The sequence below is a fragment of the Mesorhizobium jarvisii genome (assembly GCF_003601985.1).
Taxonomy (GTDB): domain Bacteria; phylum Pseudomonadota; class Alphaproteobacteria; order Rhizobiales; family Rhizobiaceae; genus Mesorhizobium; species Mesorhizobium jarvisii.
On sequence record NZ_QZXA01000004.1, the window covers coordinates 1 to 228,460 of the forward strand.

Annotated in this window: 201 protein-coding genes, 1 tRNA gene and 2 pseudogenes (1 of these 204 cut by a window edge); 94 read left to right on the top strand and 110 right to left on the bottom strand. The window is 63.6% G+C overall.

What is annotated here, in order from left to right; all coding sequences use genetic code 11:
* Nucleotides 1-277, top strand: a 277-nt coding sequence (locus D3242_RS11120; RefSeq protein WP_147377456.1) for a transposase, incomplete at its 5' end; no start/stop codon positions are given.
* Between the two features lie 78 nt (nt 278-355).
* Here D3242_RS11120 and D3242_RS11125 read toward each other — a convergent pair.
* The 11 genes from D3242_RS11125 to puuE form a co-directional block, all read right to left on the bottom strand.
* A complete protein-coding gene (locus D3242_RS11125) occupies nt 356-1,195 on the bottom strand; it encodes an alkaline phosphatase family protein (RefSeq protein WP_064984688.1) in 840 nt (279 codons plus the stop codon).
* A gap of 115 nt (nt 1,196-1,310) precedes the next feature.
* The gene (locus D3242_RS11130; RefSeq protein WP_064984364.1) at nt 1,311-2,900 is read right to left on the bottom strand and encodes an ABC transporter substrate-binding protein; all 1,590 of its coding nucleotides are present in this window, start codon (nt 2,898-2,900) and stop codon (nt 1,311-1,313) included.
* Nucleotides 2,901-3,008: 108 nt separating this feature from the next.
* Nucleotides 3,009-4,664, bottom strand: a complete 1,656-nt coding sequence (locus D3242_RS11135) for an ABC transporter ATP-binding protein (RefSeq protein ID WP_020629117.1) — start codon at nt 4,662-4,664, stop codon at nt 3,009-3,011.
* Nucleotides 4,664-5,488: an ABC transporter permease gene (locus D3242_RS11140; RefSeq protein WP_019862711.1), complete on the bottom strand. Its 825-nt coding sequence runs from the start codon at nt 5,486-5,488 to the stop codon at nt 4,664-4,666. Before D3242_RS11140 ends, D3242_RS11135 begins: the two co-directional genes overlap by 1 nt.
* 10 nt (nt 5,489-5,498) lie before the next feature.
* On the bottom strand, nt 5,499-6,458 hold the full coding sequence (locus D3242_RS11145; protein ID WP_019862712.1) for an ABC transporter permease: 960 nt from the start codon (nt 6,456-6,458) through the stop codon (nt 5,499-5,501).
* A 16-nt stretch (nt 6,459-6,474) separates the two neighbouring features.
* Nucleotides 6,475-8,061: an ABC transporter substrate-binding protein gene (locus D3242_RS11150; RefSeq protein WP_019862713.1), complete on the bottom strand. Its 1,587-nt coding sequence runs from the start codon at nt 8,059-8,061 to the stop codon at nt 6,475-6,477.
* A 154-nt stretch (nt 8,062-8,215) separates the two neighbouring features.
* Complete coding sequence (locus D3242_RS11155) at nt 8,216-10,201, bottom strand: CocE/NonD family hydrolase (RefSeq protein WP_064984366.1); 1,986 nt, start codon at nt 10,199-10,201, stop codon at nt 8,216-8,218.
* A 97-nt stretch (nt 10,202-10,298) separates the two neighbouring features.
* On the bottom strand, nt 10,299-10,892 hold the full coding sequence (locus D3242_RS11160) for a nucleoside deaminase (RefSeq protein WP_064984367.1): 594 nt from the start codon (nt 10,890-10,892) through the stop codon (nt 10,299-10,301).
* Nucleotides 10,893-10,903: 11 nt separating this feature from the next.
* Nucleotides 10,904-11,395, bottom strand: coding sequence for an ureidoglycolate lyase (locus D3242_RS11165; protein WP_038651561.1), 492 nt, complete (start codon nt 11,393-11,395; stop codon nt 10,904-10,906).
* On the bottom strand, nt 11,392-12,255 hold the full coding sequence (locus D3242_RS11170) for a bifunctional allantoicase/(S)-ureidoglycine aminohydrolase (protein WP_038651564.1): 864 nt from the start codon (nt 12,253-12,255) through the stop codon (nt 11,392-11,394). Before D3242_RS11170 ends, D3242_RS11165 begins: the two co-directional genes overlap by 4 nt.
* 10 nt (nt 12,256-12,265) lie before the next feature.
* Complete coding sequence (puuE, locus tag D3242_RS11175) at nt 12,266-13,684, bottom strand: allantoinase PuuE (RefSeq protein WP_064984369.1); 1,419 nt, start codon at nt 13,682-13,684, stop codon at nt 12,266-12,268.
* 202 nt (nt 13,685-13,886) lie between these two features.
* Here puuE and uraH point away from each other — a divergent pair, with 202 nt between their 5' ends.
* The 4 genes from uraH (at nt 13,887) to xdhC (ending at nt 19,056) form a co-directional block, all read left to right on the top strand.
* Entirely contained in the window at nt 13,887-14,261 is a 375-nt protein-coding gene (gene uraH, locus D3242_RS11180; RefSeq protein ID WP_064984371.1) for a hydroxyisourate hydrolase, read from the top strand.
* Nucleotides 14,262-14,264: 3 nt separating this feature from the next.
* Entirely contained in the window at nt 14,265-15,746 is a 1,482-nt protein-coding gene (xdhA, locus tag D3242_RS11185) for a xanthine dehydrogenase small subunit (RefSeq protein ID WP_064984372.1), read from the top strand.
* Nucleotides 15,746-18,091 carry a xanthine dehydrogenase molybdopterin binding subunit gene (gene xdhB, locus D3242_RS11190; protein ID WP_064984373.1) on the top strand — a complete coding sequence of 782 codons (2,346 nt, stop codon included), beginning with the start codon at nt 15,746-15,748 and terminating at the stop codon, nt 18,089-18,091. Before xdhA ends, xdhB begins: the two co-directional genes overlap by 1 nt.
* A gap of 62 nt (nt 18,092-18,153) precedes the next feature.
* Entirely contained in the window at nt 18,154-19,056 is a 903-nt protein-coding gene (xdhC, locus tag D3242_RS11195) for a xanthine dehydrogenase accessory protein XdhC (RefSeq protein ID WP_064984690.1), read from the top strand.
* 15 nt (nt 19,057-19,071) lie between these two features.
* On the opposite strand, the gene D3242_RS11200 is transcribed toward xdhC, so the two are convergent.
* The 3 genes from D3242_RS11200 to D3242_RS11210 form a co-directional block, all read right to left on the bottom strand.
* On the bottom strand, nt 19,072-20,319 hold the full coding sequence (locus tag D3242_RS11200) for an LLM class flavin-dependent oxidoreductase (protein WP_064984375.1): 1,248 nt from the start codon (nt 20,317-20,319) through the stop codon (nt 19,072-19,074).
* Nucleotides 20,316-21,290: an LLM class flavin-dependent oxidoreductase gene (locus tag D3242_RS11205; RefSeq protein WP_064984377.1), complete on the bottom strand. Its 975-nt coding sequence runs from the start codon at nt 21,288-21,290 to the stop codon at nt 20,316-20,318. Before D3242_RS11205 ends, D3242_RS11200 begins: the two co-directional genes overlap by 4 nt.
* Nucleotides 21,291-21,368: 78 nt before the next feature.
* Nucleotides 21,369-22,289 (bottom strand): LysR family transcriptional regulator, encoded by a 921-nt coding sequence (locus D3242_RS11210; RefSeq protein ID WP_010912979.1) that lies wholly within the window; start codon nt 22,287-22,289, stop codon nt 21,369-21,371.
* A 132-nt stretch (nt 22,290-22,421) separates the two neighbouring features.
* On the opposite strand from D3242_RS11210, the gene D3242_RS11215 reads away from it, so the two are divergent.
* From D3242_RS11215 to D3242_RS11230, 4 genes are all read left to right on the top strand, one after another.
* Nucleotides 22,422-23,639, top strand: coding sequence for a urate hydroxylase PuuD (locus D3242_RS11215; protein ID WP_064984378.1), 1,218 nt, complete (start codon nt 22,422-22,424; stop codon nt 23,637-23,639).
* Between the two features lie 2 nt (nt 23,640-23,641).
* Entirely contained in the window at nt 23,642-24,955 is a 1,314-nt protein-coding gene (gene guaD, locus D3242_RS11220; RefSeq protein WP_064984380.1) for a guanine deaminase, read from the top strand.
* Between the two features lie 78 nt (nt 24,956-25,033).
* Nucleotides 25,034-25,537, top strand: a complete 504-nt coding sequence (locus D3242_RS11225) for a heme-degrading domain-containing protein (RefSeq protein ID WP_019862731.1) — start codon at nt 25,034-25,036, stop codon at nt 25,535-25,537.
* On the top strand, nt 25,534-26,799 hold the full coding sequence (locus D3242_RS11230) for a glycerate kinase type-2 family protein (RefSeq protein WP_064984382.1): 1,266 nt from the start codon (nt 25,534-25,536) through the stop codon (nt 26,797-26,799). Before D3242_RS11225 ends, D3242_RS11230 begins: the two co-directional genes overlap by 4 nt.
* Before the next feature lie 9 nt (nt 26,800-26,808).
* Here D3242_RS11230 and D3242_RS11235 read toward each other — a convergent pair whose 3' ends face one another.
* From D3242_RS11235 to D3242_RS11250, 4 genes are all read right to left on the bottom strand, one after another.
* Nucleotides 26,809-28,278: a UdgX family uracil-DNA binding protein gene (locus tag D3242_RS11235; protein WP_064984384.1), complete on the bottom strand. Its 1,470-nt coding sequence runs from the start codon at nt 28,276-28,278 to the stop codon at nt 26,809-26,811.
* Nucleotides 28,279-28,280: 2 nt separating this feature from the next.
* The gene (locus D3242_RS11240; RefSeq protein WP_064984386.1) at nt 28,281-29,516 is read right to left on the bottom strand and encodes a putative DNA modification/repair radical SAM protein; all 1,236 of its coding nucleotides are present in this window, start codon (nt 29,514-29,516) and stop codon (nt 28,281-28,283) included.
* 85 nt (nt 29,517-29,601) lie between these two features.
* Nucleotides 29,602-31,002, bottom strand: coding sequence for a glutamine synthetase family protein (locus D3242_RS11245; protein ID WP_020629118.1), 1,401 nt, complete (start codon nt 31,000-31,002; stop codon nt 29,602-29,604).
* Nucleotides 31,003-31,013: 11 nt separating this feature from the next.
* A complete protein-coding gene (locus D3242_RS11250; RefSeq protein WP_064984387.1) occupies nt 31,014-32,396 on the bottom strand; it encodes an aspartate aminotransferase family protein in 1,383 nt (460 codons plus the stop codon).
* 156 nt (nt 32,397-32,552) lie between these two features.
* Here D3242_RS11250 and D3242_RS11255 point away from each other — a divergent pair, with 156 nt between their 5' ends.
* Nucleotides 32,553-33,005, top strand: a complete 453-nt coding sequence (locus tag D3242_RS11255) for a hypothetical protein (protein WP_064984389.1) — start codon at nt 32,553-32,555, stop codon at nt 33,003-33,005.
* Between the two features lie 18 nt (nt 33,006-33,023).
* Here the strand turns inward: D3242_RS11255 and D3242_RS11260 are convergent, their stop codons facing one another.
* Nucleotides 33,024-33,455, bottom strand: a complete 432-nt coding sequence (locus D3242_RS11260; protein ID WP_032921457.1) for a MarR family winged helix-turn-helix transcriptional regulator — start codon at nt 33,453-33,455, stop codon at nt 33,024-33,026.
* Between the two features lie 64 nt (nt 33,456-33,519).
* Between D3242_RS11260 and D3242_RS11265 the strand changes: the two genes are divergently transcribed.
* Nucleotides 33,520-33,975 (top strand): hypothetical protein, encoded by a 456-nt coding sequence (locus D3242_RS11265; RefSeq protein ID WP_019862740.1) that lies wholly within the window; start codon nt 33,520-33,522, stop codon nt 33,973-33,975.
* 2 nt (nt 33,976-33,977) lie between these two features.
* Here D3242_RS11265 and D3242_RS11270 read toward each other — a convergent pair whose 3' ends face one another.
* Entirely contained in the window at nt 33,978-34,952 is a 975-nt protein-coding gene (locus tag D3242_RS11270; protein ID WP_064984390.1) for a WD40 repeat domain-containing protein, read from the bottom strand.
* 106 nt (nt 34,953-35,058) lie between these two features.
* Nucleotides 35,059-35,275 (bottom strand): annotated as a pseudogene (locus D3242_RS33900) (GNAT family N-acetyltransferase); the annotation flags it as partial.
* Between the two features lie 266 nt (nt 35,276-35,541).
* Here D3242_RS33900 and D3242_RS34465 point away from each other — a divergent pair.
* Complete coding sequence (locus D3242_RS34465) at nt 35,542-36,186, top strand: CDP-diacylglycerol diphosphatase (protein ID WP_223217910.1); 645 nt, start codon at nt 35,542-35,544, stop codon at nt 36,184-36,186.
* 392 nt (nt 36,187-36,578) lie between these two features.
* Here the strand turns inward: D3242_RS34465 and D3242_RS11285 are convergent, their stop codons facing one another.
* On the bottom strand, nt 36,579-37,646 hold the full coding sequence (locus tag D3242_RS11285) for a CobW family GTP-binding protein (protein WP_027047662.1): 1,068 nt from the start codon (nt 37,644-37,646) through the stop codon (nt 36,579-36,581).
* A gap of 402 nt (nt 37,647-38,048) precedes the next feature.
* On the opposite strand from D3242_RS11285, the gene D3242_RS11290 reads away from it, so the two are divergent.
* The gene (locus D3242_RS11290) at nt 38,049-38,519 is read left to right on the top strand and encodes a MarR family winged helix-turn-helix transcriptional regulator (RefSeq protein WP_032921461.1); all 471 of its coding nucleotides are present in this window, start codon (nt 38,049-38,051) and stop codon (nt 38,517-38,519) included.
* Here D3242_RS11290 and D3242_RS11295 read toward each other — a convergent pair whose 3' ends face one another.
* The gene (locus D3242_RS11295; protein ID WP_019862744.1) at nt 38,520-39,392 is read right to left on the bottom strand and encodes an AraC family transcriptional regulator; all 873 of its coding nucleotides are present in this window, start codon (nt 39,390-39,392) and stop codon (nt 38,520-38,522) included. It abuts the gene before it with no gap.
* Between the two features lie 52 nt (nt 39,393-39,444).
* Between D3242_RS11295 and D3242_RS11300 the strand changes: the two genes are divergently transcribed.
* The 6 genes from D3242_RS11300 to D3242_RS11325 all read left to right on the top strand — a co-directional run bounded on the left by D3242_RS11300 (nt 39,445) and on the right by D3242_RS11325 (nt 44,135).
* Nucleotides 39,445-39,852, top strand: a complete 408-nt coding sequence (locus D3242_RS11300; RefSeq protein ID WP_064984692.1) for a DUF2000 family protein — start codon at nt 39,445-39,447, stop codon at nt 39,850-39,852.
* Nucleotides 39,853-39,995: 143 nt separating this feature from the next.
* On the top strand, nt 39,996-40,937 hold the full coding sequence (locus D3242_RS11305; protein ID WP_081296127.1) for a DMT family transporter: 942 nt from the start codon (nt 39,996-39,998) through the stop codon (nt 40,935-40,937).
* Nucleotides 40,938-41,015: 78 nt separating this feature from the next.
* A complete protein-coding gene (locus D3242_RS11310) occupies nt 41,016-42,038 on the top strand; it encodes a LacI family DNA-binding transcriptional regulator (RefSeq protein WP_081296113.1) in 1,023 nt (340 codons plus the stop codon).
* On the top strand, nt 42,035-43,018 hold the full coding sequence (locus tag D3242_RS11315; RefSeq protein ID WP_064984394.1) for a 2-hydroxyacid dehydrogenase: 984 nt from the start codon (nt 42,035-42,037) through the stop codon (nt 43,016-43,018). Before D3242_RS11310 ends, D3242_RS11315 begins: the two co-directional genes overlap by 4 nt.
* Before the next feature lie 14 nt (nt 43,019-43,032).
* Entirely contained in the window at nt 43,033-43,617 is a 585-nt protein-coding gene (locus D3242_RS11320; RefSeq protein ID WP_064984395.1) for a hypothetical protein, read from the top strand.
* 119 nt (nt 43,618-43,736) lie between these two features.
* The gene (locus D3242_RS11325) at nt 43,737-44,135 is read left to right on the top strand and encodes a hypothetical protein (RefSeq protein ID WP_019862751.1); all 399 of its coding nucleotides are present in this window, start codon (nt 43,737-43,739) and stop codon (nt 44,133-44,135) included.
* Here the strand turns inward: D3242_RS11325 and D3242_RS11330 are convergent, their stop codons facing one another.
* Nucleotides 44,136-44,909, bottom strand: a complete 774-nt coding sequence (locus D3242_RS11330; RefSeq protein WP_027047665.1) for a gamma-glutamyl-gamma-aminobutyrate hydrolase family protein — start codon at nt 44,907-44,909, stop codon at nt 44,136-44,138.
* Nucleotides 44,910-45,173: 264 nt separating this feature from the next.
* Here D3242_RS11330 and D3242_RS11335 point away from each other — a divergent pair, with 264 nt between their 5' ends.
* The gene (locus tag D3242_RS11335) at nt 45,174-46,283 is read left to right on the top strand and encodes a TRAP transporter substrate-binding protein (RefSeq protein WP_038651600.1); all 1,110 of its coding nucleotides are present in this window, start codon (nt 45,174-45,176) and stop codon (nt 46,281-46,283) included.
* A 60-nt stretch (nt 46,284-46,343) separates the two neighbouring features.
* Here the strand turns inward: D3242_RS11335 and D3242_RS11340 are convergent, their stop codons facing one another.
* From D3242_RS11340 to D3242_RS11360, 5 genes are all read right to left on the bottom strand, one after another.
* A complete protein-coding gene (locus D3242_RS11340; protein ID WP_038653722.1) occupies nt 46,344-46,718 on the bottom strand; it encodes a VOC family protein in 375 nt (124 codons plus the stop codon).
* 280 nt (nt 46,719-46,998) lie between these two features.
* On the bottom strand, nt 46,999-48,027 hold the full coding sequence (locus tag D3242_RS11345; protein ID WP_064984397.1) for a zinc-dependent alcohol dehydrogenase family protein: 1,029 nt from the start codon (nt 48,025-48,027) through the stop codon (nt 46,999-47,001).
* Nucleotides 48,028-48,040: 13 nt separating this feature from the next.
* Nucleotides 48,041-49,831 (bottom strand): TRAP transporter large permease, encoded by a 1,791-nt coding sequence (locus D3242_RS11350; protein ID WP_064984399.1) that lies wholly within the window; start codon nt 49,829-49,831, stop codon nt 48,041-48,043.
* A complete protein-coding gene (locus tag D3242_RS11355; RefSeq protein ID WP_019862757.1) occupies nt 49,831-50,415 on the bottom strand; it encodes a TRAP transporter small permease subunit in 585 nt (194 codons plus the stop codon). The genes D3242_RS11350 and D3242_RS11355 overlap by 1 nt, the downstream gene beginning before the upstream one ends.
* A 181-nt stretch (nt 50,416-50,596) precedes the next feature.
* Nucleotides 50,597-51,502 (bottom strand): branched-chain amino acid ABC transporter permease, encoded by a 906-nt coding sequence (locus tag D3242_RS11360; protein ID WP_019862758.1) that lies wholly within the window; start codon nt 51,500-51,502, stop codon nt 50,597-50,599.
* Nucleotides 51,503-51,645: 143 nt separating this feature from the next.
* On the opposite strand from D3242_RS11360, the gene D3242_RS11365 reads away from it, so the two are divergent.
* The 10 genes from D3242_RS11365 (at nt 51,646) to D3242_RS11410 (ending at nt 63,660) form a co-directional block, all read left to right on the top strand.
* Nucleotides 51,646-52,257 carry a CGNR zinc finger domain-containing protein gene (locus D3242_RS11365; RefSeq protein ID WP_019862759.1) on the top strand — a complete coding sequence of 204 codons (612 nt, stop codon included), beginning with the start codon at nt 51,646-51,648 and terminating at the stop codon, nt 52,255-52,257.
* A complete protein-coding gene (locus tag D3242_RS11370) occupies nt 52,250-52,783 on the top strand; it encodes a hypothetical protein (RefSeq protein WP_080643856.1) in 534 nt (177 codons plus the stop codon). The genes D3242_RS11365 and D3242_RS11370 overlap by 8 nt, the downstream gene beginning before the upstream one ends.
* 219 nt (nt 52,784-53,002) lie before the next feature.
* Nucleotides 53,003-56,482 carry an indolepyruvate ferredoxin oxidoreductase family protein gene (locus tag D3242_RS11375; protein ID WP_064984400.1) on the top strand — a complete coding sequence of 1,160 codons (3,480 nt, stop codon included), beginning with the start codon at nt 53,003-53,005 and terminating at the stop codon, nt 56,480-56,482.
* A gap of 91 nt (nt 56,483-56,573) precedes the next feature.
* A complete protein-coding gene (locus D3242_RS11380) occupies nt 56,574-58,889 on the top strand; it encodes a putative bifunctional diguanylate cyclase/phosphodiesterase (RefSeq protein WP_019862762.1) in 2,316 nt (771 codons plus the stop codon).
* 148 nt (nt 58,890-59,037) lie between these two features.
* Entirely contained in the window at nt 59,038-59,805 is a 768-nt protein-coding gene (locus D3242_RS11385) for an N-acyl amino acid synthase FeeM domain-containing protein (protein WP_019862763.1), read from the top strand.
* Between the two features lie 130 nt (nt 59,806-59,935).
* Nucleotides 59,936-60,085, top strand: coding sequence for a DUF3096 domain-containing protein (locus D3242_RS11390; RefSeq protein WP_019862764.1), 150 nt, complete (start codon nt 59,936-59,938; stop codon nt 60,083-60,085).
* Between the two features lie 164 nt (nt 60,086-60,249).
* A complete protein-coding gene (locus tag D3242_RS11395; protein ID WP_019862765.1) occupies nt 60,250-60,474 on the top strand; it encodes an aa3-type cytochrome c oxidase subunit IV in 225 nt (74 codons plus the stop codon).
* Nucleotides 60,475-60,559: 85 nt separating this feature from the next.
* On the top strand, nt 60,560-61,831 hold the full coding sequence (locus D3242_RS11400; RefSeq protein WP_064984695.1) for a Re/Si-specific NAD(P)(+) transhydrogenase subunit alpha: 1,272 nt from the start codon (nt 60,560-60,562) through the stop codon (nt 61,829-61,831).
* The gene (locus D3242_RS11405; protein WP_032919126.1) at nt 61,831-62,256 is read left to right on the top strand and encodes a proton-translocating transhydrogenase family protein; all 426 of its coding nucleotides are present in this window, start codon (nt 61,831-61,833) and stop codon (nt 62,254-62,256) included. Before D3242_RS11400 ends, D3242_RS11405 begins: the two co-directional genes overlap by 1 nt.
* 6 nt (nt 62,257-62,262) lie before the next feature.
* The gene (locus tag D3242_RS11410) at nt 62,263-63,660 is read left to right on the top strand and encodes an NAD(P)(+) transhydrogenase (Re/Si-specific) subunit beta (RefSeq protein ID WP_019862768.1); all 1,398 of its coding nucleotides are present in this window, start codon (nt 62,263-62,265) and stop codon (nt 63,658-63,660) included.
* A 75-nt stretch (nt 63,661-63,735) separates the two neighbouring features.
* Here the strand turns inward: D3242_RS11410 and D3242_RS11415 are convergent, their stop codons facing one another.
* Nucleotides 63,736-64,653 carry a hypothetical protein gene (locus tag D3242_RS11415; RefSeq protein ID WP_064984401.1) on the bottom strand — a complete coding sequence of 306 codons (918 nt, stop codon included), beginning with the start codon at nt 64,651-64,653 and terminating at the stop codon, nt 63,736-63,738.
* Between the two features lie 320 nt (nt 64,654-64,973).
* On the opposite strand from D3242_RS11415, the gene D3242_RS11420 reads away from it, so the two are divergent.
* Nucleotides 64,974-66,122 (top strand): alpha/beta hydrolase family protein, encoded by a 1,149-nt coding sequence (locus tag D3242_RS11420; RefSeq protein WP_064984402.1) that lies wholly within the window; start codon nt 64,974-64,976, stop codon nt 66,120-66,122.
* 179 nt (nt 66,123-66,301) lie between these two features.
* Here the strand turns inward: D3242_RS11420 and gyrB are convergent, their stop codons facing one another.
* The 3 genes from gyrB to D3242_RS11435 form a co-directional block, all read right to left on the bottom strand.
* Entirely contained in the window at nt 66,302-68,773 is a 2,472-nt protein-coding gene (gene gyrB / locus D3242_RS11425) for a DNA topoisomerase (ATP-hydrolyzing) subunit B (protein ID WP_019862771.1), read from the bottom strand.
* A 145-nt stretch (nt 68,774-68,918) separates the two neighbouring features.
* Entirely contained in the window at nt 68,919-71,549 is a 2,631-nt protein-coding gene (locus D3242_RS11430) for a caspase family protein (RefSeq protein ID WP_064984404.1), read from the bottom strand.
* Nucleotides 71,550-71,638: 89 nt separating this feature from the next.
* Nucleotides 71,639-72,208 carry an NADPH-dependent FMN reductase gene (locus D3242_RS11435; protein ID WP_038651623.1) on the bottom strand — a complete coding sequence of 190 codons (570 nt, stop codon included), beginning with the start codon at nt 72,206-72,208 and terminating at the stop codon, nt 71,639-71,641.
* Between the two features lie 201 nt (nt 72,209-72,409).
* Between D3242_RS11435 and D3242_RS11440 the strand changes: the two genes are divergently transcribed.
* The gene (locus D3242_RS11440; protein ID WP_064984405.1) at nt 72,410-73,777 is read left to right on the top strand and encodes a cytochrome P450; all 1,368 of its coding nucleotides are present in this window, start codon (nt 72,410-72,412) and stop codon (nt 73,775-73,777) included.
* 27 nt (nt 73,778-73,804) lie between these two features.
* Here the strand turns inward: D3242_RS11440 and D3242_RS11445 are convergent, their stop codons facing one another.
* The 3 genes from D3242_RS11445 to D3242_RS11455 all read right to left on the bottom strand — a co-directional run bounded on the left by D3242_RS11445 (nt 73,805) and on the right by D3242_RS11455 (nt 76,662).
* Complete coding sequence (locus D3242_RS11445) at nt 73,805-74,782, bottom strand: complex I NDUFA9 subunit family protein (protein WP_064984697.1); 978 nt, start codon at nt 74,780-74,782, stop codon at nt 73,805-73,807.
* A gap of 110 nt (nt 74,783-74,892) precedes the next feature.
* Entirely contained in the window at nt 74,893-75,345 is a 453-nt protein-coding gene (locus tag D3242_RS11450; protein WP_019862777.1) for a DoxX family protein, read from the bottom strand.
* 360 nt (nt 75,346-75,705) lie between these two features.
* Nucleotides 75,706-76,662 (bottom strand): GlxA family transcriptional regulator, encoded by a 957-nt coding sequence (locus D3242_RS11455; protein ID WP_027047669.1) that lies wholly within the window; start codon nt 76,660-76,662, stop codon nt 75,706-75,708.
* An 88-nt stretch (nt 76,663-76,750) separates the two neighbouring features.
* On the opposite strand from D3242_RS11455, the gene D3242_RS11460 reads away from it, so the two are divergent.
* On the top strand, nt 76,751-77,887 hold the full coding sequence (locus D3242_RS11460) for a DJ-1/PfpI family protein (RefSeq protein ID WP_064984699.1): 1,137 nt from the start codon (nt 76,751-76,753) through the stop codon (nt 77,885-77,887).
* A gap of 48 nt (nt 77,888-77,935) precedes the next feature.
* Here the strand turns inward: D3242_RS11460 and D3242_RS11465 are convergent, their stop codons facing one another.
* The 5 genes from D3242_RS11465 to D3242_RS11485 form a co-directional block, all read right to left on the bottom strand.
* Nucleotides 77,936-78,937: an Ldh family oxidoreductase gene (locus D3242_RS11465; RefSeq protein WP_019862779.1), complete on the bottom strand. Its 1,002-nt coding sequence runs from the start codon at nt 78,935-78,937 to the stop codon at nt 77,936-77,938.
* A gap of 150 nt (nt 78,938-79,087) precedes the next feature.
* Complete coding sequence (locus D3242_RS11470; protein WP_064984701.1) at nt 79,088-79,897, bottom strand: ABC transporter permease; 810 nt, start codon at nt 79,895-79,897, stop codon at nt 79,088-79,090.
* Nucleotides 79,897-80,562 (bottom strand): ABC transporter permease, encoded by a 666-nt coding sequence (locus D3242_RS11475; protein ID WP_019862781.1) that lies wholly within the window; start codon nt 80,560-80,562, stop codon nt 79,897-79,899. Before D3242_RS11475 ends, D3242_RS11470 begins: the two co-directional genes overlap by 1 nt.
* A gap of 206 nt (nt 80,563-80,768) precedes the next feature.
* Nucleotides 80,769-81,566: a transporter substrate-binding domain-containing protein gene (locus tag D3242_RS11480; RefSeq protein ID WP_010913030.1), complete on the bottom strand. Its 798-nt coding sequence runs from the start codon at nt 81,564-81,566 to the stop codon at nt 80,769-80,771.
* A 54-nt stretch (nt 81,567-81,620) separates the two neighbouring features.
* Nucleotides 81,621-82,436 (bottom strand): ABC transporter ATP-binding protein, encoded by an 816-nt coding sequence (locus tag D3242_RS11485; protein WP_019862784.1) that lies wholly within the window; start codon nt 82,434-82,436, stop codon nt 81,621-81,623.
* A 214-nt stretch (nt 82,437-82,650) separates the two neighbouring features.
* On the opposite strand from D3242_RS11485, the gene D3242_RS11490 reads away from it, so the two are divergent.
* The 4 genes from D3242_RS11490 (at nt 82,651) to D3242_RS11505 (ending at nt 86,789) form a co-directional block, all read left to right on the top strand.
* Nucleotides 82,651-83,523, top strand: a complete 873-nt coding sequence (locus tag D3242_RS11490) for a dimethylarginine dimethylaminohydrolase family protein (protein ID WP_019862785.1) — start codon at nt 82,651-82,653, stop codon at nt 83,521-83,523.
* Nucleotides 83,520-84,170, top strand: coding sequence for a TetR family transcriptional regulator C-terminal domain-containing protein (locus D3242_RS11495; protein WP_064984407.1), 651 nt, complete (start codon nt 83,520-83,522; stop codon nt 84,168-84,170). Before D3242_RS11490 ends, D3242_RS11495 begins: the two co-directional genes overlap by 4 nt.
* 92 nt (nt 84,171-84,262) lie before the next feature.
* On the top strand, nt 84,263-85,843 hold the full coding sequence (locus D3242_RS11500; protein ID WP_064984408.1) for a 5-guanidino-2-oxopentanoate decarboxylase: 1,581 nt from the start codon (nt 84,263-84,265) through the stop codon (nt 85,841-85,843).
* Between the two features lie 238 nt (nt 85,844-86,081).
* Entirely contained in the window at nt 86,082-86,789 is a 708-nt protein-coding gene (locus tag D3242_RS11505; protein WP_019862788.1) for an SDR family NAD(P)-dependent oxidoreductase, read from the top strand.
* Here the strand turns inward: D3242_RS11505 and D3242_RS11510 are convergent.
* The 4 genes from D3242_RS11510 to aroA all read right to left on the bottom strand — a co-directional run bounded on the left by D3242_RS11510 (nt 86,774) and on the right by aroA (nt 92,769).
* Nucleotides 86,774-88,639, bottom strand: a complete 1,866-nt coding sequence (locus tag D3242_RS11510) for a hypothetical protein (RefSeq protein WP_064984410.1) — start codon at nt 88,637-88,639, stop codon at nt 86,774-86,776. The genes D3242_RS11505 and D3242_RS11510 overlap by 16 nt on opposite strands.
* Before the next feature lie 134 nt (nt 88,640-88,773).
* A complete protein-coding gene (gene rpsA / locus D3242_RS11515) occupies nt 88,774-90,471 on the bottom strand; it encodes a 30S ribosomal protein S1 (protein ID WP_010913037.1) in 1,698 nt (565 codons plus the stop codon).
* A 209-nt stretch (nt 90,472-90,680) separates the two neighbouring features.
* Nucleotides 90,681-91,331, bottom strand: a complete 651-nt coding sequence (gene cmk, locus D3242_RS11520; RefSeq protein WP_019862791.1) for a (d)CMP kinase — start codon at nt 91,329-91,331, stop codon at nt 90,681-90,683.
* Nucleotides 91,332-91,410: 79 nt separating this feature from the next.
* Nucleotides 91,411-92,769 carry a 3-phosphoshikimate 1-carboxyvinyltransferase gene (aroA, locus tag D3242_RS11525; RefSeq protein ID WP_064984411.1) on the bottom strand — a complete coding sequence of 453 codons (1,359 nt, stop codon included), beginning with the start codon at nt 92,767-92,769 and terminating at the stop codon, nt 91,411-91,413.
* A 206-nt stretch (nt 92,770-92,975) separates the two neighbouring features.
* On the opposite strand from aroA, the gene D3242_RS11530 reads away from it, so the two are divergent.
* Nucleotides 92,976-93,362 (top strand): TIGR02300 family protein, encoded by a 387-nt coding sequence (locus tag D3242_RS11530; RefSeq protein WP_027047671.1) that lies wholly within the window; start codon nt 92,976-92,978, stop codon nt 93,360-93,362.
* A gap of 171 nt (nt 93,363-93,533) precedes the next feature.
* Nucleotides 93,534-93,609, top strand: a tRNA-Ala gene (locus D3242_RS11535).
* A 495-nt stretch (nt 93,610-94,104) separates the two neighbouring features.
* Here D3242_RS11535 and D3242_RS11540 read toward each other — a convergent pair.
* Nucleotides 94,105-94,356, bottom strand: coding sequence for a hypothetical protein (locus tag D3242_RS11540; protein WP_027047672.1), 252 nt, complete (start codon nt 94,354-94,356; stop codon nt 94,105-94,107).
* Between the two features lie 717 nt (nt 94,357-95,073).
* Between D3242_RS11540 and ssuD the strand changes: the two genes are divergently transcribed.
* From ssuD to D3242_RS11600, 12 genes are all read left to right on the top strand, one after another.
* Entirely contained in the window at nt 95,074-96,246 is a 1,173-nt protein-coding gene (gene ssuD / locus D3242_RS11545; RefSeq protein ID WP_019862794.1) for an FMNH2-dependent alkanesulfonate monooxygenase, read from the top strand.
* The gene (locus D3242_RS11550; protein ID WP_064984413.1) at nt 96,243-97,703 is read left to right on the top strand and encodes an FAD/NAD(P)-binding protein; all 1,461 of its coding nucleotides are present in this window, start codon (nt 96,243-96,245) and stop codon (nt 97,701-97,703) included. The genes ssuD and D3242_RS11550 overlap by 4 nt, the downstream gene beginning before the upstream one ends.
* A gap of 165 nt (nt 97,704-97,868) precedes the next feature.
* Nucleotides 97,869-98,972, top strand: a complete 1,104-nt coding sequence (gene sfnG / locus D3242_RS11555) for a dimethylsulfone monooxygenase SfnG (protein WP_064984414.1) — start codon at nt 97,869-97,871, stop codon at nt 98,970-98,972.
* A gap of 123 nt (nt 98,973-99,095) precedes the next feature.
* Nucleotides 99,096-100,022: an ABC transporter ATP-binding protein gene (locus tag D3242_RS11560; protein ID WP_064984416.1), complete on the top strand. Its 927-nt coding sequence runs from the start codon at nt 99,096-99,098 to the stop codon at nt 100,020-100,022.
* On the top strand, nt 100,019-100,918 hold the full coding sequence (locus tag D3242_RS11565; protein WP_064984417.1) for a branched-chain amino acid ABC transporter permease: 900 nt from the start codon (nt 100,019-100,021) through the stop codon (nt 100,916-100,918). The genes D3242_RS11560 and D3242_RS11565 overlap by 4 nt, the downstream gene beginning before the upstream one ends.
* Nucleotides 100,919-100,920: 2 nt before the next feature.
* The gene (locus D3242_RS11570; RefSeq protein ID WP_064984419.1) at nt 100,921-101,961 is read left to right on the top strand and encodes a branched-chain amino acid ABC transporter permease; all 1,041 of its coding nucleotides are present in this window, start codon (nt 100,921-100,923) and stop codon (nt 101,959-101,961) included.
* Nucleotides 101,962-102,046: 85 nt separating this feature from the next.
* Nucleotides 102,047-103,384 (top strand): ABC transporter substrate-binding protein, encoded by a 1,338-nt coding sequence (locus D3242_RS11575; RefSeq protein WP_064984421.1) that lies wholly within the window; start codon nt 102,047-102,049, stop codon nt 103,382-103,384.
* A 79-nt stretch (nt 103,385-103,463) separates the two neighbouring features.
* Complete coding sequence (locus tag D3242_RS11580; protein WP_064984423.1) at nt 103,464-104,270, top strand: ABC transporter ATP-binding protein; 807 nt, start codon at nt 103,464-103,466, stop codon at nt 104,268-104,270.
* Between the two features lie 23 nt (nt 104,271-104,293).
* Entirely contained in the window at nt 104,294-105,541 is a 1,248-nt protein-coding gene (locus D3242_RS11585) for an SfnB family sulfur acquisition oxidoreductase (protein ID WP_064984424.1), read from the top strand.
* A 63-nt stretch (nt 105,542-105,604) separates the two neighbouring features.
* Nucleotides 105,605-106,165 (top strand): FMN reductase, encoded by a 561-nt coding sequence (msuE, locus tag D3242_RS11590; RefSeq protein ID WP_019862803.1) that lies wholly within the window; start codon nt 105,605-105,607, stop codon nt 106,163-106,165.
* Between the two features lie 115 nt (nt 106,166-106,280).
* The gene (locus tag D3242_RS11595; RefSeq protein ID WP_038651664.1) at nt 106,281-106,766 is read left to right on the top strand and encodes a hypothetical protein; all 486 of its coding nucleotides are present in this window, start codon (nt 106,281-106,283) and stop codon (nt 106,764-106,766) included.
* A gap of 212 nt (nt 106,767-106,978) precedes the next feature.
* Complete coding sequence (locus D3242_RS11600; protein ID WP_064984426.1) at nt 106,979-108,190, top strand: epoxide hydrolase family protein; 1,212 nt, start codon at nt 106,979-106,981, stop codon at nt 108,188-108,190.
* Between the two features lie 39 nt (nt 108,191-108,229).
* Here the strand turns inward: D3242_RS11600 and D3242_RS11605 are convergent, their stop codons facing one another.
* The 7 genes from D3242_RS11605 to D3242_RS11635 all read right to left on the bottom strand — a co-directional run bounded on the left by D3242_RS11605 (nt 108,230) and on the right by D3242_RS11635 (nt 117,301).
* Nucleotides 108,230-108,835, bottom strand: a complete 606-nt coding sequence (locus tag D3242_RS11605; protein ID WP_208645778.1) for a helix-turn-helix domain-containing protein — start codon at nt 108,833-108,835, stop codon at nt 108,230-108,232.
* Nucleotides 108,836-109,069: 234 nt separating this feature from the next.
* Complete coding sequence (locus D3242_RS11610) at nt 109,070-109,612, bottom strand: aminomethyltransferase family protein (protein WP_064984427.1); 543 nt, start codon at nt 109,610-109,612, stop codon at nt 109,070-109,072.
* A complete protein-coding gene (locus tag D3242_RS11615) occupies nt 109,605-112,490 on the bottom strand; it encodes a sarcosine oxidase subunit alpha family protein (RefSeq protein ID WP_064984429.1) in 2,886 nt (961 codons plus the stop codon). The genes D3242_RS11610 and D3242_RS11615 overlap by 8 nt, the downstream gene beginning before the upstream one ends.
* Entirely contained in the window at nt 112,487-112,753 is a 267-nt protein-coding gene (locus D3242_RS11620; protein ID WP_064984431.1) for a sarcosine oxidase subunit delta, read from the bottom strand. The genes D3242_RS11615 and D3242_RS11620 overlap by 4 nt, the downstream gene beginning before the upstream one ends.
* 18 nt (nt 112,754-112,771) lie before the next feature.
* The gene (locus D3242_RS11625; RefSeq protein ID WP_064984432.1) at nt 112,772-114,025 is read right to left on the bottom strand and encodes a sarcosine oxidase subunit beta family protein; all 1,254 of its coding nucleotides are present in this window, start codon (nt 114,023-114,025) and stop codon (nt 112,772-112,774) included.
* A 37-nt stretch (nt 114,026-114,062) separates the two neighbouring features.
* A complete protein-coding gene (locus D3242_RS11630) occupies nt 114,063-116,474 on the bottom strand; it encodes a GcvT family protein (RefSeq protein WP_064984705.1) in 2,412 nt (803 codons plus the stop codon).
* A gap of 167 nt (nt 116,475-116,641) precedes the next feature.
* Complete coding sequence (locus tag D3242_RS11635; protein ID WP_064984434.1) at nt 116,642-117,301, bottom strand: TetR/AcrR family transcriptional regulator; 660 nt, start codon at nt 117,299-117,301, stop codon at nt 116,642-116,644.
* Nucleotides 117,302-117,540: 239 nt separating this feature from the next.
* Here D3242_RS11635 and D3242_RS11640 point away from each other — a divergent pair, with 239 nt between their 5' ends.
* From D3242_RS11640 to D3242_RS11650, 3 genes are all read left to right on the top strand, one after another.
* Nucleotides 117,541-118,980 carry an aldehyde dehydrogenase family protein gene (locus tag D3242_RS11640; RefSeq protein WP_019862814.1) on the top strand — a complete coding sequence of 480 codons (1,440 nt, stop codon included), beginning with the start codon at nt 117,541-117,543 and terminating at the stop codon, nt 118,978-118,980.
* Between the two features lie 54 nt (nt 118,981-119,034).
* Nucleotides 119,035-119,610: a DUF1349 domain-containing protein gene (locus D3242_RS11645; RefSeq protein WP_038651687.1), complete on the top strand. Its 576-nt coding sequence runs from the start codon at nt 119,035-119,037 to the stop codon at nt 119,608-119,610.
* 64 nt (nt 119,611-119,674) lie between these two features.
* Nucleotides 119,675-120,667 (top strand): hypothetical protein, encoded by a 993-nt coding sequence (locus D3242_RS11650; RefSeq protein ID WP_081296130.1) that lies wholly within the window; start codon nt 119,675-119,677, stop codon nt 120,665-120,667.
* On the opposite strand, the gene D3242_RS11655 is transcribed toward D3242_RS11650, so the two are convergent.
* From D3242_RS11655 to D3242_RS11680, 6 genes and pseudogenes are all read right to left on the bottom strand, one after another.
* Nucleotides 120,650-122,224, bottom strand: a complete 1,575-nt coding sequence (locus tag D3242_RS11655) for a glycosyltransferase (RefSeq protein ID WP_064984437.1) — start codon at nt 122,222-122,224, stop codon at nt 120,650-120,652. The two genes, D3242_RS11650 and D3242_RS11655, sit on opposite strands and share 18 nt — an antisense overlap.
* The gene (locus D3242_RS11660; RefSeq protein WP_064984439.1) at nt 122,221-123,444 is read right to left on the bottom strand and encodes a glycosyltransferase family 4 protein; all 1,224 of its coding nucleotides are present in this window, start codon (nt 123,442-123,444) and stop codon (nt 122,221-122,223) included. The genes D3242_RS11655 and D3242_RS11660 overlap by 4 nt, the downstream gene beginning before the upstream one ends.
* 170 nt (nt 123,445-123,614) lie before the next feature.
* Nucleotides 123,615-125,144: a mercuric reductase gene (locus tag D3242_RS11665; RefSeq protein ID WP_064984440.1), complete on the bottom strand. Its 1,530-nt coding sequence runs from the start codon at nt 125,142-125,144 to the stop codon at nt 123,615-123,617.
* Complete coding sequence (locus tag D3242_RS11670) at nt 125,134-126,483, bottom strand: glucoamylase family protein (RefSeq protein WP_064984707.1); 1,350 nt, start codon at nt 126,481-126,483, stop codon at nt 125,134-125,136. Before D3242_RS11670 ends, D3242_RS11665 begins: the two co-directional genes overlap by 11 nt.
* A gap of 224 nt (nt 126,484-126,707) precedes the next feature.
* Nucleotides 126,708-127,457: an SDR family NAD(P)-dependent oxidoreductase gene (locus D3242_RS11675; RefSeq protein WP_010913063.1), complete on the bottom strand. Its 750-nt coding sequence runs from the start codon at nt 127,455-127,457 to the stop codon at nt 126,708-126,710.
* A gap of 111 nt (nt 127,458-127,568) precedes the next feature.
* Nucleotides 127,569-128,330 (bottom strand): annotated as a pseudogene (locus tag D3242_RS11680) (helix-turn-helix transcriptional regulator); the annotation flags it as partial.
* A gap of 110 nt (nt 128,331-128,440) precedes the next feature.
* Here D3242_RS11680 and D3242_RS11685 point away from each other — a divergent pair.
* From D3242_RS11685 to D3242_RS11705, 5 genes are all read left to right on the top strand, one after another.
* Nucleotides 128,441-130,582 (top strand): hydantoinase/oxoprolinase family protein, encoded by a 2,142-nt coding sequence (locus tag D3242_RS11685; RefSeq protein ID WP_064984442.1) that lies wholly within the window; start codon nt 128,441-128,443, stop codon nt 130,580-130,582.
* Nucleotides 130,583-130,596: 14 nt separating this feature from the next.
* Complete coding sequence (locus D3242_RS11690; protein WP_064984444.1) at nt 130,597-132,801, top strand: hydantoinase B/oxoprolinase family protein; 2,205 nt, start codon at nt 130,597-130,599, stop codon at nt 132,799-132,801.
* Nucleotides 132,798-133,283, top strand: a complete 486-nt coding sequence (locus D3242_RS11695) for an acetone carboxylase subunit gamma (protein ID WP_019862825.1) — start codon at nt 132,798-132,800, stop codon at nt 133,281-133,283. Before D3242_RS11690 ends, D3242_RS11695 begins: the two co-directional genes overlap by 4 nt.
* 70 nt (nt 133,284-133,353) lie before the next feature.
* The gene (locus D3242_RS11700; RefSeq protein ID WP_064984446.1) at nt 133,354-134,181 is read left to right on the top strand and encodes an SDR family NAD(P)-dependent oxidoreductase; all 828 of its coding nucleotides are present in this window, start codon (nt 133,354-133,356) and stop codon (nt 134,179-134,181) included.
* Nucleotides 134,182-134,516: 335 nt separating this feature from the next.
* Nucleotides 134,517-135,830: an O-antigen ligase family protein gene (locus D3242_RS11705; protein WP_064984448.1), complete on the top strand. Its 1,314-nt coding sequence runs from the start codon at nt 134,517-134,519 to the stop codon at nt 135,828-135,830.
* A gap of 100 nt (nt 135,831-135,930) precedes the next feature.
* On the opposite strand, the gene D3242_RS11710 is transcribed toward D3242_RS11705, so the two are convergent.
* Complete coding sequence (locus D3242_RS11710; RefSeq protein ID WP_064984450.1) at nt 135,931-136,827, bottom strand: LysR family transcriptional regulator; 897 nt, start codon at nt 136,825-136,827, stop codon at nt 135,931-135,933.
* A 273-nt stretch (nt 136,828-137,100) separates the two neighbouring features.
* On the opposite strand from D3242_RS11710, the gene D3242_RS11715 reads away from it, so the two are divergent.
* Entirely contained in the window at nt 137,101-137,835 is a 735-nt protein-coding gene (locus tag D3242_RS11715) for an SDR family NAD(P)-dependent oxidoreductase (RefSeq protein ID WP_027047679.1), read from the top strand.
* Between the two features lie 154 nt (nt 137,836-137,989).
* Nucleotides 137,990-138,589, top strand: coding sequence for an NADPH-dependent F420 reductase (locus D3242_RS11720; RefSeq protein ID WP_019862831.1), 600 nt, complete (start codon nt 137,990-137,992; stop codon nt 138,587-138,589).
* A 199-nt stretch (nt 138,590-138,788) separates the two neighbouring features.
* Here the strand turns inward: D3242_RS11720 and D3242_RS11725 are convergent, their stop codons facing one another.
* Together D3242_RS11725 and D3242_RS11730 are read right to left on the bottom strand one after the other, a co-directional pair.
* Complete coding sequence (locus D3242_RS11725) at nt 138,789-140,048, bottom strand: polysaccharide biosynthesis/export family protein (RefSeq protein WP_019862833.1); 1,260 nt, start codon at nt 140,046-140,048, stop codon at nt 138,789-138,791.
* Nucleotides 140,049-140,132: 84 nt separating this feature from the next.
* Nucleotides 140,133-140,810: a sugar transferase gene (locus D3242_RS11730; protein WP_027047680.1), complete on the bottom strand. Its 678-nt coding sequence runs from the start codon at nt 140,808-140,810 to the stop codon at nt 140,133-140,135.
* Nucleotides 140,811-141,411: 601 nt separating this feature from the next.
* Here D3242_RS11730 and D3242_RS11735 point away from each other — a divergent pair.
* The gene (locus tag D3242_RS11735) at nt 141,412-141,687 is read left to right on the top strand and encodes a hypothetical protein (protein ID WP_010913072.1); all 276 of its coding nucleotides are present in this window, start codon (nt 141,412-141,414) and stop codon (nt 141,685-141,687) included.
* A gap of 24 nt (nt 141,688-141,711) precedes the next feature.
* On the opposite strand, the gene D3242_RS11740 is transcribed toward D3242_RS11735, so the two are convergent.
* The 6 genes from D3242_RS11740 to D3242_RS11765 form a co-directional block, all read right to left on the bottom strand.
* Complete coding sequence (locus tag D3242_RS11740; protein ID WP_038651728.1) at nt 141,712-143,556, bottom strand: ABC transporter ATP-binding protein; 1,845 nt, start codon at nt 143,554-143,556, stop codon at nt 141,712-141,714.
* An 8-nt stretch (nt 143,557-143,564) separates the two neighbouring features.
* Complete coding sequence (locus D3242_RS11745; protein ID WP_038651731.1) at nt 143,565-144,596, bottom strand: phosphoenolpyruvate carboxykinase (ATP); 1,032 nt, start codon at nt 144,594-144,596, stop codon at nt 143,565-143,567.
* Complete coding sequence (locus D3242_RS11750; protein ID WP_064984452.1) at nt 144,593-146,515, bottom strand: lasso peptide isopeptide bond-forming cyclase; 1,923 nt, start codon at nt 146,513-146,515, stop codon at nt 144,593-144,595. The genes D3242_RS11745 and D3242_RS11750 overlap by 4 nt, the downstream gene beginning before the upstream one ends.
* Nucleotides 146,512-146,862 (bottom strand): lasso peptide biosynthesis B2 protein, encoded by a 351-nt coding sequence (locus D3242_RS11755; protein ID WP_236952180.1) that lies wholly within the window; start codon nt 146,860-146,862, stop codon nt 146,512-146,514. The genes D3242_RS11750 and D3242_RS11755 overlap by 4 nt, the downstream gene beginning before the upstream one ends.
* Before the next feature lie 148 nt (nt 146,863-147,010).
* Nucleotides 147,011-147,310 carry a PqqD family protein gene (locus D3242_RS11760; protein ID WP_019862839.1) on the bottom strand — a complete coding sequence of 100 codons (300 nt, stop codon included), beginning with the start codon at nt 147,308-147,310 and terminating at the stop codon, nt 147,011-147,013.
* A 136-nt stretch (nt 147,311-147,446) separates the two neighbouring features.
* Nucleotides 147,447-147,599, bottom strand: coding sequence for a lasso peptide (locus D3242_RS11765; RefSeq protein WP_010913078.1), 153 nt, complete (start codon nt 147,597-147,599; stop codon nt 147,447-147,449).
* Nucleotides 147,600-148,116: 517 nt separating this feature from the next.
* Between D3242_RS11765 and D3242_RS11770 the strand changes: the two genes are divergently transcribed.
* The 8 genes from D3242_RS11770 to D3242_RS11805 all read left to right on the top strand — a co-directional run bounded on the left by D3242_RS11770 (nt 148,117) and on the right by D3242_RS11805 (nt 156,550).
* Nucleotides 148,117-149,241 carry a nucleotidyltransferase family protein gene (locus tag D3242_RS11770; protein ID WP_027047681.1) on the top strand — a complete coding sequence of 375 codons (1,125 nt, stop codon included), beginning with the start codon at nt 148,117-148,119 and terminating at the stop codon, nt 149,239-149,241.
* 64 nt (nt 149,242-149,305) lie between these two features.
* Complete coding sequence (locus D3242_RS11775) at nt 149,306-150,328, top strand: glycosyltransferase family 2 protein (RefSeq protein ID WP_019862841.1); 1,023 nt, start codon at nt 149,306-149,308, stop codon at nt 150,326-150,328.
* A 288-nt stretch (nt 150,329-150,616) separates the two neighbouring features.
* On the top strand, nt 150,617-151,018 hold the full coding sequence (locus D3242_RS11780) for a hypothetical protein (protein ID WP_019862842.1): 402 nt from the start codon (nt 150,617-150,619) through the stop codon (nt 151,016-151,018).
* Between the two features lie 154 nt (nt 151,019-151,172).
* Nucleotides 151,173-152,054: an endo-1,3-1,4-beta-glycanase ExoK gene (gene exoK / locus D3242_RS11785; protein ID WP_064984456.1), complete on the top strand. Its 882-nt coding sequence runs from the start codon at nt 151,173-151,175 to the stop codon at nt 152,052-152,054.
* Between the two features lie 49 nt (nt 152,055-152,103).
* A complete protein-coding gene (locus D3242_RS11790) occupies nt 152,104-153,435 on the top strand; it encodes a UDP-glucose dehydrogenase family protein (RefSeq protein WP_019862845.1) in 1,332 nt (443 codons plus the stop codon).
* Between the two features lie 64 nt (nt 153,436-153,499).
* Nucleotides 153,500-154,942, top strand: a complete 1,443-nt coding sequence (locus tag D3242_RS11795; RefSeq protein WP_064984708.1) for a GMC oxidoreductase — start codon at nt 153,500-153,502, stop codon at nt 154,940-154,942.
* 13 nt (nt 154,943-154,955) lie between these two features.
* Nucleotides 154,956-155,405 (top strand): hypothetical protein, encoded by a 450-nt coding sequence (locus D3242_RS11800; protein ID WP_038651740.1) that lies wholly within the window; start codon nt 154,956-154,958, stop codon nt 155,403-155,405.
* 65 nt (nt 155,406-155,470) lie between these two features.
* Nucleotides 155,471-156,550, top strand: coding sequence for a glycosyltransferase (locus tag D3242_RS11805; protein ID WP_064984457.1), 1,080 nt, complete (start codon nt 155,471-155,473; stop codon nt 156,548-156,550).
* A 124-nt stretch (nt 156,551-156,674) separates the two neighbouring features.
* Here the strand turns inward: D3242_RS11805 and D3242_RS11810 are convergent, their stop codons facing one another.
* Nucleotides 156,675-157,697 (bottom strand): phosphoribosyltransferase family protein, encoded by a 1,023-nt coding sequence (locus D3242_RS11810; RefSeq protein ID WP_064984459.1) that lies wholly within the window; start codon nt 157,695-157,697, stop codon nt 156,675-156,677.
* 53 nt (nt 157,698-157,750) lie between these two features.
* On the bottom strand, nt 157,751-159,247 hold the full coding sequence (locus D3242_RS11815) for a lipopolysaccharide biosynthesis protein (RefSeq protein ID WP_027047683.1): 1,497 nt from the start codon (nt 159,245-159,247) through the stop codon (nt 157,751-157,753).
* A 187-nt stretch (nt 159,248-159,434) separates the two neighbouring features.
* Between D3242_RS11815 and D3242_RS11820 the strand changes: the two genes are divergently transcribed.
* The 6 genes from D3242_RS11820 (at nt 159,435) to D3242_RS11845 (ending at nt 167,178) form a co-directional block, all read left to right on the top strand.
* Entirely contained in the window at nt 159,435-160,607 is a 1,173-nt protein-coding gene (locus tag D3242_RS11820; protein WP_019862851.1) for a glycosyl transferase family 1, read from the top strand.
* Between the two features lie 15 nt (nt 160,608-160,622).
* On the top strand, nt 160,623-161,612 hold the full coding sequence (locus D3242_RS11825; protein ID WP_064984463.1) for a glycosyltransferase family 2 protein: 990 nt from the start codon (nt 160,623-160,625) through the stop codon (nt 161,610-161,612).
* Nucleotides 161,612-162,562, top strand: coding sequence for a glycosyltransferase family 2 protein (locus D3242_RS11830; RefSeq protein WP_064984464.1), 951 nt, complete (start codon nt 161,612-161,614; stop codon nt 162,560-162,562). The genes D3242_RS11825 and D3242_RS11830 overlap by 1 nt, the downstream gene beginning before the upstream one ends.
* Entirely contained in the window at nt 162,552-163,535 is a 984-nt protein-coding gene (locus D3242_RS11835) for a glycosyltransferase family 2 protein (RefSeq protein ID WP_064984466.1), read from the top strand. Before D3242_RS11830 ends, D3242_RS11835 begins: the two co-directional genes overlap by 11 nt.
* Nucleotides 163,536-163,609: 74 nt before the next feature.
* A complete protein-coding gene (locus D3242_RS11840; protein WP_019862855.1) occupies nt 163,610-164,506 on the top strand; it encodes a UTP--glucose-1-phosphate uridylyltransferase in 897 nt (298 codons plus the stop codon).
* 284 nt (nt 164,507-164,790) lie between these two features.
* Nucleotides 164,791-167,178 (top strand): polysaccharide biosynthesis tyrosine autokinase, encoded by a 2,388-nt coding sequence (locus D3242_RS11845; protein ID WP_064984468.1) that lies wholly within the window; start codon nt 164,791-164,793, stop codon nt 167,176-167,178.
* A 59-nt stretch (nt 167,179-167,237) separates the two neighbouring features.
* Here D3242_RS11845 and D3242_RS11850 read toward each other — a convergent pair whose 3' ends face one another.
* The gene (locus D3242_RS11850; protein ID WP_064984470.1) at nt 167,238-168,320 is read right to left on the bottom strand and encodes an acyltransferase family protein; all 1,083 of its coding nucleotides are present in this window, start codon (nt 168,318-168,320) and stop codon (nt 167,238-167,240) included.
* 134 nt (nt 168,321-168,454) lie between these two features.
* On the bottom strand, nt 168,455-170,362 hold the full coding sequence (locus D3242_RS11855; protein ID WP_064984472.1) for a propionyl-CoA synthetase: 1,908 nt from the start codon (nt 170,360-170,362) through the stop codon (nt 168,455-168,457).
* A gap of 156 nt (nt 170,363-170,518) precedes the next feature.
* On the opposite strand from D3242_RS11855, the gene D3242_RS11860 reads away from it, so the two are divergent.
* The gene (locus tag D3242_RS11860) at nt 170,519-170,749 is read left to right on the top strand and encodes a hypothetical protein (RefSeq protein ID WP_019862859.1); all 231 of its coding nucleotides are present in this window, start codon (nt 170,519-170,521) and stop codon (nt 170,747-170,749) included.
* A 488-nt stretch (nt 170,750-171,237) separates the two neighbouring features.
* Here the strand turns inward: D3242_RS11860 and dhaK are convergent, their stop codons facing one another.
* The 14 genes from dhaK to D3242_RS11930 form a co-directional block, all read right to left on the bottom strand.
* Nucleotides 171,238-172,224 (bottom strand): dihydroxyacetone kinase subunit DhaK, encoded by a 987-nt coding sequence (dhaK, locus tag D3242_RS11865; RefSeq protein ID WP_019862862.1) that lies wholly within the window; start codon nt 172,222-172,224, stop codon nt 171,238-171,240.
* A gap of 32 nt (nt 172,225-172,256) precedes the next feature.
* A complete protein-coding gene (locus tag D3242_RS11870) occupies nt 172,257-172,682 on the bottom strand; it encodes a hypothetical protein (protein WP_064984473.1) in 426 nt (141 codons plus the stop codon).
* 11 nt (nt 172,683-172,693) lie between these two features.
* Nucleotides 172,694-174,268: a phosphoenolpyruvate--protein phosphotransferase gene (ptsP, locus tag D3242_RS11875; protein WP_064984710.1), complete on the bottom strand. Its 1,575-nt coding sequence runs from the start codon at nt 174,266-174,268 to the stop codon at nt 172,694-172,696.
* A gap of 41 nt (nt 174,269-174,309) precedes the next feature.
* Nucleotides 174,310-174,612 carry an HPr family phosphocarrier protein gene (locus D3242_RS11880; protein WP_019862865.1) on the bottom strand — a complete coding sequence of 101 codons (303 nt, stop codon included), beginning with the start codon at nt 174,610-174,612 and terminating at the stop codon, nt 174,310-174,312.
* Nucleotides 174,613-174,632: 20 nt separating this feature from the next.
* Entirely contained in the window at nt 174,633-175,022 is a 390-nt protein-coding gene (dhaM, locus tag D3242_RS11885) for a dihydroxyacetone kinase phosphoryl donor subunit DhaM (RefSeq protein WP_019862866.1), read from the bottom strand.
* Nucleotides 175,019-175,621: a dihydroxyacetone kinase subunit DhaL gene (gene dhaL, locus D3242_RS11890; RefSeq protein WP_019862867.1), complete on the bottom strand. Its 603-nt coding sequence runs from the start codon at nt 175,619-175,621 to the stop codon at nt 175,019-175,021. Before dhaL ends, dhaM begins: the two co-directional genes overlap by 4 nt.
* A 72-nt stretch (nt 175,622-175,693) precedes the next feature.
* The gene (locus tag D3242_RS11895) at nt 175,694-177,337 is read right to left on the bottom strand and encodes a dihydroxyacetone kinase subunit DhaK (protein WP_064984475.1); all 1,644 of its coding nucleotides are present in this window, start codon (nt 177,335-177,337) and stop codon (nt 175,694-175,696) included.
* Between the two features lie 70 nt (nt 177,338-177,407).
* The gene (locus D3242_RS11900) at nt 177,408-178,421 is read right to left on the bottom strand and encodes an ABC transporter ATP-binding protein (protein WP_019862870.1); all 1,014 of its coding nucleotides are present in this window, start codon (nt 178,419-178,421) and stop codon (nt 177,408-177,410) included.
* On the bottom strand, nt 178,414-179,526 hold the full coding sequence (locus D3242_RS11905; protein ID WP_064984476.1) for an ABC transporter ATP-binding protein: 1,113 nt from the start codon (nt 179,524-179,526) through the stop codon (nt 178,414-178,416). Before D3242_RS11905 ends, D3242_RS11900 begins: the two co-directional genes overlap by 8 nt.
* Nucleotides 179,527-179,528: 2 nt before the next feature.
* Nucleotides 179,529-179,735 carry a hypothetical protein gene (locus tag D3242_RS11910; RefSeq protein WP_081296115.1) on the bottom strand — a complete coding sequence of 69 codons (207 nt, stop codon included), beginning with the start codon at nt 179,733-179,735 and terminating at the stop codon, nt 179,529-179,531.
* Nucleotides 179,732-180,682 carry a carbohydrate ABC transporter permease gene (locus tag D3242_RS11915; RefSeq protein ID WP_019862873.1) on the bottom strand — a complete coding sequence of 317 codons (951 nt, stop codon included), beginning with the start codon at nt 180,680-180,682 and terminating at the stop codon, nt 179,732-179,734. The genes D3242_RS11910 and D3242_RS11915 overlap by 4 nt, the downstream gene beginning before the upstream one ends.
* Complete coding sequence (locus D3242_RS11920; protein WP_064984712.1) at nt 180,679-181,626, bottom strand: carbohydrate ABC transporter permease; 948 nt, start codon at nt 181,624-181,626, stop codon at nt 180,679-180,681. The genes D3242_RS11915 and D3242_RS11920 overlap by 4 nt, the downstream gene beginning before the upstream one ends.
* Before the next feature lie 110 nt (nt 181,627-181,736).
* Complete coding sequence (locus tag D3242_RS11925; protein ID WP_038651785.1) at nt 181,737-183,068, bottom strand: ABC transporter substrate-binding protein; 1,332 nt, start codon at nt 183,066-183,068, stop codon at nt 181,737-181,739.
* Nucleotides 183,069-183,300: 232 nt separating this feature from the next.
* Nucleotides 183,301-183,999: a PIG-L deacetylase family protein gene (locus D3242_RS11930; protein ID WP_038651788.1), complete on the bottom strand. Its 699-nt coding sequence runs from the start codon at nt 183,997-183,999 to the stop codon at nt 183,301-183,303.
* Between the two features lie 27 nt (nt 184,000-184,026).
* Here D3242_RS11930 and D3242_RS11935 point away from each other — a divergent pair, with 27 nt between their 5' ends.
* The 5 genes from D3242_RS11935 to nhaA all read left to right on the top strand — a co-directional run bounded on the left by D3242_RS11935 (nt 184,027) and on the right by nhaA (nt 190,834).
* Nucleotides 184,027-184,917, top strand: coding sequence for a DMT family transporter (locus D3242_RS11935; RefSeq protein ID WP_027047686.1), 891 nt, complete (start codon nt 184,027-184,029; stop codon nt 184,915-184,917).
* A gap of 47 nt (nt 184,918-184,964) precedes the next feature.
* A complete protein-coding gene (gene hrpB / locus D3242_RS11940) occupies nt 184,965-187,427 on the top strand; it encodes an ATP-dependent helicase HrpB (protein WP_064984478.1) in 2,463 nt (820 codons plus the stop codon).
* A gap of 26 nt (nt 187,428-187,453) precedes the next feature.
* Nucleotides 187,454-188,785 carry an ActS/PrrB/RegB family redox-sensitive histidine kinase gene (locus tag D3242_RS11945; RefSeq protein ID WP_038651796.1) on the top strand — a complete coding sequence of 444 codons (1,332 nt, stop codon included), beginning with the start codon at nt 187,454-187,456 and terminating at the stop codon, nt 188,783-188,785.
* Nucleotides 188,786-188,849: 64 nt separating this feature from the next.
* Nucleotides 188,850-189,413: an ActR/PrrA/RegA family redox response regulator transcription factor gene (locus tag D3242_RS11950; protein ID WP_081296116.1), complete on the top strand. Its 564-nt coding sequence runs from the start codon at nt 188,850-188,852 to the stop codon at nt 189,411-189,413.
* Nucleotides 189,414-189,637: 224 nt separating this feature from the next.
* On the top strand, nt 189,638-190,834 hold the full coding sequence (gene nhaA, locus D3242_RS11955) for a Na+/H+ antiporter NhaA (RefSeq protein WP_064984480.1): 1,197 nt from the start codon (nt 189,638-189,640) through the stop codon (nt 190,832-190,834).
* 17 nt (nt 190,835-190,851) lie between these two features.
* On the opposite strand, the gene D3242_RS11960 is transcribed toward nhaA, so the two are convergent.
* The 5 genes from D3242_RS11960 to D3242_RS11985 form a co-directional block, all read right to left on the bottom strand.
* The gene (locus tag D3242_RS11960; protein WP_167470424.1) at nt 190,852-191,352 is read right to left on the bottom strand and encodes an MmcB family DNA repair protein; all 501 of its coding nucleotides are present in this window, start codon (nt 191,350-191,352) and stop codon (nt 190,852-190,854) included.
* A 764-nt stretch (nt 191,353-192,116) separates the two neighbouring features.
* Entirely contained in the window at nt 192,117-192,500 is a 384-nt protein-coding gene (locus D3242_RS11970; RefSeq protein ID WP_081296117.1) for a hypothetical protein, read from the bottom strand.
* Nucleotides 192,501-192,565: 65 nt separating this feature from the next.
* On the bottom strand, nt 192,566-192,745 hold the full coding sequence (locus D3242_RS11975; RefSeq protein ID WP_064984484.1) for a hypothetical protein: 180 nt from the start codon (nt 192,743-192,745) through the stop codon (nt 192,566-192,568).
* A gap of 139 nt (nt 192,746-192,884) precedes the next feature.
* Nucleotides 192,885-193,436: a hypothetical protein gene (locus tag D3242_RS11980; protein WP_064984486.1), complete on the bottom strand. Its 552-nt coding sequence runs from the start codon at nt 193,434-193,436 to the stop codon at nt 192,885-192,887.
* 207 nt (nt 193,437-193,643) lie between these two features.
* The gene (locus D3242_RS11985) at nt 193,644-194,597 is read right to left on the bottom strand and encodes an IS1595 family transposase (RefSeq protein WP_064984488.1); all 954 of its coding nucleotides are present in this window, start codon (nt 194,595-194,597) and stop codon (nt 193,644-193,646) included.
* Nucleotides 194,598-194,774: 177 nt separating this feature from the next.
* Between D3242_RS11985 and D3242_RS33475 the strand changes: the two genes are divergently transcribed.
* Nucleotides 194,775-195,161 carry a hypothetical protein gene (locus D3242_RS33475; protein ID WP_027047689.1) on the top strand — a complete coding sequence of 129 codons (387 nt, stop codon included), beginning with the start codon at nt 194,775-194,777 and terminating at the stop codon, nt 195,159-195,161.
* Nucleotides 195,162-195,234: 73 nt separating this feature from the next.
* On the opposite strand, the gene D3242_RS33480 is transcribed toward D3242_RS33475, so the two are convergent.
* The 3 genes from D3242_RS33480 to cueR all read right to left on the bottom strand — a co-directional run bounded on the left by D3242_RS33480 (nt 195,235) and on the right by cueR (nt 197,114).
* The gene (locus D3242_RS33480) at nt 195,235-195,402 is read right to left on the bottom strand and encodes a hypothetical protein (protein ID WP_019862884.1); all 168 of its coding nucleotides are present in this window, start codon (nt 195,400-195,402) and stop codon (nt 195,235-195,237) included.
* Between the two features lie 802 nt (nt 195,403-196,204).
* Nucleotides 196,205-196,423, bottom strand: coding sequence for a sunset domain-containing protein (locus D3242_RS11995; RefSeq protein WP_223217909.1), 219 nt, complete (start codon nt 196,421-196,423; stop codon nt 196,205-196,207).
* 268 nt (nt 196,424-196,691) lie between these two features.
* The gene (cueR, locus tag D3242_RS12000; protein ID WP_027047690.1) at nt 196,692-197,114 is read right to left on the bottom strand and encodes a Cu(I)-responsive transcriptional regulator; all 423 of its coding nucleotides are present in this window, start codon (nt 197,112-197,114) and stop codon (nt 196,692-196,694) included.
* A gap of 226 nt (nt 197,115-197,340) precedes the next feature.
* Between cueR and D3242_RS12005 the strand changes: the two genes are divergently transcribed.
* On the top strand, nt 197,341-197,958 hold the full coding sequence (locus D3242_RS12005) for a L,D-transpeptidase (RefSeq protein ID WP_019862886.1): 618 nt from the start codon (nt 197,341-197,343) through the stop codon (nt 197,956-197,958).
* Nucleotides 197,959-198,110: 152 nt separating this feature from the next.
* On the opposite strand, the gene D3242_RS12010 is transcribed toward D3242_RS12005, so the two are convergent.
* The 8 genes from D3242_RS12010 to D3242_RS12045 all read right to left on the bottom strand — a co-directional run bounded on the left by D3242_RS12010 (nt 198,111) and on the right by D3242_RS12045 (nt 208,150).
* Nucleotides 198,111-198,680 carry a NifU family protein gene (locus D3242_RS12010; protein ID WP_019862888.1) on the bottom strand — a complete coding sequence of 190 codons (570 nt, stop codon included), beginning with the start codon at nt 198,678-198,680 and terminating at the stop codon, nt 198,111-198,113.
* A 146-nt stretch (nt 198,681-198,826) separates the two neighbouring features.
* A complete protein-coding gene (locus D3242_RS12015) occupies nt 198,827-199,318 on the bottom strand; it encodes a universal stress protein (protein WP_010913128.1) in 492 nt (163 codons plus the stop codon).
* A gap of 281 nt (nt 199,319-199,599) precedes the next feature.
* Complete coding sequence (gene trpS, locus D3242_RS12020; RefSeq protein ID WP_019862890.1) at nt 199,600-200,667, bottom strand: tryptophan--tRNA ligase; 1,068 nt, start codon at nt 200,665-200,667, stop codon at nt 199,600-199,602.
* A gap of 151 nt (nt 200,668-200,818) precedes the next feature.
* Entirely contained in the window at nt 200,819-202,120 is a 1,302-nt protein-coding gene (locus D3242_RS12025; RefSeq protein ID WP_064984493.1) for a glycosyltransferase family 2 protein, read from the bottom strand.
* A 1-nt stretch (nt 202,121) separates the two neighbouring features.
* Nucleotides 202,122-202,652 (bottom strand): dTDP-4-dehydrorhamnose 3,5-epimerase family protein, encoded by a 531-nt coding sequence (locus D3242_RS12030; protein WP_064984495.1) that lies wholly within the window; start codon nt 202,650-202,652, stop codon nt 202,122-202,124.
* Nucleotides 202,653-202,833: 181 nt separating this feature from the next.
* On the bottom strand, nt 202,834-204,414 hold the full coding sequence (gene murJ / locus D3242_RS12035; protein WP_019862893.1) for a murein biosynthesis integral membrane protein MurJ: 1,581 nt from the start codon (nt 204,412-204,414) through the stop codon (nt 202,834-202,836).
* Nucleotides 204,415-204,460: 46 nt separating this feature from the next.
* Entirely contained in the window at nt 204,461-207,262 is a 2,802-nt protein-coding gene (locus tag D3242_RS12040) for a [protein-PII] uridylyltransferase (RefSeq protein WP_064984496.1), read from the bottom strand.
* Between the two features lie 90 nt (nt 207,263-207,352).
* Nucleotides 207,353-208,150, bottom strand: a complete 798-nt coding sequence (locus D3242_RS12045) for a glycosyltransferase family 25 protein (RefSeq protein WP_064984498.1) — start codon at nt 208,148-208,150, stop codon at nt 207,353-207,355.
* Nucleotides 208,151-208,455: 305 nt separating this feature from the next.
* Between D3242_RS12045 and D3242_RS12050 the strand changes: the two genes are divergently transcribed.
* The 3 genes from D3242_RS12050 (at nt 208,456) to D3242_RS12060 (ending at nt 212,343) form a co-directional block, all read left to right on the top strand.
* Nucleotides 208,456-210,975 carry a heavy metal translocating P-type ATPase gene (locus D3242_RS12050; protein WP_064984499.1) on the top strand — a complete coding sequence of 840 codons (2,520 nt, stop codon included), beginning with the start codon at nt 208,456-208,458 and terminating at the stop codon, nt 210,973-210,975.
* 43 nt (nt 210,976-211,018) lie between these two features.
* Complete coding sequence (gene copM / locus D3242_RS12055; protein WP_064984501.1) at nt 211,019-211,408, top strand: CopM family metallochaperone; 390 nt, start codon at nt 211,019-211,021, stop codon at nt 211,406-211,408.
* Nucleotides 211,409-211,497: 89 nt separating this feature from the next.
* Nucleotides 211,498-212,343, top strand: a complete 846-nt coding sequence (locus tag D3242_RS12060; protein WP_064984503.1) for an aldo/keto reductase — start codon at nt 211,498-211,500, stop codon at nt 212,341-212,343.
* Here D3242_RS12060 and mutS read toward each other — a convergent pair whose 3' ends face one another.
* Complete coding sequence (mutS, locus tag D3242_RS12065; RefSeq protein ID WP_064984505.1) at nt 212,344-215,070, bottom strand: DNA mismatch repair protein MutS; 2,727 nt, start codon at nt 215,068-215,070, stop codon at nt 212,344-212,346.
* Between the two features lie 214 nt (nt 215,071-215,284).
* Between mutS and D3242_RS12070 the strand changes: the two genes are divergently transcribed.
* Complete coding sequence (locus D3242_RS12070) at nt 215,285-217,564, top strand: NADP-dependent malic enzyme (protein WP_019862900.1); 2,280 nt, start codon at nt 215,285-215,287, stop codon at nt 217,562-217,564.
* 177 nt (nt 217,565-217,741) lie between these two features.
* A complete protein-coding gene (locus D3242_RS12075) occupies nt 217,742-218,827 on the top strand; it encodes a sensor domain-containing diguanylate cyclase (protein ID WP_064984507.1) in 1,086 nt (361 codons plus the stop codon).
* Between the two features lie 12 nt (nt 218,828-218,839).
* Here the strand turns inward: D3242_RS12075 and D3242_RS12080 are convergent, their stop codons facing one another.
* Together D3242_RS12080 and D3242_RS12090 are read right to left on the bottom strand one after the other, a co-directional pair.
* A complete protein-coding gene (locus D3242_RS12080) occupies nt 218,840-219,532 on the bottom strand; it encodes an antitoxin Xre/MbcA/ParS-like domain-containing protein (RefSeq protein WP_064984511.1) in 693 nt (230 codons plus the stop codon).
* A 393-nt stretch (nt 219,533-219,925) separates the two neighbouring features.
* Nucleotides 219,926-220,918 (bottom strand): adenosine kinase, encoded by a 993-nt coding sequence (locus D3242_RS12090; RefSeq protein ID WP_027047691.1) that lies wholly within the window; start codon nt 220,916-220,918, stop codon nt 219,926-219,928.
* Nucleotides 220,919-221,161: 243 nt separating this feature from the next.
* Between D3242_RS12090 and D3242_RS12095 the strand changes: the two genes are divergently transcribed.
* Together D3242_RS12095 and D3242_RS12100 are read left to right on the top strand one after the other, a co-directional pair.
* Nucleotides 221,162-222,064: a DMT family transporter gene (locus D3242_RS12095; RefSeq protein WP_064984718.1), complete on the top strand. Its 903-nt coding sequence runs from the start codon at nt 221,162-221,164 to the stop codon at nt 222,062-222,064.
* 94 nt (nt 222,065-222,158) lie between these two features.
* Nucleotides 222,159-222,857 carry a sulfate transporter family protein gene (locus D3242_RS12100; protein WP_064984513.1) on the top strand — a complete coding sequence of 233 codons (699 nt, stop codon included), beginning with the start codon at nt 222,159-222,161 and terminating at the stop codon, nt 222,855-222,857.
* Between the two features lie 27 nt (nt 222,858-222,884).
* Here D3242_RS12100 and D3242_RS12105 read toward each other — a convergent pair whose 3' ends face one another.
* The 5 genes from D3242_RS12105 to D3242_RS12125 all read right to left on the bottom strand — a co-directional run bounded on the left by D3242_RS12105 (nt 222,885) and on the right by D3242_RS12125 (nt 226,503).
* Entirely contained in the window at nt 222,885-223,688 is an 804-nt protein-coding gene (locus D3242_RS12105; protein WP_019862911.1) for an isocitrate lyase/PEP mutase family protein, read from the bottom strand.
* Between the two features lie 76 nt (nt 223,689-223,764).
* On the bottom strand, nt 223,765-224,619 hold the full coding sequence (locus D3242_RS12110) for a hypothetical protein (protein ID WP_064984515.1): 855 nt from the start codon (nt 224,617-224,619) through the stop codon (nt 223,765-223,767).
* A gap of 172 nt (nt 224,620-224,791) precedes the next feature.
* On the bottom strand, nt 224,792-225,451 hold the full coding sequence (locus tag D3242_RS12115) for an HAD family hydrolase (protein WP_019862913.1): 660 nt from the start codon (nt 225,449-225,451) through the stop codon (nt 224,792-224,794).
* Complete coding sequence (gene dut, locus D3242_RS12120) at nt 225,451-225,936, bottom strand: dUTP diphosphatase (protein ID WP_019862914.1); 486 nt, start codon at nt 225,934-225,936, stop codon at nt 225,451-225,453. Before dut ends, D3242_RS12115 begins: the two co-directional genes overlap by 1 nt.
* A gap of 96 nt (nt 225,937-226,032) precedes the next feature.
* Nucleotides 226,033-226,503 (bottom strand): Lrp/AsnC family transcriptional regulator, encoded by a 471-nt coding sequence (locus tag D3242_RS12125; protein WP_038651846.1) that lies wholly within the window; start codon nt 226,501-226,503, stop codon nt 226,033-226,035.
* A 113-nt stretch (nt 226,504-226,616) separates the two neighbouring features.
* Here D3242_RS12125 and D3242_RS12130 point away from each other — a divergent pair, with 113 nt between their 5' ends.
* The 3 genes from D3242_RS12130 to D3242_RS12140 form a co-directional block, all read left to right on the top strand.
* The gene (locus tag D3242_RS12130; RefSeq protein ID WP_038651849.1) at nt 226,617-226,865 is read left to right on the top strand and encodes a DUF6356 family protein; all 249 of its coding nucleotides are present in this window, start codon (nt 226,617-226,619) and stop codon (nt 226,863-226,865) included.
* A 15-nt stretch (nt 226,866-226,880) separates the two neighbouring features.
* Complete coding sequence (locus D3242_RS12135; protein WP_019862917.1) at nt 226,881-227,681, top strand: class II glutamine amidotransferase; 801 nt, start codon at nt 226,881-226,883, stop codon at nt 227,679-227,681.
* 321 nt (nt 227,682-228,002) lie between these two features.
* Nucleotides 228,003-228,460 carry the 5' portion of an amidase gene (locus tag D3242_RS12140; protein WP_064984719.1) on the top strand. 916 nt of this gene lie beyond the right edge of the window, so the window shows 458 of its 1,374 coding nt (coding positions 1-458); the start codon lies at nt 228,003-228,005; the stop codon falls past the right edge of the window.

Here is a 228,460-nt window from a genome sequence, read left to right on the forward strand (position 1 = left end):
CGCCAAGTTGGCCGGCCTGGCGCCGATCGCCAATGACAGTGGCAAGCGCAGCGGTCGAAGACCAGTGCGCGGCGGTCGGGCAGGGCCGCGCGGCGTCCTCTTTCTCGTTGCCAGCATCGTTGCCAAATATGATCCGCATCTGGCAGCTTTCAAGCAACGGTTGCAGACTGCCGGAAAGGAGAAAATGGTCATCCGCATTGCGCTCGCCCGCAAGCTGCTCGTCATTCTCAATGCAAAAGCACGCGACGCGCGTAACGAATTCGCAAATGCAACTTGACACCTCAGATAGTCGCTCATCCGACCTTGCTTCGCGAGGCCACCTTCTCCCGCAAGGGGAGAAGGAAAGGCGCCCCGCTCAACCCAAGAAAGGCTTCGCCTTCATCGTCGCCGGTACCGGCACGCCGAGCCGCCTCAGCACCGTCGGCGCCAGCTGCAGCTGGTCGAGCAGCGTATCGGCTTCAGGCCCTTGGCCTTGTCCGAAATAATACAGCGCGAAATCCTGCATCTCGTCATCATGGCCGCCATGGTGGCCGCGGTCGGTCTGGCCATGGTCGGCGGTGACCATCACCTCGTAACCGGCCGCGATCCAGCCCGGCAGGAAGGCGGCCAGCATGCCGTCCATCGCGTAGACGGCATGGTCCATCTCGTGGCAGTCATGGCCGAAGCGATGGCCCATGGAGTCCAGCGTGCAGGTGTGCAGGATGCCGTAGTCGATGCCGTGGCGTTTGGTCAGCATGGTCAGCGTCGCGAACAAATCGACGTCGCTCGGCGTCATCTGGTTGCGGGCGTTGTAGCCGGTCATGGTGTGGAAGCGGCCATGCGTGATCGGCCCACCCGGCTCGTCATACTCCATGTCCTCGACCAGGTCGAACGGGTGGGAGCGGAAGAATTCCGACCAGTAGGAGTGGGTGACCGCCCCGGTCCTGCCGCCGGCCTTGCTGACTTCGGAGAAGATGTCGGGCTGCCCGACGCGGAACCGATTCTCATTGGAAAGGATGCCATGCACCTGCGGCGACACGCCGGTGTGGATCGAGGCATAGCAGCAGGCCGAGGTCGACGGCAGCACCGAGCGCATCTTCCAGACCCGCGCTTCACCCGATTGCACCCAGCCTTCGAGATTGCCCATCAGCCGGCGCCAGTTGCGATAGGGAACGCCGTCGAGGATGATCAGCAGAAGCTTGGATTTGAGCGCCATGGGCTGCTCCATGATGTCTGGCTGTTGAAACGGGAACGCCGCGTGCCGTTTCTGGCACACGGCGTTCTTGTATGTAAATCAGACGGGGCACGTGAATCAGACAGGCAGGGTCCGGCTAAGCGTTGAGCCAGCACTCACCAAGCGCGTAGCCATCCATCATCTCGCCGATCGGGCTCTTGGCAAAACCGCCGATCTTGTTGGTAGCGGCGGCATCGATGAACTGGTTGAAGAACGGCACGATCAGGCCGCCCTCGTCGCGCATCAGGACCGCCATGTCGTGGTAGATCGCCTTGCGCTTGGCCTGGTCGAGCTCGCCGCGCGCCGCAAGCAGCATCTTGTCGAATTCCGGCCGCTTGAAGCGCGTGTCGTTCCAGTCGGCGGTCGAGACGTAGCCGGTGGAATACATCTGGTCCTGCGTGGCGCGCCCGCCCCAGTAGGAGAGCGAGAAGGGCTGCTTGTTCCAGACTTCCGACCAGTAGCCGTCGCCGGGCTCGCGCTTGATCTCGATCTTGATGCCGGCCTTGGCGCAGGACTGCTGATAGAGCTGGGCGGCGTCGACGGCGCCGGGGAAGGCGACATCGGAAGTGCGCAGCAGGATCGAGCCGCTGTGGCCCGACTTCTTGTAGAGCGCGGCCGCCTTCTCCGGATCGAACTTGCGCTGTTCGATGTCGGTCGAAAACAGCGGGTAGGCTTCGTTGATCGGGAAGTCGTTGCCGACCGAGCCATAGCCGCGCAGGATCTTCGTCAGCATTTCCTCGCGGTCCATGGCGAGTTTCAGCGCCATGCGCAGGTCGTTGTTGTCGAAGGGCGCGGTGTCGCAGAACATGTTGAACGGGTAGTAGCCCTTGCCCGACACGTTCTCGATGCTGACGCCGGGGATGCGCTTGACCAGGTCGACGACCTTGGGCTCGACGCGGTTGATCATGTGCACCTGGCCGCCCTGCAGCGCCGCAAGCCGCGCGGTGGCGTCATTGATGACGACGATCTCGATCTGGTCGGCATGGCCCATCTTGTCGCCTTGCCAGTAATTGGCGAAGCGCTCGCCGCCATGGCGCACGCCGGGCTGGTTGACGGTGACCTTGTAGGGACCGGCGCTGATGCCGGCATTGGGATTGTCCTTGCCGCCATTCGGCTGGATGACGAGGTGGTAGTCGGCCATCAGATAGGGGAAATCGGCGTCGGCATCGCCGAGCGTGACGATGACTTCCTTGCCGCTTGCCTTGACGCCCTTGATGTTCTTGAGGATGCCGAGCGCACCGGATTTGGACTTCTCGTCGGCATGGCGCTCGATGGTGGCGGCGATGTCTTCGGCGGTGACGGTCTTGCCGTTGTGGAACTCGATGCCGTCGCGCACCTTGATCGTCCAGGTCTTGGCATCCTTGGATGCGCCGATCTCCTGCGCGATCATATTGGTCAGGCTGTTGTCGGGCATCAGCCGGACCAGATATTCGCCCCACTGCTTGCCGAAGCTGAAGGTGACCTGGCTGAGGTTCAGCGCGGGGTCGAGGCTGTTGGTCGACTCGCCGCCCTGCAGGCCGGCCTTGAGGATGCCGCCCTTGACCGGCGTCTGTGCGAAGGCTTTCCCGGCCAGCGTCGTTGCCAGCGCCGCCGACACACCCAGTGCCGCCGTGCGGCCAAGGAAGTCGCGCCGCGACATCCGGCCCTGTCCGGCGAGATCGGCGAGATGGTCGAGTTCCGTCTTCATGTTCCTACCCCCTGTTGAAAACAACGTCACGGGCAGCGCCCGTCCGCAAGGACGTGTGGCGCTTTCGTGTTGCATCTGGATGACGACAGCCGCCCGACCAGCAGGTCGCTAGTTCCCCGCGCTGGCCATGCGCCGCCCCTTGATCGCCTTTTCCAGCCAGCCGATCTCCATCTCCGGAACCGACGACAGGAGAAGGTCGGTATAGGCATCGAAGGGCGGCGTCAGAACCTTGCTCTTCGAGCCGTAGCGAACCACTTCGCCGCGATACATCACCGCGATCGAATCGGCGATCGACTTCACCGTCGCCAGATCGTGGGTGATGAAGAGATAGGCGACCTTTTCATGCTGCTGCAGGTTGAGCAGCAGCTTGAGGATGCCGTTGGCCACCAGCGGATCGAGCGCCGAGGTCACCTCGTCGCAGATGATCAGCTTCGGCTTGGCGGCGAGCGAACGGGCGATGCAGACGCGCTGCTTCTGGCCGCCGGAAAGCTCGGCCGGATAGCGGTCGACGAAGCCCTTGCCCATCTCGATCTCGTCAAGCAGCTCGGCGACGCGCTTGTCGCGTTCCCTGCCGCGCATGCCGAAATAGAATTCGAGCGGCCGGCCGATGATAGTGCCGACGGTCTGGCGCGGGTTCATCGCCACGTCGGCCATCTGGTAGATCATCTGCAACTGGCGCAGATCTTCCTTCGGCCGGTCGGCAAGCCGGTTGGCGAGCGGGCGCCCATCGAAGGTGACGGTGCCTTGTTCGGGCGGCAAAAGTCCGGTGATGGCGCGCGCCAGCGTCGACTTGCCCGAGCCGGATTCGCCGACCACGGCCAGCGTCTGGCCGGGGTAGATGTCGACCGAGACGTTCTTCAGCACCTTGACGTGGCCGCCGCCATAGGCGGCGGTGACGTTCTTCACCGACAGGAACGGCGTGGCGCCGGGGTTCTGCTCCTGGTGCTCGATCTCATGCACCGAGACCAGCGCGTTGGTGTATTCCTGGCGCGGCTCCTTGATGATCTGCCTTGTACCGCCCCATTCTACCAGCCTGCCATGGCGCAGCACCATGATCTCGTCGGAGACCTGGGCGACGACGGCAAGGTCGTGGGTGATGTAGAGCGCCGCCACATGGGTGTCGCGGATGGCATCCTTGATCGCCGACAGCACGTCGATCTGCGTCGTCACGTCGAGCGCCGTTGTCGGCTCGTCGAAGACGATCAGGTCGGGTTCCGAGCACAGCGCCATTGCCGTCATGACGCGCTGAAGCTGGCCGCCCGAGACCTGGTGCGGAAAGCGTTCGCCGATGGTTTCAGGGTTCGGCAGGCTGAGCTTCTTGAACAGCGCGACGGCGCGCTTCTCGGCTTCGGCGCGTGTCGCCGTGCCATGCAGCAGCGTGGCTTCCACCACCTGGTCCATCAGCCGGTGCGCCGGGTTGAAGGCGGCCGCCGCCGACTGCGCGACATAGCAGACCTCGCGGCCGCGCAGTTTGCGGAAACCTTCCTTGCCGCCCTTCAGGATGTCGCGGCCGTTGAGGATCACCTCGCCGCCGGTGATGCGCACGCCGCCGCGGCCATAGCCCATCGACGACAGGCCGATGGTCGACTTGCCGGCGCCAGATTCGCCGATCAGGCCCAGCACCTTGCCCTTTTCCAGCGTCAGCGAGACATCGTGCACCAGCACGATGTTCTTTGGCGCCTCGCCGGGCGGGTAGACCGTGGCCTCGATGCGCAGATTCCTGATATCGAGCAGCACGCCGGGCTTCGCTTTGCTGTCGGCCATCACCCGCGTCCTCCCTTCAGGCTTGTCGTGCGGTTGAGAATCCAGTCGGCGACAAGGTTGACCGAGATGGCGAGCGCGGCGATCGCCCCCGCCGGAATGAGTGCTGCGGCGATGCCGAAGACGATGCCGTCCTTGTTTTCCTTGACCATGCCGCCCCAGTCGGCGTCCGGCGGTTGCACGCCAAGGCCGAGGAAGGACAGCGTCGACAGGAACAGGACAGCATAGATGAAGCGCAGGCCGAGTTCCGAAACCAGCGGCGACAGCGCATTGGGCAGGATTTCGCGGAAGATGATCCAGGCGCTGCCTTCGCCGCGCAGTTTTGCCGCCTCGACATAATCCATGACGTTGATGTCGACGGCGACCGCGCGCGACAGGCGGTAGACGCGGGTCGAGTCGAGAATGCCCATGACCAGGATCAGCGTTACCAGGTTTGTCGGCAGCACGGAGAGCACGACCAGGCCCATGATCAGGGTCGGGATCGACATCAGCAGGTCGACGAGGCGCGACAGGATCGTGTCGAACCAGCCGCCGAACACCGCCGCCGAGAAACCGAGTATGGCGCCGAGCGAGAAGGACAGCGCGGTGGCCAGCACGGCGATGAACAGGGTGATGCGGGCGCCGTAGATCATGCGCGACAAGAGATCGCGGCCGAGATTGTCGGTGCCGAGCCAATGCGCGGCCGACATTGGTTCCCAGACGTCGCCGACGATCTCGGCATTGTCGTGCGGCGAGATCCACGGTGCCAAGATCGCCGCCAGTACGAACAGGGCGGTCAGCACCAGGCCGATCAGGGCGGGGATGGGAATGCGTCTTATATCGAGCATGCCCGCCCCCTCACTTTGGATGTCGCAGACGCGGATTGGCGACGATCGCCGCAATGTCCGCGATGATGTTGAGGCTGATGTAGACGGCGGCAAAGATCAGGCCGACCGCCTGCACGACCGGCACGTCGCGCTTGGTGACGTGGTCCACCAGATATTGCCCCATGCCGGGATAGACGAAGATCACCTCGACCACGACGACGCCGACGATCAGATAGGCGAGGTTGAGCATGACGACGTTGATGATCGGCGCGATGGCGTTCGGGAAGGCGTGCTTGCGGATGACGGCGAAGGCCGAGAGCCCCTTGAGCTCCGCCGTCTCGACATAGGCCGACTGCATGACATTGAGGATCGCCGCACGGGTCATACGCATCATGTGGGCCAGCACCACCAGCGTCAGCGCCGTCGCCGGCAGCGCGATGGCCTGCATCCGCTCGCCAAAGGGCATGCCGTCATAGACGGTCGAGATGGCGGGAAAGATCTGCCATTTCACCGCGAAGAAATAGACCAGGAGATAGCCGATGAAGAATTCCGGGAAGGAGGTCGAGGCGAGCGCCAGCCCGGAGATCAGCTTGTCGACCCAGCCATTGCGGTAGCGCACGGCGATCAGGCCGAGGATGATTGCCAGCGGCACGGCCACGACCGCCGCCCAGAAGGCCAGGAACAGCGTGTTCCACAGCCGGCCCTTGATCGAGGTGGCGATATCCTGGCCGCTCGACATGGCAGTGCCGAGGTCGCCGGTCAGCACGCCGCCGAGCCAGTGGAAATACCTGACATAGGCCGGGTCGTTGAGGCCGAGCTGTTCGCGCAGATTGGCGAGCGACTCCGGCGTTGCCGATTGTCCCAGAATGGCTTGCGCGACGTCGCCGGGCAGGATTTGCGTGCCGGCGAAGATCAGGACCGAAATGGCCAGCAGAAGGAGGATGCCCAGCGCGACGCGCTGGGCAATTAGCTTCAGGATCGGTGAGGACATCTCCGCAAAGCCGGACTCAGGCCTGCAGCCAGCACTTCGCCAGGGCGTAGCCGTTCATCAGTTCCTGGTGCGGATCGTCCACCCAGCCATCGACCTTGGCGCCGGTGGCGTCGATGAACTGGTTGAACATCGGCAGGATCAGGCCGCCTTCGTCGCGCACCATGACGGCCATGTCGTGGTACATCTGCTTGCGCTTGGCCTCGTCGAGCTCGGCGCGCGCCGCCAGCACCATCTTGTCGAAGTCCGGGCGCTTGAAACGTGTGTCGTTCCAGTCGGCGGTCGACAGATAGGCGGTCGAGTACATCTGGTCCTGCGTCGAGCGTCCGCCCCAGTAGGAGGCGCAGAAGGGCTGCTTGTTCCAGACCTCGTTCCAGTAGCCGTCGCCGGGCTCGCGCTTGAGCTCGATCTTGATGCCGGCCTTGGCCGCGCTCTGCTGGAAGAGCTGCGAGGCATCGACCGCGCCGGGGAAGGCGACGTCCGAAGTCCTCAGCAGAACAGTGCCATCATGGCCGGACTTCTTATAGTGGAACTTGGCCTTGTCGGGATCGTACTTGCGCTGCTCGATTTCGGTGAACAGCGGATAGGACGCGTTGATCGGGAAGTCGTTGCCGAGCGAGCCATAGCCGCGCAGCACCTTGGTCAGCATCTCTTCGCGGTCAATGGCGAGCTTCAGCGCCATGCGCAGGTCGTTGTTGTCGAAGGGCGCCGTGTTGCAATGCATGATGAAGACATAGTGGCCCGGACCCGCATGGTTGCGGATGGTCACGCCCGGCACGCGCTTGATCAGGTCGACGATCTTCGGCTCGACGCGGTTGATCATGTTGACCTGGCCGCCCTGCAGGGCCGCCGTGCGCGCCGTCGCATCGTTGATGACGATGACTTCGATCTGGTCGGCATGGCCCATCTTGTCGCCCTGCCAGTAATTGGCGAAACGCTCGCCGCCATGGCGCACACCGGGCTCGTTGGTCTTGACCACATACGGGCCGGCCGAAATGCCGGCATCGGGCTTGTCTTTGCCGCCATTCGGCTGGACGATCAGGTGATAGTCGCTGAGCAGGTAGGGAAGGTCGGCATTGGCCTCCTTCAGCGTCAGCACCACTTCCTTGCCGCTGGCCTTGATGGTCGCGATACCCTTCATGTAGCCGAGCGCGCCGGATTTCGACTTCTCGTCCGAGTGGCGCTCCAGCGTGGCGGCCACGTCCTCGGCGGTCACGGTCTTGCCGTTGTGGAATTCGACGCCGTCGCGGATTTTCAGGGTCCAGGTCTTCGCATCGTCGGACGAGCCGATCTCTTCGGCAATGCGGTTCTCGAGCTTGCCGTCCGGCGACAGTTCGACGATCATTTCGCCCCAGCACTTGCCGAAGGCGAACGGCACCTGCGTCATCATCAGCGCCGGATCGAGGCTGTTGGTGGATTCACCGCCGACCAGGCCGGCCTTCAGCGTGCCGCCCTTGACCGGGCCTGCCGCGCGCGCAGCACTTGAAAGCAGCGAATTGGCGAAGGGTGCGGCAATGCCGAGCGCTGCCGCGCGACCGAGAAAATCACGACGGCTCAGCTTGCCTGCTGCGACACGCCGGCTAAGGAATTCCAGTTCGTTCGACATTTTGAGTTCCTCACTCTGTTGGTTCGACTCTACGGTCGATTTTTGTTGTTAATTCTCCCTGAATAATGAGGGTAAGCCAATGCCGTAAGCAAGACCGAATGCGACATGCCGTGGCGTAAATCGTACGTCGCATTTGGACCAAGGGTGTCGGCGCTCAAATAAGCGCGCGCGGGATTTTCTCCTCGAAATTGCGCTTGAAGACGATTTTTTCACCCTCATAGGCCTCGATTCTGGCGCTGACGATGAAGTTTTGTGCGTCCGATCGCATCTCGGCCCATGTCTCGGTACGCACCGACCATCCATTTCGCGACAGTGTCTGCGTCCAGTGTGTTTTCCCCGAGGCCGACAATGGATTGTCAGGATGGATAGCCCAGGTCTCGCGGGCGATGCTGCCATTGACCAGGCCGTGGTCGAGATCACACACCGCGCCGAAATCATCCGCGATGGAAAGCGTGACGATTCCGGTCTTTTCGTCGCGATCGACATGGCGCTCGGAGTTGGCGGCACGGATCGTCTCGGTCGCCCAGGGCGTAGCACCTTCCGGCTCGGCGAACGTCGCTTCGTCGCCTTTTGCCAGTGGGCGTAGCGGCAAGGCAAGTTTCGCCGCCGACAAGCTCAGCTGCACCGGCTCCGGCGACGGCCAGATCATGGGCCAATAGGCGTTCGACACGGCGATGCGCAGGCGGTGGCCGGTCGGCACGCGGTAGGCGCATTGATCGAGCACGACGCGCGCCGACACGGTCTCGCCAGGCACCAGGGCCTGCGGGAATTCGTGCGAGTCGCGATGCGTCAAATTGAGCACGCCATAGGAGATCAGTTCGGAAGCGCCGTCGGGATGCACGTCGCACAGCCGCACCGCGATGTTGGCCTGCGGGCGATCGGAGGAGAGAGTGACTTGGACTTCCGGCGCGCCGACAATATCGATGGCCTCGGTGAGCTCCGGCTGGTCGAAACAGACAGACAAGGCATCGTCGGGACGCTGGTCGCCCGGCAATTCCGGGCCGAAGGTGAACGGGAAATATTCGCCGCCGGCCAGCCCGCAATTCTGCAGCGAGGCAATGATGGCCGGTTTGCTCCCCTTGGGCAGCAGTTCGATGGCCTGGGTCTTGATCGCGGGTGACGGCCATTGTTGCTCGGCCACCCAACGGCCGGGCCGCTCGGGATGCCAGCGCGCCGGGCGCACGCTGTCCAGCACATAGGCGCGGTAGGCGGGATCGTCCTCGACGCCGGTCTCGGCGCCCTTCAGCCAGTGGTCCCACCAGCGCAGCGCTTCCTGCAGGAAGCCGATGGCCGGCTGGGGTCCGGCATAGTGCGGGTATTTGTGGATCCAGGGGCCGACAATGCCCTTGACCGGCGCTTCGATGTTGGTGACGAGGTGCGAGATCGTGTTGCGGTAGCCGTCATGCCAGCCGCCGATCGACAGCACGGCGGCCTTGACGGCCGAAAAATCCTCGCAGATCGAGCCGCGCTTCCAATAGGCGTCGCGGTGCTGGTGGCTGAGCCACAGCGGCAAAAGGAAGGGCTGGTTCTCCAGCCGGGTCAGCCACAGATCGCGCCATCTGTTGTCGCCGGCGATCAGCGGGTCCGGCGGCCGCGACGAGTAGGAGAGCATAGTCGAGGCCCAGCCGAAATTCTCGATCAGCAGGCAGCCGCCCTTGTAGTGGATGTCGTCGGCGTAGCGGTCGACGGTCGAGCACAGGCTGATCACCGCCTTCAGCGCCGGCGGCTGCTTGGCCGCAACCTGCAGGCAGTTGAAGCCACCCCAGGAGATGCCCATCATGCCGACATTGCCGTTGCACCAGGGCTGGGCCGCCGCCCAGGCGATGACGTGGCAGGCATCCTGCAACTCCTGTTCGGAATATTCGTCGTCCATCAGCCCTTCGGAATCGCCATTGCCGCGCATGTCGACGCGGATCGAGGCGTAGCCGTGGCCGGCGAAATAGGGATGCGTCAGCTGATCGCGAAAGATGGTGCCATCGCGCTTGCGGTAGGGCAAATGCTCGAGAATGACAGGCACTGGTTCGTCGCCGGCATCCTCCGGCATCCACACCCGCGCCGATAGCCGGCAGCCATCCGGCATGACGATGCCCATATCGGGGAATTCGACGACCTTGCGGGGAAATTCGGTGATGGTTTTCATGGGTGCGCATAACGCCCCGCGGCGCGGCAAGTTTCAATCGCCATTCGCGACTGGAGCAGCGAATTATGCGACCTGTGCCGTTACCTGCGGCACAACCTCAGTTCAGCGGAATGTCGTTTTCGCTCTTGCTCGCCTGGTAGGCGTCGGACAGTTCGTCGTAGCGTGCCGAGATCTTGCCGATGCGCGTTTCCAGCCGCTGACGCTGCGCGTCGGGCAACGCCCGTACCATCCTGCGGATCGAAAAACTCTTCCAATAGGCATTCTCGGCATTGTAGCCGCCGGGGTCGAGGGTGAAGACCTCTTTTAGGATTTTCAGATCGTGCGGGATCGCAAAACTGTCGCGCGAATCCTCGTGGCTGAACAGGTAGTAGAAATTGTCGAAGCCGGTCCAGGTGATCGCCGACAGGCAGAGCGAGCAGGGTTCGTGCGTGGCGACGAACAGCGCATCCTTGGTGTCGACGCGCTCGGCCCTCGGCATCTCGTAGAACCGCTTCAGGCAATGCACCTCGCCGTGCCAGAGCGGGTTTTCCATCTCGTTGTTGGTTTCGGCAAGCACCAGCGAGCGGTCGTCCTTGCGCAGGATCGCCGCGCCGAACAGCTTGTTGCCGTGGGCGACGCCTTCCGCCGTCTTCGGCACGATGTCGTGCTCGATCACGTCGAGCAGGCGGTCGATCAGCGATATATCGGTCATGGGGAAAGCTTTCAGGGGAGATGGATCTCGTAGGCGTGCGAAAAATGGAACTCTTCGAGGTTGGAGCCGTCGCCGCCACGGTCGACGATAAGGAAGTCCTGGGGCTCGCCGAGCGGCGTCAACACGCCGTGCCAGAGATTGCGGGAATAGTTGATGCCCTGTCCGGGCGCGGTGATGAAGGCGTGCGGCTCGCCCGGCCCCTCCTTGCCGTCATGGCAGACGACAACCAGGAACGGACGCGGCGACAGCGGAATGAAGGCCTGGCTGCCGAAGGGGTGGCGCTCGACCATGGTCAGTTTCAGCGGCAGTTCGTAAGGCGTGCCGCGCACCATCGAGATCAGCACGCGCGCGTTCGGCCCTGTGGCCTCGGCGGTCGCCAGATCGTGGTAGCGCTCAGCCTTGCCGCCATTGATCGGGTAGTGGTTGTCGCCACCCATGTCGATGACATCGCCGAAGGGGGCAAAGGCCTCACGGGTCAGCTTCTGTGCTGTGATGCGGGTCACCGCGCGCGACCGCCGATACCGGCCCCGCCGAGCTTGGCGTGCCGGTTGACGTCCTTGTAGAGCAGATAGCGGAACTTTCCCGGGCCGCCGGCATAGCAGGCCTGCGGGCAGAAGGCGCGCAGCCACATATAGTCGCCGGCCTCGACCTCGACCCAGTCCTGGTTGAGGCGGTAGACCGCCTTGCCTTCCAGCACATAGAGGCCGTGTTCCATCACATGCGTTTCGGCGAACGGAATGACCGCGCCCGGCTCGAGCGTGACGATGGTCATGTGCATGTCGTGGCGCAAATCGGCCGGGTCGACGAAGCGTGTCGTCGCCCAGCGGCCTTCGGTGCCCGGCATCGGTGTCGGTGCGATATCCTGCTCGTTGGTGAAGAAGGCTTCCGGCATATCGAGACCGTCGACCACTTCGTAGGCCTTGCGAATCCAGTGGAAGCGGACCGCCGCCTTGGCCTCGTTGCGAACCGTCCAGCCGCTCGCCGGCGGCAGGAAGGCAAAGCCACCTGGCCGCAACACATGCTTCTTGCCGGAAAGCAGAACGGTCAGTTCGCCCTCGACCACGAACAGGGCGCCTTCTGCGCCGGCATCGGGTTCCGGCCGGTCGCTGCCGCCGCCGGGCTCCACCTCGACGATGTATTGCGAGAATGTCTCGGCAAAACCGGACAGTGGCCGCGACAGGATCCAGACGCGGGTCTTGTCCCAGAACGGCAAGGCGCTGGTGACGATGTCCTGCATCACGCCCTTGGGGATGACGGCATAGGCCTCGGTGAAGACGGCGCGGCCTGTCAGCAATTCAGATTGGCCGGGATGGCCGCCATGTGGTGCGTAGTAGGTGCGCTCTGGCATCCTGATCGTATCCATGGGTTCAAACCTATTGCGGTAGCATGTCTCTGAGGCGGAGCAGCGCGATGCGCTCGACCTGTTTGCAGGCGATCTCGAATTCGACGCAGCGGCTGTTTCCGATGCGCGCCTCGAACTCGGCGAGGATTTCCTCCTTGGTCTTGCCCTTGACCGCGATGATGAAGGGGAAACCGAAAGTGGTGACGTAGGCGGCGTTGAGCTTGGAGAACAGTTCGCGTTCCTTGTCGGTCAGCGCGTCGAGGCCGGCGGAGGCTTGTTCCCTGGTCGATTCCGCCGTCAGCCGCCTGGCCTTGGCCAGCTTGCCGGCAAGATCGGGATGGGCGTTGAGCACACCCAGCCGCTCGGTCTCGCTGGCGGCGCGGAAGATGCGGCAGAGCGCATTGTGCAGGCCGCCGGCCGTGTCGTGCGCCTGGCCCAGCTCCAACTCGTAGGCTCGCTCGGCAATCCAGGGCGAATGCTCGAACACGCCGCCGAACGTGTGGACGAATGTTTCGAATTCCATCTTGGAGGGGCGCAGCGCCGCTGGCTTGTAGGGATGGTTCTCCTGCCAGTGCTTGGCGATGTCGATGCGCCGCGCCAGCCAGACCTTGTCATGCGATTTGACATAGTCGACGAAGCGTTTCAGCGCCGCGACCCGGCCCGGCCGCCCGACGAGGCGGCAATGCAGGCCGATATTCATCATGCGCGGCCGCCCGGCCTTGCCCTCGGCATAGAGCGTGTCGAAACTGTCTTTCAGATAGGAAAAGAACTGGTCGCCCGAGTTGAAGCCCTGCGGCGTGGCGAAGCGCATGTCGTTGGCGTCGAGCGTATAGGGGATGATGAGCTGCGTGCCGCCGGCATGCTCGAACCAGTAGGGCAGTTCGTCGTCATAGGTATCGGAGACGTAGTCGAAGCCGCCTTCTTCGGCCACCAGCCGCACCGTATTGACCGATGTGCGGCCCGTATACCAGCCGGTCGGGCGCTGGCCCGTCACCTCGTAATGCAGTTTGATCGCCGCTTCGAGGTCGCGGCGCTCATCCTCGGCGCTATGATCGCGGTAGTCGATCCACCGCAGCCCATGCGAGGCGATTTCCCAGCCGGCGTCCTGCATGGCCGCGACCTGGTCGGGCGAGCGTGCCAACGCTGTGGCGACGCCGTAGCAGGTCACAGGGACTTGGCGTTCGCTGAACAGGCGCAGCAGCCGCCAGAAGCCGGCCCGCGCGCCATATTCGTAGATCGATTCCATGTTCCAATGGCGCTGTCCCACCCATGGTGCGGCACCGACGATCTCCGACAGGAAGGCTTCCGACGCCTTGTCGCCATGCAGCACGCAATTCTCGCCGCCCTCTTCGTAATTGACGACGAACTGCACGGCGACATGCGCCCCGCCGGGCCATTTCGGATCCGGTGGATTGGCTCCGTAGCCGTGCATGTCTCTTTCGTAACGCATTGCCCCTCCTGCCGGACACTGCCGGAAGTTGTGATCAGGATAGTCGAAAGGGTTGCCGCCGCATTCCCTTGAAATTTTTGAAAGTGTTTTTGTGCCGCTCCGCTCGACCGGGACTTATGCATCGCCTTTAATTGGCGCACAATTCATTGCTTTGTTCGACTGTACCGGGCCAGTTCGTTCATATTGGAAATGGGAGGCGCCAGTGGCAGAAACGTCGAAAGCCGATGGCGGACGTCTGACGACGCATGTCCTCGACACCGCGACCGGCAAGCCGGCGGCCGGGTTGTCGATCGCACTCTATCGTCTCGACGGTTCGGCGAGGACACATCTGAAGACGGTCGCAACCAATAACGACGGCCGCTGTGACGCGCCGCTGTTGGTCGGCGCCGAGTTCCGCGCTGGCGAATACGAACTGGTGTTCGCGGCCGGCGACTATCTGCGCGGCCAGGGCACAAAGCTGCCCGAGCCGGCCTTCCTTGACAGCGTGCCGATCCGTTTCGGCATGGCGGAGGCGGTGCACTATCACGTGCCATTGCTCATTTCGCCCTATGGCTATTCGACCTACAGGGGGAGCTGAGGCATGGCCAAGGTCAATATCCGCAACGAAATCCGCTTCATCCTCAATGGCAGGGATGTCGTGCTGTCCTCGGTGGCGCCGGACGCGACCCTGCTCGACTGGCTGCGGCTCGCCCGTTCGCTGCGCGGCACCAAGGAAGGTTGCGCCGAGGGCGATTGCGGCGCCTGCACCGTTCTGGTCGGCAGGCTTTCGGCCGGCCGGCTGGTCTATGAAAGCGTCAATGCCTGCATCCGCTTCCTCGGTTCGCTCGACGGCACCCATGTCGTGACGGTGGAACATTTGCGTGGTCAGCCCGGCCAGTTGCATCCCGTCCAGCAGGCGATGGTCGATTTTCATGGCTCGCAATGCGGCTTTTGCACGCCGGGCTTCGTCATGTCGCTCTATGGCCTGTGGATGAAGTCGCCGGATCCATCGAACGCGGCGATCGAAAAGGCGCTGCAGGGCAATCTCTGCCGCTGCACCGGCTATGAAGCGATCATGCGCGCCGCGCACGCCATCTCCAGCTACGGCAAAGCGGGGAAGGATCCGCTGGCTGTCGAGCGCAAGGCGATCACGGCGAGGCTGGAAGCCTTGCGGGACGGCGCGCGGGTCGAGATCGGTTCGGCCAGGGCGCGGCTCATCGTGCCGGCCAATGTCGACGATTTCGCCACTGTGCTCGACCAGGAACCCGGCGCCACCATCGTTGCCGGCGCGACCGATGTCGGCCTGTGGGTGACCAAGCATATGCGCGACATCTCTCCGGCGGTCTTCATCGGCAATCTCGATGGGCTGTGCACCATCGCCGAAGACAAGGGAGTCATTTCGATCGGCGCCGGCGTCACCTACACCGAAGCCTTTTCGACGCTGTCGAAACGCATCCCGGCGCTGGGGCCGCTGTTTGACCGCATCGGTGGTGAACAGGTGCGCAACATGGGCACCATCGGCGGCAACATTGCCAACGGCTCGCCGATCGGTGACACGCCGCCGCCCCTGATCGCGCTCGGCGCGCGCCTGACCCTGCGCAAGGGCAAGAAGCGGCGCACGATCCCGCTGGAAACCTTCTTCATCGCCTATGGCAAGCAGGACCGGCAGCCGGGCGAATTCGTCGAGGCCGTGCACGTGCCCGTGCCGGCCAAGGGAGAGAAATTTGCCGTCTACAAGATCACCAAGCGGCGCGACGAGGATATCACCGCTGCGCTTGGCGCCTTCTTCCTGACGCTGGCCAAGGACGGCACGGTCGCCGATGTGCGTATCGCCTATGGCGGCATGGCAGCGACGCCGAAGCGGGCGTCCTTTGTCGAAAAGGCGCTGCTCGGCAAGCCATGGACCGAAGAGACGGTCGAGGCGGCGATGGCACAATACGGTAGGGATTTCACCCCGCTCACCGACATGCGGGCCTCAGCCGAATACCGGGCGCTTGCGGCGCGCAACTTGTTGTTGCGTTTCTTCGCCGAGACCAGCGGCACCAGGGCGCCCTTCCAGGTGTCCCGCAACGAGGCGGCATGATGAACAAGCACGCCACATCGAACCTCAAGGCCGAGAAGATCGTCGGCGGCGTCGCCACCGATCAGCGGCATGATTCCGCTCACAAGCATGTCAGCGGCACAGCCGTCTATATCGACGACATGCCGGAACCATCCGGCACGCTGCATGGCTGCCTCGGGCTCTCGGCCGCCGCGCATGCCACCATCACCCGCATGGACCTTTCGGCGGTGCGCGCTGCCTCCGGAGTCGTCGATGTGCTCACGGCAAAGGATGTGCCGGGCGAGAATGATATTTCGCCGACCGGTCGGCACGATGAGCCGGTGCTCGCCGACGGCAAGGTCGAGTTCTTCGGCCAGCCGATCTTCTGCGTTATCGCCGAAACCCGCGAGCAGGCACGCCGCGCCACCAGGCTGGCCAAGGTCGAATACAAGGAATTGCCTTTCGTCACCGACATTGGCGAACTCGATCCGAAGAAGGACAAGCTCGTCACGCCGCCGCTTACCTTGAAGCGCGGCGATGCCGCCGCTGCGATCAAGGCGGCGCCGCGCCGGCTGAAGGGAAAGATGCGCGTCGGCGGCCAGGAGCATTTCTATCTTGAAGGCCATATCGCCATGGCCGTTCCCGGCGAGGATCAGGACGTCACCATCTATTCCTCGACCCAGCATCCGAGCGAAGTCCAGCACATGGTGAGCCATGCGCTCGGCGTACCCAGCAATGCCATCACGGTGGAGATCCGCCGCATGGGCGGCGGTTTCGGCGGCAAGGAAACGCAAGGCAATCAGTTTGCCGCGCTCGCGGCCATCGCTGCCAAGAAACACCATCGCGCCGTCAAGATCCGGCCCGACCGCGACGACGACATGATCGCCACCGGCAAGCGTCATGATTTCCTCGTCGACTACGAAGTCGGCTTCGACGACGAGGGCAACATTCTCGGTGTCGATTTCATGTTCGCCGCGCGTTGCGGCTTCTCGTCGGATCTGTCGGGCCCGGTGACGGATCGCGCGCTGTTCCATTGCGACAACACCTATTTCTGGCCGACCGTGCACGCGCAATCGGCGCCGCTCTACACCAACACCGTGTCGAACACCGCCTTTCGGGGCTTCGGCGGCCCGCAAGGCATGGTCGGCGCCGAACGCGTCATCGACGAGGTGGCGTTCGCGGTCGGCAAGGATCCGCTCGAGATCCGCAAGACGAATTTCTATGGCACCAGCGACCGCAACATCACGCCCTACCACCAGACGGTCGAGGACAACATCATCCAGCGCATCGTCGCCGAACTCGAGGAGAGCGCCAGCTATGCGCGGCGGCGGCGCGAAATATCGGCCTTCAACGCCAACAGCCGTTTCATCAAGCGCGGCCTGGCGCTCACGCCGGTCAAGTTCGGCATTTCCTTCACCGCCACCCACTACAACCAGGCCGGCGCGCTGGTGCATGTCTACACCGATGGTTCGGTGCATCTGAACCATGGCGGCACCGAGATGGGGCAGGGGCTCTACCTCAAGGTCGCGCAGGTGGTGGCGGAAGAATTCCAGATCGATCTCGACCAGGTGAAGATCACCGCGACCACCACCGGCAAGGTGCCCAACACCTCGGCCACCGCGGCATCGTCCGGCTCCGACCTCAATGGCATGGCGGCACAGAATGGCGCCCGCCAGATCAAGGACCGGCTGACCGATTTCGCCGCCGAGAAATACCAGGTGCCGCGCGATCAGGTGCTGTTCCTGCCCAACCGGGTGCGCATCGGCAACCAGGAGATCGCCTTCGCCGATCTCGTCAAGCAGGCCTACATGGCGCGCATCCAGCTCTCGGCGGCGGGTTTCTACAAGACGCCGAAAATCCACTGGAACCGCGACAAGGGCGAGGGCCGCCCCTTCTACTATTTCGCCTACGGCGCCTCCTGCTCGGAAGTCTCGGTCGACACGCTGACTGGCGAATATGTGGTCGAGCGCACCGATATCCTGCACGAGACCGGCCGTTCGCTGAACCGCGCCATCGACCTTGGCCAGATCGAGGGCGGCTTCATCCAGGGCATGGGATGGCTGACGACGGAGGAGCTGTGGTGGGACGGCAAGGGCCGGCTGCGCACCCACGCACCGTCGACCTACAAGATCCCGCTCGCCTCCGATCGGCCGAAGATCTTCAACGTCACTTTGGCCGACTGGCCGGAAGCCGGAGAGCCGACGATCCATCGCTCCAAGGCGGTCGGCGAGCCGCCCTTCCCGCTCGGCATGTCGGTGCTGCACGCGCTGTCGGATGCGGTGGCCAGCGTCGCCGATCACAGGATCTGTCCGCGCCTTGATGCTCCAGCGACGCCGGAGCGTGTGCTGATGACGATCGAGCGGCTGAAAGGTGAGGCGAAGGACTGAATCCGGCAAAACGTGCAATTCAGGCCGAAAAACCCTATGTTTCCCGCACGGGAATGCGAATGATGAATTCGAAAGTGCAAAGCCTGAAAGACTTCCTGGCTGGCCAAGGTCGCATCGCCTTGGTCGAAGTGGCCGGCACCAAGGGCTCGACGCCGCGCGAGAAGGGCGCCTTCATGCTCGTCTCGCGGGAGGCGACTTTCGGCACGATCGGCGGCGGCCAGCTCGAATATATGGCGATCGACAAGGCGCGGCAGACGGTGGCGTCTTCATTTCACCGCAAGCTAGAGGGCAAAGAGGCCCGCATCGAGGTCGATGAAGTCTGCGCCACGCTCGACGTGCCTCTCGGGCCCGAGATTGGCCAATGCTGTGGCGGGCGCGTCGAAGTCTTGATCCGGCTTGTCGACAGCGCGCTCGCTGCTGAGTTGGTTTCGGCGGCCGAAGTCGAAGAAGCCCACCTGCCGCACGTCTATATCTTCGGTGGCGGCCATGTCGGCCAGGCGCTGGCGTCGACGATTGCGCTCCTTCCCGTACACGGAGTCGTCATCGAGACGCGGGCCGAGGCGCTGCAAGGCATGCCGGAAACCGTCGAGACGCGGCTGACGCCGATGCCTGAGGCCGAGGTGCGCAACGCGCCCGCCGGCACTGCTTTCGCCATCCTCACCCATGACCACGCGCTTGATTTCCTGATCGTCGCCGAAGCGCTGAAACGCGACGATGCGGCCTATGTCGGCATGATCGGCTCGAAGACCAAGAAAGCCACGTTCAGGAACTGGTTCCTGAAATCGGCGGATGGCAGCGATGCGGAATTTGCCCGCCTCGTCACGCCGATCGGCGGCGACGCCGTCAAGGACAAGCGCCCCCAAGTCATTGCCGCACTTGCAGCCGCCGAAATCATGACGGCGCTGGTCAGTCACAACACCGCACCAAATGCCGACCGTCCGCATGACAGGGAGATGGCCGGCTAAGTTTTTTGCTGGTGCTCAGGCCGGCCGTCTCAAGCCCAGATGGTCGCGCAACGTGCGACCCTCATACTCCCGGCGAAACAGGCCGCGCCGCTGCAGTTCCGGCACGACGAGCGTGGCAAAGGCATCAAGCTCGCCCGGGAAATAGGACGGCATGACATTGAAGCCGTCGGCCGCCCCGCCTTCGAACCGCGCCTGCAACTCGTCTGCCACTTGCGCCGCCGTACCGACAATGCGCCAATGGCCGCGCGCACCGGCGAAGTGGCGAGCCAGCTGGCGGATGGAAAGGCCGTCGCGGCGCGATTGCTCGACGACCAGCGCCTGCCGGCTTTTCATGCCCTCGCTCTCCGGCAGTTCGGGCAGCGGCCCGTCGATCGGATAGCGCCAGAGATCGGAGATGCTGAGGTAGCTGGAGAGCAGCGCCACGCCGACATCGTCGGGGATCAGTTCCTGCAATTCCTCGTGCTTCTCGCGGGCCTCGGCCTCGGTTTCCGCCACCACGGGCGACACGCCGGGCATGATCTTGATGTCGTCGGGCTCACGCCCATAGGCGGCCATGCGCTCCTTGAGATCATCGTAGAAGGCTTTGGCTTCCTCAAAAGTCTGCGCTGCCGTGAACACCACGTCGGCGGTGCGGGCAGCAAGGTCGCGGCCGACATCCGAGGCGCCGGCCTGGACCATGACCGGCGCGCCCTGCGGCGAACGGGGCAGGTCGAGCGGGTCGCGCACCGAAAAGCTCTGGCCGTGATGGCCGGGAGCCTTGCCGTGCCACAATCCGGTGACCACCTCGGCGAACTCGCGCGCACGCTCGTAGCGGTCGGCATGGGGCTTGAGGCCCGTCGAGCCGAAATTGGCTGCTTCGATCGGGCTGGCCGAGGTGACCAGGTTCCAGCCGGCCCGGCCGCCGCTCAGATGGTCGAGCGACAGAAAGGTCCGCGACAGCCCGTAAGGCTCGTTGTAGCTTGTCGACGCCGTCGAAACGAGGCCGATGTGGCTGGTCCGCACGGCCAGTGCCGACAGCAGGCTGATAGGCTCGAAGCCGATCGAGCGCGACGTCTGGCTGGCGATGCCGACATTGGCTTCGCGCAGGCCCGCGGCGTCCTCGCAGAAGATCATGTCGAATTTCGCCGCTTCCGCCGTGCGCGCCAGCTGGATGTAGTGGTCGATGTCGATGCCGGCCATGACATGCGCTTTCGGGTGCCGCCAGGCAGCGATGTGGTGACCAGTCGCCCAGAGGAAGGCGCCGAGCTTCATCTGCGCGGTCATTGGTCACCTCCGCCGGCAAGTCCAAGATGCGAGCGCAGCGTCGCCCCGCGATAGCCCTCTCGAACAAGGCCGCGTTGCCGCAACGCCGGCAGAACACGATCGGCGAAATCGTCGAGCGCTGAGTGCTGCGCGGGCAACTGGATGTTGAAGCCATCGCAGCTTTTCGCCCGCAATTGGGTTTCCAGCCTGTCCATGCTGGCGGCCGGCTCATCGTCGGGGGCGAACGAGATATTCGTCAGCACCTTCACGGCGTCCGGATCGCGCCCAGCGGCCGTGGCACGACGCCTCAGATCATCAAAGCGTGTTTTCGCGCTCTCGGCCGTTCCGCTCTCCAACAAAATGACATCGGCAGTGCGGGCGGCAATGTCGAAATCGGCTTCTGTTAGGCCCGACAGCACCAGCACCGGCGCATCCTGCGGCGAACGCGCGACGTTCAGCGGCCCGCGCACGGAGAAGAACTCGCCCTTGTGATCGAGCAGGTGCATTTTCTCGGGATCATGGAATCTGCCGCCGGTCTTGTCGAACAGCAACGCGTCGGCATCCCAGCCCTGCCACAGGCCTTGAACGATGCCGATATATTCCTCGCTGCGGCGAAAGTCCGTGTCGGAAAATCCTTCCGGCCGGCTGAAATTGGCGGCTTCGCGTGGGCCTTGCGCCATCGTCGCATGCCAGCCTGCGCGGCCATGACTGATGATGTCGAGCGAGGCAAAACGGCGCGCCAGATTGTAGGGCTGATGGGCAACCGTCGAGGCCGAGGCAACCAGTCCAATCTTATCGGTGACGGTCGCCAGGGAGGCCAGCAGCGTTGTCGCTTCGAATGGGCTGCTTGATAACCCTTCCGCGGAATCGGAAATCACGACCATGTCGATGCCGGCCGCCTCTGCCGCTCGCACGAAGGTCTTGATCTCTCCGAAATCCAGAACGGCCTGTCCTTTGGCGGCAGCGATGTTGAGCGAAATGGCGAGATGCATTGCGTCAACCTAGGTTCGCCGGTGCGCAAGGCAAGTCCGGCGGATAGACCAGTGGACCCTCACTTGTCGGCCAGCCGATTACTTGCCGGCCAGGATATCCTTGATCAACCGCTGGCAGCGCTCCGCCATGAAGTCCAGCAGCAGCCGTACCTTGGGGTCCTGCAGCTTCTTGTGCGGATAGACGGCGGCGAACTGCACCGGCGTCGGCGGCGTGTTGGCCAGGATCACCTGAAGCCGCCGGTCGCGGATGAACGGTTCGACCTCGAAGCGCGGCTTGTTGATGATGCCGCGTCCCGACAGTGCCCAGCCGGTCAGCACGTCGCCATCGTCCGTGTCGTAAGGCCCATGCACCTCGAATTTCTGCGGCCCTGTGGGGGTCTGCAGCGTCCAGACATATTCGCGCGCACCGGAATAGCGCAGCATCAGGCAGTCGTGTTTCTTGCCGATCAGCTCCTGCGGCTCGGCCGGCTCGCCGCGCGCCTCCAGATATTTCGGCGCCGCCACCAGCACCCGCTCGCATTCCATGATGCCGCGCATCCTGAGGCTGGAATCCTCGATGATGCCGAGCCGGAAAGCGACGTCGATGCCTTCCTTCATGATGTCGACATTGTGGTCCGAGAGCCTCAGCCGCACCTCGATGTCAGGATATTTGTCGTGGAAATCGGGAATGCCCGAGGCCACCAGCCGGCGCCCGAGGCCGAGTGGCGCTGTCACGCGAATGGTGCCGCGCGGCTGGCCGGACAAGGCGGACACCGCGGCTTCCGCCTCGGTGATCGCCTCCAGCACCTGCTTGGCGCCCGAGTAGAAAACCGTGCCATGCTCGGTCGGCATCAATTGCCGCGTCGTACGGTTGAACAGCCGCACGCCCAGATGCTTCTCCAGTTCCTTGATGCGGTTGGAGGCGACCGCCGGAGAAATGCGCATGTCGCGGCCAGCCGCCGACAGATTGCCGAGTTCGACGACGCGGACGAAGACGGCGATGTTGTCGAGATAGGCCATTCGGAGCACCTTCGCCGGTTTGCAGCGATTAGCCTAGTATTTTCCATTTTTTTTTGAAAGTCATCGTACACCTCGCCTCTTTCCGTTTGCGTGCGACACCGTAAAGTCGCGTCATCGGCAGGGACGACTTCAATGATGGATTTCGCGATTTTCTGGGACTGGCTGAGCTTCGCCGTGCGGTGGCTGCATGTCATCACCGGCATCGCCTGGATCGGCTCGTCCTTCTATTTCGTAGCGCTCGATCTCGGCCTGCGCCAGCGTCCGGGCATGCCGGCCGGCGCCTTCGGCGAGGAATGGCAGGTGCATGGCGGCGGCTTCTACCACATCCAGAAATATTTGGTGGCGCCGGCCGAGATGCCGGAGCACCTGACCTGGTTCAAATGGGAATCCTACGCCACCTGGCTGTCCGGCTTCGCCATGCTGTGCGTGGTCTACTATGCCGGCGCCGACCTGTTCCTGATCGATCCCAATGTGCTGCCAATGTCGGTGCCGGTCGGCATCCTTTTGTCCATGGCCACGATCGGCGTCGGCTGGGTGGTCTATGATCTCCTGTGCCGCTCGCCGCTGGGAAAAAGCGATACCGGCCTGATGTTGGTGCTTTACTGCGTGCTGGTGTTCATCGCCTGGGGGCTGACGCATCTGTTCACCGGCCGCGCCGCCTTCCTGCACCTGGGCGCCATCACCGCCACGATCATGTCGGCCAACGTCTTCATGGTCATCATCCCCAACCAGAAGATCGTCGTCGCCGACCTGATCGCCGGCCGCAAGCCTGACCCGAAATACGGCAAGATCGCCAAGCAGCGCTCGCTCCACAACAACTATCTGACGCTGCCCGTTCTGTTCCTGATGCTGTCGAACCACTATCCCCTGGCGTTCGGCACGCAGTTCAATTGGGTCATCGCCTCGCTGGTGTTCATCATCGGCGTGCTGATCCGGCACTATTTCAACACCGTGCACAAGCGGGCCGGCAACCCGCACTGGACCTGGCTCGGCGCGCTTGTCCTGTTCATCATCATCATCTGGCTGTCGACCGTGCCGAAGGTGCTGACCGGTGAGCCCAAGGCCTCCGCCTCGGCGGATATCTACATCGCTTCCGCGCATTTCCCGGCGGTGCGCGACACCGTGCTCGGCCGCTGCTCGATGTGCCATGCGCAAGAGCCGGTCTATGAAGGCATCTATCACGCGCCCAAGGGGGTGATGCTCGACACCGATGCTGATATCGCCAACCACGCCCGCGAGATCTATCTGCAGGCCGGCCGCAGCCACGCCATGCCCCCCGCCAATGTCAGCCAGATCACCGACAAGGAGCGGGCGCTGCTGGTGGCCTGGTTCGAAGGCGCGGGGAAATAAGCATGAATTCGACACTTCTGCGCGGCCGCATGCTGTCCTTCGTGCGCTGGCCCGAGACCATCGACGACCATTCGGCCTGGCGCTACGAGGAAGATGGCGGCCTGGTGATCAGCGACGGCAAGATCGTTGCATCAGGCGCCTATGCGGACGTCGAGAAGCAGGCCGGTGAGGGGGCCAAGAAAATCGATCACCGGCCGCACCTCTTGCTGCCGGGCTTCATCGACACCCATGTGCATTTCCCGCAGATGCAGGTCATCGCCTCCTACGGCGCCGAACTGCTCGACTGGCTCAACACCTACACTTTTCCGGAAGAAACGAAATTCGCCAACGCCCAGCATGGCCGCCGCATCGCGCGGCTGTTCCTCGATGAGATGGTGCGGCACGGCACCACGACGGTGGCTGCCTACTGCTCGGTGCACAAGGCTTCCGCCGAAGCCTTTTTCGCCGAGTCGCATGACCGCAACATGCTCAACATCGCCGGCAAGGTGATGATGGACCGCAATGCGCCCGAAGGCGTGCTCGACACGCCGCAATCCGGCTATGACGACACCAAGGCGCTGATCAGGGAGTGGCACGGCAAGGGGCGCCAGCACTATGCCATTACGCCGCGCTTCGCCATCACCTCCTCGCCGGAGCAGATGGAGATGGCCGGCGCGCTGTGCCGCGAGCATCCCGACCTGCACATGCAGACGCATCTGTCCGAAAACCACGCCGAAATCGCCTTCACGCAGCAGCTTTACCCGTGGTCGCGCGACTACACCGATGTCTACGAACATTACGGCTTGCTGGGCAAAAACAGCCTGTTTGGCCACTGCATCCATCTGTCGGAGCGCGAGGCCGATGCGCTTTCAGAGAGCGGCTCGGTGGCGGTGTTCTGCCCGACCTCGAACCTGTTCCTCGGCTCCGGCCTGTTCGACTACCAGCGCTTTCGCCGCCGGGAAAAGTCGCTGCGCATAGCCGCCGCCACCGATGTCGGCGGCGGCACCAATTACTCCATGCTGCGCACCATGGACGAGGGCTACAAGGTGATCGCGCTGAATGGCGAGAAGCTCAACCCGTTCCAGTCCTTCTGGCAGATCACGCGCGGCAATGCCGAGGCGCTGTCCGTGGCCGGCAAGATCGGCACGCTGGATCAAGGCACCGACGCCGATATCGTCGTGCTCGACGCTAGGGCGACGCCGGCGATGCGGCTGAGGATGGAAACGGCGCAGACGCTGGCGCAGGAATTGTTCCTGCTGCAGACCCTGGGCGACGACCGCGCCGTGCGCGAGGTCTATGTCGCGGGGCGGGCGGCCAAGAGCGATATGGCGAATTAGAGCGCCGGGGTGCGTTCATTGCTTGACCCGGCGGCAGCCATCGGTCAAAGCGTGCGGCGAAGTTGACAGGGGAACGACATGGCCGTTGCTGACGACATCGCTCTGATCCGGAAACAGGAAGAAGTTCTTGTCTTCCCAGCCTTCGATGAGGCCGTCGCCTTCAAGATCGGCTCCGCCATCCGCCACCGCGCAATCACCGAAAACCTGCCCATCATCGTCGACATCAGGCTGTGGGACCGGCCGCTGTTCTATGCGGCCATGCCGGGGTCGAATGCTTCCAATCCCGATTGGGCGCGCCGCAAGATCAATGTGGTGAAACGGTTCCTGAGGAGCACTTACCGCATGGTGCTGGAGCAGCAACGCCCCGACCGCGCCTTCAAGATCGGCGAGGGCCTCGACATCTCCGACTATGTGCTCGCCGGCGGCGGTTTTCCGGTGACGGTCAAGGGCGCCGGCGTTATCGGCGTGATCGCGGTTTCCGGGCTGCCGGAGCGCGAGGATCACGGCGTGGTCGTCGATGCGCTGTGCGACCACTTGGGTGTCGACAAGCGTGGGCTGGCACTGGCTACGGACGCCGAATGACCGTGCTCGATCCCAAGGCCTTTCTCACCTCCATCTTCAACGCCGCCGTTGCCGCCGCCGATCCGGAGCGAACGATCAGGGATCATCTGCCGGCCAGGCCGAAGGGTCGCACCATCGTCATCGGCGCCGGCAAAGGCTCGGCGCAGATGGCGGCTGCCTTCGAGAAGGTCTGGGACGGGCCGATCGAAGGGCTGGTCGTCACGCGCTACGGCTATGGCGCGAAATGCGAACGCATCGAGATCATCGAGGCGGCGCATCCAGTGCCGGACGCTGCCGGATTGGAAGCCTCACGGCGACTGCTGGAAAAGGTCCAGGGCCTGACGGCGGACGATCTGGTCGTGGCGCTGATTTCCGGCGGCGGTTCGGCGCTGCTGCCGTCGCCGGCGGCCAACCTGACGCTGGCCGACGAGATTGCCGTCAACGAGGCGCTGCTTGCCTCCGGCGCGCCGATCGCGGCCATGAACACCATCCGCAAGCATGTCTCGACCATCAAGGGCGGCCGGCTGGCCGCCGCTGCCTGGCCGGCCAAGGTGGTGTCGCTGGTTGTCTCCGACATTCCCGGTGACAACCCGGCTCTTGTCGCCTCCGGTCCGACGATCCCCGATACCGGCAGCCGGGAAGACGCGTTGGCGTCGATATCTGCCTATGGCATGAAGCTGCCGGCTTCGGTGATGGCGCATATCAGTTCGCCGGCGGCCGATGCGCCAAACCCTGGAGATGAGCGTTTTTCGCGCAACGAAGTGCATCTGATCGCCTCGGCCGGCGTGTCGCTGGAAGCGGCAGCGGCGGAAGCCAAGCGGCAAGGGATAGAGGCCGTCATCCTCTCCGATGCCATCGAGGGCGAAGCGCGTGAGGTCGGCGGCGTCCATGCCGCCATTGCCCGCGAAGTGGCGACGCGCGACCGGCCATTTTCGAAACCGGTGCTCATTCTCTCGGGCGGCGAAACAACCGTGACCTTGCGGGCAAAAGGCAAGGGCGGCCGCAATTCGGAATTCCTGCTCGCCTTCGCCCTTGGCATCAACGGCGTGCAAGGCATTCACGCCCTGGCCGCCGACACCGACGGCATCGACGGTTCGGAAAACAATGCCGGGGCCTTCGCCGACGGTTCGACCGTCTCGCGCATGCGCGCTGCAAGCGTCGATGCCAAGGCAATGCTGGCCGGCAACAATGCCTGGACGGCGTTCAATGCAGTTGGCGATCTTTTCGTGCCGGGGCCGACCGGCACGAATGTCAATGATCTCAGGGCGATCCTGATCCGATAGGCGACCGGTTCAGGCAACCATCAACCGCTTCACCTCTCTCATATCCCGCAGGAAACGCTCGCGCTCGGCCTCCTTGTCGGCCGGCTCATGGATGCGCAGGATGAAGGAGGGATGGATGGTGATGAACACGCGCAGGCCATCCTCTCGTTCGATCACTTGGCCGCGCATCTTTGTCACCGGTATGGCCTTGCCCAGCAAAGACAAGGCAGCCGTAGCGCCGAGCGCCACGGCAAGATCCGGTTTGATCAGTGCGAATTCCCTGTCGATCCACCAGCGGCAGGCCTGCACCTCACCGGCATTCGGCTTGGAATGGATACGGCGCTTGCCGCGCGGCTCGAATTTGAAGTGCTTGACCGCGTTGGTAACGTAGACTTTTTGGCGATCCACCTCCGCCTCGTCGAGGATCGCGTCGAACACCTTGCCGGCCGGACCGACGAAAGGTTTGCCGGCGAGGTCCTCCTGATCGCCGGGCTGTTCGCCGACGAAGATGACCTTGGCATTGTCAGGCCCTTCGCCGAACACGGTCTGCGTCGCATCGCGCCATAACGGGCAGCGGCGGCAGCCTTTCGCGGCCTCGCGCAGCTCGGAAATGCTGCTGGCGGCATCACCTCCCGGCGTCTGTGTCGGCTCACGCTTTGGCCAATGCTTTGCCTGCACCTTGGCGTGGTGCGGTGCGGGCGTTGTCGGCATTCTGGCAATCATCTCCTTGGCGGCCTTGTCCGCTCCTGCGATCAGCTCTGGAATGAGCGAGGCCTCGGGAAGGTTCCGCCAATATTTCTTCGGCATCTCCTTCTGCATGGCCTTCACCTTCAGCCGCGCTGGATTGAAGATGTTCTCGAAATAGGTGCGCCACAGCGCCTCGGTATCATCCTCAGTCGGAGCATCGCCTTTGGCCGCACCCGGCCCGATCGCCAGCCTTTCACCATCCCAATCGGCGGAGGTGTGCGGCGTCAGGATCGTCCAGCGCATGCCCGTGAAGCGCCTGACGAAGAAATCCGCATTGCGCTCAACGATGAAATGATCAGGCTCGAACCAGGCAACATAACGCTCCTCGGCGCCATCGCCTATCTTCCGGAAGCGCACGAAGGCATGCATCTTGTGGCTGTCGCGCCGCACCGCTTTTTCCATGGCCTCAAGCCGCCTGGTGTCGGGATCCGAGGCGATCGACAGCAGCTTAGGCTCGCTGCGCAGCCGCCACAGCATCCGGTAGAGAAAGGCGAACCGGGTGGGATCGGAATGGCAGAAGGCGGTTTCCGCCTGCCCGATGAAGTCGCGCGGCACCACGAGTTGTGAGCCTTGCGGCGCGGCCGGCAAATCGTTCCGCGTCCGGTCCGAACCGGCCGCGACATGCCAGCTGATATCCTCGGGCCTGACCTCGTTCAGCGCCAGGCGACGGGCCGCGTCGCGCCAACCGGCAAAATCGGTCTCGCTTTCGAGCAAGACACTGTATCGGGCAAGGTTGAGCTCGGCCGACGGCATGGTCAAAACAACGACAGCTGTTCGCAGGAACGCACGATGGTGTCGCGCAGGCCGGTTTTGTCGGTGACAGCGCCTGGCGACCAGCCTTCGGCGATGATGAATGGCCGAAGCTTGGCGATCGACTGACAGATCCGCCCGACATCTTCGAGCCGCATTCGCCGGTGGCGCCGCGTCTCCAGGATTCTTGCCACCACCTTGGTGCCGAGGCCAGGCACGCGCAGCAGCGCCTCGCGATCCGCGCGATTGATGTCGACTGGAAACTGGCCTCGATTGCGCAGCGCCCAGGCGAGCTTCGGGTCGATGGCGAGATCAAGCATGCCATCGCTGCTGCCGGCCAGGATTTCCGGCTGCGAGAACCCGTAAAAACGCATCAGCCAGTCGGCCTGGTAGAGCCGGTGTTCGCGCATCAGCGGTGGCTTCTGCAGCGGCAGCGACGATGACGAGTCCGGGATCGGACTGAAGGCCGAGTAATAAACCCGCCGCAGATGATAGCTGCCATAGAGCCGCGCGCTGGTGTGCAATATGCCGTCGTCCGAGGTCTTGTCGGCGCCGACGATCATCTGCGTCGACTGGCCACCCGGCGCAAAGCGTTCGCGCTTCTTGGTCCTCAGCGTCGGCTCGGCCTTTTCCTCTATCTTCTGGCGCAGCCTGGCCATGGAAAGACGGATCGTTTCCGGCTTCTTTTCCGGCGCCAGTTTCTTGACGCCCTCATCGGTGGGCAGCTCGACATTGATCGACAGCCGGTCGGCATAGAGCCCCGCCTTCTCGACCAGTTCGGCAGAGCTTTCCGGAATGGTTTTGAGATGGATATAGCCGGAAAACTTCTCTTCCAGCCGCAGCCGTCGCGCCACCTCGACCATCTCGCCCATGGTTTCATCCGGCGAGCGGATGACGCCTGAGGACAGGAACAGTCCCTCGATGTAGTTGCGCCGGTAAAAATCCATGGTCAGCTTCACCACCTCGTCGATGCTGAAGCGGGCGCGCCGTACATTCGAGGACGAGCGGTTGATGCAATAGCTGCAATCGTAGATGCAAAAATTGGTGAGCAGGATTTTCAGGAGCGAGATGCAGCGGCCGTCCGGTGCATAGGAATGGCAGATGCCCATGCCTTCGGTGGAACCGATGCCGCCGGATTGCTGCGAATCCTTCTTCGCCGAGCCCGATGAGGCACAGGAAGCATCATATTTGGCGGCGTCGGAAAGGATCGCCAGCTTTTCACGGATGGTGAGAGCGCTCATCCGTTCATGATATGTTCTGGGCAACTGCCGCACTACCTCATTTGACATAGGCGGCGAAAAAGTGATCGCCGCCATCTCAAGGTCCTCACACCTCGTGCAAATAGAGATGGTAATCCAGTTCGCTGACCGTGCGTGCCACGCGCAGATATTCCGACTGTTTGATCGCCACGAAGGTGCGGTGCAAATCCTCGCCGAGCGCGCCTTTCAGGAAGCTGGAGGCCTTGGCCGCTTCGATCGCGGCGCGCCAGTCCGCCGGCATCGTCGTGCGGGTAACGGCTGCTTCATAGCCGTTGCCGGTCGTTTCAGGGCCGGGATCGAGCCCTTCGTCGAGGCCTTTGATGATGCCGGCCAGTACCGTCGCGGCGATCAGATAGGGATTGGCGTCGACGCCGGACGGCCGGTGCTCTATGCGCCGGTTCTTGGCGTCGCCAGCCGGCACGCGCAGTGCCACCGAGCGGTTGTTGACGCCCCAGGTCGGCGCCACCGGCGCATAGGATTGCGAGACGAAACGCCGCCAGGAATTGGCGTGCGGCGCAAACACCAGCATCGATTCCGCCATCGTCTGGATCAGCCCGCCGAGACCCTGCAACAGGGGTAGCGACCAGCTCTCGCCGCCGGCTTCGGTAAACACGTTGCGGCCAGCCTTGTCCTGCAGAGAGACGTGGAAATGCATGCCCGAGCCGGCATATTTCTCGATCGGCTTGGCCATGAAACAGGCGGTCACGCCATGGCGGCGCGCCTGCGCCCGCACCAGCCGCTTCAGCATGACGAGGTCGTCGGCCGCCCGCATCACATCCTTGCGGTAGTTCAGCGTCAGCTCGTACTGGCCGGGCGCATATTCCGATATGACCGTCTCGGCCGGAATGCCTTGCGCCTTGGCGGCGGCATAGATGTCTGAGAACAGCGGTTCCATGCCGTGCAGGTGGTCGACGGAATAGACCTCCGTCTTGCCCGAGACGCGGCCATCAAGCACGGCGCGCGCCGGCTGCACCTTGCCGTCGGCGTCTCGCTCATTGGCCAATAGGAAGAATTCCAGCTCGAAGGCGCCGGCCGGGTAAAGGCCCTTGGCCGCGAGGATCTCGACCTGCCGGGCCAGCGCCAGGCGCGGGTCCGACGACATCGGCAGGCCGTCGAGGTGATACATCGCCATCAGCACCTGGCCGCGCGGCGGATTGGTGCCGTAGAGGGGCACCAGCGTGCCGGGGATCGGCCATGCCCTGAGGTCGCCGTCGCCGGTCGTCCAGATCAGTCCGGTCTCGTGCACGTCCTCGCCGGTGATGTCGAGGCCGAGGATCGAGATCGGCATGTGCCGCCCGCCCTCGAAAATGCTTTTCAACTCATGCCGGCGCACGATCTTGCCGCGGCCCACGCCATTGGCGTCCGTCAGCACGATATCGAAGGCTTCGATCTCGGGATGGGCGTCGAGAAAGGCTTGCGCCTCGGTGGGCGAAGACCCCGACGGGGAGGTCACAAAGGCATTGTCCATGGCCGCTTGTCTCATGCCGCAAGCTTTGCCGCAACAGCGCCGAAGGCGCTGATCAGCCGGTTGACCTGTGCGCCTGACGTCGCCGGCGAGATCAGCATCATGTTGTGGAAGGGCGCGATCAGCACGCCACGATTGACCAGCGCGACATGGATGGCGGCCTCCAGTTCCGGCGCATGCGCGGTCTCGGCTTCGGCGCCGTTGCGCAACGGTCCGAGCGCGCAGATGAACTCGACGCGGGCGCCGACGCGGGCAACATGCCAGGGCAGGCGATAGTGGTCGATCACCCCGTTCAGCCCGGCATCCAAACGCCGCGCCAGATGGTCCATGCGGTCATAATTCTCCGCTGTCATCACCTCTTCGAGCGTGGCGCGCATGGTGGCGAACTGCAGCGGGTTGGCCGACAGCGTCGTGCCCATGCCGGAATAGCCGGGTTCCTTGGTCCTGTTGTACTCGGCATAGCGCGAGGCGACTTCATCGCTCATGCCCCACACGCTTGCCGGCACGCCGCCGGCGATCGGCTTGCCCAGCACGAAGAAGTCGGGGTCGAGCCCGTACTTCCCGGTGTAGCCGCCGGGGCCGGTCGAGATCGTGTGTGTCTCGTCGATCAGGAGCAGCGTGCCGGTCTCGCGGGTCAGTCTGCGCAGCGCGTCGTGGAAGCCGGGGTCGGCCAGCACCATGCAGGAATTGGTCAGCACCGGCTCGGCGATGACGCAGGCCACATCCCTGTCCTTGAGGGCTGCTTCAAGGGCTGCAACATCGTTGAACTCGATGACTTTCGCCGTACGGGTCAGGTCACGGAACTCGCCCGCCAGTCCTGGCCGGTTGACCGGCTTGCCGTCGATAAGCCGCACCATCGTCTCGTCGACCGAGCCGTGGTAGCAGCCGTTGAAGACCAAGATCTTTTCGCGCCCGGTGACGGCGCGGGCGACGCGCAGCGAGAAGCGGTTGGCGTCGGTCGCCGTCGTCGCGATCTGCCAGAATGGCAGGCCGAAATGCTGCTGCAGCAGCGGCCCGATGGCAAGCGCGTCTTCCGAGGGCAGCATATAGGTGAGGCCGCGCCCGGCCTGGCGGCGGATGGCCCGCGCCACCGGTGGCGGCGAATGGCCGAACATCGAGCCGGTGTCGCCAAGGCAGAAATCGTCGAGCCTGTTACCGTCAATGTCGGTGATCGCAGCGCCCTTGGCGCTGTCGACAAGGATCGGAAATGGCGTCGGCCAGTCGTTCATCCAGTGCATCGGCACGCCGCCGAAGAAGCCGGGCAGGCCGTTGCTGACCTTGGCCTGCGATTTCGGCCGCGCCTTGCGGAAGGCCGCGCCTTCGGTCTCGCGCAATTCTACGATGCGGTCACGGCTGATGCCGCCGATGGACGTCTTTGAACCGTCGCTGCTGTGCATGAAAACCCCTCTCGTCCGTCCCTCTTAGCCAATCCATGTCCGCAACCGCAATTGGCCGCGCGCCTGCCCTGCATTGGCTCAGCCTGCTCCCGCGGCGCTTGACCGTGCTGGCGAAGTCAGCGCCAATATGAACGGGAATGAGGTGGGGGAACAAAAATGCGGACGATCCTCTGTGTGGCAATGCTACTGGCGTCGGCCGGCACTGCCGTCGCCTCGGGCGGCATCTGGTGCAATGTCGACGACAGGGCGGTGACATTCGACGTCGGCGCCGGTGTCACCCGAGGCATGGGCGGCCCGACCTTCAATTTTCGCGGCGATCTCGAAATCAAGGCGAGGCTGGCTGGCGATGGATTGCGCAAGACGGTGTTCGAGGATTCCAACCTGACCCAGTACTGGCTGGACGACAAGGAACTGCGGCTGAATATCTACCACGAGCACGAGGTGGCCAACGCCTTCAATTCGGTCGAGCTGACGATCCTGACCAAGGCCAGCGACGAAGGCGTCTATGACGGGCAGTACACGCTCGCCGTCTATGACAACGCCGCCGACACGGACAAGGACGGCAAACCGGTGGAACTGACGGGCAAGGTGTCGTGCGGGGCTGAGTAGGCTCGCCGATCGGTTGTGTCAGCCCGCCTGCATCGAGGCGATGGCGCGCCGCATCAGGTCGAGGAACACCAGCCGCTCGTCCTCGCTGAAACCGGTCAGGGCCACCTCGTTTTGTGAACGCGCGGCCTGTGTCGCCGGCTCGCGCAGGCCAACGGCCTTCGCGGTAAGATGGATCGACTGCGAGCGCCCGTCTTCGGGGTGCAGGCGTCGTTCGATCAGGCCGTCACGTTCCATGCGGATCAGCGTGTTGGCCATCGTCGCCTGTTCGACATTGAGACGCTGCACGAGTTCGCGTTGCGTCAGGCCGTCTTCATCCCACAGCGCCAGCAGCGTCATGAACTGGGCGGGCGCCAGGCCAAGCGGCCGGATGCGCTGCTGCAGGCCGTTGGCAAACAACCGCGCCATGTGGTTGGCCAGGAATCCGGCGGATCGTTCTTTCTGAAATGTCATGCCTGCCAGATAATAGTTGAATAGCATGCTATGCAATGATATATAGCTTGCTATGGAGATACAAATGAAAACCAAAATTCATGCGGCAGCGGGCGCCGTCGCGCTCATTACGGTTTCGGCTTTTTGGCTGTCGACGGCTACGGCCGAACTGCTCGGCGACGCGGCCGCGATCACAACGGTCAAGAACTGCGTTCTGGCCGGCATGGTGGTGCTCATCCCGGCGATGATCATTGCCGGCGCGTCTGGCTTCTCACTTGGCAAGGGCTGGAAGAGCCCGGTCGTGGCACGCAAGAAGTGGCGCATGCGCATCATTGCCGCCAACGGATTGCTGGTGCTGGTGCCCTCGGCCTTCCTGCTCAGCAGCTTTGCCACGGCCGGTCGCTTCGACAAGTTCTTCGTAGTCGTCCAGGCGATCGAGCTGGTAGCCGGCGCAACGAACATCGCACTGTTGTCGCTCAACATTCGCGACGGGCTGTCGCTGCGGCGCAAGCCTCTTCGGCTGGCCACGCGAGCGCGGTGAGGTCAGGCCGTGATGTCGATGACGCCGCAGTCGCCGGCCGCGCTGCCGAAGGCGATACGGCGCTCTTCCCTGTCCCACATCATCGCGGTGATGGCGCCCTTGCCTTGCCGGCGCAGCAGCACTTCCTTGGCGTCGGCGAAGCGCGCGGCGATCACCATGCCGTCCTCGTAACCGATCGCCACGACGTCCTGGCTTGGATGGCAGGCCACGCAAGTCACCATCGTGTTGCCGCGCGTGCCGAGTTCCAGCGGCGCCTTGCCCATCGGTCCGTCCTTGCCCGAAAACGGCCAGACGATCGCCGCCGGCGCGCCGGAACTCGCCAGCCATTTGCCTTTGACGCTCCATGACAGACTTTTGACCTTGCCGGGATAGCCGCTCATGCGCATGTGCTTGCCGTCGACCAGCTTCCAGCCATGCAGGGCGTTTTCCTGCATCGTGGTGACGAGGAAGGCGCCATCCGGCGAGAAGGTGATGCCGGTATGGGCGCCGGCCCATTCGAGTTCCACCGGCTTGCCCTCGGCGGCCGGGAAATGCAGCGTCGCGCCATTGTAGCGGGCAACGCCGAAGCGCATGCCCTTGGGCGAAAACGCCAGCCCCTCGACCGAGCGCGGATGGGCAAATTCCCTGGTCTTGCCGTCGGCGAAGCGCACGAAGGCGGTCTTGCCCGTGGCATAGGCGACGGCGCCCTGCGGCCCGGCGGCGACGCTGGTGATCCACTTTTTCCCGGCGCTGGCCACTTCGGTGGCTTCGCCGCCTGTCTTCACGGCAAACACCTTGCCGTCCTCGCCGCCAGTGATCAGCCGGTCGTTGGCCGCATCGTGGAAAGCCGCCAGCAGCCCGTCATTGGCTTGGATGGTCTTGTGGCCATTGTCGAGTCGATGGATAGCGCCATCGGCCAGCGCGAAATGCGGCACGTCGCCAAGGAAGACGGCGGCAACGCAATGGCCTTCGAGGTCGAGGGGGGCAACTGTGGGCATGGATATCTTTGTTCAGTTGAATTGCAGCGGTTGCAGGGGCTTACTCGACGTTTACGGTTCCGGCAACCTTGGAGGATCGGCGAGGCGGCAAGAGGCTGTAATCTAGTCAAAGCAGCCCCTTGGCTCGCAGTTCAGTTGCAAACGTCGCCGATGGCATCACCAGGGTCAAAGCCGATCCCTGGAGGCGCTCTGCACCACAGCTGGCATACCACCTTGCGGACCCGGTCGCTCTTGGCATCGATGATGAGCAGGATGCCGCCGCCTTCGCCGGCAAGCCGCAGGCAGCGCAACGCGGCGGCGGCGAGCAGTTGACCTCCAAGCCCTGCCCGATGGCGGCCTCCCCAACGGAATGGGATAACACCACCGATTGTGATCTCCAGGCGGGAACGGAACTTCCGCACCCTGCGATTGTATGATGACCCAAACCATGTTCTTGGCGATGCTCGCGCCGCTCGCTCCGGTCGTTTGAGAAAGGAACAATGTGCTGGGCTTCTTGGAGCGCAGGGGCCTTCGGCTGTTCGTGACATTGTTGGTCGCTTTGTCAGCCGCTGCCGGCTACGCTTTCCTCAAACGCAGAATATTGTGGGAGATGGTGCAGACCTGCGCACTTGCAAGTACGCGGCTTGGCGTCGCCTTCCCCTGCGACCAGGTGATACTGACCGAGCAGGGGGATGATGGGTCAGTCCTCATCAAATCACCTCTACACCGGACCGAGTTTCTGGTGGCCCCAATCACAGCGATTGCGGGCTTGGAAAGCCCATCCGCCCGTTCCACTGATAGCGCCCAACTATGGAACCGGGCATGGGAAGCCCGACAGAAAGTTGAAGCAAGACTCGGACACGGCCTGCCACGATCAGCTGTTGGCCTGGCGGTTAATTCCCGCTTTGAGCGGTCCCAGGATCAGTTGCACATCCACGTCGATTGCTTGCTGGAGTCGGTGGAAAGGACGCTTGCCTTAGATGGGCCGAAGCAAGACGCGACTTGGCAACCGTTTCCATTGATATTGAAGGGGCGACCCTATTGGATAATGGCAGTGGCTGAGCCGGATCTGCGAACCACTAACGTGGTCGGCCTGGTTGTTGCCGGTTTGCCTCAGGCACGACACACCATGGATGATCTAAATGTACTCGTCGCCGGTGCAACGCTGGCTGACGCGAGGCCGGGATTCTATATTCTGGTAAATTGGGGAAGGGCAGCTGAGCACCTCCTCGATCACAGATGTACGTCGCGCTAGCTATCGCCTGTTGGTCAAAGCCGATCATTCGACCATTTCAAGGATGCACTGGCTAGACACGCCCGCCCGTCTTCCTTTCCTCATAGACAAGCTCCCGCTTCGGCGGCGGGTTTTGTGCTAGAATGGTGGCCGCCTGGCGGTCAGCCGCCATTATCTGGGAAGGAGGCAGGCAGGCGACTTTGACCTCAACCCTGACGGGCGGCGGCAGCCGCTCGCTTGGTCTGATACCAATCAAATCGAGCAAGCGGCGCTGAGCGAAGGGACCGCCGACCTACCGTCGCAGTGGCGGCGTTCGTGGAAACGCCACGATCGTCAACGGCGGCTTCTGAAATTCCACGGCCGCAATTCCTTCGATCATTACATCCAGCCTGGAACCGCACGGCAAAGCCTGACTAGGCCTGGCAGGCCTCGAAACTCTTCTTCAGCCGCTCGGCGTCCAGTTCGCGGCCGATGAACACCAGCCGGCTCTCATGTTTCTCCCCGTCTTTCCAGGCGCGCTGATGGTCGCCCTCGATGATCATGTGCACGCCCTGGATGACGTAGCGTTCATCATCGCCTTTCAGGGCAATGATGCCTTTCAGCCGCAGGATGTTGGGGCCTTCCATCTGGGTGATCTTCTCGATCCACGGGAAGAATTTTTTCGGGTCCATCTCGCCGCCGCGCAACGACACCGACTGCACCGTCACATCATGGATGTCTGAGGGATGCGCGTGGTCGTGGTGATGATGGTCATGCCCGTCATGATCATGGTGGTGGTGATCGTGGCCATAATGGTCGTGATCGTGGTCATGATGGTGATCGTCATGCGCCTCAAGGAAATGCGGATCGTTCTCCAGCGCCCGGGAGAGGTCGAAGGCGCCGCGGTCGAGCACCTCCGACAGGGCGACGCCGGCGCGCGTCGTGCGATGGATCCTGGCCGCCGGATTGATGGCGCGGATCGTCGCCTCGACCTTGGCGAGCTCTTCCGGGGTGACGAGATCGGTCTTGTTGAGGACGACGACATCGGCGAAAGCGATCTGATCTTCGGCTTCCTTGGAATCCTTGAGCCTGAGCGGCAGATGCTTGGCATCGACCAGCGCCACCACCGCATCGAGCTTGGTCTTGGAGCGCACGTCGTCGTCCATGAAGAAGGTCTGCGCCACCGGCACCGGATCGGCGAGGCCGGTGGTCTCGACTACAATGGCGTCGAAGCGCCCCGGTCGGCGCATCAGGCCCTCGACGACGCGGATCAGGTCGCCGCGCACCGTGCAGCAGACGCAGCCATTGTTCATCTCGTAGATTTCCTCGTCGGATTCCACGATCAGGTCGTTGTCGATGCCGATTTCGCCGAATTCGTTGACGATGACCGCGTAGCGCCTGCCATGGTTCTCCGACAGGATGCGGTTGAGCAGCGTCGTCTTGCCGGCGCCGAGATAGCCGGTGAGAACGGTTACGGGGATCTGCGTCTGTGCGTCGCTCATGGCTTGCCTCGATATGACTGGGCCTTGAAATCCAGGCCGCGAAAAAAGGGATTGTCGGCTCCATATAGGATGTGTGCGGGGCTTTTGCACGGGGCAAACCGATGGGCCAAAGCTCTTGGCCCGGCCACTGTGATATCGGCGTGCCGGATGACTGCGAAAGTGCGCCTTTGTCGCGAGCAAGGCGCGTCTCACGCCACGCGGGCCTCACCTTTGCGGCGATTCCCGTGCGGCGAAAAGTCGTTTGTCATCTAACTGAAATAAACATCTGGCATTAGCCACGGCGGGCACCGCAATGCTTGCCGGCAAAGCTGTTTCACGCGCCGGATTCTTTTTATCGTCGATTGCCAACCGGCCGGCTGCGTCTATGCTGTCGCTACCGGTATGGCCGAAGAGGGGATGACCATGGCCAAGGCGGACAAAACTGCAACAATGAGCCGGCTGCATTCGGCGGCAAGGCTGGCAAGAACCGCGCTGGCGGCCCGGCTGCTGGCGCACGGCTTCTATGCCGGCCAGGACCAGATCATGCTGGCGCTCGACCGCGAGGACGGCCAGACGCCTGGCAATCTCGCCGGCCGCCTCGGCGTGCGCCCGCCCACCATCACCAAGACCATCAACCGGCTGCAGGCGCAGGGCTTTCTGGAAAAGCGCGCCTCGTCGGCCGACGCCCGTCAGGCTCATATTTTCCTCACCGACACTGGCCGCGATATCATCCACGCCATCGAGAAATCGGTGAAGAAGACCGAAAAGCAGGCGCTGAAGGGCCTCGACAAGAAAGACCAGAAGGCGCTGTTCAAGCTGCTGGCCCGCATCGAGGCCAATCTCTCCAACGAGGAGCTTGTGCTGATCGACGACGACGCCGAGTCGGACGAGTGATCAGGCCGCTGCTGGAGCCGCGTCCCGGATCAGCGAGGACCAACGCCCCGGCGTCATGCCGAATGCCTTCTTGAATTGCCTGTTGAAATGGCTCTGGTCGGTGAAGCCGGCCTCGACCGCGATCTGCGCCAGGGGCTCGCCGGCGGTAATCATCCGCCGCGCGCGCTGAAGCCGGCGCATCACCAGGAAACGATGCGGGCTGGTCGAGAAGGCGGCGCGGAAATGCCTCGATAAGGCGTAGCGGTCCAGTCCGGTGACGGCTTCCAATTCGCCGGAACGCACCGGGCGCATTGCGTTCTCCGTCAGATAGTCCCGCGCCAGCGTCGCCGCCCGCCATGCCGTCCGGGCCATCGGCTTTGCCGGCTGGCCGGCATGCCGTGCCAGGCCATGCATCAGTTGGGCGAGAAAATCATCGACGAACAGCTCGTCGAGTTCCTGTTGCAGCGGCCCCAGCGCCGAAAGCAGCGTGGCGCAGAAGGCTTCGTCCCGCACCACGGCTTCCCTGACGAAGGGCAACGACGCGCCGCCAAGGCAGTCCAGCATCAGCGACGGTTCGAGGTAGAGCATCCTGTAGCGCAACCCGTCCTCGGTGCCGGCGCCGCCGTCATGCAACTCATCGGGATGCAGCACGATGATCTGGCCGGGCAGGCTTAGCCGCGTCGCGCCGCGATAGCGGAAGGTCTGCACGCCATGCAGCGTCACCCCGATCGCATAGGTGTCATGACGATGCAGATCGAAGGCGCTGCCATGAAAGCGCGCCTCGATCCGCTCCATGCCGGCGGGGTCGGGTGCGGAGATGATGCAATTCTCCGCCGCGTCCGCGCACAAACGTCCAAGACCCTTAGAGGCCTGGCGGTCTAGTTCGAACGACATCGTCTCATTCAGCCTCGCAATCGGGGCCTAACCTCGAATGGTCCATTTTGTCATGTTCGATACGAAATTTGCAATCGTGCTGCGCGAAGACTTGCCCGTCTGGCAGAAACTCAACGTCACCGCCTTCCTGACCAGCGGCATCGTCGCGCAGTTTCCCGACATCATCGGCGAGCCCTATCGCGACCGCTCAGGCAATCTCTACAATCCGCTGTCGATCCAGCCGGTCATCGTGTTGTCGGCAGACCAGGCGACGCTGGCCGCGCTCCACCGGCGCGCGCTGGAGCGCGACGTGACGACCTCGCTCTATGTCGAGGAGATGTTTTCCACCGGCTTCGACGCCGCCAACCGCGCCGTCTTTGCGCAATTCGCGCCAGAAGATGCCAAGGTGGTCGGCATCGCGCTGCGCGCCGAGAAGAAGGTGGTCGACAAGATCACCAAGGGCGCCCGCATGCAGGCATAGCGTGGGAGGCTTGGACTAAGCCTGGCGGCTTCTATTGTTGTGCCAGCGAGCTCATGTGCGCGGCAGTGGCCGACAATTGGCTTGCCGGCAAGCGACAATTCCCGCAAAGGTGCGCTCCAGCCCAGCTTTTCCCCGGCCTGCAAGTGAACGCTTCCCAAAGACATGTCGAAAGCGCGACGCCGCCGGTGGCGATCCTGTGCATGCTGACCACCTATGTCTTCTTCACCTTCCTCGACACCTCAAGCAAATATCTCGTCCTTGCCGGCGTTTCGGCGCTGATCGTCGCCTGGGTGCGCTTTGCCGTGCATGTCGTGCTGGTCGGCACCCTCCTGCGCGGCTGGCGCGATCCGCTGCGGTTTCGCCCGGTCAACCTGCCGGCGCATGTGCTGCGCGGCGTGTTCCTGTTCGGCTCGACCATGTGCAACATCCTGGCCTTGCGCTCCCTGCAGCTGGCCGAGACGACGTCGATCTATTTCTTCGGGCCGATGGTGATCACCGCGCTTGCCGGCCCGCTGCTCGGTGAATGGGCCGGCTGGCGGCGCTGGCTGGCCATTCTGGCCGCCTTCGCCGGGGTCCTCATCATCACAAGGCCCGGTGTCGGCGTCTTCGGCATCGGCCATCTCTTCGCACTCGGCTCGATGCTGTCGAACTGCTTCTATGTCATCATGACGCGCCGCATGTCGTCGACCGAGACGTCGGAAAGCCTGATCCTGTTTTCGGCGCTGGCGCCGACGGTGCTGCTTTTGCCCATGCTGCCGTTTTCCTTCTCGCTGCCGCATGATGGCTGGCACTGGTTCATCCTGCTCATGCTTGGCGTATTCGGCGGTGTCGGGCACTGGCTGCTGGTCCAGGCTTATCGGCTGGCGACGACCACGGCGCTCGCCCCCTATCCCTATTCGCAGATGGTGTGGATGATCATTTCCGGCTGGATCGTCTTCAAGCAGTTCCCGGATCGCTGGACGCTGGTCGGCGCCGCCATCATCGTCGCCAGCGGCCTCTACATCGTCCACCGCGAGCACCGGCTGCGGCTGCAAAGCCGCGCGGCCTCCGATGTCGAGGCCGAGGCGCTGGCAAAAAAACTTTGATTTGCCCCCGATCGGTGGCATAACGCCGCCTTTAAACAGTTTAGGTCGCAATTCAGCTCGTTCGGGGAGCGCAAGGCGCTGGCACAAAAAATCAAGCTTTCGACGATCGCCGATGCACTCGGCGTGTCCACGGCCACCGTGTCGCTGGCGTTGCGCGACAGCCCGCTGGTGGCCGGCGCGACGCGCGACCGTATCAAGGAACATGCGCGCGCCATCGGCTATATCTACAACCGCCGCGCCGCCAGCCTGCGCACCTCGCGCTCGGGCATTGTCGGCGTCGTCGTCCACGACATCATGAACCCGTTCTTCGCCGAGATCCTGCGCTCGATCGAAAGCGAACTCGACCGCAGCCGGCAGACCTTCATCCTGTCCAATCACTACGACCAGCTCGAAAAGCAGCGCACCTTCATCGACACGCTGCTGCAGCTCGGCGCCGACGGCGTGATCATGTCGCCGGCCATCGGCACCCCAGCTGCCGACATACTGATGGCCGAGGAAAACGGCCTGCCGGCGGTGCTGATCGCCCGCACCGTCGAGGGCGCCGACGTGCCGGTGTTTCGCGGCGACGACGCTTACGGCACCGGGCTTGCCACCAACCATCTGATCTCGCTCGGCCACAAGCGCATAGCCATGATCGGCGGCACCGACCAGACCTCGACCGGCCGCGACCGCTATCAGGGCTATGTCAACGCCATGGAGGCGGCAGGGCTCGAAGTCAGGCCGTCCTGGCGCATCGCCGGTCCGCGCACCAAGCAGGCCGGCTTCGAGGCCGCCGGGCAGTTCCTGGCGCTGAAAGACAGACCGACCGCCGCCTGCTGCTGGAACGACCTCGTCGCCATCGGCCTGATGAACGGCATTGCGCGCGCCGGCCTGGTGCCGGGCATCGACATTTCCGTCACCGGCTATGACGATCTCGAGGAGGCGGCGATCGCCACGCCGGCGCTCACCACCGTCTGGAACGGCCAGCGCGAGGTCGGCCGCCGCGCCGCCAGCGCGCTGCTCGACAAGCTCAACGGGCAGACGGTGCGGCCCTCGCAGGAATTGATCAAGCCGGAGCTGCATGTGCGCCAGTCGACCGGCAAGCCGGTGGAGCGGGCATGACCAAGGCCGAACAGCTGCAAGCAGTCGCCATTCTGGTGCCGGCGGACTTCAGCGACCACGCCGTCCGGCGCATCGACCGTACCTTCAAACAGATCAGGGTCGAACGCACCGACCCGGCGCTGGTCACCGACGAGATGCGCCGCACGGTGCGTGGCATTGCGTCGTTTGCCGGGATCAGCGCGGCGATGATGGATGCGCTGCCCAATCTCGAACTCATCGCCTCCTTCGGCGTCGGCTATGATTCGGTCGATGTCGGCCATGCGGCTGCGAAGAACATCATGGTCACCAACACGCCCGACGTGCTGACCGAGGAGGTCGCCGACACCGCGATCGGGCTGCTGATCAACACGATCCGTGACCTGCCGCGCGCGGAAAACTGGCTGCGTGACGGCAGCTGGGTACGCAAGGGCAACTATCCGCTGAGCCGGCTGACCTTGCGCGCCCGCCGCGTCGGGATTTTCGGCATGGGCCGCATCGGGCAGGCCATTGCCCGGCGCCTTGAGGCGTTCGGCCTGCCGGTCGCCTATCACAACCGGCGCAGGGTCGAGGGTCTTTCCTACGAGTATCATCCGACGCTGAAGGGTCTGGCGGAAGCGGTCGATACGCTGATTTCGGTGGCGCCTGGTGGGGCTTCGACGCAGAAGGCGGTCAATGCCGAGATCCTGTCGGCGCTTGGCGCCAACGGCGTCTTCGTCAATATCGGCCGCGGCAGCACGGTCGACGAGGCCGCGCTGGCGGCGGCGCTCGCCGACGGCACCATCGCCGCCGCCGGGCTCGATGTCTTCGCCGACGAGCCGAACGTGCCCAAGGCGTTGCTCGACGCCCCCAACGCCTCGCTTTTGCCGCATGTCGGCTCTGCCTCGGAACACACACGCCGCGCCATGGCCGATCTGTGCGTCGACAATCTGGTGTCCTGGTTCACCGAGCGCCGGCCGCTGACGCCGGTGCCGGAGACGGCGCATGTCAAGGCTCGCGGCTAGCGAAAGGCAAACCGATGACGGTGAAGCCGCCTGACAATTCCACGATTTTGGTCGCCACCAATGGCCGAGATCAGATCATTTCGATTCCGTATCCAAAGCGGCCCTTCGCCAACTACCTGATCGGAATATTCGTTCTTTGCTGGCTAGGAGGCTGGGCCTTTGGCGAGATTACAGCCGCATATCAGCTCGTGACCAGGCCGTTCGGCGGGCCTACGGCGTTTGTTGCCTTCTGGCTCTGCGCTTGGACAGTCGGTGGCATCTTCGCAATGCTCATGGTTCGCCGCATTTTCCGGCGCTCCGTGCCCGAAGTGATAAGGCTCGATGCGGCCGGGGTCAGCCATGACCCTGGGTTGCCGCCGTTCAAAATGCCGTCCTACGGCGCCTCCGCCTGGACGCAGCTGTTTTCGAAGCGGACTGAGCGCAGGTTCGACCGGATGCAGCTCAAATCGCTGAGGCTTCGCGACGGCGATACTCACAATCGCCTGACAGTCGACGCTGGGGCCCAGAGGGTCGAGATCGGTTCGGCAGCCACCGATGTCGAGCGCGAGTGGCTCTTTAAACTCCTTTCAGATCGCTATCCGCAGACCGTCCCTCAATAGTTCGACGGTTTCGTCTTCCGCGTTCGTTGATGCCGGCAGTGGCTCCGTCACATTTATTAACGCCAGCTTAACCCTTTGAAATCATTTTTCATCCTGCCCGTGTGCATGGATGAGACAGAATGAAATCGCTTTCCGCATTGATCGCAATCGCCGCCTTGTTTGGCGGCGTTCAGCTGTTTCATAACGGCAATGGGCAAAGCGTCGCCGAAGAGGTTACGCGGTCCAGCACCTACAGGCTGGTCGCCAATGGCGATGAGGGAGCCTGCGCGGTGAGCCGCGGGGCCGAAATTTCGGATGGCCTGTCCCTGCTTACTGTTGCTCCGACATGCCGTCGTCTGATCCCTGGCATAGAACGGGCAAAGTTCTGGCGCGAACAGAATGACGGCACGGTCGCCTTCAGCGCCAACGGCGTCGATCCGATCGTCACCTTCGCCGTGGCCGACGGCGACGGTTACGAATCCTATGCGCCAGCCACGCCCTTGCTGTCGCTGGCGGGCGGCCGCAGGACCGGCGACTGACTACTCCGCCGCTGCCCGTGCCCCGGCCTTCGCGGCGGCGTGCAGGCGCACCGCATCGCCGAACGCGCGAAAAATCTTGGCCGAGTTGCTGTCCGAGTTGACCCAGTACTCCGGATGCCACTGGACGCCGACGGCAAAGGCTCGGGCGCCCTTGACCGAAACCGCTTCGACCGTGCCGTCGGTGGCGACAGCCTCGATCTCGAGCTTCGACCCGAGCCGGTCGATCGCCTGGCGGTGCAGTGAATTGACCTTGATCTCACCGGCGCCGAACACACCGGCCAGGCAACTGCCTGGTTTGATCGAAATGGCCTGGTGAATGGCGAAGCGCTCGTCCTGGTGGTCGCTCACCGGCGCGCGGTGGTCGAGCGAACCCTCGCGCTCCTGGATCTCGGTGCCCAGCGTGCCGCCGAGCGCCACGTTCAACTCCTGGATACCGCGGCAAATGGCGAGCAGCGGCACGCCGCGCTCGATCGCCCGGCGGATCAGCGGCAGCGTGGTGGCGTCACGCGCCGGATCATAGGGACCGTTGGCTTCGCTGGCATCGCCACCATAGAGCGAGGGGTGCACGTTGGATTTCGAACCGGTGACCATGACGCCGTCGACCGAGGATAGGAGTTCATCGAAGTCGAGCCTGTCGCCGAACGACGGCACCAGCAGCGGAAACACGCCGGCGCCGGCAACCGCCGCTTCCAGATATTGCTGCGGGGCGGCATGCCAGGTGTAGTTGTCGAACTGACGGACGTCGGTCGATATGGCGACGAGCGGCTGGTGCATTTTGGGTCTGTTTTCCATCTTGCAAGGGATATCCTGCCTGCAAAATAGGCGATCCCTGGGCATTTTTCCATGCCAAGTTTTGGCGTGTCGCATGGACCACGAAGTCGTCTGTTAGACTATAGTTGCAGGGTCGCACGGCTTGGTCACCAAATCCGGTCGCCGTGCTGGACTAGCCTTCTCGCCTGTGTATTGTTTCGGCCAACCGATGCGGGAGCCCGAGGATTTCCCGGATGTCGGTCTGTTGATCCAAAAGGGAGGAACTGCATGGATCGTCGTTCATTCATTCGCAAGGCCGGTGTGACCGGCGTCGGCGCCGCGGCGGCGGCGGCAACGCTTGCGGCCCCGGCAATCGCCCAGTCCAATCCCAAGGTGACATGGCGGCTGGCATCGTCCTTCCCGAAATCGCTCGACACCATCTATGGCGGCGCCGAGGTGTTCTCCAAGATGCTGTCGGAAGCCACCGACGGCAATTTCCAGATCCAGGTCTTTGCCGCCGGCGAACTCGTGCCCGGCCTGCAGGCCGCCGATGCCACCACGGCCGGCACGGTCGAAGCCTGCCACACGGTGGCATATTATTACTGGGGCAAGGACCCGACATGGGCGCTCGGCGCGGCGGTCCCCTTTTCGCTCAACGCGCGCGGCATGAATGCCTGGCACTACCATGGCGGCGGCATCGACCTGTTCAATGAGTTCCTCGCCACGCAAGGTCTCTTCGGCCTGCCGGGCGGCAACACCGGCGTGCAGATGGGTGGCTGGTTCCGCAAGGAAATCAACACGGTCGCCGACCTCTCCGGCCTCAAGATGCGCATTGGCGGATTCGCCGGCAAGGTGGTGCAGAAGCTCGGCGTCGTGCCTCAGCAGATCGCCGGCGGCGACATCTATCCGGCGCTGGAAAAAGGCACGATCGACGCCGCCGAATGGGTCGGCCCCTATGACGACGAGAAGCTCGGCTTCTACAAGGTCGCGCCCTACTACTACTATCCCGGCTGGTGGGAAGGCGGCCCGACCGTGCATTTGATGTTCAACAAGGCGAAATACGAAGAGCTTTCGCCGGCCTACAAGTCGCTGCTGCGCACCGCCGCGCAAGCCGCCGATGCCGACATGCTGCAGAAATACGATTATGTGAACCCCGCGGCGGTGAAGCGGCTGGTCGCCGGCGGCGCCAAACTGCGTCCGTTCAGCCAGGAGATCATGGCCGCCTGCTTCGAAAAGGCCAACGAGGTCTACGCCGAAATGGAAGCCTCGAACGCGCCGTTCAAGAAGATCTGGGAATCGATCAAGGGCTTCCGCAAGGAGCACTATCTCTGGGCGCAGGTGGCCGAGTACAATTACGACACCTTCATGATGGTCCAGCAGCGCAACGGCAAGCTGTAAAAACGGTCCCATCGCGTTTGTTGAAGAGACCCCGGGCGACATGCCCGGGGTCTTTCTTTTTCAGGTCCGTGAGGAGCCGACCTCGACCAGTATTCCGCCCGGCGCCATGCAGTAGAACGTCGTCGATTTGAAGCCGCCGCGTGCCAGGTCCTCGACCTCGCCCGGCGCGAAGCCTGCTTCGGTCAATTCGGCCTGCTTGGCGTGTACAAGCTCTGGGCTGCCAACGAATAAGCCGACATGAAAATTGTCGGGATAGGTAGCAGGCTCTCCCTTGCCCGGCGCCATCAGGTTGAGGGCAAAGCCATCGGCTCCACGCAGGATCGCGAAGGCATCCTTGCCGCGCATGGCGACAAGTTCGAAGCCGAAATGGCTGGTGAAGAAGCCGGCAAGAGCCGCGACCTCCGATGTGATGAGGTTGAGATGGTTCAGTTTCATGGTCTTTGTCCTGTCACGGTTGAAGCGCGGACAGGCTTGGCTGCGGACCGAGAACCGGCGGGACCGTGACATCAGGAAATCCGGACATGACCCAACCGGCCCGCGGGCTTTCGCCTCGCTTGCCGGCTGCGGGTTCTCCCGCACGTTCATGCGGCGAACAGGCCTCCGCCCAGGAACGGAAGAGACCGGACTACCGAACCGGTCATGTCTTTTTCGGCGCTGGCTGGATAGCCGATCGGCGGCGTGACGGCAAGCGGGTCCGGCGCGACTGGTCCTCGGCTCAACCCCGTCGCGGCACCACCAGAACCTTGACCTCGCCGGGCGCCGGCGGGTTGGCGATCACATCGGCCGCCTCGTCGAGCGGCACCAGCCTGGAGATCAGCCGGTCGATCTCGATCGCGCCCGACGCGATGAGCTCGGCGGCGCGGCGATGCGTGTAGGGATTGAGGAATGAGCCGACCACCTTCAACTCCCGAAACAGCAAGTCAAAAGGTTCGAATTCCGCCTTCATGCCTTGCGGCGTCAGGCCGACAATGACGACCGTGCCGCCGGCCCTTGCCAGTCGCATCGATTGCTCGACGGTGTCGCGCACGCCAGCGCATTCGAACACCACGTCGGCGCCGCCCGGCATCAGGCCCGCGGGGCCTGCGATGGCATCGATGACGTCGCCGGCGGTGGGATCGACCGTCGCCGTCGCGCCGAGCGCCTCCGCAAGCGCGCGCCGAGAAGCCTGCCTGGTCGACAGGATGATGGTCGTGGCGCCGGCCAGTTTTGCCAATTGCACGGTCAGCAGGCCGATCACGCCGCCGCCCAGCACGATCACCGAGCTGCCCGGCCTGATCTGCGCAAGGTCGACGCCATGCAGGCAGCAGCCGAGCGGCTCGCAGAAGGCGCCATGCGTCGGCGGCAGATCGGCGGGCAGGATGAAAGCCTGTTTCTGCGGCAGCACGACATACTCGGCAAAGCCGCCATCGCGATGGATGCCGATGGCGTTGAGATTGCGGCAGAGATTGACCCGGCCGGCATGGCATTGCGGGCATCGTCCGCAGGCGATGTTGGGGTCGCCGGTGACGCGGTCGCCGACGGCAAAGCCGGAGACGGTGTCGCCGATCGCCTCGATGATGCCCGAAAATTCATGTCCGGGCGTCACCGGCGGCCGGCAGGGGAATTCGCCATGGAAAAGATGCCGGTCGGTGCCGCAGACGCCGCAAGCCTCGATCCGCACCAGAAGCTCGTCCGGGCCGGCGACAGGTTTGCCGACTTCGCGCAGCGCAATGCTGCCAACCGCCTCCAGCCGCACCGCTTTCATGGCGCCGTCCCCATCAATTGAAGCTCGGCGGCTGCGAGAGGTCAGGCGCGGGCGTTGCCGGCTTGGCCGGCGGCGCATCGCCGAAACTCGGCGGTTGCGACAGGTCCGGCGTACCGGGCGCGGCCGGTGCGCTGCCGCCATTGGCGGGGGCCGTGCCACCAGCCGGCGGTGTACCGAGCGGCGACAGGCCGGGCACTTCCGGCACCTTGTAGTCGATCGTGCCCGGATCGGTCACCGTGGCCTTGTAGCGCATCACCATTTGCGGGAAGGCGATGGTCAGCCCGATCATCACCACCTGGATCAGCACGAAGGGCACCGCGCCCCAATAGATCTGGCCGGTCGTCACCGGCGCGATCTGCTTGCCGGTAAGGCGGTCGAGATAGGGCACGCGCGCGGCGACCGAGCGCAGGTAGAACAGCGCGAAGCCGAAGGGCGGATGCATGAAGCTGGTCTGCATGTTGACGCCCAGCAGCACGCCGAACCAGATCAGGTCGATGCCGAGCTTGTCGGCCGCCGGCGCCAGCAGCGGCACGATGATGAAGGCCAGTTCGAAGAAATCGAGGAAGAAGGCCAGGAAGAAGACGAGGATGTTGACGCCGATCAGGAAGCCGACTTCGCCGCCCGGCAGCGAGGTCAAAAGGTGTTCGACCCAGATGTGGCCGTTGACGCCGTAGAAGGTGAGCGAGAAGACGCGCGCGCCGATCAGGATGAACAGCACGAAGGACGACAGCCGCGTCGTCGAGGTCAGTGCCTGCTTGATCACGTCCAGCGACAGCCGGCCTTTTGCCGCCGCCATGATCAATGCGCCGACAGAGCCCATGGCGCCGCCCTCGGTCGGGGTGGCGATGCCGAGGAAGATGGTGCCAAGCACCAGGAAGATCAGTGCCAGCGGCGGGATCAGCACGATGACCACCTGCTGTGCCAGCCTGGACATCATGTTGAAGTTCAGACGTTTGTCGGCAATTGCCACGATGTAGATGAAGAGCACCCCTACGGTGGCGCCGAGAATGTCGGCATTGTCGCCATGGGCTGGCGCGAGATAGCGATACGCGGCATAGGAGATGGCCACCGCCACCAACAGCGCCACCAGCAGCGACAGAACACCGTGGCCGAGCGTGCGTGCTTCGAGCGGCAGCGCCGGCGCCATTTTCGGCCGGAAGATCGATACGATGAGGATGTAAAGCGCGTAGAGGCCGGTCAGCACCAGACCCGGGATCAGTGCGCCGGCGTACATGTCGCCGACCGAGCGGCCGAGTTGGTCGGCAAGCACGATCAGCACCAGCGATGGCGGGATGATCTGGGCCAGCGTGCCGGATGCCGCGATCACACCGGCAGCCAGCCGGCGGTCGTAGCCGTAGCGCAACATGATCGGCAGCGAGATCAGACCCATGGCGATGACGGATGCCGCCACCACGCCGGTGGTCGCCGCCAGCAGCGCGCCGACGAAGATCACCGCATAGGCGAGGCCGCCGCGGATCGGACCGAACAACTGGCCGATCGTGTCGAGCAGATCCTCGGCCATCCCGGATCGCTCGAGCACGATGCCCATGAAGGTGAAGAACGGAATGGCCAGCAGCGTGTCGTTAGACATCACCCTCGAGCCGTAGAAATTATCCGGCAGTGCGTGCAGAAGTGGCCAGGCGAGATTGATCGATCCACCAGAATAGGGCGAGAGGAGCACGCCGATGAAGAAAAACATCAAGCCGTTGGCGGCCAGCGAGAAGGCCACGGGGTAGCCGATCAGCAGGAAGATGATCAGCGAGGCGAACATGATCGGCGCCATGTTCTGGGCGATGAATTCCATCACGAGCGCACCTCGTCGGCCAGTGCCTTGGCTTCGAGTTCGGCTTGCTCATGTGCCGATATGAACGGATTGGGGTCGTCCATGTCGCCGCGCATGATGGCGATCTTCTTGATGATTTCGGAGATGCCCTGCAGCGCAAGCAGGAAAAAGCCGACCAGCAGGATGGCCTTGGCCGGCCAGATGATGAGACCGCCGGAATTGTTGGACATCTCGCCGCTGCGAAACGACAGCGAGACGTAGGGAACGAAATAGATGACCATCAGCGTCACGAACGGCATCAGGAAGAGGAGATGGCCGAGAAGGTCTATCCAGTGCTGTACGCGGCGTGAAAACAGGCCGTAGACAATGTCGATGCGGATATGCTCGTTCTGCTTCAGCGTATAGGCGGCGGCCAGCATGAAGGCGGCGCCGAACAAATACCATTGCAGCTCCAGCCACGCATTCGACGAAATGTCGAAGATCTTGCGGATGACGGCGTTGGCCGCGCTCACCAGGATCGCCAGCAGGATCAGCCAGGATACCGATTTGCCGATGAATTCGTTGAGGCGGTCGATGCCTCGTGACAGAGCGAGCGGCCCTTGCATGCAGTCCTCCCTTGTAGCGGAGGCGTGCCGGTTCCCCCTGCCGTCACGCCTCGTGGCCCAACAGTATGCCGCGCGTGGCCGGACGGGTCAACACGCATGGAGGCAGCAAAACGGTATCGGATGGAGAGCGGGGCCGGACAAGGGCGCTCTGCCCCGCGTCATGCAACCAAAGTCTGATGGTTCAGACGACTTTGCTCGTGTCGCGGCCGGCGCCGATGAGGATCAGCATGGCCACCAGGAACAGATACATCCACGCATCGCGCCATTCGATTGGGAAATAACCGGCCCACAGTGATTCGGCCATGCCGAAGGCGGCCGCGCCAAGCGCTGCCCGTGGCGGCGAGAGATAGCCGCCGACTGCCGTCACGAACAGGATCTTCAGGCCGTAGACGAGGCCGGAACCGAAGCTGACATTGCCGTAGTAGAGGCTGGCCATGACGCCGGCCAGCGCGGCGCAGAAGCCGCCGAGCAGCACGGCATGGCGGAACACGCCGCGCACATCAACGCCGCACAGGGCGGCAGCGCGCGGGTCGTCGGAGACGGCGCGCCAGCGCCGGCCGAAGCTGGAGCGGGCAAACGCTGAGGTGGCGAGTGCGACCGCCGCCAGCACCACCGCGCAGTCGAGCACCTGGATCAGCGTCAGCGTCGCCTTGAAGCCGGCGCCTTCGGCGAAAACGATGGGCTGTGCCAGCATTGGCGGCAGCCACAGATCATGCGTGTCGGCGGCGATGCGGCTTGCTTCCGACAGGACGATCAGGATGCCCAGCGTCGTCACCACAATCGCATTGGGCGAGCGGTCGGCCAACGGTTCGAAGACGCTGCGCGATAGGACGTGGCTGATCAGCGCGGCATAGAGGAATGCCGCGACGACGCCGAACAGCACCGACGCCAACAGCGTCAGCCACAGCACCTGGTAGCCGAAGGCGACGCTCAGAATCATTGCCTGGCCGCTGAAGGCGAACAGCGCGCCATAGGCGAGGTTGGTGCGGTGCAGGATGCCGTTGATCAGCACGTAGCCGAAGGCGAGCAGCGCATAGAGCGCGCCGGAGTGCAGCCCGTTCAGCACCTGCTGGAAGAAATAGAGCATGCTCAACAACACCAAAAGCATCTCGCCGACAGCGGTCGGGACGACGGAATGCTCGAGACAAAGGCGACGATACCGTGCGGAACGGAGGTTTGCATCGCCGAATCTAACTTGTCAAATGCGATTTATCGGTTAGATTTTGCATCATGACAGTTGCTTGGACCCCGCACCGCTTCACCGGCGGCCTGCTTGCGCTCGATACGGCGAACACCGTCGTGCTGCGCGGCGATCCGGAGCGCACGTTCGATCGTTTTGACGATCCGGCCGAAATCGCCCGCTTCGCCGACGCGGCCAGCGGCTTTCGCGCCGCCGAGCTTGGGGACCGGCGGCTGACCGTGTCCTCGCCGAGGGCAATCGCGCCTGTCGTGCTGTCGATCCGCGAGACGACAGACCGGCTGTTTCGCGGCGCGGTGTCGAATGGGTCAGTCGCCACCGCCGACCTGCCAGACTTCCTGCGTGCCTGCGCCGAGGGCCTGGCCGGCAGCCGGACCGAGATCGGCGCGCCGGGAAGGCCGTTCGGCGATCCGGCGGCGCCTATCGCCTTCGAGGCGGCGCTGGCGGTCTCGGCCCTTTCGCTGCTGCGCGACGACACGGTCGCGCGGCTCAGGATCTGCCCCAACTGCACCTGGCTGTTCGTCGACAGAAGCCGCAATTCCAGCCGGCTTTGGTGCGACATGGCGGTGTGCGGCAACCGGCAGAAGGCAAGTCGTCACTATCGCCGCCGCCGCATGGCGGCCCATGAGGTCAAGGATGCCTAGAGGATTTTCACGCGCGCTCGTTGCCGGCGCCATGTTGATTGCCGCAGCGACCCTCGGCGCCTGCCGCGACACCGGCGGCGAGGGCAAGCTGTTCGAGGTTTCCGGCAAGATATTTGTCTTCAACTACCGTCTCGCCAGGGCGACCTATGTCGTGACGCTACGGCCCCTGCAGCCGATGGGCGAGGGTCAGGTGGCGGTTGCCAGCTTCCAGAATCCCGCCGGCGGTGCGCCCTTGGTGGTCGAGCAGAAGGTCTGGCCGAAGCTCGACAAGGTCAGCCTGGAGAGCCCGGCGCTGACCTGCATCGTCAAGAACAAGCCCTACGCCATCGCCATCAGCATCAAGGGCGCCGACGGCGCGGTCCTGCAGAAGATCGACACCACGCTGATGTCGACGGAAGACCAGTCGATCCTGCCCGACCGGCCGCTGGTCATGGACCAGCTCTATACGCCCAATCCCGATCTCGCCGGCCATCCCGACGGCAAGCTGCCGGGCGAGCCGAAGCCAGACTGCTCGAAAGCCGGCTGACACCTTCAGACGGTATCGATTCCGGCCGGAGTTTTCGTGCGCCGAGGCACTCTCGACGTGCGGTTTCGTGCGCGCTCCAGCACCCGCCGGACTGTTTGTTGCGCGTTGCCTGGCTCCTGCGATTTTGTTTGACCTCACTTGCAAGGGGAGAAAGGATGCGTCATCCGACCCCGACGTTGGCTGCCTGCTCCCGCGCGGCCTTCGCAGAGGAAATGCCTGATGACGCTGCATGATGTCGCGCTCGACGACAAGTTCGACCTCGGGAAGGAGCGCATCTTCCTGTCCGGCGCGCAGGCGGTCATCCGCATGCTCCTGATGCAGCGCGAGCGCGACCGCCGCGCTGGCCTGAACACCGCCGGTTTCGTCTCCGGCTATCGCGGCTCACCGCTCGGCGGCCTCGACATGCAGCTGTGGAAGGCCAAGAAGCAGCTCGCCGGGGCCGACATCGTCTTCCAGCCCGGCCTCAACGAGGAGCTTGCCGCCACCGCCTGCTGGGGATCGCAGCAGACGGAACTCCTGGGTGAGGGCACCCATGATGGTGTCTTTTCCGTCTGGTACGGCAAGGGTCCGGGCGTCGATCGTTCGGGAGACGTGTTCCGCCACGCCAATCTCGCCGGCTCATCCAAGCATGGCGGCGTGCTTGCCCTGATGGGCGACGATCACATGGCCGAATCCTCGACCAATGCGCATGCCACCGAATTCCTCTTCGTCGACACCATGGTGCCGATCCTCAATCCGGCTGGTGTCCAGGAGATCATCGACTACGGTCTGTACGGCTTTGCGATGTCGCGTTTTGCCGGCACCTGGGCGGCGATCAAATGCGTCAAGGACAATATCGAATCGACGGCCTCGGTCGATGCCTCGCTCGAGCGCTTGAACATCGTCGTGCCGGAATTCGACATGCCGCCGGGCGGCCTCAACATCCGCCACGAGATCGACATGCTGGGCCAGGAGGAGCGGCTGCACGAATACAAGCGTGCCGCAGCCTCCGCCTTCATCCATGCCAACGGGCTGAACCGCATCGTCTATTCGGGCGGCCGCAACCCCAAGCTCGGCATCATCACGCTGGGCAAGAGCTATCTCGATGTCCGCCAGGCGCTGGAGGACATCGGCATCGACGAGGCGGCCGCCAACCGCATCGGCATCAGGCTGTTCAAGGTCGGCTGCCCCTGGCCGCTCGACCTGCAGCACATCGCCGACTTTGCCCGCGGCCTCGACACCATCGTCGTCGTCGAGGAGAAGCGTTCGCTGATCGAGGTGCAGCTGCGCGAAAGCCTCTATGGCACTGCCTCGCAGCCGGTCATCGTCGGCAAGAAGGACGAGCGCGGCGATTGGCTGTTTCCGGCCAAGGGCGCGCTTGATCCCAACGAGATCGCCATTGCCCTTGGCGAGAGGATCGTCAAGACCATCGGCCCGTCGGAGGAGATCTCGGCGCGGGTCGGCAAGCTGCGCCAGTTCCAGGCGATGCTGGCCGATGCCACCGACATCGGTTCGCGCACGCCCTTCTTCTGTTCCGGCTGTCCGCACAATTCCTCGACCAAGGTGCCGGACGGTTCGATCGCCGCCGCCGGCATCGGCTGCCATTTCATGGCGCTTTGGATGGATCGCAACACGCTGGGCTTCACGGCCATGGGCGGCGAGGGCGCGCAATGGGTCGGCCAGGCGCCGTTCTCGAAGCGCGGGCACATCTTCCAGAATCTCGGCGACGGCACCTACAATCATTCCGGCACGCTGGCGATCCGCTTCGCTTTGTCGAGCGAGGCCAACATCACCTACAAGATCCTCTACAACGACGCCGTGGCCATGACCGGCGGCCAGCCGCATGAGGGCGGCCTGACGGTCGACATGATCGCCAGGCAGGTGCGGGCCGAAGGCGTCGACCGCATCGCCATCGTCACCGACGAGCCGGACAAATACGCCGGCAAGGCCGAATTTCCGGCCGGCGCCACCATCCATCACCGCGACGACCTCGATCTCGTCCAGCGCGAGCTGCGCGACGTCAAGGGCGTCTCGATCCTGCTCTACGACCAGACCTGTGCCGCCGAAAAACGCCGGCGGCGCAAGCGCGGCACCTTTCCCGATCCCGACAAGCGCGTCTTCATCAACGAACTGGTCTGCGAAGGCTGTGGCGATTGCGGCGTGCAGTCGAACTGCGTCTCGATCCAGCCGGTCGAGACCGAATTCGGCCGCAAGCGCAAGATCGACCAGTCGAGCTGCAACAAGGACTTCTCCTGCGTCAACGGCTTCTGCCCGTCCTTCGTCACCGTGCACGGCGCCAAGATCCGCAAGGCCGAGGGCCTTGCCGGCAAGACCGATCCGCTTGACGGCGTCCCGACACCGGCCGAATTCCCGCTGGGCGCCGAGGGCTGGGCGGCGATCATCGACGGCGTCGGCGGCACCGGCGTCGTCACCGTTGGTGCCGTGCTCGGCATGGCGGCCCATCTCGAGGACAAGGGCTGCGGCATGATCGACATGGCTGGCCTCGCCCAGAAGGGCGGCTCGGTATTCACCCATGTCCGCATCGCCTGCACGCCGGACGACATCCATGCCATCCGCGTCTCGGCTGGTAAGGCCGACCTCGTGCTTGGTTGCGACCTCGTCGTGTCGGGTGCCAAGAAGGTGCTTACCGCAGTGCGCGAGGGCCATACGATCTTCCTTGCCAACACCGCCGAGATCATGCCCGGCGAGTTTGCCCGCTCGGCGGATTTCTCCTTGCCGATCGAGCGCCTGAAGAAGGCGATCCGCACCGCCGCCGGCGACGACAAGGCGCATTTCTTCGATGCCACCCGCACCGCCACGGCGCTGTTCGGCAATTCGCTCGGCGCCAACATGTTCATGCTCGGCTTTGCTTTCCAGCATGGCGGCCTGCCGCTGTCGGCGGAGGCTGTCGAGAGGGCGATCGAGCTCAACGGCGAAGCGGTGGCGATGAACATCGCCGCCTTCCGCTGGGGCCGCCGCGCGGCGCACCAGCCGGATTTCGTGCGTGGCCTCGTCGCCCAGCCAGGCAAGGCAGGAGAGGCGGCCCCGGTCGCGCAGACGCTGGACGAGATCATTGCCCGCCGTGTCGCCTTCCTGACCGCCTACCAGAACACCGCCTATGGCAAGCGCTATGCCGACAGGCTGGCGCTGCTGCGCGCCGCCGAGGCCAGGGCCGTGCCAGGCTCGACCGCCGTGACCGAGGCAGCGGCCAGGAACCTGTTCAAGCTGATGGCGATCAAGGACGAGTACGAGGTGGCGCGGCTCTACACCGACGGCTCCTTCGCCGCGGAGTTAGGCAAGCAGTTCCAGAGCTATGAAAAACTCGAATTCCACCTCGCCCCGCCGATCATGGGCCGTCGCGGCAATGACGGCAGACCGAGGAAGTCGAGCTTTGGCCCCTGGATGATGAAGGGTTTCCGGCTGCTGGCGGTGCTGAAGGGCCTGCGCGGCACCGCTTTCGACCTGTTCGGCTATACCGCCGAAAGGCGCATGGAACGGCAGCTTCTGGCGCAATATGAGGGCGATCTTGAGCTCGTCGCCAGGTCGCTGGCGCCTGATAAGGCCGAGGCGGCGGTCGCTCTGGTTTCGGTTCCCGCGCTCATCCGTGGTTATGGCCATGTCCGGCAGGCCAGCGCGGAAAAGGCCGCGGGCGAGCGTCGAAGACTGGTCGAGCGCCTGTCTAGCCCGCCGACGCGGGCGGAACTCCAGGCCGCCGAGTGATCCAAAAAGCCTCTGAAATCAGGCATTTCAAGCCAAGCTAAAGGTTTTTTAATGGGACTATGCCAAGGCTGGGGCTCATTGGGCGCCAGTAATGGGCAAAACAAAAGCCGATAACATCCCCGTGGATGTTTATATCCAGTTTGTGCGCTCGTTGTTCGACAACGCGCACATGCTGATAATCGGCGCGCTTTGTCACGCTGTCATCAGCCTCATGGTTTACTGGCGCAATGGCCAGCCGGTTTTTCTGGCTCTGGCGGGCGCGCTGCTTGGCATCGGCGTCTGGCGTTACTTCAGCCTGCGGCGGTTCCACCGCTCGGGCGGCGAAATGCACGACGCCGCCGATGCAAAGAAGTGGGAGCGCGAATACATCCTGAAGGGCAGCCTTCAAGGGTTGTTGCTGGGGTTCTTTTGCTTCATCTCCATCTATGTCTACTCCGATTCCTATGCAGAGATCGGAGCGCTGTCGGTAACGATGGCTTCGTTGGTGACCGTCGTCGGCCGAAATTACGGGTCGCCGCGCATGGTGATGATCTTCGCGGTTACCTTTGTCGGGCCGATCGCCGCGGCGCTCATCCTCAGGTTCGACATCCCCTATGTCGTGCTGGGCCTGCTGATCATTCCCTTCATGTTTATCATCAAGGGCAGTGCCGACCACGTCCGCAACGTGTTGTTTTCGGCAGTCGTTGGACACAAGCAGGCGCGACAGATCGCGCAGCGGTTCAACCGCGCCCTCAACACCATGTCGCATGGTCTGGTGATGCTCGGCCCCGACGGCAAGGTGGTCGTCGGCAACGCTGAAGCCGCCCGTCTGATGTCACTAAGGTCGCCGGACCAACTGCTCGGACGGTCGATCCATTCGCTGTTGCTGCGCGGCGTCGCCGGCGGCATGCTGGCACCGAAGGATTGCCGCTACGTCGAGGCGCAACTGACGCGCGCGCTGCGCGAGGGACGTGACCGCAAGGTGCTTGTCTCCTTCTCCAACGGGCAGCACTACGAATTCTCCGCTCGCGAAGGCAACCAGGAATTGGGTGTCATCACCTTTGAAGACGTCACGGCTCGTGTCGAGGCGGAGGAAAAGATCCGTTTCATGGCGCGCTACGACAACCTCACCGGTCTGCCGAACCGTGCTTATTTCCATGAACTGGTCGGCGAGCTGATGGCTTCCGGAGAGCGCGACCGGCTGTGCGGCCTGGCCGTGCTCGACCTCGACGATTTCAAGAGCGTCAATGACACGCTCGGCCATCCGATCGGCGACGGGTTGATCTACGCGGTCGCCGAGCGTCTCGCCGCCGTTGCCGGGCAAGGCATCACCGTCAGCCGTTTCGGCGGCGACGAATTCATGGTCTTCTTCGACCGCATCGAGGATGAGAGCCATCTGACCATGCAGATCGACGAGATCTTCGCGGCATTGCAGGGCGAGGTGGACGTCGCCGGGCATGGATTGCGGATCCAGGCCAGCGCCGGCGCGGTTCTGTCCAAGGTCGCGGAAACCGATGTCGACGCCATGATCGTCAAGGCAGACCTCGCGCTCTACAAGGCCAAGGAGCTTGGTAAGAACGGCTGGCGGCTGTTCGAGGCGGCAATGGACGCCGCGTTCCGCAACCGGCAGCTGATGAAGGCGGATCTTCGCAGCGCGGTGGAAAGCAGGAGCCTGCGGGTCGTCTACCAGCCGATCGTGGCGATGGACACCATGCGCATCGCCAGCTGCGAGGCGCTGTGCCGCTGGGACCATCCCGATCTCGGACCGATTTCACCCGGCGTCTTCATCCCGCTGGCCGAGGAGATGGGCATCATTTCAGAGATCAGCGCCTTTGTGCTTCAGGCCGCCTGCCTCGAATGCGCCAAATGGCCCGACCAGACCAGCGTCTCGGTCAATCTGTCCGCCAGGGACTTCCGCAATGGCGACGTCATCCGGAAGGTTCGCGAAGCGCTGGAGGTTTCCGGGCTGGCGGCCAACCGCCTTGAGATCGAAGTCACCGAAACCGCACTGCTGGATGACAAGTCGCAGACCCGCCAATACATCGAGGAACTGAAGCAGCTTGGCGTGCGCATTGCCCTTGATGATTTCGGCACCGGCTATTCGAGCCTGAGCTATCTCCACAAGCTGCCCCTCGACAAGATCAAGATCGACCGCTCCTTCGTGATGGACGTCACCCAGAATCCGCGCTCGCTGGAGCTGCTGAAGGGCGTCGTCGACCTGGCCCGTATCCTGGGACTCATAGTCACTATCGAAGGCGTCGAAACATTTGAGCAGCTCAAGGTCCTGCTGCATTCGGTGAAGCCGGATCTTGTCCAGGGCTTCCTGTTCGGCGCAGCACTCAGCGCGTCGGGCATCGAAACCATGTCCAACGTGACCTGGCCTTTCGCCGCGGAATTGCAGCCGGTTGCAAGGCGCGTCGCCACCTGAAATCAGCCGTCGAATTGCCCAAAGCGCCGCTGCGCCCGCAATTTACCATTTGTTAACGTTAATTTAGGGTAAACGCAAAAGCTGGCAATTTTGCTTCTTGTTCCTCCAGCGCTTCGCTATTGTCGTTGTGTGGCGGTGCGAGGACAAAATGGAAAACAAGGTATTGGGTACGCCGCTGGCGGCTGCGACCAGCGATAAGCATCGCCCGTCAGTGTTCTCGGATCACGTCATGGATGTTCTGGAGCACGTGGAATATCGGCTCTGCGATGGCGCCGAGGACCTCGAGGCGATCTACAGGCTCCGCTACAACTCCTACCTTCACGCCGGCATGGTGAAGCCGATGGCTTCCCGCATGGTGAAGGACAGTTTCGACGATCTGCCCAATTCCTATCGCTTTGGCGTGTTCTTCGACGGTGTGCTCGTCAGCACCATCAGGCTCCATTATGCCAGCGCGAGATACCCTGTTTCACCCAGTACCGATGTTTTCGGCGACGTGCTGGCGCGGCGTCTGGCGGCCGGTGAGACTTTCGTCGATCCAAGCCGGTTCGCGGCCGATCTCGAATGGTCGAGCAGCCTGCGGGTGCTGCCATACATTACGCTCAGGCTGGCGGTGGTTGCCTGCAGTCACTTCAAGCCGACTTATTGCCTGACGGCGATCAAGGAAGAACATTCCGCTTTCTATCACCGCATCTTCAGGTCGGAGCAGGCGGTACCCCCGCGAAACTACCCCGGGCTTACCGTTCCCGTGCATCTGTACCAGTCGAAATGCTCCGAAAACATGCAGGCGACGCTGGATCGCTTCCCGTTCTTCAACTCGACGACGTTCGAGCAACGCATGCTTTTCCAACGCCCCAACAGGGGTGAACTGGCGCCGTTGACCATCCTGCCCACCGCCAAATATTTCGAAGCGGCCTAAGCGCACGCGGCCCAAGGGCCTCATGTCTCGTCATTGGGTAACGATGCATCCCGATGGAGCTTTCCAGGCCTGACGGCGTTATCAGTGGCAGCATCAGCCGATGCCATCGCCTCTGGAAAGGACCCCCGACATGCATATTTCCCAGCTTGCGCTCACGCCGCTTATCTCGCTGATCGCCGGTGTGCTGATCCTGATCATGCCACGGCTGCTGAACTACATCGTCGCGCTCTATCTGATCGTCGTCGGGCTGCTCGGGCTTTTCCCGCACCTCGCTGGCTGAGCGCCGCCGAGCTGCCCTGCCGCAACAGCCACCCTTCGCCGAACCGGTCGGCGGTTTCAATTTTCCCTTGAGGCAGTTGTCGGCTCCAATGCGGCAATAGCGCCATTGCTCTCGGGCCGGCTTTTCGCTATGTGCCTGAAAGATGTCTTCGAAGGGGTATTCCTATGGCTGATCACTCGCCGACCGGTCCTGTCGAACTGGGCGCGAAGATGGACTATGCCGAGCATGACCGCACCTATGCGGGCTTTCTCGCTCTGGCCAAATATGGATCGCTTTTCTGCGGCGCGCTGCTTATCGCGATGGCCTTCGGTTTCTTCGCGGGCGGTTTCTTCTCGGCACTTATCCTGTTCGCCTTGATCATGGCCGCCGGCGCCTTCATTCTGCGATAGACCTTCCAAAACCCAGTTGCCATTGACCTCGCCGGATATTCCGGCCGACTTTGCGCAAACAGGTTCCAGCCGAAAGGATCATGCGGTGGGACAGACGGTTTTCATCCCTCGTGAGCTTGATGCGAACGAGCCGCGCGTCGCGGCCTCGCCCGATACGGTCAAGCGGCTGGCGGGGCTGGGCTTCGACGTGATTGTCGAAACCGGCGCCGGCACAAGGTCGCGCATCCCCGACGAAGAGTTTGCCAAGGCGGGTGCCGCCATCGGCAAGGCCGCGGACGTTGCCAAGGCCGATGTCGTGCTGAAGGTCCGCCGGCCTGATGAAACCGAGCTGAAGAGCTACAAATCGGGTGCGGCCGTGATCGCCATCATGGATCCCTACGGCAACGACGCCGTCGTCGCGGCGCTGGCAAAGGCCGGTGTCACTGCCTTCTCGATGGAATTCATGCCGCGCATCACCCGGGCGCAATCGATGGACGTGCTATCCAGCCAGGCCAATCTCGCCGGCTATCAGGCGGTCATCGACGGCGCCTCGGAATATGATCGTGCCTTGCCGATGATGATGACGGCGGCCGGCACGGTGCCGGCGGCGAAAGTCTTCATCATGGGCGTCGGCGTCGCCGGCCTGCAGGCGATCGCCACGGCGCGCCGCCTTGGTGCCGTTGTCACCGCCACCGACGTGCGCCCCGCCGCCAAGGAACAGGTCGCCTCGCTCGGCGCGAAGTTCCTGGCCGTCGAGGACGAAGAGTTCAAGGCCGCCGAAACAGCCGGCGGCTACGCCAAGGAAATGTCCAAGGAATACCAGGCCAAGCAGGCGGCACTCACCGCCGAGCACATCGCCAAGCAGGACATCGTCATCACCACGGCGCTGATTCCAGGCCGGCCGGCGCCGAAGCTGGTGTCGGCGGCGATGGTCGCCTCGATGAAGCCGGGCTCGGTGCTCGTCGACCTCGCCGTCGAACGTGGCGGCAATGTCGAAGGTGCTCGGCCGGGTCAGGTGGTGACCACGGCCAATGGCGTAAAAATCGTCGGCCACCTCAACGTGCCAGGCCGCGTCGCTGCGTCCGCCTCGCTTCTCTATGCCAAGAACCTGTTCGCTTTCCTCGAGACGCTGGTCGACAAGGCCACCAAGACGCTCGCCATCAACCGCGACGACGATCTGGTCAAGGCGACGATGCTGACCGACGGCGGCAAGGTGGTTCATCCGGCCTTCGCCAAGGCCGACCAGCAGCCGCGTGTCGAGCCGGCGGCGATCCCAGCCAAGACCATGGTCGCCGACGCGTCCACGCCGAAAAAGACCGCAGCCAAGAAACCTGCCGCATCCAAGTCGTCCTCGCCCAAGTCGAAAGGCACAGCGTGATGGATCAGACCCTGCAGAAAGCCCTGGACCAGCTCGACCAGGCAAGTGCCGCCGTCCGGCTGGCGGTGCAGAACCTGGCCAATGCTCCAGGCGGCGCCGAGGCGGCGGGTGATGCCGCGCACGCCCTGTCCGGCGGCGCCATCGATCCCTTCGTCTTCCGCTTCGCCATCTTCGTGCTGGCGATCTTCGTCGGCTACTATGTCGTCTGGTCGGTGACCCCTGCGCTGCACACGCCGCTGATGGCCGTCACCAACGCCATCTCGTCGGTCATCGTCGTCGGCGCGCTGCTCGCCGTCGGCATCGCCGCTTCCGGCGTTGCCGCCGGCTTCGGCTTCGTGGCGCTGATGCTGGTCTCGGTCAACATCTTCGGCGGCTTCCTCGTCACCCAGCGCATGCTGGCCATGTACAAGAAGAAGGACAAGTAGAGCGCCATGAACGCCAACTTCGCGTCCTTCCTCTATCTCGTCTCCGGCGTCCTGTTCATCATGGCGTTGCGCGGCCTGTCGCATCCGACCACCAGCCGCCAGGGCAATCTCTACGGCATGATCGGCATGGGCATCGCCATTGCCACCACGCTGGCGCTGGCAACCCCGTCCGCGGGCCGCTTCGGCCTCATCGTGCTCGGCCTCGCCATCGGTGGCGGTGTCGGTGCCGTCACCGCGCGCCGCATCGCCATGACCTCGATGCCGCAGCTGGTCGCCGCCTTCCATTCGCTGGTCGGCCTCGCCGCCGTCATGGTCGCGGCGGCGGCCATCTATGCGCCGGAAAGTTTTGGCATCGGCACGGCGGGCGACATTCATGCACAAGCGCTGATCGAAATGAGCCTCGGCGTCGCCATCGGCGCCATCACCTTCACCGGCTCGGTCATCGCCTTCCTGAAGCTCGATGGCCGCATGTCCGGCAAGCCGATCATGATCGGCGGCCGCCACTTCATCAACGCGGCCCTCGGCGTCGCGCTGATCGTGTTGATCATCCTGCTCGTCACCACCGAGTCAAAACTGGTGTTCTGGCTGATCGTCGCCGCCTCGCTGGTGCTCGGTATTCTCCTGATCATCCCGATCGGCGGCGCCGACATGCCGGTCGTCGTCTCGATGCTCAACTCCTATTCGGGCTGGGCGGCGGCTGCGCTCGGCTTCACGCTCGGCAATCTGGCGCTGATCATCACCGGCGCGCTGGTCGGCTCGTCCGGCGCGATCCTGTCCTACATCATGTGCAAGGGCATGAACCGAAGCTTCATCTCGGTCATCCTCGGCGGCTTCGGCGGCGAGACGGCGGCTGCGGCCGACGACGGCATCGAGCGCACGGTCAAGCAGGGCTCGGCCGACGACGCCGCCTACCTGATGATGAACGCGCAGAAGGTCATCATCGTGCCCGGCTACGGCATGGCGGTCGCCCAGGCGCAGCACGCGCTGCGCGAAATGGCCGATAAGCTCAAGGCCAACGGCGTCGACGTGAAGTACGCCATTCATCCTGTGGCCGGCCGCATGCCCGGACACATGAACGTGCTCTTGGCCGAAGCCAACGTGCCCTATGACGAAGTGTTCGAGCTCGAGGACATCAATTCGGAGTTCGCCCAGGCCGACGTCGCCTATGTCATCGGTGCCAACGACGTCACCAACCCGTCTGCCCGCGACGACAAGTCCTCGCCGATCTACGGCATGCCGATCCTCGACGTCGACAAGGCGCGCACCTGCCTCTTCGTCAAGCGTTCGCTCGGCTCCGGCTATGCCGGCATCGACAACACGCTGTTCTACAAGGACGGCACCATGATGCTGCTCGGCGACGCCAAGAAGATGACCGAGGAAATCGTCAAGGCCATGGATCACTGATACGGCCGATAGGCAGAAATAGCAAAGAGCCCGGCTCTGGTGCCGGGCTCTTTCATTTCTGGCGCAAGCCTAGGCTCAGCGGCTGGTCAGGAAAACCGCTTCCTCTTCGTCGCGCTGCCTACCGCCGAGGGCCGCGGCCGCACTGGCGATGAAGGCGCCGATGACCAGCGATAGGGCACCGAGCAGGGCGAAGGTCGCACTGGCCTTCCTGGCGCTGTCGGCCGCCTGCTTGGCCTTGACCTTGGCGTCCTCGACCTTGGCAACCATTGCATCGACGCGCGCCTTGGCGTCGGCCTCGGAAAGGCCGGTGCGGGCGGCAACCAGTTGCGCCAGGTAGGTCTTGTCGTCGGCCGAAATCTCACCCGCGGCGGCGCTGGCGACGAGGATACGCGAGGCCTGGCCTACAGCGGCGGCATCCCCATCCGGAGTGGCAGCAGCCAGCTTGCTCGGATCGGCGGGACGAAACAGCGAATCCACCAGATAGGAGGTCGCGTTGTCGGCCGACGCATTGCCGGCATTGGCTGAGGCACCGGCAGATGCTCCCAGGGCTGCACCCGACGCCACCGTGGACACGGCCTGCACGCCCGAGCCAAGCACTGCGGAAAGCGCAGAGCCGAGGACACCGACGACAAGCAACGTGGCCAACGCCCAGGCAAGAAAGCCGTGCGCCGTGTCGCGGAAATAGACCTCATCCGTGTGGATGCCGACCCATTTGGTACGCAGGCGCCCCGCTAGGTAGCCGCCGACTCCGGAGGACAGCCATTGCACGATAACCAGCCAGATCGCGGTCGACGCCGCGAAGGTGGTGATCGACGCACCAGAGCCCGACCATGGTGAGACCATGGTGAGCCCAAGACCGGAGCCGAGCAGCATCAGGATGAAAGTCAGCGTCGAAGCCGCGAAAGCGCCGGCAATGATCGGTCCCCAACTGACTGCTGTCGCGGAGGATTCTTCTGAAGCGGATAGGTCGATAGCCGATACGGTGGGCTGCATCAACGCCCCCTACCGTACGAACAGCATGATGAGGATGATGATTGGGATCGGAATACCGAGCAACCAGAGCAAAATACCACGTCCCATGAAGGCCTCCTGTGAGAAATTGTGATCGATGTTGGCACAATGTCCCGAGAGGGCTTCCGTTCCGGCGGGCTATAAAATGATTTTGTTTGCCGGCGATGGAACAATTCGGAGCGTCGCTCCGCACCAATGGCTCAAGTGATCATGTTGTTGTGATTTGACCCATAGGCCGTGTCGGGCAAAAGCGGAAATCTGGACGAATTTTCTTCGAAGTGCCTTGCCGAACAGGAAGCCAAATGGCTCTGAAGAGATTCCAGAAGAAGCAAAGAGCAAAAGCCCGGCGGATTTCTGCTCCTGTCCGCGGGCTGCGCCCGGCAATTTTCGTCGGCCTGGTCTTGCTCTCTGGTCTGTTCACCTGGGGCGCGGCCCTTGCCGCTGCAGCTGGTGCGCCGATCGGCGCGCCATCGGCCAGTTCGGCTGCCGAAGACACCGCGCATCTTTCTCCCGTGGGCTTCGAAGCGGTTCAAATACCCAATGGCGGAGAGGCGCCGCTGGCTGCCGGTATCTGGTACCCGACTTCAGCCGAGCCGCGCGATGTACCGCTGGAAGGCTTCCACCAGCGCGTTGCGCCTTCCGGTCCGGTAAAAGGCCATGCGCTGCCGCTTATCGTGATCTCGCATGGCGGCGGCGGATCCTATGCCGGCCACTATGATACGGCGATCGCGCTGGCGAGAGCGGGGTTCATCGTCGCCGCGGTCAGCCACGCCGGCGATACTTTCGACGACCAGAGCAAGGTGCTGATGTTATGGCGCCGGCCAGCCCAGCTAAGCCGGCTGATCGATTTCATGCTGAAGGACTGGCAGGAGCACGCCGACATCGATCCGCAGCGCATCGGCGCCTTCGGATTCTCGAATGGCGGCTTCACCGTACTGATCGAAGCGGGCGGAATACCCGATCTCGGCAGGATCGACCCATACTGTGCGGCAAACCCGCAGCACGATCTTTGCACGGCGTTGGCGAAAGCGGGGGTCCATTCCGTTGCAAAAGCGGTCCAGCCGCCACCGGATGCGTGGCAGCCTGATCGGCGAATTCGCGCCATCGCGGCTGCCGCGCCGGCGTTCGGCTTCACCTTTGACCGCGCCGGCCTCGCCGCGGTTCAGATCCCGGTGCTTCTATGGCGCGCGGCCGACGACCGGCATCAACCCGACCCCTGGTATGAGGAACAGATCCGTTCGGCGCTGCCGCGACCGCCGGAGTATCGTGTCGAACCCCTGGCGGGTCACTATGCGTTCCTGCCGCCATGCGGTGCCGGACGGCGCGCCGCTGCTCCCGAAATTTGCATCGACGCACCCGGCTTTGACCGGGCCGCGTTCCATCAGCGCCTGAACGCCGCCCTGGCAGACTTCTTCAGCGCATCGTTACAGTCTCAAAGCCCGTCGCATTGAAGCGGAGTCAGCGGACGCGCGCAGAGCAATTCCAGGAAAAGTGTGAGCGGTTTTCCGTCCGGAATTGCGTTAAAACAAAGAGATGGAGCGGTTCGCCGTTTCCGTGAAACGGTGAACCGCTCCAGACTCTTGTGCATATCGTTTGCCCAAAACCGCTGCACGGTTTTGGGCGACATGCATCAAATATCCAGATTGGCGACCGACAGCGCGTTGTCCTGTATGAATTCGCGCCGTGGCTCGACCTCGTCGCCCATCAGCCGTGAGAACAGGCTGTCGGCATCGGTCGCGTCGTTGACTTTGACCTGCAGCAGCGAGCGCACATTCGGGTCGAGCGTGGTTTCCCACAATTGCTCGGCATTCATTTCGCCGAGACCCTTGTAGCGCTGCATGGTCAGCCCCTTGCGGCCGGTCGCAAAGACGGCGTTGAGCAGCGCCAGTGGCCCCGAGACGACTTCGGAGACATCCTTGCGGCGCAGCACGGGCGGCGTCCCGTAGACCTCGCTGAGGCGCTGTGCGTAGCGGTCGAGCTGGCGGGCGTCGGCCGAATTGATCAGCCCCATGTCGAGATGGGCGTATTCCTTGACGCTGCGCACGGTGCGCTCGAAGACATAGCCGCCGCTGCCGTCATTCGAGGTCGACATGCGGCCGGTCCAGCCGCGCTCGGTGTCCTCGGCGATGATGTCGAGCCGTTGCGCGATCCGCTCCGCCATGGCGTTGGCGCGGCCAAGATCGCTGAAGACGTCGGGGTTGAGACCGCCGGCGATCGACGCTTGTTCGACCACGCCTCTGTTGTAGCGCGTGTGCAGGCCGTTGATGAGCTGGCGCACAGCCAGCGCGTCGTCGACCGCACCGCGCAGATCCTGCCCGGTACGCACTTCGCCCGAGCCCAGCGTGAGCGACGCTTCCTCCAGCCCGGACTCGATCAGGAACTCCTCGAAGGCGCTTTCATTCTTGATGTATTGCGAGCTCTTGCCGCGCGTCACTTTGTAGAGCGGCGGCTGGGCAATGTAGAGATGGCCGCGCTCGATCAGCTCCGGCATCTGCCGGAAGAAGAAGGTGAGCAACAAGGTCCTGATATGGGCGCCGTCGACGTCGGCGTCGGTCATCAGGATGATCTTGTGGTAGCGCAGCTTGTCGGCGTTGAACTCGTCCTTGCCGATCGAGGTGCCCAGCGCCGTGATCAGCGTGCCGATCATGTCGGAGCCGAGCATGCGGTCGAAACGCGCCCGCTCGACGTTGAGGATTTTGCCGCGCAGGGGAAGGATAGCCTGGTTCTGGCGCGAACGGCCACCCTTGGCCGAGCCGCCGGCCGAGTCACCCTCGACAATGAAGATTTCGGATTTCGCCGGATCGCGCTCCTGGCAGTCGGCCAGTTTGCCGGGCAAGGACGTGACGCCGAGCGAGCTCTTGCGGGTGATGTCGCGCGCCTTGCGCGCGGCTTCGCGCGCCGCCGCGGCCTGAATCACCTTGTCGATGACCACCTTGCCCTCGGTCGGATGCTCTTCCAGCCAGGTACCGAGCGCCTCGTTGACCAGCCCCTCGACCACCGGGCGGACCTCGGAGGAAACCAGCTTGTCCTTGGTCTGCGAGGAGAATTTCGGATCGGGAACCTTGACCGACAGTACCGCCGTCAGCCCTTCGCGGCAATCGTCGCCGATCAGCGAGACCTTTTCCTTCTTGGTCAGGCCCGAGGATTCGCCATAGCCGGTGATCTGGCGCGTCAGCGCGCCACGGAAACCGGCCAGATGGGTACCGCCATCGCGCTGCGGGATGTTGTTGGTGAAGGCCAGCACGTTCTCGTGATAACTGTCGTTCCACCACATCGCCACTTCGACCGTAATGCCGTCGCGCTCGGCCTTGATGGCGATCGGCTTCTCGATCAGCGGCTTCTTGACCCGGTCGAGATACTTGACGAACTCTTCGAGGCCGCCATCATAGTGCAGTTCATGCCGCACGACGTCGGCGTGGCGGGCGTCGGTCAGTATGATGCGCACGCCGGAATTGAGGAAGGCGAGCTCGCGCAGCCGGTGCTCCAGCGTGCCGAAGTCGAACTCGACCATGGTGAAGGTTTCGGCCGACGGGAAGAAGGTGATCGAGCTGCCGCTGCGGCCCTCATAGGTGCCTGGCTGCTTGTCCTGCTCGTAGCTGCCCGTGGCCTTCAACGGCGCATCGGCATTGCCGTGCGTGAAGCTCATTTCGAAGATCTGGCCGTTGCGGCGGATCTTGAGCTTCAGCCATGCCGAAAGGGCGTTGACCACCGAGACGCCGACGCCATGCAGGCCGCCCGACACCTTGTAGGAATTCTGGTCGAATTTGCCGCCGGCATGCAGCTGCGTCATGATCACTTCGGCCGCGGAAATGCCTTCGCCGGTGTGGATATCGGTCGGAATGCCACGGCCATTGTCGATCACCGTCACCGAACCATCGGGGTTGAGCGTCACGGTGACGAGGTCGGCGTGCCCTGCCAGGGCCTCATCGATGGCGTTGTCGACCACCTCGTAGACCATGTGATGCAGGCCCGAACCGTCGTCAGTGTCGCCGATATACATGCCGGGGCGTTTGCGGACAGCGTCCAAGCCCTTCAAAACCTTGATGGAATCGGCGCCGTATTCGGCTTCGGCGCCGTTGGTGTTCTCGGTCTGGTCGCTCATGAAAACCTATTGTCTAGATGCCGCTTGTACAGCGCGAAAAATCGGCCCCGAATCGCGCGTCTGATATAACGTAGATATAGGCGCTAAAGGCGGTTTTTCCAAGGTTTGCGGGCATTTCCGGGCCGAATCCCGGGCTGGCAGCCGGCTATTTTTTCCGGGCGTTCAATTTGGCGAGAAGGCCGCGCAAATATTTGATCGTGGGTTTGTCTCTTGGAGCCAGCCGGCCTGTGCGGTCGAGCTCCAGCGTCAGGTTCAGCGCCTTGGTCAGCACGGCCTTCGGATCCTTCGCCACATACGCGTAGTTGATGTAGGCCTGTACCAGATCAAATTGCCAGATCGCATTGTTCGGATCGGAGTGAGCCAGTTTCTGGCGGATGCCGAGGCTGGCCTCGAAGGCCTTCTTGGAGCCCTCGAAGTGGCGCTGCTTGGTCTCCAGCATGCCGATTTCCGACAAAGTGATCGACAGGTCGCGTTGCCAGTCGGAATTGCCTGGATCGAGCTTGGCCAGCCGGTCGACAATGGCAAGACTATCCTGGTAGTTTTCCAATGCGCCGCCGACATTGCCCTGGGCATCAAGCACACCGGCAACTTTTTCCAGGCAGACCGACAGGTCACGCTGCCAGTCGGTGTTGCCGGGGTCATCATCGGCAAGTTCGCGCGCTACGGCCAGCGCTTGCTGATAGGAAGCCAGTGCCGCTGGCCAGTTCTCCTGGTCGTTGAGCGCGTTGCCGATCTTGGCGTAACTGATCGAGAGATCGCGCTTCAAGTCGGTGTCGTTAGGGTCACGGCGTACCAATTCCTCGGCGATCGCCTGGCTCTTGCTGTAGGCCGCGAGCGCACCGGCGGCGTCGCCGCGCTCGCGCAGTACATCCCCAATCCTCTCGTGGCTGACAGAAACCGCGCGCTGGCGCTCCGGGTCATCGGGTTTGTTCTTGGCCAGCAGAAGCCGAATTCTCAGGCTCTCTTCAAAGGCCGTTTGGGCGTCGTCCAACTGTCCCGCGGTCCGGGCAAGGTCGCCGATTTCATCATAGGTTATGGTCAGGTCGCGCAGCAGGTAGGCGCTGTTCGGCTCGGCATCGGCCAATTTCTGCTTGATCGACAGGCTTTGCTGGTAGGCCTTGGCCGCCGCACCCACATCGCCCTGCGTTGCCAGCACGTTGCCGATCTTGTCATTGGCCATGGCAAGATCCCCGAGCCAGCCTTTCTCGTCCGGCACGCTTGCGGTCAGGTCCCGCAGCATGTCCCGGGCCGCCTCATAGTGCTCCAGGGAGGTTGGCAGGTCGCCTTGCACCATCTTTATGTTGGCGAGCTTGATGTGGCTGATGGCGAGATCGCGCTTGACGCTGGGGTCGGTTTCCTGACGTGACCGCTGCTCGAGATTGGTCAACAGCGCGGTAAAGGCGCGGCCGGCCGCCTCGACATTGCCCACCGTCGTATAGAGAATACCGAGTTCCTCCAGCGTGCGGCTCTGGCGATCGGCCTGTTCCAGGTTGAGCGAGGTCTGCCCGGCCTCGCCATAGAGCGCCAGCACCGATTCATAGTCACTAATGGCCGTGGCGTAGTCGAGGTCGGCGCGCGCCGCACCACCGGATAGGAAGCGCGTCGCGGCCTCGGACAGGGTGCGGCTGACGAAATTGCCCTTCAGCGCCTGGCGCGAAACATTGTCGATGTCGGCGGCCTTGGCGAGAAGAGCGCGGGCACCATCGAAGGCGCCGAGCGAAAGCTGTTCCTCGGCCTGCCGGCGCAATTCCGCCACCTGCGGATCGTCGGAGGCGAGCGTCTTCATTTCGCCGCGCACCTTGACGAAGGCGTCGGCGGCCTCGCGGAGCCGGGCATTCAGGCTGTCGGCGGAGAGATGGTTGGCGTCGGAACTGATCAGCGCGCCATAAAGCGGCGCCAGCGGCATATCGGCGTCGCTGGCGATCTGTTCGACCTCGCCGCGCATTTCCGGGGTCACGTCGGCCATGGCCAGCAGCAGCCGTTCGCGCTCCGGCAGTTGTTCCTTGGCGGCAGCGGCAAAGAACAGTTTCGGCAGGCCGCTTTCGACATAAGGCAGTTGCTTGCCGCGCGAGAGGTCATAGACCTCCTGCTGCACCAAGGTCAGCACCGAGCGGATCTCCAATCCATCCGTGCCGAGATATTTGGTCAGCGCGGTCGTGAAGGGCGAGTTCTGGCCGGTGCCGTCGGCGGCGGTCTCGCCCGGGGCGGCCGAGAAGGCGAACAGGATGTTTTCCGCACGCCCGACGCGGCCGAGGCCCGGCTTGACCTTGTCGGCGACATCCTTCGCCAGCGAAGTCGCGCCACGCCCTTCGCCGCTGCTTGCCGAGAACGGATCGCTGCGGCACGCATCGAGCACGATCAGCCCGACCTTGGCGGTCGCGGCGACGGCATCGCGCACCTCCTCCAGCGGCAGACTGGTCTTGTCCAGTTGATCGAGCGAAGACGCGTCGGCATCGACCGGCAGCAGCCGGTTGTCGCCTGAGATTTCGACGCCATGGCCGGAGAAATAGACCAGCGCGACATCGGCGCCCTTGGCATCCTCGCGAAAGTCGTCGAGCGCGCGCCGCATGCGCCGAAGGTCCCGGTTGGTTTCTAGGGTGACCTCGAAGCCGAGCTTCTTAAGCGCGGCTTCCATCGCCTCGCCGTCATGGATGGGATTGGCGAGCGGCCGCACCAGCCGGTAGTCGTCCTCTGCCATGACCAGCGCCACGCGCCGTTCCGCCACCGCGGTGGCGGTGGTCGCAATCGTCAGCAGCAAGGCAAACAGCAAGCGCAAGTCGAACCGCCCCCGGCTCAGTCACCTGCCGACCATTCCACCTCTTTAAGGCGCGGGCAAGCCGGCGCGTTTGGCCAACACCGGCCCGTTCAGGCAGCGCGCAGCGGCTTCAGCGCTTCGCTCCAGCGCAACAGCTCGTCCAGCATGGTCCTGGCCCCGCCGGTCACCTGTTCGCTGGCGCTGAAGGCGCCGTTCTCGTCGAGCAGCTTCTGATACATCGGCAGCGCGACGCCTTCCGGGATCGGCATGATCCCCACCGACGTCAAAAGCGGCTTCAGCGCCTGCGCCGCGCGCAGGCCGCCGGATACGCCGCCATAGCTGAAAATGGCGGCCGGCTTGTACTTCCATTCGCGCAGCAGGTAGTCGATCGCGTTGACGATCGCTGGCGCTGCGAAATAATTATACTCCGGCGCCACGAACACGAAGGCGTCCGCGGCGTCGATCGCCTTCGACCAGGCCTTGGTGTGGTCGTTCTGATAATTGCCAAGCCTTGGATGGTGCGGCTCGTCCAGCACCGGCAGGTGGAACGCGGCAATGTCGGTCAGCACCGGCTCGAATTTCCCGTGCTGGCGCGCGAATGTGTCCAGCCATTCGGCAAAAACCGGGCCGGCGCGGCCGGGCCGCGTGCTGCCGATGATAATACTCAACTGGTGCTTCAAGGCGGGGCTCCTTTCTCAAGCGGTATCTGTTGGTGACTGTCAGTACGGCAGAGCGTCCCGGCGGACAAGGCGAGATGCCTGAGCTGGCGGTCACGATCGGATGAATGGAGCGTCTGCTTCGCGCGGCGAATTGCCTGCCGTCCGGTCACATGGACGCGGGGATCGCCAGCCACTACATTGATGCGAGCAGCGGAGCACTTCATGGACATTCAGCCCGCCCCCTTTGTTCCTCCCGCGCCGAAGCCGCGCACAACGCCGCCTTCGACGCTGGAGATGATCCGCATTGTCTATCGCAATCCGCTCGAATTGTGGGGAGAGCATACCTATAACGAGCCGTGGATTTCCGCGAATGGCGTTGGTGGCCATCTGATCGTCGCCAACGATCCCGGCCTCATCCGACATGTGCTGGTCGACAACGCCAAGAACTACAAGATGGCGACGGTGCGCCAGAAGATCCTGCGGCCTATCCTGCGCGATGGCCTGCTGACCGCCGAGGGCGAGGTGTGGAGGCGCTCGCGAAAGGCGATGGCGCCGGTGTTCACGCCGCGCCATATCTTCGGCTTTGCCCAGCCGATGCTGAAACGCACCAAGGAGTTCGTCACCCGGTACGAAGCGGGCGGCACATCCGACATCGCCCACGACATGACATTGCTCACCTATGATATCCTCGCCGAGACGCTGTTTTCCGGCGAGATCGCGGGCGAGCCGGGCAGTTTCGCCAACGAGATCGACCGCCTGTTCGAGACCATGGGCCGCGTCGATCCGCTCGATCTCTTGCGCGCGCCCGACTGGCTGCCGCGGCTGACCCGCATCCGCGGCCGCAAGACCATGGCCTATTTCCGCAAGATCGTGACCGATACGGTCAAGATGCGCGAAGAGAAATTCAGGCGCGATCCCGATGCGGTGCCGCAGGATTTCCTGACGCTGCTGCTGAAGGCCGAAGGTCCCGACGGGCTGACGCGCTCGGAAGTCGAGGACAACATCATCACCTTCATCGGCGCCGGCCATGAGACCACCGCGCGGGCGCTGGGCTGGACGCTTTACTGCCTCGCCGAATCGCCATGGGAGCGCAATCGGGTCGAGCAGGAGATCGATGAGGTGCTGGCGCGCGAATCCGATCCGACGAAGTGGCTGGACGCCATGCCGTTGACCCGCGCCGCCTTCGACGAGGCGCTCCGGCTCTATCCGCCGGCGCCCTCGATCAACCGCGAGCCGATCGAGCCGGAGATGTGGAAGGATCTTTATATCCCCAAGCACGCGGCCGTGCTGGTCATGCCCTGGGTCGTCCACCGCCACAGGAAGCTGTGGGACAGACCCGACGCCTTCCTGCCCGAGCGCTTCCACCCAGGCAACCGTGAGAAGATCGATCGCTTCCAGTATCTGCCGTTCGGTGCGGGGCCGCGCGTCTGCATCGGCGCCAGTTTCGCCATGCAGGAAGCGATCATCGCCCTCGCCATCCTTTTGTCGCGCTTCCGCTTCGACACGACGGCCGAGACCAAGCCTTGGCCGGTGCAGAAGCTAACGACCCAACCGCAAGGCGGGCTGCCCATGCAGGTCACGCCGCGCTAGGCGTGGCTTTCAGGCGGTTGCGGTGAATCAAGCCGCGGGCTTGCGCTGCTGGAACTGGCCGGCGGCGCGGAAGCGCCAGAGGTAGCTCGGCAGGATCGTCGCGATCGATTGCGGCTGGATGCCGAGCCCGGCGAGCGTCCGGTTGGCCTTGGCGGCGGCTTCCGAGACGATGTTGTGCTCGCGCAGCTGCATCACCTGGTCCTTGGTTAGCAGCGGATTGGGCAACAGGCCGAGGATCGAGGCCTGGATGTTGGCCACCCACCACGGCACGGGAACCAGCAAGCGCTTGCGCTCGATCACGGCGAGCAGCTCTTCCATGCACTCCTTGAAGGTGAGCACATTGGGGCCGCCAAGCTCGTAGATCTGGCCGCGATTGATCTTGCCGTCGACCGAGCGCGCTACCGCTTCGGCGACGTCGCCGACATAGACCGGCTGGAACTTGGTCCTGCCGCCGCCGATCAGCGGCAGCACCGGCGAATAGCGCGCCATGTTGGCGAAGCGGTTGAAGAAGCTGTCTTCCGGTCCGAAATTGATCGACGGCCGGAAGATCACGGCGTCGTTGATCGTCTCGAGCACGGCCTTCTCGCCAAGCGCTTTGGTGCGCGCGTAATCCGATTCGGAGTCCGCGTCTGCGCCAAGCGCTGAAATATGGGTCAGCCCGGCACCGACCGAGCGCGCCGCCTCGGCGACGGCGCGGGAGCCGAATTCGTGCACGGCGGAGAATTTCTGCCGGCCGGTCTCATGCAGGATGGCGACGAGGTTGACGACATGGTCGGCTCCCTGCACGGCGCGGTCGACCGACCAGCGCACGCGCACATTAGCCTGCACCGGCTGGATCTGGCCGACATTGCCGAGCGGCTGCAGATGGCCGGCAAGGTCGGGCCGCCGGCAAGCAACCCGGATGCGGTAGCCGCGCTTGGCCAGCGCGCGCACCACATGGCGGCCGACAAAGCCAGACCCGCCAAAGACGACGACGAGCTTTGGGGTCTGCAGGATTTCGGTCATGGCTGGCTCCGGCGCACTTTCCAGATGGCTTGGCTGAAGCCGTTTCATAGTCGGTTTTGCGCCAAAGGCAAAGGGTGACGCGTCGTCGCGTCACCCCTCTTGAAAGCTGGTTAGAACACCTTGCCGATGCGGGCGTCGACCGAGTGACGGTTGCCGCCGCGAATGACGAAGAAGAGCAGGATCGCGGCCCACAAAAGCGACTTTTCAGCACCCGAAAAACCCTGGCCCATGGTCACCCAGTGGAACCAGACTGTGACCAGCAGTACGAACAGGCCGGCAAAAGCGGCAGGACGCGTCAAGAACCCGATGGCGATGAAAATGCCGCCGAAGAATTCGGTGCAGGCCAGAAGCAGCGACCAGAAGGCGCCGGGATAGAAGCCGAGGCCTTCGACCATCTCGGCGGCGCCGAAAGGATTGGTGATCTTTTGCGAGCCGTGGATGGCGAGGAACGCACCGGCGACGGCGCGCAGCACGGTTTCGCCAGCGTCATGCAGCGACGAATACAGGCGGCCGAGCGCCGGAATGATCAGTCTGCCGCGGGAAGCGTCGGTGGTTGCGGACATCGTAGCTCCTGTCTGTGTGAACACCTCTGCAGACGCCCGATGGATCCCATCAAGTCAAGTTAACTAAAGTTAACTTTTACGATCATGTTTATCGGACGCGTGGGACGAAACGCAGAAAACCCCGCCGAGGCGGGGTTTTCCGGGTGAACTCGCGTCGAAACCAGGGTCCAACGAGGCGGCCTGACCTGAGACGGTATCAGCATGGCGTAAGACGCCCGCCCCAGCCCTGGACGCATTCGACAAAAGACACCGACCGGGCAAACCCAACCCGGACAGTCATTGGTCGCCGCGACACGCAGGAAGGTTCATAAGGCGGATAAAAATCGTACCGCCGGGGCGACATGAATGCGTCGAAGGACGTCACCGGCCGCCATTGCGGGAAACCGCCGCTGCCCGCCTGAGCGCCTGCGGTGGCTGGCCAAAGCTTCTGAGGAAAGCGCGGCGCATTCGCCCGGCATCGCCGAAGCCGCTCTCTTCTGCGATGCGATCGAGCGACATGGGGCCTGTTTCAACAGCGATCCGCGCGCTCTCCAGGCGAATTCGTTCCACGGCCTTGGCCGGAGTGGTGCCGGTTTCCGCCTTGAAGGCGCGCGCAAAATGCCGCGGGCTCATGGCGGCACGATCGGCAAGGCACTCCACGGTCAGCGGTTGGGCGAGCGCGGTGCGCATCCACCCGATCAGCTCGATAAAGCGGCCCGTTCGTCCGCCGAGTTCGACAAGGGCGGAGAATTGCGACTGGCCGCCGGGGCGGCGTTGATGCACGACAAGCTGCTGCGCAACGCGTCGCGCCATGGCCGGGCCAAGATCATCCTCGATGAGCGCCAAGGCTAGGTCGATGCCGGCCGAAATGCCGGCTGAGGTCCACACGCTGCCATCCCTGACGAAGATCCGCTCCGCATCGAGTTTCACCGCGGGATAGCGGCGTGCGAAGTCGTGCGTGCTCCACCAGTGGGTGGTGGCGCGCCTGCCGTCGAGAAGTCCAGCTTCGGCCAGCAGATAGGCGCCTGTGCACACGCTCGCCGTTCGCCTCACACCCGTGCCCCGGAGCCAGGTGACGATCTCCTGTGCGGCAGCCATGGAGCGAATGATTTCGCCACCGGAGATGATGGCGGTGTCGAGCGGCTCTTCCGTCGACAAAGGCCGGGCCGCGAGCCGCATGCCGGATGAGCTTTCGATCTCCCCGCCGCCGGGCGCCAGTATATCGAGCGTATAGCTGCCGACACAAAAGCCTTCCGCCAGCTCAAAGGCCGCCGCCGGGCCGGCCGCATCCAGCAATTGGAAGCCGGGGTGAATGATGATGCCAACCTTGCGGATCATGGCAGTTTTTGCGCGATATATGTCATTTCGGACAAGTCCTACCGCAGTTAGGGTGATGGTCAAGTGTTTCGATCGGAAGGACTGGGTCATGAATTTGCGTATCATGCTGTGGAGTGGTCTCGGCGTCGTGGCGGCTGTCCTCGCATTGGGTGCCGCATGGCTGCTGTCGCTGCCGGCGGCGTCCCAGGCTGCCGTTCAGCCGGCAATCGATGCCAAGGAGGCCGCCGCGACGCTTGCGGCATTGAAGCCGCCGAAGCGCCAGCGTCCCCTGATCGCCATCGTCGGCATCAACGACGGCACCGAAACCACCGACTATCTCATGCCCTACGGCATCCTGCGGCGCGCCGATGTCGCCGATGTCGTGGCGCTGGCGACGCAGCCCGGACCGATGAGATTGCACCCGGCCTTGCAGATCGAGCCCGATGCGACGATAGCGGCATTCGACGCCGAGCATCCGGACGGCGCCGACTACGTCATCGTCCCGGCCATGATGCGCGACGACGACGCCGAGGTGCTGAAATGGATCAAGAGCCAGGCAGCCAAGGGCGCCATGGTGATCGGCATCTGCGCCGGCGCCAAGGTGGTCGGTGCCAGCGGGTTGCTCGACGGCAAGCGGGCGACGACCCATTGGTATTCCGTCGGCGAGCTCCGCGAGAAACATCCTGCGATTCACTATGTCGCCGACCGGCGCTTCGTCGTCGATCAGGGTGTCGCGACGACAACGGGGATCACCGCGTCGATGCCGATGATGCTGACCCTGATCGAGGCCATCGCCGGCCGGGACAAGGCCGAAGCCGTCGGCCGTGATCTGGGCCTGGCGCACTGGGATGCGCGGCACGACAGCGGCGTCTTCAAGTTCACCCGCCCGTTCGCGCTGACGGCGATCGGCAACGCGCTTGCCGTGCTGGATCATGAGCAGCTCGGCATCCCGCTGACATCAGGCGTGGATGAGGTGTCGCTGGCGCTGGTCGCCGATGCCTGGTCGCGAACCTTTCGCTCCGGCGCGGTCACATTCGCCGGCAACGACGGCGCGATCGTCAGCCGCGACGGCTTGCGTATCTTGCCTGACCAGATCGCCACCGGCTGGCCGGTCGACCGGTTGGTTCCGGCAATGGCCGATCCGCGGCCGGCGAGGGCGCTTGACCAGGCGCTGCAAGACATCTCGGCGCGCCACGGTGCACGCACGGCCGACTTCGTCGCCATGCAGCTCGAATATCCCCGGTGAAAGGCACTGTCTAAGGCCCGGCACCGGCCGGCGTTCGTCCGCCGCAATTCAGGCCGAATAGCGCTCGGCGAATTCGGAAATGCGCTGCACCACCGCCTTGGGCGCGGTGATGCCGCGCGCCTGCGCCTTCTCGGCGGCTTCCGCCCGGGCGCGGCCCGGCACATGCACGCCGAAGCGGCGGCGCAGGCGGTCGAGCTGGTCCTTCATGCGCTGTTCGAAATCCGGATCGAGCAGCTTGGGCTCGATAGCCAGCACGAACAGGCCGGTGCCGGGGCTGTCGGGCCCGCCGGTGAACCAGGGCGCATCGAGCGACCAGTTGGCCCCGGAAATGCCCGCAGCCAACACTTCGACCATCAGCGCGATGTTGGCGCCGCGCTGGCCGCCAAAGGCAAGCATGGCGCCCTTCATGGCCGCCGCCGGGTCGGTGGTCGGATTGCCGCTGGCGTCCAGCGCCCAGCCTTCCGGGATTTTCTTGCCGTCTTCGGCCGCCTTGCGGATGTTGACGAAGGCGGTGGCGCTCGATGACTGGTCGATGACCAGAGGCGCGCCGTCGGCGGCGGGCGCGGCAAACGACATCGGATTGGTGCAATAGACCGGCTTGACCGAGCCCGAGCCGGCAAGCACCGCCGGGCCGTTGGTCGCGGCGAAGGACACCAGCCCCTGTGCCGCCAGCCTGCCGGTGAAATAGCCGAGCGCGCCGCACGTATAGGCGTTCTTCTGCGAGAAGATGGCGACGCCGAACAATTTTGCCGCCTTGGCAAGATCGTCGATCGTCCGGTCGAAGCCGGTATGCGCCAGCCCGCCCCGTGCATCGCAGAGATAGACGGCCAGCGCCGGCCTTGTGATCACCGGATCGGCATTGCCGTCGATGCGCCCGGCTTCCAGCGCTTCGAGATAGTCGATGAAATGCGACAGGCCGACGGTCGAAAGCCCTTCCGCCTCGGCGGCGATGATCGAGGCGGTGAGCGACTGCGCCGCTTCCTCATTGGCGCCGGCGCCGAGTGCCGCCATCCGGCACAGTCCTCTTGCCTGGTCGAGACTGAGTTGCATTATGGCTGTCCTGGGGTTGCGGGAATCTGGTTGCGTTGTCTGGTCTGTGCCTAGCAGCAGATGAGCCGGCGTTTGTGTTGAAAATCGTCCGCACCTGCAAGAAAAGCGGCGGATATCTCCATCGTTGCCGTCTGCGCGATCGGTGCGCCTCTAGCCGACCTTGACCGGAATCCGCGCCTCGATCCGGCTGAGAGCCAGGACCAGAATGCCGGTGATCGCCATATAGATCAACGCCAGCAGCAGCAAGGGCTCGTAGGTGAGGTAGGTGTCCTGCCGCACCTTACCGGCGACGGCGAAGATATCGATCACGCTGATCGTCGCCACCAGCGGCGTCGACTTCAACTGCAGCACGGTCTCGCCGGTCAACGTCGGCAGCGCCCGGTAGAAGGCCTGCGGCAGCCAGATGCGCCGGAGGATCTTCCAGCGGCTCATGCCGAAGGCGCGGGCGGCTTCCAACTGTCCCTTGGGCACGCCGGCAAAGGCGCCGCGCATCACTTCGCCCTCGTAACCGGCGAAGGACAGGGTGAGAGCCAGAACGCCGTACGGCCATGCCTGCCTAAGATAGGGCCACATCCAGGAGTCGCGGATCCATGGATATTGCGGGAACAGCGAGCCCAGCCCGTAATAGAGCAGCCACAGTTGCAGAAGCAGCGGCGTGCCGCGGATGATGGTGCAGAAGACTTTCGCCGGCGCCGCGACCCAGATCGAACCGGCGGCCTGCGCCAGCCCGACCGGCACGGCGATCAGGAAGCCGAGCGCGCAGGTGACGGCCAGGATCCACAGGGCCCGCCAGATGCCCATCAGGCCCATTTCCCAATATTGCGGCAGCCAGTCCCAGCGCATGAAAAAGGCGGCCGACAGCACCAGCCCCAGCGCGATCAGGATGAGGACGATGCGGTGCGGCTGCAGCCAGAGCGAGGCGCGCGCCGCCGTGTTGATGATGGCCGCTTCGCCCGCCATCAGCGTGCCTCCTTGACCGAAGGCATGCCCCGCCGCGCCCATTTCTCGGCGCGGCCAAGCAGGAAGTTCGAAAACAGCGTCACCGCCAGATAGAGAACGCCGGCGGCGAGATAGAATATCAGATAGGCCTTGGTGACGCCTGCTGCCTGCCGAGTCGCCAGCGTCAGCTCGAAGAAGCCGACGACGGCCAGCAGCGCGGTGTCCTTCGTCGCGATCAGCCACAGATTGGCGAGACCCGGAATGGCAAAGGGCAGCATCGCCGGCAACGTGATGCGCCGCAAGAGAAGGCCGGGAGACATGCCGAAGGCGCGGGCGGCTTCGATCTGGCCTTGCGGGATGGCCAGGATCGCGCCGCGCATGACCTCCGTCGAATAGGCGCCCTGGCAGAAGCCGAGCACGGCTATGCCGGCCACCAGCCCGCTAATATCGACACGCTGGTAACCGATCGCGGTCAGCACCTGGTTTATCAGGTCGGTGCCGGCATAGTAGAGCAGCAGGATCAGCACCAGTTCCGGCACGGCGCGCACCACGGTGGTGTAGACCGCGAGCAGGTCGCGCACCACAGGCCCGCCATAGAGCTTGCCATAGGCGCCGCAGATTCCGATGAGCAGGCCGACGATCGTGGCGCCGACGGCAATCTCGAGCGAATGCAACAACCCGAGCATAAGTGTGCCGCCCCAGCCGACGGGCGCGGGCGAGAGGAGTTCGATGATACCGGCCGCCGAGGCCGGAAGAAGCGCGTCGATCAGCTTTGCCCCCGGATTGCTGGCTCTCTCTGCCGACGCCAGCGGCCGGCGGCAGGCATGCGTGGGAAGGATAGGCCGGAGGGCACGACGTTGGCGTCATGCCCTCCGGCTCATGCGGAGGGGCGTCAGTTCGACTGCGTCGAGCCGCCGTAAATGTCGAAATCGAAGTATTTCTTCGAGATCTCGTCATACTTGCCGTTGGAGCGGATCGCCTTGATGCCGGCGTTGATCTTTTCCTTCAGGTCGGTGTCTTCCTTGCGCACGCCGGCGCCGACGCCCGGTCCGAGCACCTCGTCGTCCGGAGCCACCATGCCCTTCAGGTCGCAACAGGCCTTGCCCTGGTCGGACTTCAGGAATTCGCCAAGCGCGATGGAATCGGCCTGCACCGCATCGAGGCGGCCGGCGGCGAGATCCTGGTTGGCTTCGTCCTGGGTCTGGTATTCCTTGATTTCGGAAGCCGTGGAGCCGAAGTGCTTCTTGGCGTAGACGGCGTGCACGGTCGACACCTGGACGCCGACCACCTTGCCCTTCAGGTCGTCAGGCGTGGCGCCGAACTTCTGGTCCTTCGGTCCGATAATCGCCGTCGGCGTGTTGTAGTACTTGTCCGAGAAGTCGATCGTCTTCTTGCGCTCGTCGGTGATCGACATCGACGAGACGATGAGGTCGATCTTCTTGGTGGTCAGCGCCGGGATGATACCGTCCCAGGCAACAGGCGTGATGACGCAGTCGAGTTTCTCCTCGGCGCACACGGCGTCGATGAAGTCGATTTCCCAGCCGACCCATTTTCCCGAGGCATCCGGCGAGGTGAAGGGCGGATAGGGCTCGGCGGCGACGCCGATCTTGACCGGATCGGCCTTGGCCACGCCCATGGCGGCGACGCCGAGCAGCAGTGCCGCGGCGAATGTCTTCAGAACAGTCTTCATTTCAAACTCCCAGTTTGTTGTTGGTTCCCGGTTTTCTTCCGTCTCGGCCTGTCCCTAGCCGATGTTGCGGATGAACTGCTTGAGCCTTTCGGATTTCGGCGCGCCGAAGATCTGCTCCGGCGGGCCTTCTTCCTCGACGAGCCCGTTGTAGAGATAGACGACATGGGTCGCGACCTCGCGGGCGAACTTCATCTCATGGGTGACCAGCACCATGGTGCGGCCTTCGCGCGCCAGATCGCCGATAACCTTCAGCACCTCGCCGACCAGTTCGGGGTCGAGCGCCGAGGTCGGCTCGTCGAACAGCATGACGCGCGGATTGATGGCGAGCGCGCGGGCAATTGCGGCGCGCTGCTGCTGGCCGCCTGAAAGATAGGCCGGATAGACGTCGCGCTTTTCGGCAAGCCCGACGCGCGCCAGCAGTTTTTCGGCCTGGGCGATCGCCTCGTCGCGCTTGACACCGAGCACATGCACGGGAACCTCGATGACGTTTTCGATCAGCGTCATGTGGCTCCACAGGTTGAAGTTCTGGAACACCATGCCGAGCTTGGAGCGGATGCGCTCGATCTGCCTGCGGTCGGCCGGAACGGTGTGGCCATGGCTGTCCGCCTTGAGCTTGATCTCCTCGCCATTGACACGGATGATGCCGCTGGTCGGATTTTCCAGGCAGTTGATGCAGCGCAGCAGCGTCGATTTGCCCGAGCCCGAGCCGCCGATGATGGCGATCACCTCGCCATCGCGCGCCGACAGCGACACGCCCTTCAGCACATGCAGCTGGCCGAATTTCTTGTGCAGGTTTTCGACATGGATTGCTTCGGCAGCGCCACTCTGCGCCTTGCCGGATGAGACTGCGGCAGCTTCCACCGCGCTCACCGGCTGGCCTCTGCATCGTCGGCGGCAGTTCGTCGAACGTCTATCCGGCCAATCAACATATACGCTGTACTGCCCCGCTCCAGATTTCAGCATGGACCCAACGGCGCGAGCCCGTCAATCCCGCCCATTACGGCACTTGCGAGCTTGTTGCGCAAGTGTATAAATAGCCCTCCATGAAATTTTCTCGGTTTTTTTCAGCAAAAAAAGGGCTTCGATGAGCGCTTTCGGATCACAATCCATGGCAGCGCCGCTGCGACGCGTGCTGATGCGGTCGGCGGCCAACGCGATGCGCGACGCCGACAGAGCCGCCTGGCACTATGGCCCGGGATTCAATCCAGCGAAAGCGGCATCGCAGCACGCGGCCCTTGCTGAACTGGTGGCGGCCTCCGGCGCCGAAATCGAATGGATCGAGGACAAGGCCGACGGACTTTCGGACTCGGTGTTCACGCACGACCCATCGCTGATGACCAACCGCGGCGCACTGATTCTGTCCATGGGCAAGCCGTTGCGCGCCCGGGAGCCTTCGCTGCATGAGGAGACCTACAGGAGACTGGGCATTCCGATCCTCGGCCGCGTCGAGGCCCCAGGCCAGGTCGAAGGCGGTGACTGTGTCTGGCTGGATGCGCGCACGCTGGTGATCGGGCGCGGTGTCCGTTCCAACCAGGAAGGCATCCAGCAGATCTCCAACCTGCTGACGCCGCTGGGCGTATCGGTCTACGGCTTTGACCTTCCGTTGTGGCAGGGCGAAGAGGCCTGCCTGCATCTGATGTCGGTGATCAGCCCGCTGGCCGATGACCTTGCTTTGGTCTATTCACCGCTTTTGCCGGCCCCGTTCTATCAGATGCTGAAGGCGCGCGGCATCCGTCTGGTCGAAGGCGATGCCGAAGAGTTCGCGGCTTCCAACGGCCTCAGCCTGAACGTGCTGCCGACCAATCCGCTCCAGGTCATTGCCGTCGCAGGCTTTCCAAAGACCAAGGCCGCGATGGAAGCCGCCGGCTGCACGGTCGAAATCTTCGAGGCCGATGCGCTCTGCATCGCCTGTGAAGGCGGGCCGACATGCCTGACGCGGCCGATTCTGCGCCAATGAATGCGCCATCCCGCCGCAGGTTCCGTCGCGAGGGCGAGGAGCGGCGGCGGCAGGATTTGATCGAGGCAACTCTGGACAGCGTGGCGGAACGTGGTCTGCAGGGCGCCACCTTGCGCACCATCGCATTGCGCGCCGGCGTCACCGCCGGGCTGATCCGGCACTATTTCCCCGGCAAGGAAGAATTGCTGCAGGAAGCCTATGCTGCCCTCATGGGCCGCATGACCGAGCAGGCGAAAGCGGCGTTGGCCATGGAAGATGCCTCGCCGCGCCAGCGCCTTGCGGCTTTCGTTACCGCCAACCTCAACGTGCCGATCATCGACGCGCGAGTGTTTTCGCTCTGGGCAACCTTCATCGGCCGCGCCGGTGCGGATCCAAGCCTGGCTCGCGCCCACCGCGAAGGCTACCTTGGCTTTCGCAACGAGGTGGAAGCCGTTGTGGCCGAGGTGCTCGCCGCCGAACGGCGCGAGCCGGACGCAAGCCAGTTGCGCCACCATGCCATCGCGATCAATGCAATCATCGACGGGCTCTGGATAGAAGGCTGCCTGGCCGGCGAGATGTTCTCGCCCGGCGAATTGGCGGCGATCGGCATCAAGACTGTCGAGGCCGAACTGGGCCTCGCGCCGCTAAAGCAATTCCAGGAAAAGTGAGATGCGGTTTTCCGTCCGGAATTGCGTTGAAAACAAAGGACCGAGCCGATCACTGTTTCCGAACAGTGATCGGCTCTAAGGGAAGACAATCAATGACAACACTCGGCGAAACCCTGATCACGCTGCTCGAAGCGCACGGCGTCGATACCGTCTTCGGCATTCCCGGCGTCCACACGGTCGAGCTCTACCGTGGCCTGGCGCGCTCGAAGATCCGCCATGTCACGCCGCGCCATGAACAGGGCGCCGGCTTCATGGCCGACGGCTATGCCCGAGCCAGCGGCAGACCAGGGGTCGCCTTCGTCATCACCGGACCGGGGCTGACCAACACCATCACCGCCATGGGCCAGGCGCGCGCCGATTCGGTGCCGATGCTGGTCATATCAGGCGTCAACGCAATGCCGACGCTGGGCAAGGGGCTGGGCTTCCTGCATGAGCTCCCGGACCAGCGCGGCATGATAGAAAAGGTGGCGCTGTTGTCGCGGCGCGTCACCGAGGCAAGCGAATTGCCTGACGCGCTGGCACAGGCCTTCGCGCTGTTTTCATCCTCGCGGCCAGGTCCGGTGCACATCGAGATCCCGACCGATGTCATGGTCGAACCGGGCGACGGCATCGCGGCATTGTTGAGCAACGCGGCGCCGCCGGCGCCGGATGGCGCGGCCATTGCCAGTGCTGCCAAACTCATCGCCGTAGCGCGCCGCCCGCTGATCCTGGCCGGAGGCGGCGCCAAGCGGGCCGAGACGGCGCTGCGGCGCCTGGCCGAGACACTGGGCGCGCCGGTCGTCGAGACCACCAATGCGCGCGGCCTGCTGCACCGCCACCCGCTCTGCGTGCCGGCAAGCCCAAGCCTGAGGGCGGTTCGGGCGCTGATGGCTGAGGCCGATCTGGTGATTGCCGCCGGCACCGAATTCGGCCCGACCGACTATGACGGCTATGGCGACGGCGGCTTTGTGCTGCCATCCAACCTGATTCGCATCGACATCGGCGCCGACCAGCTCGCACGCCGCCCGGTGACGGTCGGCATCCAGGCCGACTGCGCCGAGGCGATCCAAGCCTTGCTCGCCGCGATCGGCCCCGCTCATCCTGCCGCGCCGGACGGCGAGGCGCGCGCCGCCGCCGCACGCAAGGCGGCATCCGCCGAGCTGAGCCCGGCCTATCTGGCGCAGGTGCATGCCGTGGAGATGATCCGCGATGCCTTGCCGGGCGCCATCGTCGTCGGCGATTCGACGCAGCCGGTCTACGCCGCCAATCTCTATTACGATCACGACCGGCCAGGCGGCTGGTTCAACGCCGCCACCGGCTTCGGCGCGCTTGGTTACGGCCCGCCGGCGGCAATCGGCGCCGCACTTGCCGTGCCCGATGCGCCGGTTGTCTGCCTGACCGGCGATGGCGGCTTCCAGTTCACCTTACCGGAACTTGGCGCGGCGCTCGATGCAAAGGCGCCGGTCATCTTCGTGGTCTGGAACAACAGGGGCTATCGCGAGATCGAGACCTCGATGCTCGATGTCGGCGTCGAGCCCGTCGGGGTCTCGCCGGCGCCGCCGGATTTCTGCAAGCTGGCCGAAGCCTATGGCATATCAGCAGAACGGCTCGCCGATATCGGCGCCTTGCCGCAGGCCCTGAAGCGCGCCCGGGCAACCGGATTGCCTTGCGTCATCGAAATCACCGTCGATTGAAGGCTTCAGCCCAGCGTTGATCTCTCGTCTGCATCGGACCCTTCGTCGGCTCGCCTGTTGTACCGCAACGGCCGTATGGCTGAAGCCATTGCCATAATATGCGTTGTGACGCATGCAAAGACGCGACGGCTGCCATGTCGAGATATCAATTGAGTGATCGCCCGAAAGGCGCGACGCTTCGCGTCAGGGCGGCACAACAAGCGACACAATCATAAAAACACGACAGGAGCGGTCCAGGATGACGGAAACACTTCAAGGCAGGCATATCGTTGTGACCGGTGGGACCGGCGCTCTCGGCGGTGCGGTGGTTGGCCGGCTGCTGGAACAGGGCGCCATCTGCCACGTGCCGAACGCACACGCCGCGGCACCCCAGCAATTTCCTTTCACCGCCCACGACAACGTCAAGCTGGCGCACAATGTCGACCTGTCGGACTCCGCCAAGGTCGAAGCCTTCTATGCCCAGGTTCCTGCCTTGTGGGGATCGATCCATCTCGCCGGCGGCTTCACCATGGCGCCGGTGGAAAAGATCGAATCGGCATCCTTTGCCGAGATGATGGACACCAACGCCCGCACTACCTTCCTGTGCAGCCGCGCGGCGATCCGATCGATGCTGGCGTCGGGCACATCAGGCCGCATCGTCAACGTCACCGCGCGCGCCGGGCTCGACCCCAGGCGCGGCGCCGGCATGGTCGCCTACACCGCCAGCAAGGCGGCGGTCGCGGCCATGACGGTGGCGATGGCCGAAGAACTCAAGGCCAAGGGCATCCTGGTCAATGCCGTGGCCCCGTCGACGCTCGACACGCCGGCAAACCGCGCCGACATGCCGGATGCCGATTTCAGCAAATGGGTCAGCCTGGAAGCAGCGGCCGAAGCCATCGCCTATCTCGCCTCGCCGGCCAACCAGGCGATGAGCGGAACGCTGGTGCCGCTCTACGGCCGGGCCTGAGCGGCGAGCGTCGAAGTCGGGCACGCGGCATCCGATCCATCGGCATTACGATAGCTGTAGATGCGCAGCGGCGATGAAGCTTTCGTCGGGCACTCCCGCAACCATGCCGGCGGCCGGCCTTCAATCAGGCCCGCCGCGAATGGATAGGCGGCTTCCAGTCCCGGCAATGGCGGGCCTCGCCAGGCGCAAATCGCGACATGCGTTGCCTTGGACGCATCGAGTATCGCGCGGGGGTCGGCGGTCGCCGGATCGAGGAAACGATAGCTGCGCTCGATGCCCTTGGCCGATGGATGGTTGGGGATCGTCACCACCTTCGGACCTTCGGCGAGGGCGACGAAACGTGAGCCGATCAGCGGGGGAGAAAGAACGACGGCGCCAGAGGGCCAACCCTGTTCCGGTTCAAAAGGGCTGTAATAGCAGCCGTCGGCGAGTTCGGCGGCGGGAACCGCCGCTTGCGCCGGTTTTACCGACAGGTGGTACAGCGCCATTGCTCCGGACAAAACCAGACCGGGCAGGATCAATGCGTATCTGTGCGATGCCGCCGGCACCGGAGATTTCAAATAGCGACCCAGCCCCGCACTCGGCAGGAGGTTCGCCAGGGCGAAGATGAGGCCGATGCCGGAGAAGATCGGCAGGTAGCGGTAGTAGCGGATGTAACCGATCGCAAGCGCCAGCGAGAGCAGCGAGAACAGCGCCAATATGACGACAGGCCGGCTTCGACCTTCCGGCCTGGCGCAGATCACGGCTGGCGCGAGCGCGCCGATAAACAGCAGCGCCATGCTGAGAAAACCCGTCGACAGGACGACATCAGGGCGCCGAAACAGGCTCAATTCCTGGAGAATTCTGTTGATCATGTTGTCGCGGACATAGGCGTCGATCGAGGCATAGGGGCTGGCCAGGCATTGCGGGAACAACCCCGCCAGCACCGCCGCGCTGGCCGCCGCGAACACCAGTAGGATTGCTGTTCGCATCGGCCACCCTACACGCCGGCCGGCAAGCAAGGGCACGAAGGCGAACGAGAGCCCGGCCGCGACCAATGCCGTGACATGCGGCGTCGAATAGGTGTCGCATCTGACCGCGGCATAGGCAGAAGGCGGCACGATCGCCGCGAACAGGCCGATTGCACCGGCGGTCAAGGCCAGCCCGAAACCGATGATCCTGTTTTGGCCGCCCTCGCGGTCGAAGATCCAGTCGAAGGCATAGACCGCCATCACCAGGGCGTAGAACGGCGCGAATTCGGCGCTGACGGCGATTGCCAGGGCCGTCAGCAGCCCGTTGACGAAGGCCGAAAGGCGGTTCTGCGACATCATCAAAACCAGCGCCGCCAGCAGAAGCAGGATTTGCAGATTGTGATAGTCGATCCGTCCCGGGGCGAATTCGAAAAAGCTGCGCGCGGCAAAGATCAAAGCCAACGGCAATGCAACGGCCGGGTAGGCAAAGCCGATGGCTGTCACCAGCCGATTGTAGAAATAGAGCGCGGGCGCCAACAGCAGCAGCGGGACGGCAAAGCTTGCCAGCGTCAGAGCCGGCTCGAAGCCGGCAAACGGCGCCAACAGGCGCGCGAAGGCGGCGTAGGGCAAGTCCACGATCCACGGCCAGTGTGAGACATAGGGCTCTGGCTGGACGATGCCGGGCAGCGTGCGGTCGAAGATATTGCCCGTTTCAAGCAAAGTACGGATTTCGTGCAGCTTGAGGAGATCGTCCGCGTCATTGTTGAGCTGGAAGCCCAGAGACCACAGAGCGGTCGTCAGGATCGCCATCGCGCAAAAGCAGAACAGGACAGGCGAGCTGGTGTAAAGGCGCAGCAACCCCGAAGGCTGCGCAGCGGCACGATTGGCGCCAGTGCTCATGGAAGTATTCCGTTGGACCACCGGCAAATACGCGATGAAGTTTATGTTCTCGTAAAGAAAAAGACCCGCCGGATCGCTCCGGCGGGTCTTTTTTGTAAGGCCGCACGCGAGGCGTGCTGTCGATGGCTGACGCCTTAGTTGCCCTGCTTCTTCAGCGCGGCACCCAGGATATCGCCCAGCGAAGCGCCGGAGTCGGTCGAGCCGTACTGGGCGACCGCCTCCTTCTCTTCGGCGATTTCCAGCGCCTTGATCGAGACCTGCAGCTTGCGGGTCTTCTTGTCGAAGGCGATGACGCGGGCATCGACCTTCTGGCCGACGGTGAAGCGCTCTGGGCGCTGCTCGTCGCGGTCACGGCTAAGATCGGAGCGCTTGATGAAGGTCTCGATGCCGCTGTCGACCAGCCGCACTTCCAGACCGCCATCCTTGACGCCGATGACTTCACAGGTGACCACGGCGTTCTTGCGCAGTTCTCCGGAAGTCGCTGCTTCGCCGACCGTGTCGCGGGCCAGCTGCTTGATGCCGAGCGAGATGCGCTCCTTCTCGATGTCGACGTCGAGCACCTGCGCCTTGACCATGTCGCCGCGATTGTACTCTTCGATGACCTGCTCGCCCGGACGGGTCCAGTCGAGGTCGGAGAGGTGCACCATGCCGTCCACGTCGCCTTCCAGACCGATGAACAGGCCGAACTCGGTCTTGTTCTTGACCTCGCCCTCGACCTGGCTGCCGACCGGATGGTTGCGCGCGAAGGCTTCCCACGGGTTCTCGAGCGTCTGCTTGAGGCCGAGCGAGATGCGGCGCTTGGCCGGATCGACCTCGAGCACCACCACGTCGACTTCCTGGGTCGTCGACAGGATCTTGCCGGGATGCACGTTCTTCTTGGTCCACGACATTTCCGAAACGTGGATGAGACCTTCGATGCCCGGCTCCAGTTCGACGAACGCGCCGTAGTCGGTGATGTTGGTGACGGTGCCTTTGATCTTCTTGCCGATCGGGAACTTGGTGCCGATCTCGGACCACGGATCGCTCTCGAGCTGCTTCATGCCGAGCGAGATACGGTGGGTTTCCTGGTTGATGCGGATGATCTGCACCTTGACCGTCTGACCGATGTTGAGAATTTCGGTCGGATGATTGACGCGGCGCCAGGCCATGTCGGTGACATGCAGCAGGCCGTCGATGCCGCCGAGGTCGACGAACGCACCGTAGTCGGTGATGTTCTTGACGACGCCTTCGACAACCTGGCCTTCTTCGAGGTTCTGCACGATTTCCGAACGCTGTTCGGCGCGGCTCTCCTCGAGCACGGTGCGGCGCGACACCACGATGTTGCCGCGGCGGCGATCCATCTTGAGGATCTCGAAGGGCTGCGGGTTGTGCATCAGCGGGGAGACGTCGCGGATCGGGCGGATATCGACCTGGCTGCGCGGCAGGAAGGCCACGGCGCCGTCGAGGTCGACGGTGAAGCCGCCCTTGACCTGGTTGAAGATGACGCCTTCGACGCGCTCACCCTTGGTGAACTTCTCTTCGAGACGGACCCAGCTCTCTTCGCGGCGGGCCTTCTCGCGGGAAAGCATCGCTTCGCCAAGCGCGTTCTCGATGCGCTCGACATAAACTTCGACGGTGTCACCGACCTTGAGGGTGGTGTCCTTGCCCTTGACGCCGAATTCCTTCAGCGGCACGCGGCCTTCGACCTTGAGGCCGACGTCGATGATGGCCATGTCCTTTTCGATCGCGGTGATCGTGCCCTTGACGACCTGACCTTCGCCGGAATGGCCGGTAGTGAATGATTCTTCGAGCAGGCTCGCGAAATCGTCGCGAGTGGGATTTGCAGCTGACATTGTTTCTCCTGGAGTGCCCCGCATCTCTGAGCGGGACGGGCGCCGTGGGCTAGCGTTGCGTTGGCCTGCCGGCGTTCCGGACTTAAAAAAGCCCTGGGCCGCATTTTAAGCGGCAATTCCGGCGCATGAAGAATGCTGGCAGGCTGGTTCGTGCCCGATATGGGTATTTTCTGCGCTTCCGGCAACGGAAACGCGGGAGAAAACCCGGATCAGGCGTTGTTTCTCCTGGCCAGCACGTCGTCAACGATCGCCATGGCCGCGAGAAACGCGGCTTCTATAGCCATTTCGCTGGTATCTAGCAAGTGCGCGTCGGCGGCCGGCTTCAAGGGCGAGTCGGCACGGCCCATGTCGCGCTCGTCGCGGCGCATGATATCGGCGAGGATTTCGGCGAAATTGGCGGTGCCGCCGATGCTTTCGATCTCTGCCAGCCGGCGCTTGGCGCGTACCTCCGCGCTCGCCGTCACATAGAGTTTGATGTCGGCATCAGGGCACACGACCGTGCCGATGTCGCGCCCGTCCAGCACCGCGCCCGGCGGCGTCCTGGCGAAGGCGCGCTGCTTTTCCACGAGAATGCGCCGCACCGTCGGATACACCGCAACTTTCGAGGCGGCCTCGCCGATGGCATGCGCCGACAGCACCGCCCGGTCGAGCTTTGCCATATCGACCTGGCGCGCCGCGGTCTCGGCCGCCGAGACATTGTCGAGCGGGAGCGCATGCTGAAGCAATGCATAGGCGACCGCCCGATAGGTGAGGCCGGTGTCGAGCAGGTTCAGCCGGTAGTGGTCGGCGAGACGCCGGGCGAGTGTGCCTTTGCCTGCACCGGCAGGGCCGTCTATGGCAATGGTGAAGACGTGAGTCATTGGCTGGCCAACGAAAGGGTTGGGCGCCGAGATCCTTCGCCGCCTCCCAAAGTGCCGCGGCTGTTGGTTGCCACGACCGTCACCCGATCTCCGCCCCGAGCCCCGTCATCAGTCCCATGAACTCCGGAAAGCTCGTCGCGATCATCGCCTGGTCGTCGATGGTGACAGGCTTTTCCGTCGCCAGCCCCATGACCAGAAAGCTCATGGCGATGCGGTGGTCGAGATGTGTCTGCACCGTCGTATCCAGGCCGTTGGGATGGCCGCCGAGGCCCTTGCCGCCCGGCCTGCCGCGCACGGCAAGCGACGCCTCGCCCTCGTTGCAGTCGACGCCGTTGAGCTTCAGCCCGTTGGCGACGGCCGACAGCCGGTCGGATTCCTTCACGCGCAATTCTTCCAGCCCCTGCATCAGCGTCTCGCCCTCGGCGAAGCTGGCGGCGACAGCCAGCACCGGGTACTCGTCGATCATCGACGGTGCCCGCTCCGGCGGCACGGTGACGCCCTTGAGTTCGGAATAACGCACGTGCAGATCGGCGACATCCTCGCCGCCGGCATTGCGTGGGTTCAAGATGTCGATCTGGCCGCCCATTTCCTGCAGCGTCAGCAGCAGACCGGTGCGGGTCGGGTTCATCAGCACGTTTTCGATCACGATGTCCGAGCCCGGCACGATCAGCGCGGCGACCAGCGGGAAGCCGGCAGAGGACGGGTCGCCGGGCACGGCGATCACCTGGCCGGTCAGCTTGCCCTGACCCTCGATGAAGATATGGCGCACGCCGCGTTCGTCGGTCTCGACCGACAGGTTGGCGCCGAAGCCTTTGAGCATCTTTTCAGTGTGGTCGCGCGTCATGACAGGTTCGATGACGGTGGTGATGCCCGGCGTGTTGAGGCCGGCGAGCAGCACGGCCGATTTCACCTGCGCCGAGGCCATCGGCACGCGGTAGGTGATCGGGGCGGCGTGCTTGGGGCCATGCAGCGTGATCGGCATGCGGTCGCCCGGCGTCGCCTTCAACACCTGCACGCCCATCTGGCGCAACGGCTCCAGCACGCGGCCCATCGGCCGACCGGACAGCGAGGCGTCGCCGATGAAGGTGGTCTCCATGTCATAGGTGCCGACGAGACCCATGGTCAGCCGCGAGCCGGTGCCGGCATTGCCGAAGTCGAGCGGGCCTTCCGGCTGCAGCAGCGCGCCGTTGCCGGTGCCGCGGATCACCCATTCGGCGCCGTGCTTCTCGATATGCGCGCCCATCGCCTTCATGGCCGCGCCTGTGCGCATCACGTCCTCGCCCTCGAGCAGGCCGGTGATGCGGGTTTCGCCGGAGGCGAGGCCGCCGAACATGAAGGAGCGGTGCGAGATCGACTTGTCGCCCGGCACGCGCGCGGTGCCGGAAAGGGCTTGAGATTTGCGGGCGGTGGCCGGCTTGGCAGCGGCGGCGTGAGACATGGAATTTCCCTGAACGGAATGCCGGCGGGCCGGCGCTTTTCATTTGTTGCGGCGGTCTCGTATCACGGCGAGGCGAAATGGTCATCCCCATGGTCGTCACTTGCCGCGAGGCCTTTCAGGACTTGGTTTTGTGACGCCGGCTTTTGGCTTTGACAGCGCCGCAAACAGTGGTTAAGGGGACCACTCTTTTATTGACGAGGCTTGCCGTGGCAAAAACCGAACTTGGCACAAAGCGTATCGACCCCGAGACGGGTCGAAAATTCTACGACCTGAACAAGGACCCGATTGTCTCGCCCTACACCGGCAAGACCTATCCGCGTTCCTATTTCGAGGAAGGCAAGATCGCCGCCCTCGAGGAGGAAGAGGAAGTGGCCGAGAAGGAAGTGGACGCCGAGGACGAAGAGGGCGTTGAAGTCGTCTCGCTCGAAGAGGCCGACGACGACGTCAAGGGCGACGACCTGCCCGATCTCGGCGATGACGAGGACGTCGACCTCGGCGACGATGAGGATGACACTTTCCTTGCCGACGAAGAGGAAGAAGACGACGACGTTGCCGACATGATCGGCGTCGGCGACGACGACGACGAGGTCTGATAGGCCTGAAACGTAAGCGTTTGCAGGCTTTCTCGGCCTGTGAACAAAAAGCCGCTCATCAAGGCTTGATATCTGAGAAAGGCGGGGTTAGAAGCCGCCTGCACTAACGGCGCGGTGTTCCAACCGCGCTGATCTCTTCGCCGGAAACGGCGCCGGCTGACTGCCGGGAGTGGGGCCATAGCTCAGTTGGGAGAGCGCTTGAATGGCATTCAAGAGGTCGTCGGTTCGATTCCGATTGGCTCCACCAAACAGTCTCCCAATGTTTTCAAGTTATTTGCCGTTTGCGTGTCCGAGGCTGCCATTCGGAAACCTGCCGGGGCACGGCCAGGAGCGTTTTTCGACTCCGAGACCAAGTTTGCGAGGGGGGACTGACAGGAAAAAGCGGGAAAGCCGCGACCGAGCCTCAAGTTTCACCAGCACCGCAAGCCTTTAGGACTGCTCTTGGTACGGAAGCTTCACTTCGTCGTGCAAATGCGCGGCAACCAAGCGCGGTGTATGGTCGGGATCGTTCGACAGACCTTGGGATGGCGCAAGCAGATGACGGCCAAATAGCTTTGGCTTGACGGGGCGCTGGCCACCCCATCACTTCGCCCTTAGAGCGTTTCACCGTTTCGTGGAAACGGCGAACCGCACTAACTCTTTGTTTTGACGCAATTCCAGACGGAAAACCGCTCACACTTTTCCTGGAATTGCCCGTAGGCGGCGTCATGCTCACAGTAGGTTGCGGCCGGCTTGTCGGTCATCATCGGCCCGATGAGACGCTACCGTCTCGACGGACGGGCTGATGAGCAGTGTCCGGTTCTGTATCGGTGCTTTCCGTCGAGCGCTTATAGAAAAGCCCAAATGCCAGCAGGAAATATCCAACCTGCAGCATCATCAGCGTGAGGACGGTCCAAACGAGCGCTTTGCCGACAGATCCGGTTTCCATTTCGGCCCAGATCGCCACTACGGCCGACGTGGTGAACATCCCCACCAAAAATTGCGGAAAATACATGATTGCCCGCCCCCGTTGTCGATAGCCCGCCGCTCCATTTGCGAAGCGGCGGGGCCCCCCATCTGCCCCCCGATTGCTGGGTGAGAGATGTCGCCGGCATTGCCGACAGTGCAATGACGGTGCCAGACACGGTGACCCATTAAGGGACACCTATGCCGACGATTGCAAGACCGGATAGCTGATTAACATTACCTGTGGCTAATATGCACCTAGGGGTCGGAAGGGACGGAGCGAACCTCGCCAGCGCGAGTTTCGGCCCCTCCGACTGTCGGGACGCCCGATCACGTGTCCGGAGGGCAATCGATAGCGCCTTCACCTCGATCGAACGTCGGCTTCCAGCAGTTCTCGGTTGCTCCTAGCCCGCATGCCTTCGAAGTCCGGAATGCATGTGACTTTCCCAGTCATCATTTCTCGGCTTGAGCCACCTCCAGGCGCCCGATGCGCTGCAACGGAAAGCCGCCAAGCAGGGTTCTCCAATCCGCCAGGGCCTGACGCCAGCGAGCCCGCCGAGGATCAGGCGCCGGTTAGATCGATCGAAGAGAATTTCCAGTTTCAACGGCGGATTTGGAATAAACTAACTCTACAGAGTTTATAGAATAAGCAAAGTGCGGACGATCTGTTTCCCGGACAGGATTCCGCCATGCCCGCCTCTTTGCGCTCGCTCTCAACCCCGCCAGGAACAGTCCGCCATCGCCACCGGCTCGCGGGAGGCAGGCCATGACCGGCGACGTTCCGGACCGCATCAAGGTCCTCTGGTTTCTACCGACACATGGCGACAGCCGCTATCTCGGCACCGCTGAGGGCGGCCGATCGGTCGATCTGCCCTACCTGACGCAAGTGGCGAAGGCCGCCGACACGCTGGGCTATTACGGCGCGCTGCTGCCGACCGGCCGGTCGTGCGAGGATTCCTGGGTGATCGCCTCGGCGCTGGTGCCGCTGACCGAGCGGCTGCGTTTCCTGGTCGCCGTGCGGCCCGGCTTGCAGTCGCCGACGCTCGCCGCGCGTATGACGGCGACGCTCGACCGCATCTCCAATGGCCGCCTGCTGATCAATGTCGTCACCGGCGGCGATCCGCTTGAGAACAAGGGTGATGGCATTTTCCTGTCGCATGCCGAGCGCTACGAGGTGACGCAGGAATTCCTGCGGATCTACAAGCGCGTGCTGAGCGGTGAGACGGTCGAGCACAAGGGCAAGCATTTCCACATCGAGGATGGCAGGCTGCTGTTCCCGCCCGTGCAGACGCCCTATCCGCCGCTCTATTTTGGCGGCTCGTCCGATGCCGGGTCGACAGTGGCGGCGCAGGAGATCGACAAATATCTGACGTGGGGCGAACCGCCCGCCGATGTCGAGCGCAAGCTGGACGCCGTGCGTGACCTGGCCGAAAAGGCAGGCCGAAAACTCTCCTTCGGCATTCGCCTGCATGTCATCGCACGCGAAACCACCGAGGAGGCCTGGGCCGCCGCCGACCGGCTGATCAGCCGCCTCGACGACGCGACCATTGCTTCGGCCCAGAAGGTCTTTGCCCGCATGGATTCGGTCGGCCAGGCGCGGATGAGCGCGCTGCATGGCGGCGATCGCGCCAAGCTCGAGATCGCCCCCAATCTGTGGGCCGGTGTCGGCCTGGTGCGCGGCGGCGCGGGGACAGCCCTGGTCGGCGACCCCGACACCATCGCCGAGCGCATCGATGAGTACCGGCGCCTCGGCATCGACACCTTCATTCTGTCCGGCTACCCGCATCTGGAAGAAGCCTATCGTTTTGGCGAACTGGTGCTGCCGAAATTGCCAACCGATCATCCGGTCAAAGCCGCCGGCGCATCCGTCAACACCGGCCCGTTCGGCGAGACCATCGCCGGCGACCATCGGCCGAAGTCGCTCGCCAGCGCCTCGTGAACGCGCTGCCTCCGGTCAGCCGACTGCGCGTCGCCATCATCGGCGGCGGCTTTTCCGGCGCGGCGCTGGCCTGGCATCTGGCGCGGGCGCATCGGCCGGAGCGCCTGTTGGTCTCGGTGATCGAGCCACGCCCCACGCTCGGCGGCGGCCTGGCCTATTCCAGCGAAGAGCCGTCGCACCGGGTCAATGTGCCGGCCGTCAGAATGAGCATCGCTCCCGACGACCCGCAGCATTTTGCCCGCTGGCTGGCCGGCTCCGGCGAACTCGAGCGTGATGCGGACGCGATCTGGAAGAATGGCGACGCCTATCCGCGCCGGCGGGTGTTCGGCCGCTATGTCGCCGAGCACCTCGCGCCCTATCTGGCTTCAGGCGCGGTCCGTCATGTCGGCTGTCTCGCCACAGGCGTGACACGCGAAGCCAATGGCGCGGGCTGGGCTGTGCAGACCTCCGCCGGACCTGTCATCGCCGACATTGTCGTTCTCGCCGCCACGCATCCTGCTCCCGCAATCCCGGCAGCGCTTGCTTCCCTTGCCGAAGCGCCGGGTTTTGTCGCCGATCCCTACGCAGCGTCGGCACTTGCCAGGATCGACCGGCAAGCTTCGGTGCTGATCGTCGGCTCCGGGCTGACCTCGGCCGACATGGTCGCGGAGCTCGACCGCCGCGGCCATCGCGGCCGCGTCCTGGCGCTGTCGCGCCGCGGACTTCGCTCGCGCGGCCATCCTGATGTCAGGGGCGAACCCTTCGGCGATTTCGCATCGGCGCCGGCCACATCGGCGCTCGGTCTGCTTCGCAAAATCCGCGTGACGCTGGCGGCGGCGCGCGAGGCCAATGTCAACTGGCAGTCCGTCTTCGACCAGTTGCGCCTGCAGGGGCCGGTTCTGTGGGCCGCGCTTGCTCCATCAGAACGTGCAAGGCTCGTCCGCCGGCTGCGCGTGTTCTGGGACGTGCATCGCTTCAGGATCGCCCCGCAAATTGCTTCCGTGCTCGACCGCCGCAAGGCCGCCGGCACGTTCGACACCATCGCCGCCAGGCTTGTCGCGTCGAACGACGAGGGCGAGAACCTCGCGGTCAGCTTTCAGCGGCGCGGCCAGACTCGGATCGAGACCGCACGCTTCGATGCCGTCATCAACACGACGGGGCCTGCCCATGGGCGGGCGCTTCAGCTCAATCCGGCGCTGCGCTCCCTGGCCGAGGCCGGGTTGATCAGGGTCGACGCCTACGGACTCGGCATTGAGACAAATCTCGACAGCCGCGCCATCGGCCGCGATGGCGAGGCGGTCGCCGGGCTCTTTGTCGCCGGTCCGCTGGCGCGGGGCACCTTCGGCGAACTCATGGGCCTGCCGGAGGTCGCCCGCCATGCCCAGATGGTCGCGACCGAGATCGCAAGGCTGGTCGACGGGTTTCCGTCCGTCCAGGCGGTTGGCGCCAATGCCAGCGACGTTGCGACCGTGCGCTGACAAGCTGAAGCCGGCCTGGCCGGGCAAAATTGGTATTTCCGTCCCAAGCGGCCGGCAAAAACGGAAAATCCTACTTTGTATATATAATCAGTAGACATAATAAATATCGGTGAGCTCCGGCCACGCCGGACCGATCAATGACACGGCCTGAAGGGGAGACAGTTCATGGCACACGCAGCAACCGACGCGGTCAAGTTCGCCTACTGGGTGCCGAATGTTTCGGGCGGCCTGGTGATTTCCAACATCGAGCAGCGCACCAACCATTCGGCCGAATATAACCGCAAGCTGGCGCAGATCGCGGAGAAGGCCGGCTTCGACTATGCGCTGAGCCAGATCCGTTTCACCGCCGGCTACGGCGCCGACGAACAGCATGAATCGGTTGCCTTCAGCCATGATCTGCTGGCGGCCACCACGACGCTGAAGGTGATCGCGGCGATCCTGCCCGGGCCGTGGAATCCGGCGCTGGCCGCAAAGCAGCTCGCCACCATCAGCTACCTGACCAATGGCCGCGTCGCCATCAACCTCGTCTCCGGCTGGTTCCGCGGCGAGTTCCACGCCATCGGAGAGCACTGGCTCGACCATGACGAGCGCTACCGCCGCTCCGAGGAATTCATCCGCGCCTTGCGTGGAATATGGACGCAGGACAGCTTCACCTTCCGCGGCGATTTCTACCGCTTCAACGAATATTCACTGAAGCCGAAGCCGCCACAGCCTTTGCCGGAAATCTTCCAGGGTGGCTCGTCGCGTGCCGCGCGCGACATGGCCTCGCGTGTCTCGGACTGGTACTTCACCAACGGCAACACGCCGGCCGAAATCGCCAAGCAGGTGGATGACATCAGGGCCAAGGCGAAGGCCAACAACCATTCGGTCAAGGTTGGCGTCAACGCCTTCGCCATCGTCCGCGAGACGGAGGACGAGGCCAAGGCGGTGCTCGCCGAAATCATCGCCAAGGCCAACCCCGAAGCGGTCAACGCCTTCGGCCACGAGGTCAAGAATGCCGGCAAGGCCTCGCCGGAAGGCGAGGGCAACTGGGCAAAATCCTCCTTCGACGATCTGGTCCAGTACAATGACGGCTTCCGTTCGAACCTGATCGGCACGCCAAGGCAGGTCGCCGAGCGCATCGTCGATCTCAAGCGCGCCGGCGCCGATCTCATCCTGCTCGGCTTCCTGCACTTCCAGGAAGAGGTCGAGTACTTCGGCAAGCATGTCATCCCGCTGGTCCGCGAACTGGAAAATGCCGAGCAGGCCGCATCGCTGGCAGCGGAATAGCCCTTTTCAAAAAGCAGGCCGGACTGTCCGGCCTGCACACCAATGAAGGTTCCCCAGCGCGCTCGATCGATCGGGCGGCGATGAGGATTCGTGCGCCTGCTGAAGCAATCGAGGACGACTGGAATGCCCTTGGCCAGCTATGCCCTTGGAATGATGGACGCCTCGGTCTACGCGCCGGAAGTTTTCGCGCGCGGCCTGCCGTCAACGCCCCAGTCGTCCGCCGTTGGCATCGTGCCGGCAGGGTCGATCGCGGATGCCGCCGCTCCGTTGCTCGCCCTGCAGGGCATCGGCCTGTCGTTCGGCGGCGTCGTCGCGCTGGCCGATATCGAGCTGTCGGTGAATCCCGGCGAGATTCGCGCCATCATAGGCCCGAACGGCGCCGGCAAGAGTTCGCTGATCAACGTCATCAGCGGCGTCTACCGGCCGGATCGAGGCCATGTCCTGCTCGATGGCGTCCGTTATGGCCAGGTGCCGACGCAGCGGCTGGCGCATCTCGGCGTCGCCAGGACGTTTCAGAACCTTGCTCTGTTCAAGGGCCTAAGCGTCCTCGACAATGTCGCCTCCGGCCTCGCCTACAAGGTCCGCTCCAATTTTGCCGGCCAGGTGCTCGGCATCGGCCGCTCGCGTGGCGAGCAGCGCGACTCCCTGAGCCGCGCCGGCCAGATCCTCGAATTCCTCGACCTCACGGCGGTTCGCGATCGCCTCGCAGGCACGCTGCCTTACGGGCTGCAGAAGCGGGTCGAACTGGCCCGCGCGCTGGTCGCTGAGCCGCGCCTGCTTCTGCTCGACGAACCGATGGCCGGCATGACCGCAAGCGAGAAGAGCGAGATGGCAAGTTTCGTGCGTGCCGCGCGCGACCGCTTCGCCACCACGGTCGTGCTGATCGAGCATGATGTCGGTGTCGTCATGGGCCTGTCCGACCGCATCGCCGTTCTCGACTACGGCCGCAAGATCGCTGACGCCACGCCCGACGAAGTCAGGAACGATCAGCGCGTTATCGATGCCTATCTCGGCGTCGCCTCCGACAATGAGGACGGGGCAGGCATATGATCGCCGATTTCGACTACCAGTTCTTCATCGAAGTGCTCGTCGGCGGCCTGCTCTCCGGCGTCATGTACTCGCTGGTCGCGATCGGCTTCGTGCTGATCTACAAGACATCAGGCGTGCTCAATTTCGCGCAAGGCGCGCTGCTCTTGTTTGCGGCACTCACCTTCGTCAGCCTGGTCGAGCGCGGCGTTCCCTTCGCGCTGGCGCTGGTGGCCACCTTCGCCATTATGGTGGCGATCGGCATCGCCATCGAGCGCACGGTGCTCAGGCCACTCACCAACAAGCCGCCGATCACGCTGTTCATGGCGACGCTCGGCCTGTCCTACATCATCGAGGGCGCTGCCCAGCTGATCTGGGGCACGCAGGTCCACGGCCTCGACCTCGGCATCGAGGATGTGCCGCTGGAAGTCGGCGGCGTGCTGATCAGCCAGTTCGACATCTTCGCGGCGGTGGTCGCCGCCGGCATGGTTCTGCTGCTGTCGCTGTTCTTCCGCTACACCCGCATCGGGCTCTCCTTCCGCGCCGTTGCCGACGACCAGTTCGCCGCCCTGGCTGTCGGCCTCAGGCTGCCGCTGATCTGGGCGACCGTCTGGGCCGCCGCCGGCCTGGTCGCGCTGGTCGCGGGTCTGCTCTGGGGCGCCCGCCTCGGCGTGCAATTCTCCCTGTCGCTGGTGGTGCTCAAGGCGCTGCCGGTGCTGGTGCTTGGCGGCTTCGATTCCATTCTCGGCGCCATCGTCGGCGGCCTCTTGATCGGCGCCAGCGAGAAACTCGCCGAGGTCTATATCGGCGACTATTTCGGCGGCGGCATCGAGAGCTGGTTCGCCTATGTCGTGGCGCTGGTCTTCCTGCTCATTCGCCCCTCCGGCCTGTTCGGCCAGAAGCTCGTGGAAAGGGTCTGAGCATGGCCGCGATCACAAGCGATCTCACCTCCGCACCGGTGCTGCCGAAATGGATCGCGCCCGTGCTGCTGCTTGCCTTTGCCTATGGCGTCGTGCCGTTGATCGGTTCGAGCTATCTGTTCGAGGCCATCCTGCTGCCGTTCCTGGCGCTCGGTCTTGCCGGCGTCGGGCTGAACATCCTCACCGGCTATGCCGGCCAGGTCTCGCTGGGCAGCGCCGCCTTCATGGCGGCGGGCGCCTTCGCCGCCTACAATTTCAACCTGCGTGTTGAAGGCCTGCCGCTGATCGGCAGCATCGTGCTCGCCGGCATCGTCGCCGCCGCGATCGGCATCGTCTTCGGCCTGCCGAGCCTACGGCTGAAAGGGTTCTATCTCGCCGTCTCGACGCTCGCCGCTCAGTTCTTCGTGCAATGGGCGCTGACCAAGTTCAGCTGGTTCTCCAACAACTCGGCGTCCGGTGTCATCGACGCGCCGAGGCTGTCTATCGGCGGTCTTGCGCTGGATGGCGCCGTCGGCCGCTATCTCTTTGCGCTGACCATCGTCAGCATCCTCACCTTCCTCGCCTATCGGCTCGTGTCGTCGCAGACCGGTCGCAACTTCATTGCCATCCGCGACAACGAGACCGCCGCCCGCATCATCGGCATTCCGGTGCTGAAGACCAAGCTGCTGGCCTTCGCCATCTCCTCCTTCATTATCGGCGTTGCCGGCGTCATCTGGGCCTTCGCCTATCTCAGGACCGTCGAGCCGGACGGCTTCGATCTCGACCGCTCGTTCCAGATCCTGTTCATCATCATCATCGGCGGCCTCGCTTCGATCCGTGGCGCTTTCTTCGGCGCCGCCCTGATCGTCGTCTTCCCGCTTGGCCTGTCGCGCCTCGGCGGCTTCCTGCTCGGCGATGTCTTCGACTCGGGCGTCCTCGACATGAGCCAGCGCATCGTGCTCGGCGCCCTCATCATCCTGTTTCTGATCCTGGAACCCGACGGGCTGGTGGCCCTGTGGGACAGGATCCGAAGACGGCTCCTGTTCGCCTGGCAGTCGACATGAGCCCTGCGGGGCAACCGCATCGAACTGAATCGGAAAATGAACCAGAGGCCGAACCAAGACGGCCCATACCGGGAGTATCTCGACCATGACCTTCCTCAGCACAATCAAGGCGGCGGCGCTGTCCGCGGCGATGATCGTGTCGGTGGCCTTGCCGGCCGCCCACGCCGACGAACAATACTTTCCGCTGCAGAGCTATCGCGTCGGTCCCTACGCGGCCGGCGGCACCGGCTTTTTCGGCGGCTTCATCGACTATCTCAATCTCATCAACATCCGCGACGGCGGCGTCAACGGCGTCAAGCTGACCTGGGACGAATGCGAGACCCAGTACGAGGTCGAGCGTGGCGTCGAATGCTATGAGCGGCAGAAGAGCCATGCGGGTGCGGCCGCATGGAATCCGCTTTCGGTCGGCATCGCCTATGCCATGATCGACCGTATCACCGCCGACAAGGTGCCGTTGATCACCGTCAACCATGGCCGCACCGACTCCACCGACGGCCGCGTTTTCCCTTACGTCTTCCCGCTGCTGCTCAATCCCTACAGCGAGACATCAGGCATCGTGAACTACATCGCCGCCAAGGAAGGCGGCATCGACAAGCTCAAGGGCAAGAAGATCGTCGTGCTCTATCACGGCTCGCCCTACGGCAAGGAGACCATCCCGATCTATGAATTGCTGGCGCAGAAATACGGCTTCACCGTGCAGCAGATCGAGGTGCCGCATCCCGGCAATGAGCAGCAGTCGCAATGGCTGACCATCCGCCGCGCCAAGCCGGACTTCGTCGTCCTGCGCGGCTGGGGCGTGATGAACCCGGTGGCGCTGAAGACGGCGGTCAAGGTCGGCTTCCCCGTCGACCATATTGTCGGCAATGTCTGGTCGAATTCGGAAGAGGACGTCATCCCGGCCGGCGACGCCGCCAAGGGCTACACCGCCATCACCACCCAGGCCTCCGGCAACACCTATCCGGTGGTGCAGGAGATCGTGAAGACTGTCTACGGCGCCAGCAAGGGCAACCTTGAAGACAAGTCGCGCATCGGCTCGGTCTACCACAATCTCGGCATCGTCAACGGCATCCTCAATGTCGAGGCGATCCGTGTCGCGCAAGAGAAATTCGGCCACCGCACGCTGACCGGCGATGAAGTCCGCTGGGGCTTCGAACATCTCAAGCTCGATCCGGCCAAGGTCGAGGCGCTCGGCGCCAAGGACCTGTTCCACTCCATCAATGTCAGCTGGGACAATCACGAGGGCGAAGGCTACGTGACCTTCCAGCAGTGGGACGGCAAGAAGTGGAACGTCGTCTCCGACTGGATCGCGCCGGACTGGGCGCTGCTGCGGCCAATCATCGAGAAATCCGCCGAAGCCTATGCCGCCGAGAAGGGCATCAAGCTGCGCACCGCCGATGATGCCAACGCCGTGACCACCAACTGATCAGCCAATGCCGGGCGCCACGGACAGCTTTCCGTGGCGCACCGCTCCTTACGGTTCTCGAACCGCGGAAGAAGAGCCCATGCCGGACAATGACGTCATCCTTGCGGTGGACACGATCCATGCCACCTATAACCAGGCCATCACGGCGCTGCACGGCGTCAGCTTCGAGATCCGGCGCGGCGAAATCCTGGCGCTGCTCGGCGCCAACGGCGCCGGCAAGACCACGACGCTGAAGACCGTCTCCAACCTGCTGCCGGCGGAACGCGGCCAGGTCAATGCCGGTAGCATCCGCTATGACGGCGCCGATGTCTCTCGCCGCAAGCCCGGCGATCTGGTGCGCGCCGGGCTGGTGTCGGTGCTGGAAGGCCGCCACTGCTTCAAGAGCCTCACCGTCGAGGAAAACCTGGTCGCCGGCGGCATCGGCCGCAGCGGCCGCCGTGCCGAGATCAACGCGGATCTCGAGCGGATCTACGGCTATTTTCCCCGTCTCAAGGAGAAGCGTCGGACCCTGTCCGGACTGACCTCCGGCGGCGAGCAGCAGATGGCGGCGATCGGCCGGGCGCTGATGTCGCGGCCGCGTCTGCTGGTTCTCGACGAGCCGTCGATGGGGCTGGCCCCGCTCATCGTCCAGGACATCTTCCAGACACTCAGAAAACTCAACCGCGAAACCGGCCTGTCGATCCTGGTCGCCGAGCAGAATTCCGCTGTCGCGCTGCGCTATGCCGACCACGCCACGGTGCTCGAAAACGGCGTCTCCGTTCTCACCGGCGCTGCTGCCAATCTTCGCCAGCGCGAGGACGTGCGCGCCTTCTATCTCGGTCAATCGACCACCGGCCAACAGCCCTCGCCGGCTGCCAAACCAGCCCATCTCCATGCCGTCGCTTGAACAAAATCTCAAGGAGCAGTGAAATGACCGTCTCGAACGTCAAAACAGACCACGCCTCCGCCGCCGTGCCGCCCGTTGCAAGGCCGTCGGCGCCGGCCCACATCATCCGGGATGACGCCGAAGCGATTGCGGTGGCCCACGCGCTTGCCGCCGAATTCGTCAAGGGCTCCTCGAAGCGCGACCGCGAGCGGATCTGGCCGGTCGCTGAACTCGACGCCTTCTCGCAGAGCGGCCTGTGGTCGATCAACGTACCCAAGGCGTTCGGCGGGCCGGAGGTGTCCTACGCGACGTTGACCAAGGTGATCGAGATCATCTCGGCTGCGGATTCCTCGATCGGCCAGATCGCGCAGAACCATCTCGGCGTCGTCGCCGCCATCCGCACCGTTTCCGACGCGGACCAGCAGAAGCTGCTGTTTGCCGAGGCGCTGAAAGGCACGCGGTTCGGCAACGCCTTTTCCGAGTTCGGCTCCAAGCGCGCCGCCGATTTCGAGACCCGTTTCACCGATGCCGGCGACCATGTCGTCGTCAACGGCCGCAAATTCTATTCCTCCGGCGCTTTGCTTGCCCATCTGGTGCCGATCGTGGCGCTCGATGACGAGGGCCGCGCCTGGTATGCCATTGCCGACCGCGGAGCGCCGGGCCTGACGGTCATCGACGACTGGTCGAGCTTCGGCCAGCGCACGACCTTGTCGGGCACCGTCATCATAGACAATGTCAAGGTGCCGAAGACTTTTCTGGTGCCCGGCTACAAGGGCTACGACAAACCGACCGCCGACGGCGCCATCTTCCAGATCATCCAGGTGGCGGTCGACACCGGCATTGCCCAGGCGGCGATCGACGAGACGGTTTACTTCGTCAGGACGAAGAGCCGCGCCTGGATCGACAGCGGCGTCGACAATGCCTGGGACGATCCCTACACCATCCAGGCGGTCGGCGACCTGACGCTGCGCCTGCACGCCGCGCAGGCGCTGCTCGAAAAGGCCGGCCTGGCGATCGACCGCGCGGTGGCCGAGCCGACCGCCGATACGGTGGCGCATGCGCAGATCGTAACTGCCGAGGCGAAGATACTGTCGACCGAAATCGCCATCGCCGCCACCAACAAGCTGTTCGAACTGGCCGGCACGCGTTCGACGCTGGCCGAGCACAATCTCGACAGGCATTGGCGCAATGCCCGCACCCACACGCTGCACGATCCGGTACGCTGGAAGTACTCGATCCTCGGCAAATATTTCCTAAACGGCGAAAATCCGCCGCTGCACGCCTGGAGCTGATTTCCCCTCGGCGGGCCGGGTGGCCCGCCACTTCAAACTTCGACATCCAAGAGGCCCACTGCCATGTCAAACCCCACAGTCGTCGGTTTTTCCGGCAACATCACCCGGCCGTCAAAGACGCGCGCCTTCGTCGAACTGGTCACCAGGGACATCGCCGCGCGCCATGGCCTGTCGGCTGTCACCTACGACATCGAGGATGTCGGCCCTTCGCTCGGCACGGCACGGTGGGCGCGCGACCTCGACAGCCGGGCGCAGCCGATCCTGGCGCAGATTCTCGCGGCCGATGTGCTGGTGGTCGGTTCGCCGACCTACAAGGGCAGCTATACCGGCCTGTTCAAGCACTTCTTCGACCTGATCGATCCGGCCGCGTTGCGGGGCAAGCCCATCGTGCTGACCGCGACCGGCGGCGGCGAGCGCCATGCGTTGATCGTCGAGCATCAACTGCGACCGCTGTTCGGCTTCTTCGAGGCCTTTGCCTTGCCGACTGCCGTCTATGCCACCGACAAGGATTTCACCGACGGAGTGCTGCGCTCCGAGGCGATCCTGAAGCGCGCGGCGCAAGCGGTGGACGAGGTCGGCTTCGTACTCGCCAACCGCTCGGCAGGCAGGATCGCCGCCGAATAGCAGCCGACAGTGGCTTTCACCGATTGAAATCCGCACGAGCGGCTTCCTCACTTACGTGCAATTTACGACCGCCCGCTACAAAGTTCCTGTCTGATTCGTCCGGGACAGGAACACCATGAGCAAAGCCCTTACGACCTTCGCACTCGTCGCCGTGCTGACCGCCTTGCTCATGGCGCTGAGCCTTGCGGTGGCCAGGCATGGCTATCCCTATGGCGCAATCGGCGTCAGACGCCTCGACGGCATCGCTGATGCCGGAACCTTCATTCCGCTCGCCGCCGTCTTTTTCTTCAGCGCGCTGTTGATGATGATCCTGCCGATCAGGGCGGCCAGCATCGTCCTCACCCATTGCGCCGACGCGATCTTCTGGGCGGTGATCGTGCTGTTCGCCACAATCGTCGGCGGCCTTCTCGCCCGATGGGCTTTCGGTCAGGGCAGCGCAATGCTCGCATTGCTGAACTGGCGGTTCCTGTTTGCCGTGGCTGTCGTCGGTTGCCACTTCGTCATGAACGAACTGCGCCGCAACGTGCTGTTGCGCAGCCTGTTCTTCGTGGTCTTCGCCGCCGCGACGCTCGCCTGCTTGTTCTGGTCGTTCACCCTCTAGAAAAAGCACAATGTTCGTCCGCCTCCACCCTTTGTTGCCGGGTGGCGGAACGCTGCACCGTTTGTCGTTGTGCATCCCTCATGCCTCAGCGGGCGCGAGAATGAGACCTGTCGCGTGCTCGTCTCGTCTGGATGGTTTGCGCAAATTTACAATCCGCGCGGCCGCCGTTCCAATAGTTTGGCTCCATCGAAAATGAACAAGGAGCTGCGAGAATGAACCGCCGCGAATTTGCCAAAAGCGCCATCGCGGCAGCTCTTCTCGGCGGTCTCACCGATCGCAGCGCCGTCTCACAGGAGAATACGACAATGGCCAAGCCGACGCCGTTCAAGATTGCCATTTCCGATGACCAACTCGCCGATCTCAAGGCGCGCCTGAGCCACACCCGCTGGCCGGATGAACCCGCCGGAGCCGGATGGATGACTGGTACGAATCTCGACTACATGAAGAAGCTGACCGCCTACTGGCTCCATGACTATGATTGGCGGAAGGCCGAAGCGAGCCTGAACGCATTGCCGAACTACAAGGTCGATATCGAGGGCATCGCCCTGCATTTCGTCCATCAGCCGTCGAAAAAGAAGGGTGCGACGGCAATCCTTCTGCTTCATGGCTGGCCGGACAGTTTTTACCGCTATCACAAGGTCGTGGATGCGCTGGCGGAGGAATTTCACGTCGTCGTGCCGTCCATTCCGGGGACTGGCTTTTCTGGCAGAACGGCTCTGCCCGCCGACAAGGTGGCCGACATTCTTGCTCACCTTATGAATGACGTGCTGGGCTACGACCGCTTCATCGTGGCTGGCGGCGATCTGGGGTCGGTGATCGCCATGTCGCTGGCGCAGCGCCACTCGGACAAGCTTATCGGCTTCCATCTGACCGATGTGGGCTACCCGGACCAGACCACGGATTTTGGCGCCCTCAGCGGCCCGGAGCAGGGTTACGCGGGAGCGATCCAGCAATGGTTCTTCATGCATGGCGCCTTCAATCTGGTCCAGGCGACAAAGCCGCAGAGCCTTGCCTTTGCCATGAACGACTCTCCGGTCGGCCTTGCCGCATGGATTATGAGCTTCATGGCCGGAATGGGGGTCGGCGACGAGGCCGACGCCAGATTTGGTCGCGACGCGCTTTTGACCAACATCATGATCTACTGGCTGACGGAAACGGCGGCCTCGTCCTTCCGCATTTACAATCAGAACGCGATGCAGCCGCCGACCATCAAGGGAAAGAACACCGGGGTTCCGGTGGCGGTGGCGACCGAAGCGCCGATCCCGGGCGGCGTTCGCCTGCCGCGTGAATGGGCGGACCGCCAGACGTCGGGAAATGTCGTGCAATTTCACAATATGGAAAAGACGGGCCATTTCGCCGCGTGGGAAGATCCGGCATTCTATGTCGAGGACATCAAGCAATTCGCGGCGCTTGTCACGAAATAGCGCCGCGGTGATCTCCGCCGGGCGAACCCTCGCCCGGCATCAGATCTTGTGAACCGCATCGAGGTTTGATGGCAGAGAACCCATGATCTTCTTTATGGATTTGATCATGTGCGGTTGATCCGTATAGCCAAGATCGAAGGCCACGGCCGCGGCACTATCGCCGGCTTTCAAGCGCCGAACCGCTTCCTGTGCGCGGCGGATCAACTGGAAATCCTTCTGCGTGATGCCGGTGGTGTTCTTGAAATGCTGCTGCACCGAGCGTTTGGAGGCAGCCTTGGGCTTCTCGGTAAAGGCCCTGGCCACGACGTCGTCGGACGCAAGCAGCCCCGCCGCTATCATCTCGTCGACAAGAGCTTCGGCGTTCAGGAAAGTCGGCAACGGCAGTTCCACGCCATCCAATAGAAATTGGTCTTGTGTTACATCCAGAAATCGGACCGCGGCGCCGGTTCGCACCTCCTTGTCACGCGCAAGATAGACATGGGCGGCAAATGAGATGACGACCGAGTGCTCACCCTCGACATATGGCACGTCGACGGGCTCGGTTGCCTGGCCGCTCAAGAACACCACGGAAAGCCCGTCCGGCGCGACGCTGCGGAGCAGATCCCACGAACCGTCAGGTGTGGCTTTGTAAATCCCGTTGCTCAAACACACAGTTTGCCAGACTGTGTCGATCCAGGGATGGGGAGATGGCCGGCTCGTATGCTTTTGGACCATGATCGGCAATTGCTCCGGCAAAACCGCGACGTCGATTCATGAATGGAGATTTTACAGTCGAACCCTTGCGCGACGGCGTCCAGCCCTTGCGATTGATTTTGCGCAAGACGCACCCACGCCGACCTGGGAGTGGCGATCAGCCAGGGCCGGCATTGTCGTGGCCGGTTAATTCCGGGATCCGGTGGCGATGTTGGCGGCAACCGTTTCCATCCATGTCCAGAGATAGGCGGCGAGGCCACGATCGACATGGATGCGCAGGCTGCGCTGACGGCGGTACACGATGGCGCCGATGCCGGCGAAGGAAAGCGTTGCACTGGCGCTTGGCGGCCCAGCGGGGTCGAGCGTCGTCCCGCGTGCGATGAAGGCATCAAGCGCCGGGCCTTCGACCTCGAACACCTGCAATCCGGCGCTGATCTCCGTCACAGCGAACCCCTCGCTGAACCACCCGGTGGCCATGCCGAAGGGCGTGGTGGAAACGGCGAGCAAGAGGTCGCGTGCCAGGCGGACCGAATAGCGCATGCCTTCCGCCAGGCCGAATGCCCCGACGGCTGGTCCATCGAAGCCGGAAGCCTCGGCCCATGCCGCAAGGTCGCCACTGACCAGGCGTTGGTGCAGCCCGGCAACGGCGCCTATTTTGAGCCCCGGCACTTCAATGGTGGCGTTCCGCCAGTCCGGTGGGACGGACCATTTTTCCGCGAGATCACGCATGGAGCCGGTCTCCTGCCGGGTCGAAGGCGCAAGGCGCGGCGATCGTCGCCGTCCTGACCTTGCCGAGATGCTGGACTTCGATCGTCTCGCCGTGGCGCGCCGCGCCGCGCTCGATCAGAGCGAGCGCGATGGGCCGGCCAAGCGTCGGGCTCCGGTAGCTCGAGGTGACGAAGCCCTGGCTGTGCAGCCTGCCGCTCTCCCGCTTGATGCCATGCGCGCCGGTTGGCAGCGGCGCTTCACCGGACGGCACCGTCAGGCCGACAAGCTGCAGGCGATCGCCGCGCGAGGCCTCCTCGGTAAACAGCGAGCGGCGACCGACATATTCGGTCTGGCGTTTGGTGCGTGGGCCTTCGCTGCCGAGGTCGTGTGGCAGCGTGGTGCCGTCCGTATCTTTTCCAATGACGATGAAGCCTTTTTCGGCACGCAGGATCATCAGCGCTTCGAGACCGATGACGACGGCATCGAATGCCTGCCCGGCTTGCCGCAGATGCGCCCATAGCGGCTCGGCGCGATCCGCAGGGATCGAGATCTCGTAGCTCCTGTCGCCGGTGAAGCTGACCCGCGCGATGCGCACCGCGTCGCCGCCATAGCTGCCGTGACCGATCGCCATATGCGGCAGATCGGCATCGTCGAGCGAGCGGCCAAGATCGATTGTTTCGAGCAGCTTGCGGGCATTCGGTCCTGAGACGGTAAGTGTCGCCATGTCCGATGTGGCGTTGTGGATATAGACGGCGTCACGGCCAAAGCGGTCCTGGCGCCATTCCTCCAGCCGGGCATGCACGGCAGCGACATGCGAGGACGAGCACGACACGACGAAGCGATGCTCGTCCAGCCGCACCAGCACGCCGTCGTCGAAGACCACGCCATTCTCCGACAGCATGAAGCCATAGCGGCAGCGGCCCGGCTTCAGCGTCGACATGGTGTTGTAGTACAGGAAATCGACGAATGCGGCCGCCTTCGGTCCGATCACCTCGATCTTGCCGAGCGTCGAACCGTCGAACAGCGCGACCGACCGGCGCGCGCGCAACGCCTCGTCCTGGATGGCGCGATCCGTATCGGCGCCACGGCCGCCATAATGGGCAGGCCGCAGCCAGCCGCCATATTCCTGGAAGATGGCGCCGCTTTCGCGATGCACGCTCTCCAGCGGCAGCCGGCGCACCGGCGCCATCAACTCGCCAACGCGCGCGCCGGCAAAGCTCGCCAGCGGCACCGGCGTGAAGGGCGGACGGTAGGTGGTGGTGCCGACCTCCGGCACGGTGCGGCCGGTAATCCCGGCCATCAGCGCCAGGCCGGGCAGGTTGGAGGTCTTGCCCTGGTCCGTCGCCATGCCAAGCGTCGTGTAACGCTTCAGATGCTCGACCGAGACGAAGTTTTCGCGTGCCGCCAGTTCGACGTCCTTCACCGTCACGTCGTTCTGATAGTCGATCCAGATGCGCCCTTTCGAGCCGGGCACCGGCCACGCTGCAACGATGCCGCCAGTCGCCTCCGGTCCGGTGCTGCGCGGTAGGGCGGCCGTCGTCGGACCAAGCGGCGCAACAGCTGTCCGCGCGTCGGCAAACACTTCCGACAACGAGACGGAACCGGCTGCCGCACCGGCGACGGAAATGCCGTCAACGGGATCGCCCGGCAGGAAGGCGGCGCGGGCCCCGCTCCAGGCGAGCTTGCCCTTGGCCTGGCCAAACAGATGGATTGTCGGCGTCCAGCCGCCCGAGACCAGCACGCAGTCGGCGTCGAGCCTGGTGCCGTCATCCAGCGTTACGCCCTCGACGCGCAGTCTGCCCATGGCGGCTGCAAGCGCCCGCCCTTTGACCAGCCGCACCTTGGCCGGGGTTTCGGGGATGCCGTCACGCCTGATGTCGACAAGCGTGACGTCGGCGCCAGCCTCGGCCAACGCTGCCGCCACCTCATAAGCACTGTCATTGTTGGTCGCGACGACAACGCGCCGGCCGACGAGAACCGCGTGGCGTCTGAGATAGGCGAGTGCCGCATCCGCCGACAGGACGCCCGGCAGGTCGTTGTTGGCGAAGGGCAGTGGCCGCTCGATGGCGCCGGTCGCCAGCACGATATGACGCGGCCGGACCCGCCACAGCGTGTCGCGCCGGCCATCGAAATGACGCTGGTTCAGCCCGACCAGATCGTGGTCGTAGATGCCGAAGGCGGTGGTCGATGGCAGGATCAGGTGACCGCCGGCGGTAAGTACCGCAACTGTCTCCTCGATCCACATGGCCACGGGCTTGCCGTCGATCTCGCCGGCGCGATGGCCGAGCGATCCGCCCGGTTCACGCTGGTCGTCGACCAGCGTAACGGAGAGGCCCGCGCCGGCGGCCATCCTGGCTGTCGCCAGTCCGGCCGGTCCAGCGCCGACCACCAGCACGTCGCAATGATGGTTGACCTGGTCCGCCGTGCCCGGTGAGGTCCAGTCGGTGTCGACCTTGCCCAGTCCGGCCATGGCGCGGATGCGCGGCTCGAACATGTGCCAGTCCGGCCACATGAAGGTCTTGTAGTAGAACGCCGCCGGGATGAAGCGCGCAAAACGGTCGAGGAAGGCGTTGCGGTCGCTCAATGCATTCGGCATGGCGTTGACGCTTTTCGCCACCAGCCCGTCGCGTGCCGGCTCGGTCGTGGCCCGCGTGTTCGGCGACGCCTGTGGGCCGCCAATATCGACCAGCGCGTTCGGCTCCTCGACGCCGGCGCCCCAGATGCCGCGCGGCCGGTGGTATTTGAAGCTACGGCCGACGACCGCGATATCATTGGCGAGCAGTGCCGAAGCAATGGTGTCGCCGGCAAAACCGTCCACGCTTGCGCCGTCGAAGCTGAAGCGGATCGGCCGCGAGCGGTCGATGGCGCTGCCGCCGGTGGCGAGACGCGCGGCGCTCACGCCGCGTGCTCCCCGCCAAGCGCGGTCGACGACAGCACCTTGTGCGTGACGGTGTCACGCTCCATGACGAAGAACTCGCCGCAGCTCATGTGAACCCAGATTTCGCGCGCCGTGCCCTTCGGGTTGCTGCGCAGATAGAGATAGTTGGTCCAGCTTTCGATCGGCACCTCGGCGCCGTCAGGCCTGGCATTGCCGGCATCGCCGCCATAGTGGAATTCGGTCTCGTCGCGCGGGCCGCAGAACGGGCAAGGGAAAAGCTGCATGACTGCCTCGGATTTGTCTCAGTGCGCGATGCCGGAGCCGGCCGCTTCATCGATCAGCCGTCCGCTGGCGAAGCGATCGAGATCAAAGGGGCGGCTGATGTCGTTGTGCTTGCCGGTCGCCAGCAGGTTCGCCAGCAGCGTGCCGCCGGAGGGAATGGCCTTGAAGCCGCCCGTGCCCCAGCCGCAATTGAGGAAGAGGTTGGGCAGCGGCGAGGGACCGATGATCGGCGAGGAGTCCGGCACGACATCGACGATGCCGGCCCATTGCCGCATCAGCTTCAACTGGCCGAAGATCGGGAACATTTCCAGCAGCCCGGCGATCACGGTTTCCAGCTTCGGCAGATTGCCGCGCTGCGCATAGGAGGGGACGCGGTCGAGCCCGCCGCCGATGACGATCTCGCCCTTGTCCGACTGGCTGACATAGACGCCGCAGCCGGGCGACAGCACCACCGTGTCGAGGATCGGCTTCACCGGCTCGGAGACGCAGGCCTGCAGCGCATAGGAATTGATCGGCAGCCTGAAGCCGGCCTTGGTCGCCAGCACCGAGGAATGGCCGGCCACCGCCATGCCGATGCGCTCGGCGCGGATCGCGCCGCGCGTCGTCTGGACGCCGCGGCATCGGCCGCCTTCGACGATGAAATCGGTGATCTCGCAATTCTGGATGATGTCGACGCCGAGCCGGCTCGCCGCCCGCGCATAGCCCCAGGCGACCGCGTCGTGGCGCGCGGTGCCGGCCCTGCCTTGCCAGATACCGCCGAACACGGGGAAACGCGCATCCGGGGAGAAATTGTAGATCGGCGCCACGCGCCGCACATCTTCTGATGAAAACAGCTCCGCATCGATGCCGTTGAGCTGCATGGCGTTGACGGTGCGTGCGCCGATCTCCATCTCGGCCGTCGAGTGGCAGAGATTGACCATGCCGCGCTGCGACAGCATGACGTTGTAGTTCAAATCCTTCGACAGGCCTTCATAGAGCCGGTGCGCCAGCCCGTAGAGTTCGACGCTTTCGGGATAATAGTAGTTGGAGCGCACCACGGTGGTGTTGCGGCCGGTATTGCCGCCGCCGATCCAGCCCTTTTCCAGCACTGCGACCCGGGTGATGCCGTGATTCTTGGCCAGGTAGTAGGCTGTCGCCAGCCCGTGGCCGCCGCCGCCGATGATGATCGCGTCATAGGTCGGCTTCGGCTCGGGCGAGCGCCAGGCCTGCTTCCAGCCGGTCTGGCCGGCAAGGCCCTCCTTGAACAGCGACAAAGCGGAATAGCGTCTGGTCATGGCATGTCTTCCGCAGGGATGGCAGCGGTTCGTCCGGTCATGCCCGCATCGCTTTGCCCTGTGGATCGTAGGGCGACGAAGCGATGACGCGCGCACCTGTTTCGACGCCGACGATATGGGTTGTCAACTCCGTATCGATACCGGCCGCATCGTGATCGACAAGCGCCATGGCAAGGCTCTTGCCGACCGTATGGCCATAGCCGCCCGATGTAACGAAACCGGCAAGCTTGCCTCTGCTCCAGACCGGTTCGTAGCCGCTGGCGTCGGCATCCGCAGCGTCGATTTCGAGCGTCACCAGCGTGCGCCTGGATCCGGTCTTCCGCTCTTTCAGCGCTGCTTCACGGCCGATGAAGTCACCCTTGTCGAAGGCGATCCAGCGGTCCATGCCGGTTTCATCAGGCGTATAATCCTGGGTGAACTCGCGCGACCAGATGCCAAAACTCTTTTCGAGCCGCAGCGAGTTGACGGCGCCGAAGCCGTATTCCGTGACGCCAAGGTCGCTGCCTGCCGCCAGCAGCGCGCGGCGCAGCCCGGCGTGCTCGTTGGCCTGGCAATGGATCTCGTAGCCGAGCTCGCCGATGACCGAGAGCCGCCCGACCTTGGCCCGCACCAGGCCGACATCGAGCGTCTTGCAGGCGAGGAAGCCGAAGGCTTCATGCGAGACATCCTGGTGCGTCAGCCGCTCGAGCAGACGCCGCGCATTGGGGCCGGCCAATGAGAAGCCGACGACCGCGTCCGAAATGTCGCGCACGGTGACGCCGTCAGCGAGATGCTGTTCGAACCAGCGCATGTGCCATTGGCGAAGATAATAGGACCCCATGATCCACCAGGAGCCGTCGCCCCAGTTGAAGGCCGTGAGATCGCCCTTGAGCTTGCCGTTTTCGCCCAGCATCGGCGCGAGCTTCGCGCGGCCGGGCTTGGGCAGCGCGCAGGCAAGCAGCCGGTCGAGCCACGCCTCCGCATGCGGTCCGGAGACCTCGTAGCGCGAGAAGGCGGTGATATCGAGCAGGCCGACGCCTTCGCGCACCTTGCGGCATTCCTGGCCGACGATGTCGAAAGCGTTGGAGCGCCTCAGCGTCGGTGCCTCGACGAAGCCTTGCGGGGCAAAATACAGCGGCACTTCCATGCCCCAGGAATTGCCCCAGCGCGCACCCGCGGCGTCCATGGCGTCATGCGCACCCGCCGTCTTCAACGGCCGTCCCGCCGGCAATTGCTCGTTGGGATAGCTCATGACGAAGCGGCGTGAATAGAACTGCCCGGTCGTCTGCTTGATGTATTCGCGGTTGGAGGCGAAATCGCCGTAGCGGGCGATGTCCATGCCGTAGACGTCGGCTTCCGGCTCGCCATGGATCATCCATTCGGCGAGCGACTTGCCGACGCCGCCGCCTTGCAGGAACCCGGCCATGACGCCGCAGGCCACCCAGTAGTTGGGGACGCCGCGCACCGGGCCGACCAACGGATTGCCGTCCGGCGAGAAGGTGAAGGCGCCGTTCACCCAGCGCTTGATGCCGGCGGTCTCAAGGCAGGGGTAGCGGCTGAAGCCGAGCGCCAGCTCGTTGGCGATGCGATCGGTGTCCTCCTGGATCAGCTCGATGCCGTAGTCCCACGGCGCGCCGTCCATGTTCCAGTGCTTGTGCTTGATTTCGTAGATGCCGAGCAGCAGGCCCTTCTGCTCCTGGCGCATATAGGTGAAGCCTTCGAGGTCGACGATCAGCGGCAATTCCCGGTCGAGCGCCTGGATCTCAGGCAGCGCCTCGGTGACGAAGTAGTGATGCTCCATCGGCGACACCGGCAGGTCGATGCCGGCCATCCGACCGACCTGCTTGGCCCACAATCCGCCGGCATTGACGACGTGCTCGGCAATGACAGTGCCTTTCTCGGTGACCACATCCCAGCTGCCGTCGGCGCGGCGGTTCAGCGCCAGCACGCGGTTGTGCTCGATGATCTCGGCGCCGCGCTTCCTTGCCGCCTTGGCATAGGCATGGACGACGCCCGAGGGGTCGATATGGCCCTCGCGCGCCGCGTAAAGGCCGCCCAGCATGCCGTCGGTGTTGAGGATCGGGCAGCGCTGCCTGATCTCGTCGACGCCGACCAGATGGACATCGTCAATGCCCATGGTCTGGAAGATGCGGTAGGAGGCCTTCAGCCATTCCCAACGTTCCGGCGCCGACGCGACCGAGATGCCGCCGGTCATGTGCATGCCGATGTTCTGGCCCGATTCCGTCTCGACCTCCGACAACAGGTCGATCGTATAGGCCTGCAGCGCGGCGATGTTGGGGTCGGCGTTCAGCGCGTGGAAGCCGCCGGCCGCGTGCCAGCTGGACCCGGCGGTCAGCACCTCGCGTTCGATCAGCGCGACATCGCTCCAGCCGAACTTCGCCAGATGGTAAAGCACCGAAGCCCCAACCACGCCGCCGCCGACTACGATCGCCCTGTATTGGGATTTCATCTTGCCGCACTCCACCGGTTATGGCGGCGCAGCCTACCGGCATTGTACACATGTGTCTAGTACGTTGCCAAGTTGGCTCGCAGCAGGCAAGCGTGCTGGCTGGCTATGGGGGTGGCCTACGGACCGCGTCTAGAAAACTGTCGGGTCAGGGCGGCCGGCGAATGTGTCTATCGTTTGCCGGAAAGCGTCTTCTCGACGTAGCGCGCAAAATCCTCGACATCTTCTGCCGGAGGCTCCTGGCCGGTGAAGCTGCGCAGATAGGAGGCGACGTGCGTGAGACGGGTGCTCATCGGTTCGTTGAGCTCAAGCGAGTAATAGCCGATCTGCATGAAATAGAGGACGCGAGCGCGCACGAATGCGTCCTCTTCCTCATAGCCGTGACGTTTGAACATGTCGCGTATGGCATTGACGCGTTCCTCGTCGGCCTCGTCGAGGGCGCGCCTGATGGCGGGTGAACGCCGGGCCCAGGCCCTGATCGCGAAGTCCAGCCGGGGATCGAACAGCCTCTCATCCACCCAGCATTCGAAAATGCTCATCACGCCGCGGATGACGGTCGCGGAAGGCCGCGAGGCGCGTTCGACGATGAACCTTGTGTTGGTCTGCCGCCAATAGTCCAGCAACTGGTCGAGCAGATCCTGCCGGCTCTTGAAATACCAGTAGAAGCTGGAGCGCGAGACATCGAGCTGCTGGCCAAGCGTCAGCACGCGGACGCGTTCGACGCCGTCCGAGATCAGCGTTTCAAGCGCCAGTTTCAGCCAGTCTTCGCGCGTGGCCTTGATGTTGCCGGTGGCGCCGGCGCGCTGGATCGTCGTTTCGAGTGCTGCCATCTCTACGACGCATGACACGCCGCATCAGCCAAATCAAGGCTATGGACATAGGTGTACAGGGCAATTCGCCTGGTCGGGAATAACGCTCCGCGGATACCAGCCGGGCTGGCTGCGACGGCTGGCCCGGGGATTTTTGTCGCGGCTGTTCGACCAGTGCGTGCTTTCCCGCAAGGCATTTGTCTGGCAAATACCAATTCACCAGATGCCGCAGCGCGGCCAACCAGCAGGAAAGACCAGATATGGCACAGTTTCGAAAGAACCTCATCGATGGCGAATGGGTCGGCGATGCCGGCTCCCGCAACATCAACCCTTCGGACACCGGCGATGTCGTCGGCGAATATGCCTCGGCTGGGGTCGAACAGGCCAAGCAGGCCATCGCGGCGGCCAAGGCGGCGTTTCCTTCATGGTCCCGCTCCGGTCCATTGGCACGCCATGCGGTGCTGAAAAAGGCGTCCGACGAGATCATGGCGCGCAAGGACGAGATCGGCCGCAATCTGGCGCGTGAGGAAGGCAAGACGCTGGCCGAAGGCATTGGCGAGACCATCCGCGCCGCCCAGATATTCGATTTCTTTGCCGGCGAAACATTGCGCCTGACCGGAGAGATGGTGCCGAGCGTGCGGCCGGGCGTCGGCGTCGAGATCACCCGCGAGGCTGTCGGCGTGGTCGGCATCATCACGCCGTGGAATTTCCCCATCGCCATCCCGGCCTGGAAGATCGCGCCGGCGCTGGCGCATGGCAACACCATCGTCTTCAAGCCGGCCGAGCTGGTTCCGGAGAGCGCCTGGTCCATCGTCGATATCCTGCATCGCGCCGGCCTGCCCAAGGGCGTGCTCAACCTCGTGATGGGCAAGGGCTCGGTGGTCGGCCAGGCGATGCTCGACAGCCCCGATGTCAACGCCATCACCTTCACCGGTTCGGTCGGCACGGGAAAACGCGTCGCCGCGGCAAGTGTCGAGCATATGCGCAAGTTCCAGCTCGAAATGGGCGGTAAGAACCCGCTGGTCGTGCTTGACGACGCCGATCTTGCGGTCGCGGTCGATTGCGCGCTCAACGGCGCCTTCTTCTCGACCGGCCAGCGCTGCACCGCCTCGTCCAGGCTGATCGTGACCGAAGGGATCCATGACCGTTTCGTCGATGCGCTGAAGGAGCGGATGGGCAGACTGGTGATCGGCGATGCGCTCGATGCGCAGACCCAGATCGGCCCGGTCGTCGACGCGACCCAGCTGAAACAGGACGAGGATTATATCGCCATCGGAGTCAGGGAAGGCGCTACGCTCGCCTTCGGCGGCGAACGGCTCGACCGCAAGACACCCGGCTTCTATCTCAGCCCGGCCCTGCTGACCGAAGCCACCAATGCCATGCGCTCTTCGCGCGAGGAGATTTTTGGCCCAGTCGCCAGCGTCATCCGCGTCAAGGATTATGACGAGGCGCTTTCCGTCGCCAACGACACGCCTTTCGGGCTCACCTCGGGCATCTGCACCACGAGCCTGAAGCATGCCACGCACTTCAAGCGCAATTCGGAGGCCGGCATGGTGATGGTCAACCTGCCGACGGCGGGCGTCGATTTCCATGTTCCCTTCGGTGGCCGCAAGGGCTCGAGCTACGGCCCGCGCGAACAGGGCCGCTATGCCATGGAGTTCTACACCACGGTGAAGACCGCCTATACATTCGCAGGCTGATCGGGCGCCGGCCTGTCGGGCCGGCGACCTTCACCGGGGAATCGGCATGAGGCAATGACGTTGCAGGACCTGACCTGGCTCAACCCGCCGCCGCATCACGCCGTCGACGGCGATGCGGTGCGCGTGCGCACCGGCAAGGAGACCGATTTCTGGCGCCAGACCTTCTACGGTTTCTGGCGTGACAACGGCCACTTCCTGCATCGGCCGGTCGAGGGCGATTTCACCGCCGAAGTCACCGTCAAGGGCGACTACAAGGTGCTCTATGACCAGGCCGGACTGATGGTCCGGCTCAGCGAAACGCATTGGATCAAGGCCGGCATCGAATACACCGACGGCCTTGCCTATTTCTCCGTCGTCGTCACCAACGACACATCGGACTGGTCGCTGGTCGCCATTCACGCCGGCCCGAACGGCGTCAGCATCCGCCTGACCCGCCACGGCGAGGCGATCCGCGTCCAGTATCTCGACGCTTCGGACGGTCACTGGAAGCCGGTGCGGCTCGCCTATTTTCCGATCTCGAAGACGGTCGATGTCGGCATGATGTGCTGTTCGCCGCAGCGCGAGGGTTTCGAGGTCACATTCTCGGGATTTTCGGTCGGCCCGCCGATTTCACGGGAACTCCACGGCTGACGTTCCGGCCGGAACCGGGACATTGCAGCCGCGACGGTGTCTGGGCTAAGTCTTGCCGATGGGCATGTCGCGTTGGCGGGCAAAACTCAAAAAGGCGGTGCGTTCCTGGGCGCTGAGATTTCTCGGCGTTCCTTCCGTGCTGTGGTCGCAAGGCATCGCTTACTTCTGCGACTTCGCCGGACCCGATTGGTATCGCAACGCGCCGACCGAATCGACGCAGGACGAGGCCTTTTTCCGCGACCACTACAGTGGCGCACACGGCATCGTCTGGGTGCGGCTGAGCACATTGGCCAGGGAACGGCGAAACTGCGACCTCGATACGTTCACCCGGGTCGTCTTGCCGACCATCAAGGCTCCCTTCGTCCTGCTGACAACCGACGGCGATGCCTCGGTGCCGTCGGACCTGGCGAAGGACACCGTCGAGCGGCTCCTCGCCAACCCCTATCTGGTATCCTGGTACAGCCAGAACTGCGATGGCGTCCATCCCCGGATCAAGCCGTTCCCGATCGGACTGGACCTCCATACGCCACGCTCCCTTGCGACGCCTGCCGGACTGGTGCGGCAACTGCAAACCCTGCGCGGCCGGCAAGGCGGTGCGGATCGTCGCCAGCCCAGGATATTCTGTGATTTCAGCGTCAGCAGCGGCTCGAGCGATCGTCGGGAATTGCTTGATGTGCTGGACGGATGCCCGCATGTCGACTTCCTGAAAAGACGTGTTTCGCAGCGCGGCATCTGGCAGCTGTATTCGCAATATCCGCTCGTGCTTTCGACCACGGGAAACGGCCTCGACTGTCACCGCACATGGGAGCTGCTTTATCTCGGCTGCATCGTCGTGACCAAGACCTCGCCGCTCGATCCTCTCTACGAGGGCTTGCCGGTCATCATTGTCGAGGATTGGCACGAGGTCAGGGATCCGGAAGCGCCACAGCGCTGGATCGGCAAAGTCGCGCATCTGACGGACCGGGAATATTTGTGGCGACGCCTGCGGCCGCAGGCCTATCTGGAGCCCCTCAGGCAGGAATTTCGGCAGGCTGCCGCCTCACCAGGGGACGTGTAGGATCTCCAGCTTCGGCAGGCCGACCGGCCGGATGCCGAGATCGTTGGCGAGCACCCCAAAGGCTTCGGTCTCGATCAGGTCGCGGTAGGGAATTTCGGGGAAGCGAAGGCCGCCGCGATGCAGAGCGGCATCGACCAGAAGCATGGTTCCGCCGACCGCATCGAGGCCGATGATGTCGAGATGCCTGACATCGCTCAGATGATAGCGATATGGGGTCTGCTTGGGAGGCTGGTGCAGACCGCCGCGGATCTCGCGGTAGTAGCGATAATCCCTGGTCCGCCGTCGGATAACGAAACTTTTGAGGTCGAAGCTGTCGCCGCCGGCGATCTTCACGCAGTTGGGCACAGCGATGCGATGCCGCGTGGCGATCAGCCGGCCCAGCACATCGCCGGGAAAGCGCCAGATGTCGATATCGATCCACAGCGCCCAGTCGTCGTCTTCCTTCAGCCCGTGATCGATGAGGTAATTTCGCACCTTGGCAATCGCGCCGCGCCGCACGCGTTGCATGCTCGGCCTGGCCCGTTTTGCCCTGTCGAGCCTGGTGCCGACCTGTCGCTGCAGCAGCACAATATCACGATATCTGCCGGCCAGCCCCGTCGTCGCGGCCTGCAGCCGTTCCCAGCTGCCATCCAGGCTGTCGCCTTCGCAGAAGACCAGCTTGATCCTGTCCTTGGGGTAGTCGAGCCCGTCCAGCGCATCGAGAAAGGGTTGGATGAGGTCGGCGGCGTCGCGAAGCGGCACCAGAACAGCGATGTTCTGGCCCGAAGGCGGCGGCGCCGCCAGAACCGCCTTGTCGACGCCGGCTTTGGCCTCGGCCTCATCCAGATACGCTCCGCGCGTCAGCTGGTACCGAAGCCGATAGGCTTGGTTGCGCAGCCTGGTCGTCCATTTCGGTGGCGGCTCCGGGATCCACCATGTGCCGGCCCAGTGATGGATCGAAAGTGCTGCAGTATCGTCGCCGGCCTCACGCTCCATGCTCCCGGCAGACGTCACCGGCGAGAACAGGCCGGAAGGGTGAATGGCAAAGGCTTCCTGATCGCTGTAACCGCGCTGGGCGGAGGTCAAAAGGCAAGGACCGGTCGCGTCGAGCACGTCCTCGGCGTCTGCGAGCCCGGGCATCATGGACAGGACATGCATCCAGAACGGATGCCGGCGCGGGCTAGCGATTGTTCCGTTGAACAGAAGATAGGGCAGGCCCCGGAAGTCCGCCTGGACGGCCGCATGCGACGCCGGCTCCTTGCACAGCACGACACGGGTCTCGCCCATGATCGGATCGAAGGCCGCCACGCATTCGCAGTCGATGTCGGCATAGACCCCGCCAAAATGATGCAGCAGCATGTAGCGGGCCGCATCCGAGCGCTGCACGCCCCTCGTGTAGCCGCAGAACATCGACAGGAAATCAGGGTAGTGCTCGGCCACGAATTCGAGCAGCATCCGGTCGCTCCAGAACATCACCGTCCAGTGCGGATTGTGCCGCTTCCAGCTGTCTGCATAGGCCTGGAAGCGCGCTGGAATGGCGTCGCTCTTCCAGGTCTGGTGCAGGATTGCCGGAATCATCCGGTGGCGCCGTTTGATCCAAGCCCGTCACGAACGGCATCGCGGATCGCTTGCGGGCCGAACCTTGCCCATACCGCCTGATGCGCCCGAAGGCGTTGCCGCGCCCTGCGTTCGGGGTCGAGACAGAGTCCGATGGCCATCTCGGCAAGCGTTTCATCGGATTGAGACAGCAGCACCTCGTCATTTTCGACCAGGTCCAGGCCTTCGGCCGCGATCGGCGTGGCGATCACCGGCACGCCCGCGGCCATTGCCTCCAGGATCTTGATGCGTGTGCCGCCGCCCGCCGTCAGTGGGACGATGGTGAGATGCGCGCTGGACAACAGCGGCGCGACATCCGCGGGATCTTCGATGAGCTCCACACCAGCCAATCCAGCCAATGCCTGCACTTCCGGTCGCGGGGTGCGTCCCGCCAGGACGAGCTTGGCATCCGGCAGGGCGTGTCGCATACGGGGCAATATGACACTGGCCAACCGCTGGGCGGCATCGATGTTTGGCGGGTAGGCGAGATGGCCGATGAACACGATCACCGGAAAGCCGTTGTCGGTCGACGGCTCGGCGGGCAGGCGCGCGAGACCATCCCCGGCCTGCGGAATTCCGTTCGGAACAACGTCGATCGGGATCCTGTGCCGGGAAAGCGTCATCAGCTTCTGGCGATCGAGGTTCGAGCAGACCCATACCCTGTCGACGAGGGACAGTGCTTTTCTCTCGAGGAGCCGGACGTTGAATGCTGCCGCGCTTCGCTTGGCACTGAGACGCCTGATCTGTCCGGCCAGGTCGGACTCGACATTGTGCATGTCGAGAATGAGTTGCTCCGCCAGCGGCCGCAGGGGCCGCAGCAGCTTGAACAGGCCAACGCCCTCGACAATGATGGTGTCAGGGCGGAATTCACGGACGAGTGCCTCAAGCCGCGTCAGCGCGGAACGCGATATGCGATTCTCCGCCCTTGAGCGCCACCAACCGATCGAGGCTGTGCGAGGTTCGCCTTCGATCGACAGGGCCTCGACCCGGATCAATGGATCAGGTGCATTCCTTACCTTGTTCGGCTTCACTGAAACCAGGCAGACCGGTCCGAACCTGGCGGCCGCTTCGGCGTTGCGATAGTTTCTCAGATCCGCACCTGAAGCTGGCGGAAAGCCCGGGTCGTGCGACACGACCACCGTACGTTTCTGGGTCGCCCGCTCGGGCTGGCCGACAGCTGGTTGCGCGCCTGTGCCGTTCAATGCTGACGCCTGGGGCTTTGTCCCAGGCAAGGGGTCCAATTCGGATGGCATTCAGAACGATTCCGTGATTACAGGCATCAGCGCCACCTTGTTTAGCTGAACAAGGCTTTCGTCAAGCACTGTATATTTTGAATACTGCCGCGCCCCGAGTCCTCTGCGCGGGGCCGGGTTCATCGCCTCGACCAGGCCAGCCAGCGCGCCGCCAGACGCCTGCGCAAGGAGGTGAACCGGGTTCGCCTGTAGGCATCGCCCGCCATTTTGATGCCTTGTGCCTGCGTCGGGAACGGATGGATGACGTCGGCCAGGGCGTGCAATCCCATGCCCGACCTTATGGCAAGCGTCACCGCATTGATCATCTCGCCGGCATGGGCGGCGACGACCGTCGCCCCCAGGATGCGGTCGGATCCCTCCCGGACATGGATCTTGACGAACCCTTCCTCCTCGCCGTCCATCACGGCGCGGGCGACATCATGCATCAGCACCGTATAGGTCTTGACCGGAATGCCGTTCTGCCGCGCCTCGATCGGATAAAGACCGACGTGAGCGATCTCCGGATCGGTATAGGTGCACCAGGGAACGACGAGGTCACTGAGCCTTTCGCGCCCGCGAAACAGGGCATTGCGCACGACAATGCGTGCCGCTGCCTCGGCGGTATGAGTGAACTTGTATTCCAGGCACACATCGCCCGCCGCGTAGATGTGCGGATTGGTGGTCCTCAAATGATCGTCCACCTTGATGCCGTTGGCGTCATACACCACCCCGGCCTCTTCCAGTCCGAGACCCCTGACATTGGGCGAACGGCCGACGCCGGTGATGATCTCGTCAACGGAGATCGTTGTCGTGTCGCCGTCCCGCAAAAGATCGGCGAGCTTCCTGCCGCCTTCCTTGCGTACCGCCACCACCTCGGTGTTCAGGCGCACCTCCACCCCCTCGCGCGCCAGTGTGTCCGAAAGGATCTGCGCGGCGTCGCGTTCCTCGCCGGGCAGGAACATCGGGTCGCTCTGCGCCAGGATGACCTTCGCGCCGAGAAGACAGAAGGCCTGCGCCGTCTCGCAGCCAAGCGGCCCGCCGCCGATGACCAGGAGCCGCTCAGGACGCCGCGTGAGGTTGAACATGCTCTCATTGTCGAGATAGCCGGCCTCGGCAAGTCCCGGTATCGCCGGCCCGCTCGGATGCGCGCCGGTCGCGACCAGGGCCTTCTTGAAATGCAGCGTCTTGCCGGCGACTTCAACCGTGTCCGGTCCGCCAAAGCGCGCTTCACCGAAATAGAGGTCGATGCCTTCGGCTGTGATGGCCGCGGCCGAATCGGCGCGGCTGAGCCGCTGCCGGATCTGCCGCATCCGCATCATGGCCCGTTCGAAGTCCACGGGAAGACGCGCCGGCGTGTCGCCGCCGAAATTCTCGGCATCGCGCATATCGGCATAGAGCCTGGCCGTGCGGATGATCGACTTCGAGGGGACGCCGCCGACATTGACGCAGGCGCCGCCGATCAGCCCGCGCTCGATCAGCGCGACCTTTGCGCCAAGGCTTGCGGCGTCGCGTGCCGCGGTCAGGCCGGCCGGTCCGGCGCCGATGACGACGAGATTGTAGGGACCGTCGGGAGTAGGGTTCTTCCAGCGCGGCGGATGCGCGCCTCGGACCAGTTCGACGTCATTGCGGTCGACTGGGAAGGTGGCCGCCTTTGTCTGTTCACGCGCCATCGTAGGCTCCTGACGTGGAGCCTGCCGGCTGAGCCAGCCAGCCGCCGGTGAAACCCGCTTTGCCCAGGCCGCGGCGGATGTGCGGATTGGAGCGCATCAGCTCCCAGATCAGGCGCGAGCGGTGGTTCTCGATCATCATCACCACGATGCCCTGGTCCAGCCCGTAATGGCCTTCCGACACCCAGCCGTCGCGGCCGAATTTTCGCCGGTTGGCCAAGGTCGGATTGAAGCCGCTCGGCAGGCGGAAATTGTCCATCACTTGCGGATAGCGCTCGCCGAGATGACGCATGGCGGCCAGGCAGATGTCAGGCGCGAAAGGCAGCGACGCGGGATAGGACCATGGCGCGATCGTCCCGTCATCCGGCCCGAACGGTGCGCCACGCGCAGCATAGCCCGAAAACCGGTGTCTCCGTCGCTCGACACTGGCGCGGAAGCCGCCCGGCCCGTCTCCCGCCGAGAGGCCCCAAAGGTTCTCGCCATAGCCGTCGAAGCCATAGGGGTTGTGGCGGGCATAGTCGCGGTGGAGATAGGTCGCGCGGCGGCTGTTTTCGAAATAGTCCGAATTCTTCTCGCGCATGAAAGCGTCGCGGATGCCGGCGAAATCGATCCAGGCATGCGAAAACTGGTGCATGAACAGCGGGCCGCCATAGAGCACGTCATGGCCGTAGATGTTTTCCCATTGGTAGGTCGCCGTCCAGGCTTCGTAACTATCGTCGGAAGTCGGGCTGTCCGGCGAAGCCATCGACAGCACGTAGAGGATGGTCGCCTCGTTGTAGCCTTCCCAACCGTAGTGGAGGAAACCGCTCTTCGGCTTCCAGCCCTGCCGCAAGGTAGGGCTGCTGCCTTGCGCCCAGCGCCAGTCGACGCGCCGGTAGAGTGCTTCGGCCAGCTGTCGGATCTCGGCCTCCCCCTCGTCCCCGCCGGAGAAATAAGCGCCGGCCACCAATATGCCGGCCATCAGCAAGGCTGTATCCACCATCGACAGCTCGCAACGCCAGACGCGCAAGCCTGTGCGCATGTCGAGGAAGTGGTAGTAGAAACCCTTATGGCCGGTGACGTTGTCACCACCGTTTTGGGGGCTGGCCGAGAAGAAACGCAGCGCCGCAAGCGTCAGCTCCGCCGCCGCCGCGCGTGTCATCCAGCCGCGCTCGACACCGATCGGATAGCAGGACAGCGCAAAACCGACGACGGCGATGCTGGCCGGCGAGTTCGGCCGCGATGTATCGGCGACCAGCCCGTTGTCGGGGTTCACATTCTCCAGGAAATAGCCGAAGGCGGCGCGCTGGTAGCGGTCCAGGAGGTCGTCATCGGACAGTGCTGCGGGATTTGCTTCAGGCAAGCGATGCAATCTCCAGCCTGGTGGCCGCGACCCCTGTCGATCGCACGGCGCCGGCACGACGGCCTTGGGTCATCGCCAAACTGTCTCGCCGCTTCATGGCTTTCCCGCAAACCCTGTTTCGTCGCCGCCCGTCACCGACTATATAGGCCTGTCCAATTCCCATCGTCGCCTCGTCACGCGGAATTGTAGTCGCACCGGCCAATGTGGGGATCTTCCGGCGCAGGTCAATAAGTGGCGCGGCCGCCGGAAACGTCGAAGACGGCGGCCGTCGTGAATGAGCATTCTTCCGAGGCGATCCAGCAGATCAGCGCCGCCACTTCCTCGACCTCGCCGAAGCGCGCCATCGGAATCTTCGACAGCATGAAGTCGATGTGCTCCTGGCTCATCTGCTTGAAGATCGCTGTGCGCACAGCCGCCGGCGTCACGCAATTCACCGTCACCTTGGTCTTGGCCAGTTCCTTGCCGAGCGACTTGGTCAGGCCGATCACGGCGGCCTTGGACGTGCTGTAGGCGGAAGCGTTGGGATTGCCTTCCTTGCCGGCAATCGAGGCGATGTTGACGATGCGGCCATAATTGCGCTCGAGCATATGCGGCACCAGCGCCCTGTTGCAGTAGAAGACGCCGTTGATGTTGATGTCGATGACCTTCTGCCAGTCCTCGGTCGAATAGGCCCAGGTCGTCATGTTCGGCCCGGTGATGGCCGCGCTGGTCACAAGGATGTCGACGCCGCCAAGGGCTTCGATCGTCCGTGCGGCGGCGCCTTCGACGCCGGCGGCATCGGCGACGTCGATGGCAACACCATGCAGGCCAGGGATGACAGTTTTCGCCTGTTCGATCTGGGCCGGATCACGATCCCAGACGCTGATGCGTCCACCTTCCTCGACGATCCTTTGCGCGACCGCCAGGCCGATGCCGGAGGCTCCGCCGGTGATGACGGCTGACCGGCCAGCGAAGCGTCCCGCGAAGTTCGGCATATGGTCTTCCTCCCAATCGGTGGCGAATGTGAAGTCAACCGCAACCAAGTTCAAGGCGGGATCGGGCTCGCCGACCGGGATATTGGTAGGCCAGCAGCGGGCGCTACGGTGCTGAAAAAACTGCAGGAACAGCTCCCGCTCGGTGGTGATGTCGAGCTTCTCGTAGATGCGCCGGCGATGGTTCTTGACGGTGCCTATGGTGATGCCGAGACGCTCGGCGATGTTGGCTGTCGGATGACCGGCGAGGATCAGCTGCACCAGTTCCCGCTCGCGCTGCGACAATTCCGGCCACAGGCTTGTGGGGATGGTCGGCTTCTGCTGTGGCGAAGCGCCGGGGCCGGTCGGGGCCAAGGTGCGCGAAAAGTCGCTGCCGCGCGCCTTGATGTCGAGCGCATGCAGCGCCTCGAACACCGGCAGCCGCTCGTCCAGGAGGGCGATCTCGCTGTCCTTGAACGAACTGGTCGAACGGTCGAGGAAGATGCCCAGGCACCAGTCGCCGCCGTCAGCCAGCAGGATGCCGACCTCGTCGCAGATTTCTGACTGCGCCAGGAAGCCGGCTATGTACTGGCCGCGCCTGGCTTCTTCGTCGGCCAGCCCCTTGAGCGGCAGGATGCCGAGACGGCGCTCACGTCGCCATGAGGCGTAGAAAGGGTCGAAGACGTAGTAATTGTCGAGATAGCGCCGCACCATCTCGTCCGAGAAGCGCCGGTGCTTGACGAATTCGGGCGTCTTGGTCGCCGAGTAGCGGGTGACCGTCACCAAATCGTGCGCAATGTCGGCGCCGACCAGGTCGATCAGGCAGTCGACATGCCGATCGGTGCCGGTGGCGGCGATCGCCTTGGCCAGCGGCGCCCAGATGTTGCCCATGCGCATGCCCTTTTCTCGGCGAACCGCGCCGCGCAGTCATTGTGTCTTTAGGCATATGGCGCGATCCGCGCGATCGAATCTAGCCTGCGGTCATTCTCGAAGAGGGAAGGCGACCCGTGGACCAGATCACTACCAACCCCATCGTCATCGGCATCGACGCCGGCGGCACCATGACCGACACGATCCTTGTCGATCAGGACGGCCACTTCAAGATCGGTAAGTCGGCGACCACGCCGAAGAACGAGGCCGAAGGTTTCCTTGCCTCGGCCGAGGACGCGGCCGATGCCTGGGGCATCTCGCTGGAGCAGCTGTTCTCCGGCGTCAACGTCGTGCTCTATTCCGGCACCGGCATGCTCAACACACTGTTGTCGCGCACCGGCCGCCGGCTCGGCCTCATCACCACCAAGGGCCTGGAAGACATGATCCTGATGGGCCGCGGCCTGCAGGCCTGGGCCGACTATTCCTATGCTGACCGGCTCCACGCGGTGACGCACCAGCATCCCGACCCGCTGGTGCCGCGCCGCCGCACCCATGGCGTCACCGAGCGCATCGACCAGTTCGGCGACATCATCCTGCCGCTCTACGAGCACGAGGTCGCTGCGGCCGCCAGGAAGCTGATCGCCGACAAGGTCGAGGCGATCTGCATCATGACCATCTTCTCGCACGTCAATCCCGTGCACGAGAAGCGCATTGCCGAGATCTGCCGCGAGGAGATCGCCAAGGCCGGCGCCGACATCCTCGTCTACACCAGCCACGAGGTGCGCCCGGTCATCCGCGAACAGTCGCGGCTGAACTCCGTGCTGATCGAGGCCTATGCCACCTCGCGCGGCCGCAAGCAGCTCAAGGGCATCGAGGACGTCTCCAAGAAATACGGCTTCAAATATGGCGTGCAGACGCTGCTCTCCTTCGGCGGCCTGACATCAATCAACCATCCACGCCTGCATGAGACGATGATTTCCGGCCCGATCGGCGGCATTCTGGGCGCGGCCTATGTCGGCAAGCTGATCGGCAACGACTCGCTGATTTGCTCGGACATGGGTGGCACCTCCTTCGACATGGGCGTCATCACCCGCGGCCAGACCCGGATCGAGAACGAGCCGCTGATGGACCGCTTCAAGCTCAATGTGCCGACGCTGCATCTCGACACGATCGGCGCCGGCGCCGGCATGATCCTGAAAGTCGATCCGCTGACCAAGAAGGTTTCGCTCGGACCGGAAAGCGCCGGCTCCGATCCCGGTCCGATCTGCTTCGCCAAAGGCGGCACCGAGCCGACCATCGCCGATTGCGACGCCATCCTCGGCCGCCTCAATCCGCACTATTTCCTTGGCGGCAAGGTCGTGTTGCAGGTCGAGAAGGCGAGGGCGGCCTTCGAGGAAAAATGTTCGCGCCTGCTTGGCGTCGGTGTCGAGGAAGCCGCCGAAGGCATGATCGAGATGCTGGAGGCCGACGCCAACAACGCGCTGCGCCGCGTCATCTCCGGCCAGGGCATCCACCCCTCGGAATTCACGCTGCTCTCCTATGGCGGTTCGGGCCCGCTGCATCTGGCCGGCTGCTCTAGGGGCATCGGCTTCAAGGACATCATCACCTTCCAGTTCGCCGCCGCCTTCTCGGCCTTCGGCTGCACCACCGCCGATTTCATGCGCCGCCACTCCGTGTCGACGCAACACGACATCGGTGCGCGCGCCGCCGACGACGAGCTGCTCGCCTTCGGCAAGAAGGTCACCGATGTCTGGGATGATCTCACAAGGGCGGCGGTCGACGAGATGATCGTGGACGGCCACGCGCGCGACAAGATCAAGACCGTGCCGTTCCTGATGATGCGCTACACCGGCCAGCTCGAAGACGTCGAGGTGATGGCGCCGCTGCCGGCCCTCCAATCGGCCGACGACATGCGCAGGGTCATCGACGAGTTCGAGGCGGTCTACGCCAAGGTCAACCATCGCGTCTCGCGCTATGGCGAAGCCGGCTTCTCCATCACCGAGCTTGGCCTGATAGCCACCGCCGACAAGGTCAAGCCAGTGCTGCTCAAGCGTCAGCTCGGCAAGTCGGACCCGTCGTCCGCCCATAAGGGCGTGCGCGAGGCCTATATTGGCGGCCGCTGGCACAAGGCCAATCTCTACGAGATGGACCTTCTGCAGCCCGGTCATGAGGTGATCGGCCCGGCCATCATCGAACATCCCGCCACCACGCTCGTCGTTCATCCGCAGGACCGTGTCCATGTCGATGAGTGGACGCTGCTGCACTACACCCACGCTTGAGAAGGGCGAACGCCATGCTGGACAAACCCGCCTCCGCCCTGCGCATCCGCGAACGGCTGATCGAATCCGAACGGCTCATGGAAGAGACCGGCTGCTATGACGGCATCACCGAATTGCAGCTGCGCAACCAGGATCCGCTGAAATTCGAGACGCTGCACACCAAGCTGCGCGCCTATTGCGTCTCGGCACGCGAAATGGCCCGCCGCATCTCGGCTTCGCCGGGCGTGCGCGAAGTCGGCGAGATGGTCGTCGCCATCTACACGCCGGAAGGCGATGCGATCGCGCTCTCCAACGGCATCATGGTGCATGTGCACACGATGAGCCGCTTCATCAAATGGATGATCCGCAACGGCTACGAGGAAAACCCTTGCATCCGCGACGGCGACATCTTCGCCAACAACGACGCCTTCATCGGCACCGTTCAGGTGCCCGATGTGATGGACGTGGTGCCGATCTTCCACTCCGGCAAGCTGGTCGGCTGGGCGGGCGCGGTCTGCCACGAACTCGAGGCCGGCGGCATCACCCCCGGCGGCGATGTGGCGCTAGCGCAGGAGCGCTTCACCGAGGGCCTTTTCGTCTGCGCCGAAAAGGTCGGCGAGAACGACGAGATCCGTCGCGACTATGTCATCCGCTGCGAGCGCAATTTGCGCATGCCGATCTATTGGGTGCTCGACGAGAAGGCCAAGGTCGCCTCCTGCATCGACATGCGCGAAAGCGTCAAGGCGCTGATCGACGAGATCGGCCTGGATTATTGGATGCAGGTGTCGAAGGAATTCATCGAGGAAGGCCGCCGTGCCCAGCTCGCCCGCACGCGCCAGCTCACGGTTCCCGGCATCTATCGCGGTCATACATTCTACGGCCATGTCACCGCGGGCAAGCCTGGCTATCAGCCGCTCGGCGATCCCGACTGGCTCTACAACATGCCGATCGAAATGGAGATCACCACCGACGGCAAGATCATCATGGACTTCGAGGGCACGCAGCCCTGGGGCTACCATTCGATGAACTGCACGCCGGCCGGCATGGATGGCGGCATGTTCGTGACGCTCACCCAGCACATGAATTTCGAAGGCCTGGTCAATGACGGCGCCTGGATGGCGACCGAGCTGAAGCTGCCGCACGGCACCTGGACCAATCCGGACAATGAGATGGTGGCGACCGCCACCTCATGGGCCTTGCTGCTACCGGCCTACGGCGTGTTCCAGCGACTGTTGTCGCGCTCCTTCATCGGGCGCGGCTTTGTCGAGGAAGCTTTCGTCGGCCAGGTCAACAGCCCGATGATCGAGATGGGCGGCACCAGCCAGTACGGCAAGCTGTTCGGCATGGCGCATTTCGAATGCGCCGCCGCCGGTTCCGGCGCGCTGGCCATCAAGGATGGGCTGGACACCGCCTATGTCGGCTGGAACCCCGAATCCGACATGGGCAATATCGAGATCTGGGAACAGAACATGCCGATGGTCTATATCGGCCGCTCGATCGTTCCCAATTCCGGCGGCGCCGGCAAATATCGCGGCGGCTGCTCCTTCATCTCGACCTGGCTGGTCAGCAAGACCGACCATCTCAGGCTGGTTACTTCTGAACATTCCTCCCGCGTGTTCGACAATGGCGGCATGTGCGGCGGCTACCCGGCGCCGACCTGCCAGAAGCACCGCGCGGTGCGCGATAGCAACATCTTCGAACTCGCCGAAAAGCGGGCGCCGCTGGCGCATCACACCGGCACCAACCCGCATCGCTCGGAACTCGAACTGCGGCTGCAGGGCGAGCATGTGACGATGGAAGGCCCTTACATCACCGCCCCGCACAGGACCGGCGACGTCTTCACCCATTCCTATAATGGCGGTGGCGGCTATGGCGACGTGCTGGAGCGCGATCCGCTCAAGACGGCAGCGGATGTCGAGAACGGCTATCTGACCAAGGAAGCGGCTACAGGCATCTTCGGCATAATGCTGGATGAGGACGAGGACGGCTATCCCGTCGCCAACCTCGAGGCCACCAAGCGCCACCGCGCCGAAATGCGCGCCAGGCGGCTTGCGCAGGCGAAGCCGGTCTCGGAGTGGATCGCTACCGAACGCTGCCGTGTCGAGAAGGCCGACTTCGCGCCCGAGGTGAAGAAGATGTACGCCAGCGCGATCAAGCTATCGTCGCGCTTCACCAGGGAATTCAGCGATTTCTGGAACGTCGACGCCAAATCGATCTTCATGCCGGGAGCAAAGCCATGACCTCGTACAGCAAGGAAGTCATCGCCGATCTGGTCGCGGGCACGCTGCCCTGGCCGCAGACGCGCCGCGTCATGAGCGCCTACAAGGATGACGACCGCTTCTTCAAATACGTCGCGGTGCTGCAGGACCGTGTCGGCTGGAAGGACCCGATCCTGCTGCCGGTCTCGGATCACCTCTTCATCTGCCAGAGCGGCGACGAGCGTGTGACACGCTGCGAATGCGGTCACTCCTTCGGCGACTATCGCAAGAACTGGAAGCTCAAGGCTTCGATCATCGTACGCAACACCGAGGAGACGCTGCGCGAAATCTATCCCAACAGCGATATCCCCGATCCGCAATGGATGGAGATCCGCGAATTCATCTGCCCGGAATGCGGCACCATGCACGAGGTGGAAGCGGCTGCCCCCGGCTATCCCATCGTGCACGATTTTCAGCCCGATCTCGAAGGCTTCTATCGCGAATGGCTGGGCAAGCCGCTCTAGAGAAAGGCGGACCGCGTCGACAAATACTCCGGAACCTGATTGCCTGCCGCAACCATTGGAGAAGCACGCGATGACAAACCTTGCTGGGCGCGGTGCAATCGTCACCGGCGGCTTTTCCGGGATGGGCTTCGCCATTGCCACGGCCTTGGCTGAAGCCGGTGCCAATGTCGCCGTCGGCTCCTACATCGCGTCTGCGGGCGCCGACAGATCCGACGCCGCCTACTATCCCGGCGTCGACGAAATCGAGCGCGTGCGCTCGGCCCTGTCGGCCCATGGCACCAGGGTGCATGCTGCTCACCTCGATGTCCGCGACAGCGAGGTCACCAACCGTTTCGTGGCGCAAGCCGAGGCCGCCATCGGTCCTGCCGACATCCTGGTCAACGCGGCCGGCACGACCGCCGAGCAACCGGTCTGCGGACATTCCGACGCGCTGTGGGACAAGATCGTCGACACCAACCTGACCGGCGCCTTCCGCGCCACCCGTGCCGTGCTTCCCGGCATGATCGAGCGCGGCTGGGGCCGCATCGTCAACATCGGCTCGACAGCGGCTTCCGTCGGCTGGAAGGACAATCCTGCCTACTGCGCCTCCAAGGCCGGCCTGCTTGGCTTGACCCGTTGCGTGGCGCTGGAGGGGGCGGCGCATGGCGTCACCTGCGTCATGATCAGCCCGACCTGGGTCGAGACCGAACTGATGCGCCGCAACGTGGCCCAGGTCGTCGAGCGCGAGGGCAAGGGGCGCACGGCGGAAGAAGCGATGGCCGAGATCGCCAGGGGCAACCCGCAGCAGCGCATGCTGCAGCCGCAGGAAATCGCCGCACTGGCCGTGTTCCTGTGCTCGGACCTGGCCAAGGGCATCACCATGGAAAACATCCAGGTCACCGGCGGAGCACTCTGGTAGCGTCCTCGTCGCTGATCCAGGCGGCTGTCGCGGGGCGGGCCACCGGCTGATCTCTCTGCGTTCGCTGGAGCAATTCCAGGAGAAGTGTGAACGGTCTTCCCACAGGAATTGCGTCAAAACAAAGAGTTAGAGTGGTTCGCCGTTTCCGCGAAACGGTGAACGGCTCTGATGTAAGACAAGGTGACCGGATTTGCCATTGAGCATGCGGTGCGATAGGCTATATTGCACTGCACAATGGAGATGCCGTTTATTGCACGCCCCTCTTTGCGGATATGCCGGCCGGCTTGCGGCCTGCCGGGTTTGCTGGTCTTGGGCCGCGCCGACGGGACTCTGAGATGAAAATTCCAAAGTCCCTGCTGGTCGATCCCGAGAAGAACTCGGTCTATGGCGCTTTTGCCGTTGCCGTCTCGATCTGGGCGTTCTCCTATTCCGTCATTTTCGGCCAGGTGCTGATCCTGGCCTACTATGCCGTCTGGCTTCCGCTCATCCTGGTCGACTATCGGCGCTTCCTGCGGCAGCTTTCCAGCGCCTGGCTGCCGCTGCTGTTCGCGGCCTATATATGTTTTTCCATCTTCTGGTCGCAGGCGCCCGGCGTCACCGCCAGAACGGCGGTCCAGTACCTGTCCCACATCGCCTGTGCCTATGTCGCGGCGCGCACCGTCGGCGTGCGGACCCTGACCCTCGGCGCCCTGATCGGGATCTTCTTCGTCATGCTCTATTCGCTCAAGGTCGGGGCCTATTCCGAGGACGTCCTTGACGGCACCTACAATTTCGTTGGCGCATTTGCGTCCAAGAACCAGATCGGCTTCGTCGGCTCGCTCGGCATCTATTTCTCCGTGGTGTTCCTTGCTTTCCTGCGCCGTGGCCGGCTGAGTTTCATGCTGACCGTGCCTGTCGTGCTGCTGTCGGCCTACCTGCTGGTCATTTCGCATTCCGCGACCTCGATGGCCTCGATACCGGCGGTTCTGGCGCTGATCGCGCTTCTTGCCATGACCAAGCTTTTGTCACGGCGCTATCGCCGGGTGATCTTCGTGGTCGGCGCTGGCCTGATCGTCGTGGTGGCCTTTGTCGCCCTCAATCTCGGGCTCATGGACTTCGTGCTTGGCCTCTTCGGCAAGGATTCGACGCTCACCGGGCGGACCTATCTGTGGGAGCAGGGCTGGAACGCCGCACAGCGCTCGCCGATCCTCGGCGTCGGCTATGCCGCCTATTGGGTGCAAGGCTTTGCCGAGGCCGAGCGGCTGTGGAACGAATTCTACATCACCACCCGCACCGGCTTCCATTTCCACAACACCTATGTCGAGGCGCTTGTCGAACTCGGCTTCACCGGAGCGGTGATGATCTCGCTGATCATGCTGCGCACGCTCTACGGCCATGTCTCGACGGTGATTTTCAAGGCATGGCAGGCCGAATCGGTGGTGCTGTTCGGCGTGATGGTGTTGCTGCTCATCCGTTCCTTCGTCGAGGTCGAGGTCCTCAACCCCTACATTATGGGCTCCTTCCTGATGTATTTCAGCTACTTCAAGCTGGCGCGGCTGCCGGTCACCCGCACCCGCTGGTCGCCGGCCTTCGAGCCGGCGGATGCGGCAAGGGGCGAGCCGGCCTGGCCCCGGCATGTCGGCCGTCCGGCCGCCGCCGATCAGATGTGAACTACGGTCCCGCGACCGGGTTCGACCTCATGTCGGACGCTAGGAATGTTCGCTTGCAGGCACTTGTCCACTGCAAGCGTCGCCGTCGACCTGCCGCGCGTCAGTCGCGCGATACGGACAGTCCCGCCAGAAGCGGCGCATGCGCGGCGAGCCTGCGGGATACGAACTCGGTGAAGAGCCGCACGCGCTTCGTCTTGCGCGTCTCGCCCTGTGTGAGAAGCCAAACCGTTCCATACATATGCAGGTCGGTGCCCGGCACCCTCGCCAGCAGGGGGTCGGCATCTCCGACGAAGCACGGCAGTGTCGTCATCCCAAGCCCTTGCCGTACAGCGACGATCTGCGCCTCGCCGTCCGTGATCCTGAACGGAACCCCTGTGGTGTGAACCTCGCCCTCGCTGGCCCAATCCGGGATTCCATGGCTGCTTATGACGATCCACCGGATGGGATCAGGCGCGCCCGCACGCCACGCGGCCAGTCGATCGCGGGACATATAGACGCCTCCAAACAGCTGCGGTCCCTTCAGGCCGTGAAGATTGAGCGGCAGGGTTTTGCGGTCGTAGACGACGCGGATCGCGACGTCGGCCTCTCGGTTGGTCAGATTTGCCAGCTCGCCGGATGACAAGACTTCCATCTCGATGTCGCGATGCAGACGCGCGAAATCGGCGAAGTCCGGCATGAGCAGGTGTGTCGCGAGGGGCGGTGCCAGCGTTACCCGCAGAAGCCCGCGCACGCCCTGGTCGCGCCCGAAGACGCGCGTCTCCAGCTGGTGCGACGACGCTTCCATCTGGTTTGCGAGCTCGAGGACCTCCTCGCCCGCAGCCGTCAGGCGGTAGCCCGAGGGCAGCTTTTCGAACATGTGCGCCCCGAGGCGTTCCTCGAGCTGGGCGATGCGTCGCAGCACGGTCGAGTGATTCACCCCGAGGCGCCCGGCGGCAGCCCGCACCGAGCCTCCGCGCGCGACGGCAAGAAAGTAGCGAACGTCATCCCAGTCGATCATGGTGCAATCCGGCACCGCTAGGTGCGCCTTTCAAAGCCGGTGTCTAACACATCGTACGGCAACTCGTATGTGGGTGGCGCGGGGCGGCCATCACAGCCCATGCCGACAAGCAGGCCGGTTCCGAACGGCGGACACCGATCGTCGCGGCTGGTCCAGCCGGATCGATTTCGCACCACCGATGTGCGCGCTTCCGTACTCAACAACTGACGAGGGCGGCCCCATTTCGAGGTTCTCGGAGGCAGATGCTGTCCCGACACCACGAAAGGAAAAGTCATGGGAAAGCTAGACGGTAAGGTTGCGGTCGTCACGGGAGGATCGAGCGGCATGGCGCTGGCGAGCGCCAAGCGGTTCGTTGAAGAAGGCGCCTATGTTTTCATCACGGGCCGGAGACAGGAGGCGCTGGACGAGGCCATCAAGCTGGTCGGACGGAACGTGACCGGCGTGCGCGGCGACGCGGCCAATCTCGACGACCTCGACCGTCTGTTCGACGCGGTCAGGCGGGAAAAGGGCAAGATCGACGTCCTGTACGCGAGCGCCGGCACGGGCGAAGCCGTCCCACTGGGCGAGATTACCGAGCAGCATTTCGATGCGGCCTTCAACCTGAATGCGCGCGGCACGCTGTTTACGGTCCAGAAGGCGTTGCCGCTGTTCAACGATGGCGGATCGATCCTCATGACCGGGTCAGTTGCTTCGGTGAAAGGTTTTCCTGGTTACGGCGTGTATGCGGCGAGCAAGGCGGCGTTGCGTTCATTCGCACGCACTTGGCTCAACGAACTGAAGGACAGGAATATCCGCGTGAACGTGCTGAGCCCGGGGCCGATCGCCACACCGATGCAGGACCAGGTTCTCACCGAGGAGGCGAAGCAGATGTTCGAATCCCTGATCCCGCGGGGAAAGATGGGGCGTCCTGAGGAAATCGCGGCTGTCGCGGTGTTTCTTGCTTCAGACGATTCGAGCTTCGTGAATGGGGTGGAGTTGTCTGTCGACGGCGGCTTCTCGGCCATCTGAATTCGCGCCGGATCGTCGGAAGTGGCTGACCGTCCGGCCGCGCCGAAGTCGTTCACGCCGGGACGTCTACGCAAAGGTCGCTACACAGTGGAACGAATAACCCGGCGCCGTTGAAGGCCGGGCAATCAATATCAACACGGATCGGAGAAGCACTATGAGCTACGCAATTATAGGATTCGGTAAGATAGGCCAGGCTCTCGCCCACGCCTTCGCCCGTAAAAACATCGAGGTGACCGTCGCGAGCCGCCGGCCGCCCGAGGCGTTGGCGCCGCAGGCTCGGGCGATTGGACCCACGGTCGTTGCCAAGTCGCTGCGGGATGCGCTCGAGGCCGACACGATCATCCTGGCGGTCCCGTTTGCGGAGCACCGCGAGGTCGCCAAGGCCCTGCCGAGCTGGGAAGGCAAGACGGTCATCGACGCGATGAACGCGTTTCCCGTCCCTGAAGAGCTCGACGGCCTCCCGTCCTCCGCCTTCGTCGCGAAGGCGTTCGCCGGCGCCAAGTTCGTGAAAGGTTTCAATCACCTGGCTGCGGCCACCCTGGCTGCCGATCCGGTCGTCGAGGGTGGCCACCGGGTGGTCTTTCTGTCGAGCGACGACGAGGACGCGACCGCTCCCGTGGCGGATTTGGCCAAACAACTCGGGTTCGCACCCGTCAGGCTGGGAAAACTCAACGAGGGTGGCGCGCTGGTGCACGCACGCGGCCGCACTTGGGGCCAGCTCATCTTCCAGGACCTGTTCAAGAAGGAGCAGTAACGGATTTACTGCCCAATGTCAGAGGCGCTGCTGGCCGGGCTCGTCCATGACAGTCCACGCGGGCTGGGTCATTGTCCGAGGTCCGGAAGCGAGGGCCTCGGGTTTCCGCTTGGCATCGCCACGAAACAAATAGGTGAAGACGATCACCAAGCGGTTCAGTGTTCCGTGAAACGATGAACCGCTCAGAGGGACGCGTGACCTACTGGCTGGCGAGTGGCGCCAGCTTGACCTTGATCACGTCGCCGGGCAGCACCGGTGTCTCTTCCTTCGCCGCGATTTCGCTGGTCTTGCCGTCGACATTGCGCACCAGCGAATAGAGCAGCGTAGGCTGCTGGTCGTTGGTGATGGCGGCAGTCGTTGCGGGGTCGCTGGCCTGGGCGATCAGGCCTTTCTGCATGTTCACCTTCAGCGCGGCCTCGTTCAGGTCGGCTTCGGTCTGCTGCCGGTCGGCGGCGAGGCTCGAGCTCAACGTGTTCTGGGCGTCGATGGCGTCCTGCGTCGCCTTGCTGATCGACTGCTTGGCGGTGAGGATGGCCGTCTCGTAGTCGAGGATCTTGCCCTGCAGGTCGGTGACGGACTGCTGCGAGTCCAGGAGCCTGGCATTGGCGACCAGGCCCTTCTGCGCCAACGGACCGATGCTGGTGAGCTGCTGCTGCGCCAAGTCGACCTGCTTCTGCTGGTTGACGATCTTCTTTTGCAGCGATTCGATTTCGGCCTGAAGGACACTCTTGAGATCGTCGAGCGCCTCGAGCTTCAACTTCAGCGCCTTCTGGTCCGCCGTGAGAATCGTCATTTCGTCGGCGACGATGGTCGGCAGCCGCGGATCGCCCTCGACCTCTTTCGGCGCTTCGAAACTCGCTTTGCCGGCCAGATCGGCATCGATGCGGGCGCGCCTGACGAGCAGCCGGACGCGCTGGTCGTCGGAGATATCGAAATTGCCCTTGGCGGTGACCAGGTCCTTGCCGAGCTGGGGGCCGTAATCGGCGCTGCGCCTGATGCCGCCGGCGACGCTGATCGCTTTCAGCACCGTCAGTTCGGGAACAAAGGGAAACTGGCCGGGATTCTGCACTTCGCCCGAAATATAGAAGGGCCGGAACTGCGCCATCTCGACCGAGGCCTCGGGTTTGTCCGACAGAGCGAGCTTGTGCTGCAGCGCCTCGCCGATTGCCGCCGCGACTTCCGCCGTGGTCTTGCCGGCCGCCGGCAACTCGCCGACGAAAGGCACCGACAGCGTACCGGCCGGGCCGACCGTGTATTCGCCGTTCACCGCCGACCAGTCGCGGAACGTGCCTTCGACGGTCTGCCATTCGGCGATGCGGATGTTGAGCTTGTCCTGCGAGCCGAGCTGGTATTCACCTGACATGGCGACCCGGGGAAGGAAAGCGAGCGAAATCGCAAGGCAGGTGGCCATAAGCCGAGAGCGGCCGGAAAAGCGGCCGCTGCCAAAGGCTTCGAACATATCTTTTTTCAACTGAACGTTCCGATCCGTTTTAGCCCCATCGCCCGATGAGCTTGCCGCCGGATGCCTGGTGCCGGCGACCGGTCAGTAAGAGCCGCGTGACATCCAGACGGCCGGCACGGTCTTGATGATGATGCGCACGTCGCCGAACAGCGACCAGTTCTCGACATAGTGGCGGTCAAAGGCGACGCGGCTGTCGTAGGAGACGTCGTTGCGGCCGCTGACCTGCCACAAGCCGGTCAGGCCGGGCCGCGACTTCAGATAGTAGACGGCGGCGCTGCCGTAGATTTCCAACTCGTCGCGCACCACCGGGCGAGGACCGACAAGGCTCATATCGCCCTGCAGAATATTGATGATCTGCGGCAATTCGTCGAGGCTGAGCTTGCGCAGCACCGCGCCGACGCGGGTGACGCGCGGATCGTTCTTCAGCTTGCGGGTCGCTATCCACTCCGCATTGGCCTCTGGATTGGTGGCTAGATAGGCGGCCAGCACCTTGTCGCCGTCCGGAACCATGGTGCGGAATTTCAGGCACGGAAAAATCCGTCCGCCGCGACCGATTCGCCGATGGCCGTAGAAAATCGATCCACCGTCGGAAAATTTGACCAGCAGCGCTACCATGATGAACAGCGGGCTGAGAGCGATCAGACCAACCAGTGAACCGAAAATGTCGAAGCTGCGCTTGATGAGGCCGCCGATCGGCGGCGGAAAATCGGTGTCAGCCTGCGAAAAGTCCGCCGTGGCCGACTTGGCAATATCCCTCATGCGGAAACTCCATGCGTTGAACGAATGGTTCACCACACGATACCAAAAAAATGTTGCAGCGCAACACACAATTTCCTGGCCCATTGAAATAGTCACGTCATGAATTGACTAAATAATAAGCTAGCGATGCACATTTTTCGGGATGTTTAGCACATTTGTGACAATAAATGGGCAAGCTTAAAAAAATGCGGACCTTTTTGGGGCGAATCTGGGGCAAGGCGTTCTCGCAGGCCCTGAATGGTACATATTAGAGCTTTAGGAAGGCGCTAAGTTCCCAACTATTAACATAAAATACTACATAATATTGGGAATTGTACTGAAACGGGTCGGCTCCTGCAGGTTGAGTGAATTGCGGTGGTGTGCGTTGCAGCATGGCAGAGTCGATCCCGCGAGCTCAATCAAAAATATGTGCTGTTGCCCTTGCCGCCTCCTGCTCGCCTTAATAGAATTGCAAATTATACCTGTCAGAGTGGCGACAGGTTGAAAGGCCGGAAGCAACCGGTCGATAGCGGGCACCTTTACAAGCCCGCATGACAAAGGGACGGCGCTCGGGTGGGGCTATCGTTTGATAAAACCCGGGCCGGTTTATGGGCTGTTGGGTATGTCGCTTCCAAAATTCATCGTTGGGATGATTTTCGCTCTTGCAATCGTCGTCGCCTGGTCATGGCTTGGTGGCGCGTCGCTAGGCATGACGCTGCTACGCGTCATCATCTGCGCCGTGATCATCCAGGCCGGCTATTTCGTCCTCGTCTATGCCATGATCGCCCGGAGCGCGCCGACGCCTGCCGACAGGCTGCGTGAAGCCGAGAGAAAGCTGAGTTCGCCAGACGTGACCGAAGGCGAGAAGCTGGGCAACGCCCGGCGCAGCCTGCACTAGTTCCTGCAAAGGATATCCGCGACCTCAGGCCACATTGGCGGGTTCGGTTTCCGACTGCTCCCCCGACAGCATCCTCGACAGCCGGCTCGCCGGCTTCGCCTTCAGCCGCTGATACTGGCCGACCTCCACGACGCGGCCGTCTTCCATCGCCACCACCCAGTCGGCGAAGGCGATCATCGACGGCCGGTGCGCGATGGTCAGGATGGTCATCGCGCCGCGCAAGCCGTCGATCGACCGGGCGATCAGCGACTGGTTCTGCCAGTCGAGCGCGCTGGTCGCCTCATCGAGGATGAGCAGCGACGGCTTGCGCAGCAGCGCACGCGCCAGCGCAATGCGTTGACGCTCGCCGCCCGAGAGCCGCACGCCGCGGTCGCCGACCACGGTCTCGAGCCGCTGGTCGAGCCGTTCGACGAAGTCACCGGCATGCGCGGCGCGCAGAGCGGTCCACAGATCGTCGTCGCTGGCCTGCGGCGCTGCAAGGCGCAGGTTGGCCGCGATCGTGTCATGCAGCAGGAACACGTCCTGCGGCACATAGGCCACCTGATCGCGCCAGCGCCGGCGATTGCCGGCATCGATCTCGACGCCGTCGACTAGGATCTTGCCGGCGGTCGGCTCGAGCAGGCCGAGCAGCATGTCGGCGATCGTGCTTTTGCCCGATCCCGAGGGGCCGATCAGGGCCGTGACCTTGCCGGCCGGCAGGCCGAAGGTGATGTCGCTCACCACTGCCTTGCCGGAGCCGTCATCGTAGCCGAAGGAGACGCCGCGAATATTCAGCCCGGTATCGAGCGACAGCTTTTGCGCATTCTCGGATTCGGCATGGCCAGGCTCGCGCTCGGCGTCGAAACGGGCCTGCAGGCTGCGCATGGCCGTATAGGCGGGCAGGTTGATCAGCACCTGCTGGGCCTGGGTCTGCATGTCCATGAAGCGCGGCGCGATGCGCATGAAGACGAGAAGCAGCACGACAATCTCGGCCAGCGACAGGTTGAAGCGGACCAGCGCCACATAGATGAACAGGCTGAGGCCCACGACGCTCGCCACCTGGAACACCGCGGTGCCGATCGAGCTGTTGCGCACATAGTCGATGTTGTCGGCCTTCATCTTTTCCAGCGTCGACTGCAACTGCGCGAAATAGCTGGCCTCGACATTCAGGCTCTTGGCCACCTTGATACCGCCGAGGAACTCCGAGACCGTGCGGTACTGATCCTGGCGATTGCTGGTCAGGACACGCCCGAAAGCGGTGGCGCGCGCGCGAAACGGCTGCAGTGCTATGAACATCACGATGCCGATGACGATCGCAAACGCCGTCATCACCGGTGAAATGAACATCGAGATCACGAGATAGCCCACCAAAAGCACTGATATCTGCACCAGCATCAGCAGCGAGAAGGCGGCGCCCTGGACGCGATCGATATCGCCGGTCAGGGCATGATCGAGATCGGAGCTGCGCATGCGCGAGAACACGCCCCAGCGCGCCTTGCCGATGCTCTCGAACAGGTTCATGCGCAAACGGTTGATGAAATCGAAGAGAAGCCTGGCCATGTAGACCGACTTGAAGCGGTTGAACGCGGCCTGCACGGCAACGAGCCCGACCAGCGCGCACAGCACCGTCGTCAGCTGCAGCGTTCCCTCCGGCACCAGCCAGCGCACGAAATCATTGTTCGGCAGCCGCACCGCGAAATCCTGGTCGGCGCGCCCGACAAGGTGCAGCAGCGGCACAAGCAGCAGGATCGAGATACCCTCCGTCAGGCTGCCGAGGATCAGGAACAGCAGCGCCGTCCAGGTCCGCCGCCCGCCGATCTGGGCGATGACGGCGCCGAACGCGGCGACATCGCGAAACAGCGACAGGCGAAGGATCGAGGATTTGGACATGATTGCGCTCACCGCTGCCGACGGCCGGCCGCCAGATCTCCGGTCATGAGGTCTTGGGCCGCCAGATCCCCGGCCGCCAGGTCGCTTTCGATCAGCGCCACGGCCTCGCCAATCCTGTCGAGGCCGGTCGGAACTTCCAGCCGGAACACGCCGACATGGTTAGCGATTGCTGAACATTGGCGAAGGTGCAGCGCCGCGAAATCGCCGGAGAGCGCCGCGCGGCCGAAGCGCGTCACATAGGAGAACTTGATGATCGCCGGCAGGGCGGCAATCCCGGGCAAGGCCGAGACCGCGGCCTTCGCGCCGCGCTCGAGGACATAGATCCTGGTCGCCGGCACCATGCCGCCGGAGAAGGCGCCATGCAGGCGATGCTGCATCTTCTCGATCGCCGGATGCACTTGCGGCCGCACCTCCGCCTGGCCAAGCGAGATCGCGGCCGCCGCGTCGGCGGCAAGCTTGATCTGGGGAAAGCCCGGAACGATCATCGGCGCGTCCGGTCTGGCGAGATGCAGCGCCACGACATCGTCGGTAAGCAGATGATGACCGGCCCGGATCAGCGCGCTTGCCGTGGTCGATTTGCCGGCACCCTTGTCGCCCATGAAGATGGCGCCCCTGCCGGCCACCGCGATGGCGCTGGCATGCAGGACGAGCAGGCCACGCTGGTGCAGCAGCAGCGCCATCACCGGCCCGAGCAGTGGAAAGGCAAGCAGGGCGTCATCGACGCCGGGCGCCGGCTCGATATCAATGCGGCTGGCATTGCTGATCAGAAAGGAGCCGACGGCATGCCAAGCCAGATATTGCCGGTCCGGCTCGAAGCGGAAGATCGTCGCGGCCTCGGACGAAGGCTTCGGCATGTCGATCGTGCCGATGGCGATCAGTATATCCGCCGCAGCCGGCTCGGCCGGCTCCAGCTCGGGCAGCGCCACGTCGGACGCCACGGTCAGGCCATAGGCCCGGTAGTAGCGCCGCTCCCGCATCGTCTGGCCATCGGAAGGAGGATCGTCAAGATATGTGGCGAGCGGCTGGTTGGGAGGCGTCATGCGTGTCTCCCGCTGTGCTGGACCTGCCGCAGCCACAGCGACAGCGAGGCCGAACGCCAGACATACTGGACATCCAGCGGCGCTGCCTGATCGGGCTGGCGCAGCAGCCGCGCATAGGCGGCGCTCACCTGCGGCAGGTTGACATAGGGCGCGATACGGCCGGCATCCGAAACCAGCAGCTGTTCCAGGAGGTCGCGGTGGTTGCGCACCATGCCGTTGACGAGATTGGCGGTGAAATCGATCTTGTCGCGCCGCCACTGCACCGCCGCCGGCAGGATGCCCTCCATGGCCCGTCGCAACACGTAGCGGCCAAAGCCGTGGCTGAGTTTCTCCTCGCCTGGCAGCGCCAGGCAGAATTCGACCAGCGGCTTGTCCCAGAACGGATAGCGCGGCTCGACGCCGAAATTGGCCGCGGCCTTGTCGAGCACTTCGAAAGAGTGCGGCACATAGCCGTTGGACAGGATCCAGCGATGGCTGAGCGCGTCGCTGGCCTGGACGCCGGGCGGCATGTAGCCGGCCCGATGGAAGCGGTCGATGAGTTCGGTCCGCCTGGCCAGGTCCGGATTGATCAGGTCGCGCCAGCTGCGGCCGCGCTGCATTTGCGTGGGCTTGCGTATCCTGTTCAGGGCACGGTTCGCCAGCTGTCTCGCCTTGGCGATGCGCCATGCCGGTCCGTAAAGGGTCAGGAACTGGAAATAGAGGCCGAGCGTGCTGTCGCCATAAGTGTCGGAGGCGCTGCGAACCTCGCGCCAAAGGTCCAGCCACCTTCCGCCATTGGCAAGCTCGTGCAGATGGCCGTGTCCCTGTGAGACGACCTCGTCGCCGCCATGGCCGTCGAGCAGCACCTTGATGCCTTTTGCGCCCGCCGTCCGGTAAATGCCGCGGGTCAGCGTCAGGCCCGGCGCCAGGAAGGTGCCCTCCTGTTCCTCCAGCACCCGCTCGAACTCGGCGAAGGGCGCATAATTGCCGACAGGGATCAGTGTCGGATCGGTCTTCTGCTGATCGAGCACGGCATCGATGAAGACCCGTTCGTCCATCGAAGAGCCCTTCTCGAAAACCAGCGAAAAGGTCGGCAGCCTGGGTTTCCGCTCGGCGGCGTTCTGCAGGCCGGCGACACAGGCGATCGAGGAGGAATCGAGACCGCCGCTCAGCATCGCGCCGACCGACTGGCTTCCGCGCATGCGGTTGCGCACCGATTGCGAAAATAGATGCGCGAATTCCTCCGCCGCATCCGACCGCGGCGGTCGTGCCGACGGCTCGATCTGCCAGTATCGTCGCAGCACCACCTGCTGCGCGGTGACAGTTAGGCTGTGGCGCGCCGGCAGGCTGAAGATATCGCTGTAGGGGGTGGATTGCGGGTCGTCCGGAAGCCCGGCCAGAAATCCCGAAATGCGGTGCTCGCTGATGCGCACGCCGACCCCGTCAAGCCCAAGCATAGGCCCGATCTCCGAGGCAAAGGCAAAGCGCCGGTCCGCGGCGTGATAGTAGAATGGCTTGACCCCGAAATGGTCGCGCGCGCAGAACAAAAGCTGCCGCTCGGCATCCCAGATGGCAAAGGCGAAATCGCCCTGCAGGTGCGCGGGGCTGGCTTCGCCCCAGCGCAGATAGGCCCGCATCAGCAATACGGCGTCCGCAACCGACCTGTCGCGTATGCCAAGCCTCGCCATCAGCTCGTCGCGATTGTCCAGCCGGCAATCGGCGGTGATGGCGAGCTTGCCGCCTGCCATCGTCAGCGGGCCGGGACCGGCTTCATCCGTGGTGTTGAGCCAGGCGTGGCCGAGCGCGATGCCGCTGTCCAGCCACCAGGAGTTTCCGTCGGGTCCGCGATGGCGCATGCGGGCCAGCATCCGCTGGATGTCGCTTGCCGCGTCCACCGGCGCGGGGTCCTGTCGCAGCAGGATTCCGGCGACGCCGCTCATCGGCTGCCGTGGTCGACCAGATGCGCGAAACCATCGACGGAGCCGCCAAGCACGACATGGTTGTCGCTGACCAGCCAGGCATGCGCCTTCAACTGCTCGCCCGTGCCGCGTTCGATGCCGATGCGGATGTTGGAGGCATTGCCCTGGCGCGCGAGAATGTATTGGCCCGAAAGCGCCTGGGTAAGGCAGGAGGCGCGCGGAACGAACCGTGCGGCAGCGGCAACCCCCCAGGCGACGAGCCGCAGCTCGCCCATGCTGGCGCACTGGCGCGCGTTGAGTCGGGTCACCATGCCGCGAACACGGTTGTAGGAGAACAAGGTCAGCCCCAGCCGGACGGTCGCGACCACCAGCAGGCAATGACAGAGGAAAAGTGCTTCCGGGCCATTCAGGGACAGGACCCTGGCCAATCCCCGGCCGGGCCGGCGGTTGGCAGGCCTCGGTCTCTGGTCCGTCGCAGGTCTCCGCCGCGAGATCATGGCCTTTGGCGGAACCTGCCTAGACAAGTGCCTCATTGTGCAGCCTCGCAAGTCCGTTTTCGGCGAAGCCCCTAAGCAAGGCGTCGACGTCAGCCTTGCAGCGCTCGGCGTCGACATTGTAGCGCGCAAGCACAGCGCTGCGGATATCGGCGATCGACTTCGGCTCCTGGATTTGCTCCCAGATGAACGCGCCGACGCTGTTGAGGCTGTAATAGATATTGGATTTCAGGTTGAGAAGCGCGAGGCCATCGCCGAATTCACAGGCCACCGCATCCCCGGTGGCACTTACGCAATCGTGCTCGGATGGGTTCCAGTTCATGCCAAAACCTCGTTAGCAACACACGGTCTACGCGTCGTCAGTTAAAAAGCGGAAAGTCGGGGATTTTCATCCCCGGCTCCATTTACGGTCTTCAATCCTGGAGGCCCAACGTCACTCCTCCAGAACCAAGCTGGTCTCAGGAGAACGTCAGATCGCCAATCGGGGTGTGCGCCGGAAACGACGCGTCGATTGCCGTGCTGCCGCCACCGCCCTGGGTAATGGTTTCGATCGAACCATGTACCGTCAGGCTTGGCGTTTCGTACTCATGCTTTTCAACATTCTGTTCCATTTTACTCTCCAATGAGGACTGGAAACGGCCTGTCGAGTGCCGTCAGCACTTTCATGCTGCGATGCAATAGCTGCATGGCAACATTTATGAGTCAAGCCTGATTTACTTCTGGTTAATCAATTACGGGTTGCGGGCGTCACCATGCGTGTGCGGAATGCTCAAGATTCGGCCGCTGTCGAGCTGAAGCTCGGTGCAGTCTGCCTTCAGCACGGGCTATTCTTTAAGCAATTGAATTTGCTTGCATAAAAAGTTCATGGCGGCGGCGCTTTTTTAGGCATGGCTAAAAAGATGAATTCTTGTTAGCCAGCCGGTGTCGATGATCAGCTGAAGCCGCCTCGATTGGGTCGGGATTTCAGCCGTATGTTGCGCTGCTCGAGAAACGGCGGCAAACGCTCTGGTTGCAAAATTTCGCGCTGTGAAAGGAAAGACTTTACGGCGTCGAGGTTTTTGAGGATGCTTTGTTTCGCACCTGCAGCATAAACGTCGTGCAAACCGCATTTTGGAGACTATGCGCTCAATGGCCTTGCCGGAAAGTTCCTACGAACGACTGCGCGCAGCCGACTGTGCCGACGAGATTGCTTATGTGCAGGCCTGCCTGCGGTTGTATTTCTCAGGCGCGGCGGCTGCGGCCGGCGATGTGTCGACGCCGAGCCTTTCCGCCACCGCCGTCGCCGATATCGCCAGGCTGAACAAGGTCGCCACCTTCGTTTTGAAAGCGCTGTCGCGCGCCCCGGCCAGCGAAAGGCCCGCCGAGCTTTTCCAATGGCTCGACGCCTATCGTCGGCGGACGGTTTCGATGAACGCCGCCTGTCTCATGGATTCGATGGCGATCCATAAGGCGCTGCGCGACAGGCAGATCGATTTCGTCTTTCTCAAAGGTCCCTTCCAGCAGCATCTGCTCTATGACGACCATTTCATGAAGCCTTCGGGCGATGTCGACATCCTGGTTTCCCCGGCCGGATTCTCGAAAGCACGCGATGCGCTGCGCTCGATCGGCTATGAGGTCTCAGGCAAGTCACGCTCCGTCTGGTGGGTTCGCTTCCTTGGCGAACAGCACATGATCCGTGGCAACGGGCCGTCCACGGTCGACCTTCATTATCGCCTCCAGCAGCCCGGTTCGCCCAGCCCGCGCGATGCCGACGGCTTCCTGCGGCGCAAGCGGCTGGTCGAGATCACCGGCACCGAAGTGCCCTTCACGTCGGCCGCCGACACGCTGATGCTGTCCTGCATCAGCGTCGCCAAGGCCCTGTTCAACCACGAACCCTGTGCCGGCTATGTCTGCGATATCAGGGCCAGCGCCAACCGTCTTGGCGAGGCCGATCAGCAGCGTGTGCTGGATGCAGCGGTAAGCCAGGGGCTGGACGACACGTTGCTGCTCGGCCTGCGCGCCGCCGATGTACTGCTGGGCGCCACCGGCACGGTTCTGTCGGAGCGGGCCAAGCCGATCTTGTCGCGCATCGGCAATGATGACCTGCTCAACATGGTTATCGCGCCATGGCTGTCGTCCTTGCGGTGGCCGCAGCGGCGAACGGTGTTGTGGGAATTGTGCGGCAGGGCTCCCGTGCGCTACCTGGCCGAGGCCGGCTGGGCAGCGTCGGCGGATCTCAGTCGCCGCATCTTCGAGCGGCCGGCCAGCCCGTGATGGCGGTGGCGTCGCAATACGTACAGGGCGAGGGCAAATCGGAACCTGTGCAAGAGGCTAACCCATGTCGATGACGAAATCAGAGGTCTGCGTGATCATCGCGGCCAAAAATGCGGCACGCACGATCGCGGTCGCCATCGCGTCCGCATTGCGCGAACCCGAGGTGGCGGAGGTCGTCGTCGTTGACGACGGCTCCACCGACAACACGACCGAGGTCGCCCGCGCCGCCGACGACGGCAGCGGCCGGCTCAGGGTCATGCGCCTCGACGTCAATCGTGGCCCCTCCTTTGCGCGCAATGCCGCGATCGCCGGCTCGAAAGCGCCGTTCATCAGCATTCTGGATGCCGACGACTTCTTCCTCGAGGGCCGGTTCCGCAACCTGTTTGCCGCCGCCGACTGGGATTTCGCGGCCGACAACATCATGCTCATCAGGGATGATGCGACGAGCGACGCGACCAAGATCGTCGCCCCGGATTTTGCCGCCGATCCGGAATTCCTCGACTTCGAGCGCTTCGTCGAAGGCAACATCTCCAGGCGCCGCGTGCAGAGAGGCGAGCTTGGCTTCTTGAAGCCGGTGATCAGCCGCGCCTTCCTCGATCGGCACCGATTGCGCTACGACGAAAGCCTGCGGCTGGGCGAGGATTACGAGCTCTACGCCCGCGCTGTCGCCCATGGCGCGCGGTTCAAGGTCATCCGTTCCTGCGGCTACGGCGCCATCGTACGCGCTGATTCGCTCAGCGGCCGCCACAAGACGCAGGACCTGAAGCGGCTGGCCGACGCCGATCTGGCGCTGCTGGCGATAGATAGCCTGCCGGAAGGCTCCAAGGCGGTGCTGCGGCGGCACGAGCGGCATGTGCGCGACAAATACCGGCTGCGCAATTTCCTCGACGTGAAGGCCGAGCGCGGGCTGGCTTCGGCCGCGGCCTACGCCTTTGCAAGTCAATCCAACCTGGTCCCCATCGTCCAGGGCGTGGCCTCCGACAAGCTAGAGGCACTGTTTCGGCGCGTTGGCCTTGTGTCCGGGCAAAAGCGCGTGCCACCGCTGCGTTTCCTGATGGCCGGGACCAGTGCGGGCAAGGAGCGGTAAGGGGCGGGAATGCTCGCTTCATCCGTCAAACAGCATTCGCACGGCGCAAACCATTTCCACTGGATTTAAGAGTTTACGAATTGGGTGGTTGCCTCACGGCTCCGACGATGGCAGTCTATGTTGCGGTGCAGCAAATTGAATGACCAACCGAACTGGCCCCCGATCGGATTGGTCCGACGTCTCTCCCGTCAAAAGGAGCTGGACAATGCGGTACGAGCTTTTCAGCCCCGCTTGCGGGGATCGGCCAGTGGTCGGCAGGCAAGCCGGCGATAACAGGAATTTAAGCCCATGGCCTCGATATTTGGCTTCAGATCAAGGGATCCTGCCCGCGACCGGCAGGCCGACATAGCGCGCCACGACCGGCTGGCGAAACTGTTCGAGCAGATCGCCGCCGAGATCGAGGCCGAGAAAACCGGCCTGGAGAGCCGCTACCGCAAGACGGCGACCAATGCGGCCTTTCTTGTCGAAGCCATGGAAAACGGCTCCGCTTCGCAGAGGCGCTCATCCGAAGTCAGCGCGCTGACGCAATCGATCCTGAATTGCGAGCGCCGCATCGCCGCCTTGTCGCGCCAGGACGGCCTGATGAAAGAGCTGCGTCATTCGCTGAATATGGTCTTCGACGCGGCTGGGGAGTCCGATTCGGCCGACGCGGCCGATTTCGCCAGGCCCGCGGGCGCCGGCCGGGCGTGAGACTACTTCAAAGGCATGATGCAAGCTTCGAAGGTATGATGCAGACAGGAGAGGATTTCGGGAGGGCCGAAGAGGAGGCCAAGGTTGGCCCGTTTGGAAGCGGTTCAAACGTCGACTTTGGGTTGGGGACGCACAGCACAAAGGTGAGTTTGGTATGAATTTGGATCCGAAAACCACGTCCACGACAGCAATTGACGCAACCTCCGTCGCGCATCAGACCCGGCAAGCCGACCTGCGGCGGTTGGGCTTGATCGGCGGGTTGCTGCTGGCTGCTCTCGGCAGCCTCTTTGCGGCTCCCTCCCATGCGCAGGATATCCAGTCCGCTCCCTCTTTCGTCGATGATTTCAAGAGCTTCGACAAGTCGCGCTGGTATGTGTCCGATGGCTGGAGCAATGGCAGTCATCAGAATTGCACCTGGTCGAAGGGGCTGGTGGAGCTTTCAGACGGTGTGCTGTCGCTTGGCTTCGAAAAACAGAAGCTGAAGGATCGCGAGTTCGCCTGCGGCGAGATCCAGACCAAGCAGCGCTTCGGCTATGGCACCTATGAGGCACGGCTGAAGACCGACACCGGCTCCGGCCTCAACGCGGCCTTCTTCACCTATATCGGCCCGTCGGACAAGCAGCCCTGGGACGAGATCGACTTCGAGATCCTGACCAAGGACACCTCCAAGGTGCAGGTCAACGCCTATATCGACGGCAAGGGCAAGAACGAGAAGCTGGTCGAGGTGCCGGGCGGCACGGACAAGGGCTTCAACGACTACGCCTTCGTCTGGGAGAAGGACAGTTTGCGCTGGTACGTCAACGGCGAGCTGGTGAACACCATCACCGACCCGGCGAAGCTGCCCAGCCATGCGCAGAAGATCTTCTTCAGCCTTTGGGGCAGCGACACCATGAAGGGTTGGATGGGCGCCTTCGCGGATCCGGGCCGCAAGCTTTCGCTGCAGGTCGAACGCGTTGCCTTCACCGCGCTCGGCCAGCCATGCCAGTTTCCGGAATCGCTCGTATGCAGCGTAAAAGAGTTGGGAAAGACGAATTGAACCGGCCGGACCGAGAACGGGTCGCGGCCATGGATGGGAATGAAACCGAATGAACTTGACGGTGTTTGGAATTGGCTATGTCGGCCTCGTGCAGGCGGCGGTGCTTGCCGAGGTTGGCCACCAGGTGGTTTGCGTCGACATCGACGAAGGCAAGGTGGAGCGCCTCAACCAGGGCTTCGTGCCGATCTTCGAGCCAGGCCTCGAAACCATCGTCAGGGAGAATCATGCCGCCGGCCGCATCAAATTCACCACCGATGCCGCCGCCGCCGTCCGGCACGGTGAAATCCAGATGATCGCGGTCGGAACGCCGCCCGGCGAGGACGGCTCGGCCGACCTCAAATATGTTCTGGCCGTCGCCGAGACCATCGGCCGCGAGATGGATAGCGCCAAGATCGTCGTCGGCAAGTCGACCGTGCCGGTCGGCACCTGTGAAAAGGTGAAAGCCAGGATCGCCGAAACGCTGAAGAAGAGAGGGCGTGAGGATCTTGCCTTCGACGTCGCCTCCAATCCCGAGTTCCTCAAGGAAGGCTCGGCCGTCGCCGACTGCATGAAGCCCGACCGCATCATCGTCGGCACCTCGAGCGAGGGGACCGAGGCGGTGATGCGCGAGCTCTACGCGCCCTTCAACCGCAACCACGAAAAGATGATCGTGATGGATGTGCGCAGCGCCGAATTCACGAAATACGCCGCCAACTGCATGCTGGCCACCAAGATCAGCTTCATGAACGAGATGGCCAATCTGGCCGAGCAGCTCGGCGCCGACATCGAGGAGGTGCGCAAGGGCATCGGCAGCGATCCGCGCATCGGCTACCACTTCATCTATCCCGGTCTCGGCTATGGCGGCTCATGCTTTCCCAAGGACGTCCGCGCCCTGATCAAGACCGCCGAGGGCGTCAAGTTCGATGCCAAGCTGCTGCGCGCCGTCGAGGAGCGCAACAATGACCAGAAATCCGTGCTGTTCGACAAGGTGAACCGCTATTTCAAGGGCAATCTCAAGGGCAAGACCTTTGCGCTGTGGGGCCTGGCTTTCAAACCCAACACCGACGATATGCGCGAGGCGCCGGCGCGAGTCCTGATGGAAGCGCTGTGGAAGGCCGGCGCGACCGTACAGGCTTACGATCCCGAGGCGATGCAGGAATGCCAGGCCATTTACGGCCTGCGCGACGACCTGCTGCTCTGCGGCACCAAGGAAGCGGCCCTGCGCGGCGCCGATGCGCTGCTCATCGCCACTGAATGGAAGAGCTTTCGCGCCCCGTCCTTCGATGCGTTGAAGGACGCGCTGACCACGCCGGTCATCTTCGACGGCCGCAACCTCTATGACCCCAAGGTCGTGGCGCGCCACGGCATCGAATATCACTCGATCGGCAGAATGGCGGCATGAGGGCGAGCGTGGGAAGCAAGCGGAATTTGGCACACGCGCCCGGCGCAGAAAGGAGTTGCGGCTGATGGTGCTGGACGTAAAGCCAGAGCAAATCACCAAGGATCATTTCGATCTCATCGCGATCGGTTCCGGTTTCGGTTCGGCCTTCTTCCTGCACGAATTCGCCAAGCGGCGTAAGGCGCGCATCCTGATCCTGGAATGGGGTCGGCACAACACGCATGAATGGCAGCTCGGCCAGAACGCCAACACCGACATCGACGACGAGACGACCTACAAGACCAACTCCGACAAGCCGTGGAATTACACGATCGGACTGGGTGGCGGGACCAACTGCTGGTTCGCCCAGACGCCGAGGTTCCATCCCAATGACTTCAGGCTGAAAAGCACCTATGGCATCGGCAATGACTGGCCGATCAGCTACGACGATGTCGAGCCGTTCTACTGCGATGCCGAAGAGATCATGTCGATCTCCGGCGATTCCGACATGGCGGCGATGCTGCCGCGATCGAAACCGTTTCCGCAACCGCCGCATCGCATGTCGACGCCGGACAAGATGATGAAGGCGGCCCAGCCCGATCAGCATTTCGTCATGCCGACCGCCCGCGCCCGAGTGCCGACCGCGCAGCGCACCTCGTGCTGCGCCAATCTGCGCTGCTGGCTGTGCCCGGTCGACGCGAAATTCACCGCCAACAATGGCCTGATGCATGTCTTCGAGCATCCTGACGTTTCGGTCTGCCTCGGCGCGGAAGTGCGGCGGCTTGATCAGGTCGGCGGCACGGTCCGTTCGGTCACCTTCGTTCATGACGGCAAGGAGTATCAGGTCAGCGGCGACCTCTTCATTCTTGGCGCCAACGCCATCCAGAGCGCGGCGATCATGCTGCGCTCGGGGCTGGGAGACGAATTCGTCGGGCGCGGCCTGCATGAATCCTATGGCTGGAATGTCGAGGTCTATCTCGACGGCGTCGACAATTTCGACGGCAGCACCATCACCACCGGACTGAATTTCGGCCTCTATGACGGTCCGCACCGGTCCGAGCACGCGGCGGCGCTGGTCTATTTCGAGAACCGCTGGCAGCACGGGATGCGCGCCGAGAAGGGACGTCTGCGGCAGGCGCTGCCGTTGGTCGTGGTCACGGAAAACCTGCTCGATCACGAGAATTTCGTCACCCTCGACGAGGACGACAATGCCTTCGTCTCCTTCAAGGCGCCGTCGGACTATGCGGTCAAGGGCATGGCCCGGGCGCTGGACAAATTACCGGCACTGCTTGCCCCGCTGCCGGTCGAACGGCTCTTCGACCGCGGCATCCGGCCAACGGAATCGCATGTCCAGGGCACACTGAGGATGGGTACCGGCCCCGCTGATTCGGTGATCGACAGCAACATGATCCATCACCGGTTGAGAAACCTGGTTGTCGTCGGCACCAGCACCTATCCGAGCTGCTCCTGCGCCAATCCAAGCCTGACCGCGGCGGCTTTGTCCCTGCGGGCGGCGAGCCGGATCGCGTGAGAGGAGCGGGCCGATGATCGAAGTCACACGGCGCTCCGCACTGGCCATCCTGGCGGGTGGCGTTGCCTCGACGGGCGTTGCCTATGCCGCCGTCTCCTCGTTTTCGGACGAGGATCTGGTTCGCGTCACGCTGGAAAAATACCTCGGCAGGCTGAATATGCGCATCGAGCATCTGCAGCAGTTCGTGCTGGAGTTCCGCAACCGCAACCCCTGGATCTTTCCGAGCGAGAAACTTAGCGACGCAGTCACTCTGGTCGAGGAGCTCAAACTGGGCGCCGCCCGCCGTCTGCTGCCCCAGGAGAAGCGGGAAGATCTGATACATTTCGACCGCTGGGTCATCGCCGAATTCCATATGCTGACGGACTACGCCTGGCGCAGTTCGCCTGACGATCCGATCCGGTTCACCGGATGGAACTCATGCACCAATCCGTTCGCGACGCTTGATCCGCCACAGAGCGCTTGAGGCGCCTTCGACGCGGCCGTTGATCGGCCGCATGACTGAAACGCGAAAGACCAGGAGCCAGGATCATGAAAGTCCTCTTTGCCAGCGGCAACGGCTATCCGCCCGAGTTCGGTGGCGGCGTCCAATCCAGCACGCACCATCTGGTGCAGCAACTGATCGAACATGGCCATGAAGCGTCGGTGCTCTGCGCCCTGTTCGGCGACGGCATGTTCGGCTTCAAGGCGCGCGCCAAGATGAAGCTCATGCGGCAACCGGCGGTCGTCGACAGCTTTCCCGGTTACCCGGTGATAAGGACATGGTTTCCCTGGGAGGCGGCAGGGTTTGCCGTCAAGAAACTGAAGCCGGATGTGACGGTGGTCCAGTGCCACAAATCGGTTCCGCTCGGCAAAGCCCTGCAGGCCGAGGGCGTGCCGCTGGTGGTCTATCTCAGAAATGTCGAGTTCCATGAGCTGGGCGGCGATTTGCGCGAGTTGGGTTCCGCGCTCTACATCGCCAATTCGGAGTTCACCGCGCGCAGCTACAAGAGGGAATTCGGCATCGAGGCGACGGTCATTCCGCCGACCATCAACCCGACGCAGTACAGCACGCCGACCACGGGCCAGTTCGTCACCCTGATCAATCCCTATGAGGAGAAGGGCTTCAAGCTGGCGGTGCGCATTGCCGGCGCCTGCCCGGAAATCCCGTTCCTGTTCGTTGAAAGCTGGAAGCTGGAGGACGACCATCGCGCGCGCATCGAGGAGACGATCGCGCCGCTCGGCAATGTCACGCTGGAGAGCCGCACCAACGACATGAAGACGATCTATGGCCGCACCAGGATCCTGCTCGCGCCCTCGAAATGGGAGGAGGCCTGGGGCCGAGTCGCGTCCGAAGCCCATTGCAGCGGCATCCCCGTCGTCGGTTCCCGGCGCGGCGGTCTGCCCGAAGCCATCGGCCCCGGCGGCACGGTGCTCGACTATGACGCTCCGCTCATCGACTGGGTCGCGGCCGTCAGGCAGCTGTGGAACGACAACAAGGAATATGAGCGGGTTTCAAACCTCGCGCGCGGCTTCGCGGCGCGTCCGGAGCTCGATCCCGATCGGCAGTTCGTCACCTTCTTCTCGATACTGGACAGGGCGGTGCGGCAGCGCGCGCTGCAGGCCGCTTAGAGCAATTCCAGGAAAAGTGTGAGCGGTTTTCCGTCCGGAATTGCGTTAAAACAATAGGATAGAGCGGTTCGCCGTTTCTGTGAAACGGTTAAACGCTCTAGCCAGCACTCAGCAAGCCAGCCGATCAGGCCGGGCGCTTGACCCGGCTTTTCAGCGTTTCATAGCCGCGGGCGCCAAGCAGGGCGCGGGCCAGGGCCTTGGCGGCGCCCTTGCGGCCTTGCTGCGAGTTGATCTGCCGCAGCCTGGCCGGCAGGTTGCGCGCCGCCTGGCCGAGCGCCGGCAGCGACAGTGCGTCGGGAAAGCTCACCATATGGGTTTCGACACACAGCACCGGCTTGCCTGACAGCTCCGTGATCTTCAGCGCCTGCGCATGTTCGCTTTCGATGAACAGGATGGCGTTGGATTTGCGGTAGAAATCGGCCTTGAAACTGCCATGCGCGCCGAGCCGCTGACGCTCCGCCTTGCTCGGCAGGTCGAGCATGATCAGCTGGTCGTACAGGATCCCGTTCTTGGCCAGCCACGCCTCGGTCAGCGCGCGGTATTTCTCCAGCCGGCTGGTGACCAGCCAGCCGATCCTGTGGGTCGGGGCATGCAGCGGCCGCGCTTCGCTGAGGAATTTCTCATAGGCCGGACCATCGTCGTTTTCCGCCTCGGTCGGATCGAGGCACAGCACGCCGTCTATGTCGACGCAGCATTGCGCCAGGAATTTGTGATGCATGAAATTCCACTGGAACATGCGCGGATGCGGCACCACTTCGAAGACGACGTCGGTTTCCCGATGCTTCGGCTCCAGGCCGAATACTGCGGCATAGATTAAATCACCCTCGATGCCGGCAGCCTCGATACGGGCACGGGCATCGCGCATGGCGTTGCCGCCGGCGATGCTGTCGTCGATCACAAGCACCTTGCGCATGTCCGAGACCTTGCGGTCGAGTGCGGCGCGCCGCTTGGTGATGCCTGACGTATAGACCCGGCCTTCCAGGAAGGAATCCAGATCGGTCATCGGAATGTTCGCCGCAAGGCTGACCAGCGTCCCCGCCAGCACGCCGCTTCTGGGCACGCCGACCACAAGGTCGATGTCGCGCGGCAGCCGGTGAAGGTTGCCGACAATCGTGTCATTCATGTCGGAGATCGATCGGTAGTGCATGGATCAGACCTGATGTTCGTGTGGATATTGGGTAGCCGGCAAAGGTGCCGAAATTATTGCGCCTCGCGCGGCATTGCCGCCGGCCGTCTTGCCGGCAGCATTTTCAGGGCCTCGCGCAAGGCCTCGCGGCCGGATGCGAAGGCCAGCGCGACGACAACGGTGATGAGGTAGGCAAGCATGGCACCGCTGGCCAGGGCGACGACATGCTGCTGCGGCAGCATCGGCTTGATCAGCCAGACCGCCGCCAGTGCCAGATGCGCGCCGAGCACGAACGGCGTTGCCGCGCGCAGCACATGGCTGGCCCGCAGCGGTCCGCTCTTGCCGACATAGAGCCACAGGAACGGCGTGCGCAGATATTCGCTGACCGCATAGGCGATCGCCACGCCGAGCGCGCCATAGGGCAGGCCGAGCGCGAAGGCGAGCACCGAGGTCACGGCGGTGATGATGCCCCAGCGCATGAAGTCGCCGGAGCGGCCCTGGCTGACGAAAAGCCAGCCCGCCGGGTTGTTGAGCGGCTGCAGCAGCCCGGCAAAGCCGAGCGCCAGGAAGATCGAGGCGCTTGCGCGCCACTGTTCGCCGAGCACGAAGGGGATCAGCACATCCGACATCGCGGTGGCGAAGGCGACGCCGGGCAGCGCCACCAAAAGGATCAGCGGCATGACGCGCAGATAGGCGCTGCGGTAGCGGTCCGGCTCATCCTTCAGCCTGGACAGCGCCGGCACCATGACCTTCGACAGCGGATTGGTGATCTGGCTGAGCGGGAACAGAAGCAGCTTGTAGGCGCGGTCGTAGAGGCCGAGTTGCTGCTCGCCCCAGTATTTGCCGATCAGCACATTGTCGAGGTTGCGGGCAAAGAAATTGGCGAAGTTGAAGCCGGTGATGCCGGCGCCGAAATGTATCAGCTCGCCGATGCCGGCGACCTTGCGCGGCAGGCCGGGCCGCCAGCGCGAGCTTGCCCAGTAGCACAGCGTCGGCAGCACCGCGCCGGTCAGCGTGCCGGCAAACAGCGCCCAGTAGGAGCGGTCGATGAAGGTCCAGGCAATCGACACAACCAGCCCGGCAACCGCGCTGGCGACGTCGATGATCGCCAGGCGCCCGAACTGCATGCGTCGTGTCAAAAGCGCCAGATGCTGGGCGCCGAGCCCATAAGCCATGATTTGCAGCCCGAACGCGGCGACCAGCCCGGCCACGCGCGGCTCGCCATAGAAGGCCGCGACCAACGGTGCCGCACCCGCGAGCACGCAGGCCAGGATGGCGCTGACCGCGACATTGATCCAGAAGAGGTAGTTCACCTCCTCATGGCGGATGCCCGATTTCTGGATCGTCGCCTGGGTCAGGCCGAAATCCTGGAACAGCGCGATGAAGGCCAGCACGGGCGCGCACATCGCCACGACGCCGAAATCCTGCGGCGACAAGAGCCGCGACAGCACGATGACGGATATGATCTGTGTCGCGACCCGCACCGATTGCGACATGGCGGTCACCACCGCGCCGCGCCCGACCGATTTACGCAGCGAGCCTTCCGGCGGATCGAATGGGTTGGCTTCCAAATTCAGGATTCCTGATTTTTGCGCGGATTTCCGAACCCTGAAAATCCACGACCGCCGCCATCCCCAAACTACGGCAATAATTTTGCAGTGCAACAGAAAATGTCCATTACCGCGCCAAAAATGTTGCGATGCAGCAAGAGCTGTACTAGCATCCCTTTGGGTGGGGTCAAACAGCGGTCGAGTTTTCATGCTGCATGTCTTGTACCTGGTGCACGATGTTTCCGATCCGGCGGTTCGCCGACGGATCACAATGCTCAGGACAGGCGGCGCCCGGGTCACTCTGGCGGGCTTTCGCCGCACCGCAACCCCGATTGCCGATATCGAAGGATTGCAGCCGGTCGACCTTGGGGCGACGCGCGACGGCCGATTCGCCCAGCGCCTGGCGGCGGTCGCGAAAGCGACGGTTTCGATAGGCGCGAAGCTGAAGGGCGCGCCGCGGCCCGATCTCATCATCGCGCGCAATCTGGAAATGCTGGCGCTGGCGCGCCGCGCCAGGTCGGCCTTCGGCGCCACGGTGCCGATTGTCTATGAATGCCTCGACATCCACCGCCTGGTGCTTCGCGACGACATCTTCGGCAAGGCGCTGCGCGCCACCGAGCGCCATCTGGCGCGCGACGTGAAGTTGCTGGTGACCAGTTCGCCCGCCTTCATCGCCAATTATTTCAAGCCCTTCCGCCAGGTTGCCGCCCCCGTCGAGCTGATCGAGAACAAATATTTCGAGGCAGCGGCGATCCTGCCCGGCGAGCGTGAAACAGTCGAAGCGCCTGCCGCCCCGCCCTGGCGAATCGGCTGGTTCGGAGCACTGCGCTGCCGGCGCTCGCTCAAGCTTCTGGCTGATTTCACCCACCGCATGGACGGACGTTTCGAAATCGTGCTGCGCGGCCGTCCGGCGCTCTCCGAATTCCCTGATTTCCACGCCTTCGTCGATGCCGAGCCTTATCTGTCGTTTCGTGGACCTTACCGCAATCCGGAGGACATGGCGGCGATCTACCAGGACGTGCATTTCTCCTGGGCGATCGATTTCTTCGAGGAGGGGCAGAATTCGGAGTGGCTGCTGCCCAACCGTCTCTATGAAGGCTGCCGTTTCGGGGCGGTGCCGATCGCTATGGGCCATACGGAAACCGGACGGTTCCTCAGCCAGCAGGACATCGGCATCCTGTTGCCCAAGGCGACGCCCGAGGCGCTCGAAACTGCGCTCGGCACGATGGAGGAGCAGCGCTTCGGCAGACTGAAGGCGCGCGTGCTTGCCCGCAATCCGAGGACGTGGAGCTACGATCGCAGCGACTGCAGCGCGCTGGTCGAAAAGCTGCGCCGCCTGACCACCGTGCGCGAGCCCCTCGCGACTGAAGCCCTGGCATAGGATGAACATCGCCCGATGACGCAAGCGCTTCCCTCCAGCCTGATCGTGATCCCTTGCCTGAACGAGGCAGCCCATATCAGTGCGCTTCTCGGCCAGCTTTGCCCGGCGGCGGCAAGGCTTGGCGCCCGGATCGTCGTTGCCGATGGCGGCAGCACGGACGGCACGCTGGCCATTGTCGAGCAGATCGCCGCCAAGGACCCGCGCGTTGTCCTGCTTCACAACAAGCGGCGCATCCAGAGCGCGGCGATCAATCTCGCCGTCGGCACTTTTGGCGAAGGTGCGGAATATCTCATCCGCATCGACGCGCATGGCGGCTATCCCGACGATTATTGCGACCGGCTGCTCGAGGAGGCGCTGGCCACATCAGCCGATTCGGTCGTGGTTTCGATGCTGACCAGCGGCAGCGGCGCCGTGCAGAAATCGGTCGCGGCGGCGCAGAATTCGAAACTCGGCACCGGTGGTTCCAAGCATCGTCACCTCTCCGCTGGAGAATGGGTCGACCACGGCCATCACGCGCTGATGCGGATATCGGCCTTCGGTGCTGTCGGCGGCTATGACGAGACCTTCAGCCACAATGAGGATGCCGAGCTCGACTACCGGCTGCGGCAGGCCGGCTACAGCATCTGGATGAGCGGCAAGACGCAGATGGTCTACTATCCGCGCGCCTCGCTCAAAGGTCTCTATTTCCAGTATCTCGGCTATGGCCGCGGCCGCGCCAAGAATGTGCTGAAGCACCGCGTCATCCCGAAGGTCCGGCAGATGGTGCCGCTGGCGGTCCTTCCGGTGGTTCTTCTGGCGGCCTTCTCTTTCGTGCACTGGATCGCGGCTGTGCCGCTGCTGGTCTGGGCTTCGGTCTGCCTCGGCTACGGCCTGGTGACGGCCATTCGCCAGCGCAATGCCGACATCGCGCTGGCGGGCGTCTCGGCCATGGTCATGCATTTCGGCTGGTCCGTCGGCTTCTGGCTGCAGCTTCTCGGCCTCGGCGCGCGACGCGGGGTGGCGTGATGGTGGCTCAGGCCAAGAACCGCAGCATCGACATCGGCGTGTGCACGTTCCGCCGGCCGGAACTGGCCGACACGCTGCGCTCGCTCGCCGCCATGGACATGCCTGAGGGCTTCGATATCAGCGTCATTGTCGCCGACAATGACGACACGCCGAGCGCGCAGGCATTGGTGACGGCGCTGTCGCAGGAATTGGCGCTGCCGATCCGCTACCGGCATGCCCCGGCGCGCAACATCTCGGTCGCCCGCAACGCTTGCCTCGATGCCAGCGAGGCGGATTTCCTCGCCTTCATCGACGACGATGAGACTGCCTCCGCCCGTTGGCTGGCCGAGCTGGTGGCGACGGCCGAGGAGAGTGGTGCAACGGCGGTGCTCGGCCCGGTGCGGGCGCTCTACCGCCCTGATGCGCCCGAATGGATGCGGCGCGGCGACTTCCACTCGACCTTGCCGGTCTGGGTGCGCGGCGAGATCCGCACCGGCTACACCTGCAACGTCCTGCTGCGCATGCGGTCGGACAGCCTGCGCGGCCGTCGCTTCAGCCTGGCGCGCGGCCAGACCGGAGGCGAGGACACCGAACTCTTCGATCAGATGGTCAAGGCCGGCGGCCGCATCGCCTTCGCTCAAGAGGCCTGGGTGGACGAGGTGGTGCCGCGCTCAAGGGCCGCGTTCGACTGGCTCGGCCGCCGTCGCTTCCGTGTCGGTCAGACGCATGGTCACCTGTTGGGCAGCAATGCGCGCGGCATCGGGTTGATCAAGCATGTCGGCCTTGCCGCGGCAAAGGCGGCCTATTGTTTCGCCGCGGCCCTTCCCGTGGTCGCCAGCCCGGTGCGCAGGAACCGCAGCGTGCTGCGCGGCATCATGCATGTCGGCGTCGTCAGCGGCCTTGTCGGCGTCCGCGAACTGCGCCTCTACGGTCAGTCGTCACCTGGGGAAGGAGGCAAGCGTGCAGCCTGACGTTTCCCCAACCTCCGATGTTTCAGTCCCCGATGTTTCCTTTGTCATCGCCGCCTACAATGCCGAGGCGACGCTCGACCGCGCGATTGCCAGCGCCATCGCGCAGAAGGGCGTCAGCGTCGAGATCATCGTCGTCGACGACCAGTCGCGCGACGCCACGCTCGATGTGGCGCGGGCCTACCCGCAGGACATTGTGCGCGTCGTCGCGCTCGCCAGGAATCGCGGTCCCGGCGGCGCCCGGAATGCCGGGCTCGACGTCGCCCGCGGCAGATGGGTCGCGGTTCTCGATTCCGACGATGCCGTCTTCCCCGGTCGCATCGCCGCCATGATCGGCCGCGCCGAAAAAGCGGGTGCCCAGATCGCCGTCGACAATCTCCAGGTCATCCGCGAGGACGGTGTCGTGGAGGATGCGATGTTCCCAAGGCGGTATCTGGAAGGCCTGAGCGAGATTTCGCTGGCCACCTACATCGCCGGCAACGTGGTCTTCGAATCGAAGTTCAACCTCGGCTACCTCAAGCCGATCTTCCAGCGCCGGTTCCTGGACGAAAACCGGCTTCGCTATGACGAGAAACTGAGGATCGGCGAGGATTACATCCTGTTTGCCGAGGCGCTCGCCAAGGGCGGCAGATGCGTGGTCGAGCCTGAGATCGGCTACGCCTACCATATTCGCAGCGGTTCCATCTCGCGTGTGCTCGAGCTTCACCATGTCGAAGCGATGCGCAAGGCGGATGCCGTATTCGCTCAAACCCATCGGATGGACAAGGCGGCCCAGGCGGCCTTTGCCCGGCGCGGCCGCAGCCTGCGCAAGGCAGCCTCCTTCCTGGCAATGGTCCAGCACATCAAGGCGCGGTCCCCGCTCAAGGCGATCCGGACGGCGCTCAGCGACCCGGCGGCGGTCAGGCATATGGGCATGCCGATCGCCGTGCGGTTGCGACGAGTAGCGGCACAATTTGCCGTGGGGGCGGGGAGGTGAAGATGCAGGCACATGGAGGGATTTTTCGTGGCCTGTGAATGGACTGAAGTCGATCTCCTCAGAAGGAATTTGCGATGAAGAAAATCAGGAAGGCCGTGATACCGGTGGCGGGGCTTGGAACACGGTTCCTGCCGGCGACCAAATCGATGCCGAAGGAAATGCTTCCGGTGGTCGACAGGCCTGTCGTGCAATATGCGGTGGACGAGGCCTTCGAAGCCGGCATCGAGCACATCGTGTTCGTGACCGGCCGCAACAAGGCGGTCATCGAGGACTATTTCGACCTGCATCCGGAATTGATCGGAACCCTGGAGCAGACCGGCAAGAAGACCCAGCTGGAGGCGCTCGAAAGCATGCTGCCGGTGGCCGGCGCCACCTCCTTCATCCGCCAGCAATCCCCGCAGGGCCTCGGCCACGCCGTCTGGTGCGCCCGCGAGGTGATCGGCAATGAGCCCTTCGCTTTGCTTTTGCCAGACATGGTCTCCTTCGGCGGGCGCGGCTGTCTGGCCGAAACCGTCGACCTCTATGAGCGCACCGGCGGCAACGTCATCGCCGTCGAACGCTGCGATCCGAGCGAGACCAACAAATACGGCATTGTCGGCCGCGGCGCCGAAATCGGCGGCGGTTTCGAGGTCACGGCCATGGTCGAGAAGCCTGCCCCGGCCAACGCGCCGTCGAACTTCTACATCAACGGCCGCTACATCCTGCAGCCCGAGATCTTTGCGCTGCTGGGCAATCAGCAGCGTGGCGCCGGCAACGAGATCCAGCTGACGGACGCCATGGTCCGGCTGTCGAAGGATCAGCCGTTCTTTGCTCAGCCTTTCCTGGGCCGCATGTTCGACTGCGGATCCAAGGAAGGCTTCATCCAGGCCAACATCGCCTTCGCGCTGGCGCGCAACGACATGAAGGGCCCGGTTTTCGAGATGCTTCAGGAGTTCGTCCGGTCGCATGAACGCCAGGAAGAAGCCGCATAATGCCCATCTTTCGGGAGTATTGCCGGATGGCCGGCGGCGAGAGGCCGACAGGCCCCGTCGTCTGGCATGAAGCTTGCGTTGCTTTTGGCAATGCTCCCGATCGTTGAGGCGCTGCAAGCCCAAGCATGATCCCGGAAAGTGGCTCCCGGTTTCCGGAAAGGTCATGCTTAGAACTGAGACAGGTCGTGATCCCGGAAGTTTTCGGAAAAGATCATGCCCAAACAAAGAGATAGAGCCTCAACCCGATGGTCGGGAACGCAACGGGCTCTGGGATTGGACCGACGATGAACTATGCCAATTTTCCTCTCGACAAGAGGATGCCATTGCCGAATTCGGACGCAGGAAACGGCGAAGACTTCATCGATATCGAGCGGCTGCTTGGCATGGCTGCGCGGCAAGCCAAGGTGGTTGCCGTGTGCGCAGCCATCGGTCTTTTCCTGGGCATGCTCTATCTGCAGACAACGCCGCCTAAATATGTGTCGGTTTCGAGCGTCTTGATCGACGAGGGCCTGAACAAGATCGTCGACGATATTTCGGCGGCGTCGACGACCATGCAGACCGATTCCGCCATTCTGAGCCAGATCGAGATCCTGACCTCGACGCGGCTCGCGGCGGTGGTCGTCGACAAGCTCAAGCTCGCCCAGAACGATGCGTTCATGAACCCGCCGCAGTCCGCGTTTGCCCAAGGCGTCGGCCTGATCCGCGGCCTGATCCAGTATGTCCGCCCTAGCCCGCCTATCCCGGGCATGGGTGACATCAGCAAGCTCGACCCCGCCACCCGCGATGCGCTGATCGCCACGTCGAGCCGCGACTATGCGATCCTCAAGTTGCAGAACGAGATCCAGGCGGATCGTGTCGGACGAAGCTACGTCATCGCGCTTGGCTATCAGGCGACCGATCCGGGCCTGGCGAAAGCGATCACCAAGGCCTATGCCGACGCCTATCTTGCCGATCAGCTCGATGCCAGCTTCGACGCGACCGAGCGCGCGGCGGTCTGGCTGCAGGGCCGGCTGACGGAACTGCGCGAAAGCTCGCAGCAGGCATCGCTGGCTGTCGAGAAGTTCAGGGCAGAACACGGCTTGTCCGCCAACAGCGATGGTCAGCTGATGAGCGACAAGCAGCTTGCCGACCTCAACGCCCAGCTCATCGTGGCGCAGGCCGACACGGCGCGCGCCAGCGCCCGCTACCAGCAGTACAAGTCGATCGTCGACAGCGGCTCCGACAATGCCTTCAAGGATGCCGCCATTTCGAGCGATCAGCCGAGCAGCTCGGTCATTTCAGCGCTCAAGACCCGCTACCTCACCGTCGCCAAGCGCCAGCAGGATGTCGAGGCGAATTTTGGTCCCGACCATCCGCAAGCCGTGGCGCTAGCCAAGGAAAAGGCCGACATATCGAAGCAGATTTTCGGCGAGCTCAAGCAGCTCACCGAAAGCTATCGCAACGAGTATGAGGTGGCGCTGGCGCGCGAGACCGCGCTCAGGGCCAATGTTGCCGCCGCTCAAGGCAAGAGCTCCATCGACAACCAGTCGCAGGTCCAGTTGCGCGACCTCGACCAGAAGGCGACGGCGCTCACCACGCTCTATCAGACGTTCCTCGGCCGCTATGAGGAAGCCGCGCAGCAGCAATCCTTCCCGGTCGGCAAGATCCGCATCATCTCGGACGCCTCGACGCCGCTCTCGGCCTCGAGCCCGCGCACCGTCGTCGTGCTCGGACTTTCGCTCGTGCTCGGCGTGCTGATGGGCGCCGGCTTCGGCGGCCTCAACGAGTTCAACGAGCGGTTCTTCCGGACCGGCGAAGAAGTGCGCGACCGTGTCGGCCTCAAATTCCTCGGCTATCTGCCGACCATAGGCAGCAGGCCCGCCAAGGACGACAAGCAGACCGACGCTCTACCGGATGCCAAGACAGCGAGGTCGCCGGCGGCCATCGAAAGGCGGGCGCGCATGCGGGTGAGCATCGACGCGCCGGCATCGATGTTCTCCGAAACGCTGCGCAGCGCCAAGATCGCCTTCGATGTCGTGATGGAAGGACAGGGCAGCCGAGTCGTCGGCGTCATCTCGGTGCTTCCCGGTGAAGGAAAGTCGACGGTCGCGGCCAATCTCGCCGGGCTGCTCGCCGCCAACGGCGCCAGGACGCTGCTCATCGACGGTGACCTGCGCAATCCGGGCCTCAGCCGCAGCCTCGGCATGGAGGCCGAGCAGGGTCTCATGGAAGCCGTGGTCAACGGCCAGACCTGGCAATCGGTCGGCAAGATCGACCGGCAGACCAAGCTCGCCATCATCCCCGCCGTGCTGCGCGGCAACTTCTCGCACACCAGCGAGCTGTTGTCCTCGGCCGGAATGCGGCGCTTCATCGAGAACGCCAAGGAGACATTCGAATACATCGTCGTCGACCTGCCGCCGCTCGGGCCGGTGGTCGATGCCAAGGCCTTCGCGCCGCTGGTCGACGGCTTCGTGCTGGTCACCGAATGGGGCCGCACGCCGCGCGCCATGGTCAGATCGATGCTGGAATCCGAACCCTATGTCGCCAACAAGATCGTCGGCGCGGTGCTGAACAAGGTCGACCTGAAGAAGCTCGCCAAATACGGATCGTTCGGCGCTTCGGAAAAATTCTTCGATAAATATTCGAGCTACTATCTCGACAAGTCCGAAGTGCGCAGCAAGGCGACGGTCTGATATCGGTCCACCGTCTCTGGTGAGGCCAGCCGTGTCATCACGGCTGGTGACGGCCTTGGCTACGCGGCCTTGAGCCGGTAACGGAAGACGGTGTGGTCGAGCAGCAGCCTTATGCGCGGTTCGGCTTCCGTTGCCACAAGCCAGCTTGCCGCGATCATCGTCGCACCGACCACTGCCATCGACAGGAGATAAGGCACTCCGGCACGGACCATCGCCCCGAGCATCGCCGCGCCGACGACGTCGTGGATCAGGTAGAGCGGATAGGTCATCAGGCCGATCCGGCGCCAGCCGCTCCAGCTGAGGTCGAGCCGCAGCGACCACGCCATCAGCGCGATCGCGACGAGGAAGATCAGGATCGGCGGTGCATAGGGCATCATGGCATTGACCTTGATGCTGTGGACGTCGACTGAACTGGCGATCTGCAGCACGCCCCCGCCGAGGAACAGCAGGCAGAAGCCGAGGCGAGGCACCGTTGGCGCCTTGAACCGGATCAGCCACAGCAGCACGCCGACGGCGAAGAAGCAGCCGTGATGCACCAAAGTGAGCTGCAGCAGCCGCGTCTCGGCGAAGTCGGCCCAGCCGAGCGGATAATAGAGGCACCAGAACAGCGTGCTGACCAGGCCGATGACGATGGCGACCGGCTCCATCAGATCGAAGCGACCAAGCCGCAGCAGGATCCAGACGATGGCGTAGAAGGCGATCTCGATGCCGAGTGTCCAGTAGACGCTGTCCACCCAGGGACCATAGGGCGCGAACAGGCCGGTGCGGACCAGCCTGACCACCGCATCGGTCGGCCAGCTCAGGCCGATGGCAAGGAGCAGCACGGCGGTGACCGGTGCGCAGATCCAGACCGCCGGCGCCAGTCGCTTCACCCTGGCCTCGAAGAACCGCAGCGGCGTCGACTTCTCGGCGCTGAAGGCGATGACGAAACCGCTGATGACGAAGAAGATCTCGACGCCGACCCATCCGGATCCGACCCAGGCGCCTATGCCAGGCTGTGCCGGCATGCCGCCCGTGGCTTGTGCCGAAATGCCATCGGGATAAGCCCACACCCAGAAGCCATAGTGGTAGACCATGACCAGAACGGCGGCGAGAAACCGCAGGATGTCGACGCCGCCAAACGTGATTTTTTGCTGAGCCATACCGCACCGTCGGATGGCCCCCCGCGAGACACTGTAGGGTGGCTTGCTGCATTGCACAACAAAAGTATTGCTTTCCGATCAGGATTGACCAACCGGCAAGGACAGACTGTGCGAAACCACTCGCCGCATCAGCCTCAAATCCCGATCCCGCGCGCCTTCATCGCAGCGGTGATCTCGTCGAGGATGGTCGGGTCGTCGATGGTCGCCGGCATCGTCCATTCTTCCTTGTCGGCGATCTTCTGCATGGTGCCGCGCAGGATCTTTCCCGACCGCGTCTTGGGCAGGCGTTTGATCGTCACCACGGTCTTGAAAGCGGCGACCGGCCCGATTCGCTCGCGCACCAGCGCCACGACCTCCTTCTCGATGGTGCCGCCGTCGCGAGCGACACCGGCGTTCAGCACCACGAAGCCGAGCGGAATTTGCCCCTTCATCGCATCGGCGATGCCGACGACGGCGCATTCGGCGACATCGGGATGGGCGGCCAGCACCTCTTCCATGGCGCCGGTCGACAGCCGGTGGCCGGCAACATTGATGATGTCGTCGGTGCGGGCCATCACGTAGAGATAGCCGTCCTCGTCGATCATGCCGGCATCGGCGGTCTTGTAGTAGCCGGGAAACTCATCGAGATAGGCCTGGCGGAAGCGGGCGTCGGCGTTCCATAGCGTCGGCAGGCAGCCGGCCGGCAGCGGCAGCTTGACCACGACATTGCCGAGCGTGCCGCGCGGCACTTCATGGCCGGCATCGTCGAGCACGCGGATGTCGTAGCCCGGCATCGGCACGCCGGGCGAACCGTATTTCACCGGCAGCAGGCCGAGCCCCGCAGGGTTGATGGTCATCGGCGAACCGGTCTCGGTCTGCCACCAATGGTCGATCACCGGCACGTTGAGCTTCTGCTCCGCCCATTTGATGGTTTCGGGATCGGCGCGTTCTCCGGCGAGGAACAGCGTGCGGAATTTCGACAGATCGTATCTGGCAACGAACTCACCCCGGGGATCCTGGCCCTTGATCGCCCGGAACGCCGTCGGCGCGGTGAACAGCGCGACCACGCCATGGTCCGAGATGACCCGCCAGTAGGTGCCGGCATCAGGTGTGCCGATCGGCTTGCCTTCGAACAGGACGCTGGTGCTGCCATGCAGCAGCGGTCCGTAGACGATGTAGGAATGGCCGACGACCCAGCCGACATCGGACGCTGCCCAGAACACTTCGCCCGGCTTGACGCCGAACTCGTTTTCCATCGTCCATTTCAGCGCGACCATGTGGCCGCCATTGTCGCGCACGATGCCCTTGGGCTGGCCGGTCGTGCCTGATGTGTAGATGATGTAGAGCGGGTCGGTGGCCAGCACTGGCACGCAGTCGACATTGGCGCCGGCCGCCCGTTCGCGCGCGACGGCGTCGGCATAGTCGATGTCGAAATGCTCCTTCAGCTCGCAGCGCAGCTGGTCGCGCTGCAGGATCAGGCAGGCGTCCGGCTTGTGGCCGGACATCTCGATCGCCTTGTCGAGCAGCGGCTTGTAGGCGACGATCCGGCCCGGTTCCAGGCCGCAGGAGGCCGAGATGATTACCTTCGGCTTGGCATCGTCGATGCGCGTGGCCAGTTCATGCGAGGCAAAGCCGCCGAACACGACCGAATGCACGGCGCCGATGCGGGCGCAGGCGAGCATGGCGATGGCCGCCTCCGCCACCATCGGCATGTAGATGATGACGCGGTCGCCCCTGCCGATGCCCCGGTTCTTCAGCACCGAGGTCAGCGCCACCACCTCGCGCTTGAGTTCGGCGTAGGTGAATTTTTTCACCGTTCCGGTGATGGCGCTGTCATGGATCAGTGCGATCTGGTCGGCGCGTCCGCCGGCGACATGCCGGTCGATGGCGTTGTAGCAGGTGTTGCAGGTTGCGCCGGTGAACCAGCGGCCATAGACGCCGGCGGTGGCGTCGAACACCTTGTCCCAGGGCGAATACCAGTCGATGGCGCCGGCCGCGTCCGCCCAGAATTGTTCCGGGTCGCGTTTCCATCCGTCATAGACCTCATGATAGCGTGAAGCCATCCGTACCTCCCCAGGAAACCATTTGCCGTCTTTGCCAACAGCCTATGCTGTTTTTTCCGGCGCTGTCTTCCCTGATTTTCGTATGAACCGATCCCGGCTTGGCCCCTTGCGCGCCGTATCGTGAAGTGAGGTCTTCTCGGGAGAGGGATCTGAGCGATGCGCCATCCGGCGTCGATCGTGGCAAAACCGGTGTTTGCGCTGGCGATCGGCGCGGTGCTCGCGATCTCCACCGCAACCGCCCTGGCCGGAGATGCCGCGGCCAGGCGCATCATCGGCTTTTCGCCTTCCGGCAAACCGGCGGTGATCGTCGTGCTGCTGCAACGCTTCAGCCAGGGCTTCGAAGGGCGCGACCGCCGCTTCATCGCCGTGACCGGGCAGCCTCGTTGAGAAGCCGGCCGATAGCCGTCTAGAGAGGTTCACCGTTTCACGGAAACGGCGACCCTCTCTAACTCTTTGTTTTTTAAGCAATTCCGGACGGAAAACCGGTTCCCACTTTTCCTGGAATTGCTCTAACAAACGGTATTCAGGGGACGAAATGCCGGCCGCACTAGATCGGCAGGGCCACAAGCATGAGGCCTACGCCGCCGAAGATCAAAATGGCTGCCGCCAGCGCTTTCCGATGACGTTCGAAAGTCGTCGGAGCCCGCTCCCAGTTGTAACGCATACGCTATCTCCCCAAAACCCCGGGGAGTCCTTACCTTACTTAGGGGAAGAAAAGCAACGGTCCGGCGAGTCGACGCACCTTGCCGGAGGCTTCGTGGTGATGACTATTTCTGGGGTGATTCCCGCTGAGGGCAGGTGATGGCGTATAGATCGCCATTCCCAACGGAAGCGCTATGGCTCTTTCCCGGGAGAATCGCCGCACACTCGAATTTCTACATGCCCCAACGCAGCGCCGCCGTGTGGACAGGCGCGTCCCACCAGCCGGTCATCTCGTCATCGAGCATGGTGAGCGTGATCGAGCAGCCGGCCATGTCGAGCGAGGTGACATAGCTGCCGACCAGCGAACGGATTATCGTCACGCCGCGCTTCTCGAAAATTTTGCGCGCGCTGTTGTACATCAAATAGAGCTCCATCAGCGGCGTGCCGCCGAAGCCGTTGACGAACAGCAGCGCCGGTCCTTTCGCTTTGTCGCCGAGATCGCCCAGGATCGCGGTACAGATCTCCTCGGCGATCGCGTCGGCGCTCTTCAAGGTGTCGCGCCGGCGGCCGGGCTCGCCATGGATGCCGACGCCGAATTCCATCTCGCCGTCGCCGATGTCGAAGGTCGGCTTGCCCGCCGCCGGCACGGTGCCGCTGGTCAGCGCCACGCCCATCGAGCGGGTCGCGGCATTGACGCGCTCGCCCAGCGTCTTCAGCACCGGCAGTGCCAGGCCATGCTCGGCAGCCGCGCCGACGATCTTTTCCACCACCAGCGTGCCGGCGACGCCGCGCCTGCCGGTCGTGTAGGACGAATTCTCGACGGCGACATCGTCATTGGTCACCACCTGCAGGACGCCATCAGACATTTCAGCCGCCATGTCGAAATTCATCACGTCGCCCTCGTAGTTCTTGACGATGAACAGGCAGCCGGCGCCGCTGTCGACGGCCTGCGCCGCTGCCAGCATCTGGTCCGGCGTCGGCGAGGTGAACACCTGGCCGGGGCAGGCGGCGTCCAGCATGCCATGGCCGACAAAGCCGCCATGCAGCGGCTCGTGGCCCGAGCCGCCGCCGGAGATCAGCGCCACCTTGCCCGGCCGCAACGTCCTGCGGCGGACGAACTTGTGCTCCTCACCAAGCACGAGGATATCGGCGTGGGCGGCCACGAAACCGTCGAGGCTCTCGGTCAAAACCGTGTCCACCGCGTTCATAAATTTCTTCATGGCGTCCTCCCAAACAGCCCGGCAAGAAACGGTCAGCTGCCACCCTTGCCGGCGATGCTGGTAATCTTCTGGATGAATTCGTTGATCGCCCGGTCGAGCGCCGCATTCTGCTTGTCGTCGCCGAAATCCGGCACGACAAGCGACACATGCCGCGTCTTGCGCATGCCCGCGGCGATCGACATTTTTCCCGGATGCGCCTGATGGTAGGCGGCGAGAAACTGATCCCGCTCGGCCGGACTGAAATGGCAGACGGAAAAAATAGCCGGCAAATGCTTGGATGGAATGGGCACTGTATAGGCCGGGCTTGAAATCTGCGTCACGAAGCTACGGTGCTTGCCGAGCGCGTCGGCAAGGCGCTGGCGCATGCCGGACGGGCGCTGGTCTATGACCTGCGACAGGACCATCTTGTAGGCGCGGATCGCCTCTTCGGAACCGGGTTCGGGTTTGATGTCAACCATGCCGGCCGCGCCTAGACCGATACATCAGATATGGCCGCCTTGGCCATGGCGAGTTGCGCCGGCGCGACGGACAGATCGCGCAGGCCGGCTTCGAGCAGCGACGGGATCGCGGCCGGATCGCCGCCGGCATCGCCGCACAGGCTGACGGGAATGCCGTTTTCCCGTCCGAAGGCCGTGACTGAGCCGATCAACCGCAGCACAGCGGGATGACGGACCGAATTGAGATGGGCCACAGCAGCGTTATCCCGCGCGGCCGCCATCACATATTGCGTCAAATCGTTGGAGCCGATCGAGAAGAAGGCGACGCCGGCGAACGCCTCCGGCGCGATGGCCACCGACGGCACCTCGACCATGATGCCCAGCGGCGGCATCTTTTGGGCGACGCCACGCGCGGCAAGGACTGCCTGCTCTTCGCCAAACAGAGCGGCTGCGCGTTCATATTCATCGGCCATGGCGATCATCGGAAACATCACCCTGAGATTGCCGTGCGGCGAGGCGCGCAGCAATGCCCTGATCTGTACGCGAAAAATGTCGAGCCGTGCCAGCGACAGCCTGATGCCGCGCAAGCCAAGGAACGGATTGCCTTCCTCGACGGTGAAGCCGGGCACCGGCTTGTCGCCGCCGGCGTCTACGGTGCGGATCGTCACCGGTTTCTCGCCTGCCCATTCCAGCACCTTGCGATAGGCGCGGTATTGCGTCTCCTCATCCGGCAAATTCTTGCCGAACAGGAACTCTGTTCGCATCAGCCCGACACCGTCGCAGGTCGCGATGTCGATGCCGTCGACATCGGACGGATCGGCGATGTTGACCTGCACGCGCACCGCCGTGCCGGCCTTGGTCACCGCCGGCCGCGCCAGAAAACGCCGGACCACGCCCTGGCGGGCGACGAAGGAAGCGGACGACTGCCGGAACGCGCCGATCTCAGCCGGCGAGGGCGCCAGCACGATGCTGCCATGCTCGGCGTCGAGCAGTGCCATGCCGGCAAGATCGGCAAGCGGCTCGCGCAGTCCCACCACCATCGGCACGCCACGCGAGCGCGCCAGCATGGCGACATGGCTGGCGGTGCTGCCCGCCTTCAGCGCGATGCCGCCGCCATGGCTCCAGTCGGTTTCGAGAAAGCGCGTCGGCGCGATGTCCTCGCCGCAGAGGATGGCACCGGTAGGCGCTGTGCTGTCGCCGTCCTCGGTCAGGGCGCGCAGCACCTGGTCCCTGATATCGCGCAAATCCGTGGCGCGGGCACGGAAATAGTCCTGGTCGGAGGCCTCGTAACCGCCGATCTCGGCATCAAGCGCCTCTCGCCATGCCACGTCGGCGGTCTGTCCGGAAGCGATCGATGCGAAGGCCGGCCCGCTCAAGGCGTCGTCTTCCAGCATGGCAATGTGGAATTCGAGTATGCCGGCGGCGTCGCTGTCGGCGGCCTCCGCCATGGCGGCAAGCCGGCTCACTGCCGTGCCGATCGCGGCTTCCAGCGACGTCTTCTCTTCCGTAGCGGTGGCTTTGCCTGCGTAGACGGCGGGCGGCCGGTCCAGGTCGAACAGCGGCCCCTCGGCATAGCCGGCCGAGGCCGGAACGCCCTCAATCCGCATGGCCCGCATTCCCTGCGGGCGGACAAAGAGGTGCGCCAGCCTCACGCCGAGCGGACATGACCGGCGTCCTCGTCGAAATCGCGCTGCACCAGGTCGATCAGCGCGCGCACCGCATCATCGGCGCCGCTGCCGCTGGCCCTGATGTGCAGCACCGTGCCCTTCGGCGCCTTGGCGGCCATCACCTTGACGATGCTCTTGGCATCGAACCACGGCCCGTTGGCGGCAAGCGCGATTTCCACGTCGGCGGCAAAAGTCTTGGCCAGCTTGGTGAACTTCACCGACGGACGCGCGTGCAGCCCCACATCGTGGGTGATCAGGACGGTCGCTTCGGCTGCTGCGGACATTTTTCAGGAATCCCGTTCACTCACGACGGCGACAATTCGTGCGCCGTCGCCACCACTTCCTTCAGCGAGGCGCCGCCGGAGGATTCGGTCGCGGCCATCACCGCGCCCTCCACGATCGGCGCGTTGCACACGATGATCTTCTGCGCACGCGGCTCGCCGATCATCTCCACCGCCATTTCCGAGTTGGTCTCGGCGCCGCCGAGATCGACGAGGATGGCGACACCGGCTTCCGACCAGGCCTTGTCGATGGCGCCCATGATCGCCTCGACGTTGGTGCCAAGCCCGCCATGGCCGTTTCCGCCGCACCATGCAAGCGGCACTTCTTCGCCCACCATCTGGCGTACCATGTCGGCCGTGCCCTCCGCGACCAGCGGCGAATGCGACACGATCACGATCCCGACATTGCTCATGCGCTTTCCCCGATCGCTTGCCCCACCGAGCGCACCAGCAGCGCGGTCGAGCGCGCGCCGGCATCCATATGGCCGATCGAGCGCTCGCCGAGGAACGAGGCGCGGCCGCGCAGCGCCTTCATCGGCACCGTCGCTTCGGCGGCGGCGTCGGCGATGTCGGCGATTTCCGCCGCCGTCTTTCCCCCGGCCAAGGCATCATGCACCGGCTGTAGCACATCGAGCATGGTTTTTTGTCCGATCTGCGACTTGCCGCGCGCGGCCACCGCGTCGACCGCCTTGCCGAAGGCGGCGGCCAGATTGTTGCGATCGGGATCCGCCGCAATCTCCTTGCCCAGCGCCATGAACAGCGTACCGAACAAGGGACCCGAAGCGCCGCCCACCGTCATCACCAGCTTGGTGCCGATCGCCTTCAGCGCGTCGGGCAAGGGTTTGGCAGCGAACGCATCAGCCTCGGCCCGCACGGCCTCGAAGCCGCGCTTCATGTTCAGCCCATGGTCGCCGTCGCCGATCGCCTGGTCGAGCGCCGTCAATTCCTCGGCGTGAGCGGCAATCGTCTCGGCGGCCACCGCGATCAGCCTGGCAAGGTTCAATGCCGCCATGTCGCCCAAAATCCCGGTTTCCACTGTGCCGGGAGTAACGAAAGAACGGTCATTCGACAACTGCTGCATGCGTCAGGCCGTGACGAGCAGCGCGGCGGCGGCCGAAAACACCTCGGCCACCGCATGGGCGCCGGGGTCGACCACACCTTGCAATTTGGTGCCGACATAGACGGACCGTCCAGCCTTCGCCTTCTCCATGGCGGCTGTCTCCTCGGCGCCGCGCCGGGCGGCGGCTGCCGCCTCTTCCAGCCCGTTGGCGTCGAGCGCTTTCAGTGCGGGCTCCAGCGCATCGACCATGGTGCGATCACCCGGTTTGGCGCCGCCGTAGAAAGTCATCCGCTCGAGACCGGCAAGCAGTGCCTTGGACAAGCTGGCGCCGCCGCCGAGGGCCTGTGCCGCCGCCGTGAAGAAGATCGACAGCAGCACGCCGCTCGAGCCGCCCATCGACGCGCTCAATATGTCGCCAATCGCGCCGAGCGTCGCTGCCGGGTTCGCCAGAGGCAGCATGTCGAGCCGCTCGAGAATGCTGCGCGCGCCGGTCGCCACCGTCGAGCCGGTGTCGCCGTCGCCCGCCCTGGCGTCGAGCCCGTTCAATGACGCTTCAAGTGAAATCAGTTTTTCGCAGACCGTGACGATCAGCCGCCTGGTGCCGGCATCCTGGCTGGCCTTGTGCGCGGCACTTTGCCCGGCTGCTTTCGCCATCGGCACGATGACAGGCGCCGCGACCGGCTTGGCCGGCATCCAGGCATGCGGGCCGACCGGCGCCAGCAGGGCGGCCTCGCGCGCCGCATCGAGCCGGATCAGCGACAGCGAGAAGCCGTTCATGTTGAGCGCCGTCATCAGCGGGCCGGGGCCGATCGCCAGCTTGACGGTCTTGGCCAGCGGCGAGGCCAGAACCGCATTGGCAACCAGCGACATCTCGAGCGGCGGCACCGCGCCGAGATTGTTGATCAGCAAGGCATGGCTTGCCTTCGGGTCGAGCCCTGCCGCGAGGCGCTCCGCCATGATCGCGACCAGCCTGTCGACGCTTTGCAAGGCAATCCGCTCGACGCCCGGCTCGCCATGAATGCCCAGGCCAAGTTCGCCGTCGTCCGCGCCAAACCTGTCTTCATGCGGCTGCCCGGGGATCGAGCAGGACGACAGCGACATGCCGAGCGAAACGATATCCTTTGCTGCCGCCCGCGCCGCTGCCGCGATGTCGGCAAGATGATGGCCGGCCTCCGACAAATGGCCCGAAATCTTGTGCACGAACAATGTGCCGGCGACGCCACGCGGCTGGTTGATGTCAGGCAAAGCGATGTCGTCGGCAACGATCACCATCTCGACGCGAAAGCCCTCGGCGCGCGCCTTCTCGGCGGCCAGGCCGAAATTGAGCCGGTCGCCGGTGTAGTTCTTGACGATCAGCAGGCAGCCGGCCGGCCCGGTGACCGCGCGGATGGCCGCCAGTACCGCTGCGACACTCGGCGAGGCGAATATCTCGCCAGAGACCGCCGCCGTCAGCATGCCCTTGCCGACAAAGCCGGCATGCGAAGGCTCATGCCCGGCGCCGCCGCCGGAGACGACGCTGACCTTCGACTTGTCCCAGTCGGCGCGCAGCACGACCTTGATCTCGGGATAGCCGTCGAGGCGCGCGAGGTCGTCCGAGCCGCTGGTGCGCAACAGGCCGTCCAGCGCCTCGGTGACGATCGTTTCCCTGCGGTTGAAAAAGTGCTTCATCGAATTCGTCCCGTATTCGCGATCGTCAATCAGAAGCTGCGTTGCCCCGGCTGGGAACACCGAAAGCCGTTCACATCAATCTTTGTCCATCGGCGCCGAAATAGAGCGGCGAGCGGTAGCGGATCACCACTTTGTCGCCTTGCGCCAGATCGGTGTCGGGGTCGGTCAGCGTCACCAGTTTCTTCGGCCCCACCGTCACATGCAGGTGGTTCTGGTCGCCGAGATGCTCGACCCAGTCGACGACGCCGTCGGCATGGCCATTCCTGGCCTTTTCGATCGTCAGATGTTCGGTGCGCGCGCCGATCGTCCTGGTGCCCACCGGCGCGCTGCCATCGGGCAGCAGGCCGGTCGGCAGGAGATTGATCGCCGGTTGGCCGAGCCTTGCCGCGACATGCAGGTTTGCCGGCTCCGAATAGATGGTTCGTGGCGAGCCGATCTGCACCAGGACACCATCGGCGAGGATGCCGATGCGGTCGGCCATGGTCATCGCCTCGATCTGGTCATGCGTGACATAGAGCATGGTGGCGCCGAGTTCGGATTGGATGCGCTTCAGCTCCAGCCGCAGATCCGCGCGCAGCTTGGCGTCGAGCGATGACAGCGGCTCGTCCATCAGATAGATGGCGGGTTTGCGCACCAAGGCGCGGCCGATGGCCACGCGTTGCATTTCGCCGCCGGAAAGCTTGGTCGAGCGGTTGGCGAGCTTGTGGTGGATGCGCACCATCTTCGCCACCTCCTCGACCCGCCGGCGGATCTGGTCCTCCGGGATTTTCCGCGCCGGCGAGCGCAGCGGGAAGGCGAGATTGTCGTAGACCGACAGATGCGGATAGAGCGAGTACTGCTGGAACACGAAGGCCGTGTCGCGCTCGGCCGGCGACAGCGTCGTCGCATTGTGGCCACCGATTTCGATGATGCCGGCATCCGGCTGTTCCAGCCCGGCGATCAGTCGCAGCGTCGTCGTCTTGCCGGCCCCGGTCGGCCCGAGCAGCACGACGAATTCGCCGTCTGCTATGTGCAGGTCGAGACCGTTGACGGCGACATGCTCGCCAAAGCTCTTGGTCACGTTCTTGATATGCACGTCAGCCATGCTGCGCTCTCCCCTGAGAGGCGGTATCGTGGACCGCGGTTCTCACCGCGCGGCCCGATCCCTTGTCGAACAGCGACAGCCGTGCGCTGTTCAGCGCCAGGCCGACATGATCGCCGGCGTTGAGCCGGATCTCGGCCGGAACCCGCGCCTTGATGATGCCGTCCGCCGTTTCCACCGCGACGATCTGCGTGGTGCCGAGATATTCGGTGCCGTAGATGGCGCCGCGCAGCTTCGAGGCATCGTCGAAGCGAATGTGTTCGGGGCGGATGCCGAGCGCCATGTCGGCCGGCGCGATATCCTCGCGCACCTCCGGCACCGCGACCTTCGCGCCCTGGACGACGATCTCCTTGGCGCCCTTGGTAAGCCCGCCGCCGAAGCCCAGAAAATTCATCGGCGGCGAGCCGATGAAGTCGGCGACGAACATGGTCGCCGGGCGGTCGTAGATTTCGCGCGGTGTGCCGAACTGTTCGATGACGCCGTGGTTCATCACAGCGATCTTGTCGGCCATCGACATCGCTTCCATCTGGTCATGCGTGACATAGACGGTGGTGGCGTGGATGCGGTTGTGCAGTTCGCGCAATTCATGGACCATCAAATCGCGGAATTCGGTGTCGAGCGTGCCGAGCGGCTCGTCCATCAGGAAGCATTTCGGCCGCCGCACGATGGCGCGGCCGAGCGCCACGCGCTGGCGATCGCCGCCGGCAAGGCCAGAGACGGATTTGTTGAGCAGATGGTCGATACGCAGGAGTTTTGCCGTCTCCTCGACACGCGTGCGGATTTCGGCCGACGACATGCCTTGCGCCAAAAGCGGAAAGCCGATGTTCTTGCGCACATTCATGTGCGGGTAGAGCGCGAACAGCTGGAACACGAAGGCGATGTCGCGCTCACGTGCCCGCAGCATGGTGACGTCCTCGCCGCCGAGCAGGATCTGGCCGCCGGTCGGCAGTTCGAGCCCGGCGATCATGCGCAGTGTCGTCGTCTTGCCGCAGCCCGACGGCCCGAGCATGACGAAGAATTCGCCATCCTCGACGACGAAGTTGGAATCCTGCACGGCGACGAAATCGCCGAAGGCCTTTCTCAGGTGCTGAACACGGATCTCGGCCATGACTATTCCGGGAACTTCGAGACGATGATGAACATCACGGTGCCGGCGAGCATGGTGATGAAGGAATAGGTGTAGAGCGACAGCGCGAAAGGCTGGAACAGCATCAGGAAGCCGATGGCGATCAGCACTGTGGCGATATTTTCCATCAGGCCGCGCCGGGCCCAGGCCGGCCAGCGCGATTTGCGTTTGACGGGATTGGTCATGCTCATTTGCGCACCGCACCGAAGGTGATGCCGCGCAGCAATTGCTTGCGAAGCAAGATGGTGAAAACCAGGATCGGCACCAGGAAGATTGTCGTGCCGGCGGCGACCGCCGGCCAGTCCTGGCCGCCTTCGCCGATGATGGTCGGGATGAAGGGCGGCGCGGTCTGCGCCGTGCCCGAGGTCAAAAGGGCCGCGAAGGCATATTCGTTCCAGGCGAAGATCAGGCAGAAGATCGCGGTCGCGGCGATGCCGGTGGTCGCTTGCGGCAGCACGGTGCGCCAGAAGGCCTGCAGCCGTGTGTAGCCGTCGATCATCGCCGCTTCCTCATATTCGCGCGGGATCTCGTCGATGAAGCCTTTCAAGAGCCACACCGCCAGCGACACGTTGACCGCCGTGTAGAGCAGGATCATGCCGAGCGCGGTGTCCGACAGGCCAAGCTCGCGGTACATCAGGTAGATGGGAATCGCGACCGCGATCGGCGGCATGAAGCGCGTCGACAGGATGAAGAACAGGAGGTCGTCGGCGAGCGGCACCTTGAAGCGCGAGAAACCATAGGCCGACAGCGTGCCGAGAAAGACTGCGCAGAAGGTCGAACCGAAGGCGATAATCAGCGAGTTGAGGAAGCGCGGCAGGAAGTTGGACGGGCCGGCGATCACCATGTTGCGCTTGCGCACGGTCTCGTCGCAGAAGCCGGTCGCCGGACCCAGCGAGTTGATGTATTCCGGCGTCTGCCGCGTCCGCGTCGTGAACAGGTTGCAATAGCCCTCGATGCTCGGTTGGAACACGATTTTCGGCGGATATGCGATCGAATCCGGCGGCGTCTTGAAGCTGGTGGCGAAGATCCACAGGAGCGGCACGATCGAGATCAGCGCGTAGGCGATGATGATCGCGCCGGCGACGCGCTTCGAATTCGCTGACGGTGCGACGACCGAATGGGCAGTGGTCAGGCTCATCTCTGCTTCACCTTGTTGAGCGCCTTGACGTAGATGTTGGCCAGCCCGAACACCGCCACGAACAGGATGATGGCGAAGGCCGAGGAATAGCCGGTGCGCCAGCTCTCGAAAGCCTGCCGCTTCAGTGTGATCGAGGCCACCTCGGTGGTCGAGCCGGGCCCGCCGCCGGTCAAGAGATTGACCATGTCGAACATCTTGAAGTTCTCGATGCCGCGAAACAGCACCGCCAGCATGATGAAGGGCAGCGCCATCGGCAGTGTGATCGACCAGAATTGCCGCCAGTTGGAGGCGCGGTCGACCTCGGCCGCCTCATAGATATATTCGGGGATGGAGCGCAGTCCGGCGAGGCAGATCAGCATCACGTAGGGCGTCCACATCCAGGTATCGACGATGATGATCGACCATGGCGCCAGCGACACGTTGGAGAGCATCTGGATGCTTGTCGGTGGAATGCCGCTGACGAACGAGATGACATAGGAGAACAGGCCGATCTGCGGCTCGTAGAGGAAGCGCCAGAAATTGCCGACCACCGCCGGCGACAGCATCATCGGCACCAGGATCAGCGTCGTCCAGAAGGCGTGGCCACGGAATTTCCGGTCGATCAGCCAGGCCAGGGTGAAGCCGATCAGCGTCTGCAAGAGGATGGTCCAGAACACGAAATGCGCCGTCGTCTGCATGGCGATCCAGATGTCCTGGTCGCCAAGGATGCGCTGGTAGTTGGCAAAGCCGAGGTTCTTCACCACTTCGTTCGGCCGGTTGGCCCGGTAGTTGGTGAAGGACAGATAGATCGCCCAGAACAGCGGGAAGATGTTGATGGCGAGCAGCAACAGGATCGTCGGCGAGATGAACAGCCAGGCGAGGCCCTTGTCGCTGATGCCCCGGACCTTGCGGGCCAACGGTTCCGGGGTCGCCCGGGCAACGTTCTCCACGGTCCGATTGAGCATGGTCAGTCCTGCTTCGGTCACTTGGGTCGTCTCTGTGATGGAATTTATCTGAACTGCGTCCCGTGCCAAGGGTGGCACGGGACGCCTGGGCCTAGCTCGGGAGGAGCCGGTTACATCTTGCCATCGTCCTGGAACACCTGGGTCCAGTCCTTGACCAGGCCGTCGAGCGCGTCCTTGGCTGAGCCCTGGCCGGCCACGACATAGTCATGGAAGCGCTTCTGCGAGGCCTGCAACAGCGGTGCGTAGCTCGGCTCGGCCCAGAAGTCCTTCACGATCGCCATCGAGTCGAGGAAGGCCTGGGCGTAGGGCTGGCTGGACGGGAACTTCGGGTCCTTGACCACGGAGTTCAGGCAGGAATAGCCGCCGAGCGACCACCACTTGGCCTGCACGTCCTTGTTGGCGAACCACTTGATGTATTTCAGCGCCGATTCCTGCTTGTCGGAGTAGGAAACCACCGAAATGCCCTGGCCGCCGAGCTGCGCGAACTGGGCGCCGCCAGGACCCTTGGGATTGACGAAGTAGCCGATCTTGTCGCCACCGACATTCTCGTCCTTCTGCAGGCCGGGCCAGGTGAAGGCGAAGTTCATGTGCATCGCCACCTGACCGGATTTGAAGGCATCGACGCCTTCGCCCATGTAGCTATTCGATGCGCCCGGAGGGGTGCAGCAATCATAGAGAGCCTTGTAGAATTCCAGTCCCTTGACCGAGTCGGCTGAATTGACGAAGCCTTCCATCTCGTAGGGCTTCTTCGGGTTCTCATACTGGAAGCCGTAGCTGTAGAGCACGTCCATGGCGCCCATGGTGATGCCTTCCGAGCCACGCTCGGTGTAGATCGAGGCGCCATAGACGGTCTTGCCGTCGATCTGCCGCTTCTGGAAGAATTCGGCGATCTGCTTCAACTGGTCGAAGGTCGCCGGCGGGCCGAGATCCCAGCCATACTTTTCCTTGAATTCCTTCTGCAGCTCCGGCTTGGAGAACCAGTCCTTGCGATAGGTCCAGCCGACGACGTCGCCCATGGCCGGGAGCGCCCAGTAGTTCGGCGTGTTCTTCGGCCATTCGGAGTAGCCGACGACGGTCGCCGGCACGAAGTCGTCCATGCTGATCTTCTCCTTGTCGAAGAAGTCGTTCAGCTTGACGTAGTGGCCGTTCTCGGCCGCGCCGCCGATCCACTGGCTGTCGCCGATGATCAGGTCGCACAGTTTGCCGTGCGAGTTCAGTTCGTTGAGGAAGCGGTCGGCATAGTTGGTCCACGGCACGAACTCGAATTTCATGCCGATGCCGGTTTCCTTGGTAAAGTCCTTGGACAATTCGACAAGTGCGTTGGCCGGGTCCCAGGCGGCCCAGCAGAGCGTCAGGTCTTCAGCGTGTGCGGCGTTCGAGACGGCTGTCGACGCTGCAATCGCCGAGGCCAGTCCCAACGCCAGTTTCAAGCTCGATTTCATGCCTTCCTCCCATTTACGAAACGCGCCCGGATGACGGTTTCAAGAGCCCTCAACCTCTCTCCTCAGAGGCCTAAACATGGCGGCGCCGGAGCGCGGCAGATGTTTAGTAATTTGTTTAGTGATGCAATTTTTACTAAACAACGCAAGCGAATTCGTTGCTGCGTCGCAACATGACGAAACGGATGATTGAAATCGTTAGGAAATGATCGCCGGATGTTTCTCCGGCAGCCGCTCAGCCGGCCTCGCCGATGAGGTTCGTCTGTGGCGTCACCGGCCGAACCGGCGGCGCGGGCGGCAGTAAGGCGCGTATGTCGGCGAAGGGAAATGTAGGCTCGAAGCGAAAAGCCTCGGCCAGGGAACCGGGGACAGCGTTGCATTGGCCGGCGCGAAATTCATTCTGGATGCGCGCCCGGTCGACATATTGCTCCGGCCGCTGTGACCGGTGCATGCGGATCCCCTGCGACTTGATATCCCGGTAGGCGGAAATATCGACATAGTGCGTCGGCGCAAATCCGGTACCGCCCATCGTGTCGGCATGCAGCACAGGAACCGCGAAGGAAGCCGCTATGCGCACGCCGTCCGACAGCGCGCGGTGGTCGGCGTGATAGTCGTTGGGCGCATGCGTGATCACCAGCTCCGGCCCGGTCTCGCGGATCAGCGTTTTCAGCACGCCGATCAGCGCGGCATCGGCCACCAGTTCGCCGTCGGGAAAGTCGAGAAAGCGTGGCGCAGCACCAAGCAGCGCTGCCGCCGCCGTGGCTTCCTCGCGACGGACGCGGGCGAGAACGGCGGGATCACTCTTGCCGCCCTTGGCCCCATCCGTGGCCACGGCAAAAGTCAATTCTGCGCCTTGCGCCGCATAGGCGGCCAGCGTACCGAACATGAAGATCTCGATGTCGTCCGGATGCGCACCGAGCGCCAATATTTTCAAGCTACTCTCTCCCGGAAATGGAAAAACGTGCCGAACGGAATCCTGCTCGCCCTGATCGCCTATGCAAGCTATTCGGGCAGCGATGCCGTTATCAAGAGCCTGGGAGGACAGTTTACCGTCTTCGAGATCGGCTTCTTCGTCACTTTGTTTGCCGGCTTTTTCCTGTTCTTCACCCGCCCGGCGGGCGAGCGCTGGCTCGATTTCTGGCGCATGAAGCGGCCATGGGCGGTGCAGGCGCGCGCCTGGGCCGGCATCGCGTCGGGCGTGCTCAGCGTCTATGCCTTCACGCACATTCCGCTTGCCGAAGTCTACGCGCTGATCTTCCTGGCGCCTTTGCTGGTCACCATCCTGTCCACCGTCATCCTGAAGGAAAAGGTCGGCCCCTGGCGATGGCTGGCCGTGGTCGCCGGCTTTGCCGGGGTGATGCTGGTGGTGCGGCCGGGTTTTCGTGAATTGAACCTCGGCCACCTTGCCGCTTTCGTGAACGCCTTCCTCGCCGCGACCAGCGTCATCCTGCTGCGCTCGCTCGCGCAGCAGGAAAAGCGCACCTCGATGCTCGGTGTACTTGTCGGCTACGGCCTGCTGTTCAACGGCGCCGGCGCCGCCGCCACCTCATTTGCCTTGCCGAATGCCGTACAGCTCGTCTGGCTGGCGATGGCCGGCGCCTTCACCGCGGGCGGACAATTCATGCAGCTGCTCGCCGCCAAATACGCCCCCGCCAACCGGATCGCGCCGACGCATTATTCGCAGATCGTCTGGGCGGTGATCCTTGGCGCGCTGTTCTTCCAGGAATACCCGGACTGGCTGACGCTGGTCGGCCTCGCGATCGTCGGCGGCTCCGGCCTGCTGACCATGGTGCGCGAGGAGGTGCGGCTCGGCACCGTGCGCTGGAACCCGTTTGCGCGCACCCGGCTTTGAGCCGGCGCCGGTTGCACGGTGACCGTGACCGCTGATATGCGGACGCGATGACGACAAGATCCCTGCCGGAGCTTCCGGTATCCGCCGTGCTCCCGGCGCTCAGCGAAGCGCTCGGTGCCGGCAACAGCGCCGTGCTGGTGGCGCCGCCCGGCGCCGGCAAGACGACGCTGGTGCCGCTGGCGCTGCTCGATGCGCCGTGTATGGGCACAGGCAAGATCATCCTGCTCGAACCGCGCCGGCTCGCCGCCCGCGCCGCCGCGCGCCGCATGGCGCAATTGCTTGACGAGGAGCCGGGCGCGACCGTCGGCTATGCCATGCGCATGGAAAACCGCAGCTCGGCCAAGACCCGCATATTGGTCGTCACCGAGGGCGTTCTGGCGCGCATGATCCTCGACGATCCCGAACTGCCCGGCGTCTCGGCGGTGATCTTCGACGAATTCCACGAGCGTTCGCTCGACGGCGATTTTGGCCTCGCGCTGGCGCTCGACGTGCAAGGTGCGTTGCGGCCGGATCTCAGGCTGCTGGTGATGTCGGCGACGCTCGATGGCGCGCGCGTCGCAAAACTCCTGTCGGGCGCGCCTGTGATCGAAAGCGAGGGCCGCGCTTTCCCCGTCGATATCGGCTACGACGAACGGCCGGCCGGCGTCCCGATCGAGGATGCGATGGCCAAGGCGATCCGCGCCGCCCTTGCCGATGAGAGCGGCAGCGTGCTTGCCTTCCTGCCCGGCCAGCGCGAGATCGAGCGCACCGCCGAACGGCTGGCCGGCAAGGTCGGCGCCGACACCGACATCGTGCCGCTCTATGGCCAGCTCGACGGCAAGGCGCAGGACGCCGCGATCAAGCCGGCGCCGGCGGGCCGCCGCAAGGTGGTGCTGGCGACGTCGATTGCCGAGACCTCCATCACCATCGACGGCGTGCGCGTCGTCATCGATTCCGGCCTGTCGCGGCTGCCGCGCTATGAGCCGGCAAGCGGCCTGACGCGGCTGGAGACGGTGCGCGTCAGCAAGGCCTCCGCCGACCAGCGCGCCGGCCGCGCCGGGCGCACGCAAGCCGGCGTCGCCATCCGGCTATGGCGCGCTGAACAGACGGCGGCACTGCCCGCCTTCACGCCGCCCGAAATCCTCGAAGCGGACCTTTCAGGCCTGCTGCTCGACTGTGCCGCCTTCGGTGTGGCCGATCCGACCGGCCTCGCTTTCCTCGATCCGCCGCCGGCGCCGGCGCTCAACGAGGCAAGGGTGCTGCTGCGCGCGCTCCATGCCATCGACGAGGCGGGGCGCCTGACGGAAGCGGGCGCTTCGATGCGCAAGCTCGCTCTGCCGGTGCGGCTTGCACATATGGTCGCCGAAGCTGCGCGGAGCGGCCATGCGGGCGAGGCGGCCATGCTGGCGGTGCTGCTCACCGAACGCGGCCTTGGTGGCGACGGCGCCGATCTGGAGCGGCGGCTGATGCGCTTTCGGGGGGAAAGATCGCCCCGCGCCACCGCCGCGCGGCAACTCGCGGAGAGGCTGGCCAGGCAGGTGGGTGGGACGAAAAACAGCGAAGCCGCACCCGCGGGCTCTCTTCTCGTCAACGCCTGGCCGGACCGCGTCGCCAAGGCGCGTGGCGAGCGCGGCCGCTTCGTGCTGGCCAATGGCTCCGGCGCCATACTCGATGCCGCCGACCCGCTGGCCGGCGAGCCGTTTCTGGTCGTCGCCGACCTGCAGGGCAAGGCGCAGAATGCCCGCATCGCGGCCGCCGCGGCAATAAGCGAGGACGATATCCGCGCCACGCTGGCCGACCGGATCGAAACACGCCGGCAAACCAGTTTCGATCGCGAGCGTCGCGCCGTGCGTGTGCGTGAGACGGTGCGCCTCGGCGCCATCACGCTCGCCGAACGCATGCTGCCGGCTCCTTCAGGCGCCGATGCCGACCGCGCCATAACAGATGCGTTGCGCGAGCACGGCCTGTCACTGCTGAGCTGGAGCAAGGAGGCCGAGACGCTGCGCCAGCGGCTGTCCTGGCTGCATCGTGGCCTTGGGTCCCCCTGGCCCGATATGTCGGACGAAGCGCTGATCGAGCGCCTCGACGACTGGCTGCTGCCCTTCCTGTCTGGGGCGGCTTCCCTGGCCGCCATCGATCCCGGTGTCGTCTCGGCTGGCCTCGCCTCGCTCGTGCCGCACGAACTGCAGCGCAAGGTCGATGCGCTGGCGCCGACGCATTTCGACGCCCCGTCCGGCAGCCATGTGCCGATCCGCTATGACGGCGAATGGCCTGTGCTTGCGGTGCGCGTGCAGGAACTGTTCGGCCTGGACCGCCACCCCTCGATTGCCAACGGCACCGTGCCGCTGACGCTCGAACTCTTGTCGCCGGCGCACCGGCCAATCCAGACGACGCGCGACCTGCCCGGCTTCTGGCGTGGCTCCTGGGCCGACGTGCGCGCCGACATGCGCGGGCGCTATCCCAAACATGTCTGGCCGGAGAATCCGCTGCTTGCCGCCGCTACCGCCCGTGCCAAGCCACGCGGGACCTAGCGCTCCTCCTTTCCCGGCTGTAATCCATGGCCATGATCAACATCCTGAACGCGCCCGATTTTCAGCAAAGCCAGCGGCTACGCCTCAACACGCTGATCCGGCTGCGCTGGCTGGCCATTGTCGGCCAGAGCGTTGCGGTGCTCGTCGTCGCCTATGGGTTGAAATTTCCGCTCCCGGTCAGCCTGTGTTTTGCGCTGATCGCCTGTTCGGCCTGGATGAACCTGTTCCTGGCCTTCAGGTTTCCGGCGGCGCACAGGCTCACGCCGTTCGCCGCCTTCGGCATCCTGATCTTCGACAGCCTGCAGCTTGCCGGCCTGCTCTATATGACCGGCGGCCTGACCAATCCGTTCTCGCTGCTGATGACCGTGCCTGTCGTCATTTCGGCGACGTCGCTGCCCCTGCGCCTCACCGCCATCCTCGGCGGGTTGGTGATGCTGGCGGCGACCTTGCTGGTGTTCTTCCATCTGCCGTTGCCCTGGTATGAAGGCGCGCCGCTGGCCATGCCTTTCATCTATGTCGCCGGCATGTGGATGGCGGTGCTGTCCTCGATCGCCTTCACCGCCATGTATGCCTTCCGGGTGGCCGCCGAAGCGCGGCTTTTGGCCAATGCGCTTGCCGCCACCGAACTGGTGCTGCAGCGCGAACAGCACCTTTCGGCGCTCGACGGCCTGGCGGCGGCGGCCGCGCATGAGCTCGGCACGCCGCTCGCCACCATCACGCTCGTCGCCAAGGAGATGGAAAAGGCGCTCGGCAGCGACCCGAAATACGGGGAGGACGTGAAGCTGCTGCGCTCGCAAAGCGAACGCTGCCGCGAAATCCTCAAGCGCCTGACCAGCCTGTCGTCGGAGGGCGAGGCGCATCTGTCCCGCTTGCCGCTGACCTCGCTGGTCGAGGAGGTAACCGCGCCGCATCGCGACTTCGGCATCTCGATCAAGCTCCGCCCGGGCGAACGCAGCGGGCCGGAGCCGGTCGGGCGGCGCAATCCGGGCGTCATCTACGGCCTCGGCAATCTGGTCGAGAACGCCGTCGATTTCGCCCGCAAGAGCGTCACCGTGCGCTGGAGCTGGGACGAGGCGGCCGTCACCTTCTCGATCATCGATGACGGGCCTGGTTTCCCACCTGAAATCATCGATCGCATCGGCGAGCCCTATATGTCGACGCGCCAGGGCACCGAGGCCGGCGGCGGGCTGGGACTCGGCCTGTTCATCGCCAAGACGCTGCTCGAACGCTCGGGCGCCACGCTCGACTTCCGCAATTCGAGCGGCCTTGGCGAGGGCGCCGTGGTGCAGATTTCGTGGCCGAGATCGGTCTTCCTGAACCCGGAAACGGCCCCGGCCACCATGTTTGACACTGCGTAAATTGGACAATAGCGGCGCAAAACTATATCTGCGTAAAATTAAGGCAGCAGGAATTCTTACGACGATGACAGGCGATGAAAATATTGGCGCAATGGTTGAAGGCGAGGACACTTCGCTTCTGATCGTCGATGACGACAAGCCGTTCCTCACGCGTCTCGCCCGCGCCATGGAAGCCAGGGGTTTTGTGGTCGAGACCGCCGAGAGCGTCGAGGAGGCGGTGGGCAAGGCCCGCGCAAATCCGCCGGCCTACGCCGTGGTCGACATGCGGCTCGGCGACGGCAACGGCCTTGATGTCGTCGCCGCCATCCGCGAGAAGCGCGAGGATTCCCGCACCATCATCCTGACCGGCTACGGCAACATCGCCACCGCGGTGACGGCGGTGAAGCTCGGCGCCGTCGATTATCTGTCGAAGCCTGCCGACGCCGACGACATCTTCGCCGCCCTCACCCGCACCTCCGGCGAGCGCGCCGCACCGCCGGAAAACCCGATGTCGGCCGACCGCGTGCGCTGGGAGCATATCCAGCGCGTCTACGAAATGTGCGAGCGCAACGTTTCCGAAACAGCGCGCCGGCTCAACATGCACCGCCGCACGCTGCAGCGGATACTGGCCAAGCGCGCCCCGCGATGAGACTGTTTGGAAATTCTACTCTGGCGGCCATCTGATGGCGTTTTCTGCGCTTCCGGTGCTCACGGACCCGAACGTCCGCTCCGCTCCGGTTCTCGAAACCACCACCATATGACTCGCCAGAGCGAATTTCGAAACAGTCTCTGAGACGCTCAAGCACGGTCGGATACTGTCCGGAGGCCGGAGTTTGAGCATCATCGCAAGTGACGCGGTTTAACGGAGGCGACATGCAGGATTTGAAGCAGCGGCCGATTTCCGTCTTCCGCGAATTCCTCGACAGCGAGGCGGCCGGCGGCATCATCCTGATGGTGGCGGCGGCCCTGGCCTTGATCGTCGCCAACTCACCGCTTGCCGAAACCTATTTCTCCGTTCTCCATGCCTATCTCGGCCCGCTCAGCGTGTCGCATTGGGTCAATGACGGGCTGATGGCGGTGTTCTTCCTGCTCGTCGGGCTGGAGATCAAGCGCGAGATGCTGGACGGCCAGCTGTCGACCTGGCCACGCCGCGTCCTGCCCGGCATCGCGGCGGCCGGCGGCATGGTGGTCCCGGCGCTGGTCTATGTCGCCATCAATCGCAACAATTCGGCGGCACTCTCCGGCTGGGCGATCCCGACCGCCACCGACATCGCCTTCGCGCTTGGCGTGCTGTCGCTGCTCGGCAGCCGTGTGCCGGCTTCGCTGAAGGTCTTCCTGACCGCGCTCGCCATCATCGACGACCTCGGCGCCGTCATCATCATCGCCATCTTCTATACGAGCGGCCTGTCGCTCATCTATCTCGGCGCCGCCTTCGCCGTCATTGCGGTGCTTGTCGTGCTCAACCGCATGCGGGTGATGACGCTGGTGCCCTATCTCGTGCTCGGCGCAATCCTGTGGGTATTGGTGCTGAAATCGGGCGTCCACGCCACGCTTGCCGGCGTTGCGCTCGCGCTGACCATTCCGCTCGAGCGTTCCGCCGGGATCGGTCACGATCTCGACCATTCGCCGCTGCACCGGCTCGAGCACGGCCTGCGCAAAATCGTCCCCTTTTTCGTCATCCCGATCTTCGGCTTCGCCAATGCCGGCGTTTCGCTCGCCGGCCTGAGTTTTGGCGCGCTGATAGAGCCGCTGACGCTGGGCGTCGCCGCCGGCCTGGTGGTCGGCAAGCTGGTCGGCGTGTTCGGCTCCTCGGCACTTGCCATAAGGCTCGGCCTGGCCGACCTGCCGGCCCATGCCGGCTGGTCGCATATGATCGGCATCTCGCTGCTCTGCGGCATCGGCTTCACCATGAGCCTGTTCATCGGCCTGCTCGCCTTCGCCAGCGATGTGGCTCTGCAGGACGCGGTCAAGGTCGGCATCCTCGCCGGCTCCTTCATCGCCGCCATCATCGGCGCTGCCGTGCTGCTGATGGCGCCGGCCGCGGGTGGAGCGGAAGAAGAGACGGAGTAGGGGCGCGGTTCCGCGAACTACTCGCTCTCCCCCTCGAGTGCCGGCACCGACACGCCGGCCAGCTCCGCCGCCAGCAGCCGCGCCGCGCCGGCGCGCGCGATCCGCAGCATCAGTGCCTTGCGTGTTGCCGCCGCCATGCGGTGCTCCGGCGCCTCGCGCAGGATTTCGGCGCCATAGCCGTCGGAGAGGATGAAGCCGCACTCCTCCGGAAAGATCTCCGCCGGCACGCCGGGGTGGGTGGCGAAGAAGAAGCGGTCGGAGTGCAGCCGGTAGTCGGGCCATTTGCGGTCGACCCGGAAATCCTCGATCGAGGATTTGATTTCGATGATCCAGATGTCGCCCTGGCGGGTCAGCGCCACGAGGTCGGCGCGACGGCCGGTGGCCAGCGACAGTTCAGGCAGCACATGCGCGCCCATCGCCATGAGCAGCCGCTGCACGCCGCGCCGCACCAGCATGGCGCGTTCCGACTGGCGACCGTCGATGAGGGGGTTGATTGCGATGGGGGAAATGATTGGCATGGCAGGCACCATGCCAGATTTTGTTCACGGTTTGAACCCGCCTTGTGATGGCGATTCTATGGTTGACAAACCCAATCTTTTGTAGGAATATTTTCCTGTAAATTCTACAAACAGAGAGTGAACCAAAATGATGATGGGCACTTTGAGTTGGATTAAGGGTGAGTGGGCTGCGAGTGGGAGAGCAGAAGTGGTTCTGCACTCAGACGATGATGCGGCTTTGATTCACGTCTACCCACGCGGTTTGAATCGCGCTGTTCCATTTCTTCTATCCCTTACGCCGGAAATAGAAGTCGCGCTTTACCGCTGGTTGGGTGAGCGCATTCGTAGACGTAAGAAGGCCAGAGAGCAGCGATACGTGGAAATGATGAGCCCCGTGTTTGACGCAATGTGGAAAGCTCACGCAACAGCGCACTTGAAGCCGCAATAATCGATTACAGGTGCTGTAGCGAGCCGATGGGCGGAATCGGCATCCGCCCATCTTTCGTCACGAAATTTTGAGACGCTATTTTTGCGTCGAACGATCGAAACAGACCTCACGCTAGAGCTAAGATCGACATACGTAAAAAATTTCGTATGTCGTTAACTCTTGCAAAGTTGGAACTGTGATAGTACCTAGACGTTGTAAATGCAGCGCTTCGAGGTGAGAACGGCCTTCTCACGCACCTACCGGGTCGGTAGGTTAGTAGCCGAAAGGTGAAGAGATCCAGGGAGTTGGCATCCTGGCACGCGCTCCGAAAGCCCCGCACTCGCGGGGTTTTTTGGTTTTATGCGATGATTAAATGCCCCTTCCTAATTCGGCGCTCAAGCGTATCCCTCTTCAACGTATATGTACTCGTGGCTGCATAAAGCCCATCAGCATTGGGGATAAGAAGCACGGCGACAAGAACGATGATGCCCCCAGTGTCCCGCACGAGTTCAAACCCCTCGGGGTGGTGAGGGGACTGACCGACATGCGTAGGGGTTGCCACCGCCTCTGGCAGATTGACTAAACAGTCCGCGTAGTCGGCTGCATGGCGAGCCATGGCGTGCTTCTGAGCCCTGATGGAGAACCCCACATCACCATCAGCCAACACAATGCCGCCGGCCTTCAGGAGGTCGGTACGCAAAGGCCCCAGGATGATGGGCGATAGCTTGACGGGCTTCGTCACGAGATAGCTTCTTTTCCAGAGGGTCAGATCGATCCAAAGATATATAGGGTCGAAAGGTTGTTTTCTTATTCCGAACCGTGCTTCTTTTGCCTTACTAGTTCCTTTATTTTCTCGGCCGTTAATTTCGGCGCTTTTGCAATCTTGTTCATGGCGGCCTCGAAAGCCGCATCTGATTGATCGGTTTTCAGTTCGCGTGCCGCCTCACGGAATTTGTCGATTTGCGGCTTATCCTTTGGCCTAGACATAGGAATATAGACTCCGATTCGGAGGTGTGTTACAGCAAATAGGGCGGGCCTCATGACCCGCCCTGCCGTCTAAGGCATTTGCCGCAGCCCTCAAGCTACGGCGTCAGCTATTCTAACGGCTTGCCACATGGGATACTCCTTAATCAAAGACCGTGCCGGTCGGGTTGGGAGATTGAACAGGACGGGAATCCTGTTCGGCGTCTGAGCCACCCTCGGGTGGCTCATTCTCGTTAAGGAACCCAGGTTCCTCTTTTTCAAGCCTAAAAGCCAATGCAACAAGCATGTCCTTGCGGGCAATCGTCCCTGATTTCTTCAGGTCGGTCAAAGCTGGGCTGATGGAAGACATTCGAACGTCTTTCCCTGTCTCCTTGGCGAGATAGTCCCTGATTTGATTTGCGGTTTGCCAAAGCCCTCGCGGTTGAGTTAGCGCCTCTATGATAAGGGCGTTCTTCGTTTTCGCCTTTTGCGGGATCGAGATACCCGACACCAAAGGCGTAACAATAGGACGCTCGCGCACTCGCGCAACGGGCTCCGCATGGTCCTCCGCCGTCTTCCAAAGCGATTCCCATCGCTGCGCAAGCTTCAGGAGCCCTTCTTCGATAAAAGCAAGTTCGCGGTCTTCCTGCGCGATCTGCCGGCGTCGGGCGCGAACGTCTTCAAGGCTGGGATTCGGTTGGGTCATAACGCCCATTAGTCCGAGTCTTGCCCATAAGGCAAGCGGAATCGTAATCTCGCTTCTATCTGTCGGAACAAACCATGCTCAAAACAGAAGGCAGCTTGGGGAAAACTCAATCGGCCAGGATTAAGCACATAAGCATATCGTTATGGCTTATGCCGTGCATTCCGCCATAGCGGCAACTCTAGCTGAACCGGCTTTCGGAAGTGCGTCCGCTTTTCGTCAAGCAGGTCTATGATAGGTGAGGCGCTTACCAGAGGCACCCCTCAAGGCGATGAAAGCGCGGGTGCCGTCATCAACGCCAAGTGCGATGCGGTTCGAATACCGGAAATCGAACTCGGCAAGGTAGCGGTGCAGATGGTGTTCGGCGCAATGCTGGTAAACGCCCTTCATGCCGCGCTTGAAGACCGAATAGAAGCCTTCCACGGTATTCGTGTGGACGGTCTTTCCGCCTTCGTAGCGAACGTATTCATCCTTGGAATGCGTGACGACATCGTGAGAGGCGAATTCCTGGCCGGCGCGGCGATAGATGCCGCTCTCGTCGGTCATCAAGGCGCTTTCCTTGGCGATGTTGGCGCGAACGATCGGCATGACGTTGCCCATGCGGGCGGTATCGACGTGGAAGGAACGGGCGCGGCCACCACGCTCGACAAGCGTAACGACCGTGTTCTTGTGTGCGCCACCGCCCGACTTAACCGGGGTGCCCTTCAAGCGACCGATATACGTCTCGTCAACTTCAACGGTCTTGCCATTGCCGCCAAGCGGGGAGAAGTCGCCAGATGCCATTGCAAGGCGGATGCGGTGGCACAGGAACCACGCGGCCTCATAGGTGCATTCGAGTATGCGGTGCATCTGGTGGGCGCTAATGCCCTTCTTAGAGGCGCACATGAGGTGGATAGCCTGAAGCCACTTGGTCAGCGGCAAATGGCTTTCCTCGAAAATGGATCCCATGCGAACCGTGAACTGCGAACGGCAAGCGCTGCACTTGTACAGGCCATGACGCTCGACGCCGTGAGGGTTCTTCTTAGAGGGCTTGGTGCGAACGCCCTTCAGAGCGTAATGGCGATCAACGCTACCGCACTTGGGGCAAACGGGACCGTTCGGCCAGAGAATGCCCTCGACATGCTCGAAAGCCTTGGCTTCGTCGTGGAATTCGGGGCGGGACAAGACGGACATGGCGATAACTCCTTGGAATCGTTATCGCTCATCGACTTGGGTTTGTCAACCAGATAATCGCCCTTGTGATGGCGATTATATATTTGATAACCCGGCCTGGTCCTCGACGGGCCGGCATATCCCCGCTGACAATTAGGCTTAGCTAATATATCATGCCCCTCAAAAGCGAGGGGTATCATGAAACAGCCACGGGGATGGATCGCGCTGGCATGGCTTCTCTTGGCCGGCGACGCAGATGCCCACGATTGGTATACCGGCAAAAAAGACCCGGTTCTGCGCTATGATTGCTGCGGCAACAAAGATTGCCATCCGATAGACTCTCGCGCCGTGAGAGAGACCAAAGACGGCTATTATGTGCGCCTGCCCCGCCCTGCCTATCTCAATGAGCCACAAGAGCCGGAGTGGTTTATCCCCAGGGAACGCGCCCAAGTCTCCATTGATGACCGCTACCATCTCTGTGAGCGTTTAATGACGTTCTATCGAACGATCATTCCCCATACGAAGTTCGAGGCCTACTACAGATTCAGATGGACGTGTTTCTTCGTGCCTAAGGGCACGAGTTAAATTCGATCTAGCCCTACCCAGCCGTAGGGGAATGGCTACCACTGTAGGACCGGTGCGGCTCCTGCGCCGGGAATCAGTTCGATTCGCGCTGACGAACGCGTTGTTTTTCGAGGAACCGCTTGGCGTGTTCCCCCCACTCCGCTGCCGTGGTTTTGTGCTCTTGAACGTACGTGTCGAAAGCCTTGCGCAGAGCGTCCAGGTCCAAAGCCCAAAACTGCTTGTCTTTTTCGTCGTTCAACATCGTGTCACCAAGCCCATTGGGCTGACGGTATGCCCTTCAAATCAAGCCTTCAAGAACCGATCCTGACTTCTTTTGGGTGTATCGGCCCTGTCAAACATTCATCCCGTGATCCAGCACGGAACAGGTTCTGCTCTCTGCAGCTGGGTAATCCGTGGGCGGGACTTCAGTCTTAATTGAGCTGTGGCTAATATGCATATAGCTTAGGCAGTGCGGAGACGATCCCAAAAGCCTGACCCGCAACGACCCGGCACGACCCCATGTCCCCCCGACTGCGAGCGTGCCGGGTCGTTCCTACGGGGTGCGTTGCAAGCGGCGCATGCAAAGCACGATCGCTCGTGGAACAATGGTCGATTACGCAATCGCTCTCTGCCGGTCGATTGGGTTGGCGAACCCCAGCCCTAGGGGCCTTCCGTGATCGCGCAATATCCGGCTGGGGGCAGTCTGGTATTCATCTCTGTGGAGCCCTATGTCGTGGCGATCAACTTGCGCTCTTCACTAGAGGGCGGCAAGACTAAAGTCTTGCGTGCCGGTGTACAAAGGTCTGAGGGGACCTTTTAAGTTCCTCAAATGTCCATTGGACGTTCCGTTACTTTAGTTAGCCGACATATGAGGACTGACGTAAGGAATATGCCTGGCGGAATGGCCGGCGCAGTTTGGCTTTGGGTCTAAAGGGGGCTGCGCCGGCCATTGCGGGTTTGGGCTTTGGGTGTGATTGTCCCCGCGCTGATTAACCTATATGTATATTAGCGATCGCGCAAATAAGACTGAAGTCCCTGGTTCCACCGGACCTGGCCGGACGTTCTCATAATCTTGATTTTCGCCAGCCAGCCTTTCGAGCTTCTTGTTCCGAACAGAACCAGCGTTCGCCCTTCCACAGGCTGATCCGGGTCTCGTTGTGATATTGCTGTCCGGGAACGTGATAGATGCGCTCGCCCGTATTGTAGCTGATATTTCCCTTGATATTGCAGCCCACGAGAGGCGGCCCGGCCTTGACGGCGATCAGGCTGGCCAGGATGGCGATCGCCGCGGCAATCAATGTCCACCAGATGGTGTTGCGCGAGGGACGCCAATGCCGGCGACCCCTGGCACGCCTCCGCCAGCGGTCGAGACTTGTCCACTCCCCCTCCCGAGAGGAGAATGCCGCCGCTCTGGCGAGGAGTCTATAAGCATTGCCTAACTTAATGGCGCGCCGTCTTGGCCGGTAGAGGGCGAACAATGGCGCCCAATGCGGCGCATGACCGGAAGCCATCTCGCTGGGTGGTCTGCCCAAAATCCCTTGCTAGGGTCTGCTATGGTCTAGCTGAGACGGCCTTGTCGCCAGGCGCCGCAGCCCCTGCCATGTCATCCAGGATCGGGCAATCCGGCCGCTCGTCGCCATGGCAGGCGTGGATCAGTTTCTGCAGGGTCGAGCGCATCGACTGCAGCTCGCGCACCTTCTCCTCGATGGCCGTGACATGAGCGGCGGCGATCTCGCGCACGTCGGCGCTGGCGCGGCCGCGATCCTGGTACAGCGCCATCAGCTGGCGGCAATCGTCGATGGAAAAACCGAGGTTGCGCGCGCGGCGCAGGAAGGTCAGCCGATGGATGTCGTCACCGGAATAGTCGCGGTAGCCGTTGGCGGCGCGCGCCGGCGCGATCAGACCGATCTCCTCATAGTAGCGAATGGTCTTGGCCGGCAGGCCTGAACGATGGGCGGCATCGCCGACATTCATGGCGTGGTCCTCGATTTTGCCGGGCCTGCGAGTCAGGCCCATTGAATTTCCTTCACAATCCGGTGAAGGCTGTTGCTGAAATGCCATACTGATACGCATACCAGCACGTAAGTCCCAGCATATAGGCATCGTGCGCTTGGCAAGCAAAGCAAATGCCAGCATGAATGATCGCAAGAAAGCGGCCGACTCGTGCCGCTGACATTTGGGCAGGGCACCGGATCATCTCATGCGCATGAAGTCGCTTGCAATAATTGCCGCATTGGCGCTGTCCACGGCCATCGCCGGCTGCAGCACCATCGGCGGGCAGATCTTCTCCAACGACTACGGCGCAGTGACCGATGCTGGCTACCAACTGCCGCGCATCCCGATCGAAAAGGTGCCGAGGCAGTATCACCGGCAGGAAGTGAACTACGACACCAAGGAAAAGCCAGGCACCATCATCGTCGATACGCAGAACAAGTATCTCTACTTCGTCGAGGGTGACGGGCTCGCGATCCGCTACGGCATCGGCGTTGGTCGCGAAGGCTTCGAATGGCACGGCACCGCCCATATCGCGCTGAAGCGCGAATGGCCGACCTGGACGCCGCCCCGCGAAATGATCAGGCGCCAGCCGGAACTGGCGAAGTTCGCCAATGGCATGGAGCCGGGCCTGAAGAACCCACTTGGCGCGCGCGCCATGTATCTCTTCAACAAGGGCGGCGACATGGGCTACCGCCTGCACGGCAGCCCGGAATGGAATTCAATCGGCAAGGCGATGTCGTCCGGCTGCATCAGGCTGATGAACCAGGACATCATCGATCTCTATGACCGCGCCTCGGTCGGCGCCAAGGTCATCGTGATGTAAGGACCAGGATCCCTCGCGGGATCATGGCCAACGAGAAGGCAAGTTCGTACGCGGACCGTCTAGGCAACAACGGACGTCCCAAACAGAAAACCGGGCAATTCGGCCCGGTTTTTTGTTTTTTACGACCGAAATCGTGCTGGCAACGGGGGTGGTCAGGCGACCTGTTCGACCTGCTGCACTTCCGGCACGAAATGCCGAAGCAGGTTCTGGATGCCGTGCTTCAGCGTCGCCGTCGATGACGGGCAGCCGGCGCAGGCGCCCTTCATATGCAGGAACACCGTGCCGTTCTCGAAGCCGCGGAAGGTGATGTCGCCGCCATCCTGGGCCACCGCCGGGCGCACCCTGGTGTCGAGCAGTTCCTTGATGGTGATGACGAGTTCCTCGTCCGCCTTGTCGTAGAACTCGCCGGTCTGGCTGGTCTCTGCGGCCGGGCCGCTTTTCGCCATGACAGGCGCGCCGGACATGAAATGCTCCATGATGGCGCCAAGGATCGCCGGCTTCAGGTGCTGCCAGTCGGGGCCGTCCTTGGTCACCGTGATGAAATCGTAGCCGAAGAAGACACCGGTGACACCGGGGATTTCGAACAGCCGGCCGGCCAGCGGCGAGGCCGTTGCCGCACTGTCGGCATCGCGGAAATCGGCGGTACCTTCCATCAGCACTTCCTTGCCGGGCAGGAATTTCAACGTCGCCGGATTGGGCGTCGATTCGGTCTGGATGAACATGGCCGTCTCCGTGCCCGTTACGGGCAGATAGTTTGGAATAGTTCTAAATAGGCCTTATCGGCAGGACATTCAAGCGAAACGCATCGCCCGAACGGCTGGCTGGCGGAATGTTTTTGCTGGCGGGGGGACAGAATCCCGGGCGGGCTTCAAGCGAGGCTGTCGATCTCCTCGTCGGACAGATTCTGCGGCACCACCGTGACCGGAATGGGGAAGGCGGCGCCCTTGCCGGCCACGGCACCGACCAGCGGCCCGGGGCCTTCCTTGCCGGCGCCGGCCGCCAGCACCAGGATGGCGATGTCCTGGTCTTCCTCGATCAGTTTGTGGATCTCTTCCGTCGGCTTGCCTTCACGCACCACCATCTCCGGCTCGATGCCGAGCTTCTGGCGTACCTTGTTGGCATAGCCATCGAGAGCCGCGCGCGCCGTGGCGTTCGCCTCCTCGCGCATGATCTTCTCGACGCCCAGCCAATGCTGGAAATCGTCCGGTACTATGACATAGAGCAGCACCAACGTGCCGCTGGTGCTCTGCGCCCGCTTCGAGGCGTAGGCGACGGCGCGCTCGCACTCGGGCGTATCGTCGATGATCGTCAGGAATTTCCTGCGATGACCGGCTTCGCGGCTGAGGCGTTTGGAGACCATGTCTATCTACCTAGTGTCGTGATTTCGAAGTTCGCCTGCTTTCGATATCGCGCTCCGAGCGAACTTCGAAATCAAAAACGACACTAGAAATCAATCGTTTGCTCGTGTCCCTGATTTTGAAATTCGCATTGCCCTTGATATCCAACTCTGGCTGATTTCAAAATCAGTGACGCGAGTGCGTTTTCGGCCGCAATCTGCCACCGCCGCCGACCGGCGGCAAGCCGCCGACCTTAGGCCAGGATGTCTTGTGCCGGAATGGTGCGCTGCACTGACGATGCGGATCAGCTCTGAAGCAGCCCGATGATGTCGCGCACCGTCTTCATCGTCGTTTCGGCGAGCACGCCGGCGCGTTCGCCGCCGTCCCTGAGCACCGCGTCGACATAGGCGCGGTCGCCTTCGATGCGGCGCATCTCGCCGGCGATCGGCGCCAGCTTCTCCACCGCAAGGTCGGCGAGTGCCGGCTTGAACACGGAAAACTGCTGGCCGCCGAATTCCTTCAGCACGTCGGCCTTCGACATCTCGGCCAGCCCGGCATAGATGCCGACAAGGTTTTCCGCTTCCGGCCGGCTTTCCAGCCCGTCGACTTCGCTCGGCAAAGCCTCTGGATCGGTCTTGGCCTTGCGGATCTTTTTCGAGATGGTGTCGGCATCGTCGGTCAGGTTGATGCGCGACAGGTCCGACGGATCCGACTTCGACATCTTCTTCGAACCGTCGCGCAGGCTCATGATGCGCGCCGCCGGGCCGCCGATCACCGGCTCGGTGATCGGGAAGAAGCCGTTCACCGTCTCCTCGCCGACCTGCATCTCGACGCCGACGCCAAGCCTGGCGATGCGGTCGGAAAAATCATTGTTGAATTTCTGGGCGATGTCGCGGGTCAGCTCGAGATGCTGCTTCTGGTCCTCGCCCACCGGCACATGCGTGGCGCGGTAGAGCAGGATGTCGGCAGCCATCAGCGAGGGATAGGCGAGCAGGCCCAGCGAGGCATTTTCGCGGTCCTTGCCGGCCTTGTCCTTGAACTGCGTCATCTTGTTCATCCAGCCGATGCGCGCGACGCAATTGAAGATCCAGGCGAGCTCGGCATGCTGCATCACCCGCGACTGGTTGAAGACGATGTGCTTCTTCGGGTCGATGCCCGAGGCAAGGAAGGCGGCGGTGATCGAGCGCGTCTGGTCTGCGAGGTCGTCATAAACGAGCTGCGCGGTCAGCGAATGCAGGTCGACGACGCAGTAGATGCAATCGGACGTTTCTTGCAGGGCGACGAATTTTTTGATGGCGCCGAGATAGTTGCCGAGATGCAGATTGCCGGTCGGCTGGACGCCGGAGAAGACGAGTGGCTTGAAGGCGGACATAGGTTTCCTCATGGCTTGTGGAGGGCCGTAAAAGCGTGATTCCAAAAAGTTGCAGACTTTTTGGAGCCGATCATGCGGCTGGAAACCGCACGCGGCGAAAGTCTTGCGACGGCGCGCTTATGGACGAAGGGTGAAAAACCGGCAAGAGCTATCAGCGGGTTGGACGGAACTTTGCCAGCAGCCGCGCGCCTTTTGCAACATTGCTTCGCCACCCCAACGGGGTCACCTCTATGTCGCCAACGCCGATGCCGTTGCGTGCCGCGGGTCTTTGCAATCTGGTGAGATGAAGCTCCAGGATCGTATGATCGTCCCTTCGCAGCGCCGTTTCAAACGTCGCTTGTGCGTTCCAGAGGTTGCCTTCTTGGCGCACGTTGCAAAGGCTTGCCACAGCCAGCTGGCCGTTTACGGACAATTTGAGCTTGGTCAGCGCCTCGCGTAGAGGGTGCCGGATGTCCAGGCGAATCCGCGCCTTGCCGGCATACTTGAACGGCACAAGCAGCTTTGGGCGCGGATTGCAGCCGACCCACAATACCCAGTCGCCGCCCGCTTGGAGTGGAAACCAATCGAGCGCTTTGGGCGAGTTGTCCTGCTTGATGACCTCACGCTGTCTGAGCTTGCGCAGATCCGGGCGGACGACGCCCTTGGCCATCGCATTCTGACTCGAAACCTGACCATTTTCATAGCGCCCGTAATCCGGATGCACGACCACCATGTAGGCGCCGGCGGCCTTCGCCTTGGCCAGCTCGGACGCCAGAAAGCCGTTATATCCCGGCCGGGCCATTCGCCGGACCATTCGCTCCTGCTCGTCCGAAGTGTGGCTCGTATAACTCAGGTAGCGGTGGCCGGCCGCGAATTTGTGGACGGTGATCCGCTGTGTCGAGACAAAATTCATCCCGGACCCTGCCGCCCGCAAAAGGAAATCCGCGTCAACGGGCGCTGTGATCTCTTTGGGATGGCGCCATTTCCCAACTCGATCGGCGACGTCGCGTCGGTGACCGAAACTGGAAGGCGGGAAGAAGTGCCTGAGAGCGGTGTCCGATTCGTCGAAGATGCCGGTCACCCACCGGAAATTGCTTGCCCTGGGGCCATGAAATATCGCGCCGCTCACGACAAAGTCCGGCTGCGGGCTGTGCCCGAAAAGATCTGCCAGTGCCTGGAGATGGTCCGGAGCCCAGATATCGTCATGACCGAGATAGGCAATATATCGCCCGCACGACATCTCTATGCCCGCATTGTTGGGGAAGGCTTGGCTGCCGCCGCGCTCGGGCAGGTTCAACCAGCGGATTTGCGGAGACGCGAGCGCCCGAACCACATCCGCGGTATCGTCAGTGCAGCAATCGCCTACCACCAACAGCTCGAAGTCCCGACAGGTCTGGCTCAGCACCGATTGGATCGACGGAAGAATATGCCTGCCGCGATTGTAGGTGGCCATGATGACGGAAAACGTGGTCATGTTATCCGAATTTGTAAGGGATGCCCGGATGATCGAAGGGGATTCGTGATTTGTCCGGATGCTTAGGATCGTAGACGGTTGTCGGCATGTTGATGAATGTCGCGGTGCTCCTGCCCCGATTCTGAATCCCGTGAACGACATAGGGCGGAATCGTCAGCAGGATCTTGTTTGCCGCGCCGACGTCGAGGACCTTCAGTTTTTCGTAGGTCGGACTATCCTCGCGCAGATCGTAGAGCACGACCCTCAGGTCGCCATTTGTATAGGCGAGCCGGTCGAACTGTCGCTTGTGATAGACCCACGCCCTGATCGATCCCGCCTCGGCCGATACCAGATAGACATGTGGCGGCGGGCTTATGGGCTCCACCAGTGCCGACATGAGGACCGTAAGCTCGCCACGCTTGTCGCCCCTTGTAACCAGCCGCTGCATTCGCACGCCCGCTATCGGATTTTCACTGGAAATGTCTTCCAGAAGCGGAACGTCGTCTTCCCAAGGCTGGTCATCAACAAAATCTTCGAGTGACAGCCTGTCCATCGAGCCCTCCAACGTTAGCGGCAAATGCAATCTAGGCTTGTCCTGCTGTCAGTCGGCGCCAAAGGCAATACACGAGGAGGCGATGGCGCCTCAGCGCTCGCATATCCACAGGGATTCTCGCATATCAACAGGGATTAAGGCGGTCGAACGGCATCCGGTAGTATCAAGAGTCCGGGGATCGTCAGCCGACAGGCGGCGATCCCTTACGCCCGATGTTTCTCCGGATCATGCCGAAATCGGCGCCGCCGGTGGCAAAGGCGGTGACGAAGTAGAGCAACGCCCCGCCGGCCACCAACGCCAGCAGCGTCGTCGCCTTGACGACCAGCGGCGAGCCGGGACCGAGCCTGACGGCCAGCCAGTGCTCGGCGAAATACAGCGCCACCGCCATCACCGCCGCCGACAGCACCAGCCGGGGAATGCGCTTCAGCAGCGGCACGTCGCGGCCCCAATGGCCGCGCCGGATCAAGACCGCAAGCAGCATCAGCGCGTTGACCCAGCCGGCCACGGCCGAGGCCACCGCAATGCCGGGTGCGCCCATCCTGGGAAACAGCGTCAGCGCGGTGGCGACGTTCACCGCCACCGAGATGGCGGCGAAGATCATCGGCGTGCGCGTGTCCTCGCGGGCGAAATAGCCCGGGGTGAAGGCCTTGATCAGCACGAAGGCCGGCAGGCCAAGGCCGAAGATCGCCAGGATCGCCGCCACGGTCGGGGTCGAATGGTTGGCGGCAAACGCGCCGCGCTCATAGACCAGCCGCACGATCGGCTCCGACATCACCCAGAGCGCCGCCGCCGCCGGCAAGGTCATGAACAGAGTGAACTCGACGGAGCGGTTCTGCAGATTGGCGGCCTCGATGAGATTGCCCGATTTCAGCGCCCGCGACAGTTCGGGCAACAGCACGATCGCCACCGCCACGCCGACGACACCGAGCGGCAGCTGATAGACGCGGTCGGCATAGGCGAGCGAGGACACCGCACTGTCCTGCGCCGACGCGATTGCCGTGCCGATCAACTGGTTGATCTGGGTGATGCCGCCGGTGATCGCCGCCGGCAGGGCCAGGATCAGCAGGCGCTTGACGTTCGGCGTCATCTTCGGCCGGCGGAAGCCGATCGAGATGCCGGCATTGCGCACCGCCACCCAGACGATGGCGAGCTGCACCAGCCCCGCCGCCAGCACGCCCCAGGACAGGCTGAAGCCTACGGCATGCGCATCCAGCCCGTGATACCAGGCATAGCCAAGTACGCTGATCAGGATGATGTTGAGGAAAGCGGGCGCGATCGCCGCCGCGAAATAGCGGCGCAGCGAATTCAGCATGCCGGCCATCATGGCCGCGAGCGACATGCAGATGAGATAGGGGAACATGATCGTCGCCAGCAGGACGGTCGTCTCGAATTTGCCCGGCGTGTCGGCAAAGCCCGGCGCCACCAGGTAGCGCACGATCAGCGGCATCGCCAGTTCCATGGCGATGGTCAGCGCCAGCAGCGCCGAGAACAGCACGCCGAACACTTCCTCGGAAAAACGCTTGGCGCCGTCGGTGCCGTGCGTTTCGATCTCCTTGGCAAACAGCGGCACGAAGGCGGCGTTGAACGCGCCTTCGGCAAACAGCCGGCGAAAGGTGTTGGGGAACTGGAAGGCGGCGTTGAAGGCGTCGGCCACCGGTCCGGTGCCGAGCGCTGCCGCCATCAGCATCTCGCGGCCGAAACCAAGCGCGCGGCTCATCAGCGTGCCGGAAGCGACCGTTGCGAATTTCTTGACGAGGCTCATGCTTTTGGGAACTGCCTGCGGAATTGGGACAAAGTGATGGAGGCTGTCACTCGGCCGCCGCCTTGGCCTTGCCGCCGCGTTCGGGCGCGATGCCTTCGAGCGCTGCCATCAGCCGGTTGCGGATGGTGGCGATGCGGGTCGGGTTGTCGATCTTCTGGCCGGTGAGGTCTGTCACATAGAAGGTGTCGATGACCTTTTCGCCGAAAGTGGTGATGTGCGCCGAGGCGATGTCGAGCGACAGGTCGGACAGCGTGCCGGTGATCTCAGACAGCAGGCCCGGGCGGTCGAGCCCCTCGACCTCGATGACCGAAAACCGGTTCGACAGCGCGTTGCGGATTTCGGCGCGAGGCGGGATCTTGAACACCTTGGCGCCGCGCTTTGGCTTGGTGCGCTTCTCGATCATCTCCGGCAGCCAGCTCTTGCCCGACAGCACGTCCTCGATCAGCCGGCCGACACGCTCGGCACGACGGCGTTCGTCCTCGTCACGGTCGAATTCCCTCGAAATCAGGATGGTGTCGAGCGCGCGGCCGTCGGCGGTGGTGAAGATCTGCGCGTCGACGATATTGCCGCCGGCGCCGACGCATGCCCCGGCAATGACCGACAGAAGGCGGGGGTGGTCCTGCGCCAGCACGGTGATTTCGGTCACCGCCTCGAACTGGTGGGTCTTGACCATGGTGGCGAGCTTCTTGCCGGCCGCGTCGGCCTCGCGGACGAATTCGGCGTGGCGCAGCTGATCCGGCAGGTCGACCGTGAGCAGATAATTCTCGTAATGCAGCCCGACATAGCGCTTGCGGTCCTTGTCGGACCAGTCCGCGAGTGCCTCGGCCAGGCGTTCGCGCGCCGCCACCGTGCGCTGGGCGCGCGACACTTCCGAGAAACCGCCGGTCAGGAGCAGTTCGGTCTCGTAGTAGAGCGTGCGCAGCAACTGGCCCTTCCAGCCGTTCCACACACCCGGCCCGACGCCCCTGATGTCGCAGACAGTGAGGATCAACAAGAGCTTCAGCCGCTCGACCGACTGCACGATCGAGGCGAAATCCTCGATGGTCTTACGGTCGTTGAGGTCGCGGGTCTGCGCCGTCATCGACATGACGAGATGGTTCTCGACCAGCCAGGCGACGGTTTCCGTGTCCGCCGCCGACATCCCCATATGCGGGCAGATGCGCCGTGCGATGCGGGCGCCTGCCTCGGAATGGTCCTCCGGCCTGCCCTTGGCGATGTCGTGCAGCAAGACGGCGACATAAAGCGCCTCGCGGCTCTTCTTCAGGCCGGGCATAAGCGAATGCGACAGCGGATGCACCTTTTCGCCATCGCCGCGCTCGATCTCGGCCAACACGCCGATGCAGCGGATCAGGTGCTCGTCGACCGTGTAGTGGTGGTACATCGAGAACTGCATCATGGCGACGATCTTGCCGAAATCGGGGATCAGCCTGCCCAGCAGCCCCGCCTCGTTCATGCGCCGCAGATTGAGTTCGGCATTGCGGTCGGAGGTCAATATGTCGAGGAACAGCCGGTTGGCCTCTTCGTCGCGCCGCAGCGATTTGTTGACCAGGCCGAGCGAGCGGGTGAGCAGCTTCAGCGCATCGGGGTGGAATTCCAGCCCGTGCTTGTCTGCGAACCAGAACAGCCTGAGCAGATTGACCGGATCGCGCTCGAACACCTGGTCGTCGGCGATGTTGATGCGGTGGTTGTCGACAATGAAATCGGACGTGCCGGCAAGCTTGCGCTTGCGGCGCTGGAAGGTGAGGAAGATGCGATTGAAGCCGGGAACGTGCTTGGCCTGTTCCTCCTCGAGCGCCGCGCAAAAGATGCGGGTCAGGTCGCCGACATCCTTGGCGACAAGGAAATAGTGTTTCATGAAGCGCTCGACCGCCGACAGGCCGGGATGGGTGGTGTAGCCGAGCCGCTCGGCGATCTCGCGCTGGATGTCGAAATGCAGCCGCTCTTCGGCCTTGCCGGTGAGGAAATGCATGTGGCAGCGCACCGCCCACAGGAAGTCCTCGGCCTTCTGGAACTCGCGGTACTCGGCCTCGGTGAAGACGCCCTTTTCGACCAGTTCCTCGCCGGTGCGCACCCGGTAGAAGTATTTGCCGATCCAGAACAGCGTCTGCAGGTCGCGCAGGCCGCCCTTGCCGTCCTTGACGTTGGGTTCGACCAGGTAGCGGCTTTCGCCGGCCTTGGCATGGCGCTCGTCGCGCTCGGCGAGCTTGGCCTGGACATATTCCGGGCCGGTCGTGCGCACCACCTCGTGGTCGAAGCGCAGCATCAACTCGTCATAGAGCTTGCGTTCGCCCCACAGGAAGCGCGCTTCCAGGATCGAGGTGCGGATGGTGATGTCGGTGCGCGACAGCCGCAGGCACTCGTCGATGTTGCGGGTGGCGTGGCCGACCTTTAGGCCGAGATCCCACAGCATGTAGAGCATGTATTCGACGGTCTGCTCGCCCCATGGTGTCTGCTTGTAGGGCAAGAGGAACAGAAGATCGATGTCGGATCCCGGCGCCAGCGTGCCGCGGCCATAGCCGCCGACCGCCACGACGGCCATGCGTTCGGCCGACGAACGGTTCTTCACGCGGTACACATGCGTCGCCGCGAAATCGTAAAGCGCCCGGATCAGCTCATCCATCAGATGCGACAATCGCTCGGCGCAGGCATTGCCGCCGCCATCCTCCTTCAGCATGGCCTCGGCAATCCTCCGGCCTTCGGCGAGCCGGGCCTTGAGAAGCTGCAGCACACCGGCGCGGGCGGCGGCTCCCGAACCGTCACCCGCCGTGGCCGTCGTCAGCGCGGTCATCTCGCGGCGCAAGGCTTCGCCGTCGATCAGTTCATCCAGCTTCAGGGAGATTTTCGCCATAGGTATCAGTCGGCCTTGCCATTTGGGCGGCGTCTATAGCGTGTTTTCGCGGCGCTGGGTATGGGGCCTTCTGGTGGCCCGGCAAGCGGGCTAGTCCGTTGCCTCGATCGGATCGATGGGAACGACGATCCGTTGCCGGAATCTGCAGAAATCGGCGATCCACCGTGCGGTTCGCCCGGCCTCTCTGCTGATTCTCACGGTCATCGGCTTCCTCTGCCTTGTCATAAGCCCGCTAGCGGTCCGCGCGGCATCGCGTTCGTGGTCAAGCAGGCTTGGCAGCCTTCCGTCGACGAATTGATCCTGTGCGCAGAGCGCCGGAACAAGTTGGTAGATGGTCTTGCCGGCCGACATGACGGGGTTGAAGATGAGATCATCGGTAGCAATGCTGACCTGCGCCGTTGCCTCCAGAAAGTCGCGCGCCGTCCGCCGCGAGAGCAGATAACCACCGGCCCCCGGATGGCCCTTGCGGAGCCGGGCCATGGAAAAACCATGTCCGGCAGAGGTCCTTCTCCTCTGGATCACGGTTGTGGAGAAGAATGTCTCGAGCTTCACGACATCGGCGTCCGCCGGCACCCAACTCGTATCGCCCAGCAACGCCCCGGCCCTACTGGAGAAGACCATGTCGTCCTCGAACACGGCGCCGTATGGGGCCTCATCCTGGGCAATGATCGTCCAGCAGGCTCGATGACTGTGCAGGCAGGCGATTTCGCTGCCGGAGAGCGGCCGGGTGGCGTGTATTGCGTGCTGCGGCTGCAGAATCAGGTCGGGATGTTCCTTGCCATCGACCCCCGCGACCCGTTCGAACCCAACGCCGATGCGGGCGAATTCCCTCGACATGTGGGCAAGCCGCTCGGGAGATCGATCGAGGTTGATGACCAGACGCTTCATTTTCACGAGATATTTTTTCAAAACCCTTGCTTCCAGCGAACCGGCGGGAACCGCCAAGCACCGCGGGAGCCTTCAAGCACAGGTGATGCTATGGTTTGTTGATCTTTCTCGGGTGGATATCATGCCGCAATGGCAGAGCCAACAGAGGACGTCGCGTGCCATTTGCTTCGACACGATGTAGCCACCTGGTACAGGGTGAGCGGCCAATGCCGGGCCAGAAACGAAAAAATCGGAACAGCCCTTGACCTTCCAGTTACTGGAAGCACTACCTCCGCGATCAGGCAGAGGCATAGAGGCATTTTGGAATGACGCACCCAGACCATGACCATCGCGGCGATCACCACGCACAAGGCGCGCACGGCAGTTGTTGCGCGCCGAAAGGCGCCGATACTGCAGCCGTTCTGCGCGATCCGGTCTGCGGCATGACCGTGGATCCAGCCGTCGGCAAGCCGACATCGGAGCATGGCGGTCGCCTCTACCATTTCTGCAGCGAGCGCTGCCGTTCGAAATTCCAGGCCGAGCCGGAACAATACCTCACGGCCACCGACCCCGTCTGTGGCATGAGCGTCGACCGTGCCACAGCCAGGCACTTCGTGCGCCATGAAGGCCAGGGCTTCTATTTCTGTTCCGCCGGCTGCAAGGCGAAATTCGAGGCGGCACCGCAGACTTATCTCGGCGACAGGCCGGCACCGCCGCCCGCGCCCAAGGGCACGCAGTACACCTGCCCGATGCATCCCGAAATCGTCCGCGACAAGCCCGGCTCCTGCCCGATCTGTGGCATGGCGCTTGAGCCGATGGGCGTGCCATCGGGCGATGAAGGGCCAAATCCCGAACTGGTCGATTTCACCAGGCGGTTCTGGGTCAGCGCAGTCCTGTCGATCCCGCTTCTGATCGTCGCGATGGCGCCAATGATTGGAGTGTCGTTCGAAAGCTGGGTCGATGATCGCACAAAGGTCTGGATAGAATTGCTCCTGGCAAGCCCGGTGGTGCTCTGGGCCGCTTTTCCCTTCTTCCACCGTGGCTGGGAGTCTGTCCTCAACCGCAGCCCCAACATGTGGACGCTGATTTCGCTAGGCGTCGGCGCGGCCTACATCTACAGCGTCGTCGCCACCCTGTTTCCGGACATCTTCCCGCATCAGTTCCGCGGCCATGGCGGCGCGGTGCCGGTCTATTTCGAGGCCGCCGCCGTTATTGTCGCGCTGGTTTTCCTCGGCCAGGTGCTGGAATTGCGTGCCCGCGAAAAGACCGGGTCGGCAATCCGCGCCTTGCTCGATCTGGCGCCGAAGACCGCGCGCCGTATGGCCGAAGACGGTTCCGAGGCCGATGTGCCGCTGGACAGCGTCAAGGCTGGCGATCGCCTGCGTATCCGGCCCGGTGATGCCGTGCCGGTCGACGGCACGGTGCTCGAAGGCCGCTCCTCCATCGACGAATCGATGATCACGGGCGAGCCGCTGCCGGTCGAAAAGGCCGAGGGCGACGCTCTCACCGGCGGCACGCTCAACAAACAAGGTTCGCTGATCATGCGTGCCGAACGGATCGGCGCAGAGACCACGCTGGCGCGCATCGTCGAACTCGTCGCCAAGGCACAGCGCTCGCGCGCGCCGATCCAGGGGCTGGCAGACCGCGTTTCCTTCTACTTTGTCCCGGCCGTCGTCCTTGTCGCCGTTGTGGCCTTCATCGCCTGGGCCGTCTTCGGCCCCGAGCCCAGCCTGATCTTCGCCATCGTCTCGGCGGTCTCGGTGCTGATCATCGCCTGTCCCTGTGCGCTTGGCCTCGCCACGCCGATGTCGATCATGACCGCCACCGGACGCGGGGCGCATGCTGGCGTGCTGATCAAGGAAGCCGCCGCGCTCGAACGCTTCGCCTCCGTCGACACGCTGATCGTCGACAAGACCGGCACGCTGACCGAGGGCAGACCGAAACTGACGGATGTCGTCGTGGCAACCGGCTTTTCCGAAGACGAATTGCTGGGGCTCGCCGCGAGCCTGGAGAAGGGCTCGGAACATCCGCTGGCCGAGGCCATCGTCGAGGGCGCCGCGGCGCGCGGTGCGACCGTCACCGACGCCGGCGATTTCGAGGCGGTTACCGGCAAGGGTGTTTCCGGCACGGTGTCGGGTAAGGCCGTCGCGCTCGGCAATGCCGCGATGATGGGCGATCTCGGCGTTGACGTTTCCGCCGTTTCGGCCGGCGCAGAAGCGCTGCAGGGCGATGGCAAGACGGCGATGTTCGTCGCTGTCGGCGGCAGACTGGCCGGCATCGTCGCCGTCGCCGATCCCATCAAGGCGACCACCGCCGAGGCGATCAAGGCGCTGCATGACAGCGGACTCAGGATCATCATGGCGACCGGCGACAATGAGCGCACGGCCAACGCAATCGCCAAAAGCCTCGGCATCGACGAGGTTCGCGCCGGCCTGTTGCCGGAACAGAAGGCAGCCCTGGTCGAGGAACTGCGCGGCAGGGGCGCCGGCGTCGCCATGGCCGGCGACGGCGTCAACGATGCGCCGGCCTTGGCCAGCGCCGATGTCGGCATCGCCATGGGCACCGGCGCCGATGTCGCGGTCGAAAGCGCCGGCATCACTTTGGTCAAGGGCGACCTCAACGGCATCGTGCGCGCTCGCACGCTGGCCCAGGCGACGATCGGCAACATCCGCCAGAACCTGTTCTTCGCCTTCCTCTACAATGTCCTTGGCGTGCCCGTCGCCGCAGGCGTGCTCTATCCGCTCACCGGCATGCTTTTGTCGCCGATGCTGGCGGCAGCGGCGATGAGCCTGTCTTCCGTCTCGGTCATCGCCAACGCATTGCGGCTGCGAACGTTGAAACTCTGATCCAAACCCCCAAATACGAAACTCAACCAACAGGAGACCATGAATGACCTTGGCCAAGAAACTCGTGCTTTTGCTGATGGCGGCGGGAATGCTGCTCGCCGTCTTCCTCGAAAGCGTTCCGGCGCAGAGCGAAGAGATGAAACACGACATGGCTGGCATGTCGATGGGTGCGCAAAGCCCTGCCACCGTTGGCTACAAGAAGGCGATGGACAAGATGCACAAGGACGTGATGGTCAAATACACCGGCAATGCCGATGTCGATTTCGTCCGCGGCATGATCCCGCACCACCAGGGCGCCATCGACATGGCCAAGGTCGAGCTTGCCAACGGTAAGGACCCGGAAATCCGCAAGCTCGCCGAAGGCGTCATCGCCGCGCAGGAAGCCGAGATCAAGCAGATGCAGGATTGGCTCGCCGCGCATCCAGTGAAGTGAGCCTTTCGCGACGGGGAGATTTGGGCGAGAACGCCTCTGGATTCTCTCGCCCGCCCTGTGATGCGATTCGGCCTCAAACGGAGCCTGCCATGCCATCCACCATCAGAACCACCACGCTGCCTTCTGGCGAAGCCATTCAAGTGCTCGGCCAGGGCACGTGGAAGATGGGTGAGGATTCGCGTCGCCGTGCCGATGAGGTCAACGCTCTCAAACTCGGCCTCGATCTTGGCCTCACGCTGATCGACACCGCCGAAATGTATGCCAGCGGCGGCGCCGAGGAAGTGGTGGCGCAAGCCATTGCCGGGCGCCGCGCCGAGGTCTTCGTGGTCTCGAAAGTTCTGCCATCGAACGCGTCGCGCGCTGGCGTGCAGCGCGCCTGCGAGAACAGCCTGAAGCGCCTGCGCACCGACCGCATCGATCTCTATCTCCTGCATTGGCCGGGCAGCGTGCCTTTGGCGGAGACGGTCGAAGCCTTCGAGGCCTTGAGGAGGGCCGGCAAGATCCGCCATTGGGGCGTCAGCAATTTCGACACCGAGGACATGGAGGACCTGGCCGGTTTGCCCGACGGTGGCAACGTCCAGACCAACCAGGTGCTTTACAATCTGGTCCGACGTGGCCCCGAATTCGATCTGGCGCCCTGGAGCCGCAAGCGCGGCATCCCTTTGATGGCCTATTCGCCGGTCGAGCAGGGCGCGCTGGCACGCAATACTGGGCTTGACGCCGTCGCCGCCCGCCACAATGCGACCGCGGCACAAATCGCGCTGGCCTGGGTGATGCATCAGGACGGCATCATCGCCATTCCAAAGGCCAGCAGCCAGGAACATGTCCGCCAGAATTTTGCGGCGCTCGACATAAAGCTCACAGCTGGGGATCTCGCCGATCTCGACCGTGCGTTCCCGCCACCGACGCGCAAGCGTGGGCTGGAGATGATCTAATTACTTCCCCGCCAGTCCCTTCAGCCGGTAAAGCGCTTCCAGCGCTTCCCTCGGCGTCATCTCGTCGGGGTTGATCTCGCCCAGCGCGGCGCCGAGCGCGTCGCTCTTCACCGGCTTCGGCGCCTCCCGCTTCATGGCCACGGAAAACAGCGGCAGGTCGTCGACCAGCCGGTTGGTCTTGCCGGAAACCTCGCCTTCCTCCAACTGGTGCAGCACCTGCTTGGCCCGGTCGACCACCGCTTCCGGCAGGCCGGCGAGCCGCGCCACCTGCACGCCATAGGAGCGGTCGGCGGCACCCTTGCCGACCTCGTGCAGGAAGACGACGTCGCCTTCCCATTCCTTGACCCGCATGGTGACGTTGTGGAGCCGCGCCAGCTTGCCGGCGAGCGAGGTCATTTCGTGGAAATGGGTGGCGAAGATCGCCCTGCAGCGGTTCTTCTCATGCAGGTATTCCACCGCCGCCCAGGCGATCGACAGGCCGTCGAAGGTGGCGGTGCCGCGGCCGATCTCGTCGAGGATCACCAGCGCCCGTTCGCCGGCCTGGTTGAGGATCGCCGCCGTCTCGACCATCTCGACCATGAAGGTCGAACGGCCGCGCGCCAGATCGTCCGAGGCGCCGACTCGCGAGAACAGCCGGTCGACGACGCCGATATGGGCCGATGTTGCCGGCACGAAGGAGCCGGTCTGGGCCAGGATGGCGATCAGCGCGTTCTGCCGCAGGAACGTCGATTTACCGCCCATGTTCGGGCCGGTCAGCAGCCAGATCGCGCCGTTCTTGGCGTTCCCCTCCGGCGACAGGTCGCAATCATTGGCGACGAACGGCCCGTCGCCGGAACGGCGCAAGGCCTGCTCGACAACCGGATGCCGGCCGCCGGAGATTTCGAAGGCCAGGCTGGAATCCACGACCGGCCGGCACCAGGCTTCGCTTTCCGAAAGCAGCGCCAGTGCCGCCGAGACATCGATCGCTGCCAGCGCATCGGCGCCGGCACGGATCTTTTCCGCCTCGCCGACGGCTTGCGCCGTCAGCGCATCGAACGCCGCCAGTTCGATGCTGAGCGCCCGGTCTGCCGCGTTGGCGATCTTGGTCTCGAGTTCGGCAAGCTCCGTCGTGGTGAAGCGCATGGCATTGGCCATGGTCTGGCGGTGGATGAAGCGCGCCTTGGCGCCATCGCTGCCGGTCATGATCGCATGATGGTTGGCGGTCACCTCGATGTAGTAACCCAGCACATTGTTGTGCCGAATCTTCAGCGAGCGGATGCCGGTCTCCTCGATCAGCGAGCGCTCCAGCCCGGCAATCACTTTTCGCGATTCGTCGCGCAGCGCCCGCATCTCGTCGAGTTCCGGGTGGTAACCGCCGCGCAGGAAGCCACCGTCGCGCTTGAGCAGCGGCAATTCCTCGCCGAGCGCCTGCGTCAGATGCTGGGCAAGCGCCTGCGGCAGCGCCTGGATGGCGGCCATCGCCTCAGCCAATTCCTGGGGCAGGGCGGTTGCGGCGAAGATCTCGACGATGGCGCCGGCCGCCTCGAAACCGGCGCGCAACGCGCCAAGGTCGCGCGGGCCGCCGCGGTTGAGCGCCAGCCGCGACAGCGCGCGCGGCATGTCGGCGACGCTTTTCAGGCTCGTCCGCACCGCCTGGCAAAGCCGGGTTTCGGAGCGGAAGAACGACACCGAATCCAGGCGCGCGCCAATCGCCGCCGGGTCGGTCAGCGGCGCCATCAACCGGTCGGCGAGCAGCCTTGCGCCGCCGCCGGTCACCGTGCGGTCGATCGCCTTGAACAGCGAGCCCTCGCGGCTGCCGGACAGCGTGCGTAAGAGTTCGAGATTGCCGCGCGTCGCCGGATCGATGAACAGGGTCGAGCCCTGCTCCTCGCGCTCCGGCCGCGACAAAGGCGGGCGCTCGGCTTTTTGCGTCTTCTCGACATAGGCGATGGCGCCCGAGATCGCCGACAGTTCGGCGCGCGAGAACGTGCCGAAACTGTCCGGTGTCGCCACCTCGAAGAAGCGGGCGATGCGGCCCGTGGCCGAGGCCGAATCGAACAGCGATGGCGGCTGCGGGTTGGCGACGCGGCCGAGCACGTCGAACACCGGCCTCAGTTCGGGATCGTGGAACACCGGCTCGGCGACGATCAGCTCGCGCGGATCGACACGGAAGATGTCGGCCAGCAGCCGGTCGGCGGTGGTCTCGGCAACACGGAAGGCGCCGGTCGAGATATCGATCCAGGCAATCGCGAAGGAATGGTCGCTGCCGCCCTTCACCCGGCCCAGCGCCATCAGGAAGCTCGATTCCGACGGCGCCAGCAATTTGTCCTCGGTGATGGTGCCCGGCGTCACCAGCCGCACCACGTCGCGGCGCACCACCGATTTGGAGCCGCGCTTCTTGGCTTCGGCCGGATCCTCGATCTGCTCGCAGACGGCGACGCGGAATCCCTGGCCGATCAGCTTCTGCAGATAATCGTCGGCCGCATGCACCGGCACGCCGCACATTGGGATATCGTGGCCCTGGTGCTTGCCGCGCTTGGTCAGGACGATGCCCAGCGCCCGGCTCGCCTTTTCGGCGTCGTCGAAGAACAGCTCGTAGAAATCGCCCATGCGGTAGAACAAGAGCGAATCCGGGTTCGCCGCCTTGATCTCGATAAACTGCTCCATCATCGGCGTGACGGCGGCCGTGCCGGGCGGCGGCGTCATCACCTCGGGGGCGTCGGGCTCATTCGCTAGGTGCATGTTCATGGCGCGGCACGCTAGCAGATGTGTTGGCCGGGTTTAATGCCGGAGCTTCGAAAAGCAGGGGAAGACCGAGGCGATCGTTTGCACGCAATTGTCCTTCGGCCTGCGATTCCCGCGCGCTGGCGGTTTACACGCGGCGGCGCGTGGTCTTAATTCGGACCGAAACAAAGCACCCGCTTCAAGGAGGTGCTGCACCGGCGAGGAAATCAAAAGCATCATGGCCAGGAAAACCGAGAACAACGGTCCGTCCGTCAGCGCGCAGGAAGCGCTCGAATTTCATGCGATGGGCCGGCCCGGCAAGCTGGAGATCGTCGCCACCAAGCCGATGACGACGCAGCGCGATCTGAGCCTCGCCTATTCGCCAGGCGTCGCCGTGCCGGTGCGCGCCATCGCCGAAGACCCCAGCCGCGCCTTCGACTATACGACGCGTGGCAACATGGTCGCCGTCATCTCCAACGGCACCGCCATCCTTGGCCTCGGCAATCTCGGCGCACTGGCCTCCAAGCCGGTGATGGAAGGCAAGGCGGTGCTGTTCAAGCGCTTCGCCGATGTCGATTCCATCGACCTCGAGGTCGACACCGAGGATGCCGACGAATTCATCAACTGCGTGCGCTTCCTCGGGCCCTCCTTCGGCGGCATCAACCTCGAGGATATCAAGGCGCCGGAGTGTTTCATCATCGAGCAGCGCCTGCGCGAGCTGATGGACATCCCGGTCTTCCACGACGACCAGCACGGCACCGCCATCATCTCGGCCGCCGGGCTGATCAACGCGCTGGAGATCACCGGCCGCGACATGAAGACCACCAGGCTGGTCTGCAACGGCGCGGGTGCCGCCGGCATCGCCTGCATCGAGCTGATGAAGGCGATGGGCTTCGCACCCGAAAACATCATCCTGTGCGACACCAAGGGGGTGGTCTTCCAGGGCCGCACCGAAGGCATGAACCAGTGGAAGTCGGCGCATGCGGTGAAAACCGAGGCACGCAGCCTTGCCGAGGCGCTCGACGGCGCAGACGTCTTCCTCGGCCTCTCGGCCAAGGGCGCGCTGACCACCGCCATGGTGCAATCGATGGCCAAGAACCCGATCATCTTCGCCATGGCCAATCCCGATCCGGAAATCACGCCGGAGGAAGTGGCCGAGATCCGCACCGACGCCATCATGGCGACGGGCCGTTCGGACTATCCGAACCAGGTCAACAACGTGCTCGGCTTCCCCTACATCTTCCGCGGCGCGCTGGATGTACGGGCGACCACCATCAATGACGACATGAAGATCGCCGCGGCCCGCGCGCTGGCCGAACTGGCGCGCCAGGACGTGCCCGACGACGTCGCTGCCGCCTATCAGGGCAACCGGCCGAAATTCGGGCCCAACTACATCATCCCGGTACCGTTCGACCCGCGGCTGATCTCCGCCATTCCGCTGGCGGTTGCCAAGGCAGCTATGGAGTCGGGCGTCGCCCGCAAGCCGATCCTCGACCTCGACCGCTATGCGCAGGAACTGTCGGCTCGCCGCGATCCGATCGCCTCGACCCTGCAGCGCATCTACGACCGCGTCCGCCGCCAACCCAAGCGCATCGTCTTCGCCGAGGGCGAGGAGGAGCAGGTGATGCGCGCCGCCGTCTCCTATGTGAACCAGCGCCTCGGCACCGCCATCCTGCTCGGCCGCGACGACGTCATCAAGGAAAACGCCAAGCACGCCGGCATCGACCTCAACAAGCAAGGCATCGAGATCATCAATGCAAGGCTGTCGCGCCGCAACGGCATCTACACCGACTATCTCTACGAGCGCATGCAGCGCAAAGGCTTCCTGTTCCGCGACTGCCAGCGCCTGATCAACAACGACCGCAACCATTTCGCCGCCTGCATGGTGGCGCTGGGCGACGCCGACGGCATCGTCACCGGCGTGACCCGCAACTATTCCACAGCACTCGACGACATCCGCCGCGTCATCGACGCCAAGCCCGGCCACCGCGTCATCGGCGTCTCGATCGTGCTGGCACGTGGCAAGACCGTGCTGGTCGCCGACACCGCCGTGCACGACATGCCGAATGCCGAGCAGATCGCCGACATCGCCGAGGAAGCGGCAGGCTTTGCCCGCCGCATGGGCTACGAGCCGAGGCTCGCCATGCTCGCCTATTCCACCTTCGGCCACCCGCAGGGTGAGCGCTCCGAACGCGTCCAGGAAGCCGTGCGCATCCTCGACAAGCGCCGCGTCGATTTCGAATATGACGGCGAAATGGCCGCCGACGTCGCGCTGAATGCCCGCGCCATGGCGCAATACCCATTCATCCGCCTCACCGGCCCGGCCAATGTGCTGATCATGCCAGCCTTCCACTCGGCCTCGATCTCGACCAAGATGCTGCAGGAACTCGGCGGCTCGACGGTCATCGGCCCGCTGCTGGTCGGCCTGAACAAGCCGGTGCAGATCGTCTCGCTGAACGCCAAGGACTCGGACATCGTCAACATGGCGGCGATCGCGGCGTACACGGCGGGGACTTGAAGGCCGGTCCGCGTCGAAGGCGGAAGCCAACGATCCGGCTCTTCGAACCCGGCGGCGCTCGAAACGCCGTCGGCTCCCCATAACAGATTGATAAGATTCACCTGATATACGGAAACTCTTGCCGCATGCCGTAACGGCATCCACGGCGCGCTCAGACCGCCAAATGGGGGTGCGGCCATGAAGCATGACGGAGTTTCCGTACCCACGGCCGGCCCGGGGGTCTACCACGACGAGCGGCTGGACGCCTTGCTCAGCATTACCGGCCGCATGGACGGTTATCTGTACCGCTGCCGCAACGACGCGTCCTACACCATGCTCTATATCAGCGACGGCATCTTCACCGTCAGCGGTTATCGGCCGAGCGATTTCATCCACAATGCGGTGCGCGACTATGTCTCGGCCATCCATCCGGATGACCTGCCATCGGTCTATGCCGCCGTCGACGCCGCGCTCGAGGCGCGCTGCAACTGGAACGTCGACTACCGTATCGTGCCCAGGGTCGGCGAACCGCTCTGGGTCCGCGAGATCGGCGGCGGTGTCTGGGACAAAGCCGGCGAACTCGAATTCCTGGAGGGCTTCGTCGTCGACATCAGCGACCGCAAGGTCGTCGAGGACCTCAACGCCCAGCTGGTACTGGATCTGAAGACCGCCAACGAGGAACTCTCCGCGCAAAAGCGCGAGATCGAGGTGGCGAAGCAGCAGAGCGACCATTCGGCCAACCACGATGCCTTGACCGACCTGCCCAACCGGCGTGCGTTCCACAACGAGCTCAAATCGGTGGTCGCCCGCTGCGGCGCCACCGGCGAGGCGGCCGGGCTGCTGTTCATCGACCTCGACCGGTTCAAGGAAGTCAATGACACGCTCGGCCACGAGGCCGGCGATGCGCTGCTGCAGCGTGTGTCGAGCCAGCTTCGCTCGATCCTGCGCAGCGCAGATTTCGTCGCCCGGCTCGGCGGCGACGAGTTCGCCTTCCTGTTCTCGGCCGACACCGAGCTGGCACGGCAGAAGGCCGTGCGCGTCGCCGAACGCATCCTGGAAAGGTTGCGAATCAAGGTCCCCGCGCCCAATGGCGCCATCCAGGTCGGTTGCACCGTTGGCGTGGCGATGTATCCGGCGGAAGCCGGCGACTCCGAAGCGCTGATCGCGCTCGCCGACCGGCTGATGTACATCGGCAAAAAGAGCGGCCGAAACCGGCTCGTCACCGCGAGCGAAATGGCGCCACAACAGCCATCGCCCAGGCCTCGTCTTCGCAAGACGGCGTAGCTATCGCCGGCTTCAGCCCGGCGCGAACGCCCGTGCCGCTTCGACGACCTCCTCGATCTGGTCCTGCCGCAGCAGGTCGATCGGAACGCGGCCGTCGAGCTGTGCCGCCGGGCGCGTCAGCCACAGCCAGGCAAGTCTCGGATTGCCTATCAGCGACTGCACGTTGCTTATGCCGGCGACCGGCCTGCCGTCGACGAACTGCGCCAGCGGGAAAACGTGCTTGCGGCCGCCCTTGCGCAAGGCGATGACGTCGCCGCGCCTCTGCCAGCGGTGCAGGGTCGAGCGGGCGATGCGCAGGTTTTCCTCCAGATAGGTCGAGCCGGCGACGCGGCCGGCCCAGTCCTCGATCAGCATCGATTCGAGGTCGTCGGACCGTGGCGGCGGGGCAAGCGTTTCATCGGCCGGCAACGCCCTCGGCATATCGGTGACGCCGGCTTCGCTGCGGCGCGCGGCTTCGGCCGCCAGCGCGCGCACGAATTTCGAGGCAAGGCCGGGAAGGTCGGCATGGATGGCGTCGATGGCGCGCTGGTGCTTTGGCGACAGCAAGGTGACGGCGGATGCTATGCTGCCGGCGATCTTGCCGACCGAGACCACGGTGGACTGGTTTATCGCTTCGTCATAATGGGCAAGCGCACGTTCGACGTCCTCCGCGACCATCTCCGCGAAGTCGTCCTGTCCAAGACCGGTTGTCTGAAATCTGCTCATGCACATGTCTTCCGGCCGCGTGCGCTCCTCCCTCAGCCGCGGCCGATTGCTGAATATCTACTGCGGAAAACGGAAATCATGGCGGCAACGGATCGCGCCGCCCGACAGCTTGCTGTCTTGCATCTTTTCAACATCCCATCTGACTGCGGGCGCCCCGAAATGTCAGTCACGGGACGCTCTCGATTTCGTGTAGGAGCGATATGTGACAACTGCGCGACGGTGAGAAGCGGTCCGCTTTTCCTTCTCCCCTTGTGGGAGAAGGTGGATTGGCGCGTAGCGCCAAGACGGATGAGGGGTGTTCCAGCGGAGTGAGACGTTGGCGTTCCCTGGAACACCCCTCATCCGTCGCCTGCGGCGACACCTTCTCCCACAAGGGGAGAAGGGAAAGGAGCTCTACAGCAACCCAGCCTGTTCCGCCTCGCGGCGCAGGTTCTGCCTTGGCCTTGGGCCGATCTGCTGGATCACCAGGCCGGCGGCCAGTGAGCCAAGGTCGCCGCAGGTCTTGAGGTCGCGGCCTTGCGTATAGCCATGCAGGAAGCCGGCGGCGTAGAGATCGCCGGCGCCCGTCGTGTCGACCAGTTCCCGGATCGCCGTCGCCTGGATCACCACGGTCTCGTCGCCGCGCACGATGACCGAGCCTTTTTCCGAGCGGGTGACGGCGGCTATTCTGCAGTCCTTGCGGATCTTGGCCAGCGCCTCGTCGAAGGACGATGTCTGGTAGAGCGACTTGATCTCGTGGCTGTTGGCAAAGACGATGTCGACCGTGCCCGAGCGCATCAGCTCGAGGAATTCGTCGCGGTAGCGGTCGACGCAGAACGAATCCGACAGCGTCATGGAGACTTCGCGGCCTGCCGCATGCGCCAGCCTGGCCGTCTGCCGGATCGCCTCCTTGGCGCGCGGCGGGTCCCACAGATAGCCTTCGAAATAGGTGACCTTGGCGCCCGATGCCTTGTCGGCCTCGACATCCTCCGGCCCAAGCTCGACGCAGGCGCCGAGATAGGTGTTCATCGAGCGTTCGCCGTCGGGTGTGACGAAGATCATCGAGCGCGCCGTCGGCGGCTCGCCCGTGAGCGGCTTGGTGTCGAAGGCGACGCCCTGCGCGCGGATGTCGTGGGCGTAGATTTCGCCCAGCCCATCATTGGAGACCTTGCCGAAGAAGGCGGCGCGGCCGCCGAAAGAGGCAACGCCGGCCGCCGTGTTGCCGGCGCTGCCGCCCGAGGCTTCGATCGCCGGACCCATGCGGCTGTAGAGCAGTTCCGCGCGGTGGGTGTCGATGAGGTTCATCGCGCCCTTGATGATGCCGTTGGTTTCGAGGAATGCCTCCTCGCACTGGGCGATGATGTCGACAATGGCATTGCCGATGCAAAGCACGTCATAATCCGGCATCAATGTCTCCGCCAAAAACCCGAGCCGGCTCCTTGCCACGCTGGCCGGGCGCGGGTTTAGCGATTCGCGGCGGCTTTGCCTAGGGCATGTTGCTATTCAGGTGATGCCGGCCTGACCTGAATTGCAACGAACCCTGGAGCGCGACACGCCAGGCGCTACGACAATTCGACCGTGGACGAAGCATTTCTTCGCGGCGTTGCCTACAAGTCAGCCCGATCGATCACATCGGAAGACGGCAGGCACATGTCCGCAAAGAACGACACGACAACCGACCTGGCATTGCTCGGTGTGCTGGCTGTGCTGTGGGGTGCTTCCTACACTTTCATCAAGATCGGCGTCGAAACCATCCCTCCGGTGACTTTCATCGCCGCCCGCACCTTGATCGCCGGCGGCATCCTGTTCGCCGTCATCCGTTGGCGCGGACTTGCGATGCCGCACGACCTGGCCATCTGGCGCCGCTTCGCCTTCCAGGCCTGCCTCAACAGCGTCATACCGTTCACGCTGATCGCCGCGGCCGAGCGCTCGGTCGATGCGGGCCTCGCCACCATCCTCAACGCGACCTCGCCGATCTTCACCTTCCTGCTGACGGCGCTCATCACCCGCCACGAGCCGGTCACGGTGCGCAAGCTGATCGGTGTCGGTGCCGGCATAGCCGGCATCTGCCTTATTGTCGGCACCGAGGCGCTGGGTGGTCTCGGCCACGAGCTGTGGGCGCAGGTCGCCATCGTCGTGGCGACGATCTGCTATGCCGGGGCCGCCATTTTCGGCCGCAGCTTCAAGGGTCTCGATCCGATGCTGCCGGCGGCAGGCTCGATGCTGTGCGGCGCGGTCATGCTGGTGCCGCTCAGCCTGGTGGTCGACCAGCCCTGGGCGCTCGCGCCATCGACGGCGTCGATCCTGGCCTTGCTCGGCCTGTCGGTGTTTTCGACCGCACTTGCCTTCGTCATCTATTTCCGCCTCATCCACACGCTGGGTTCCGTCGGCACCACGTCGCAGGCCTATCTGCGCGTGCCGATCGGCGTCGGCATCGGCGCCGTCTTCCTCGGCGAAAGCCTGGGGCCGACGGCGTGGCTCGGCATGGCTTTTGTCGTGGCCGGCGTCGCGGCCATGACCATTCCGGTCCGTAACCCGGCCTTCGCCCGTTAGACGCCCCGATTTACTTGTGCTCGCGGCCCGCGCTGCCTATCTCGGAAGCGTCCCGCCTTCCGGCGGTGTCCTGCGACCCGGGGGGTGAAACACGGTGATTTTCGACGCTGCCCGCATCGCGGTCTTCGAGCTGCTCTCGCCGCCGTTTCGTGCCGTGTTCATCAAGACGCTCGGCCTGACCGTGCTGGCGCTGGTCGCCTTGTGGTTCGGCCTGACCAGCCTTGTCGAGTGGCTGGCTTTACCATGGCTCCAGACCTTGTTGCCGGGCATACCGTCCTGGGCCGGCTGGCTTGGCGGCATCATCGCGGCCATCGCCCTTGCCTTCGGCATGGCACTGCTCGTCGCGCCGGTCACGGCGGTGATCGCCGGCTTGTTCCTCGACGATGTCGCCGAAGTGGTCGAGCGCACCGATTATCCCCGCGACCCGGTCGGGCGCGCCATGCCGGCGCTGCGGTCGCTGGTGCTGGCGATAAAGTTCTTCGGCGTCGTCATCCTCGGCAACATCGTGGCGCTCATGCTCCTGCTGGTGCCGGGTATCAACATCGCCGCCTTCTTCATCGTCAACGGCTATCTGCTCGGCCGCGAATTCTTCGAATTCGCCGCGATGCGCTTTCGCCCTGAGGATGAAGCCAGGGCCTTGCGCCGGCAGTATGCCGGCACGGTGTTTCTCGCCGGGCTGGTCATAGCGGCCTTCCTTGCCGTGCCGCTGCTCAATTTGCTGACGCCGCTCTTCGCCGCCGCCATGATGGTGCATCTGCACAAGGCGGTTTCGGCGCGGGAAAGCCGTCGCTGACCACGGTCGCCTTATGACGGCCGCCGTTTAATCCGGGGATTTGCCGAACAGCGCCTGCAATTTGCCGAACGGCATGGCGGCGCGGGTGAAGCCGAACGTGCCGTCCTGCTGGATTTCGCGCGTCGCCGTCTCCAGCATGCCATAGGCGAAATTGGTCAGCCACGGCCCGAGCGAAATGCGCTTCACTCCGGCCTTTGAGAGATCGGCGATGGTGAAGCCCGGTTTCGCCATGACGTTGACCGGCTTGCTGAGCGCCGAACACAACGTTCGCACCATCTCGACGTCGCCGATCCCAGGCGCATAGAGCACGTCGGCGCCGGCCTTCTCGAAGGCCTGCAGCCGCTTGATGGTGTCGTCGAGATCGGACTTGCCCCACAGAAAATTCTCGGCCCGCGCCGTGAAGACGAAATCGCGTCTTAAGGCCCGCGCCGCCTCCGCCGCCGCCGCGACGCGCTCGACCGCGTGGGAGAAATCATAGATCGGCCTGTCGGGATCGCCGGTGTGGTCCTCGATCGAGCAGCCGGCAAGGCCGGCGGCTTCCGCCGCGAAGATGGTTTCGGCGGCCCGCTCGGCGCTGTCGCCCTTGCCTTTCTCGAGATCGGCGGAGACCGGCAGGTCGGTGGCCGCCGTCACCTCGCGGCAGTGATGGATCATCTGCTCGAAGGTCACCGCGCCGTCCGGCAGGCCGCGCGAAAAGGCAAAGCCGGCGCTTGTCGTCGCCAGCGCCCTGAAACCGAAGGATCCGAGCAGCTTGGTCGTGCCCGGATCCCAGGGATTGGGCATGACGAAAGTCGAGGCATGCAGGTCACGAAAGATCTTGCCCTTGTCCATGAATGCTCCCCATCACAAGTGTTTGGGGGCGGATGCTATCGCGCCGTCTTCGGCCGGGCAAATAAATGCGCTTGGTTCAGAAGCGTTTCTCGTTCTCTGCTGCCAATTTCTCGAACGCGTCGGAATCCTTGACGTAGCGCGATGTCTTCTTGTCCCAATGATAGGTGACGGAAATGTCGTGCGACGACGCTTCGGGCGGCGCGTCATCGCAGCTTTCATCGCTTGGCACGGTGCTGTCGGTGACCGTCACCTTGACGGCGGCATAGGGCTGGCCGTCGGCGATGGTCTGGAAGGTCACATCCTGCTTGCGGCTGTAGGCGCAGAGCCTTTCGTCGAACGTGTAGATCATGTCGACCAGCTCGAATTTGTCGTCGCGGACCATGATCAGCGGCGTGATCACATAGCCCTGGCTCGAATTGAAATGCGTGCTCATGGTGATCAGCATGTCGTCGCCGGCGCCGATCGAGAGCTTGTTCGGCTCGCGAAAATAGGTGCTGCGGTCGACCGCGACATTGGCCGCATCGAGCAGTTTCGGCTTGGCCGTGACGTCGTAGAGCGCCAGCACAGCATAGCCCTCTGCACTGTCGGGAGAGTCGCCAAGGTCGAACAGCATCGCCAGTCGGTCCTGGCCGCCGGCCCTGATGGCAAGCACGGCGGCATTGGGGAAGCTGGATGTCTCTGGCGGCGAGCCGCCGCTATCCGGTCCCTCGATATGGCGCATCTCGATCGGCAATCCGCCCTTGTAGAAACCATTCCCGTCCGAGGCGAGGCTCGGGATGACCAATTTGGCCAGGTCGAGATAGGTGACATCGCTGCGGCCGGGCAGGGCGCTGCCGAGATCCGGGAAGCTGACGGTTTGCGCGCCGGCCGCGGTCCACAAGAGCGGCAGCAGCATCACGGCGAGGATGAAGCGGAAAAGGTTCGTTGGCATGAGCGCCCCCCAAGATCAGGCCACTCACGCTAGAGCAGTTCCAGGAAAAGTGTGAGCGGTTTTCCGCCTGGAATTGCGTCAAAACAAAGAGTTAGAGCGGTTCGCCGTTTCCATGAAACGGTGAAACGCTCTAGCACGGGTTCCAGCATCGTGCAGCCGTGCCGGAACCGGATCAGTGGATCGGCACCATCCCGGCCAGCTCGCGCATGTCGTCGAACAGGATGCCGCCGGCCTCGATCAGGCCATCTCGGTCGGAATAGGGGTCGCCATGATAGGAAAACACCCGCATGCCGGCGGCGATACCGGCCTGCGTCCCGGCGACGCTGTCCTCGATGACGATGCAGTCGACGGGCGCGAAGCCCATGGTCTTGGCCGCATGCAGGAACAGGTCGGGGAACGGCTTGCCGCGCCCGACCATGGTCGAGGAAAACATCGCATGTTCGAACAATGGCAACAGCCCGGTCTGGCCGAGCGTGATGTGCATCTTCGAAATCCTGGCCGAGGTGGCCACGCAATAGGGGATGCCGGCCGCGCGGACCGTCTCAATGAATTCCCGGACATAGGGGATCGCCTCGACGCCATGGGAAAACAGGTCCGGCAGGCCGGCATTCCAGCGCTCGACGAAATCGGCGCCAAGCCGGACCTCGGTCGCCGCCTCGATCTCTTTCTGCACCGAAGCCATGCTGCGGCCGGAGAAATTCTTGCGGCAATATTCGAAGCTTGTCGGATAGCCGGCAGCCGCCAACCATTCGGCGAGGCGTCGATTGGCGAGATTCTCCGTATCGACGAGGATGCCGTCGCAGTCGAAGATAACCAGCTTTGGTATTTGCATCAGGCGGTGCCGGTCGATCCGAACCCGCCCGCACCACGCGCCGTGCCGCCAGCCAGCGAACGCTCTTCGACGGCCACCTGCGTCACCGCGGCGAAAACGATCTGGGCGATGCGCATGCCGCGCGTCACGGCAAAATCCTCGTCGCCGAGGTTGATCAAAAGCACCTTCACCTCGCCGCGATAGTCGCTGTCGACCGTGCCGGGGGAGTTGAGCACGGTGAGGCCATGCTTGAAGGCAAGGCCGGAGCGCGGCCGCACCTGGCCTTCCATGCCTTCGGGAATCTCCAGGATCAGCCCGGTCGGCACCAAAGCCCGTTTTCCCGGCAGGATCAGCAGCGGCCGGTCGTCGGGTACCGCCGCGCGAAGATCCATGCCGGCGGCGCCGGTGCTTTCGTAGGCGGGGAGGGGAAGTCCTTCAGCATGCGGCAATCTGACGAAGCCGACGGTCGGACCGATGACGGAGGAGTTTTGGAGGGCTGCGCGCATAAAATCGATCCTATCGGCGCGATTGCCGATTCGGTCAATTCGCCCGCGCCGCTATCAACGGCTTTCTTTCAGGCATCACTGTGACCTGAGCACGCTTTAGCGCACTTCCATTGGAACAATTGTCGTCTCTTTGATCTCCTCCATGACGAAGGAGGCGGACACATCGGACAGCGCCACCTTGGCGATCAGCCGCTGGTAGAGCCGGTCATAAGCCTTAACGTCGGCAACACGGGCACGCAGGACATAGTCGAGGTCGCCGGACATGCGGTAGACGCCGGTGATCTCGGGAAGGCTGGTCACCGCCGCCCGAAACTTCTGCAACCAGTCGGGATCATGGTTGGACGTACGGACCAGGATGAACACCGAAAGGCCAAGCCCGAGCTTGTCGGCATCGACCAGCGCCACGCGGCCGGTGATGACGCCATCCTCCTCCAGCCGCTTGACGCGCCGCCAGCAGGCATTGCGCGACAACGCCACCCGTTCCGACAGCTGGTCGACCGACAACGTGCCGTCGCGTTGCAATTCGGCAAGCAGTTTTCGGTCTATTTCATCGATATCCAGCGCCATATTGGGATTTTTGTCCCACGGAATGACAAAACACAAGGACATTTTGGGACCGATGAACCGACGAAGCGTGTCAGGATACTCATATCGGAACGCAAGCGCTGAAGGGGATCTCAATGTCGGTCGCAAGCATGTTCACTTCTCACCCCGCCAAGGTCGGCGAAACCTATTTCGGCCATATGGCCTTTGCCGCCTGGTTCTCCTCGCGCCTGCTGCTGGCGGCGGGCGCCGCGCTCGTTCACGCTTTCTTGCCATTTCTCTTCGAGACTACCGCCAGCCGAATCGTCCGCGAGCTCTACGAACGGACGCACAACAGAGGCACACACGCGACCAAGGAGCCGGCGGGTCTCATGGATCGCGCCTAGAGGACGACAGAAGCGATGTGCCGGTGGGCGGCCTATCTCGGTGAAGCGGTCTTTCTTGAAGACATTCTCACGGCGCCCTGCCACTCGCTGATCGCCCAGAGCCATTGCGCCCAGGAAGCCAAGTCGCCGACCAATGGCGACGGTTTCGGCCTCGCCTGGTATGGCGACCGGCCGCAGCCCGGCCTCTACCGCGACATCCTGCCGGCCTGGTCCGATCCCAATCTGAAGAGCCTGTGCCGGCAGATCAAATCCGGCCTGTTCCTCGCCCATGTGCGGGCCTCGACCGGCGGCGCCACCAGCCGCATGAACTGCCATCCCTTCATCTCCGGTCCCTGGTCGTTCATGCACAACGGCCAGATCGGCGGCTTTGAAAAGATCCGCCGCGCGCTGGAGAATTCGCTGTCCGACGCCGTCTTCGACCAGCGCGAAGGCACCACCGATTCCGAACTGTTCTTCCTGCTGATGATCGACGAGGGATTGGCTGGCGACCCGCAAGGCGCGGTCTCGCGCGCCACTGCCCGTGTGCTCGACGCCTCGCGCCGCGCCGGCCTCGAACCGGCACTGAAACTCACCGCCGCCTTCTCGGACGGGCAGGCGCTGCACGCGGTGCGCTATGCCACCGACGCCCATGCACCGACGCTCTACACCTCCTCCTTGCGCAAAGGCGGCGGCCGCTGCATCGTCTCCGAACCTTTCGATCGCGAGGGTGGAGACTGGCAGGCGATCCCGCCGTCGAGCTTCGTCACCATGACTGGGGATGGCATGGCCATCCGTCCTTTCGCGCCCGCATCGGCCAGGCTGGCTGTGGCCGTCTAGTCGCACTTGCAGCTACGCCGGGGGCCAGCGCCCCCCCTCTGTCCTCCCGGACATCTTCCCCACGGGGGGAGATCGGATGTCGCGACGGCTTTCGCCAATCTCCAACGTTGCAAGACTGAGCGAAGCGCCGAAGCTGCTAATCTCCCACTTGTGGGGTAGATGTCCGGCAGGACAGAGGGGGGGCGCCGTAGAGTACCGACCTCAACAGACGGCCGGCGCAATTCCGATCAAACGCAGCCAAGCTCCGAATGCTCAACTCCGCTTGAAGTCGTGCCGCTGTCCGCCATTTTCCAACCAAGCGGCCAAGCCGGAGCCTTGATCATGAATCCCGTCTTCTCCTCAACCGTCGAACTCGCCGCCGCCATCGCTCGGCGCAAAATCTCCGCCGTCGAAGCACTCGATGCCCATCTGGCGCAGATCGACCGGCACAATGAAGGCGTCAACGCAGTCATCTCGCTCGACAGGGAGGGCGCGTGCGAACGCGCAAAGAAGGCCGACGCGGCACTCGCGCGCGGCGCCACGCCCGGGCCGCTGCATGGCGTTCCCTTCACGCTGAAGGACATGCACAAAACCGTCGGCATGAAAACCACGGTCGGCTTCCCGCCCTTCGCCGACTATGTCGCGAGCCACGACAGCCCGGTCGTTGCGAGACTGAAGGCGGCCGGCGGTGTGCTGATGGCCAAGACCAATGTCGCCACCATGCTGTCGGACTGGCAGTCGGACAATCCGCTGTTCGGGCGCACCAGCAATCCATGGAACCTTGAGCGTACGGCGGGCGG

What these genes read in the sequence shown, in the direction of transcription:
- D3242_RS11950 (WP_081296116.1), top strand. Translation starts at nt 188,850, where the DNA reads ATGACAGGCGATGAAAATATTGGCGCAATGGTTGAAGGCGAGGACACT.
- D3242_RS12005 (WP_019862886.1), top strand. Translation starts at nt 197,341, where the DNA reads ATGCGCATGAAGTCGCTTGCAATAATTGCCGCATTGGCGCTGTCCACG.
- D3242_RS12060 (WP_064984503.1), top strand. Translation starts at nt 211,498, where the DNA reads ATGCCATCCACCATCAGAACCACCACGCTGCCTTCTGGCGAAGCCATT.
- ssuD (WP_019862794.1), top strand. Translation starts at nt 95,074, where the DNA reads ATGACCGGCGACGTTCCGGACCGCATCAAGGTCCTCTGGTTTCTACCG.
- D3242_RS11300 (WP_064984692.1), top strand. Translation starts at nt 39,445, where the DNA reads ATGTTCGATACGAAATTTGCAATCGTGCTGCGCGAAGACTTGCCCGTC.
- D3242_RS11285 (WP_027047662.1), bottom strand. Translation starts at nt 37,646, where the DNA reads ATGAGCGACGCACAGACGCAGATCCCCGTAACCGTTCTCACCGGCTAT.
- D3242_RS11505 (WP_019862788.1), top strand. Translation starts at nt 86,082, where the DNA reads ATGACGGAAACACTTCAAGGCAGGCATATCGTTGTGACCGGTGGGACC.
- D3242_RS11135 (WP_020629117.1), bottom strand. Translation starts at nt 4,664, where the DNA reads ATGGCCGACAGCAAAGCGAAGCCCGGCGTGCTGCTCGATATCAGGAAT.
- D3242_RS11960 (WP_167470424.1), bottom strand. Translation starts at nt 191,352, where the DNA reads ATGCCAATCATTTCCCCCATCGCAATCAACCCCCTCATCGACGGTCGC.
- D3242_RS11985 (WP_064984488.1), bottom strand. Translation starts at nt 194,597, where the DNA reads ATGTCCGTCTTGTCCCGCCCCGAATTCCACGACGAAGCCAAGGCTTTC.
- D3242_RS11395 (WP_019862765.1), top strand. Translation starts at nt 60,250, where the DNA reads ATGGCTGATCACTCGCCGACCGGTCCTGTCGAACTGGGCGCGAAGATG.
- D3242_RS11480 (WP_010913030.1), bottom strand. Translation starts at nt 81,566, where the DNA reads ATGAAGACTGTTCTGAAGACATTCGCCGCGGCACTGCTGCTCGGCGTC.
- D3242_RS11825 (WP_064984463.1), top strand. Translation starts at nt 160,623, where the DNA reads ATGACGCAAGCGCTTCCCTCCAGCCTGATCGTGATCCCTTGCCTGAAC.
- D3242_RS11850 (WP_064984470.1), bottom strand. Translation starts at nt 168,320, where the DNA reads ATGGCTCAGCAAAAAATCACGTTTGGCGGCGTCGACATCCTGCGGTTT.
- D3242_RS11350 (WP_064984399.1), bottom strand. Translation starts at nt 49,831, where the DNA reads ATGGAATTCATCGCCCAGAACATGGCGCCGATCATGTTCGCCTCGCTG.
- dhaK (WP_019862862.1), bottom strand. Translation starts at nt 172,224, where the DNA reads ATGAAGAAATTTATGAACGCGGTGGACACGGTTTTGACCGAGAGCCTC.
- D3242_RS12135 (WP_019862917.1), top strand. Translation starts at nt 226,881, where the DNA reads ATGTGCCGGTGGGCGGCCTATCTCGGTGAAGCGGTCTTTCTTGAAGAC.
- xdhA (WP_064984372.1), top strand. Translation starts at nt 14,265, where the DNA reads ATGGCCAAGGTCAATATCCGCAACGAAATCCGCTTCATCCTCAATGGC.
- D3242_RS11490 (WP_019862785.1), top strand. Translation starts at nt 82,651, where the DNA reads ATGAGCGCTTTCGGATCACAATCCATGGCAGCGCCGCTGCGACGCGTG.
- D3242_RS11750 (WP_064984452.1), bottom strand. Translation starts at nt 146,515, where the DNA reads ATGAGCGGCGTCGCCGGAATCCTGCTGCGACAGGACCCCGCGCCGGTG.
- D3242_RS11360 (WP_019862758.1), bottom strand. Translation starts at nt 51,502, where the DNA reads ATGCTCTATTTCTTCCAGCAGGTGCTGAACGGGCTGCACTCCGGCGCG.
- D3242_RS11725 (WP_019862833.1), bottom strand. Translation starts at nt 140,048, where the DNA reads ATGTTCGAAGCCTTTGGCAGCGGCCGCTTTTCCGGCCGCTCTCGGCTT.
- D3242_RS11475 (WP_019862781.1), bottom strand. Translation starts at nt 80,562, where the DNA reads ATGCTCGGGTTGTTGCATTCGCTCGAGATTGCCGTCGGCGCCACGATC.
- D3242_RS11980 (WP_064984486.1), bottom strand. Translation starts at nt 193,436, where the DNA reads ATGGGCGTTATGACCCAACCGAATCCCAGCCTTGAAGACGTTCGCGCC.
- D3242_RS11650 (WP_081296130.1), top strand. Translation starts at nt 119,675, where the DNA reads ATGTCGCGTTGGCGGGCAAAACTCAAAAAGGCGGTGCGTTCCTGGGCG.
- D3242_RS11255 (WP_064984389.1), top strand. Translation starts at nt 32,553, where the DNA reads ATGCGGACGATCCTCTGTGTGGCAATGCTACTGGCGTCGGCCGGCACT.
- nhaA (WP_064984480.1), top strand. Translation starts at nt 189,638, where the DNA reads ATGCAGGATTTGAAGCAGCGGCCGATTTCCGTCTTCCGCGAATTCCTC.
- mutS (WP_064984505.1), bottom strand. Translation starts at nt 215,070, where the DNA reads ATGAACATGCACCTAGCGAATGAGCCCGACGCCCCCGAGGTGATGACG.
- D3242_RS11445 (WP_064984697.1), bottom strand. Translation starts at nt 74,782, where the DNA reads ATGACCGAAATCCTGCAGACCCCAAAGCTCGTCGTCGTCTTTGGCGGG.
- D3242_RS11915 (WP_019862873.1), bottom strand. Translation starts at nt 180,682, where the DNA reads ATGAGCCTGACCACTGCCCATTCGGTCGTCGCACCGTCAGCGAATTCG.
- D3242_RS11845 (WP_064984468.1), top strand. Translation starts at nt 164,791, where the DNA reads ATGAACTATGCCAATTTTCCTCTCGACAAGAGGATGCCATTGCCGAAT.
- rpsA (WP_010913037.1), bottom strand. Translation starts at nt 90,471, where the DNA reads ATGTCAGCTGCAAATCCCACTCGCGACGATTTCGCGAGCCTGCTCGAA.
- dhaM (WP_019862866.1), bottom strand. Translation starts at nt 175,022, where the DNA reads ATGAGCAATGTCGGGATCGTGATCGTGTCGCATTCGCCGCTGGTCGCG.
- D3242_RS12010 (WP_019862888.1), bottom strand. Translation starts at nt 198,680, where the DNA reads ATGTTCATCCAGACCGAATCGACGCCCAATCCGGCGACGTTGAAATTC.
- D3242_RS11800 (WP_038651740.1), top strand. Translation starts at nt 154,956, where the DNA reads ATGATCGAAGTCACACGGCGCTCCGCACTGGCCATCCTGGCGGGTGGC.
- D3242_RS11375 (WP_064984400.1), top strand. Translation starts at nt 53,003, where the DNA reads ATGACGCTGCATGATGTCGCGCTCGACGACAAGTTCGACCTCGGGAAG.
- D3242_RS11900 (WP_019862870.1), bottom strand. Translation starts at nt 178,421, where the DNA reads ATGGCTGACGTGCATATCAAGAACGTGACCAAGAGCTTTGGCGAGCAT.
- D3242_RS11780 (WP_019862842.1), top strand. Translation starts at nt 150,617, where the DNA reads ATGGCCTCGATATTTGGCTTCAGATCAAGGGATCCTGCCCGCGACCGG.
- D3242_RS12095 (WP_064984718.1), top strand. Translation starts at nt 221,162, where the DNA reads ATGTCCGCAAAGAACGACACGACAACCGACCTGGCATTGCTCGGTGTG.
- D3242_RS11410 (WP_019862768.1), top strand. Translation starts at nt 62,263, where the DNA reads ATGAACGCCAACTTCGCGTCCTTCCTCTATCTCGTCTCCGGCGTCCTG.
- D3242_RS12125 (WP_038651846.1), bottom strand. Translation starts at nt 226,503, where the DNA reads ATGGCGCTGGATATCGATGAAATAGACCGAAAACTGCTTGCCGAATTG.
- D3242_RS11335 (WP_038651600.1), top strand. Translation starts at nt 45,174, where the DNA reads ATGGATCGTCGTTCATTCATTCGCAAGGCCGGTGTGACCGGCGTCGGC.
- sfnG (WP_064984414.1), top strand. Translation starts at nt 97,869, where the DNA reads ATGGCACACGCAGCAACCGACGCGGTCAAGTTCGCCTACTGGGTGCCG.
- D3242_RS11625 (WP_064984432.1), bottom strand. Translation starts at nt 114,025, where the DNA reads ATGACCAGACGCTATTCCGCTTTGTCGCTGTTCAAGGAGGGCCTTGCC.
- D3242_RS11420 (WP_064984402.1), top strand. Translation starts at nt 64,974, where the DNA reads ATGGCTCTGAAGAGATTCCAGAAGAAGCAAAGAGCAAAAGCCCGGCGG.
- D3242_RS11325 (WP_019862751.1), top strand. Translation starts at nt 43,737, where the DNA reads ATGAAATCGCTTTCCGCATTGATCGCAATCGCCGCCTTGTTTGGCGGC.
- D3242_RS11345 (WP_064984397.1), bottom strand. Translation starts at nt 48,027, where the DNA reads ATGAAAGCGGTGCGGCTGGAGGCGGTTGGCAGCATTGCGCTGCGCGAA.
- D3242_RS11870 (WP_064984473.1), bottom strand. Translation starts at nt 172,682, where the DNA reads ATGGTTGACATCAAACCCGAACCCGGTTCCGAAGAGGCGATCCGCGCC.
- D3242_RS11140 (WP_019862711.1), bottom strand. Translation starts at nt 5,488, where the DNA reads ATGCTCGATATAAGACGCATTCCCATCCCCGCCCTGATCGGCCTGGTG.
- D3242_RS11775 (WP_019862841.1), top strand. Translation starts at nt 149,306, where the DNA reads ATGTCGATGACGAAATCAGAGGTCTGCGTGATCATCGCGGCCAAAAAT.
- D3242_RS11585 (WP_064984424.1), top strand. Translation starts at nt 104,294, where the DNA reads ATGACCGTCTCGAACGTCAAAACAGACCACGCCTCCGCCGCCGTGCCG.
- D3242_RS11765 (WP_010913078.1), bottom strand. Translation starts at nt 147,599, where the DNA reads ATGGAACAGAATGTTGAAAAGCATGAGTACGAAACGCCAAGCCTGACG.
- D3242_RS11855 (WP_064984472.1), bottom strand. Translation starts at nt 170,362, where the DNA reads ATGGCTTCACGCTATCATGAGGTCTATGACGGATGGAAACGCGACCCG.
- D3242_RS11810 (WP_064984459.1), bottom strand. Translation starts at nt 157,697, where the DNA reads ATGCACTACCGATCGATCTCCGACATGAATGACACGATTGTCGGCAAC.
- D3242_RS11150 (WP_019862713.1), bottom strand. Translation starts at nt 8,061, where the DNA reads ATGTCGAACGAACTGGAATTCCTTAGCCGGCGTGTCGCAGCAGGCAAG.
- D3242_RS11415 (WP_064984401.1), bottom strand. Translation starts at nt 64,653, where the DNA reads ATGCAGCCCACCGTATCGGCTATCGACCTATCCGCTTCAGAAGAATCC.
- hrpB (WP_064984478.1), top strand. Translation starts at nt 184,965, where the DNA reads ATGACGACAAGATCCCTGCCGGAGCTTCCGGTATCCGCCGTGCTCCCG.
- D3242_RS11700 (WP_064984446.1), top strand. Translation starts at nt 133,354, where the DNA reads ATGACAAACCTTGCTGGGCGCGGTGCAATCGTCACCGGCGGCTTTTCC.
- D3242_RS11580 (WP_064984423.1), top strand. Translation starts at nt 103,464, where the DNA reads ATGCCGGACAATGACGTCATCCTTGCGGTGGACACGATCCATGCCACC.
- D3242_RS11145 (WP_019862712.1), bottom strand. Translation starts at nt 6,458, where the DNA reads ATGTCCTCACCGATCCTGAAGCTAATTGCCCAGCGCGTCGCGCTGGGC.
- D3242_RS11745 (WP_038651731.1), bottom strand. Translation starts at nt 144,596, where the DNA reads ATGACGCCTCCCAACCAGCCGCTCGCCACATATCTTGACGATCCTCCT.
- D3242_RS11330 (WP_027047665.1), bottom strand. Translation starts at nt 44,909, where the DNA reads ATGCACCAGCCGCTCGTCGCCATATCGACCGACGTCCGTCAGTTCGAC.
- D3242_RS12080 (WP_064984511.1), bottom strand. Translation starts at nt 219,532, where the DNA reads ATGAGCAGATTTCAGACAACCGGTCTTGGACAGGACGACTTCGCGGAG.
- D3242_RS11820 (WP_019862851.1), top strand. Translation starts at nt 159,435, where the DNA reads ATGCTGCATGTCTTGTACCTGGTGCACGATGTTTCCGATCCGGCGGTT.
- ptsP (WP_064984710.1), bottom strand. Translation starts at nt 174,268, where the DNA reads ATGCGGATTGAGGGCGTTCCGGCCTCGGCCGGCTATGCCGAGGGGCCG.
- D3242_RS11600 (WP_064984426.1), top strand. Translation starts at nt 106,979, where the DNA reads ATGAACCGCCGCGAATTTGCCAAAAGCGCCATCGCGGCAGCTCTTCTC.
- D3242_RS11265 (WP_019862740.1), top strand. Translation starts at nt 33,520, where the DNA reads ATGAAAACCAAAATTCATGCGGCAGCGGGCGCCGTCGCGCTCATTACG.
- cmk (WP_019862791.1), bottom strand. Translation starts at nt 91,331, where the DNA reads ATGACTCACGTCTTCACCATTGCCATAGACGGCCCTGCCGGTGCAGGC.
- xdhB (WP_064984373.1), top strand. Translation starts at nt 15,746, where the DNA reads ATGAACAAGCACGCCACATCGAACCTCAAGGCCGAGAAGATCGTCGGC.
- D3242_RS12115 (WP_019862913.1), bottom strand. Translation starts at nt 225,451, where the DNA reads ATGCAAATACCAAAGCTGGTTATCTTCGACTGCGACGGCATCCTCGTC.
- D3242_RS12030 (WP_064984495.1), bottom strand. Translation starts at nt 202,652, where the DNA reads ATGGACAGGCTGTCACTCGAAGATTTTGTTGATGACCAGCCTTGGGAA.
- murJ (WP_019862893.1), bottom strand. Translation starts at nt 204,414, where the DNA reads ATGAGCCTCGTCAAGAAATTCGCAACGGTCGCTTCCGGCACGCTGATG.
- D3242_RS11925 (WP_038651785.1), bottom strand. Translation starts at nt 183,068, where the DNA reads ATGAAATCGAGCTTGAAACTGGCGTTGGGACTGGCCTCGGCGATTGCA.
- D3242_RS11460 (WP_064984699.1), top strand. Translation starts at nt 76,751, where the DNA reads ATGAATTTGCGTATCATGCTGTGGAGTGGTCTCGGCGTCGTGGCGGCT.
- D3242_RS11560 (WP_064984416.1), top strand. Translation starts at nt 99,096, where the DNA reads ATGCCCTTGGCCAGCTATGCCCTTGGAATGATGGACGCCTCGGTCTAC.
- D3242_RS11210 (WP_010912979.1), bottom strand. Translation starts at nt 22,289, where the DNA reads ATGGCCTATCTCGACAACATCGCCGTCTTCGTCCGCGTCGTCGAACTC.
- D3242_RS11895 (WP_064984475.1), bottom strand. Translation starts at nt 177,337, where the DNA reads ATGAAGCACTTTTTCAACCGCAGGGAAACGATCGTCACCGAGGCGCTG.
- D3242_RS11160 (WP_064984367.1), bottom strand. Translation starts at nt 10,892, where the DNA reads ATGACCGATATATCGCTGATCGACCGCCTGCTCGACGTGATCGAGCAC.
- D3242_RS11540 (WP_027047672.1), bottom strand. Translation starts at nt 94,356, where the DNA reads ATGTATTTTCCGCAATTTTTGGTGGGGATGTTCACCACGTCGGCCGTA.
- D3242_RS11595 (WP_038651664.1), top strand. Translation starts at nt 106,281, where the DNA reads ATGAGCAAAGCCCTTACGACCTTCGCACTCGTCGCCGTGCTGACCGCC.
- D3242_RS11470 (WP_064984701.1), bottom strand. Translation starts at nt 79,897, where the DNA reads ATGGCGGGCGAAGCGGCCATCATCAACACGGCGGCGCGCGCCTCGCTC.
- copM (WP_064984501.1), top strand. Translation starts at nt 211,019, where the DNA reads ATGACCTTGGCCAAGAAACTCGTGCTTTTGCTGATGGCGGCGGGAATG.
- D3242_RS11455 (WP_027047669.1), bottom strand. Translation starts at nt 76,662, where the DNA reads ATGATCCGCAAGGTTGGCATCATCATTCACCCCGGCTTCCAATTGCTG.
- D3242_RS11125 (WP_064984688.1), bottom strand. Translation starts at nt 1,195, where the DNA reads ATGGCGCTCAAATCCAAGCTTCTGCTGATCATCCTCGACGGCGTTCCC.
- D3242_RS11260 (WP_032921457.1), bottom strand. Translation starts at nt 33,455, where the DNA reads ATGACATTTCAGAAAGAACGATCCGCCGGATTCCTGGCCAACCACATG.
- D3242_RS11235 (WP_064984384.1), bottom strand. Translation starts at nt 28,278, where the DNA reads ATGCCGTCGGCCGAGCTCAACCTTGCCCGATACAGTGTCTTGCTCGAA.
- D3242_RS11295 (WP_019862744.1), bottom strand. Translation starts at nt 39,392, where the DNA reads ATGTCGTTCGAACTAGACCGCCAGGCCTCTAAGGGTCTTGGACGTTTG.
- D3242_RS11405 (WP_032919126.1), top strand. Translation starts at nt 61,831, where the DNA reads ATGGATCAGACCCTGCAGAAAGCCCTGGACCAGCTCGACCAGGCAAGT.
- aroA (WP_064984411.1), bottom strand. Translation starts at nt 92,769, where the DNA reads ATGTCTCACGCCGCCGCTGCCAAGCCGGCCACCGCCCGCAAATCTCAA.
- D3242_RS11860 (WP_019862859.1), top strand. Translation starts at nt 170,519, where the DNA reads ATGCGCCATCCGGCGTCGATCGTGGCAAAACCGGTGTTTGCGCTGGCG.
- D3242_RS11630 (WP_064984705.1), bottom strand. Translation starts at nt 116,474, where the DNA reads ATGAAATCCCAATACAGGGCGATCGTAGTCGGCGGCGGCGTGGTTGGG.
- D3242_RS11240 (WP_064984386.1), bottom strand. Translation starts at nt 29,516, where the DNA reads ATGAGCGCTCTCACCATCCGTGAAAAGCTGGCGATCCTTTCCGACGCC.
- D3242_RS11910 (WP_081296115.1), bottom strand. Translation starts at nt 179,735, where the DNA reads ATGAGCATGACCAATCCCGTCAAACGCAAATCGCGCTGGCCGGCCTGG.
- D3242_RS11705 (WP_064984448.1), top strand. Translation starts at nt 134,517, where the DNA reads ATGAAAATTCCAAAGTCCCTGCTGGTCGATCCCGAGAAGAACTCGGTC.
- guaD (WP_064984380.1), top strand. Translation starts at nt 23,642, where the DNA reads ATGAATTCGACACTTCTGCGCGGCCGCATGCTGTCCTTCGTGCGCTGG.
- D3242_RS12070 (WP_019862900.1), top strand. Translation starts at nt 215,285, where the DNA reads ATGGCCAGGAAAACCGAGAACAACGGTCCGTCCGTCAGCGCGCAGGAA.
- msuE (WP_019862803.1), top strand. Translation starts at nt 105,605, where the DNA reads ATGTCAAACCCCACAGTCGTCGGTTTTTCCGGCAACATCACCCGGCCG.
- D3242_RS33475 (WP_027047689.1), top strand. Translation starts at nt 194,775, where the DNA reads ATGAAACAGCCACGGGGATGGATCGCGCTGGCATGGCTTCTCTTGGCC.
- D3242_RS11945 (WP_038651796.1), top strand. Translation starts at nt 187,454, where the DNA reads ATGGCCATGATCAACATCCTGAACGCGCCCGATTTTCAGCAAAGCCAG.
- D3242_RS11465 (WP_019862779.1), bottom strand. Translation starts at nt 78,937, where the DNA reads ATGCAACTCAGTCTCGACCAGGCAAGAGGACTGTGCCGGATGGCGGCA.
- D3242_RS11715 (WP_027047679.1), top strand. Translation starts at nt 137,101, where the DNA reads ATGGGAAAGCTAGACGGTAAGGTTGCGGTCGTCACGGGAGGATCGAGC.
- D3242_RS11790 (WP_019862845.1), top strand. Translation starts at nt 152,104, where the DNA reads ATGAACTTGACGGTGTTTGGAATTGGCTATGTCGGCCTCGTGCAGGCG.
- D3242_RS11440 (WP_064984405.1), top strand. Translation starts at nt 72,410, where the DNA reads ATGGACATTCAGCCCGCCCCCTTTGTTCCTCCCGCGCCGAAGCCGCGC.
- D3242_RS11230 (WP_064984382.1), top strand. Translation starts at nt 25,534, where the DNA reads ATGACCGTGCTCGATCCCAAGGCCTTTCTCACCTCCATCTTCAACGCC.
- D3242_RS34465 (WP_223217910.1), top strand. Translation starts at nt 35,542, where the DNA reads ATGGTGCAGACCTGCGCACTTGCAAGTACGCGGCTTGGCGTCGCCTTC.
- D3242_RS12105 (WP_019862911.1), bottom strand. Translation starts at nt 223,688, where the DNA reads ATGGACAAGGGCAAGATCTTTCGTGACCTGCATGCCTCGACTTTCGTC.
- D3242_RS11655 (WP_064984437.1), bottom strand. Translation starts at nt 122,224, where the DNA reads ATGATTCCGGCAATCCTGCACCAGACCTGGAAGAGCGACGCCATTCCA.
- D3242_RS11385 (WP_019862763.1), top strand. Translation starts at nt 59,038, where the DNA reads ATGGAAAACAAGGTATTGGGTACGCCGCTGGCGGCTGCGACCAGCGAT.
- D3242_RS12110 (WP_064984515.1), bottom strand. Translation starts at nt 224,619, where the DNA reads ATGCCAACGAACCTTTTCCGCTTCATCCTCGCCGTGATGCTGCTGCCG.
- D3242_RS11620 (WP_064984431.1), bottom strand. Translation starts at nt 112,753, where the DNA reads ATGCAGCTTTTCCCTTGCCCGTTCTGCGGCCCGCGCGACGAGACCGAA.
- D3242_RS11610 (WP_064984427.1), bottom strand. Translation starts at nt 109,612, where the DNA reads ATGCGTGATCTCGCGGAAAAATGGTCCGTCCCACCGGACTGGCGGAAC.
- D3242_RS11370 (WP_080643856.1), top strand. Translation starts at nt 52,250, where the DNA reads ATGCCTAGAGGATTTTCACGCGCGCTCGTTGCCGGCGCCATGTTGATT.
- D3242_RS11675 (WP_010913063.1), bottom strand. Translation starts at nt 127,457, where the DNA reads ATGCCGAACTTCGCGGGACGCTTCGCTGGCCGGTCAGCCGTCATCACC.
- D3242_RS11770 (WP_027047681.1), top strand. Translation starts at nt 148,117, where the DNA reads ATGGCCTTGCCGGAAAGTTCCTACGAACGACTGCGCGCAGCCGACTGT.
- D3242_RS11320 (WP_064984395.1), top strand. Translation starts at nt 43,033, where the DNA reads ATGACGGTGAAGCCGCCTGACAATTCCACGATTTTGGTCGCCACCAAT.
- D3242_RS12040 (WP_064984496.1), bottom strand. Translation starts at nt 207,262, where the DNA reads ATGGCGAAAATCTCCCTGAAGCTGGATGAACTGATCGACGGCGAAGCC.
- xdhC (WP_064984690.1), top strand. Translation starts at nt 18,154, where the DNA reads ATGAATTCGAAAGTGCAAAGCCTGAAAGACTTCCTGGCTGGCCAAGGT.
- D3242_RS12075 (WP_064984507.1), top strand. Translation starts at nt 217,742, where the DNA reads ATGAAGCATGACGGAGTTTCCGTACCCACGGCCGGCCCGGGGGTCTAC.
- exoK (WP_064984456.1), top strand. Translation starts at nt 151,173, where the DNA reads ATGAATTTGGATCCGAAAACCACGTCCACGACAGCAATTGACGCAACC.
- D3242_RS11340 (WP_038653722.1), bottom strand. Translation starts at nt 46,718, where the DNA reads ATGAAACTGAACCATCTCAACCTCATCACATCGGAGGTCGCGGCTCTT.
- D3242_RS11740 (WP_038651728.1), bottom strand. Translation starts at nt 143,556, where the DNA reads ATGTCCAAATCCTCGATCCTTCGCCTGTCGCTGTTTCGCGATGTCGCC.
- D3242_RS12025 (WP_064984493.1), bottom strand. Translation starts at nt 202,120, where the DNA reads ATGACCACGTTTTCCGTCATCATGGCCACCTACAATCGCGGCAGGCAT.
- D3242_RS12015 (WP_010913128.1), bottom strand. Translation starts at nt 199,318, where the DNA reads ATGGTCTCCAAACGCCTCAGCCGCGAAGCCGGTCATCGCAGGAAATTC.
- dhaL (WP_019862867.1), bottom strand. Translation starts at nt 175,621, where the DNA reads ATGGCGGCATTGAACCTTGCCAGGCTGATCGCGGTGGCCGCCGAGACG.
- D3242_RS11975 (WP_064984484.1), bottom strand. Translation starts at nt 192,745, where the DNA reads ATGTCTAGGCCAAAGGATAAGCCGCAAATCGACAAATTCCGTGAGGCG.
- D3242_RS11795 (WP_064984708.1), top strand. Translation starts at nt 153,500, where the DNA reads ATGGTGCTGGACGTAAAGCCAGAGCAAATCACCAAGGATCATTTCGAT.
- dut (WP_019862914.1), bottom strand. Translation starts at nt 225,936, where the DNA reads ATGCGCGCAGCCCTCCAAAACTCCTCCGTCATCGGTCCGACCGTCGGC.
- D3242_RS11760 (WP_019862839.1), bottom strand. Translation starts at nt 147,310, where the DNA reads ATGAACTGGAACCCATCCGAGCACGATTGCGTAAGTGCCACCGGGGAT.
- D3242_RS11840 (WP_019862855.1), top strand. Translation starts at nt 163,610, where the DNA reads ATGAAGAAAATCAGGAAGGCCGTGATACCGGTGGCGGGGCTTGGAACA.
- D3242_RS11155 (WP_064984366.1), bottom strand. Translation starts at nt 10,201, where the DNA reads ATGAAAACCATCACCGAATTTCCCCGCAAGGTCGTCGAATTCCCCGAT.
- D3242_RS11200 (WP_064984375.1), bottom strand. Translation starts at nt 20,319, where the DNA reads ATGACCGCGCAGATGAAGCTCGGCGCCTTCCTCTGGGCGACTGGTCAC.
- D3242_RS11390 (WP_019862764.1), top strand. Translation starts at nt 59,936, where the DNA reads ATGCATATTTCCCAGCTTGCGCTCACGCCGCTTATCTCGCTGATCGCC.
- D3242_RS11270 (WP_064984390.1), bottom strand. Translation starts at nt 34,952, where the DNA reads ATGCCCACAGTTGCCCCCCTCGACCTCGAAGGCCATTGCGTTGCCGCC.
- D3242_RS11690 (WP_064984444.1), top strand. Translation starts at nt 130,597, where the DNA reads ATGCTGGACAAACCCGCCTCCGCCCTGCGCATCCGCGAACGGCTGATC.
- D3242_RS12050 (WP_064984499.1), top strand. Translation starts at nt 208,456, where the DNA reads ATGACGCACCCAGACCATGACCATCGCGGCGATCACCACGCACAAGGC.
- D3242_RS12045 (WP_064984498.1), bottom strand. Translation starts at nt 208,150, where the DNA reads ATGAAGCGTCTGGTCATCAACCTCGATCGATCTCCCGAGCGGCTTGCC.
- D3242_RS11805 (WP_064984457.1), top strand. Translation starts at nt 155,471, where the DNA reads ATGAAAGTCCTCTTTGCCAGCGGCAACGGCTATCCGCCCGAGTTCGGT.
- D3242_RS11830 (WP_064984464.1), top strand. Translation starts at nt 161,612, where the DNA reads ATGGTGGCTCAGGCCAAGAACCGCAGCATCGACATCGGCGTGTGCACG.
- D3242_RS11365 (WP_019862759.1), top strand. Translation starts at nt 51,646, where the DNA reads ATGACAGTTGCTTGGACCCCGCACCGCTTCACCGGCGGCCTGCTTGCG.
- D3242_RS11880 (WP_019862865.1), bottom strand. Translation starts at nt 174,612, where the DNA reads ATGTCCGCAGCAGCCGAAGCGACCGTCCTGATCACCCACGATGTGGGG.
- gyrB (WP_019862771.1), bottom strand. Translation starts at nt 68,773, where the DNA reads ATGAGCGACCAGACCGAGAACACCAACGGCGCCGAAGCCGAATACGGC.
- D3242_RS11570 (WP_064984419.1), top strand. Translation starts at nt 100,921, where the DNA reads ATGGCCGCGATCACAAGCGATCTCACCTCCGCACCGGTGCTGCCGAAA.
- D3242_RS11640 (WP_019862814.1), top strand. Translation starts at nt 117,541, where the DNA reads ATGGCACAGTTTCGAAAGAACCTCATCGATGGCGAATGGGTCGGCGAT.
- D3242_RS12130 (WP_038651849.1), top strand. Translation starts at nt 226,617, where the DNA reads ATGTCGGTCGCAAGCATGTTCACTTCTCACCCCGCCAAGGTCGGCGAA.
- D3242_RS11665 (WP_064984440.1), bottom strand. Translation starts at nt 125,144, where the DNA reads ATGGCGCGTGAACAGACAAAGGCGGCCACCTTCCCAGTCGACCGCAAT.
- D3242_RS11225 (WP_019862731.1), top strand. Translation starts at nt 25,034, where the DNA reads ATGGCCGTTGCTGACGACATCGCTCTGATCCGGAAACAGGAAGAAGTT.
- D3242_RS11905 (WP_064984476.1), bottom strand. Translation starts at nt 179,526, where the DNA reads ATGGCCGAGATCCGTGTTCAGCACCTGAGAAAGGCCTTCGGCGATTTC.
- D3242_RS11565 (WP_064984417.1), top strand. Translation starts at nt 100,019, where the DNA reads ATGATCGCCGATTTCGACTACCAGTTCTTCATCGAAGTGCTCGTCGGC.
- D3242_RS11205 (WP_064984377.1), bottom strand. Translation starts at nt 21,290, where the DNA reads ATGCATCTCGCCATTTCGCTCAACATCGCTGCCGCCAAAGGACAGGCC.
- D3242_RS11735 (WP_010913072.1), top strand. Translation starts at nt 141,412, where the DNA reads ATGTCGCTTCCAAAATTCATCGTTGGGATGATTTTCGCTCTTGCAATC.
- D3242_RS11500 (WP_064984408.1), top strand. Translation starts at nt 84,263, where the DNA reads ATGACAACACTCGGCGAAACCCTGATCACGCTGCTCGAAGCGCACGGC.
- D3242_RS11720 (WP_019862831.1), top strand. Translation starts at nt 137,990, where the DNA reads ATGAGCTACGCAATTATAGGATTCGGTAAGATAGGCCAGGCTCTCGCC.
- D3242_RS11130 (WP_064984364.1), bottom strand. Translation starts at nt 2,900, where the DNA reads ATGAAGACGGAACTCGACCATCTCGCCGATCTCGCCGGACAGGGCCGG.
- D3242_RS11290 (WP_032921461.1), top strand. Translation starts at nt 38,049, where the DNA reads ATGGCCAAGGCGGACAAAACTGCAACAATGAGCCGGCTGCATTCGGCG.
- D3242_RS11315 (WP_064984394.1), top strand. Translation starts at nt 42,035, where the DNA reads ATGACCAAGGCCGAACAGCTGCAAGCAGTCGCCATTCTGGTGCCGGCG.
- trpS (WP_019862890.1), bottom strand. Translation starts at nt 200,667, where the DNA reads ATGTCCGCCTTCAAGCCACTCGTCTTCTCCGGCGTCCAGCCGACCGGC.
- D3242_RS11380 (WP_019862762.1), top strand. Translation starts at nt 56,574, where the DNA reads ATGGGCAAAACAAAAGCCGATAACATCCCCGTGGATGTTTATATCCAG.
- D3242_RS11635 (WP_064984434.1), bottom strand. Translation starts at nt 117,301, where the DNA reads ATGGCAGCACTCGAAACGACGATCCAGCGCGCCGGCGCCACCGGCAAC.
- D3242_RS11215 (WP_064984378.1), top strand. Translation starts at nt 22,422, where the DNA reads ATGATGGATTTCGCGATTTTCTGGGACTGGCTGAGCTTCGCCGTGCGG.
- D3242_RS11510 (WP_064984410.1), bottom strand. Translation starts at nt 88,639, where the DNA reads ATGAGCACTGGCGCCAATCGTGCCGCTGCGCAGCCTTCGGGGTTGCTG.
- D3242_RS11920 (WP_064984712.1), bottom strand. Translation starts at nt 181,626, where the DNA reads ATGCTCAATCGGACCGTGGAGAACGTTGCCCGGGCGACCCCGGAACCG.
- D3242_RS11645 (WP_038651687.1), top strand. Translation starts at nt 119,035, where the DNA reads ATGACGTTGCAGGACCTGACCTGGCTCAACCCGCCGCCGCATCACGCC.
- D3242_RS11170 (WP_038651564.1), bottom strand. Translation starts at nt 12,255, where the DNA reads ATGGATACGATCAGGATGCCAGAGCGCACCTACTACGCACCACATGGC.
- cueR (WP_027047690.1), bottom strand. Translation starts at nt 197,114, where the DNA reads ATGAATGTCGGCGATGCCGCCCATCGTTCAGGCCTGCCGGCCAAGACC.
- D3242_RS11730 (WP_027047680.1), bottom strand. Translation starts at nt 140,810, where the DNA reads ATGAGGGATATTGCCAAGTCGGCCACGGCGGACTTTTCGCAGGCTGAC.
- D3242_RS11495 (WP_064984407.1), top strand. Translation starts at nt 83,520, where the DNA reads ATGAATGCGCCATCCCGCCGCAGGTTCCGTCGCGAGGGCGAGGAGCGG.
- D3242_RS11355 (WP_019862757.1), bottom strand. Translation starts at nt 50,415, where the DNA reads ATGCAAGGGCCGCTCGCTCTGTCACGAGGCATCGACCGCCTCAACGAA.
- D3242_RS11695 (WP_019862825.1), top strand. Translation starts at nt 132,798, where the DNA reads ATGACCTCGTACAGCAAGGAAGTCATCGCCGATCTGGTCGCGGGCACG.
- D3242_RS12090 (WP_027047691.1), bottom strand. Translation starts at nt 220,918, where the DNA reads ATGCCGGATTATGACGTGCTTTGCATCGGCAATGCCATTGTCGACATC.
- D3242_RS11245 (WP_020629118.1), bottom strand. Translation starts at nt 31,002, where the DNA reads ATGGACAATGCCTTTGTGACCTCCCCGTCGGGGTCTTCGCCCACCGAG.
- D3242_RS11450 (WP_019862777.1), bottom strand. Translation starts at nt 75,345, where the DNA reads ATGTCCGCAACCACCGACGCTTCCCGCGGCAGACTGATCATTCCGGCG.
- D3242_RS11575 (WP_064984421.1), top strand. Translation starts at nt 102,047, where the DNA reads ATGACCTTCCTCAGCACAATCAAGGCGGCGGCGCTGTCCGCGGCGATG.
- D3242_RS33480 (WP_019862884.1), bottom strand. Translation starts at nt 195,402, where the DNA reads ATGTTGAACGACGAAAAAGACAAGCAGTTTTGGGCTTTGGACCTGGAC.
- D3242_RS11250 (WP_064984387.1), bottom strand. Translation starts at nt 32,396, where the DNA reads ATGCACAGCAGCGACGGTTCAAAGACGTCCATCGGCGGCATCAGCCGT.
- puuE (WP_064984369.1), bottom strand. Translation starts at nt 13,684, where the DNA reads ATGCGTTACGAAAGAGACATGCACGGCTACGGAGCCAATCCACCGGAT.
- D3242_RS11710 (WP_064984450.1), bottom strand. Translation starts at nt 136,827, where the DNA reads ATGATCGACTGGGATGACGTTCGCTACTTTCTTGCCGTCGCGCGCGGA.